The following is a 230,686-nucleotide window of genomic DNA, read 5'->3' on the forward strand; positions in this document are numbered from 1 at the left end:
CTTAACAATTTTTAATTTAAAACTATCACTATATTTTGCCATATGAAAACACCCCAAAAGTTAGATTTTTACTCTAACTTTTGGGGTGCAGTACCGTGCTCGGGGAGTTTTTTAATGCATAAAGTTATACTTTTAACGCTTGCCTAAGTGGTTCATATCCTGTTGCAGAGGTTGCCTCTGCAATAAATTCGTATCCGTATTTGTTCGGGTGGAGTCCACTGAAATTAAACAAATGCTCTCCACCATAAATAAAATAAGGATAAATATCAACAAAAGCTGTCCGTTCATCCTCAAATGATAGGAGAATATCATTAAAACGTTGAACCCAAAAGTCACTATAAGATAGATGAGGAAAGGGATTATAAAGGCCGATGAGTCTGACGATATATGGGGTTGGGTGGTGTGATTTTAAATAGTGAATTTCAGCGAGGATCGCCATCATGTTTTGAAAAAATTGAAATGTCGCTTCATCAAATACATGAGGGCTGTAAGTTTCAGCGAAATGTCGGTTCGCTTGAAGTAAATCATTTCCGCCAATCGTAATCGTTATGATATTCGCAGTCATGAGTCGTGATTGAACTTTTTCTGATTGAATCTGGTACAATAGGTCACTACTGTTAATGCGATTCTTTGCAAATACTTCAGTCCGAACGGGTTGGTTTAAAGCTTCAACGGTTCGCTGAGCATACCGATGCACAAAACCCTTCGAGAAATAGTTTCCCACCCCAACAGTCAGCGAGTCCCCAATCGCCTTATAAACGATAAAGTCATTCATGTTTTCCCTCCTCCACTCTCATAAAAAAGCTGCCTCTTAACATTAGATGTAAGAAGCAGCGAGGAGGAATGGGTACTTACCACGCTTTAGTAAAAGAATGGGAAGAAAATTCGACTTAAGTTAAAGAATGGGTAACGAAAGCGCCTAAATCTTCGGAATCGTCTTGGGTAGCCATACCCATATGGAGCACCAAATCCTTGCCCGAACCCATAGCCGTATGGACCTGCTCCATAACCATAATCATCACCACGATCATCGTCCATGTCTCCACAAGGAATGAGCAGTGTCACGCCGTCTTCATCATATTCATCTACAATACCTTCGAATAACTGCCCATCAACTGTTTCTGCTTGAACGAGATACAAGTGGTGTCTCTGGCACATATCAAACATATTCTGCTTATGCATGTCAGGCTTCATCTGCATTGGCTGTTGCATCTGCCCTTGCTGCATGCCCATATTACCATATGGTTGATTCGGTCCAGAATCTTGCGTGCCCATCCCATATGGACTAACCGCTTGTTGGTTAGGACCTTTATTAAACATGCCTTTAGCGTCACTCTTTAGATTTTGCATCTTTCCATACTGGTGGTGCAGTTTGCCTTTTTGTTGATTCATTTTTCCTTTAAATTGATCCATAATCTAACCTCCTTAGCCTTCATCAATAGCCTATTCAAAGAGTTGGGCAATTGTGCTACTGCGACAAGTTATGCAAAGGCCTATTTTTTTCTAAAAGTGGGGTATGTTTATTGAAAAATAAATCAGGGTAAAGCATAACCAACACCACAAAGGAGGGTGAAATATGGAAGACGAAAGAAAAGAAGAAAGAATTAGACGTGAAGAACCGAGTCGAACAGGATCAACGGCTATCAAGTGGATTTCTATCATAGTTATTACGCTAATCATCTTATTTTTCCTAATCAACTATGTATTCCCTCTATTCAACGGCAATGGAGGCGGCGGACAAGGACAAGGTGATGATAATACAACTGTAGAATTAGAGATGGACAGTGGCGGTTCTAGTGACCAAAACTCTAGTGAATAGGTTGAGGATGCCCCAGTTATTGGACAAAGTATAAAAGTCCCTTGGCTGGGGTTTAATTGTTTTAACTCAGGTAGATAGGTGCGAGAATTTAAAACACTAATCTATGAATATGTGTAATTATAATGTTTCATAGACATAAAAAAGATGATCACGAATTAGTATCGCGATCATCTTATAGTTTATTCTATTCTCTTGTTGAAGTTTGAATAGCGTTAAGGTTGGTAATAAATATTATGCTGTTTGATGCTTGTGTTCGGATTGATTATTGAATTCACCCTGCATACGTAAGTCTGCTTTCTTTGAAGTAAAAAGTCGATATACAGCTGGAATAAGTAAGAGTGTGATCATTGTTGCGAATAGCAATCCAGAAATAATGACAGTTGCCATTGGCGCTTGATAGTTCCCGGCTGAGCCAGTAGCTAATGCTAATGGAAGCATACCAGCAGCTGTTGTAAAACTTGTCATAAAGATAGGTCTTAAACGGTTTTTTCCAGCTTCAATTAATGCTTCATTAGTACTTAGACCATTTCTACGTAATTGATTGGTTCGGTCGATAAATAATATAGCATTATTTAGGACAATTCCAATCAGCATAATAATCCCCATCGCTGACAAAGCACTTAATTCATGTTGGGTCAAAAATAATCCTAAGATGACCCCAATAACCGTAATCGGTAAAACCGACATGACAATCATAGGATGTATTAAGTGATTAAACTGAACAGCCATGACGAGGTAAACTAAGAATATAGCTATTCCTAATACTAAAAGCATCTCCATCAGGAGTTCTTGTTGTTGTTCTAAGTCTCCGGCTAGTTCAATAGAATAACCGTTTGGTGTTTCAAAGTTTTCAATTATTTGTTGAATTTCACGGTTAACAGTACCTAGATCAGTGCCTTCAATTTCAGCGTTGATCGTTACGACACGTTCTCCATCGATGTGTGTGATTTCATTTGGTACTTCTTCAGAGCTCAAAGAAATGAAGTCGGATAAAGGTTTTTCGCCTTGCGTCGTCATGATAGCTACATTTAATAAGTCTTCTTGAGTGTTTATTTCATCTGAATATTTTGTTTGAATGGCTAGAGATTCACCATCTATTTGAATATTACCTACTGGTATTTCTAAAAAAGCTTCTTCAATCGTTTGTCTAATTTGAGTTTCAGTAAGACCTGCATCTGAAATTGCTTCTTCATGTAATTCGATGCCATCTTCTGTAGAAGTACGGTCTATTGTTGTCGTAACCCCAACAATTCCATCTAATGTTGTGATCTCTTGACTTAATGATTGAGCAAGGGTGTTTAATTCATTAAAATTCTCGCCTTGAATATTAATTTGCACAGGTGATGATCCACCTGAAGCCGACATCATACTTTGAATATTTTTGACCGGGAAATCATCCTGAATCGTGCGCAAACTATTAGAGATTTCTTCGTTAATTTCATCTTGAGACCTTGTGATTTCATCCCCTTTAGTCATATTAATCAATAACATCATCATTGAACCATTATCAATAATGTAATTTGCTTCAACATCTTCAACCTTCATTAATCGGTCGTTAATTTCTGCAACAATTTGATCTTTTTCAGAAGGGGTTACCCCTTGTTCTGGCTGAACCATCATTTCGTTATAGCGATTATACATATCTGGCATAATCGTCATTGGAATTTTAGTAACTAAAAACATTGAGCCAGCCAACAGCATGACAAAAAGGCTAATGACAGCAACACTATGTCGTTTTCTTTTGACAACCCAATTTACTAGACGACCGTAGTTTTGTAAAATTCGTCCCTCGCGATGGGTCTTAAGTTGATTAGATACTTTCAAAAATTTCTCGGAAAGCGATGGTATTAATGTAAAAGCAACTATAACTGAACTAATCAGAGTTGCGGCTACAACTAATGATAAGATGATCATGAATTGACCAACTTCCCCACCAACTAGGCCAATAGGTAAAAAGACAACAATCGTTGTTAGCATGGAAGCAATAACAGCTGTTGCAACTTCTTTAGTACCGTTTATAACAGCCTCTAAGTTATTAAGACCTTTCTCTTTTTTACGATAAATAGACTCCAGAATAACAATAGAGGAATCCACCATCATGCCAATTCCAAGCCCTAAGCCAATTAAGGATAAAATATTAAAGCTATAATCTAATAACCACATCATAGTAAACGTCAGTAAAAGAGATGCAGGTATTGATAGTCCAACAATCATGGTTGCTCGAATATTTCTTAAGAATAATAGTAAGACCACTAGGGCTAAAATGCCACCTATTAAGATGTTGTTTGTTACACCGTCTAATGAATCTTCAACATATTCAGCTTGTGAAACAATGTGAGAAAGCTCTATTTCGTCGAATAACCCTTCTGTACGCATTTGTTCCAGTTCTTTTTTGACTGCGTCGAACATTTCGATTTGAGTGAAATCTTTATTACGTCCGATTTGAACAAGTAAAAAGTCTTGTGAGCCATTCTTCCAAGCTATCGAATGCGCATCGCTAGGCACAATCGCTAGATTTGCAACATCGTTTAAGGTAATAAAATCAGTAGCTGTTGGAATCGAGATATTCTCAAGGTCTTCGACAGATTGAATGTTCGTTTCCCACCGCAATGTTGATGTATCTTCGGATTTAGATAATTCCCCCAAAGAAGCATTTGATGTCGACTGTTGGATCATGGCTATGACTTGCTCGCTTGATAAATTTTGATCAGCTATTGCCTCTCGGTCAAGCTCAATTAATAATTCTTCATCATATCCACCTTCAAAAGCTACATCTCGGACTTCAGGGAGTTTTTCGATTCTAGGTTCAAAAGTTTCTTTAGCAAAATTGGTCACAGTTTCTAAATCTTCACCAGATAAATCCATAAAAAAACTGTATCCTTGATCTGTGCTATACTGACCAGATTCGATATTTTCAATTTGATTATTTTGTGAAGCAGCAGAATAAATGATTGATTCCACTTCACTATAAACTTCTTCGCCCATACCTTCTTCAATGGTAATTTGAAACTCACTCATACCGTGAAAAGAGGTAGAAGTGATGTTATCAATTCCATCAATACCGCTTAACTGCTGCTCTATCGGAGTTGTCACGGACCGTTCTACTTCAGTTGCGGGTAAATCTTCGGTAATTGCATATACGTAAGCGCCGTCCATATCAATAGGTGGGAACAACTCTTGATCTAATTTAAATACAGCATAACCACCAATCATAAATATGAATACTGTTATTAAACCAACAAGTATTTTGCGATTTAATAAGAACTTAATCCAATTCATAAACTTTCCTCCAAAAAATTTAATATTTAGTTGTTAATACGTAACAATTGTATGTTGCTAAGGAAGATTCAGCATATGTCTGGGGGAGTAACTTTTCTAATGCTTAAGACTGAATATAATTTCTTATTTAGTCGTTTTGACACGTTAAGATTAAGCAAAGCTGAAGATTGGGGAATGCATTACGAAGGGAGTGTTAAAGAAGACCAACTTTACAATCTATTATACCATAATTTTCAAGAAAATAAGAGACTTGGATAATTCGTTTTAACCCCGTAGTATAAAGAGATACGACTTTTAGGAGGGGTTCCATGTTAGGTTTAAATCCAAAAGAAGTTAAACTAGTATCACACAACCCAGAATGGACACAACTTTATCAACAAGAAGAACTATTACTAAAACAATTAGTCGGTAACGATGCCGTTGGGATTGAACATATTGGCAGTACAGCGATTCAAGACATCCATGCCAAACCGATCATCGATATCATGGTCGGAGTGCGGTCACTTAATCCAGAGGACCGGCTAGATTTAAAGCAAATGAGGAAGGGTTATTATTATCCACTTCAAAAACAGACGATGGAGGGTAAGATCATCTTTGCCAAATTCCCAGAAATAGATGAAGGAAATCACACCAAAACCCACTATATCCACGTCGTTAAGCATGGAGGCGATTGGTGGAAAGCGCATATTAATTTCAGGGATCGGTTAAAGGAATCACCGGGATTAGCTAGAGAATACGAAGATTTGAAGTTAAAACTAGCAAAGAGTCATCCAAATGATGCCATGGCATACGGCCAAGCCAAAGAAGAATTTATTAATAGAGTGATAGGTTCTGAACAAGATAAATAACCAGTAAAATACCGCCCTCGGGCGGTATTTTTTAATGACTAAACACTGGTCCAATGTATTCTGCTTTTGGCCGGAAGATGGTATTGTCTTGGCTTTGTTCAATGACGTGCGCAGACCAGCCAACGATTCGACTTGCGGTAAAAGTAGCTGTAAAAAGTTCTGGGTTAATGTTTAGAGCTTTAAGTACAGCGGCTGCATAATATTCAACGTTAGTATATAAACTTCTACCAGGTTTTAATTCGTCTAGTTTTTGAATGGCTAACTCCTCAAACTTCAAAGCAAAATTGAACCAGTCATCTAATGCTTGGTTTTGTTGCAAGATTTCTTTTAATGCAACTGCTCTTGGATCTAGTGTTCTATAAACGCGATGACCGAACCCCATAAGTTTTTCGCCATTTATAATCTTGTTGCGTAACATTTGATTGATGTCATCAGATTGGCTGGCTTCATTTAAAAGCTCAATAACGCCTGTAGGCGCACCACCATGAAGCGGGCCTTTCATCGTGCCAATCGCTGATGTGATGGCTGAAGCTAAGTCCGATTCTGTCGATGTGGTCACTCGTGCAGAGAAGGTAGAGGCATTTAGGCCGTGCTCCATTGTTAAAATCATATAACATTCTAAAGCTTTTACATGTTCTGGTTTTGGCTCGTGCCCTTTAATCATGTAGTAGTAATAAGCAGCGTGTGGAAGGTCTTCTCTTATCTCAGGCATTTTCTGCGTGCCAAGTACGTGCAAGCGGTATGCAATAATGCCAGGGATCATAGATGTTAGTTTAATAGCGTCTTGGATACTAGGTTTTTCGGGTGAAGTTAATCCTACAGCCGATATAGAAGTGCGCATAACGTCTAACATGTCTAGTTTTTTAGGTAAGTTTTCAATGATTTTCTTTAAATAATCCGGAAGTTGACGTGATGTTTTAAACCTTTTAGAGATGTCCTTAAGTTCATTCTCAATCGGTAAAGTGCCATACCATAGTAGATAGGCCACCTCTTCAAAAGATCGCTTCGCCAGATTTTTGATGGGCCATCCAGTGTATATAAGTTCCCCTCGCTCACCGTCAATCTTACTTAGTTTTGTCTCAGTGCAAGCAATACCTTTAAGTCCTTTGTGAATCATAGGCTCCCTCCTTTAGTTCTACATTTATTATATGATGGGCTATTGATTAATAAAATTAAACATTTATAATTGGATTAATTAATTTTATTAATCAGGAGTGGTTATGGTGGAATTAACCTGGATGAAAACGTTTGTGACAGTTGCAGATTTAGGTAATTTTCGCAAAGCTTCAGAGGCTTTATATGTCTCACAACCGACCGTTACCGTCCATATTAAATCGTTAGAAAAAGAACTAGGTGTGACACTGTTTGAGCGAGGAACGCGTTTTGTTCGGTTGACGGAAGAAGGTAGGGTTTACTTACCGTATGTAAAAGACGTGCTAGGTTTACATCAAGAGGGACTACAACAAATTCACTCTTTTACACAAGGTTATCGGAAGTCTTTGAAACTGGCGATTTCACCGTTAATTGCGGACACTGTCATGCCGTTTGTGCTGAAGAAGTATATAGAAGCAAAACCAGAAGTCGAAATTTCAGTAGAGATTATGGAATCTGCTTATATTGAAAAAGCTGTTATGGACGAGCAAGTTGATATAGGTTTTACACTGTTGGAAACACGTCATAAGGTGTTGCATCAAACAAAACTTTATGATGATCAAGTTGTCTTTTGTGTTCCTCACGATGGATTAGATACTGAAACGGCTCCTGCTTTAGAGGTTGACCAATTACTGGAGGACTATTATCTCTTAACACATAGCCACCCTGTATATTGGGATGAACTAATGAATCAAATTAAGACAAACTACCCTCACACAAAAACGATGAAAGTCTCACAAAATCATATTACAAAGCGTTTCATTGTCAGTGGCTTAGGGGTATCATTTTTACCAAAATCAACAATTACGCGGGAGATTATTGAAGGTCGGATGTTAGTGGTGGAAATTCCTTTTGTTGATTTGCCAGAAGTCAGCACGTATTCCCTAACGAAATATAACCACTCACTCGAGCAGGACTTTATTGAATTTGTTTCTCAATTTCATTATCAATAAACGGGGCAGCCTTTTGAACACTAACCAAAAAAACTGGGCGCCTTGCCCAGCTTTTTAATTTAATCCATCTCAACAACGTAGGAAGTTAATTCTTTGATTTTACCTGACTTAAAACTATCAAGACGATATACGTCGCAGAAGCCGTATTTTTTAGGTTCGCCTTCTTTTGTTGTAAACGTAATAACGCCGTTTACAGAAGCGGCAATGCCGTGCGTAATCGTGTTGTGGATCGTTAATTTAAAACTATCATTCGTCTGCATGCCACCTAATGCCTCGCGTAAGGCATCTTTTCCGACAATCAAATCATCGCCGACCATTTCCCAGCGAACGTCCTCCGTCACGCTATCTAAGATAAAATCTATGTCTCCAATCATAAAAGCTTCATTAAAACTTTCGAAAAACTTTTGTCTTTCTGTTTCCATTGTAAAACCTCCTTGCACTGAGATTCTTAATCGCCTAAAAGCTTATAATTTAGTTTAAAGAAAATAATGTCATTAAGTCAATTAATAAGAGGCTGTGTGGTGTAAGCAGGTATTTTAAAATGAAAATAGAAAAGAGTTATTAGCAGAAAAATACACTCAGGAGGTTCATATGACTAAACCAATTGATTTAGGTAACGATTTAACTTTAATAGACTTATATGATTTAGGAATGCCCGAACGGACGGGGGCATATATTTTGCATGCAGATGAATTGGCGGTTATTGAAACGAGTGCGAGCCCATCTGTCCCGCACTTATTAGAGGGGTTGGAAAAATTAAGTTTAAGTCCTGAAGACGTCAAACATATCATTGTGACGCATATTCATTTAGATCACGCGGGTGGCGTCGGAAAGTTTCTTCAGCATTGCCCGAATGCGACTGTTTATGTTCATCCAAAAGGGAAACGCCATTTAGCTGATCCATCGAAATTAGTTACAGGAGCGCGTGTTGTGTATGGTGATCAATTTGATGAATTATTTGACCCGGTTTTGCCTGTGCCAGAGGATCGTTTGATCGAAGAGGGAGAAGGAGACACACTTGATTTAGGAAGTCGTGTGCTTACGTTTTATGACACACCAGGTCATGCGAAGCATCACGTCAGCATTCATGACTCATTCAGTAATGGCATTTTTACTGGCGATACGATTGGCGTTTATTACCCACAGGCTGAAGGTCTTAATTTTGTCCTACCTTCAACATCGCCGAATCAGTTTGATCCAGAGGCGATGTTAAATTCACTTGAAAAAATTGAGCGCCTTGAAGTCAAACAAATCTATTTTGGTCATTACGGTCGATCTCGTGACCCAGAACATGTCTATGAACAAATTCGTTTTTGGCTTCCTCGATTTGTTGAAGTGGGAGAGGAAGTTTTGGCAAATAACCCTGATACAAGCATGGATGGTCAGGTTGCTGCAGTAATAGAAGGACTATCAAATCTTGTAACGACTCATTTAGTCGAGCAAGGGATTCCGGCAAATCATGTGGTGTATCAATATTTGAATATGGACTTAAAGGTTTGTGCCATGGGGATTGTGGATTACTTACATAAACGATAAGGGGATTATGCATGACTCAAACGTTATACTACAATGGGAAAATTTTTACGTCTAATGACGATCAATTATATGCAGATGCCTTAATTGAAGAGGATGAAAAAATTAAGTGGATTGGTTCTGAAAAAGATTTAACCGTTAAACCAGAACGCCAAGTCGACTTGCACGAGAAAAGGGTATTGCCAGGACTAATTGACTCGCATATGCATCCGATGTTTTTAGCAGAGGCTATTCAATCAGTGCTGTGCTTACCGCCTTTAGTGTACTCAATCGAAGACATGAAGTACAAATTAGCAGAACGTGTGGAATCGAGCGAACTTGGTGAATGGGTGGAAGCTTGGGGATATGACGAGTCGAAGTTAAAAGAACGTCGTATACCAACAAAAGCGGACTTGGATGAGGTGTCGCGTGACGTTCCAATTGTGGCGACGCGTACGTGCACTCATATTTTATCGGTTAATTCTAAGGCACTTGAGTTAGCGGGCATCACACGACATACAGAAGATCCTGAGGGCGGATTAATCGAACGAGATGAAAACGGTGATCCAACGGGCGTCTTAAGAGAAACGGCCCGCGATTTAATCTTAAACGTTAAACCTCAACCAACATTAGAAGATAAAGTTGAGCAACTTTTGGGTTTGAATGACTATTTGTTATCACGAGGGTTACTCAATGTTACGGATTTGTATGCAAACATCAAGCCTGATGATTATGAACTTTATCAGGTAGCGGTAGAAAGAGGGTTTACCCCGCGTGTCGGGTTGTATTACCGTTTTGACCAGATGAAGGAAAATGACAAATTCGAAATTTCTGATGAGTTTCTTGACCGTTCGAAGCAGGTTCATGTTGGAGGCGTTAAAATCATGGCGGATGGCAGTATCTCAGGTCAAACAGCGTGGGTTTACGAGCATTACCTAGGCACTGAAGGAGAATGTGGTCTGTCGACAGTATCGAGTTCTATGATCAAAAAAGCTGCGCGAACAGCTCGCCAAAACCAAATTCAACTCGTCGTACATGCTATGGGTGATCGAGCGACGGATGCTGTTTTAGATGCTGTAGACGAGGAATCAAATTGGCTTGATGAAGGTCCGTCTATTAGATTAGAACACGTCACATTCCCTAGCACTAGAGTTTTGGAACGCTCAAGGAAGTGGAGCATCGGATTTGTACCACAAACAATTTTTTTATTTGCCGAAATTGAAAGTTACTTAAACAACGTAGGGCGCAGTCGGACAGAACGGTCCTATCCTATCAAAACCTTTTTAGACCAAAACATACTGACCGCACTCTCATCAGACGCACCCGCAACAACTTGGGCTGACCCAGCTAATCCATTTATCGGCATACAATCAGCCGTGAGACGCATAGCCTATAATGGAGAGGCTTACGGAAGTGCTGAAGAAATTGATGTAGAGACAGCTATCAAATTGTACACAAGGGAAGCGCAAAAAGTCACGCGCATCCCGGATATTGGTCAGTTAAAAGAAGGCTATGAAGCGGATTTTATTGTGCTAGATCAAGATATACTGAACATTGACCAAGATCAAATCGGGGAAACAAAAGTCGAACAAGCCTTTAAAAAAGGAGAACTCGTTTACCAGAAGGGAGGATTATAAATGCGAAAATGGGTATCTATGATTTTATTAATCGTCATTGCTTTATTTGCATTAAGTTTCCTAGACGTTTGGACGATTCCCAACCAGTATGAACCATTTTTAGTCGCGGTTTTAGTTGTTATGTTGGGAATGATGTTGCTTTTGCAAAGTTTGAAAATTGCTGGATACATTTTTGTGTTTTTGGCAATTGGCATTGCGATTGTCGGAGCCATACAGGTATTATAAGAAGTATTCATCATATATTTAACATTAGGTGATAAAGATGAAAAAAGCATTAGAGGTTTTTGCGGTTATTTGTATCGTACTAGCAGTTTTATTTTTTGTTGGCCCCTTTCTAATTAGCGGTTTAGCTAATCCAGATTTATACTTCTTCTTGTTCCCGTTTTGGTCAGGTGGATTTGAGTGGGTCGGCAAGGCAGTTTTTATCGCTTTTGGTATTATAAACGTCTTGTTAGCGTTACTAGTTTTATATGTCGTTAAAAGAATTAAGTGGTAATCAGAAAGGCGACTATGATAGTACGTTATTGCTCAAATAATATGCTCAGAGAAGTGTGTGTGCTCTAGAATAGACTAAAGCCCTACTTCGGTAACCTTAGATAAAAGGAGTCTAGGTATCAGAATGAAAAAAGCATTAGAAGTTTTTGCGGTTGTATGTGTTGTATTGGCCGTCATATTATTTTTCGCGCCCATTTTAATAGGTGGAGCTATTGATGAGCCTTGGCAGTTTATGTTGTTTCCGTTTTTAAGTGGACACGGAATTGAAAAAGTTATATTTGTCATTTTTGGTATTGTGAATCTACTCTTGGCACTATTAGTTTTGTTTATAGTCAAAAAGATCAATTGGTAACTCCGCTAATGCGGAGTTTTTGTTTTGATAAACATTACTAGCTAGAAAATGAACCCGTGAAAAACATTTCGAAAATTCCGCAGTTAATAGAAACTATTGACGAAGTGCCTAAAACTTCATATGATATTATATATAATCCCGAGTAAATTTATAAGAAATGGGTGATTTAAATGGCAACAACGAATGTTCAGCCTGTTAATGAAGTTAAAGACCCTGTGAAAGCGAAAAGCACAGGTTTAAATAAACCACAAATGAAATTAATCGTCGGTGCATTAATTGTGACGGCGATCTTAATGGTTCATTTATTACTAAATCAAGCGGCGATGCAGCCTATTTTATTATTGCTAGGCTTGCTACTAGGTTATACGCTGTTTCACGCGCGATTTGGGTTCACGTCTGCCTTCAGGCGGTTTGCCTCTGTTGGTAACGGAAAAGCTTTAAGAGCGCATATGGTCATGCTCGGTGCTGCTGTAACACTGTTTGCGCCAATATTAGCATTTGGCGTTTCATTTTTTGACACAGGAGTTGCTGGATATGTAGCGCCTGTAGGTATTAGTGTCTTAGTCGGTGCATTCCTATTCGGAGTTGGCATGCAGTTAGGGGGCGGTTGTGCATCAGGTACGCTATACGCGATAGGTGGCGGCCGTACCGTGATGTTTGTAACACTGTTATTTTTTATTGTTGGATCAACAGTTGGTGCCGCTCATCTTCCATTTTGGACAGAAGAGCTTCCTGCTATGGAAGCCTTCTCCTTAGCGACATCAACAGGTCTCGGTTACGGCGGTGCGTGGGCCGTATCGATTGCATTATTTGGTCTAATCGCCTGGTTAACGCTAGTCGTTGAGCGTAAGAAAAAAGCTCCTCAAATGGCGCCAGTTCCAACAACGAACGGTTGGAAACGAATTTTCCGTGGTTCATGGCCATTGTTTGCAGCTGCCATTGCTCTAGCTGTACTAAACGCGCTAACGCTTATGACGCGGGGTGCTCCTTGGGGGATCACGTCAGCGTTCGCGCTATGGGGGTCAAAAGCTGCGGATTTCATTGGAATTGATGTGGCGAGTTGGAGTTATTGGCAAGGTGCTAATGCTCAGGCACTTGAAGCCTCAATATTTGCAGATTCCACAACGGTATTAAACCTAGGTGTAATCCTAGGAGCCTTTATCGCGTCAGCAGCCGGCGGTTTATTCAAGTTTTCTAAATTAACAAAAGGCAACGTCTCAGCAGCTGTGATCGGCGGGCTATTCATGGGCTATGGTGCGCGCCTAGCCTTCGGTTGTAATATCGGAGCTTACTTTGGCGGAATCGCTTCATTCAGCCTGCACGGTTATGTGTGGGGTATCCTGGCACTGGCCGGAACGTTTGTGGCACTGTACCTCCGCCCGCTATTTGGACTGTCCGTACCAAAATCTAAAGATACATTCTGTTAAATCAAACCCACTTGTTCAATTGAGCAAGTGGGTTTTTGAAATAGAGCGCATAAACAGCTCGAAAAGGGCGCATAAATTTGAGGAAAGGTACTGTTCGACAAAATTCGTAGCGCATAAATGAGCAAAACCAGCGCATAAATTGAAAATCACGGCGCATATAAACAAACATTAATGAAAAATTCTTGGCACAAACAGGTTTTTTTCACTTTTCAAGGAATAGTGAAGTTCTAGGTCATAGTTAATGGATGCAAAAAAGACTTCGCTCACATTTTGAACACCGTGTTTCGCCAGTTCTTCCTTTAGCCAAGTTTCATTAACGCTGAAAAATTCTAAAATGCTTGAGTAAATTTCACCTTCCATAATGACGGGGAGTGCTAGTTGTGGTTTTCCGCCTTCCAAATTCAAATCACTTACGGTCACCGTTTGTTTCTCCGGTTTCTTCATAACACTTAAACTACCATCGGATTCAATGATTGCCGTTTGAACTTCGCTAATATCAAAAATCTCTTTTTCGCGTAATAACTGTAAAATGTTATCAATTGAGTAGCGGATTTGTTTTAATCGATCATTTAAAAGTTTCCCATCTTGAATCACAACTGTCGGTTCAAACGTCATTATTCTGCCAATCCACCGATTCATAATCTTAAGTCGCGCAACCCCGCGTTGTAATAAAGCAATCGCAACAAGAGCAATAGCCGTATATAGATGCTCAATCGACGGGTCTGCAATATCAGCACCGACAAGGGACCCGAGCGTAATGATAATTAGAAAATCAAAAATCGGTAGCTCACCAATCGCTCGTTTCCCCATGAAAATCGTGACAATTAAAAGCAGTGGGAAAATCGTAATTATTCTTCCCAACACCACTAAAATTTCCTTAACAGTTTCATCCATAGGTTTTTCTCCTTGTTTCAGCTACTGCTTTATATTTTGACCTAAACCCATTAGGTCATACACTTCTAAAAAGAACTATGATATCCTAAAATTGTAAAAGTTATGAATATTGGAGAGATTGTATGAAAAAGTGGTTGTTGATTTTAGTTATGATTGTCCTAGTTAGTTGCGGAACAGAATCTGGTGAAAGAGAAAATGAAGTTGAAAAAGTTGAAGCTTATACGGTAGAAGCCTTTGATGACGAACCAGGGCATTATACGAAAGTGAATTCTCAAATCGTCATTTACGGACCAGAGGATGACAGGAAGGTTGAAGCCAAGTTGATTGAAGATTTTTACGATGAAAACTGGAACTTTATTAAATCTCATGTTACACATTCCAAAGTAGAATTTGAGGAAGATCAAGTCAAAACACTGGACGAACCTCAAACGATTTTACTACCTGAAGAAGCAGACTTTTCATTGGGGGAAGATTCCAGCGAGCTTGAAGGAGAAGACCGAGAAAAAGTAAATGAACATATTCTTAAAACCATTAATGACCATATGAATTAGGAGGAATTTTGAATGATTAAACACGCGATTCAAGATGTATATCCGGAAGATTTAGCGCATTGTTATGGCTGTGGTCGATTAAATGAAAGCGGACACCAGTTCCGAACGGGTTGGGAAGGCAATCAGACGGCTACATATTACAAACCAGAAGCTGAACACACCGCGATTCCAGGCTTTGTGTACGGCGGATTATTAGCATCCCTCATTGACTGCCACGGCACCGGTTCAGCCTCGTTATTTTTACATCGAAAAAATGGACACGAACCGGAAGATGGTGTGGAACCACCAAGGTTTGTAACCGCATCATTAGAAATTAAGTTCACCAAGCCAACACCCCAAAACGAAACGCTTAAAGCCGTTGGAACAGTTGAAGAAATTCATCCTAAAAAGTTCAAAATTCATACAGAAGTTTATGCTCATGATGAAGTCGTGGCCGCAGGCGTTGTTGTAGCTGCAGTTATGCCAGATACATTTAAAGCCAAGTAAAGAATATTTTCTCCAGCTTAGTTAAAATAGTGTTAAAACTAAGCAGAAGGGTATGTACGATGCCCGGTAACTATATGAAGTGGATTGAGTCCTCACTAAAAGCACTTAAACCACTCAATGATAACAATAAAGATTATGTTCATGTAGGAGAAGTAATGGCTTTGTGGACCTATTTAGGTTTTGTTGAAAGCATTATTGTCTATGAAGAAATCGGTCTTAACATGTCATCAGACCAAGAGGTTTTAAAGTTTGTTAAAGAAGCATTAGAAGTTGCAACGTCACATAAAAAAGAGCTTCGTGATTTTATGATAGCAGAGGGAATTACGTTACCCCCTGCCCCAGAGCACAAGCCTAAATCAGATCCAAAGGCAGTTCCTGAAGGTGCTAGGTTAACGGAGGATGAAATAATGAACACCCTAAGCATAAATTTTGTCTATGCAGGTGATATGTGCGCAGCCTCAGCCAGTCAAAGTGTCAGAACTGATGTCGGGTTAATGTTTCTTTAATTCCAAGTTGATAAATTCGCGTTAGGTTTTAAGGCTAAAGACTTCATGAGAAAACGAGGTTGGCTTAAAATACCGCCTTATTACAGCCCACCGGGAGTGCGGGACCCTAACGAAAACAAGTAGTTCGGCGAAGTGCCGAACTACTTCTTAATGGTGTTCTTCAGCTGCCATAGCGTCAGCCTTCGTTTGATGAACGGTGCCAAACGGGTGCTCAGGTGGGGCGTAAATGGAATATAATTTTAACGGACGGTTGCCCGTATTAATTAAGTTATGCCACTTTCCAGCTGGAATCATAATGGCATCATCATCATAAACAGGCTGCCTAAAGGTTAAGTTATCTTCCTGATCACCCATTAATGTAAGCCCTTGCCCTTCTTCAATGCGGAGAAATTGGTCGACATCAGGGTGGATTTCTAACCCAATATCTTCTCCAACACCGATGCTCATGAGTGTCACCTGTAAGTGCTCACCAGTCCAGAGGGCTCTTCTAAAGCTTTCATTTTGTGTTGTTGCCTTTTCAATATCAACAACAAACGGATTTGAGCCAAAATCCCCCTCTACTTGCTGGCCATATTGGTTCGGCATATTCCCTTGATTTGCCATCCCACCATAATAATTGTTCCACTGATTACCCATCATCGGGTTCATATTGACGTGATATGGTCTATACATAGTTATACTCCTTTCAAGATGTATCTTTTTTATCGTATGCATTAGCCTTAAAATTTGGGAGATATTGGACCATAAAAAAACACGTGACTTCACCTGAAATCACGTGTCGTGCTTATAACTTTTTTCTATACTCCATATATTTCTTATGAACATCGGGGTGATCATCAAAAAACTGGACGAGGGATGATATGCAGAAGGTCGTTTCTTTCCCGATGTGGTGTTCGATTCCTTCGACTTCTTCATAAATGTTATCTGAATCAATCTCAAAAACTCTAAAAAAGTCCTCGAGCGTCTGATGTTTATTAGCAATATCTTTCGCGATTTTTTTACCCTTATTGGTTAAAACAAATCCACGATACTTTTCATAAAGGCCAAGCCCTTGATCATCAAGTCGTTTCATCATTTTTGTCACAGAGGAAGGTAGGACATCTAGGTGTTCAGCAATGTCTGTTGCACGAGCATAACCTTTTTCTTCAAACATGTTATAGATGACTTCTAAATAGTCCTCCATATTAGGTGTAGTTGACAAAAAACTTCCTCCTTTAAACGGCTTTATATTTTTATTTTAATTCAAATGGACAAAGATTTAAATAAATAATAGTAAACTTAATGCCATGACGGCCATACCAGCCATCACACCATAAATCGGCAAGTGGGTCTCATCGTATTTTTTGGCAGCCGGGAGCAATTCATCTAATGAGATAAAAATCATAATCCCCGCAACGCCAGCAAAAATAATTCCAAATAACATGTCAGTTAAGTAAGGCATGAGGACTAAAAAAGCTACAAGTGCGCCAATTGGTTCTGATAAACCAGATAAAAATGAAAGCTTAAATGCTTTTTTGCGATTGCCAGTGGCATAATAAACCGGTACAGATACGGCAATCCCTTCTGGAATATTGTGAATTGCAATTGCCACCGCAATCGCTAAACCTAAGCCTGGGTCTTGTAATGCAGATGTGAAAGTAGCAATCCCCTCAGGGAAGTTATGAATAGCAATCGCGACCGCTGTAAATGTTCCCATTTTAAGCAGGTCAGGATTTTTTGGTGATTTCTCCATATCCTCGACTTTTTTAAGTTCATGCGGGTTGCTTTGTTTTGGAATGAGTTTGTCAATTAAGGCAATGAGAATCATCCCGCCAAAAAAACCAGCAACCGTTAACCAATTTCCTGTAACTTCATCTGTTGCTCCAATAAGTGCTTCTTGAGCTTTAAAGAAAATTTCAACCATCGACACGTAGATCATAACACCAGCCGAAAAGCCAAGTGTAAACGATAAAAACTTTGTGTTGGTCGTCGTTGTGACAAAGGCTAGTAAGCTACCAATTCCAGTTGCTAAACCAGCCATGAGCGTTAACCCGAAGGCTAATAATAAGTTTTCCGTCATTTTGTTGTTCCTCCTCAGTTTCATGGTAGACGAATTCTTTCCCTAAGGAAACTTTTCTGTCAAAAAAATATCTAGTTCAAAAATATGCTGTTTTCCGTAGTGTGTGCCTGTATATATAGAAAAAGTTGTATAAGTAAATGAATTTTGCCTTAAGGAAACTTTATCGTAAATATTAAGAAAATTCAAGGATTTGGTTTTGGGGGAAGAGGGTTACTCTCAAATTGATTAGGATTACTCTCGAACGCAGGACGTTTACCTTCAAACAGAATAAGTTTACTCACGAGAATTTATGTTATATTGATACTAATAATCTATTAGGAGGGGTTTCATGATTTACCGCTATAAAGATCAGTCCCCACGAATTCACGATTCCGTATTTATTGCAGATGGTGCTAAAGTAATCGGCGATGTTGAGATTGGTGCCGAATCTAGTATTTGGTTTAATGTGGTCTTAAGAGGTGATGAGGGACCAATTCGAATCGGTGAACGTTGTAATGTACAGGAAAATACAATGTGCCACTTATATGAACAATTTCCATTGACGTTGGAAGATGAAGTTTCAGTTGGCCACAACGCAATTGTTCATGGCTGTACATTACGTAAAGGCGTGCTCGTCGGCATGGGCGCAACCGTACTAGATGGTGCTGAGATTGGTGAGTATTCAATTATCGGTGCGAATAGCCTCGTGCCTTCCGGTAAGAAAATTCCACCGCGCTCGCTTGTTCTTGGTTCCCCTGGAAAAGTTGTGCGCGAGTTGACCGAGCAAGATTACGAGATGATCGAAGAAACGATCCGGACGTATGCTAATAAAGGGCAAGAATTTCAGCGTAAGGATGTATTTGAGAGGATTAAGTAAGGAGAGTTTCGGATGCCAAAATGTCAAAACTGTGATCAACAATGGAGTTATAAACAAACGGTAAAAAAATCGTTCACTCTAGATACAGGCATGCCTTGCCCTTATTGTGAGCGAAAACAATACCCAACTGCTAAAACAAGGAAAAAGGCGAGCTTATTAAACTTTGTGCCGCTTTTGAGTTTACTACTACCGGTCTTTTGGAATGACATATCAGGTTGGGTCGTTTTAGGGCTCTTATTAGGAAGTTCCATTTTTTTGATGAGCGTCTATCCAGTTATGTTAAAACTCTCGAATGAAGAAGAAGGGTTATGGTGAGGCGAAAGGGAGGAACCCTTTCGCCGAAACGTACCCGCTGGAGAGGGAAACGTACCCGCTGGAAGAGCAAACAGGCCCGAAAGCGAGTAACTCCCACTAAATATGTAGTTTAATAAACCCCCGCCATGGCGACCATGCCAATACTCCATATCAATAGTGTGAAAGAAGAAATCACCCAAAACGTATTAATAGCTGTAGCTTCTTCTCTATGAGTCTTTTTAATAATATCAATCAGGTTTATACAAAAGATAATTGATAAAATAGGTGCAAAAAACATAACAACATACATGAAAAATACCATTCTAATCTTCCTTCCTACTCAAATACACCTTCAAAGAACCGTGTAGCACGGGGTTGAAGTAAGTCGTGGTAATCGTTAAATAATGTTTGGGCTGAGTTGCCTAGCCATTTTTCTGGGAGTAATTCCTCTGGTAAATGGGGGTCGATAAATAAAAACTTCCGGTACTGGTGAACGAGAGATGCACATTTTACGAAACATTCGCCGTCGCTCATGCTGCCTTTTTCGATCAAGTGTTGGTCGATATAATACTTTTCGCTATATTCCTTAATAAATTCAGAGTACTTATCATTCACTTCATCCAGATCCCAGCATTGGTAAATCAAATCCTCAGCCTTGCCCATTCCTTCATACGTTCCTTTAAAAAAAGTCACATAATCACTAATATCATATTTTTCAATCATGCGATGGACTTGTTCTTCTAATGGGTTCGGGGTAATCCAACAACTATTCGATAGACTACCAAATCCACTCCAAACAAGCTCTTTTCGCAATTCGTCGCGGAGGTTGCGTTTGTGTTCAGGAATATTATAGATAAGCATCCGCCATTGGCCATCCCAATGAGGAGCTGCTGTTTGATAGATTCGCCTAGAGGCTTCTTCCATTCGGGCTTTGCCTTGTTCGGTTAAAGAATAATAGCTTCTATTGCCTCGTTTTTCAGATTGGACCCAGCCTTGTTTACTCATGCGCGAAATAGCCGCGCGAACGGATTGCTCGTTATGACCAAACTCTTTGAGTAAACCGATTAAGCTGCCAATCCAGATCACGTTTCCGTAATGTCTGACGTAATCGCCGTATAACGTAAAAATCATGGAACGTGTGTTAAATTGATTGTCCATATCCCTAGATCCTTTCCTTTTTCGATAAATGGATTCCTGTGAAACTAGTTTACTATAAAATGACACAACATTCATACACTTTTTAAAGAATATCAACGATTTCGACCATCATAGAATAGTATATAGGACGTTATATTTTTTGAAAATTTAAAAATTTAATTGCTAATCGTATGACGTTTTGTTATGATAACGTTAAATAAACGTAATGAGGAGAGGTTGCTGTATGTATAACTATTTGGAGTATGGCAGTTCAGACGCTCCCCGCAATCACGAAGACCCGGAACAATACGATAGATTTATGGCACGCATTGAAGCAGGAGAAAAAATTGAAGCCGACGACTGGATGCCGGATGACTATCGCCAAGGATTAATAAAATTAATTTCGATGCATGGAATTAGTGAGATCATGGGCGCGCTACCGGAAAAAGAGTGGGTGCCGAAAGCCCCAACGTTAAAACGTAAACTCGGGATTATGGCAAAAGTCCAAGATGAGATGGGGCACGGGCAATTACTGCTTCGTGTCGCAGAAGATTTAATGAAACCTTACGGAAAAACGCGTAAAGATCTCATAGAAAATCTACTATCGGGAGATTTGAAGTTTCATAATGTTTTCCACATGCCGACGAAAACGTGGGCAGATGCCGGTATGGTCGGTTGGTTAGTTGACGGAGCGGCCATTATTTCGCAAACAAATATGCTCGATGCCTCTTACGGACCGTATCAACGCGCGCTTCAGCGAATTTGTCAGGAAGAAGTTTTTCATGCTCAGCATGGTGAAGCGATTATCATGGCACTAGCTGAAGGGTCCGACCATCAACGTGAAATTTTACAAGAATCGCTCAACCGCTGGTGGCCATCACTCTTGATGTTCTTTGGTCCAGCATCAGCGGATACGACCGGATCTTCGAAGCAAGACATTATGATTAAGTATAAAATTCGTAAAAGCAATAACGAAGAATTGCGCCAGGCCTTTTTAGACAAATACTTGCCTCGCGTGTTTTCGCTTGGCCTAACCGTTCCAGATGAGACCGTTCATTACGATGAGGAACAAGGCCAATGGGTGTATCAACAACCTGATTGGGATGAGTTTAAACAGATTATTAAAAACAAAGGTCCAAGGTCTAAAGAACGCTTGCGTTTGCGCCAGATTGCTTATGAAAACAATAGCTGGGTCCGCCAAGCGTTATCTAAAGAAGTGGTGGGATCTTAGAAAGGAGAGGTTGCATTGGAGGAGACGAATTTTTACCAAGAATATGAAGTGTTCAGTAAAAAAAGTGTGAAAGCCCCGATCCAACATCAGTTCAGCCTGCTTGCTCCGAATGAAGAGATGGCACTGTCCATGGCCTTGGAAAACTTTATGCGCCGGGAAGATGTCTTAGATGTTTGGGTGGTCAAACGAGAAAACATTCGCCGAATGACGAGTGAAGAGCGGACGAACTGGACGAAACGCCTTGATAACAAGGATTATCGGAAAACGAAAGGCTATGGCTATTTAAGGCAAAAGTGGAAGGAAAAAGAGCAAGGCATGCTAGATGAAAAAGAGATCATGTCGTGGAAAGAGGTGAAGAAAAAGTGATCACATCAGCTGAACAAGCCAAACAAGATCCAACGTATTTACAAGCGTTAAAGGAATTGCTTTATCAACTGGCAGACGATGATTTTTTGGTGTCGTTTCGTGGCTCCGAATGGCTGGGACTCGCGCCACACATTGAAGAGGATGTTGCTTTTTCTTCGATTACGCAAAACACGATGGGGCATGCGCTCCTATTCTATCAGCTGCTAGAAGAGCTCGGAGAAGGTAAAGTTGATGTATTAGCGCATGATCGGAAACCAAGTGAGCGTAAAAATGCTATTTATTTAGAGAAGAAAAACGGAGAAGGCCATTATACAGAGGAACCTTACTATGACTGGGCTTTGACGGTGGTCCGGAATTATTTCTATGAAACGTTTAAAAAAATAAAATTGGAAGCGATTACAAAGAGTTCGTATCAGCCACTCGCGAATGTTGCAGGGAAAGTGTTAATGGAGCAGCCTTATCATCTTGCGCATTGGAAGCTTTGGTTTGAACAGTTATATAACTCCACTGATGATGCGAGAGCGCGTTTGCAAACGAGGATTGCTGAAGCGTGGGAAGAGTTTGGCGATGTGCTGGAATTAGGTCCTTATGCAACGGAAATGGCTCACTTTGAACTTATGATCAGTGAGGTAGAGTTAAGAGATCGATGGCTTGAAGAAATAGAGCTGATGCTAGGAACTTTACCTAGTCGAACCTTAGGTAAAAAATACGGCAGCGGAAGGGAAGGTGAGCACACGTCTGATTTAGATCAAGCGATTGAAATTTTTCAGGATGTGTACGTCAGCGATGAAGGTGCTGTTTGGTAAGGAGGTGGTTGCATGCAAGAACAACTTGATGAGATTCAAGCGGTGTTAAAAACCGTTGATGACCCTGAACTACCATCTGTGAGTGTTTTTGACTTAGGGATGGTGCATGATGTGAAAGTCATCGGTGGGTCCGTATTTATCACAATGACACCAACGTTTGCAGGGTGCCCTGCTTTGGATTTTATCCAACGCGACGTAAAAAAAGCCGTTGAAGAGTTGGAGTGGGTGACAGACTGTGAAGTTCAATTCTCGTTCCAACAAAAATGGTCCACGGATGCCATTACAGATGAAGGAAAACATCAGCTTAAAAAGCACGGGGTTGCGCCACCACCAGAAGATTTCCAGCCTGGTCAAAAGTGGACGGTTAACTGTCCGTACTGCGAATCTAACTACACCTCAATGGACAATGTGTTTGGGCCGACCGCTTGTAGAAGCATTTTGTACTGCCAGGCATGCAAAAATCCATTCGAAGCCATGAAGCCAGTAGTGGATTACATGTCTTAATTTCTCGAAAAACGGGCCGAATCTCCCGAACAACGTTCACTATTTCTCGAAAACGGATGTTAATCTCTCGAAAACAAAGGGTGATCTCCCGAACAGATCTCCCCAAAAATATTAAAAAAAGGAGTTTTTCAAAATGGTTAAGTTAATTGCAATTTACAAACAACCGGAGGATCAAGAAAAGTTCGATGAGCATTACTTCAACACGCACACACCACTGACACAAAAGATCCCAGGACTGCGCGACATGAAGGTAACAAAAATTGTTGGCTCGCCAATGGGGGATACGGACTATTATCTTCTTTGTGAGATGTATTATGACGATCACGAATCACTACAAAAAGCGATGAAGACAGACGAAGGAAAAGCGTCAGGAAAAGACGTTATGCAGTTTGCCGGTGATATTGTCACGCTTGTAATTGGTGAGGAAGTTCATGTCGAAAAAGTTCATTAAAACGTATGAAGACGGACCTGTTGGGGTGATTGAGCTCAATCGCCCGGAAGTGTTAAACGCCTTAAACCGGCAAATGATTGATGAAATCGTAGCGCAGTTGGAGGACTACCAACGAAACTCAGCCATTCGCGTCATAATGATGAAAGGAAATGGCAAAGCATTTGCAGCAGGTGCTGACATTGAAGAAATGAAAAATGATACGCCGACGTCGATGGAGCTCGCGGACCCATTTGCAGTTTGGGACCGGATTGCATCGATTAAAAAGCCGATTATCACAGCCGTTAATGGGTTTGCTTTAGGTGGTGGGTTTGAACTGGCGCTTCACTGTGACTTAATCGTCGCCAGTGAAGATGCGAAGTTTGGGTTTCCTGAAGTGAAACTAGGTGTCATGCCAGGAGCAGGCGGGACACAGCTATTATCGAAGGCGATTGGCCAACGAAAAGCGTTGGAGTGGATATGGCTAGGTGAACAAATGAGTGCTAATGAGGCGCTGGAGCTGGGGGCAATTAACCGAGTCACGTCTAAAGAACTCGTCGAAGAAGAAACGATGCGATTGGCGCATCAGTTAGCAGAACAAGCGCCGCTCTCACTCAGATTAATTAAAGAGGCCGTTGATGTATCAAGCGATGTGCCGTTAAGAGAAGGCATGAAGCTTGAAAGGAAAAACTTTTACTTATTATTCGATTCACAAGATCAATCAGAAGGTATGCAGGCGTTCGTTGAAAAGCGGCCACCTCATTTTAAAGGGGAGTAAGTGATGGGACAGGACTTTCAAACGATTGTGTACGATGTGAATCAAGGTGTTGCGACGATCAAGCTCAATCGCCCGTGGGCGTATAATGCGTTTACGAAAGAGATGAACCGTGAAATAACGAAGGCATTGAAGCTATCGAGCAAAAATGAAGACGTTCGTTGCATTGTCATTACGGGTGAAGGAAAAGCCTTTTGCTCCGGGCAGGATTTGCAAGACGTTGATGAAAAGACGAATCACGCGGACTTTTTGCGTTCGCGTTATCATCCCATGTTAAAAACGTTAAAAGAAATTGACCTACCAGTGGTTGCGGCTGTAAATGGTACAGCAGCCGGAGCAGGATTGAGTTTAGCATTAGCTTGTGATTTTAGGTTAGTCAAATCAGGCACTAAGTTTATGAGCGCCTTTATGGGAGTTGGGCTCGTGCCCGACTCGGGGATGATGTATGTGCTACCTCGAATTGTTGGCTATGCCAAGTCAATGGAAATCGTCACACTAAACAAACCTATAACAAGTGATGAGGCCCATAAGTTAGGACTTGTAACGGAACTCATTGAGCCAGATGAATGGGGTGAGAAAACGTCAGCATTTGCCAAGCAACTAGCGAATTTACCAACGAAAGCATTCTCGCTTGTTAAGCGCTACATGATGGATAGTATGCACGAGTCTTACGAAGAGTTTTTGGATAAAGAGGCCCAAGCTCAGCGTATTGCTGGTCAGTCTGAGGACCATCAAGAAGGGCTTCAGTCGTTTAAAGACAAACGGAAACCGCATTTTATAGGGAAATAGTTAATAGATTAATAGAAGGAGTGATTCGAAATGGAACTGACAAAAGAAGCCATTCAAGAAGTCGGAGAGATGAAGCGAAAGCATTATGCGATGGTCATTAATGGAGAGCGTGTAGAGAGTGCATCAGGTGATACGCTCGAAACCTTTGACCCTGCAAAAGGCGAGACGATTGCCACGGTTGCAAAAGCTAATGAGGAGGATACAGAAAAAGCGGTTCAAGCCGCACGACAAGCATTTGATCATGGAAAATGGCGCAAGTACCCAGTTGGAAAGCGTGCGCGAGTCATGAACCAGATTGCCTCGATTATGCGCTCGCGTTTTAAAGAATTAGTCGAAATGGAAGTCTTAAATAGCGGAAAGTCTGTTGGTGCCGCAACGGTGCAAATTAATCAGGCGATCGAAGACTTTGAGTTTTACGCAGGTGCAATTGTTGGACATCGTGGTGTAGTAAACAATATGCCGTACGGCTTTTTTAACTATACACATAAGGAGCCAGTAGGTGTTTGTGCACAAATTATTCCGTGGAACTACCCGATGATGATGGCGGCATGGAAGATTGCACCAGCGATTGCAGCAGGTTGTTCGGTGGTCATTAAACCGGCAAGTCTAACGCCAATTACGGCAATTTTAATCAATGAAATTTGTCATGAAGCGGGTGTTCCAGAAGGTGTCGTTAACACAGTTCCAGGCTCGGGTGCAGTCGTCGGCGATTACTTAGTTCAGCATGAAGACATTAATAAAGTCGCGTTCACAGGATCAACGCCTACAGGGAAAGACATAATGGAGAAAGCTTCACAGACACTAAAGCGAATCACACTTGAGCTTGGCGGAAAGTCGCCGAATATCGTTTTTGAAGATGCGGATATGGAAGCGGCTGTCCCAGGGTCGCTATTCGGTATTTTCTTCAACACTGGTCAGTCGTGTGAGGCGCGCTCGCGAATGTTTGTCCACGAATCGATTTACGATGAATTTATGGAACAATTCGTTGAGAAAACGAAACAGTTAAAATCAGGCGATCCATTTGATAAAGGTACGCACTTAGGCTCTATTATTAGTCAAGAACAGCTTAATGTCATTGATAGTTATGTTCAGTCAGCCATTGCGGATGGCGCGACTGTATTAACAGGCGGTAAACAAATGTATCCGGAAGGTTTTGAAAACGGCTACTGGTATGAGCCGACGGTTATTACGGATGTTACACCGGATATGAAGGCAGTTCGTGAGGAAATATTCGGACCGGTTGTGGTTGTAGAGAAGTTTAGTGACGAAAAAGACGTCATTAAGCGTGCTAATGATACGAAATACGGCTTAGGGTCATCGATTTGGACGACAAATCAAGGGCGCGCCACACGTGTTGCGCATCAGATCCAAGCAGGGATCGTGATGGTCAACAGTCCATTCTCAGCATTCCCAGGTACGCCATTTGGAGGCTATAAGGAGTCAGGCTTTGGCCGTGAATTATCAGTTGAAACGTTAGACCTTTACATGGAAGATAAAAGCGTTTTATCTTACTACGGACCAAAACCATTAAATCCATTCGGAGTATAGAAAGGTTGATACCCATGACGATTCAACATGTAACCGTCGTGGGAGCCGGTGTTATGGGGCGAGGCATCGCATATGTCTCGGCCCTTTCCGGCTTTAACACGACACTGGTTGATGTATCGGAAAAACAATTAAATGACGCGTTAGGTTCAGCTAAAAAAACGGCGCAAAAAGGGATTGAACTTGGAAAAGTAACTGAATCCGACTACGAGAACCTTTTACAAAACCTACAGTTATCACAAGACTTGGCAATAACGGTACAGAGGACAGACTTAGTAATCGAAGCCGTGCCTGAAAAACGTGAGATCAAACAAAACGTTTTGGAAACAGCGTGCAAACACGCGCCCAAACACACCGTTTTAGCATCTAACACCTCAACGATTAGCCCAACAGAATTAGGGTCGTTTACCGAACGACCAAGCCAAGTGGCTGTTATGCATTTTTTTAACCCCGTACATAAAATGCGCTTAGTCGAAATCGTTCGAGGATTAGAAACGAGTGACCACACAGTAGAGACGATCCGCAAGACGGCAGAAGCGATGAACAAGGAAACCGTTGAGGTTAATGAATTCCCTGGATTTGTCACAAGTCGGATCAGTGCATTAGTTGGAAACGAGGCCTTTCACATGCTACAAGAAGGCGTGGCCTCAGCTGAAGATATCGATAAGGCGATCAAGCTTGGACTCAACTACCCTATGGGGCCGCTTGAATTAGGCGATTTGGTCGGACTTGATGCAAGGCTGAATAATTTAAAATACTTGCATGAAACCTTAGGCGAAAAATACCGCCCAGCACCTCTGTTAGAGCAATATGTAAAAGCTGGACGTTTAGGTCGAAAAACGGGCAAAGGGGTTTACGACTATACCGCAAAAGGTGAGTTGGTGAAAAAATGAAAGAAGTTGTCATTGTTGATGCCGTAAGAACACCGATTGGAAGGTATAAAGGGGCGTTAAAACACGTGCGCCCAGATGATTTAGGGGCTATTGTGATCAAAGCCTTGCTTGAGCGAAATCCGGATTTACCATCCGGAGCAATTGAGGAAGTAATTTTAGGAAACGCCAATCAGGCTGGGGAAGATAACCGAAATGTGGCCCGGATGTCGGCGCTACTAGCAGGTTTGCCGGTTGAAGTAGCAGGTACGACCGTCAATCGATTGTGTGGGTCTGGTATGGATGCCGTCATGCAAGCATCTCGTGCGATTGCAATAGGTGACGGTGATGTTTATATCGCTGGCGGAACCGAAAGTATGACACGCGCGCCTTTTGTTATGGCAAAGCCTAATAAGGAGTTTCCGCGTGGGAATATGGAAATGTACGATACGACCATCGGGTGGCGTTTTACGAATCCAAAGCTAGATGCCATGTATGGCTCAGATTCCATGCCTGAGACAGCTGAGAATGTCGCTAAACGCTATAACATCTCCCGTGAAGAACAAGACGAATTTGCGTTTGAAAGTCAAATGCGCGCCAAAACAGCGCTAGAGACGAATCGCTTTTCAAACGAGATCGTCCCTGTTACTTATCAAGACCGTAAAGGAAACGAAATCACAGTCACGGACGATGAGCACCCACGCCCAAGTACAACACTAGAAAAACTTTCTCAATTACGACCGATTTTTGACGGAGGCACCGTGACAGCTGGGAATGCCTCTGGCGTGAACGATGGTGCTTCAGCCTTGTTAATCATGAGTGCAGAAAAAGCGAAAGAACTGCAGTTAAAGCCAATAGCCCGATATGTAGCAGGAGCGACAGCAGGTGTTGAACCAGCCGTTATGGGGCTTGGCCCGATTGATGCGACGCGAAAAGTTTTAAAACGCTCTGGCCAGAATGTTTCAGATATAGGTTTAGTCGAGTTGAATGAAGCATTTGCATCTCAGTCAATCGAATGCATGCGCCAACTCGAATTAGACCCATCAAACGTTAACGTAAACGGTGGTGCTATCGCATTTGGTCACCCACTCGGGGCAAGCGGCGCCCGAATTTTAACGACGCTCGTGCATGAAATGAAAAAGCGCAACACAAAGTATGGCCTTGCGACGATGTGTGTAGGCGTCGGTCAAGGTATTGCGACGGTCGTTGAAAATATTAGTGAATAGAATTTACTGACGGTTTCAAAGGTTTTTCTGTTGGATTTTTAAAGTTTACTGTCGGATTATATAGGAGGTCGCGACCATGAATCCAGTGTGTGACATACTCAAAATCAAAAAACCAATCATTCAAGGTGGGATGGGAAACATCAGCAATGCCGAGCTTACTTCTGCCGTCTCCAATGCAGGTGGCCTTGGCACAATAGGATGCGGGACAATGACACCGAGCGAAGTTGAAGAAAAAATCATTCAAACGAAAAACATGACCGACCAACCTTTTGCCGTCAACATTGCGCTTGCGGTTTCACCACATCCCGACCAGCTAATTGACCTTGTCATCGAGCATCAAGTGCCTGTTATCTCGCTATCGGCAGGCAATCCAGCTCCCTATATCCCGCGATTACATGAACATGGCATCAAAGTGATGACGTTAGTAGCGTCCGTCAAACATGCGAAAAAGGCAGAAGAAGCGGGGGCGGACCTCTTAGTTGCAGAAGGTTACGAAGCGGCAGGGATTAACTCGAATTTAGAACTCACGACGTTTACGTTAATCCCGCAAATTGTAGAAAACGTACGTGTGCCAGTTATTGCCGCAGGTGGGATCGGTGACGGAAAAGGCTTAGCTGCCGCACTGATGCTTGGAGCAAGCGGCGTCCAGATGGGAACACGTTTTATCGCAACAAAAGAAGCCCCATTTCACCAAAACTATAAAGAAAAAATTCTAGCCGTAAACGGAACAGGAACGACGATTGTTGGGAGATCAGTTGGTCAAATTAGACGCATCTTACAAACGCCTTACGCTGAAAAACTAACCGATTTAGAAAAGTCTGGTTTAACCGAAGAACAATACCGACAAATGACATCAGAAGAACATCATTGCAAAGGTGCCTTAGAAGGTGACCTAGAGAACGGATTTCTAAATAGTGGTCAAATATCAGGCTTAATCGAGGACATTCCAACGGTAAACGAACTAATCGATCACATGATTCAACAGGCAACAGACCAAATCGAACAGTCGAGACATTTACTACCCAATAAAATTATTTGAAAATGGTGAGTTTTCTAATAATAAATTGACCGTTTTATTACGCAATGATAAAATAGCGTTATAATATCGTTATATAAAAACAAATTCATGAAAGCGCTTTTATAGGAAGTGATGACGTGAAGCCAGGTATGAATATTGGACGTCAGGAGACGATCCAAATAAATGTGACAGAAGATATGTTTGCTAGTTTCGAAGGCCATGTGGTCCATCCTGTGTACTCAACTGTCGCAATGGTGTACCACATGGAGTGGGTATCACGTAAAATCATTCTTCCTTTTTTAGAAGACCATGAAGAAGGCATGGGAGCCGCCGTTCAAATTAAACATATTAACGCCGCCCCTTTACACACTCAAGTTACCCTCACAGCCACCCTTACAGAACACCACAACGAACAAGTAATCACGACAGTAGAGGCTCGAACAGAACGCGGTTTAATAGGAAAAGGGGAAGTTAAGCAAGTGATTTTGCCTAAAAAAATCATTCAGTCAAAAATCTCATCAATAGAATCTACTTAAGTTAGTTGGTTAAATTCCTACAGTAGGAGGATGAGTATGAGCTTCTTAACTGCATCATCTCAAAATAATCAAGACCGTTTTGCTTTACTAGAAAAAATGCAAGAACACGAACAAGTCGTCTTCTGCAATGACCCTTCCACGAATCTTCAAGCCATTATAGCAATACATAGTACCAAACTCGGCCCAGCCATTGGAGGATGTCGGATGCAGCCTTACGAGTCAGTCGATGACGCGTTGGATGACGTCCTGCGTTTGTCAAAAGGCATGAGTTATAAGTGTGCCGCCGCAGATGTCGACTTCGGTGGCGGGAAGGCCGTCATTATCGGTGACCCTAAAACGGATAAAACTCCAGAATTATTCCGGGCGTTTGGCCAGTTTGTCGATTCTTTAGGTGGACGCTTTTACACCGGGACCGATATGGGGACGAACATGGAAGACTTCGTTCACGCGACGAAAGAAACGAATTGCATTGTTGGAATCCCTGAGGCGTATGGCGGAGGAGGAGATTCCTCGATTCCGACGGCCCAAAGTGTGATCTACGGTTTAAAAGCGACGAGCCAAATGCTTTATGGCCATGAGCATTTAGCCGATGTGACGTATGCAATTCAAGGGTTAGGAAAAGTTGGGTTCAAGGTAGCGCAACGACTTTTAGAAGAAGGGGCACACATTTACGTATCGGATATTAGTGATGAGCGCATTCAGGACATTCAGGAAATAGCCAATACCACAAACGGCTCCGTCATGGTCGTTGATAAAAACGCCATTTACTCCCAGCCAGCTGATATATTCGTCCCATGTGCACTTGGCGGTATTATTAATGACGCAACGATTGAGCAGTTCCAATTTAAAGCCATTGCAGGGTCTGCTAATAACCAGCTTTTAGATGAGGAACACGGCATTAAACTTGCGGATAAAGGCATATTGTACGCCCCTGATTACATTATTAATGCAGGCGGATTAATTCAAGTATCCGATGAACTTTACGGCGCAAATAGAGAGCGCGTGCTCCTTAAAACGAAAGAGATTTATAATACAATGCTAGAAGTTTATAAGCAAGCTGAGTTAAAACAAATCTCAACGGTTGAAGCGGCAAATCAATTCTGTGAAAAAGTGATGGCCGACCGTGAAAAACGAAATAGTTTTTATACGCGTTCGGTTCGACCGAAGTGGAATATCCGTTAGGAGGTGCCGATTTTGGAAGAACAATTTCCAATAATTAAAGTCATGGATGACGAAGGAAAACTCGTTGATCCAGATGTTCAAATCGATTCTGAGTTAGTTAAAAAATTGTACTACCATATGACGCGCATCAGACTGTTTGACCGGAAAGCAATTAGCTTACAACGGCAAGGACGAATTGGGACTTACCCACCTTATGAAGGCCAAGAAGCAGCTCAAGTAGGAAGCGTCATGGCACTAAATGGTGGCGATTGGGTTTTTCCGACATATAGAGATCACGGAGCGACTTTAACGTTTGGCGCTGATATGGTAAGGACGTTTTTATATTGGAACGGCCGCGCAGAAGGCTGCGTACCACCGGAAGGTAAAAATATTTTCCCAGCAGCGGTCCCAATTGCAACCCAAATTCCGCACGCCGTTGGAACAGCCTGGGCAGAGAAGCGTAAAGGCACTGACCATGTGGCGCTTGTTTATTTTGGAGATGGCGCAACATCCGAAGGCGATTTTCATGAAGGGTTAAACTTCGCAAGTGTGTTCCAAACGCCGACTGTCTTTTTTAACCAAAATAATCGTTACGCCATTTCAGTTCCAGTTGAAAAACAAATGCATTCAAAGACAATCGCACAAAAAGGTTTGGCGTATGACATTCCAAGCGTACGCGTGGACGGCAATGATGTTTTAGCCGTTTATGAAGAGACACAAAAAGCTGTTAAGCGTGCGCGACAAGGAGAAGGCCCAACACTAATTGAAGCGGTCACGTGGCGCACAGGCGCTCATACAACAGCTGATGATCCGACGAAATATCGTCCTGAAGCTCAAGGGGAGTCCGTCGTTCACCCACTCGATCGATTAGAACGATTGATGAAAAATGAAAACCTTTGGGATGAAGCTTGGATCAATCAAGTGCAGCTTGAGCTTGAAAATGAAGTCGAAGTGGCAGTCGAAGCGATGGAAAATTATCCGAAAGCCAACCCGGAAGACTTATTTGATCACGTCTTTGAAACGTTGCCAGAGCAACTTGATGAACAGAAACAATCCTATCTCGACCTTATAGGGAGGGGTTAAATGATGGATATCAAAATGGAGGATCAAAAAACTCAGACGAAAACGACACAGTCACTGACGATGGTTCAGGCAATTAACGATGCCTTAAAAACGATGCTAGAACAAGATGAGACGACGATTTTGCTCGGTGAAGATATCGGTAAAAACGGCGGCGTCTTCCGTGCGACAGAAGGGTTGCAGGAACAGTTTGGCGAAGACCGCGTTATCGATACGCCTTTATCGGAATCAGGCATTGTCGGAACATCGATTGGGCTTGCGGTGAACGGCTTTAAGCCCGTGTGTGAAATGCAGTTTATGGGCTTTATTTATCCTGCCTACGATCAAATCATGACGCACGCATCACGTTTGCGTATGAAAACGATGGGCCATTATTCAGTACCAATGGTCATCCGTGCTCCATACGGCGCTGGCATTCGTGCACCAGAGATTCACTCAGACAGTATGGAGTCAATTTTTACACATATGCCAGGTGTTAAAGTCGTATGCCCAGCAACGCCTAAAGATGCGAAGGGGTTGCTCATTGCAGCGATCGAAGACCCTGACCCAGTCATCTTTATGGAACCGATGCGGAGTTATCGTGCCCAGCGTGAAGAGGTTCCAACTGAGAAGTACCAACTGCCAATCGGCAAGGGAGAAAAAATCAAAGAAGGAGACGATGTGACGATCATCACTTGGGGTGCAATGCTTTCAGTTGCTAAGCAAGCAGCTGAGCAAGCCGAATCACAAGGAATAGGCTGCGACGTACTCGATCTAAAAACACTTTATCCGTTAGACCGCAATTTAATAGCCGAATCCGTACAGAAAACAGGCCGTGCCGTTATTGTACATGAAGCTCATCAAACGGGTGGTCTAAGTCAGGATATCCTGTCGGTCATTAATGATACATCCTTTTTATACCTAAGAGCGCCAATTGAGCGTGTCACAGGGTTTGACGTACCGGTACCTTTTTTCGCCTTAGAAGACCATTACTTACCAACGGCCAAACGAGTACTTTCAAGCATTGAAAAAGCAGTGCATTTCTAAAGGGGGGAGTCGATGTTAGAAGTTAAACTGCACGATATAGGTGAAGGTATGACAGAGGGTGAAATTGTCCATTACCTTGTCTCAGAAGGCGATACGGTTACGGTCGACCAGCCGTTAGTCGAAGTTCAAACAGACAAAATGGTAGCCGAACTTCCATCGCCCGGTCAAGGAACGGTAAAGGAAATCCTTATACCAGTTGGCGAGACGGTCAAAGTCGGCACAACGCTTTTATATATAGAAGGTGAGGGTGCTAATCCAACGCCAAAAACATCGCCTGAAGCACCTACTCAAACCGTGACAAAAGAAAGCCAAACGTTTCAAACGAAAATAAACCGCGTCTTAGCGACACCTCATACAAGAAAAGTAGCACGCGACAACGGCATAGATATAGAACAAGTTCCCGCAAAAGACCCATCTGGACGCGTCATGGAAGAAGATGTCTATGAATATATGAACGGCCAAAATGAACCAAAAAACGAACCAACCTTAACACCAAGCCAGCCAGATGAGATCCCATTCCGAGGCATTCGTAAACAAATCGCGCAAAAAATGACGCAATCTTTATACACCATCCCTCACGTGACACATTTTGATGAAGTGAATATGACTGCGCTATATAACTTGCGGAAGACGTTAAAACATGACGGAATTTCAATCTCGATTCCAGCCTTTTTCATTAAAGCTTTAACCTACGCATTAAAAGACTACCCGGTATTTAACGCAGAATTAGATGAAGAAAACGAAAAAATTTTACTGAAGAAAGACTACCACATAGGCCTTGCTACCGATACGGAAAATGGCTTAATCGTGCCTGTCTTAAAACACGCTGATCAAAAGACGCTACAAACGCTACATCACGAGGTTAAACAATTGAACGAAAAGACAAAGGCCGGTGAACTCGATCTAAAAGATGCCCAAGGAAGTACGTTTACGGTTAGTAACGTCGGACCACTTGGCAGCACAGGGGCGACGCCGATTATTAATTATCCAGAAACAGGGCTTTTAGCTTTTCATAAAACGAAAAAAGTCCCTGTCATAAACGATGCGGACGAGATCACGATCGGCTATATGATGAATCTATCGATGTCCTTTGACCATCGTGTCGCAGACGGAGCGACGGCTGTGGCCTTTACGAACCGATTCATTGAACTCATCGAAAACCCTAATAAACTCATGCTGGAGATGATATAGATGGTGGTAGGTGAAATAACAGAAGAACGAGATCTAATTGTAATCGGAGGCGGACCAGGTGGCTATACAGCCGCCATCCGAGCGGCTCAGTTCGGGCAGAAAGTGACGCTAATCGAGGAACAAAACCTCGGGGGCGTTTGCCTTAATCAAGGGTGTATTCCATCAAAAATTTGGACTTATACCGCTAAGAAAAAATCTGAGATTCTACAGATGAATAAGCTCGGCTTGGCCGTTGAGGAACCGCCTCTTAATCTGGATCAACTACTAACCTATAAAAATACGATTACGAAACAGCTTAGAAAGGGTGTTGAGTCCCTCTGTCAACAAAACCAAATTGAAGTCATTGAGGGCAAAGCGACCTTTACGCAAGATGACCGTATTGGCGTTGAGAATGGACATCAATTTGATACTTACATATTTCAAAAGGCCATCATCGCAACGGGAAGCGCCGCATCTTATCCGAGTGATTTACCAACTGAAAGTAATCGCATCATTTTATCTCATGACTTATATGAGCTTGAAGAAGTGCCGGAACATCTAATCGTTTACGGTGATGACGATCTCGCCCTAGAAGTGGCGTTTACGTATCAATCCTTTGGGTCTAAGGTGACACTCATCACAGAGGGTGATCTCAACTTTGACTCAACGATCCAAAAAGAACTCAAACGAATTCTTAAGAAGAAAAAAATTAAACACTTAAAAGGAACAAGCAGAGTCACGGCTACCGAATCTAGTGTTCAAGTTGAAATAAACGGTGACATCATTGAAGCTACACACCTCTACACAAGTGGAGAGCGTTATCCTAACACCCAATCACTTGGCTTAAACCGAATTGGCGTTGAGCAAAATGATCAGAATCTCATAAAAACGAACGCGCAATTACAAACGACGAAACCGAACATTTATGCCGTAGGAGACGTGACGGAAGGGCCACCACTTGCTGTAAAAGCTATTAAACAAGCAAAAGTAGCGGCTGAAGCAATCGCTGACCAAAACCCAGAACTAGACTTAATGTTCTTACCTAGAGTCATTCACACCAACCCGCCTATTGCTTCTGTAGGGCTGACAGAAAGTGAAGCGAAGGAACAATATGCATCCATACAAATAGGGGAATTTTCTCTAAGTGGTAATGGTTACGCTACTCTGACTGGTCAAAAAGAAGGTGTCATTAAAGTCATTAGTGATGCTAAAACCGAATTAATTCTAGGTATTCATATGATTGGTGAAGGCGCCATAGAATTATCTAGTAACCTCGTTCAACTTCTTGAGATGGCAGCGAAAGTTGAAGACGCTAGATTTCCATTATACGCCCACCCAAGTGGCAACGAAGGACTCTTAGAATCAATTGAAGCTCTTACCGGGCAAGCCATTCATCAATCTATTAAAAATCAAAAAGTAAAAGAAAGGAGTTTTCAGTAATCGTATCGAATCATCTTATATTAAACAGCTTGAGTGACACGTAAATTTATAATTGAAGGGGGAATTGTGTTTAGATGAAAAAAGTAAAACTGTTGTTAGTCGCAATTTTGGGAGTGGGATTATTTGCAGCGTGTGGAGAAAGTGGTAGTGGGTCTGATGAAGATAGCTTCTTAGTTGGGGCATCTCAATTTGTCGAGCACCCATCACTCGACCGAGCGTACGAAGGGTTTCAAGAAGCTTTAGATGAAGCGGGCTTAGACGTTGAGTACGATCTTAATAGTGCGCAAGGGGATCAAAACAACGTCAAAACAATTTCAGATGGCTTTGTAGCTGATAACGTCGATTTGATTTTTGCGAACTCAACGCCAAGTGCGTTAGGTGCGCTGAATGCGACGGAAGAAATTCCGATAGTATTCACCTCAGTTACAGACCCCGTTGATGCTGGGCTAGTATCATCGATGGATGAAGCAGGCGCCAACATAACAGGTGTATCCGACTTACACCCAGAAGCGATTAGCACGACGGTCGATTTTATAGATCAGCACTTTGAAGGCACTACAGTAGGCTTAATTTATAATGCGGGTGAGCCTAACTCTGTCACACAAATTGAGGCAGTTAATGCGGCGGTTGAAGGCACAAGCCTGACAACTGAGGAACGTACGGTTTCAAACGCTTCTGAAGTACAACAAGCAGCTCAAACGTTAGTTAGCGACATTGATGTATTCTTTATCGTGACTGATAACACGGTTGTTGAAGCACTAGATAGTGTTGTTGGTGTGGCGAACGAACAAGATATTCCACTAATTACGGGTGAACCAGATTCACTAGCTAAAGGTGGTTTCGCAACATTCGGGATCGATTACCATACGATTGGATACCGTGCAGGTGAAATGGCAGCTGACATCCTAACAGGTGAAGCATCACCTAGTGACATCACACCAGAATACCCACCTGAGATCCAACTTTTCATCAATAAAGGCGCGGCTGAAGAACAAGGCGTCGAGTGGAATGATGAATGGGATGACAAAGCACAATTTGTAGAGACTGAAGAGTAAATGTATGTGGTAAAGCAGGCTTTGGCCTGCTTTACTGATACATAGAGAAAGAGGAGGGCGTCCATGCTAATCGCATTATTTGGCGCAATTGAGTCAGGTGTCATTTACGCTATCATGGCTTTAGGAGTCTATTTATCTTTCCGTGTGCTGGACTTCCCAGATTTAACGGTCGACGGCAGTTTTGTCACAGGCGCAGGAATCACCGCAATGCTTATTGTAGATGGTACACCACCCGTGATGGCCACCATAATTGGAGCATTCGCTGGATTTATCGCAGGTTGCATTACTGGTTTATTGCATACAAAGGGGAAAATTAACGCACTACTATCGGGAATTTTAATGATGATTGCTTTATATTCTATTAATCTTCGTTTTATGGGACGACCTACTATTTCGTTATTAAACGAGACAACCTTATTATCACAGTTGGAATCAGCTTGGGCGATGACAGGAATTGATACAGGGATAACTGGGTTATTAACAGCTCTTGGCGCAGATCGTGTTCCTTCAACTTGGGGGATTTTAATCTTAATGGCCATATTAACAATAGCTATTAAGTATTTACTAGATTTTTTTCTCAAGACCGAAGTCGGATTAGCCATCCGCGCTACAGGTGATAACCAAAAGATGATCAGGAGTCTATCGGCGAATACCAATTTCCTAATCATAGTAGGAATTGGGTTATCCAATGGACTGGTCGCCTTATCCGGCGCACTTGTCGCTCAGCATGGTGGTTTTGCGAATTCCAATATGGGCATCGGGATGATTGTCATTGGTCTTGCCTCTGTTATTATCGGCGAGGCGCTATTTGGTAAAAAGACGATTGCGCGCGTCACACTCGCCGTAATCGGCGGTGCGATCATCTATAGAATCGTTGTAACTCTAGCCTTGAGAGCCGACTACTTAAACCTAGAATCATCGGATTTAAAACTCATCACAGCCGTATTGGTCATTATCGCACTGATTACACCAAAAATTCTCCAAGCTAGACGCGAGAAAAAACGCCGTCAGGCTAAACGAAATGCCCTCATGAAGCGGAAGGAAGGTGAGGCCAGTGCTTAAGTTAGAAGACATCTCCATGACATTTAACGAAGATACACCTGATGAAAAGATTGCCCTGCAAGACGTTAATGTAGAGCTTGAAAAAGGCGAGTTCGTCACCGTAATCGGCAGTAACGGTGCCGGGAAATCCACATTAATGAACGTCATCTCAGGGAGCCTTATCCCTGATGTCGGCAATGTACTAATTAATGATCAAAACGTCGTCAACTTTCCTGAATATAAGAGATCTAAAATGATCGGGCGCGTCTTTCAGGACCCCATGGCGGGGACGGCTCCATCTATGACCATCGAAGAAAACCTAGCCATGGCCTATGCTCGTGACAAGAAACGCCGCTTAGTCCCAGGTGTTAATAAAAAACGCCAAGACTTTTTTCAATCGTATTTAGAAACGTTAAGCCTAGGGTTAGAGGACCGTTTGAACGCCAAAGTCGGCTTGTTATCAGGAGGCGAACGCCAAGCCTTATCCCTCTTGATGGCAACCTTTACAGAACCTTATATCTTACTCTTAGATGAACACACAGCAGCCCTAGACCCATCACGTGCCGAGCTCATCACCGAAATCACACAAAACGTCGTGGATCAGTTCGGCTTAACAACCCTCATGGTCACACACAACATGCAGCAAGCCTTAGACCTAGGTGACCGACTCTTTATGATGGATAAAGGCCAAATCATTTTAGACATTAAAGGTGAAGAAAAACAAAACCTCACCGTTAAAGATCTGCTCGATGAATTCCAACGCATCCGTGGAAAACAAATTGACAGCGATCGAGCGGTGCTGGGATAAACAAAAGCGTTAATCCGGTTCGGATTAACGCTTTTTTAGTAAAAAAGACCGCATAAAAGCCACAAAAAGACCGCATAAATTTGAAAAAAGGTACCGTTCGACAAATTTCATGGCGCATAAATCTCAAAAAGTAGCGCATAAACTGAAAAACCTAGCGCATAAAACAACTTGAACACACAAAAAAGGGACTTAGAATTTCAAGTCCCTTTTCAATAGATAGTTTTAGAGAGTCACTCAGCAAAAGGTATTTAAAGTTCCTTCTATATTATGTAATGTTATAAAACTTTATATGTACCTCAGAATATCAATTAATAGAATTATAATGGTAGAATTTAAGAATCCTAAAATTAAAAAAGTTACTTGTCTATATATTTATAAGAAGGTGTAGTTATGATTGGTTATTTAGAATTTGGAAAAAGTGGATAATTTACAGAATGAAAATTACTCTAATTTAACGCCTTGGCAAAGAGAACAAATTGCACTGCATCCAAAAGACCAACTACATTAAACTATATTCCATTGTTGTTTGATCATTTTTATCCTCTTTAAAAAAGCACCACAGCTTTGTCTGCAGTGCAAGAACTCTAAATTTACATTTTTTCTTTCTCTCTTGCATTTTGAGTATCTCTAATATTTTTCTGAACTGTTATTGAAGCGAATAAACTAAGAACAAAAGCCATACCATAAAATCCTTTTTCACTTAAAGTAATACTGCCTGCATTGTATAAACCAATTGCCATTAATGAGATAGCAATTACTAAAGCTAGCCAACTAACCCCATAATAAATGTTGGTAACAGGCACACCTTCTTCCTTATCTCTTACTGCTTTTTGCAAAGAAACGGCAGCATATAAACCAAACATTAAAATAGCAAAATAGTACCCTTTTTCGTTCAACTGCATCGTTGCATTAAACAAACCAATTAAGTAAGCCGACACACCAATGAGTAACGCTGACCATGCAGCCCCCTTAAAAGCAGCGGTTGGCTCACCTTCCACTCTCTCTACCACCGGCTTCAATTTCTCTTGTTCCTCTTGATCTAATATAGCCTCTTTATTTTCTGACACAACAGTTCCCCCTTAATACAGCAGTAAACAATCATTTTGATAAATTAATCTTAACATAATATTCTATAAAATGTACTAATTTTCTGAAATATTCATTTATGAAAATGATTGGTGTTGAAATGAAGAACACGGTGAGTGCAAAATTCAGAAGGACGAATTTTCCCATCTGAATTAATTCAAAGACAGTCAACTAAGTTTAAAAGGGGATTGTGATATGAAAGCAAAAATCACTGTAACCGTTGTTTCTCCATCAAATTAATCGTCTTCAAAACAAGCATAATTCCTTTTCGATTGTAGCGAAATTGATTTAAGGATCCGATAAAATAACTATCTAGCTCTGGATGGTAAAACATAAATGACCCTGTCATCCCAGCATTTCCCCACATATTAAATTTCTTTGGCATGAATACTGGAACGGTCTTAAAGTTCATAATCCCATAACCATAATCAATACCTAAAGTAAACTTCTTATAATCTTTCATAGCTTCTAATGTATCTGGGCGAAGTATTTTGCCTTCGACTAAGGATTTCATAAATAATAAAAGATCTTCCTTAGTCGCAACGACACCACCAGCTGAATAGTCAAAACTAATACTTTTGAAATCTTTAACATTCTTATCAACGATATAAAAATCGGCTAATGGATGTTCACTCTCGATTGCAGGAGATGAATAGTGAAGTAAATAAGAATTCTTCATGTTAAGAGGCTCAAATATAAATTTATGTAATACATCCTGAAAAGATTTATTTGTGGCCTTTTCTACAATCAAACCTAGCAGCACATAACCTGTATCAGAGTAATTAAATCCTTCACCTGGTAAGAATTTTGCTTCCTTTGTGTGCTTTTTAGACCATTCAATTATTTCTTCTGGACTCCACATATGATGAGGCTCATCGATGAGTAAATCTATCAAAGGCTTTCCATCCTTTGGTGGGTCAAGCAAGCTATCTCGAATCCCTGAAGAGTGGTTTAATAGATGCTTAATTTGAATTTCTGCGCCATAATCTTTACCTTTATGAACTTGAAGACCTTTTATTAAATTAAAATCTAAGTATTGAGTGATTGGATCTTCAAAGGCTAAATCCCCTCTCTCAACTAATTGGCCTATGATAACAGCTGTAAAAAGCTTTCCGACACTCGCCACAAATATGGGTTGTTCTGGGTGAACATACTCAGCTGAACCGGATGCTAGGTTAAGGTGAAGGTTGTTTTTGGCAGAGTGAATCAAAAGATGTGCATTTCTTAACTTCGAATCTCGATTAACTCTTTTATGAAATGAACTCTCAATCAAATCTTTCAAATTTGTACTCATTTGAGTTGACTCCTTCCCAAGTCCTTAAAATAAATTTATTCACTTTTATATAAAAAAAGAGCACAATCTTTTTCTGATTGTCGCTCTCGTGAGTGTTTATCATATTATACCTTACGCCTAACCTATACGAACTCCAACCCCTTGTATTGACTGTTCATACGCCACCTGATTCATACTAGTCACATTTTCCGAACAATCGGAAGCACGCATGCTCTTACCATCAATCAACATAGCAGGGTCTATTAAACGCAATTTGCCTTGATGATAAAAATCGTAATCGTCATAGCAGACTTCAACCTCAACATCAGGGTGAATACTCTCAAGTAATGACAACACCTCTTGAACACCCGATGCCCTTAACAATTCAATCAATTCCTCATCCTGTCCTAAGAAATCTTCAACCTGAATAATCCCTTTTTCCAATGCAAGCTTCAGGGTTTGAGCTAATCGTTGATTACAAAAAATATTCCGCGGATCTAAGAAGAAATCAATCACCTCATGGTAATACGTCTGGCAAAACCACTCAGCGACCTCAACTCTAGTAAGATGCATTTTCCCATTCACAATAGTTAAATCATCTAAAAACGCTTGCACCTCATCATACGAAATAACCCCATGATGATACATATCCAAAAGCGTATAATCCACACGATCTGCACATAAATCAGGCTGCGGTTGCTCTAGGATTGTCCACTTGGAATCATCTAACAAAAGCTTCTCATAGCGATAACCGTACTTGTCTAATATAGAGGGAATCTCGGAATTTTTAACAACATCATTAAAAATCTCTTCATGATAATCCTCGCCTTTATAATCCAAAACAACGTCGATTACGTGCGAAAAAGCCGTATGAGATACATCATGCAAAAGCCCCGCAATTTGTTCTTCAATAGACCCGCCAAGCTTTCGAATTAACAACATAACCCCAATCGAATGATCATATCTTGAAACATTCCATTTTGGGTTCACCAAATAACCAGCCCCATTCTGATGAACCTCTTTAAGGCGCTGAACAGGCTTACTTAAAATAATCTCTTCTAACACATTTTCAACTTGAAACTCTCCGTAAAGCTCATGATTGATATACATGAATCTATCACCTATTTCTTAAAACTCAATATCATTCTCCCCGACATACTTTACCTGTTCAGTATCCTCCTGTGACACGCCAACGTTGTACCAAACACGTACATCCTGTCCAGGAATATGAGTAATATTACTACCTTCCTCACCAACGTTAACTTTTTCAACAACTGAATCAACCAAGCCATGCACCATTCCAATAGCTTTATCAAATAAATACCCTTCGTTGGCCAAACTTTGGTCAAAAGGCAAGCCATCAACGACATCTACCACACGCCAACCAAGCGCAAACTCTTCAGTTTTCGCAAACCCGTAAGAATCTTCATTGTAAAAAAGTGTATAAGCATAATCGTCCTCTAAGTGTGTCACAACAATATCTTGTGCATCAATTTTACCTTTTTGAATAGAACGTTCAACGGCATCATTTGGATTCACACTTGCCACAAACTGAAGGTAGATCATATAAAATGTGCCAGCACTGATCAATAGAAAAGATAAAATCTTCTTCATACCCGTTCACCGCCCACGGAATCTGTTATAATTGTACTAATTATTCCAAATATTAGTATAAATCTAATTGGACTTTTTGACCATAGTCCCTAGGGTATTTTAGGAGGAAAAAATGAGTAAAAAACTAATTATTATTACACTAGCACTTATAACTATTTTATACGGCTGCCAACAAGACGACGTGTCAAAGGCAGAAGCGGATGTAGAGAATGAACCAGTAGAAGAAAATTCTGATGAACAAATCGAAAGTAATGACGAGGACACACAAGCCAAAGAAGCTAAGCCCATTCACCTCGACAGGAATGGTGGTATCAATCGTCTATTTAATAGAATGGATCAATTCGAAATCACACAGGAGTATTACTTAGAACACATAACATTTGAACTATCAAAATATGAAATAGCGGTTTTATCAGCTGGACAAGCGGAGCCAGAAATCATTACATCATTTGGTGATACAGATGTCGTTCTCATGGGCGTTCGAAAAGAAATAGGATATAGTACTGGCGAAGAAGAGCTCGTGATTGATGTTGGATTAGCTCACACATTTAAAGAAGAAGGTGGAACGCTATTAACAGACCACGCCATCGCTGAGAATATCAACCCACGTAGCCCTGCCGAAATGCGAATTAGAAACGGAGAGGGAAACAGACCCCAGTATATAGGACGTTCATCAGGCGGGGAACACGAAGAAATCCCAGAAGAACGATTTAGTTGGCATTTGAAATACGAAGAAGTCCAAGAAAACGACACGTGGCAATTTAAGCTTGTAGGATTGAAAGAATTAAATTATCAAGAGAAATAGTCATTTCATGAATACGCGGAGGTAAACAAATGAATAAAAATTTAATAATCATTGTAATAGCTTTAATAACGATTTTATACGGATGCCAACAAGATGATGTAACAACAGCTGAAGCAGATACAGAAAACACTGAGACGGTAGATGAAAATTCATCTGAAGAAACAGGAGAAGAATCATCTGACAAAGCCGATGAGGAGAAAATAAACCCAAACAACATTGACCGAAACGGCGGAATCCAGCGCCTCTTTGAAAAAGTAGACCAGTACGATTTGGAACAGGATTATTACCAAGAGACAATCACATTTGAGCTATCAAAATATGAAATGGCTGTCCTAACAGCAGGACAAACTGAACCCAAAATCCTGACAACAGTTGGTGATACAGACGTAGTCCTCATGGGCGTTGAGAAAGACAGCGGTTATTTAACTGGCGAAGGTGAGCTCGTTGTCGAAGTCGCCTTATTCCACACCTTCAAAGAAGAAGGCGGAACCCTATTGACCAACTACACGATAGCTGAAGAGGAAGGCTCACTCTACCCAGCAGTGATCAACGTCATGAACGACGACGGCAACGAACCCACTTATATTTTTAAAGCAAAGGCGGAGGATTACGTCAACATTCCAGAAGAATTCCTCAGATGGCACCTAAGCTACGACGAAGTCCGGCAAAGTGAGAGATGGAGGTTTGAGATTAGTAAGTTGAAGGTTTTGGGGTATGAGGGAAAATAATTAATTAATAGATTTGCCGATGTTACCATTATATTAGAGATTATTAAATTTAGTAGATAATTATTGAATAGGTGATTCCATGAGCCACAAATCAAAAGTCGGAGAATTGAATGTAAATTATCTTACGGATGAAGAAATCTGGAGGATATTTACGACAGTCTTATCAACTAAATCTGTTAAATCATCGACTTATAAGTATGCTTTAATTAAATCTATCATTGAAAACTTATATCAAATTAATGACCATTATGAATTAAGCTATGATCAGTTGGCTTATGGGTGTACCAAAGTTTACTGGAATTTAGTGGTTCATCATGATCTTGTAAAACAGAATAGAGGGAAAAACGCTAAAGCTGTTACTGATATCTTAGAATTCCAGAAGAGGTATTCAATACCTAAAGAATTTAGTTTTGATAAAATCAATTCTGAATTGCAACTTAAGTTGGTATCAAAAATAAAATCGGTTATGAAGACAAATGTTTTCGGAGCTTTGTATGGAGATACCAATGGTCACTTTTATGCTTTTGATCATAAACGTGAATATTTTAAAATAAAGTCCAATGTTCATCAGTTTATGTTAAAGTATCAGCTTTTACTAGTTCATTTAACCAACTATCATATGGCAAAGATGATTGAGGAATTAAATGATATTCCTAATATTAATTATCTATTGGAAAAAGTACAAACCGTAGCTAAAAGAAGTTCTCTAAAACCTTTTGAGGAGATACTTCTCCATTATTTTGAAGCAAGTTGTTTTTATTGTGGAAAGGATTTATCACGGGAAAATAGTAGAACTGAGGTGGATCATTTTATACCCTGGTCATTTGTGCAGTCTGATCAAATATGGAATCTTGTTTTATCTTGCCGAGACTGTAACAACTCGAAAAGAGATAAATTACCGGATAGAGGCTATTTAAACTTTATTATTGACCGAAATGAACAGCTAATAGATAGAGTTCAAGATCAAAAAGTACTTCATAACTATAAAGACAAAAAGATAGTCATGCTATACGATTATTCCATTCAGAATGGGTTTGATGAGATATGGGTGCCGAAAAGAGGTTAGTCTTCAACTGATTTCAAGAAGACCTTCCTCTCAAACCCGCCTTTCTTTTCTGCTTTGTTTACCCTGATTTCTTCAACTTCATTAATAGTTCCGCCATGAATACTTGCTAGTGACTGCAACAGTTCTAAGATATCAGCTAACTCTTCAAGCGCCTCATTATCCTCAGTACTCTCTAAGTATTCGCTTACCTCTTCAGATAGTTTTTTCTTTAATTCTTTTTCATAATTAGCTTCATCTAAGGTAACTGTATCTAACTCTTGACCTTGTTCTGTTATTATTTCTGGTATTTTGTCTCGGACTAACTTATTGTAAACAGCCATAAATAATCCCCCCTAAACGCTATCCCTTTTCTCAATTCTTAATTCATCCTTAATCTCATCCAAATACTCCGTAAACTTCGACTCTCCAGAATAACTCAAGGACAAATATTTATGAGCACGGGTCATCGCAATATACAGCAAGGCGGCTTCGCGGTTTTCATCTTCTTGTAAGAAAAATGGCATGTTGTCGACGTTGACGATGAAGACGGCTTGGAAGTCCAGGCCTTTGCTGGATTCGATGGTGCTGATTTTGACTTGGTTGTCGTTTTTGACGTAGTTTCGTTTGGATTCTGGGTCTTGGCTAATCCAGTAATGTGGGATGTCTTGTTGTTTTAACGTGTGCTGGATAGTCCCGATATAGTCTTTGGACGACAAGCGTTTGACTCGATATAGAATGACCATCTCGTCATATGGTACGTTTTCTTTTTCGTGTAATTTCTTGATGATCTGTGAGACCTTTTGCATTTCTTCTTTAAAGTTGTTGACTTTATAAATAAATGGTTCTGGCCCTTTTCTAGGTGTGGTTTTTGGAGCGATAATATCGCCCTCAAACCCTTGCTCAACCACTTTATCTTCTAACATAGAATTTCGTTGATAAAATTCCCAGGCAAACCGAACGATTTGTTGGGTGTTGCGGTAGTTGATTGATAGAATTTTAGACCGTCCTTGAAAGTTTAACCCGATATCTTGTATATAAGATCGCTTGCGTTTGTAAATGTCCTGAGCACGATCTTCAACTAATAGTAATGATTGCGTACTTGGATTGAGTAAGTTGCTGATTAATTTTAGCCATTCAGGCTCAAAGTCTTGCCCTTCATCAATAAGTACAGCATCGTATTTTTCAATTAGTTGGTTATTTGATTCTAAAGATAAAGTTAGACTTTCAAGTTGATCCTCACTGATTTTGAGTTTTTGTTTTAGTAAAGCATGGAAGTTAAAGACTTCAATTTTACCAGTTGGCTCATCTGGTTCTTCTTCATCAAACAACGAATCTTGGTGGCCTTCTTGGTTAATCTCTTCAACTTTTATATCAATTAATTGTTGTAAGTATCTCGCTAGTGAAATGTTATAGCACAAAATCAAGATGTTCCAGTCAGGATTTTCGCGTGCTAGTAAAGCTGCCCGAGTGGCTAAGATTAACGTTTTCCCACTGCCAGCAACACCACGAATTAATCGGTTTTTATCACCGATGTTTTTGGCGTAATTTTCTTGGTGAATATCCATTGTTTTTAAGTTATGCATGGATAGTAGAATCTGATCCTGATGAGGTACTGGCTCTCGATAATCAGCGCTAATTCGTACCTCAGGAAGTAGATTTCCGCGAATCGCATTTATGTCATTCTGGCTTAATGGCTCACGTAAGCGGAAGTTGACTTTAAACATATTTACTATTTTTTCGATTAGAATTTCCTCAGAGAAATCCTCATGGTCTGGGGCAATTTCGTTTCTAGCAAAACAAAATTGAGGACTAATGACGTTATACAATGAATGTTTCGTCATATCCTCTGTATGTAAACGTGAAAAGACAGCTCCATAACCACAAGGGAACTTTAAGTGATGCTTCTTTTTCCCTTCGGCATTAATGAGGTTACTGTCTTGTTTTAAGTGATTCATGATATGGAACGTAAACTCTTCAGCTTTTTTATATGGATTTTTCTCAAATGCTTGTTGCTGATTCTTTCCGAAAATAACCCACTCATCTTTTGTCGCTTGAACGATCGTCCCAATCGTCCAATCCTTCACTTCAAGCACAACCAACCCGAGATCTGGGCCGATAATGACAAAATCAGGTCGTCTGCCGTGAATCTCAGGTTCATAATACACAATATAGTCATCTGGTAGATAATCTTTCAGCGTATGGAACATCACACGCTCACCAGCTGTCGCGGTTCGCTTTATCGTTGCTGGTACAGTCTGTGCCATATGACGTCACCTACTAACATAAGTTGACACCATTTTAACATAATTTGGCTATTTTGCGTTGACTTTGGAGCATAAAGAGCCTATTTATCATAAAATTCTAATTTTGGTATAATATATTTAGTTATTTATTGGAAACGGGTGGGTCGCATATGCTCAATGAAGGTCTTTATGAAGAAATTATTAATGAGAAGATAAAGAAATATTTAACCGAGATCGATCGGGAGCGTTTTTTAATTGGTAAAGAGCCGATCGATAAGGAAGAGGCTAGTAAAAAGCTTTCAGCGTATATTTCATACATAACTCGTCAGGCTTTGAGGGTAGTTAGGGATCAGGAAAAGGCAAGTCAATCTTTGCTTAAACAGATTGAAGTCTGTAATGAAATTATTCATTTATTAAGTCGTGAGTTAGATGAAGAGGAATTTGAGTCACTGCAAATTGCAGACGAAGGTGAAGTGCTGACTTCACTTTATTCGAAGATTAATTCCGTTAAAAGTTTAGAAGACGATGATCAACTAATACGTCCTGTTACACCAATGTCTGAGAGTTCTTTGTTCACTGGCGCGAAAAGTGAGCCGAATATGATGAATGAGTTGAAGCAGGAGATTCTAACATCTGATCGCATTCAAATGCTAGTGTCTTTTATTAAGTGGAGTGGATTAAGAGTAATTATTGATGAGTTGAGAGACTTCACAGATAATGGCGGTCATTTACAAGTGATTACGACTTCGTATATGGAAGCGACTGACTATAAAGCGATTTATGAATTAAGCCAGCTCCCAAATACCGAAATAAAAGTTTCTTATGACACGAAGCGTACACGCCTGCACGCTAAGGCTTATGTCTTTAAGCGTGATACGAAGTTTAGCACAGCCTATATTGGTTCTTCTAATCTATCGAATCCAGCACTAACTTCAGGGTTGGAGTGGAATGTGAAAATTACAGAAAAAGACTCATTTGACGTGATGAAAAAGGTAGATGCAACCTTTGAATCCTATTGGAACGATGATGAGTTTGTCCCTTTTGATTATGATAGTGACGAAGATCATCAATACTTAAGAACAATGTTGAAAAAATCTAAACTAGATGAAGAAGAACAGGCTACTGCTTTGTTTGATATCCGTCCTTACCATTACCAGAAGGAAGTATTAGAGAAGTTAGATGCAGAACGTTCAGTACATGGGCGTTTTCGTAATTTATTGGTTGCTGCAACAGGAGTAGGAAAGACGGTGATTTCTGCCTTTGATTACAAACGGTTCTTAAAGGAGCATGGCCGTCCAGCTCGATTATTATTTGTAGCCCACCGTGAAGAAATTCTAAAACAAAGTCGCGATACGTTTAGGCATATTTTAAAAGATTATAATTTCGGTGATTTGTATGTAGGTCATTATAAGCCAGAGAGTTTAGACCATCTTTTTATAAGTATTCAAAGCCTTAACAGCACTAAGTTGATCGAAAAAACGAGTCGAGATTTTTATGATTTTATAATCGTAGATGAGTTTCACCATGCTGCAGCAAAGTCTTATCAAGATTTACTAAACTACTATGAACCTAAAGTTTTACTGGGACTAACGGCAACTCCAGAACGTATGGATGGACGTGATGTAACAGATTATTTTGATGGCAGAATTGCTGCGGAAATACGTTTAACAGAAGCAATTGATCACAAATTACTTAGTCCGTTTCATTATTTTTGTGTCACAGATACAGTAGATTTATCCGGGTTGGCGTTTAAAAGAGGTCGTTACGACTTAAATGAATTAGAAAATGTTTATACGCATAATAAGGTTCGGAGTTTATGGATTATTAAGAGCTTATACAGGTATATAACAGATATAGATGAAGTGAAGGGGTTAGGCTTCTGTGTTGGTGTAGAGCATGCTAAGTATATGGCTAAGGTGTTTCAAGAGCATGGAATTGAATCGATTGCCTTGCATGGAAACTCTAAAAAGGACACGAGAGAATCTGCTAAACGCAAGTTGTTGAATGGGGATATTAAATTTATCTTTGTAGCTGATTTATATAATGAAGGTGTCGATTTGCCTGATGTAAATACGGTACTGTTTTTACGCCCGACAGAAAGCTTAACTGTCTTTTTACAGCAACTTGGACGTGGGTTACGACTTGCTGACGGTAAGGAATGTTTAACTGTATTAGACTTTGTAGGTCAGGCACATGAAGATTATAATTTTGAACAAAAATTCCGTTCTTTAATTGGGAAAACCAGACACTCTGTTAGACATTATGTCGAGAATGGCTTTTCAAGTTTACCAAAAGGAAGTTTTATTGAGCTTGAGAAGGAAGCTAAAGATTATGTGTTAAGAAACATTAAACAACTAACCAACAATAAACAAAATATCATTCGCAAGATGAAGCAATTTACGCAGGATACCAACCAGCCTTTAACTCTACGTAACTTTTTAGAATTTTATAATATGTCGGCCTATGATTTTTATGGTCGAAATGGCGATCGGTCATTTGTAAGGTTATTGGTACAAGCAGGTTTACGTGAAGACTTTCATTATGATCTGGAGAAGAAGATTACTAAGCGCTTGCCTTACTTACTACATTTAGATTCGGAGAAATTATTGAAGTTTTATCTAAGGTTTATTGATGACTTAGATGTGAGGAATAAAGAAGAAGAAATAATGCTTAATATGTTCTATTACACATTCTTCTTGAATGAACCTGAAACAGAAGGATATCGTTCTACTCGGGAAGGTGTCCAAGAAGTCCTAAAATCACCTGAAATGAAAGGTGAAATTCAAGGTATATTGGAATACAACTTTGAGAAAGTTGAATCTATTGAAAAACAACATGACCTCACATTTGAGACGCCTTTGAGGGTGCATGCTAATTATACTAGAGATCAAATTATGGCAGCTTTAGATTATTTTAATGAAGGTCAACGTCCCGAATTCAGAGAAGGTGCTAAACATCTAAAGAGTAAAAATTTAGATGCTTTTTTCATCACTCTTAATAAGTCCGAAAAAGACTTCTCACCATCCACTTTATATGAGGACTATGCGATTAACGAAAAGCTGTTTCACTGGCAATCACAATCACAGACGTCCTCTCATTCTAATACAGCTCAGAGGTATATTTATCACAGACAGAATGACCATCAAATTGCCTTGTTTGTTCGTGAATACAAACAGGAGAACGGTTACACAGCACCTTATGTCTTTTTAGGAACTGCGGATTATGTGAGCCACCAAGGTAGTAAGCCGATTGATTTTGTGTGGAAATTACGTGAAGAAATGCCACCTTATTTAGTTCCTAAGGCTAATAAGAATATCTTATAACTGTTACAGACGGGAGATGAAAACGTGGAATACTTTTTAGCGATCAACGTTGCTCTCGCCATCGTAATGACTCAATTTTATTTATCAAGAAGAAAGCATGTTTATTTGGGCGGGATCATTCCGTTACTTTTTGTGTTGGTAACTTTAAGTTTGTGGCTTTTAGAGGTTGGTCTAACAAATCTAACAGCTCAAGAGTTAATCAAAGTACTTTTACTAGCATCACTTGTATTACTATCTATTTGGGCCAATGGTAGAAAGTCTTTGAAAGCTAAAGCTTCTGTATAAGTTGGACTCCTCCTAATTCAGAACATCAACAATCATTTTCTATAAATATAGGTAATATTTATATATAAATGGGTTGGTGCGTTGAACAGGAGGGGATTTTTTGCCTACATATAAGTGGCCTGAGGATGTGGAGGTTCGGGCTGAGTTTGATCGGGAAAGACGGAACCGATATATGTTGGAGTGTGAGTGGGATGCGGGGAAGCCTTTGGTGACGTTTGTTTTGTTTAATCCGTCGATTGGTGGGGTTGATGAGTCTGATCTGACGTTGAAGCGGTGTCTGGCTTATAGTCGGCGGTGGGGATATGGGTCTATGAGGGTGGTTAATTTGTATTCTCAAGTTTCGACTAAGCCGGAGGAGTTGGTGCCGCCTAAGATAGAAGAGGTTGAGTTAAATAACTTCTATATTAAGCAATCGGTGGATTTGGCGGATCGTGTGATCTTTGGCTGGGGTGTAAGGCCTGGGAATTTGTATCGGATTCATGAAGTGATTCAGATGGTGCCGAAGGAGAAGCGGTATTGTATTTATAAAAATAAAACATTAGAGTACCCAAAGCATCCTTCTCGTTTGAAGAAGGAGTTGGAACCTTTGAAGTGGTGATTTACGGAGGCCTTTAGTGGCTTCTTTTTTGTGTTTTTTCGGCAGTAGAGAGACGTTACCCGGCAGTAAACTTCATTAGCAATTGACTCAAATCATATAAATCATTGCATTTTGCATCAAGTTATGATTTCCTTTATTTAGAAGGAGATAGAGATAGGGGTCGTTGATATGAAGGTAAAAGTGATGTTCATTGCGCCTTATGCGGCGATGGTGCCGCTGGTGGAAGAGTGTAAGGCGGATTTGGCGGAGTTAGATATTAGCCTGGAAGTTGGGAACTTGCAGGATGGTGTTGAGATAGCCAAGAGGGCTGAAGCTGAGGGTTATCATGTGATCATTAGTCGTGGTGGTACGGCGAAGATGATTCGGCATGCGGTGTCGCTTCCGGTCGTGGATGTACATATTACGGGGTATGATATTTTACGTATTTTGACATTGGCGAAGGATTTTAGTGAGAAGAAAGCGTTGGTTGGGTTTACGAATATTACGCTTGGGGCGCAGTCGATTGCGGATGTGTTGGATTATCCGGTTGACGTGTATTCGATTCAACAGGCGGACGATGTGAAAGAGTTATTGCCTAAGTTAAAGGAAGACGGTTATGGGTTAATTTTAGGTGACGTTATTACGGTGGAGGAAGCGAATCGCCACGGGATGGAAGGTGTTCTTCTTCAGTCTGGACGCGAGGCGATTTATAGTTCGTTTAGTAAGGCGGAGCAGCAGTATGTTTATCATCGTAGTAATTTGGACCGGATTGAGCTTTTAACTCAGCGTTTGAAAGGGTATCAAGAGAATCTTCTTATCTTAAACCAAAAGGGCCATGTGGTTCATGAGGTGTGGAGCTCATTTGAAGGAGTGCCGATCTCAGTAGAGGCATTAGAGGATTTAAAGGAAAAGCTTCAATTGCATGGAAGCGTCAGTGAATTTATCCCAACGCTTCGTGGAAAAGAAGTTGAAGTATTTGGGTATATGGCTAACGTAGATCGCTCTTCTTATATGGTGTTTACATTTTCACTTAATATTAATTCGTTTAACCATTTAAGTGGTGTAGAGGTGAAGATGGTTAATCAAAAGCCTAAGGTGATTCATAAAAGTGATGCGATGAATCGTGCACTTAAAGTGATTGATCAGAGTTTTTACCAGCATCAGTTATATGTGTTGAACGGGGATCCTGGTTCTGGAAAAAGTCTATTTGCGGAGTATATTCATTATAAATCGCAAGTTTCTGATCTGTTGGTTGTTGTTGACTTTAATCAGTGTAAAGTCGAGGACTTAAAGCGGATTTTAAGTTCGAATGTCAAAACGATTTATTGTCAAAATGTTGATGACCATCCTTCTGAAAACAAACTGGAGCTCATGAAGTCCTTTTTATATCGAATTATGGATCAGCAGGTTCGAGTGATTTTTTCTTCAAAACCGGCATGGTTGTATGAACTAGTGTTTGACCATGAACGATTAGTGGAGGTTCATGTTCCGTCATTACGTGAACGTGAGGAGGATCTTAAAGAGCTGGTTACGATGTTTATGACAGAGTTTAATCAATCGTTTGGTTCTTTGCCTATTCGGATTAAGGATGAGGCGGTGAAAGTTCTCGCTAATCAAGATTGGCCTTATAACGTCCGTGAGCTTAAGTCGTTTATTAAGACGTTAGTTTTATCAGAGAAGGGTTACGTCATTGAGGCGCATAAAGTTAAATCGATGTTGAGCGAGAAGAAATCACAAGAGGCACGGATGCCGATGTTAGAAGGTACGTTAGATGAAATTGAATCGCGTGTGATTGAAGCGGTGTTAGAGGAAGAGAATTTTAATCAATCAAAAACGGCCAAAAGATTAGGGATTAATCGGTCCACGTTATGGCGTAAGCTAAATAAATAATAGCTTGCGCTTTATTTTTGTTCTAATTTGCTTAATGATATGTTTAAAAATGCAACGATTTTAACGATATTTATAATTTTTTGACGATAATGTGTTGCTAAATTGTACATCATCTTCTATTATAATTTGTGAAAGCGTTTTATTATTTATTTGTTATTGGGAGGTAATCATTTATGCGTATTAAAGCAACTTTAGAACGTATTCCAGGTGGAATGATGGTTGTACCTTTACTATTGGCAGCAACGATTAACACATTATTCCCGGATCTATTACGAATCGGAAACTTTACAGAGGCACTGTTTGTTGATGGTGCACTCGCGTTAATTGCATTATTCCTACTTTGTACAGGGGCCCAAATTAATTTGAAATCTTTTGGTGTGTCACTGGCTAAAGGTGGTGTGCTATTAGGTACGAAATGGGCAGTAGGTGCTGTATTCGGTCTATTAGCATATATGTTTGCTGGAAGTGATGGCTTATGGCTAGGTCTTGCTCCAGTGGCTGTTATTGCGGCTATGACGAACAGTAACGGTGGTCTATATGTTGCGTTAGTTGGTCAGTATGGTAACAAAGATGACCGTGCAGCTTACTCGTTACTAGCATTAAACGATGGTCCATTCTTAACAATGGTTGCACTATCAATCTTTGGTGCAATGGGCTTCGTAGACGGCATGTTCTCAATCGTCTCCTTTGTCGCCGTATTATTACCAATTGTCATTGGTATGATCTTAGGTAACTTAGATGAAGAGATGCGTGAGTTTTTAGATAAAGGTAGCTCTATGTTAATTCCATTCTTTGCTTTCGCATTAGGTATGGGAATTGACTATGCTGCGATTATTGAAGGTGGCCTATCTGGTATCATTCTAGGTCTACTAACGGTATTTGTGACTGGTACAGCTGGTTACTTTATTTTCAAAGCCTTGAAATGGAACCCAGTTGTTGGGGCTTCTGAAGGTTCAACAGCAGGAAATGCGGTTGCGACACCTGCAGCGATTGCAGCAGCGAGTGCGGCGTTTGAGCCGTTAGCTGATCTTGCAACAGTACAGGTGGCAGCATCAACCGTGACAACAGCGATTCTCCTACCAATTTATATTGGTTTCTTAGTTAAACGCTTAGAGAAAAAAGGGTTTAAGTTTGAAAACGGGGAGATAAAAGAAGGAACGGCATAAAGGTGAGTGGCTTCTATGAAGAATTATTTAGGGATTATTGCGGATGATTTTACTGGAGCAAATGATACGGGTATACAACTAAGTAAAAAAGGATACTCAACACAAGTATTAGTCGATCTTCCGCAAGGTCAAATCGACCAACAAGCTCAAGTAACGATTGTAGATACAGATACTCGAGCAGCATCAGAACATGATGCACAACAGATGATTAAAAAGATAGCGTCCTTTTTAGAGAGAAATCAAATAAATGAATTTTATAAAAAGGTAGACTCCACCTTAAGAGGGCAAGTAGGAGCTGAGATTGCGGCACTTGAGAAAGAATTAAATCCTGATGTTGTCGTGATTGCTCCAGCTTACCCTAGCTTAGGGCGTATCACTTCCGGGGGTGTCCATTACGTCGATGGACAGCCGGTTGCTGACACGGAGTTTGGTCGAGACCCGAAAACCCCTGTAACGGAAAGCCATATCGTTGAGTTGTTGAAGCCATACGCTCAAGGTCGTATGGCCCAATTCACGAGTGGCGATGACTTAGATGTTGTAAAAAGTGAAATGGATGCAGGTCACACATGGTTTGTCTGTGATGTAGAAAAAGACGATGACTTACAATCTATTTCTAATGTGTTTTCAAGTCTAGACTTGAACGTGTTATGGGTTGGGTCTGCAGGTTTAATTGAGTATATTGACTTTGATTTGGAAATTGAAGGTAGTGTGACAGAGTACTTGCCAAGTGACGCCTCTAGTCAGGTGCTAACAGTCTCTGGTAGCCTATCTCAAAAGACTAGATCACAATTGGAGTCATTATCTCATGCGGATCATGTCCAAACGCTCGAAATTAACCCAATCGATTTATTGAACGGCAATTTAGATCAGCTCGATATGAATGAGTTATCGAAGAATCAAGATATTTTGTTATATGTTGATTCGAATCAGACCAATATAGAAGAGACGAATCGTTATCGAGAAGAACATGGTTTAACGAAGGAAGAAGTCGGTAATACGATTTCTAAAGGATTAGCTGTTTTGGCGAATGAATTGATTGATCATTTTTCAATCCATCATATGATTTTAACGGGTGGCGATACGGCCAAAGCGGTGTGCAGTGAACTAGGTATTTCTGTGTTAGAGTTAGTCAAAGAACTTGAGACGGGAATACCGCTAGGTCGAGCTCAGTTAAATGGTTCGGATCAGTGGATTGTAACGAAAGCTGGTGGGTTTGGAAATGAACAATCACTTGTTCATGCCACGAATTTCTTGAAAGGAATGAAACAGCACGATGAGTAATAAACCAATTGTTGGCATTACGATGGGTGATGCAGCGGGTGTTGGCCCGGAAATAATTTTAAAAAGTTTAAAAAGCGAAGACGTCTTTGACTGGTGTCGTCCGCTTGTCATTGGTGATGCAAAGTTTTTAGAAAAGGCTAAACCTGTAGTCGGTGCAGATAATTTGTCGGTTCAGTCAATTGAAGATGTTTCAGAAGCGGACTTTCGTTTAGGGAATGTTCCTTGTATCGATTTAGACCTACTACCGGCTGACTTACCTTTAGGAGAGGTTTCAGCAGAGAGTGGCGATGCGGCGTTTCAATATTTATCAAAAGCGATTGAACTGGCTAAGCAAGGTAACATTCATGCGATTTGTACGGCACCATTGAATAAAGAAGCGCTACATCTTGGTGGTCATAAGTATCCTGGTCATACTGAGATTTTAGCTCAGTTAACGGATACGAAAGATTATGCCATGATGTTATCAGCACCAGATTTAAAAGTCATTCATGTTACAACACACGTTGGTATCATTGATGCGGTCAATCAAATTGAGCCAGAACGTGTATACAACGTTGTGAAAATGGCAGATGAAACCTTGAAGAAAGCGGGTAATGATCAGCCAAAAATCGCGGTTTGTGGTATTAACCCTCACGCAGGCGAGAATGGCTTGTTTGGTTATGGTGAAGAAGAGGAGAAGGTCGTGCCAGGCATTGAGCGCGCTGTAAATGAAGGCATTGACGTCCAAGGCCCTCTCCCGGCTGATACACTATTCTTCCGTGCGGTTAGAGGGGACTTTGATATCGTGGTTGCAATGTATCATGACCAAGGCCACGGCCCGATTAAAGTATTAGGCTTAGATGCCGGCGTGAACATTACAGTAGGCCTGCCAATTATCCGCACGAGTGTGGATCATGGAACGGCGTTTGATATTGCAGGAAAAGGGATTGCTGATGAGAAAAGTTTAATCGAAGCAATCAGACAAGGTGTGGAATTAGCACCTAAAGACTTGGAGTCCTAATAAGGGCTTCAAGTTTTTTTATATAAAAAAGAACAATTAAATGTTAATAAGAAGGCTCTAAATGAAAATAGAGAGCCTCCAAATGTAAAATAGGAGGCGTGTAGTGTTAATAAGGAGCTCTTAATTGAAAGTAGAAACATTCTAAACATTAATTAGAGCTATTCATGATTAGAAAAATATCGCTTATTCTGGTACTCAATCTCTGGATAGTTCGCCTTCACGTGTTCTTCAGTTTTGGCTGATATGTCGGTCATAAAATCAATCCAGTGATCGTCTGTAATACTGTATTCGTCATAAAATTCCCGCATGGAATGGTTCATGATCATCTCAACGGACTTCTCTTCAGACTCATTAGGGTTCAAAACAATTAAATGGTCTTTAACTTCTTGATCCCAAACTTTATAAACCTCATCCATAGCTCGAAGTTGTTCGAGTTGGTGATCGTTCAATTGTAATGCCTCTTCACTTTGAAACTCGTCATTTAAAAGGTCTTCGAAGTATAATGACATGTCGATTCCTAAATCAACTGGGGTTTCTGGAACGTCTTCATGAGATAGCCGTTCTAAATCATAAATGGCGATCTGCGAGTAATTGCTCAGGTTCTGAAAAATCCTGCCTGATGCTGATTGTAAGTACGTTGCATCTTCATATGTTAATTTTTCTGTATCTAATGTTCTATTTAAAACATAGTTAGACTTCAAAACGGAGTAATGTAAGTTTCCGAAATCCGTGGCTAATTCCTTGGACATATACTCAGTATATTTTTGTTTATCTAGGTACTGGTAGACATTAAGACTTGCTAAAAGAACAATAATTGCAACTATGATGGTATATTTAACGTTGATCTTTTTTAGTTTTCCCACGTGAAACAACTCCTTCGAATTTACGAGAAAATTGTAACACATTACTGAAAATTTCCAAAATAAATGGTATTGTATTCTTAGTAAGATTATAGATAGAAGGTGTTCTAATGAAAGACGTTCAATCTACTTATTCGGCGACGAATATGATGAGTATTCCGATTCATCTGGCGTTTTTGATAGTGCTTACGATGGCTATTTATAATATCGATCAAACGTGGACAGATTTTCTGAACATTGTTTGGATTGTTCTTTTCTTAAACGGTATGAACTTTATGTTATTAATCTATTTTTTCTTCAAACAAAAAGATTCTAAATCAAGGCTAAAAAACTTGAAAATGTTCGGGAAGTTTACCGGCATTATAATGGGTGTGCATCTCAGTATGGCTGGTGTGTTATATCTAGTGTTTTAAGCTAAGTGGAGAAGGTGGCGGTTAACATAGAAGTCTATCGAATTTATATGATGACGAATTTGATCAGTATTCCATTTCACTTTATATCCGTCCTCTTTATGTGGGGTAACTTAATCATCACATCTTCCTACGGTAGTCTGTTTGAGGATGTTGTTTTGTATGGACTCATAATGAATTTACCAAATTATATTTTGCTAGGGTTTATTCATGTGGCTAAAGATGGTGTGGCCCCTAAGGAGAATCTGAAGCATTTTGGATTGTGGTCATGCGCTGTCATTGGTGGATATATTTTAATTGGGTTACCTATGATTTAAAATTTTAAATTCAAAATACTTTTGATTTGTAATTCTATGTAATTCGTTGTATTCTACTAATGCTTAGGTACTTTAGACTAGGATGAACGGAGCAAAAATATGGAAAAAATAGCGGTCTCATATGATTACCCCATTGTGATCATTTCAATTATTATTGCCGTCTTTGCGTCTTTTACGACGATCGAATTAATGAGGCGGACGATGCAAACTATTAAACAAAAACACCTATGGTTGCTAGTCAGTGCACTCACCATGGGCGTTGGAATTTGGTCGATGCACTTTGCGGGCATGTTGGCGTTAGAAAGCGATGTCCGATTCGAATACGATATAATCTCAACTACAACCTCACTCATTATAGCCATAATCGCATCCTACGCTGCATTTTATTTCATCACATTTCGAAAAACGACTAATCTTGTACTCTCTCTCTCAGCCATTTTACTAGGAACAGGTATATCGTCGATGCATTATTTAGGTATGCATGGCATGACGGTTATGAATATCGATTTAAGTTATGACTTATTATGGGTTGTCATATCTGTCTTAACAGGTATATTGGGCTCGGGCATTGCGCTTTATGTGTTTGCTAATGTTAATAAGGAATATTTATATGTGTATCAATTATTAATCGCAACTCTATTAGGGTTCGCAATTAGCGGATTGCATTATTCCGCGATGAAAGCTGTATCGATTTATAACACGGTACAAGGGCACGACCATTTTTATCAAGTGTGGACGGTTCCCGCGCACTCTGATTATTTATTAGTGGCGATCGTGACGGTAATGTTTACGATTTTTATTGCGATGAACACACTAACGCTTCGTGAGCGTATTATCCAAAGTGAAATTAACTATTTAGCCTTTCATGATCCCTTAACGGGGCTTCCAAATCGAAATATGCTAGATCAGTATATTCAAGAGTCACTGCTGCGTGGTCAAAAGTATAACCAGCCTTTTTCTTTATTCTTTTTGGATTTAAATGATTTTAAAGAAATTAATGATACACATGGACATGACGTCGGTGATTCTATTTTAGTGAAAGTATCAGAGCGTTTGTCCAGTAGTTTGCGTCAGGGAGATGTGGTCACGAGGCTTGGTGGCGATGAGTTTATTATTGTGCTAGATCGTATTGGGGCAGATGGGGCGAAGGAAGTAGCCGAGCGAATTTTAGAGAGTTTTATTGAACCGATTCGGGTTGATGGTCAGGAATTTAAGGTGAAACCGAGTATAGGTATTAGTATTTATCCAAAAGATGGTCAGGATATGGAGACACTGATGAAGCAAGCTGATCAGGCAATGTATTCAGCGAAAAATGATGATGATCGGTATATGAAGCGGGCGGATTAGAACCAGCAACCTTAATGGTGCTGGTTTATCCCAGGAGGTTTATAGATGAAATGTCAGATTAATGCTATGTTATTAGCTGTCTTTGTTATTGTGTATTTACAGATATTTTCGTACCTCAGCGGACTGACCGCTTTTGAGTCATACGTTGGGGGTTTTTGGAATGGTACTATCGGCCTTAGCGTCGCTATTGGATTAGCCGTTTGGACGAGGAACCGAATAGTCAAAGGGAGAGCGTGTCGGATTCCTAGTTCAAAACTTGTACAATAAATGAAACTAAAAAGAACCCTGATAATAGAAAATAAATGTAGCCAAAATTACGTTTACCTTCATTGTAAGCTGAAACCCCAGAAACGCCTGTTACGACAGCGACGAGTAAGAATAAGTACGTCGTGTTGAGGTAAAACCCGTCATACAGGTAATGTAGGATAAAAATTAAGACCGCGATGGCAATCACGCCGAGTTCTAGTTTTCGTAGCATATTAAAAATCCTTTCTTATAATCTAGCTTTAGTATATATGAAATCGAATTATCGTGCAGTGACCTTTACAACTTTTTCGACGATAGGAAAGATGAAGTATCCCAATATGAATCCCGTAAGATTAAGGAGCAAGTCATCAATATCCATATTACCTCGATCTGTCAGTAGTTGTGAAGCTTCAATGATGCTGATGGTTAGGACGGTGTAAAATACTAAGGTTAATAATTTGGGACTTTTACTAATAAAACGGTAGTAGATTCCAAACGGCATAAACAACACCACGTTAGCCCCTAAATTGTAAAAAGCCACAAGCGGATCAGCGTATTCTGAGAGATACAATTGAATCGTTTCAAACGGAATGAGGTTAATACTTTCCCGTGGTTGGTAGTTCGGGCGGAAAAATAGTAGGATCAGTAAGATGGCTGAATATAAGCCTGTTGCCAAATGAATAACTTTCCGCGAAACGATGATTGTCGCTTTTAACCAAAGGGCACCTAGAAATAACGCCGTGATCGTTATACCAATCCAAATGAGCCCAACGACAACGGGGTTCAGATATGCAATCAGCTGTGACCAAATAGGGAATAGAGATATGAATAAAATCTGAGCTAAGATGAAGCTAATCCATAATGGTAACATATGGCCTCCAGATGGCAATCTTTTAACAATAGTATATTAGGAGTTTATGACAGGAGCAAGTCGTCATGATGGTTGTGAGGAAACTACTAGACTAGGTTTAGTAGTTTTTTATTCTCTAAAAATGCTATTTATTATCTACTCTGGGTGGTTTATTCTCCATTATCTACGGTTTATTATCTAATTCTAGAAGTTTATTATATAAATTTAAACTTTTATTCTCTATTTCGGCACTTTTATTATCTAAAAGGGGTTCTTTATTCTCTAAATCGTCGTGGCTTGCAAAAAAGGTCAAGACGACTTACGCGAACAACTGGGGAGACGTGAAGGTAAAGCGGACTATATTCAGCATAAATTAATGGAACACGATGAAGATATCTTTCATTTGAAAAAAAGAGCTTACTAGACTAAACCCACTACAAATGATGTAGTGGGTTTTATTTACTTACAGGCTTCATGATCACTGTATCCGTTTTTTACTTTTATGACGTGTCCAGTCTCTTTTTCCACATAAACAACTTTCTGGTCGCAAAAATCACCTCTATGTCTGAATTCAACCACGAAGTAATCACCTTGATCGGTTACGTTATCAATTTCCTCGTCAGGATAATCAGACCATTTAATACCAGAGACTGTATTCCATGCTGAATCCTGGTTAGGTAAATAAGTATTGATTCGCCCTTCGACATGACGATTGGCGATTGCCTGAGCGTGCTCCTCTGATAATGGTAGATCATCTTGATTTATTTTAAGAGATTCGAATGCCCAAGATTTATTTGAACTTTGGAACCAAACGATTGAGGCAACAACCACAACGAGAATGATCGAAGCTAGAATCAAAGTTTTCTTCATGATTTCCTCCGAGACTTGATTTGGTATAAATTTTACAGTTTGTATAGGTGTATTTCAAGGTGCTCCATGTACGACTTTGTCCGTACACGGCTGGCCAGTCAACTATCCATTTTTAATAATTCTTGAAACATAGTTGAGGACTTTTTCGTATTTGTTTGTAAGTACATATGTAAGGAGTAGAAATCATGAAAATTAGATTTAGTATTCCAAAAGCGGATCATGAATATGAACAGGAGTTAAAACAAAACAATTGGACCCCGTTAAAAGAGCCCCAAAGTATAGGGAAGGCAACGCTTATCTCAATTCCGTTTATGATAGTTAACCTAGTCATATGCTTGGCGGTCATCATAATGGTAGATGGCCTTTCCTGGCACGAGTTTGGTTTTACTGAAGAGGGATTTAGGTTTACGCTCTCGTTATCGCATATAGTGTGGTTCTTTGCCATGATTATTATTCATGAACTGATTCATTTAGTGTTTGTCCCCAACTTCTTGAAATCTAACAAAACTTATCTTGGGATTACATTACAGGCAGGTTTTATCTTGACGGAGGATATGATCTCTAAATCTCGATTTCTAATAGTCTCGTTTGCCCCGTTTATCTTGATCTCGATAATATTACCAATCATTTTAAGTTGGTTCGGTTTGTTAACGCCTTTATTGAAAGTGCTAATCATCATTAATGGAGTGTCTTCGTCTGTGGATTTTCTAAATTCCTTTATGATCATGAGGCAGGTGCCTAAAGGAGGCAGTATTATTAATAACGGCTTTAGAACATATTGGAAAGCAGCATAGATCTTATAATCATTTTGAGGTATGGAATGGCTCCATCATTAGGTTTTAGGAATTTGTCACATATAAGGAAAACGGAACACCCATTTTGCGCAGGCGTTCCGTTTTCCTTATAAATTAGAATCTTCCCTCATAACCTCTCCGTCACAGTGCATCGCTGATGACTTTTCGGTAGTAGATGACCGAAAGTATACCGAAGATTGAGTATAAGAGTGTATATAATCCCATCACGATGAACATCGGTGTCCAAACTTCTGATCCGAAGAAGAACCAGCCTGATTGTACGGCAAAATAACTGTGTAGTAATCCAATGGCCAGAGGAATTCCAAAGTTAAAAAGTTGCTTATACTGGATTCCTTTTAACAAATCAAACTGAGTGAAGCCAAGTTTCCTAAGAACAGTGTAACTGGACTTCTCACTTTCACTCTCATCCATTTGTTTAAAGTAAAGGACGCAGCCTGATGTAATCAGAAATGTGAGACCAAGAAATCCGACAATAAACATGATGAGTCCCATGTTCATTTTCTGCCTTTCGCTTTGATTTAACTTTGACTCATTCCCCGCCAAATCGTCTATATTATGACTTAAGAATAAATTGTTTGCTTCCTCTAAATCGTTGACATCAATCCCCGTAAACATTAAAGAACTTCTTTGGAATTCAGGGTCTAAATCATCTTTTAGTTTTTCGTAAGTCGATGTATCAACGACAGCTAATGGCATGCCACCGCCATTCGTGAAATAAGATGAAACGAGATACTCACGGTTCAAGCCAGTTTGCTGAAGCTCATAAGTGTCGTTTTGACCATTTAAAATTATTTCTCCAGATTCCTTAATCGTCATAAAACGCATCATAAGGTCAGAGTAACCAGTAAGTAAAGTTTTGCCTTTATCCACATCGATGTGATCGAAATTGTCATCACTCACAATAGGTAATGGTACCTCGCTAGGGTCCATGGTGATCGTATTGTCTCCATCCATATCTAATTCAAGGATGTCAGATGCATCTGCTTGGTATTGGATGACCTCAACCTGATTCATCGAGTAATCGATGTCATTGTTCTCCAATATGGTCGTAAATTCCTTAACCGATTCTTCATCAACCAAAGAAAAGTCATGGACGACATAATCTTCGGCCAATTGTTCTGCTGAGTAATAAGAAATATAACTTAAACTTAATAAACCAATGGCCAGAGCTGAAATCGTTGTGATGATAGTCAGTAATAACGCATTCGACTTCATTCTGAACATGATAGAAGATAGAGACATGACTTTATTAATGTTCAAATAGCCATTATGTTGTTTGCGGATCAATTGGAAAATGAACGCAACAGAACCTTTGTAAAATAAATACGTTCCAATAATGACAGAAGCTAGGATGAAAAGCATTGCCATGAACAGTTCATTAATCGAAAGAAATGCTCCGTCAAATAGTTTTTGTGAGATATAGTATCCAGTTCCTATTAATCCAATGCCTAATACACCAATGATCATTTGCCAAATAGACATGCGCTTTATTTTAATTTCTGTAGAAGAACGAACTTGAAATAATGCTAAAATACTTTGTTTTTTAATAAATACGAAGTTAGTAACCATAATCAGTATATAGATGCCAAGAAAGACCAGTAACGTTTGAATCAAAGCTTCTTGTGAAAAAGTAAGTGTAGCGACCGCTTCGACTCCAGTGATTTTAAAGACAATCATGACCATTAATTTAGAAATGGCAAAGCCAATCGCGATTCCTATTAACATAGAACTAAAGTAAAGGATGAAGTTTTCAATACTTAAGATTCGAAAAATACGTCCTTTTGTCATCCCAACCAATTGAAATAACCCGATTTCACTACTACGTCGTTTTATGAAAAGGTTATTGGCATATACCAAGAAAATTCCAACAATGACAATAAGAACGATAGATCCTGCTTTAACAGCAGCTTGACCTTTAATTGTACCTGTTGCTGGGTCCATGGATGGATCGTATTGTAACGTAACAAAGGCAAAATAAATCGTTACACTAAAAATTAACGCAAAGACATAAAGGTAGTAGTTGCTTAGGTTTTTCTTAAGGTTTCGGATGATAAGTTGATTAATGTTCATCTTGAACGCCACCTAATACGCCTTGAGTTTTCATAATATCTTGAAAGAAACTTTGTCTATCTTCATTGCCTTTGTTGAGTTGTGTGTAAATTTGCCCATCTTTAATAAAAATGACGCGTTTACTATAACTGGCTGCAACCGGATCGTGTGTCACCATCATAATGGTAGCTTGACGTTTGTCGTTTAAATCACTTAATTTATTCAATAAATTGGAAGCCGATTTTGAATCAAGTGCACCGGTTGGTTCATCGGCGAAAATAATACTTGGTTCATGGATGAAAGCACGGGCTGCCGATGTTCGTTGTTTTTGACCACCTGAAATTTCATTCGGGTATTTGTCACGAGTGTCATAGATCCCAAGTTCATTGGCAAGTTCCTGAAATCGTTCATTCGCTTCTTTTTTCGATACGTTTTGAATCGATAATGGTAATAGAATGTTTTCTTTAACGGTTAATGTATCGAGTAAATTGTATTCTTGAAAAATAAAGCCGAGGTGATGTTTACGAAATTCGGCTAACTTTTTCGATTTCATACTTGTAATCAAGTTCCCTTCTACGTCAATCGTCCCATGGCTGACTTGATCAATTGAAGATAGCACGTTGAGTAGTGTTGTTTTTCCGGAACCAGATGCCCCCATAATACTGACGAATTCACCTTGCTCAAGTGTAAGGTCAATCCCTTTTAAGACTTCTTGCCTGTTAAATTTGTTTCCATAGCTTTTATGAATTTTGTGGGCTTTTAAAAGACTCATGTGTAAAACTCCTTTCGGTTTAACTGAATTCATTGTATATGGAGAAGTAGTTCTTTTCCTTCATTTTACCTAACAATTCAAAAACGCATGTGACATTTTTGTCACATGCGTGTAAGTTAAAGATGATTGTCTAGTCTGAGATATGAACAAAATCGTTTTTCTTAGGAAAGGTGAGGGTAAAAGTCGTTCCTTCACCTAAAGTTGATTCAACCTTCATGTTAATGTGTAATGAATTTGTGACTTGTTGAGACAAGTATAAGCCCATACCAGTGGATGATTGTTCCTGGTGTTTGGCAGTCGATGTAAATCCTTTTTCAAAAATTCGTGGTAAGTCTTTAGCATCTATGCCTCGGCCGTAATCTTGAATTTTCAATTTAGTATGGTTAAGTTCTTTGTAACTGACTAGGATAATCTCTGAGTTTTCACTATACTTTACAGCGTTTGATAGTAGTTGTCGAATGATAAATGCTAACCACTTGCCGTCGGTTAAGACTTCACCCTCATTTAATTGAATGTCGAATCCAATTCCTTTGTGAATACACCAAGATTTTAGGTTTTTAATTTCTTGATAAATGATCGGTTCAAGATTTATTTTTTCAATATAGAGATCATTTTCAATAATGGCCATGCGTTTTTTATGTAACTGTTGGTCAAGTAGTAAATGGATTCGAAGCCATTCATAGTTCAAGTCTGCTTTTAATTTTTGATTGTCAATTCGATCGATAATGAGTTGCATAGCCGTTAAAGGCGTTTTAACCTCATGAATCCAAGAAAGTAGCTCATCTTTTTCTTGTTCAAGATTGGTGCGATAATCAGATTCGATTTGTTTCAATTGCTCTATTTGTTCAGTAAGGTTCTGAGAAATAATTCGTTCAAAAGGAGATAAAGGTTGTGGCATATCAGATTCATCAAGGTAACTAGCACGCTTGTCCAATTGTTGATAAAAATTTGTCTCACGTTTGTAACGAATGATTAGAAACAATAAAAAGATTACACTTGATAAAAATGTATAATACACGAGCGAACCAAAGGAAATCTGAGAATCTATGTATGCAATGAACAAAAGCAATGCTTGTAAAAAGACAAATAACACAATCCAGCTGATTCGTTCTATTAAAAAATTTATAATCATGAAGAGTAGCCTTCCTTCGCAATATAACCTTGTCCAACTTTTGTTTCAATATATTGTCCTAAACGGAGTTCATCTAATCGTTTTCTGAGACGATTGACATTCACTGTTAAGGTATTATCGCTAATGAACCGTTCGTCCTCCCATAAGCTTTGGATTAGCTCTTCGCGGCTTACGATCTTATTTTTATGTTCAATTAATTCTTTTAAAATGTAAGTTTCGTTTTTAGTTAGTTCTATTGTGCCATGCTCATTGGTGACAGAGTTTTTCTCATAGTCAATAGTAGCATCGCACCAGGTTTTAAGTTGGATATTGTCCACATTGTAATTATAAACCCGTCTAAGCGTTGCTTGTATCTTAGCGATGAGAACATCGAAATGGAATGGTTTTTGGATATAATCATCTGCCCCAAGTTGCATTGACATCACCATATCTGTAGGATGATCACGAGAAGATAAGAAAATAATGGGCACATTAGAATGCGTACGTATAATTCGACACCAATGGAAGCCATCATATTTTGGAAGTTGTATATCAATAACAACAAGATCAGGTTTGATCTCGCTGAATTCCTCAATGACTTGATTAAAATTTTGAATGCCATATACATCGTATGACCATTGCGTAAGGCGTTCTTTTATTTCATGAAAGAGTGATACATCATCTTCAATAATGAGGATTTTAAACATCGATTTCACCTTTTCCTCTAGTAATACAAGCATTATTTATTAAACAATTCCTAAGTATCGGCAAATACCCCAAACAATAACCCCTAAAACATATTAACGCCAATAATCCTTCCATCACGAACTCGGTCAACGACGTTGTTTCGTTAAATTTCATAGATTTCATAAGTCTATAGATACTCACAGTAAAACTAATCGCAAATGCACAAAGAACTGCTATTGAGTCATTAGTATAATTTTCATCTGAAACAAAATATATGCCACTTAAAAGCAGAATTATAACAACAGTTGCTGTTACATATCTAAGATTGTCTAGGCTTTTGTTCGTTTCCTCAGACATGGAATTCTCCTCAAAATTTTTCTTTATTTTACCATAAGTTTTCCAAACAAAAAAACACGTAAATCCATATGAACTTACGTGTTAGTCATAGTAAAAAATTTATTATTTATCCATAATCGGAATCCATACTTCACAGCGGTAATCGTCGCTATAAGCATCTTCATTAGGATAAACTTCAATTTCAGGTCCTCCAGCGTGTTCGTAGCCCGTTGAGGGAAACCATTCAGAAAAAATTCGTTGCCATACATTTTTAATGGCGTCTGGCATTGCACCAACGGATTCAAAAACTGCCCAAGTAGCAGATGGTACGTGTTTTTCGACTAAACCATCCATTGGTTCATATTCAGGCTTCTCAATAGCAATGATATATGACAATTCCTCTAATTCTGGTGTAAAGTCCATACAGATTCCTAATACGCCGAGATCCCCCGCGTGTTTTTCTAGTTTTTGAACAGTGCCATTTTCATGAGATTCTTCCCAAAAAACAGGAATCTTTTTTAGGTTCTCACCGCCTTTTGTTGAGGTGCGGAGTTCTTTTCCTACTACTTTGAACCCTTCCTTTTTTACAATTTTGTAATTCAATTCTTCATCCCCTTTTAATTGTATTTGAAAGGAAAGTTTAGGGAAGGCTTTTAAACTTTTGCCTTCTTTTCGTGCTTGGGATGGACTTATACCGTGAATATTACGGAATGCTCTCGAAAAAGATTCTGGCGTGTCATAACCGTACTTGATAGCTAGGTCGATGATTTTACCTTCACCTGCAACCAGTTCTTGTGCAGCTCTTGTTAATCTTCTTTTCCGAATATATTCGGAAACCGTAATTCCGGTTAACATATGAAACAGCCGCTGATAATGGAACTTTGATAGAAAAGCTACTGCGGCCACATAATCAATGTCCAATTGTTCATTTAAATGCTCTTCTATATATTCAATACTATCTGTCATACGTTTTAGTCCTTCCAAGCTGTAACCTCCCTTTCAACTACAATGTTACTGGATCAATAAATTCAATTCCTGATTTTCTGTGCGGTCTTTTGTATGGTTCTAGCTTATCATTAAATACCAAATTAAAGAATATAGGAAAAGCGAACGTAAAATTAATCATTTTTGGTAAATAAAAAATCCACTCGAACGAATCGAGTGGATTGAAACTTACTGAACTTGTATAACAATTTTCCCTTTCGCATGATGAGTCTCACTTAATTCATGCGCATCCTGGAGGCCTTGTTCACTTAGTGGGAAGCGGTGGCCAACGATGACTTTTAGTTTGCTGTCTTCCATTTGTTTGGCGATTTGTTGTAGTTGTTCGCCTTTTGGCTCTAACCAGACGAAAAAGGCGTTAACGCCAAAGGTTTCGGCCTTGTCTTCTTCTGGTGGTTCAGCGACGGATGCTAGATCGCCACCTGATTTAAGCACTAGATAACTTTTCTTCTGAACATCGCCGCCTAGAGTGTCGAGGACGAAATCGTAATTGGATAGAACTTCTTCAAAGTTTTGTTTCTTATAATCAATGACTTCGTCTGCACCTAAGTCCTTAACTAAATCGACGTTCTTCGTGCTGCAGGTCGTTGCGACATACGCGCCAGCGTTTTTCGCAAGTTGAATGGCGAATGATCCAACGCCTCCTGAACCAGCGTGAATGAGGACTTTGTCGCCTTCCTTGACGTTTCCATGTTCGAATAAACATTGCCAAGCTGTAAGGGCTGTGAGTGGGGTAGCAGCAGCTTCGTCATAGCTGATGTTTTCTGGTATTTTAGCTAACAGATGAGCGTCTATAGCCGCATACTCTGCGTAAGTGCCTCTATTGGTTAGTTCAGGGCGTGCAAAGACTTTATCACCTACTTCGTAATCTGTGACGCCTTCACCAACTTCGTCAATGACGCCTGCTGCATCCCAACCTAATATAATAGGTAACTCAAACGGTACCATCTCTTGAAGGTAGCCTTCGCGTAGTTTCCAGTCAATTGGGTTGATGGATGTCGCATGAAGTTTAACGACGACTTGTCCTTTTTCAGCTTTCGGTTTGTCCATTTCACGTTCTTTCAGTTGTTCTTTTCCACCGTATTGATCGATTACAATGGCTTTCATGTTGTCACCTCTTTCAACATTATTATGAGATTTGAATTTAAGATTATTCATGTGCCATTGTAATAGCCGTTCTAGATCATTGTTAAAACATCTCCTTTTAGTACGCTTTAATGAGGTCCCGAATCGTCCGACCTTTTGGAAGCGGGGAGAGGGTAAGGAAGCCGTCATCGCTTGGTTCAGCTTTTTTCTGGCAGCTCAGATCAGGTTTACCGTTAATCATCATCATGCATGTGGTGCAAAGTCCGGTACGACAAGAAAACCGGAAGGCGATGCTGGGGTCATGGTAGCGGTAGATGTTTTCTAACACATTTAAAACAGTCATGTCGTCTTGCCAGTCTATTTCGTATTGTGATGTTGTTACACCGCGATCAATTTTCACTTGTAGTGTCATTAGGGTGAACCTCCTTTTGCCGTAACTCGTTCTGCCCTTGGCGTCGGTAGAATAAGTTGTGCATGATGGCGTTTTGCAGTTTTGGATACTCTTCTATATAATGTGCTCCTCTGCTTTCACGACGTTGAAAGGCAGAGTGGACGACGGCATCAGCTGTTTTGTACATATGTGTGGCTTCAATGAAATCTAACACCTCGCGAGAGTAAGTTGATGTGTCACTGAGATGGATGTTTTGAAGTTTTTGTCCAATTGCGTTCATTCGATTCAAGGCTTCCTGTAATCCACTTTCAGTTCGAATAATACCAACGAATTGGTTCATGACTTCTTGGATCAACATTTTAATCTCAAAAGGACGATGTTGGCCTGATTTGGTTTGTAAAAACTTATCGAGTTTCGCTAAGTCGTATTTAGGCGTTTTAGTGAAAGTTTCGTAAGACGCATGGATGCCGGCACGCGCCCCGAATACTAGGCACTCTGAAAGGGCGTTGTTACCTAAGCGATTGCCACCGTGCAAACCACCTGAAGTCTCACCAGCTACGTACAAGCCTTTGACGTCGGATTGGGCGTATTCGTTAATCAGTACGCCGCCCATCATAAAGTGGGATGCAGGAGCAATCGTGATTGGCTCTTTAGCCAAATCAACACCTTGGTCAGCACATAACTGGTATTCATGTGGGAATTCTTGCTTCACTTGGTCGATAACGTCTGTAGCATCCAGAGTGAGCGGGCCGCGGCCTTCTTTTAGCTCTGTTGCGATTGCAATGGAAAGCACATCGCGTGTGGCATCTTCAAGTGTGTCAGGGGCATATTTTGTCATAAAGCGATCGCCGTTTGCGTTGTACAGTTTTGAATAGTGATAAAAACTGATGCAAAGCCCTGCGATGGAAGCGGGTTTTGCGACACTTACGGGGTAAAATTGAATTTGTTCCATGTCGATGAGTGTGGCACCTGCTTGAAGTCCTAGGGCAAAGCCGTCACCGGTGGACTGAACAGGATTGCTCGTAACAGGAAAGAGCTGAGCTGCCCCGCCGGTTGCCAGTATGGTGGACTTACTCTGAATGACGTACGGGGTATTCGTTGTAAGGTCGATGACAGCTGCACCAATGACACGATTGCCATCTTTCACAAGCTCCACCGTGATCACATCACTCCACGTCGTGATTCGGTTATTTTTGGTTGCCTTTTTTCGTAATGTGTGTAAAATGCCAAGTCCTGTTTTGCCTTTTTTGGCACTAAGAGAACGCGGAAGACGGTGGCCAGAGGTATGGGAAAGGAGGACGTTTTGATCTTTTGATTGATCGAGCTTAAGTCCCCAATCCATAATTTCTCCGAGTCGCTTATCAATTTCATTCGATAAAATTTTTGCAAGTGACGGGTCACTTAAACCTCTACCACTGTCTAAAATATCGTTTAAATAAATATTTGGTTCATCTTCTGGGTGGGAAAAATCCCCGAGGCCTGCGATTTGAACAGCTCCGACCGACGACCCACTTCTCCCTAAAGCGCCTTTATCTAAGATAAGCACTTGCCGTCCTACATTTGCCGCATAAACAGCTGCAGAAAGACCTGCAGCACCTGAACCTATCACTAGCACATCCGTTGAAATGACGTTCATCACGACCACACTTTCATAAACTAACATTCTATTACTAATAAATGAGTTACCCGTATTATACAATGACCATTTTTTTCGTAAAAGTTAGAAAGAGTTAGAGGCTTGCATCATAGTTTTAAAAAAAGGTATTTATAAATGAGGTGATCCGGTGACACATGTCGGGTTTTTGTACCCTGGCTTTGCGGCAGAGGATGATTATCCGTTATTGGGGAAAATGGTAGATCCACCTGTTGATGTGACGTTAATCCATACGACTTTTAAAAAAGACGCACACACGGTTCGGGCGTTAACTGAAATGGGAAGTATTCCAAGGTTGATAGAAGGGGCGCAGTGGTTAAAAGGAAAGGATATAGACTCGGTATTATGGACGTCAACGAGCGCGAGCTTCACGCTTGGGATTGAAGGTGTTCAGGAGCAAATTACGGCGTTAGAAAACTTTTTAAGAGTCCCAGCATCTACGACAGCGATGGCGTTTATTCATGTAGCGGATGAGCTAAACTTGGACCGGGTGGCTGTTGTTGCGACGTATCCTGATGATATTGCGCTGTTGTTTAAAGCATTTTTGGAAGAGCATGGGATCAAGGTAGTAAAATTTTCGAGTGAAGGGATTATGACAGCAGCTGAAGTTGGAACTCTAGAGCGTGAAAAAGTTATTCAGTGGGTTGTTAAGCACGATGTTGACGGGGCTGATGCCTTGTTAGTTCCAGATACAGCTTTGCATTCAGTAGCCTGGGTCGAGGAAATGGAAGAGAGGGTTCAAAAGCCGGTGTTAACAGCAAATCAAGTGAGTTTTTGGGAGGCTTTGCGATTAGCTGGAAAACTTACACCACAAGAAGGGTTAGGGATGTTGTTTAAAGGAGGGCACTCAGGTGTTGATTAAGGCCAATCCAGGACAGGTGAGTTATGGCGAGTCGATTGGTATATTATTGCTTGAAACATTTTCACCGTTTATTCCTGGAGATGTTGGCAATGCCTCAACCTATTCGTTTCCCGTTCGTTACAAGCGCGTGGAGGGCCTGACGTTTGATCGTTTATTAGCAAAAGACCCTGAATTAAAAGAGTTAATTTTAGAAGCAGGACACGACCTTGTTCGTGAAGGGGTCAAGGCGATTACAGGCGATTGTGGTTACATGGCGATGTTTCAAAAGGAAATCGCGCACGAATTAAATGTCCCGGTCTTTTTATCAAGTCTCCTTCAGTTGCCATTTATGTCATCGATGCTAGGACCTCATGAGAAAATAGGAATTATTTGTAGTCATGCCGGTCATTTTGATTATGACTTAATAAATGGAATGGGAATCGAGGTTGATCGAGACAAAATTTGTGTTGCGGGTATGGAGCATCAGGAGCACTTCAGACTAGCTGCTCATGTAGAAAATGGTGAACTTGACCCGGATATTGCGGAGCAAGAAGCCTTGAGTGTCGCAACATCGTTAGTTGATAAATACCCTGATATTAAAATGTTACTTCTCGAATGCAGCAGCCTTCCACCATATGGGGCTGCGATTCAACAGGCGACTGGACTTCCTGTTTTTGACTATATTTCAATGATTAACTATGTTCATACAGCCGTGGTTAAAACACGGTATCAAGGATTTATGTAGTTTTTATCACGTGAATGACCTCATTCACGTGTTTTTTTGTTAAGGTAAGTATATCACCATTAAAAGGAGTCAGATCATGCCAACGGAAAAAGAAAAAATGTTACAAGGTGACCTCTATCATCCTGAGGACCCAGTGTTAGTACAAGAACGGTTAAATGCCCGCCGACTTACTAGATTATTTAATGCATTAGAAGAGACCGAGCGTAAAAAACGAATGGAAATTTTGAAAGAATTGTTTGGCTCAACAGGCAAGTATTTCAACGTTGAGCCTTCTTTTCGTTGTGACTATGGCTATAACATCCATGTTGGGGAGGATTTTTTCGCGAATTTTAACTGTGTATTTTTAGATGTGTGCGAGATACGCATTGGGGATAACTGTGCGATTGCCCCAGGGGTACATATTTACACGGCAACTCATCCATTAAATGCGGAGGAACGAATTTCAGGGATTGAGTACGGAAAGCCCGTGACGATTGAAGATAATGTCTGGGTCGGCGGAGGTGCCATTATTAATCCGGGTGTCACGATTGGTGACAATGTCGTCATTGCTTCAGGTGCTGTGATTACGAAGGATGTGCCGAGTGATGTTTTAGTAGGTGGAAATCCTGCTAAAGTGATTAAGGTGATTGAGTAAAGAATTCGGTGAAAGATAAGCAGAATCCGGTAGTAAAGAATGGTAATCCGGCAGTAAAGTGAAAAAATTCGTCAGTAAATTATTATTTTTAAGTGAATTGAAACCTAAATCAAAACTATACGTTATACCTTTAGATAAAAAAGAGGGAGGGGTATGATTTGAACGAAATAGCCTTAGAACTAAAAGATGTTAAAAAGACGATTTCAAATAAAGAAATCATTAAAGGGCTGAATTTTCAAATTAAGCCTGGCGAAGTTTATGGTTTTATTGGACCAAACGGCGCTGGTAAAACAACGACGATCCGAATGATGGTTGGACTGATGAATCTGACTGAAGGTGACGTCAAAATTCTAGGAAAAAGTATTCAGTCGGAGTACAAAGAAGCGGCGAGAAATATTGGAGCCATTGTAGAAAACCCTGAGTTATACTCCTTTATGACTGGGTGGCAAAACCTCATGCATTTTGCTCGTATGTATGAAGGGATTACAAAAGAGCGTATTCGTGAAGTTGTATCACTCGTAGGATTAGACAATGTCATCAACGATAAGGTGAAAAAATATTCATTAGGGATGCGCCAACGTTTAGGTGTTGCGCAGGCGATTTTACATAAACCGGCTGTCTTAATTTTAGATGAGCCTACTAATGGCCTTGATCCAGCTGGTATTCGTGAAATTCGTGATTACATCAGAAGGTTGGCGGAAGAAGACCAAGTAGCTGTTGTCATCTCAAGCCATTTATTATCTGAAATTGAATTAATGTGTGACAGAATTGGGATTATTAAGCATGGTGAAATTATCTCTGAACGTTATGTTAATGAAGAATCAGATCAAGACGATGCGCAATCTGATGTGAAAGTCATTTTTGATGTAGGACAAGCTGATGAAGCAATCAAGGTTTTAGAGGATAGGGATATCGAGGTAAAACGAGAGTCAGACAAACTCGTGACCGAAATTAACCGTCAAGAAATTCCGAATATCGTTCAAACAATGGTTAACCAGAACATTTCCGTCTTCGGTGTGACGCCAATTAAGGCAACACTTGAGGATCAATTCTTAGAACTGACGGGAGGTAATGTCATTGAGTAAGTTTTTAAAGCTTTTATATAATGAACTACACAAACTATATATTCGAAAATCCACATGGGTGATGTACATTATCCTTGCTGCTATTGTTATCGGTGGCGCAGTTTTAATGACCATTTTTGATGATAATACTGTTGAAAGTGAGTACTCTGAGAACTGGCGCGCAGAACTTCAGGCGGAAAATGATGAAATAGAGCAATCGCTTCAAGAGAATAATAATGAATTTATGATTGATATGAACATGAGTAATGTTGAAAAAAATAACTACCATTTAGACAATGACATTAAACCTTTAAATTATGGTGGCTGGCAGTATACGTATGAAAACGCAGGGCTATCTATGTTGATTGGTTTATTCGTTATTATTGTTGGTGCAGGTATTGTGGCGAGTGAATTTAACTGGGGGACGATTAAATTACTTCTTATCCGTCCAATCTCTCGTTCCATGATTTTATTTACGAAATTTGCAGCGGTATTAACCTTTGCGCTAATTACATTAGTGTTCTTATTCTTACTGAACCTCGCCGTAGGGGGGATCTTCTTCGGACTTGAAGGGGCCAATCCGCATATTGTCATACAAAAAGCAGATGGATTCGTTCATGCTTCACTATTTGGTGAAATCATGACTTCGTATGGTTATGATATGGTTAACTTAGTCATGCTGACGGCATTAGCCTTTATGATATCAACGATCTTTAGAAACAGTTCTTTAGCTATCGGAATTGGAATCTTCCTACTAATGGGTGGTAATATTGTTGTTCAAGCGCTAAGCCAATATGATTTTTCTAAGTATATTTTATTCGCAAACACGAATTTAAAACAATATGAAACAGGAAATGTCTTCATGGAAGGCATGACACTTGGTTTTTCTGTAACGGTGTTAATCGTTTACTTTGTACTCTTTATGGTACTATCCTGGGCGTTCTTTACGAAGAGGGACGTTGCTGGACAGTAAAATTAAATTGAACCTGCAAGTTCTTTTTGAGCTTGCAGGTTTTTATATTAAAAAAGAATACCCGCCGAATGTCGACGGGTACTCCTTAGTGTGATTTCATTTACATAGGGTTTGGTAGGAAAATTTATTTAAAATCCGCTTGGTTTAACTTCGCGGATTTTATTCTGCTTCTGCATTTTCAATCCACTCATCAACCGTGTCACGGTTTTCTTCAATCCATTCTTGAGCAGATTCTTCAAATGACTTATCTTCTTCTTCATAAGCTTTCATCATTGACTCTAAATCATCAACCTTGATGCCCCATTGAGAAAGGATGTTGTAAGCTGTTGGATGCTCATCCTCTACTCCCTGCTAAGATAGAACTTTCACCATGGATTGCGCAATGGCACTAACCATCACGTCTTGAGATTCCTGCAGGGTTTCTAAGTGATCACTCATTTGATTTAACCTTCCCTGATTTATTTAATTTATATTATACATTTTATACGTTTTATACGTTTTATATAAAATGTCAAATCGTAGGGGGGTTTATTTTACTTTGTATATTTTTTACAAGTTGATCCAAATTATATAAAGTTAAGAAGTTTTGGGCTTCTTGGAGGTTATAAGATTGAGTTATCAAGAATATTGGGAAAAGCTTTATGACATATATAGCGATCTAACACAGGTAAGAAATCATTACTGGGCGGAATATTCTTCTTTTGGGGATTGGCAGTTTTGGGTGGTAATGGCGTTACTGGTGTTGCCTTTAATTGTCTTAGTCTTCACCGTTGATCGGAGAAGAATATTTGAGGTTTTCTTTTTTGGGTATACTGTCCATGTACTTTGGACGTATATAAGTGATATCTTGGAATACGATTTATTATTTGTGCATACGTACTTTGTGTCGCCATTCTTTCCATCAGCTATTAACATGACAGCCTCCCTATTGGCAGTTGGTTTTTTACTGTTGTATCAATACTGCACAAATAACGGTAAAAATTTTTATATCTGGACTCTAGGATTGAGTGCCTTATTCGCTTTTGGGGCTGCTTCGATTGAAGAAATGGTAGGATTTGCGAACATTGGACGAGGGTTTAATCAATTTTATATCTTCCTAATTGATGTTTCGGTCGCTTATGTGGCGTATTGGGGGACGAGGTTTTTGGTGTATGTGAAGAATAAAGCAAAATAAAAAGGAGACTGGGTGTAGTTCAGTCTCCTTTTCTAAGCATTTTCTAATTCTTGATTTATTAAATCCAGGTTCTCGTTAATTTTTTGAACGGATATTTTCTTATCTAATAGTTCCATAATTGTTTTCGATTGTTCAAAGTTATCTTTAGCCATAGAGTAATTTTTTAATTTCATATGGCTAACCCCAATCAAGAAATAAAACTGCCCGAAACCGTATAAGGATTGATTTTTCTTACAATGATCAATCCCCTCTTGTGCATTATAGATAGCATTATTGTATTGTCCATCCAAATAATAAGTTCTTGAAAGATTATAATAAATCATTGTCAGCAAATTAGTATCATGAATATACGGTAAGTTATTTAATGCTTCATTAGATTTTTGGTATAGCTTAATTGCATTATTGGGGTCGTCTATATCAATATACAGATTAGCCTTATTGATTAGTATTTGAATTTCTCTTTCTGAATAAGATTTGATACTAGTGTTACATAGTGATAATGCATCATCTAATAACTCTAAAGCTGAATCATAGTCTTTATCAATAAACCTTTTACACAATGATTTATGCCACATAATAAATTGTTTAAATTTATTATTATTCATTAAGGGTGTTTGTTCTTCGCGTTTAATCAACTCAGATAAGCTAAAGTAATCATCTTGCTTTACTAATTCCCTTGCTTCTAATTCTACTTCTAGTGAGTAATCAACCCTCGAATTATAAGTTGAATCATAAAAGTAATTAATATCCACACCTAATCGTTCAGCGATAAGGAATAATATATCAGCTGCAATTGCAAGTGATCCATTTTCAATTTTGCTGATATATGCTTGGGTACAGATTCCGTCACATAACTCTTTTTGTGTAATTTTGAAATATCTTCTTAATTCGTAAATTCTTTTTCCTATTTCTTCACGAGGATCCATTTTTTAAACCCCTCCAAAAGTATGAAATATTCCAATGTTTATATTTTTTGAGAAAATCAAAGCAAATTAAAGATATTCAGGTGTGAACTAGAAAAAATCGCTTAATATCGCAAATCCAAGGATTTTTTATATCTGTTACTATTTCATTATAGAAATCACTTACTTAAGAGGGAGGTGAAAATAATGAAAAAAGTATTAGGTATTGCAGTTATCACTGCATTAATCGTTGGTTTCTCAATGAACGTAAGTGCTGCTGGTGACCTTAATGATGTAGCACTAGGCGGCGTTGACACTCTAGGTATTGGTAAAGGTAATGATGATCTAGGTTCACTAGACTAATTACCAGATTTCTTAACTCAAAGCATTTCCTTATAAGTCGTCCATATTTTTATTCGTCCATAATTTTATAGCTACCAGAAATTGCAGAAATTTTTGGTAGCTCTTTTTTTACATAATACTTCATAAAACTTTAAAGATAAAGTTTTATTTTAATAGATTAACAAAATATTAAGGCTTTTTGCGGGTATTTATAAATTTTTTTAACCTATAATGTCGATTTTTGTTGATAAAAAAGTCTTAATAATCGGGAGGCTCTTAAATGGGGGAGAAGAGTTTAACGGAAGAGAGAGTTCTGAGCCCAGAAGAGTTTGTTTCGGGTTATCAATATATAACCGGATACTTAAAAGAAGGGTTGCCGTTACACGACGTACTAAAACGGGCATTAAAATATTTTGAGGATCAGTTTGATGATTCGTACTGTACCATCATGTTATTGAACCAAGATGGTGATGAGTTTATTGATGGGGTTACTTACACCTTACCAGATGACATTATTGAGCAATTTAAATACATCAACTTATATGATGGGCTGGGTACATGTGGGACAGCTGCGATAAGAGGTGATTTTATTGTCACTGAAGATGTGTACCATGATTCGAAATGGGATTCTTACCATCATATCATTGAGCCTCATCAGTTGCGCTCGTGTTGGTCTGTTCCAGTATTTCGTCCGGGTACAGACGAGTTAGTAGCGATTTTTGCTATGTATTCAAAAGTGCCGAAATACCCATCTCAACAGGAGATTGATACGATTACGGCATATAACGATTTGATTGGGTTAATTGTTTCTAATTATCGAATTTATGATTCTGGTGAGACAGAAGTGATTGATGAGAGTAATGGTCATCACTATGAACTTGCTGAAAATTATGTACAGTCGATCAAAGATGCAATTAAAAATGGCGATATCTTTCCATACTACCAGCCGATTTTGAAATCGAATGGGTCTGAGTTGTATGGTGTTGAAGCTCTTGCAAGATGGGAGCATCCGAAATACGGTTTAATCCCGCCAGTTGATTTTATTAGCGAGGCAGAAGAAAATGATTTTATTGATCAGCTAGATGAAGAGATATGTCGAAAGTCCTGTTTGGAAATGAAACAATTAATGGATGAGACAGGTGATAGGTTCAATTTATCTGTCAATATTTCAGCTATACACATTCGTAAAGAAAATTTCGCAGAACGAATGGAATCGATTCTGGATGAGACTGGTTTTTCAGCGGAGAATCTATCGATTGAGATTACTGAAACTTCTTTAATTGAAAATTTAAAAGATGTCGCAGTGACATTTCAGCATTTAAAGAATTTAGGGATTAAGATTTCAATTGATGACTTTGGTACAACTTACTCTTCTTTAAACTATTTAAAATATCTCCCGGTGGATACGATTAAGTTAGATAAAGCGTTTATTCATGATGTAGATAAAAGTCCGATCGACCGACGCATTTGTAAAACAATCATCCAACTAGGAACAGATTTGAACTTAGATGTTATTGCCGAGGGTGTTGAATGTAGTCAGCATCTTTCAATCATTAGAGACTTCGGCTGTGATATTTACCAAGGTTTTTATTTTAGCAAACCCCTAACCTTAGAAGGTTGGAAGACATACTATTCGAGTTTTTAATCTCTCCCCATGGCTGCCTGAATTCGGGCAGCCTTTTTTCATTTTAGAAATAAAAGGAATTTATAGAGGAATCGTCGAATATCTATATTAATTGGAAGTTCGGAAGGGGGAATGTCGTTGGAATTATTCAAGGCAACCCAGAATAACGAGAGGTCTATGGAAGGTTGACATAGACGTTGCAATCCATTAGGGTATTGTATATCTAGCGAGATGTGCAACACCTGATTGTGATTGGGGTTACAGAGATTAATAGAGACATACACAATTATGGGGGATCGATTTTTGTACGGTTAGAAATTAAGACATAACGGGTAAACTAACAAAGGGAGTCTTCTTAAAGGAGGAATGGATTTGGAACGTTTATCTGAAGAACAACTTAATCAGGAGCTTGAGCAGCTATCTAATTGGAAGCGGGTTGACGAGAAATGGCTTCGCAGGCGTTACAAGTTTAAGGACTACTTAAACGGTGTTGAGTTTGTGCGAAAAGTAGCTGAGTATGCTGAGAGCCAAAATCACCACCCGAATATCGCGATTGATTATAAAGTCGTAACCTTGAAAATCTCATCCTGGGAGATGCAAGGCATTACGGATTTAGATATTGAGATGGTAAAGCGTTTTGATGAGTTGTATGAAGAGCAGGAGAAGTAAAAAAGAGGTGCCAACGTTGGCACCTCTTTTATTATGCTAAAACCCACGCAATCAACACCCCAACACCACCAAATGTAAGGGCATATCCGATGTTCCATAAGGTAAGTTGGTATGGGTTTCGTTTAAAGTATTGGTTGAGCATCGTTATTGGAATGTTAAATGTTCCTGTCATGTCGTTTGCGATGACGGAAATGATCATGACAATTGATATACTAACAGGGCTAATGGTATCTAAAAATGGTGTTACGAAAAGTCCTTGAAGGCTCAATGTAACGAGTGGGTGAAAACCGACAAACGCTAAAAACATAGAGCTTAACTGAATAAAAATAAATAACAATAACGGAGTATTTTCAAGCCAAGCGAATGACTCCATCGCTTGAATAAATATGGGTGTATCACTAACAACTTCGTTAAATACGCCAACTGGGAGTAATAACATCATAAAGTTTTGCATGGTAAAGATGTGTTCGCCCCAGACTTTTTGGTTATAACGGATGAAGGTTCTGAACTTCTTCGTAATTAGAGCCCACAACATCGTGTATGGGATGATAATTAGAATAATAGAATCAAAGAATTCTAGGCCTGTGATTAAGTGAATAGAAGCTGCAACGGCAATAAATAAAGCTAAAAAGGCCGCGAGCGATAGGAAGTGTCGAGTGCTTCTATCATTAGTTGAATCTGGATTAGCTTCCTCAAGTTTATATGACTTGAATTTGAAATAACCCAAAGTTGTATCAATCAGTAACATGGTTAGTGAAAAACCTAAAAGAATTGGCATTAATACTAAATAAGAAGATCCTGTGTACGCGACTACAAGGGCAATATAAACTTCAATCGGACTCCACGTATTGGCTGCAGCAAAGGGTCTTAAAATACCTCTTGTTGCAAATTGAAGTGTAATATGGTCACTAAAGTTGGCTGTTTTACTTTTAATTAATTGATAGACTAGCGGGATCGTCGAGATAAAAATAAAAATCGTTAAAACGTAACTCGTTAAATAAGACTTTATGTAAAACTTCCCGAGATTGGGCGTGTTTGTCTGTAATAGTTTAAATAATGACTGATCATACCCACCTACAATCATGTAGTGATTAATGAAAGGTATGATGTACAAAAGCGCAATGAGTAGCCCCATCGATGTAAAATAGATAGGAATTTCTGAGAACGGTATGTCGTATAAGAAAATCATGATGGTTGATATGCCTAAGAAAGCTAGTCCAATCACTTGGTATATACGGTTAGAACCGAAAATTGAAACCAGTAGGGCTGCAACGCCAATCCACCCTTGTATCAACATGATTGTATGATTTTCGAAAAATAAATTGACGACGTATAATGCGACAAAACTTGTATATAGGTAGAATTGTAATGATTTCATAGACTTCACACTTTCTCCGAAGATTCTTCTACTATCTTAACAAATCCATATCGAAACACCTAACTAGACTCATACGTTGTTCTAGGCCTAAAAATATATTGATTGGCAAAACTTACATTCAAAAACAGAACTAAAGGACTGAATTGTATAAAAACCGACATAAAATATAATTTTTTTCGAGAAAGATACAAGTGGGTATTTATTCTTAATATATAACAATTTTCTTCCTGATTTCGACATAGAACTACAATCTTTGTCCGTGATATAGATTACAATTTACCTAATTATGAATTACCATTCAGAAAAATTCGAAGAAAACACCCTCGAAAATAGTCGTTTTGACGGATTTCTAGGAAACTACTAATGGCTTATGATGACGTTAAGAGATTAGTCAGAAAATTCATATGACCTAATCTCGACAAAGGCAAAACTGGTGAAAGCCAGTGACGCAAAGCTATAGGGGCTTCTGTGCACGTGCACAATGCCAGCCAGCTACCGAAGGATCAGGGAAGTAAGATAGCGACTAGTAGACCCCCTTAATTAAACGACCGGTTTTAAGGATATTACTAGTATCTATCTTGCTAGGCAAACCCCGTCATTCGGTAATGGCGGGGTAATTTTTTTCGAACGGAGGTGACAATGTGATCTTACGTAACCTGAGCACAGATGTCGAAATTGCACACAGCATAAAATCAGCTTATACATTTAGTAAACGATTGCGAGGACTTATGTTCACAAAAGAACTTGCTTCAGGTTACGGATTGCATATTTTGCCCTGTCAATCGGTACACACACATTTTATGCGTTACCCCATTGATGTTGTGTATGTCAACCAAGATTTAGTCGTTGTCGATATCGACGAAAATCTTCCTCCAGGTAAGTTCGGGAAACGGAGAAGGAGTGCGCGATCGGTGCTTGAACTCCCCACAGGCACCGTCGCCCACTCCCAATTACAAATCGGTCATCAACTAGAGTTGATAGATAAAAAATAATCTTGAAGGAGATGTATATGATGAAAAAGTTTATGACAAATTTCATTCGTGAAGAAGAAGGACAAGGTATGGCAGAGTACGCGTTAGTGTTAGGTGTTATTGCGGTTGGAGTAGTTGCTATATTGGGAACATTTGGAGGGGAAATTAAAGAGGTTTTTGATAATATCGTTACGACTTTCCAAGAAGATGTTAATTCATAAAGACTTTAAATTAAATTTAGGAGGGAGGCAGAGCATTGGAATACTTAATCAATTCAATTCTGTTTATCGTTCTCATCATTAGTTTTATAACAGATTTAAAGCATCGAAAAATCTATAATAAAGTGCTGTTTCCAGCATTAATCCTTGCTCTCCTCTTACAACCTATTTTTATGGGCTTTGATGGAATTATAAGTTCCATATTAGGGTTACTTCTTGGATTTGGAATCTTATTGATTCCATATCTGATGGGTGGAATGGGCGCTGGTGATGTTAAGTTACTGGCTGTCATCGGAGCGATTAAAGGTCCAGCATTTGTGTTAACCACTGTCGTTTATATGGCAGTAATTGGTGGTGTGATTGGGCTCGCATTTTTAGTGTTCCGTAAAGATTTCTTTAAAGGCCTTTATTATGCTCTTTCTAACATGAGATATGGAATGCAATTAGTGTTTTCGAAAAGTGCTATGAAGCGAACGTTCCCTTACGGTGTCGCAATTGTCGGTGGAGCTTGTTTATCTTTTTTTCTCGATGGAGTGGTGATTTAAATGTTTCGTAATGAAAAAGCTCAATCCATTGTCGAATTTTCATTAGTCATCCCACTATTAATGATCATGTTAGTGGGGGTTTTTGATGTCGGGAGAATGATGTATTCGTACTCGGGCTTACACTTTACGGCGCAGGAAACTGTTCGTTTAGGCGGGTTTGGCTATACGGATGAGGAGATTACCGAGTTTGCGAAGGATCATTTTGAAACCGGCGATGTGGAAGATCTAACGATTTCCATTTCGCCTAATGAAGCTGAACGCGAATCAGGCGAGTATGTAACCGTATCATTATCTTATCCGATTCAGCCATTTACGCCTTTTGCGAAGCAGGTATTTGGTGATGATATTACGATTACAGCTGATTCGACGATTCGAGTTGAGTGACGAAAGGAGCTCGTGGAATGAAGCGTTTTTTTAAAAATGAAAGTGCGAGTGCAACGTTTCTGGTTACCATTTCGTTTACAGGGTTATTGGCATTGACAGGACTTGTTGTGGATGGCGGGTTACTTTACTCCACGCATTCTCACTTACAAAAATCGGCTAATGCAGCGGCCTTATCAGGTGGTCAGGAATTAACTCGCGATGATGAAGTTATAATTGAAAACATAGTTGAAGAAACGTTAGATCACCATGAAGAATTAGATTCTTTAATGGATACGATTGTTGTGCTAGATGAACGTGTGACCGTGAATTTAAAAAAGCCAACAGATACAACGTTTATGAGGCTGTTTGGGATTGACTCTATAGATGTCAATGTAAAGGCTACAGCGAGAATAGGTCAAATGGGTCGAGCCATGGGAGCAGCTCCACTAGGGATTGATGAATCAGTTGAGTTAAATTACGGAGAAGAATATACCTTGAAAGTTGATGAAGATGGTGTGGAAGCTGGTAACTTCGGCGTTTTAGCATTAGATGGTCCGGGGTCAAAAACGTATAAAGAAACGTTAATTAGCGGTTTTGATGAAATGTTGGAAGTTGGTAATGTTATCGATACTCAAACAGGTAACATTGCAGGGCCAACGGAAGAAGCCACTGATATCTTGGTAAACAGTTGTGATGATATGTATGAACGTGATTGTCCAAGAGTATTATTAGTGCCAGTTTATAAGCCGCATGATTACGACCAGAATCAAATGAAACAAGTTGAAATTACTGGTTTTGCATACTTTTATTTAACAGAGCCAATGGATGGAGACACAAAGGAAATTAAAGGACAGTTCTTAGAACGAACTGGATCAGGCCATGAACTAGATGAAGCAGTAGAACGAGGCGCTTTTATAGTTAGATTGACAGATTAGTAGGTGAGGATAGTGCAATCAAAATTACTTTTTTTATTAGCGATCTTAATGGGAATCATTACGACCGCTATATTTTTTTATTCCAATCAAACTGGTGAGGAAGCTCCTAAGGAAGAAGAGATTCCGATGACAGAGGTGGTCGTGTTAGTAGAAGACGTTACCGTAAATCAGCGATTATCAGATGAAGATGTGGAACTGAAAACCGTTCCTGAAGAACAGGTGCATGAGTCGGCTGTGACATCGGTTGAAGCTGTTCAAGGGCGTTTTGTGACAGCAGACATGGTAGCCGGTGAGTCGGTGTTATCGCATCGCTTGAAATCAGGAGTCGAAGAGCAAAATTTAATATCTCGCAAAATTGACGAAGATCATCGAGCAGTGTCCATTAGCACAGATATGGTTCGTTCTGTGACGAACCTCATTTACCCAGAAGATTATGTGGATCTCATTTTTACATATGGAAATGAAGGCGGCGATCAGCCGGAACATAGAAAGTTAAGAGGAACATCAGAGAATTTGCTGGATCAACAAGAATCTGTCATGCTGCTTGAACGAGTGAGAGTGTTATCTGTAGGAAAGAAAATGTCAACGCAAAATGGGGAGGCAGTTGGTGAGTATTCAGAGGTGACATTAGAATTAACACCTGATGAAACGGTTACAGTCGTCAATGCAACACAACAAGGGTCACTTCACTTAGCTCTACACTCCAGAATCGTTGATGATGAAGAACAAGAAGAAGAGTAAGTTTTGTTGGGGGAGGATTCAATGGCTGAGGAAATTAAACAAACCGGTCAAGTCATTACAGTTTGCAGTGGTAAGGGTGGCGTAGGTAAAACGCTATTAGCTGTTAATTTGGCTGTATCCTTAAGTAAGAAAAATGCGGATGTGGCTTTAATTGATGGTGAATTTCAATTTGGTGATGTTGGTTTAGCGATGGACTTACAGCCGTCCTTTACAATGAAAGATATTGTTGAAGAGTAGGACAGGATTGATGAATTTAGTATTAATAATTATCTAACCGAACATAGCAGTGGGGTCAAAGTATTATCAGCTCCTAGCCGGCCTGAGTATGGCGAGCTTGTGTCGACTGATGTCATTAAGAAGTCCGTTCAATTGCTTAAGCAAAACTTCGATTATGTCGTTGTTGATGGTGGTCATGGGATGGATGATTCAACTATAGATTTCTTGGAATTAGCCGATAAAATTTTAGCTGTGACAACGCTTGAAGTAGCGTCCATGAAAAACACAAAGATGCTTGTGGAGACCATTCATCAGCTGCAATTAGAAGAGAGATTAGAGATTGTGTTGAATCGTCATAATATGGAAAGTTTAATTAAACCAGATGAAGCCCCGAGTATGCTTCGAGCAGAAGAAGTTAGATTTGTTCCCAATAATTTTAAGCTGGCATCTCAATCTATGAATTTGGGCGTCCCGGTTGTGACAGATCACTCAAAATCAGATATTGCCAAAGCAATTTTAAGGTTGGCTCAAGATCTTGCAGGGGGCCGATCAAGTAATGGAAATTCTAAAAAGAAAGGTTCGTTATTAGGGAAAATGTTTTCGTTTTCGCTGTTTCGGTAATTAAAGATGGAGGTGCTGACCGTGAGTTTATTAGAACGATTAAAAAGTCAAAATGAACAATTAATTCAAAATGAGAATAAAAAGCCGTCTAATGATGGTGATTCTGAACAAACGGCGGCACCAAAATCAGAACAAGTAACGGAAGTTAAACAGGAAGAAACACCGACACAACCCCAAACGGTTAAAGTCAAAGCGAATCCAGTGTTAGATGAAAAACATTTAAATTTTAAAAACACGTTACATAAAGAGATTTTAAAGGAAGTTAAGGGTGATCAACCTAAGGAACAGGTTGTACCGATTGTTGAAGAACTTGCGATTGAGCTAATCAAGGAAAATGAAGAGTATCGAACAATCGATCGTAAGCGGGTTGTCGATGAGTTAGTGAATGATTTAACGGGGTACGGTCCAATTAATCCATTATTGGAAGATGAAGATGTATCAGAGGTCATGGTCAACGGACCTGATCAAGTTTACTGTGAGCGAGATGGTCGATTAGAGTTAACGGATTTATCGTTTCGGGATGATGAACATGTGTTACATGTTATTGAAAAGATCGTGGCGCCATTAGGACGTCGTATCGATGAGAGTAGTCCGATGGTGGATGCGAGACTTCCCGATGGTTCTCGTGTAAACGCGATTATTCCGCCCCTTGCGTTAAATGGGCCTACGCTAACGATCCGTAAGTTTGCTGCTGACCCATTTATGATTGATGATTTAGTTAACTTTGGGACGCTAACACAAGAGATGGCAACGTTTATTGATGCTTGTGTTAAAGCGCGATTAAATGTGTTTGTCAGTGGTGGTACGGGGTCAGGTAAGACGACGACGTTAAATGTGTTGTCGAACTTTATCCCAAATGATGAACGGATTGTAACCATTGAGGATGCGGCAGAACTTCAATTAGGACAAGATCATGTTGTGTCACTTGAGTCACGCCCACCCAACCTTGAAGGGAAAGGCGCGATTACGATTCGAGACTTAGTTCGAAACTCTCTACGTATGCGACCAGACCGAATTGTAATTGGTGAGGTCCGTGGTGCAGAAGCGCTTGATATGTTACAGGCGATGAACACAGGTCACGATGGATCGCTTGCAACAGGACACTCGAATAGTCCGCGAGATATGTTATCAAGATTGGAGACGATGGTGTTACTTGCGGGTGTCGAGCTTCCAATTAAGGCGATTCGGGATCAAATCTCAGGTGCGATTGATTTAATTATTCAACAGTCACGTTTAAAAGATGGCTCTCGTAAAATCGTTAAAATTACTGAAGTGCAAGGCATGGAAGGTGATGTCATTGTTTTGCAGGACATATTTGAATATGAACAAACAGGTGTCGATGAAAACGGAAAGATACAAGGTCACTTAGTGCCAACTGGAGTGCGCCCTAAATTCTTTGAATATCTACAAAATACCAACGTCCATATTCCAACGAATGTGTTCTTAAAAGAAGAGGAGTGGACGGTATGAATGTAGAACTACTGCTTGCCTTGGGTGTTTTATTAACGTCAACTTTCTTCTTTTTAGCTATTTTCAATAAGTTGTTTTACAAAGACCAACAAATGAAAAAGCGTGTACAACAGTATATTTTTGAAGATGAACCGAATATGCCTGAGCCTGAAAAAGAAAAGAAAGTCAAAATGGCGGTAGAATTTCGATTAACCAAAGATAAAATTCGAAAAAGTCTTCAGAAGCAAGATAAAGGCCAAAAAATAGAGATGGAACTTCACCAAGCTGGCATACCGATCAAACCTGAAGAGTATGTGATGTTCCGTTGGATTTCGGTCGCTTTTTTTGCGGGGCTTTTTCATCTAATTTTTGGTCATTTTTTATTCATTTTCCTTGGAGCTGTTTTTGGCCTAATGTTGCCGAAGTTTGTATTAGCCCATAAGAAAAAGAAACGTATTAATGAGTTTAATGACCATTTAGCTGAAATGATTTCGTCAGTGGTGAGTGCTTTAAAGGCGGGGTTTAGTTTTCCGCAGGCCTTACAAAATGTAAGAAATGAATCGCCTTCACCGGTTAAAGAAGAACTCGAACAAGCGCTAAAAGAAATGCAGTATGGTGCCTCGGTGGAAGAAGCATTAAACCGGATGAAAGAACGAGTTCCAAGTGAAGATTTGGATTTAATGATTCAAGCGATCGTCATTCAGCGTCAGGTTGGTGGTAACTTGGCTGTTGTGCTAGAGAAAATCGTTCACACGATTCGTGAACGTATTAAAATTCAGGGGCAGATTAAAACGTTGACTGCGCAAGGTAAAATGTCTGGCGTTGTGGTTGGCCTATTACCGTTAGCGCTTATGGGAATGCTTTATTTTATGAACCAGGAATATATGATGGTTTTATTTGAGGATCCAATCGGTGTCGCTTTACTAATTGTCGCCTCCATTTCCATGGTCATTGGGTTTATTTTTATTCGAAAAGTTACGTCAATCGAGGTGTAAAGCCATGGTCGTTTTTCTATATTTAATGACAATGATATTACTAATAGGCGGCTTTGCCCTTTATCGTCGTGAAAAAATGGTGAAGCAAAGCGCACGTAAATCTTATGTGTTAGGAATGGAAGAGTCAGTTGAGTCGGAAACGGATGATGAAGAGGAGAAAAGGTCTCTTTATGAACGATTAATCCAGCCTAAATTAAGAGATTTTAAGCGTAAGTTCAGACGGACGATGCCGAATGAAAAGCAGGAGAAGTTAGAACTAAAACTTTTACGTGCGGGTAGTCCGATGGGGCTATCTCCGTTTGAATATCGAATCGTCCAGTTAATTTTGTATGTGTCATTACCGTTAGTGTTTAGTTTGCTTGCCGTACTAGGTAATGCTTCTTTTTCCAGATTACTATTAATGATCTTTTTAGGAGTGGGCATGGCTGCATACGTTCCGTTTGTGTATTTAAAGCTTAAAACGTCTCAGCGATATAACGAAGCCGTTAAAGAACTTCCGGATTTTATTGATTTACTAGCTGTTAGTATGGAAGCAGGTTTAGGTTTTGATTCAGCGTTAGGAAAGGTCGTATCTAAACAAAAAGGCATTTTGTCAATTGAGTTTAGGCGTTGTTTAGAAGAATTGAAACTTGGAAAAACGCGAAAAGAAGCCCTATCAGGTGTGCGCCAGAGGCTTGATGTGGACGACATCAAGTTATTGATCGGAAGTATTATTCAGGCGGAGCAATTAGGTGTTGGGATGGTTCAGACACTGAGAGTACAGTCTGAAGAAATTCGAGAACGACGAAAACAACGAGCTGAGGAGAAAGCAATGAAAGCACCGATTAAGATGCTATTCCCACTTGTCATTTTCATTTTCCCAACGATTTTTATTGTTTTATTAGGTCCTGCAATCATTCAAATTATTGATATGTTCGCTAATCGCTAAACACGTCATTGTGGCGTGTTTTTTTACTGGTCGTATGGTAAAATATCACCAAAAGAGGTGAACGTTATGGGGTTTAAACGAGAAGTAAAAATAGACAAGCCAATGGACTTAGTGTATCGAGTTTTAACAACGTATGAATATGCACCTAAAGTGTTAGACCATATTGAGAAGGTTGACATTCAAGGTGATAGCATTCAAGTTGGCACTAAGATTGTTGAGACAAGAAAAATTGGTCAGCAAACGATTGATAATACGCTAGAAGTGGTTGAGTATGAACCTAATCATCGGTTTGCGACGTATAGTGTCCAAAACGGATTAGACCTTCATTATATTTACGCATTAAGTGAACAAAACGGCACGACAACCATACAATTTGAAGGGAAAATTAAAACGAAAGGAATTCGAAATTTCCTTTCGAAGCCGATTATTTCCTGGTTGATTAAACGTGAGGATGGTCAACATCTAGAAAAATTGAACCAATATATTTTTAACAATTATAAAGACGAGTAGGGCTGTTCAGGTTGGACAGCCTATTCTTATATTTTTGAATTGGTTTGGAGTGATTTGATGCGTGAATTTCGGGAGTTAAACAGTTTAGAAGATATCGATGAATTACTAACCCATCGTTTATCATTTCTATATATATCAAGGGTTGGTTGCAGTGTTTGTCATAGTTTATTGCCTCAAGTTCAAACTTTGATGGAAAACTACCCCGAAATTGAACTGGGGCATATAGAGGTGAATGAAGTGCCTGAAGTTGCTGGTCGATTTAATATTTTTACAGTGCCGGTTCTCATTCTTTTTGTAGAAGGTAAGGAGTATCTGCGTGAGGCAAGAATTGTGCAAATGGATGAATTTAATCATAAGCTTTCAAAGATCTATCAAGGGGTACTAGGGGATTAATTGTTCAAGGAATTGTCTATGTTGTGTTTGAACTTCTATGACATAATGGAAGTTAAATAGGGAAAAGAGGAGATTTGTATGGAAAAGTATAGTACGACATTATTACGGTTTTCGGCATTGTTTGCTGTCGTTGGTGCGTTTATTGGGTCCCATATGGCAGGGTCGATGGACTATCAATTTAAGTCCGTACACGCTCATATTTTAGTTGTCGGTTGGTTATCTTTATTTGCCTGGGCTGTTTTTTATAAAGTGTTTTATAAAAGACAAACCCTATTAGCAACGCTTCATGTTTGGAGTGCGATCATAGGTTCTATAGGACTTACAACAGGCATGTGGGTGTATTTCACGCGACCATTAGGCCTGCCTGAAACCTTTGTTACCGTCTATTTTATTGTCGGTGGAACAATTTTGTTAATTAGTTTTGTGTTATTTTTCTTACTAACACTACGACAGTTTGAGGAAAACTAGGGAGGGCATATTCATTGAATTTATACGATGAACTAACGAAGGAATATGATAAAAAGCACACGCATTCAGGCGTGAATGGCGACCGATTGGCGAAGCGTTTGTCAGTTTTAGCGGAGACTGGTATGACAGACGAAGGCGGCTGCCTTAGAATTTCCTTTTCAAAAGAAGAGCTAGAAGCGAAAAAACTTGTAATGGAGTGGATGGAAGAAGAAGGGTTAACGGTTACGATGGATGGTGCCGGAAATGTTTTCGGTCGCTTAGAAGGACAAGAGGAACTTCCAGCTGTTTTATCGGGCTCACATGTGGATAGTGTTCCACATGGTGGCCATTTTGACGGGCCATTAGGGGTGCTTTCAGCTTTAGAAGTGGTATCGGCTTGGAACGAAAATGGTTACCGTCCGAAGCGACCATTTGAAGTCGTCATTTTCTCTGATGAAGAAGGTGCGCGATTTAATGGTGGTCTAACCGGTAGTCAGGCGTTTGTTGGCCAAATAGATTCGGAAGAAGAACGTAAGCGTGTGGATTTCAACGGTCGTTCGTATGAGGATGTTTTAGCAGAAGTCGGTTTAACACCAGAGGGAGTTGCAAGTGCGAAACGCAATCTGGATTCCGTCCATGCGTTTATAGAGGTTCATATCGAACAGGGTAAACGCTTGGAAAAAGCTAACCTCCCGACAGGTGTGGTAACCGGTATTGCGGGGCCAACGTGGATGAAAGTAACGTATACTGGTGCTGCTGGCCATGCAGGTAACACACCGATGGATGATCGCCAAGATGCACTAGTTGCGGCGAGTGATTTTATTTATCGTGTAAAAGACTTACCAGGTGAAGTGAGCGATTCGGGTGTCGCAACGGTTGGGAAACTAGAAGTCAAGCCTAACGGCGTAAATGTCATCCCTGGAGAAGTTGAACTCACTGTTGATATTCGTGACATTAAAAAAGGGTGGAAAGAAACCATCGTTGATTCCGTAAAACAGCAAGCTGAAGAAGCGGCATCAAAAAACGAGGTTACCGTAGAACTAGATGAAATGATGAGCGTTGATCCGGTTGAAATCCCTGAACAGATGCAACAAAAGGCGTCTGAAGCTACGCAGGAAGTATTAGAAATAGAATCATATTTATTACCGAGTGGCGCTGGACACGATGCGATGATTGTCGGTAGACACGTACCTGTTGCTATGCTCTTTACCCAAAGTAAAGACGGCGTCAGCCACAACCCGAAAGAATGGTCCTCATTAAATGACTGCATTCAGACGGTCCATGTATTAAAACGGTTTGTTGAAAAAGTGTGTGATGAGTAATGGCACTGATGTTTAGTGCCATTTTTTTATGCTGAAAACGGGGGGTATTAAACAGATTATTTTTAATCATTCGGCAATATAATTCGTCCAAAAGTTCTGAATATACTCTTAAACATTAAAATATAAGATTTCCTGTAAACCAATCTTAAAACTAAGTGGGAAAATTGCACCAAGTTTACGATGTGGGGCGATTTTAAGTTTACTCAGAGTCATTCATAATGAGATAATAAAAGAGGTTGTTATTCAAAGAAAAATTTAGGGTAAACTAAACCAAGGTATATAGATGTTTGGGGGAACACCAATTGAAACTTTTGAATCTGCTAGACAACGTTGATTATAAATCCCAGAGCAACCTTGATGATATAACTGTGGTAGGCATTACGGATGATTCTCGTGAAGTTAAAACAGGTTACTTATTTGTTGCTATTGAAGGCTATCAATCCGATGGTCATCATTATATAGAAGAAGCTTTTGACAATGGGGCTTGTGCCGTGATAGGCGAACAAGACCTTGAATTTGAACAGTATATAAAGGTCAGTAACTCTAAACAAGTTTTAGGGCAGTTAGTTAGTCGTTATTATGGACAACCCTCTTTAAATAAAAAAGTGATCGGCGTTACCGGGACGAATGGTAAAACAACAACTAGTTACATGATTAAGTCTGTGTTTGAAGAGAACGGGTATTCTTGTGGCTTGATTGGCACGATTGAGTATTATATAAATGGTGAGTCAAAACCTAGTAAAAATACGACACCGGGTGCTGTGACGTTACAGAAGTTACTGTACGAAAGTCAAGATGATGTCGTGGTTATTGAAATTTCATCCCATGCACTGAAGCAATATCGAGTGGAAGGTGTCCAATTAGATGGTGCGATTTTTACGAATTTAGATTCTGAACACTTAGATTATCACAATAGTATGCAGGAGTACTTTGAGTCTAAGTTACTTATTTTTGAATACCTAAAGCCGAATGGTTTTGCGTTAATCAATACAGACGACCAATGGGGTGCCAAGGCACGCGATACCTTGTTGGATAAAGGTATAAATGTTTTCTCAGTTGGTGTTGAACCTAGTCATGATGTACAGATTCGTCTTGATAAACCGAGTCTTCATGTTAAAGGTGCTACTTCGGATGAACAACTTAGCTTGAAATTACCTGGATTGCATAATCGGTTTAATGCAGCATTTGGTATGTTAATTAGTGAAATTTATAAACTTAATCGTCAACAGTCAATCGCGGCCTTAAACCATGTCGAAAAAGTGAATGGTCGTTTTGAAATTGTCTATTTCCCTGGAAATATAAAAGTTGTTGTCGATTATGCGCATACACCTAAAGGTTTTTTCCATTGTTTAAATACAGTAAAAGAATGCGGTGCTAGGCGTATAATTCATGTATTTGGATTTAGAGGCACACGTGATCCATCTAAACGCATTCCAATGATGAAAAAGTCCTTACAGGTGAGTGATTATTATATTTTAACGCTTGATGATTTAAACGAAACGTCTGAAGATGAAATGGAAAAAGAGCTTGTAGATTACCAAAATCGCTTTGATTCAGCTAGTGGTGAAGTGATTACCGATCGAACATTAGCTATTGAACGAGCGATTCAATTAGCTGAAGAAGGTGATTGGGTAGTCATTACGGGCAAAGGTCATGAACATTATCAACAAGACTTTGCTTTAGGCACCAAAACAGACCTAGAAACGGTCGAAAAAGTTTATAATCATATTCAAGAATATACAAGCTTAAGTTAACGAGGCAGGGACAAAAGATTTATATTGATAGTAACTCCGTACTTTGGTTGAGTGGTTTGAAGCAAAGTACGGAGTTTCTTATACGCTTCGTCAAAATGCTTCGCTTTCCGCGGGCACGGCCTCAACTTCCCAAAGCTCACTGTCGTTTCGCTTTGCGTGATTTTCGGCTCGTGCTGTTCCCGCAGGAGACTACGCATTTTGACTACGCTTATTAAAGCTTCAATCAAATGTTTCACACTCGTTAATTCCCTTTTATCTCACCCTCGTTTTTTTAACTAAGAAAACTCCTGTCATAGCAGGAGTTTTCAAGGGGGTATTTTCAACCATATAGGAGAGTTAGCTATTTAAATCTACGTGCTTACCTTTGACCAAATATAAGATACCTTCTGCAATATTTGTTACATGATCAGCTGCTCGTTCCAAATAACGACTGATAAAAGCAAGTTGAGTAATCTGACTAATCTCATCAGGGTGTTTCGTCATATGATTCAACATGTTTTCAATTGAAGCCCCGTATTGTTGGTCAACTTGATCATCAATTCGAGCAATTTCAAAGGCTGTTTCAATATCTTCTTTAAAATAAGCATCAATGACTAAGTCCATCATTTGGTCAACCACCGAAGCGGTAGTTAAAATCTGTTGCTTTTCTTCAGGTAATGAGCTGTTTCCAATTCGTTGTACCGACTTAGCGATATTGACACCCAAATCAGCAATTCGCTCGATATCATTGGTTGCTTTTAATGTGATGACTAACCGTCTTAAGTCTTTGGCAACAGGTTGTTCCTTTGCAATCATCCAAATGGCTTCATCATTAATCTCATCTTCAAAAGCGTTAATCTGTTCGTCTTGATCAATAACGCTTTGCGCTAATTCTGCATCTTGTTGATCTAGAGCTTTAAGGGAGTTGGATATAGCCTTTTTGGCCATCTCACTCATGTCTAATACTTTTTCTTTCAGTCCATACAGTTGGTCTTCAAAATTTTCTCTAACCATAACAAGCTCCTCTCTGATTTAGCCGAATCGGCCCGTAATATAATCCTCGGTGCGTTGGTCAGACGGATTTGAGAAAAGCGTTTCTGTATCGTTAAATTCCACAACCTCACCGTTTAGGAAAAATGCAGTTCTGTCCGAAATACGAGCGGCTTGTTGCATATTGTGCGTGACAATCACAATGCTGTAATCTTCTTTAAGTTTCTGGATCAGTTCCTCGACTTTAAGCGTCGAAATAGGGTCAAGCGCAGATGTCGGTTCATCCATTAAAATAACGTCTGGCTCAATGGCCAGTGTTCTGGCGATACATAAACGTTGTTGCTGACCGCCGGATAATCCATAAGCATTTTCTTTTAATCGATCTTTTACTTCATCCCAAATATATGCATCACGTAAGCTTTTCTCAACAATTTCATCTAACGTCTTTTTGTTTTTGATTCCGTGAATTTTCGGGCCGTAAGCGACGTTTTCATAAACGGATTTTGGGAATGGGTTTGGTTTTTGAAAGACCATTCCGACACGTGTGCGAAGGTTTTCTACATGGAATGATTTATTTAAAATGTTCTGGCTTCTGTAATAAATGTCGCCGGATGTTTTAACACTTGGAACCATCTCAACCATTCTATTTAGCGTTTTTAGGAAAGTGGATTTGCCACATCCTGATGGGCCGATAATGGCTGTGATTTCTTTTTCATTAATGGATAAATCAACTTCCTTCAATGCGTGCGTTTCACCGTACCAAAGGTTAAAATTGTCGACTTGAAATATCGTGTTTTGGTTTGTGGCTGCTTGCTTCTGTACGTTTTGCACAGTTGCTAAACTCATGGTTAACACTCCTTTTCCTTAATAACGCTGTTGAAACTTGTTGCGGATGATGATAGCAACAGAATTTAGAATGAAAAGTAATAACAATAAAACAATGATTGTGGCAGATGCGAGTTTGGCATATTCCTCAACTAATACGGCATCCAATGTCCAATAATAAATCTGCATTGGAAGCGCGGTGAATTTATCGGTAATCCCTTCTGGAAAAGGGATGAGTAATGCTGGAATACCGATTACGGTTAGTGGTGCTGTTTCGCCAATGGCTCTTGAAATAGCTAAAATAGACCCTGTTAACATGCCAGGTAAAGCTGCTGGTAAAATAATGCGCCTGATTGTTTGCCATTTTGTAGCCCCCATCCCGTATGAAGCTTCAGTAAGATGTTGTGGGACGGATCTAATAGATTCTTGAGCAGCCACGATGACGATCGGTAAAATGAGTAAAGCCAACGTTAACCCGCCAGCCAATACAATATTTCCAAGGTCCATCGCACGGACAAAAACGGTTAAGCCTAAAATGCCGTAAACAATTGACGGAACACCAGCCAAGTTTGAAATGTTGGTCTGAATTAACGCCCTGGTTCGTCCTTCTTTAAGGTAAAGTTCCAAGTAAAGGGCCGTGCCAATGCCTATGATGATGGTAACAGGAATGACGACGGCCATAAGCCACAGGGTTCCAAGAATAGCGCCCATGATTCCTGCTCGTTCTGGTGCAGTGGATAAATGCCCTGTTAAGAAATCAACATTTATAGCTCCGATCCCTTGTGTGAAAACGCGAATAATTAACGTTGCTAGGACTACTAAGCCGATGACGGTTGCCAATAAAAATATATATTTAAGGATGTTATTTTTAACGATCCTCGTTTTCATTTTCTTTTGAACGTGTTGGATATCCATATAATTCATGCTAGTATTCCTCCCTGAACTTACGAGAGACATAACGTGCTAATAAATTCATGAGTAGAGTGAAAACAAATAACGTCATAGCAACAGCATATAAACTGAAGTAAATCGTTGATCCCGCTGGTGCTTCTCCGCCTGCAACTTCAACAATGTAAGCTGTCATCGTTTGCATCGATTCAGTCACATCAAATGTGAAGTTTTTTGAACTTCCACTTGCAATGGTGACAATCATCGTCTCGCCAATTGCTCGAGAAATGCCTAGGATAAATGATGCGATAATACCGGATAATGCACCTGGAATAACGACTTTGAATGTCGATTCTAGTTTTGTAGCTCCTAAGGCGAAAGCTCCTTCACGAATGGAGTTAGGAACCGAGCTCATAGCATCTTCTGATAATGACGCTATCATTGGAATGATCATGACGCCCATCACTATTCCTGGGCTCAAAATGTTCGTCGCATCAACCGCTGGCCAAATGGATCGTAATATAGGTGTGACAAACGTAAAGGCAAAAAAGCCGTAAACAATCGTTGGAATTCCTGCTAATACTTCTAATAGTGGTTTTAGCGTGCGCCTTGCTTTATCTGAAGCGTACTCACTTAAATAAATAGCTGCCATAATTCCAATTGGACCTGCTACAAGCATTGCAATAAGCGATGACATAATGGTTCCATTAATTAAGGGGAAGATGCCGAATTCAGGATTTTGACTTAATGGCTTCAAGGTTGTTCCAGTAAAAAAGTCACTGATTGGAACTGTCTTGAAAAACTCTATTGTCTCGCTAAATAACGTATAGATAATGCCAATAGTAGTAAGAATAGAAATCATTGCAAATAAGAATAAAATTGATGGGATTAATTTTTCGAACTTGGCACTGAGGCTCTTTTTAGATTTTTTCTGTTGAATTAACTCTTGAACGTTCAAAGTATTCTGTTTTGACTGGCTGTCAGATGTCATGGTGACTCCTCCTTCCATTGGAAAAGGAATGAAATGAGAGCTAAGAAGCTCTCATTTCGGGTTTATTTTAGTTCTTTAAGTTCGTCTGCAAGTTGTTGTGCTTCTTCATCAGGAATTGGAGCGAATCCAACTTCACCTGCGTAGTCATTCACGTTTTCCATTAACCAAATGGAATAGTCAAGTACTTGTGGTTTTTCCTTCGCGTGATTGACGTTTAGATAAGTGAAGACTGGGCGTGTAAAGTTTGCATAAGGCCCTTCTTCACCAATTGTTTCAAGTGAAGGCGCAACTGGCCCATCTCCAAAATCAACTTGAACGGCTTGAACTTTATCTTGGTTGTTATCGTAATAACCAAAACCAAAGAATCCGATTGCATTCTCATCTTCTGAAACAAGAGTAACTAGAGTAGAGTAATCCTGTTGAAGGTTAATATCTTCAACTAAGTCTTGTTCATCTAAGATCTCTTCATAGAAAAACTCGTAAGTTCCATGGTTTTCATTCGGGCCATACGTTTGAATTTTTTCCTCTGGCCAATCCGAGTTAATGTCTGACCATTGTGTGTATTCACCTAGGAAAATATCAATAACTTGTTGCTCGGATAATTCAGTTGCAAATTCGTTGTTAGGATTAATTACGATCGATAAACCATCTAAGGCAACTTTTAATTCTTTAACATCTATTCCTAATTCATCTGCTTTAGCTTGCTCTTCATCTTTAATTTCACGTGAAGCATCATTAAAATCAGTTCCATCCTCAACTAAAAACTTCTCAAAACCTGCGCTCGTTCCTGAACGGCTCACTTCAACAGATACGCCTTGTTGTGCGTTAATCATATATTCCTCTGCCATTCTGGACATTAACGGATAAACCGTTCCAGAACCATCGATGACAACACTACCTTCAAGTTCCTCGCTGGACTCATTCTCTTCGTTTTCACTGTTCGTATCTTCTGGCTGATCGTCTTGACTTGCATTGGACTCGGACTCATCATCAGATCCACAAGCTACTAATGTTGCCATTAATAGAGTAAAGATTGATAGAATAAAAAGCTTTGAGATTTTAGACATTGGAATGTCCCCCTTTAGGAAATTTCTAATTATTTGTTACAAATCCATCATAATAAGGAAAGGGGTAAATGTCTGTAAAGTAAGTGTAAAGATAAGGTTAAGAAAATGTAAATCGTTGTTGTGGCGAGATTGGAGGAGGATGTGAAGAGGGGGTACAACGTAAATGATGCTTGCAAAAATTGTAAGAGGTCACTGGATTTTTGTGCTAAAATAGGTTAGGGGGGAGGTTAATATTATTATGGAAGTCCCTTTTTGGATTATATTCGTATCTATTATTTTCTTTATTATTTGTTTTAGTTACACCCTTACATTTATGGAATACTTACAAAATGGAGAAAAAAGAGGCGCCAGACAATCAAAGGTGGTAGCCATCATTTGTTTAAGTTTAGCTTTTTTAATTCCATTTATTTATAGTTTGGTTTAGATAAGAAAAGTGAGCATCTTCCAAAGGAAATTGCTCACTTTTAGTTCGCACTTAATTTATAAGTTTGAGCCCAATAGTCGCTGAAATGATAATAGATATAAATAAAATTCGTAATAACGAGGCTTTTTCTTTAAATAAAATGATTCCCATGATGGCACCACCAGCAGCTCCAATTCCTGTCCAAACTGCATAAGCTGTACTCATCGGCAAGGCCTCCATTGAGAAGGACAATAGGAAAAAGCTTAATGAAAACGCCAAAATGAGTCCTGCTAAAGCTGTCCACGTTTTGCGCTGATGATAAGTATTGATCATCAACACCCCACTCATCTCAAATATACCTGCTAAAACTAATGCACTCCAATACATTAAGCTTCACCTCGCTCATCTGTTACGAGTTTGAGGCCAATCACGCCAAATAGTAGAAGAGCTATTAAGCCTAGTTGTGAAAAACTAACAGGAACATTAAATAATAAAATATCAGCCAAAACGGTTCCGGCTGTACCTAGCCCAACGAAAACAGCATAAGACGTACCAACTGGCAAAACTTCACCGGACTTTATTAATAGGTAGAAACTAATGAAAATCGCCACCACCGTCAAGCTCCACTCTAATATAGAATCGGCATGCTTTAGGCCGATTACCCACAACACTTCGAAAAACGCACCGACAAACACTTGAATCCAAGCTGCCTGCATATTGATCATCCTTTACTGACAAAAGAAAAACCACCTATTGAATTAGGTGATGTGACACTATTTTATCACTAGTAATAGTGGAATTCTATTGAAATGAAATTCGAACAAAACGTATAATCAATGTTAGGTGTTTAAAGAGAAGGAGAGATCACAATGCAAGCTTGGAGTAAGCGAGTGGTTGAAAATAAAGCCTTTCAAAACTTCATCATCGCTTTGATATTATTAAATGCGGTCTTGATTGGTATGGAAACTTATCCGAGTTTATATCAATCTTATGGCACAATACTACAGGTGCTAGATATAATCATTTTAGCCATTTTTACAATTGAAATAGCGTTAAAGTTAATTGCGTCTGAGCCGACTGGAAAGTTCTTTAAAGACGGCTGGAATGTGTTTGACTTTTTAATTGTTGCTTTCAGTTATATTTTCGTTGGTTCGACTTATGTGACGGTGTTACGTATTTTACGTGTTCTCAGGTTATTTAGAACGATTTCGGTGATCCCGTCATTAAGAAAATTAGTAAACGCTCTTCTAATGACGCTGCCGTCTCTCGGTACAATCATGCTACTTTTAACGATTGTCTTTTATATATTCAGTGTCATTGGAACGGTTCTATACAGTGACGTGAGTACAGAGTACTTTGGAACAATCCAGCATACAGCCCTAACTTTATTTCAAATGATTACGCTTGAATCATGGGCCAGTGGTGTTATGAGGCCGGTTATGGAAGAGGCCCCTTACTCGTGGATTTACTTTGTGTCCTTTATATTAGCTGGTTCATTTGTCGTCCTGAATCTATTTGTTGGTGTCATCGTCAATAATTTTGAAAAAGTCGAAGCCATGGAGTCAGATGAAGAAGAGGATGATTTGAAAGAAGAAATTTCGCAATTAAGACGTGAAATTAAAGAGTTAAAAGATTACATGAAAAACTCTTAGACAACAATTCAGAAAAGTGTCGAAATTTATTGCGAAAATTGTAGTTTAATGGTACTTTAAAGGTAGTATACTTTTCGGTCGTGTTACAAATATTAAAAGTCTATTAAGCCGATTGTTCACATGGAGTGAGTTTATGAGGATACGTCAATTTTTTAGAAACCTAATGGATAACTTCCAGATCAAACAAGAAGAGCCAGCTTTAGCAACATCACATGGTTCAATTAAGGACGAGAAGGAAGAAGCCTATCAACAGATTCAAGCTGCGAAACTGTTTGATCGTGATAAAAGTAGTTCGGGTCAAGAGGAAGAAGTGACGGCATCCGAGCCTTCAACATCTCAGCGCATGCAAGAACCTTCTCCAGATTCGAAAGACTATCGTAAAAAGGATAAAATTGCGCTTGATTTATTAGTTGCGGTCGATCAAATGATGAGTGACCGTGATTTAGTTAAGCAAAATTTAGACGAGGTCAAAGATCGTTTAAAGCATAGCGATGATTACGTGAATAAGTTGACGCAAGAAAAAACGCAATTGCAGAAAACAGTCGAAGAAAAAGACGATGAAATCGGTCAACTAGAAGACCAAATTACGAACCGCAGTCTGAAGTATGATCAGTTGATGGAAGATTATCAAGAAATGCAAATGCGTTTAACACATGAAATTGAAGAATTGAAGAATAATATTAATATCGAAGAAGAGCGCTATATTAAATTAAATGAAGCTTATGAGCGCGAGCAGATGGAAAACATCAGCAAAGTCCAAAAACTTGAAGATAAAATTCGTGAGCTTGATACGAAGAACGAGAATCTCCAAAAGAAATACTACAAGATCCGCGAAGAGAATTCATATTTACTTGGAATGTTCAAGGACTTTAACAATCGCATGAGTTCGTCTTTTAAAGCCTATGACTTAGAAGATGAAATGGAATCAAAAGCGAATGATTCTAGTGAAGAAGAGACAGAGACAATTAAAACTTTCGAACCAGAAAATAAGTAACCATTCTAATGAAGTCGCTTTGCCGACTTCATTATTTGTATATTACCTCTTTTGTTGGGAAATGAGGCAGAAAATATGTCATATACATTTAAACTGTTAGAACTAGTCGAACTAAACCAGGGATATGCTAAGATTCGTCTAACAATTGACCAAAATGAAAAACTCATATGGTTTGAATTGGATGACCAAACGTATCAGTCTCTTAAAGACCATACGACCTCATTAGAGGGTTCCTTATGGCGTTTGTCGTTCACTTCAAAACGTGACCCCTTTACGGATACATATACGAGTACGTTAACCGCAGTTGACGGCTCTTTCCAACGTAAAGTCGATTTTGTATGTTCAAAATCTTACCAGACACAGTTGGAGGAGATCAAAGGGACTGAGAATTTTAAACAAGTTGAACAACTGTCATTTATCCATTTACCTGAAGATTTTGCTCAGTCGATAAATGACCAACCTGATACTGTTCCTGAGCCTGAGGAAGAACCTCAGCAAAAGAAAACTTCGGATGAGTCACAGACATCTAATTGGGCTTCATTTAAAGTGGATGATGTTGTTGAGGAAAAACCAGAGTCCGATTGGCTTAATCAGGTTAAGTTTCCGAAAATTTTTCGAAACGGCTTGCTAGCTGGTGTCGCGTTAGCTGTATTGTTGGCTTTTTCAAGCGAGCACTTCGCAGCTTTTGAAAACGAAAATTCTGAGCCAGTTGCTAATCAAGACGACGAAACCTTGGTATTAGATGCTCATTCAGAAGACGAGGAATCTGATGAGGTTGAGGAGCGTTCGGTTTCAGAGAATTCAACTGAAGAAAAAGATGACCCGTTCCCAATGTACGAAGTTGAAAGCAACCATTTTTATAGCTTGCCAGAAGGGTATGTCGCTCTAACGTTTGATGACGGACCTTCTGTATTTACAAAAGATATTGCAGGTGTTTTAGCTGATTATGGTGTCGCGGGTACGTTTTTCTTTGTAGGACAACATGTTGAAAAGTACCCGGAGGCAGCGGCGTTCGCGGAAGATTTAGGTCATGTCATTGGCAGTCATTCCCACAGTCATGATAACTTAAATCAACTGACACCAAAATTGTTACAAAATGATATGTTGGAAGCCTTGACGGGACTTGAAGGGCTCGTTGGAAGGCAAGTAGAGCTATTCAGACCACCATTTGGTGCTATCAACCAAGATGTTCAGGAAGTTATCCAACAACATGATTTAAAAACGGTCATGTGGAATCGTGATCCACGAGATTGGAAAGCCAATAATGAAACGGATATTATCAATTATTTTAAATCAGTCGACCCTTCAGGAGGAATTTATATTCTTCATGAAAATAAACATACATTAAATGCACTGCCTGAAATTCTTGATTATCTAGAATCTCAAGGCCTACAAGTGGTTGGGATTAAATAAAAAGGATGCCGAAATTGGCATCCTTTTTATTTTAGTGTGGCTGTTGAGATGCATGTGTGAAACCATTTAGTAACTGGTTTTGGGTTTGCTCATCAAACTGTGCCACTTGGTAATAACCTTTGTCATTTTGGTACAGGAATACTTCATAAGCCATCTCAGAAATGTTTGGAACGCTATCTTGAAGCACGCGACGAACAACTGGGTTGGTAGCCTCAAGAGCTGCCATTGTCGACCCAGAAGCACAAGCCTTTAAATGACCTAACATATAGCTGGAATAACACTCATCGGAAAGTTGCTGAGGATTATTTTTTGGTTGCTTTGGCTGACCTGGGGATAATCCGTACGCGACGTCGTTGTTAAGCTCCATGTTGTAAGTTGTTGTCGGTTGAGGTGGGCGCTGACCTGTTTGATAAGCATCCACTAATGTATTGTACATTTGAGTCATGTACTGATGCTGTCTCGTTAAAATATTCTTCAAGTTCTGGTCCTGAATGCCCTGTTCGTAAATTTTGTAATGCTCCATTGTTCCCAATAAAGCACCAAGCACCTCTTTTACATCGTAGATTTCATGAGCAGAGTGGCTTTGTTGAGCTGGCATTTGATTTGAATTCTTCATTTGGCTGTTTGGGTTTTGCTGTTGATCCATATTATATGGCCTCCTTTTTAACAAATTACAACTATTAAGGTGTATCAAATGGATTATTTTATGCATGTGGCATTTTAATAAAATTTATGAATATAAATAACTACCTTGTATTATTCAGTAGTGCATGTTAAGTTATAGTAAGCTATTGAATAATATTCAGTACTGGGAAAAGAGGTATAGTATGAATACTCAATTTAAAAAAGGCATCTTAGAACTTTGCGTTTTAGTATTGATCTATAAAAAGGATCAGTATGGATATGAGTTAGCTCAGAACATATCGGATAATATTGATTTGGCAGAAGGTTCACTTTATCCGTTGTTAAGACGTCTAACAAAAGAAGGTTATTGCACAACGTATTTAGCTGAATCAAAGGAAGGCCCGCCGCGCAAATATTATCGGTTAACTGATAAAGGAAAACAATACATGGACTTTTTAGTAAGTGAATGGGAGTTATTTTCCATCAATGTGAATTTGTTAATTAAGGAGGCATTAAAAGATGAATAAAGACCAATATTTAAAGGAGTTAAAGCAATTATTAGCTCCATTATCTAAAGTAGAGCGGGATGAAATTTTGTATGATTATCGAGAACATTTCGATAACGGATTAAGGGATGGCAAAACAGACTTAGAGGTAATTAACGAATTAGGTTCGCCAGAAGAAGTTGCTGAAAATGTTCTCGAAGAGTTACCTAATTCAAAGAAGAGTATCCATAATACAAACACTGATTTAGTACGTATGGTTGTTTTAAGCATCGTATTAATTTTTATAAATATTATATTTGTATTAGCTCCTTTGATTGGAATTATAACAGCATATTTTGGACTTTATAGTGTCGTAGTCACCCTGATTTTTAGTCCTATGGTATTATTCTTTAATGCGATTGTGAATGGTGTCGGGAGTATTCTCATAAGTTTTTTCCTGGTAGGTGTTGGACTATCGTTAGGTGTTTTAGTATTGCTTGGATTATTGTGGTTAGGAAAATGGTTATTCCGCTTAATAAAAATGTACATTAATTTCAATGTGAGATTGGTGAGGGGGTATTAACATGAAAAGAGTTGCCATTATATCCGTTATTATATTATTTGTTAGTCTGATTGGATTGACCGTTACTGTTGCTATTAATGGTGGTTCAATAAAAGGAATGTTTTTAGGAAAATCAGAAAAGATTGAAGAACAAAAAACATTTGAGAGTCAAGAAATTGATCGAGTTAATATTGAAGCAAATAGTTCAAAACTAAATATATTACCAACAGATGGTAATGAGATTACTGTAGATTATTATGGAGAAAAGTATGTATTCTCTGATAGTCAATTTAAAGTGAATCAAGAAGGGAATCAATTAAATGTTGATTTAAGAGAAAATCAGTCGTTTTTTTGGTTTAATATAGGAAATAGAATGAATTTGGATGTATATTTACCAGAGAAGATTTATGATGCTATCCAAATTGATTTATCAGCAGCAACTGTAAGCATTGATAACATTCAAGTTAGGGAACTAGGAATAGATACAAGTGCTGGGAAGGTGGATTTAACATCCATTGATAGTGAAAAATCAGCTATCGACACTTCAGCAGGGGCAGTGACTATTAATCGTATTACGGGTGACTTAGATATTGATACAAGTGCTGGTAAAGTAGTTGTTGATCTAGAGAGCCTTGAACAAAATATTAATGTAGATACATCAGCTGGTCAAGTAATCATTAATACAGTTGAGCAACCAACAGATATGGTATTAGATTATCGTGCGAGTGCTGGTAGTGCATCGATTGACTTCCCATTAAATTATGAGGAAAATTCCGGTAATCGCATTAAAGGTTCAATAGGAGAGGGTATTTATCGTGTTGACGTGAATACTAGTGCAGGTTCATTTGAATTTAACACAAGGTAGGCGGTCGCCTACCTTTTTTACAAAATGAGTGCTAAGCTTCATTTTAATTTAAGATCATAAAAAACCAACTAGCAGTTTTGACTAGTTGGCATCAATAATTTAGACTTCTTCACCAAAAACATCATGCCATTCATCGCGATTTTCAAGCATTTCTTTCGCAATGTCTTTTGCGCCTTCTAAACTATGGTTGGCAGCCCAACCGCACTGCACTTCATTGCATGCTGGAACTTCATCAGCGTTTAGCACATCGTGTAATGTTTTTTCAATCGCATCTAAAATTTCATCGTAATCATTATGGTTTAGCACAGATAGATAGAACCCAGTCTGGCAACCCATTGGTCCGATATCGATGACATTGTCTAAATGGTTCCGAATGTTTTCAGCCATTAAATGTTCGATTGAGTGTAGACCGTCCATTTCCATATGCGCTTTGTTAGGTTGTTTAAAGCGGATATCGTATTTATGAATCTGATCTTGTTGACCTTTTGTAATTCCGACGAGTCGTACATAAGGAGCTTTGACTTTCGTGTGATCTAAGTTAAAACTTTCAACGTTCATCTTTTCAGTCATTTTAATTCCTCCTTTAACTTTATGATAACACTAGTATTTACGGTAAACAAAAACTGAGAAGGCAATGGCCTCTCAGTTTTATACGTTAACGTGATTGTGGCGGTTCGCAAATTGATTAACTGAACCGACATATTGATTAAGCTTAGATGCGCCATCAATCGCATTTGTGATGAATGTTTTAGCTGATCGAATGGCTTCTAATGGCTCTTGGCCTTTTGCGATATAAGCTGTAATAGCAGATGCGAACGTGCAGCCCGCACCGTGCGTGTAAGTTGTGTCGATGGCATCTGTTTCAATTAAAATAAAATCGCCACCAGCGTAATAAACGTCAACAGCTACATCGCCTTCTACATCTGCGCCACCTTTTACAATGACGTGCTGTGCACCTAACTCGTAAATGCGTTTTGCAGCTTCTTTCATTTCATCCACTGTTGTAATGTTAGACATCTCAGCAAGTTGGCCAGCTTCAAACAAGTTTGGTGTAGTCACATATGCATTCGGAACTAACACATCGCGTAATGCTTGTGAGTTTTCAGGATGCAATGCTTCGTCTTGCCCTTTGCAAACTAATACAGGGTCGATAACCGCTTTTAGGTCGTGTTTATTAATCACTTCAGCAGCTAATTCGATTACCTCTGCTGTTGGAAGCATACCTGTTTTCATAATGTCGACACCAACGCCATCTAAAATCGTATGAAGCTGTGCTTTTACTGTATCAAAGTCAATCGGATAAACATCGTGTGCCCAATCGTTTGATGGGTTTTGTGCGACGATTGTTGTTAAAGCTGTCATCGGATAGATGCCGATTTCTTGTGACGTTTTGATATCAGCCTGAATACCAGCTCCACCACTTGTATCTGAACCTGCTAATACTAATGCTCTTTTCATGTCTTTCCCTCGCTTTCAAATCTTCTGTTGTTATTGTAAGGTAAAAGCTACTACGTGACAACTTTATGATGTTGAGTGTTTTGTTTTTGAAGGAACATGGCTATCAGAATGGGATTCACGCCATTTAATAAATAGCAAGATCATTCCACAGCTGAACAACATAACACTTGTCATGATGAAGACTGATGAAATGTTATACCAACCTGCAACAATTCCACCTAAAACTGGTCCTAGCACATTACCTAAGAAGCGTAGGCTTGTGTTGTAGCCCATGACTTCACCTTGCATATTAATCGGAGCCACTTGTCTTATATAAGCCATTCGAACTGGGATAATCCCACCTAATGTCACACCGAGTAAGAACCTGACGATGACAAGTTGCCATACTTCGTTAACGAACGCACCTGGAAGATAAACCAAGCCAGCTGCAATTAGTAATCCAATGAGAATTTTTTCATAACCTACCCGGTCTGCAATTCGTCCCCAACGCCTAGTCATAAGTAAATTACCTAAACCTGTGATGGAAAAGGCAATTCCTGAGATGAAGGCTAAGTTAGCCGGACCGTTCAGTTCACTAACGTATAAAGCAAGAATCGGCTGGACCGCAAAGTGCGCGACTTGAACGAACATAGATAAAATAATGACCGAGATTAACATTGGATGTCCAATAATAAACGTTAATACTTCTTTTCTCGTATAGCTTTCTTGTTCATTCTCATCGTCTTTCACACGGAATTCTTTTAAACCAAATGCCACTAAAAGGCCTGCTATAAAGATCGTAACTGATGTCATTTGGAAAGCCTGTGCATAACCAAACGAATCGGCTAAAACACCACCAAGCAACGGACCCATTAATGTTCCGGTAACCGTACCCGTTTGCAGGGTGCCTAGGACTCTGCCTGAAATTCCCTTTTGTGTTTGAGTTGAAATTAAGGCTTGTGATAATGGAATGAAGCCAGTAAAAACACCCATTATAAAGCGTAATAAAAATAGTTGAAAGACCGTTTGTACTTCGCCCATTAAAAAGACACTCGTAGCAAGACCGAATGCTGCGATCATAAGAATGGGTTTTCGGCCATAACGGTCTCCAATTCGACCCCAAATAGGTGAGACGGCAAAAGCTGTTAGGAATGTGATTCCAAATGTATAGCCTGCCCAAGTTTGAACATAATCATCGGAGAAATTTCCAAACGTTTCTATATATAGTGATAAAAATGGCATCACCATTGTCATACTTCCGGCAACAAAAAAATTGGCGAACCACATGATCGCCAAGTTGCGTTTTGCTAAGGATTGCTGATCCAACGTTGACCCTTCTTTCTAATATTTCGGTTACCGATTATTTCGTCTTGCTAAATAATATCATAATCTAGGCTAATTGTCGAGATGGTTGCTTAATCATTGTTGTGGTCAATAAAACCAATATTATAACAAGGGTACGAAAGAGTATTGATGAAATGATTGGTAAATGAACCAAAAAATAGGCTGGGAGTGAAAAATGTAAAAGAAGAATACTATTTTGGAACACTGATTTTCAGCGTAGGCAAAAAGCGTAGACTCCGACAGGAACAGCACGAGCTGAAAATCACGCAAAACTCACGGAAGTGAGTTTTGGGAAGTTGAAGCCGTGCCTGTGGAAAGCGGAGCTTTTTGACGGAGCGGTATTAGAAAGACCGTACAATGATTAAAATGATTTACTCATTGTACGGTCTGTATTTTACTTATAAACTTTTGTCCCAGTCTCTATAATTACAATTTAGATAAAACTCTTGGTTTAACAGCTAAACGTTCTGAAATATCACAATCTGTACCGAAAATCTCATCTGGTGTACCAGTGTCAGTAATTTTACCATCTCGCAGAATGACAATGTTATCAGCTAGTGCTTGAGCATCTTCTTGGTCATGCGTAACAAAAATGGATGTCACACCAGTTGTTTTTAAAATTTTACGAAGCTCTTCTCTAATTTTGATCTGTAAATCAGCATCTAGGTTACTGAAAGGCTCATCGAATAGTAATAATTTAGGCTTTGGCGCTAAAGCTCGTGCCAATGCGACACGCTGCTGCTGACCACCACTTAATTCATAAGGATAACGTTTGTCATAGCCTTCTAGATTAACGAGTTCTAGAACTTCTTGTAGGCGAGTTTTCTTCTCTTTGCGTGACCATTTAAGTAGACCAAATTGGATGTTTTCCTTAACGGTCATATGAGGGAATAATGCATAATCCTGAAAAACCATACCAATCCCACGGTTTTCGGGTTGAACAAATTTTGAATGACTGCACATACAGTCATCGCCCACCATGATATTTCCTTTAGTCGGCATTTCTAACCCAGCAATTAATCGTAGCAACGTACTTTTACCACTACCGGACTCACCTAAAATCGTTGTAATACCACCTTTATTAATGGTCAAATTAAATTGGTCGATGGTGAGTTCTTCTGCATTTGGATATTTATAATGTAAGTCTCGAATGTGAACAAACATAGGATTACTCCCTTTCTAAAACATAATGGAAAAAGTAAATCGCAACCGCACTAATAATAATAATCAAAATCGATGGAATGGCGGCTTCATGAATCATTTCATTCGTTGCATAGTTAAATGCGTTGGTCGCAAGGGTTTCAAAGTTAAATGGTCTCAAAATCAATGTTAACGGTAGTTCTTTAAGTATATCTATAAATGCGAGAATAAATCCTCCAAAAATGGCACCTCGAATAAGTTTAAGATCTATTTTGAAAAATGATTGTGTCACACTGTTTCCAAGCATACGTGAAGCTTCAGTGAAATTCGTGCCAATTCGCTCAAATCCAGATTCGACAGAGTTATAAGCCACTGCAAGATAACGAACGATATAGGCAAAAATCAACATCACAACACTTGTGCTTAGAATGTAAGAAGAAGTCCAGCCCCAACTGTAAATAAGTTCGTCAATGCTAATAAATAAAGTCACAATACCTACCGCAATAACTGCACCAGGTATAGAATAACCCAAAATGGTGATTTTAGGGAAAAGTTTTGCAGTTAAACCACGGTGTAATCTCGAGAAATTACTAATAACAATGGCCATAACGGTAATAATTGTGGCAGCAAAGAAGGCTACAAACACGGTATTACCAATAACGGAAAACAACTCATTTGATAAAAACTTTTCGTAAGTTAATAAGGCCCAATAAATTAATTGCAAAAGTGGTAAGATAAACGCGAGCGAAAAGATACCCATGCAATAACTGAATGCCAACCATTTGTTTCGTCCCTTTAACGGAACAGGTTTCAGAAGCTTAACTTTTGTAGTGGTAAAACTAAAACGCTTCCGACCTCGCAGTACACGCTCTAAAATAAGCAGTCCTAATATGATTACCATAAGAGTTCCGGATAACTTGATCGCTGAGTTTAAATCCCCAAGCCCAAACCATGTTTGGAAGATGGCAGTCGTAAATGTCTGAATGCCGTAATATTTTACAACCCCGTAGTCGTTCAACACTTCTAAAATCACTAAGCTGACACCCGCTACGATCGATGCTCTTGTAATAGGGAGGACAACCTTAAAATAAATACGCCACGAGCTACTACCTAAAATTCTTGCATTTTCAATAAGTGATGTTGATTGACGAGCAAGAAAAGCTTTCGTAATTGTAAAAACGTATGGAAATAAAAACATAACAAAAATAAAAATCGCACCAGGCATATTCATGATATTGAAATATTGTTGATTGACGGTGATCTCAAATTGATTTCTTAACGTGGTTTGGATGACACCCGTATAGTTCAACATACCATGATACGTGTAGGCTCCAATATAAGGTGGGATTGCTAACGGCAATATGAGTCCCCACTTGAAAAATCCTCTTAACGGGAAGTCATAAGCTGATATTAACCATGCAAGACTTGTTCCTATAAGAGCTGTAAACACACCTACAAAAAGTATAAGAATGATAGAATTTGTAATATACGTACTGAGCATATGCTCTTTGATATGAGTCCAGTTGTCATTAGATTCACTAAAGAATTGGACAATAATGGATAAGTTTGGCAGTAATATAAGGCTGACAAATATTATACTCAAAATGGTCCAACTATTCATGTTGCTCTTTATATTTCTAAACCAACTCAATTTGTTCACGCCCTTTATTCCTGTACACCACTCCATCTTACAAAAAATCAATACTAGAAGTAAGAGCTTTTAAACACTTGTTGTTAAATAGACAAAATCAGGTTGTTGGAGCAACAACCTGATTAATTTTACTTCCAATTGACTTCGTTAAAGATTTTCACAGCATCTGCGTTGTTTTCTCCTAAGATTGAGAGATTGATATCTTGCTCTTTGAAATCGCCCCATTGCTTGAGTGTTTCAGCAGGTTCGACGTTTGGATTAACCGGATACTCGTAATTTGCACTTGCGAATTGCTTTTGTACATCATCTGACGATAAGAACTCAATTAGTTCAATTGCGTTTTCTTTGTTTTTCGCGTGTTTTGTAACAGCTATGCCACTGACGTTAACGTGAGTTCCTGTTGTATCTTGGTTAGGGAAGAAGACATCTAGTTGTTCAGCCACTTTAACTTCTTCATCATCAGCTGAATTTAACATGCCACCTAAGTAGTAAGTGTTCATGACAGCGATGTCGCCTTCACCAGCCACAACACCTTTTGCTTGGTCACGGTCGCCACCTTGTGGGTCACGTGCCATATTATCAACAATTCCCTCAGCCCATTCATTTGCCTCATCACGTCCGTTTAGCTCAATAAATGAAGCTAGGAGTGACTGGTTATATATATTTTCTGATGAACGAATTAAAACTCGATCTTGCCATTTGGAAGTGGCTAAATCTTCGTAAGTTGAAAGCTCACTCGGATCGACACGATCTTTATGATATACAATGACGCGAGCTCGTTTCGTTAGACCAAACCATTCTTGATCTTCATCACTCAATTTTTTAGGAATATTTTCATTTAATTTGTCGCTTTCTACACTTTGTAATAAATCTTGTTCCTTAGCGCGGTGTAGGCGACCTGCATCTGAGGTGTAGAATAAGTCAGCAGTTTGTTCACCTTCACGCTTCATACGTTCAATTAACTCATCAGCACTACCTTCGATAACGTTAACTTTAATGCCAGTTTCATCTTCAAACTGTTGATAAAGTTCATCGTCAATATCGTAATGACGGCTTGTGTAAAGGTTTAGTTCATCCTCGTTAGAAGAACTCTCGTTGCCACCACAAGCAGTTAAGAAAAGCAATATTAATACAATTGAACTGAAAAACAATATTTTTTTAGACATATTATGTAACTCCCTTTCTAGGTTAATAAATGAGAATAATTATCAATCTCAATATATATTGTTAATGATAATCATTCTCAAGTCAAGGGTTTTTTAAAAAAATAATTCCACTCCCGAAAGAGAGTGGATGAGATTAAAAATCAAATAAGTCACCAGATAAGTAACGTTCGCCAGTATCAGGTACGATGGCAACAATGACGTCGCCTGGATTTTGCCGCTTAGCGACCTCGAGTGCAGCATAAGTTGTTGCACCGCCAGAGGGTCCGACTAAGATGCCTTCTTCACGTGCTAGTCGACGGGTAATATCATATGCTTGATCGTCTTCAATTTTTAGAATTTCATCGCAAATTTCTAGATTTAACGTATCTGGAATAAAGCCAGGGCTCGTACCGACTAATTTATGTTTACCCGGTTTGCCACCTGAAAGAACAGGGGAGCCAGCTGGTTCAACGACGTGAACGGTAAGATCTTGATAAACTTTTTTCAATTCTTCACCCGTTCCAGTTACGGTTCCACCTGTTCCAGAGCTTGCAACGAAGGCAGAGAGTGGTTTACCGATATAATCCATCGCTTCTTGAATTTCCTTTGCTGTGGTGTGGCGATGGGCATCTGGATTGGCTAAGTTTTCAAATTGCATAGGCATAAAGCTGTTTGGAGTTTCTTCTAACAACTCTTTAGCTCGTTCAATCGCACCAGGCATTTTTTGATCGCCAGGTGTTAAAACAACTTCAGCCCCGTAAGCTTTTAATAAATTAATTCTTTCCTTTGTCATCGTATCAGGCATGACTAAAATGGCTTTATAACCACGGGCAGCTGCATTCATCGCAAGACCAATGCCCGTATTACCACTTGTTGGTTCAATGATCGTGGAACCTTGTTTTAATAAGCCTTGTTTTTCAGCCTCTACAATCATATTGAAAGCGGCACGGTCTTTCACACTACCGCTTGGGTTGAACATTTCGAGCTTTAAGTAAACATCAGCACCATTTGCCGGGCTAAGTCGGTTTAATTTCACTAAAGGTGTATCGCCGATTAATTCCGCAATATTATTTACGACACGCATGCTTTCACTTCCTTTAAGTATTTCATATTAATATTCATAGTTTATCAATAGGAATTTGGTGAATTCAACTATCCTGTTTCATACTATCTTACCATAGCATCGTGTAATCCCACGTATAATATGTGTTAAGATAAAAGAAAAAAGGTGAGGAATTTATTCTATGACATTTAAGGATGAACAGGGCATTCATACGGATTTCAAAGAAAAAATGACGTATGGGGATTATCTGGATTTAGATTCGATTTTAAATGCACAACATCGGTTATCTGGGCATCATGATGAGATGCTCTTTATTATTATTCACCAAGTTAGTGAATTGTGGCTAAAATTAACGATTCATGAAATTCAAGCAGCAACTGATGCGATTGGCAACGAAAATTTTGATAGCGCATTCAAGATGCTTTCGCGTGTATCAAGCATTCAAAACCAGATCATAAAAGCTTGGGACGTGTTAGCGACGATGACACCCGCTGAGTACTTGGAATTCCGGGATCACTTAGGCCAAGCTTCAGGCTTTCAGTCGTACCAGTATCGAATGGTCGAGTTTGCGTTGGGCTACAAGACACCTCATGTATTAAAAATTTATGAAAAAGACGCAGAGCTTCATCAACAGTTAAAAGAAGCTTACGAAGCCCCAGGACTATATGACGTTTCGATTGAAGCTTTAGCTAAAGCAGGATTTGATATTGATTCGGATGTGTTAAACCGGGATTTAACGAAAACGTATGAAGCAAATGAAAGCGTTGAGAACGCTTGGACCCAAGTTTATCAAAATGTCGATGACTATTGGGACTTATATGAACTGGCCGAGAAGTTAGTGGATTTAGAAGATTGGATGCAGCAATGGCGCTTCCGTCATATGAAAACAGTTGAAAGGATTATTGGACATAAAAAGGGAACAGGTGGATCATCTGGGGTTGGTTATTTGAAAAAAGTCTTAGATCACTACTTTTTTCCAGAATTATGGAATGTACGGACGAGATTGTGATTGAGGTCGGGAGTAGACGAGAGCTATTCGGGAATAGAGATTGTCCTTTCGGGAATAGAAGTTAGATTTCGGGAATAGACGTTGTCTGTTCGAGAATAAAAAGTAGGTTTTCGGGAATAAACGTTGCCTGTTCGAGAATAAACTGTAGCATTTCGAGAGTAAACGTCTTCCGTTCGAGAATAAACTGAAAAGGCTGGCCTCTATTAGAGGTCAGCCTATTTTTCTAATATGGCACGCACGGGGCTGCCGTCAGCGCCTTCAATGTTTAATGGAAGAGCGGTTAGTTTGTAAATGCCTGGCTCGACATCTATTAAATTCAACCCTTCTAAGATGTGGACGCCGTTTTGCAGTAGGGAGTGGTGTGTGTCTAAGGTTTTACTATCTAATGGATCAACAGATGGTAAATCAACGCCCATGAGCTCGATGCCATTTTCTAAGAAAAATGAACCGAGATCAGGGCTGATAAGCGGCATCGTGGTTGGAAATTCGTCGTCTGTCCACGCATTTGTTTTGAAAATTACTCGTCTGACGTCAGACAAATCAACGTTTTCAACATCATCTAATGTAATCTTTGCTTTTGTTGAGACATCAATAACCATGGCATTTCCAACAAAAATATCTAACGGCAACTGTTCGATCGTTAGGCTGTTGTCTCTAAAATGATAAGGTGCATCGACGTGTGTTGCAGTATGACAGCTTGTCGTAAATTGCCCGACATTTACTGATCCTGTTTCGCTCATAGGCCAAGTTAATTGATAAGAAAACGGCTCATCCCCAGGCCAGGTTGGGGTATGTGCATTCAATAGTCTTGAAATATCAATAATCATAAGGGACCTCCTTAGGCGATGACGTCACGTTCGTTTTTGTATTGTTTGTAGCATTCTTGCTCCATAATGTCTTTGATCGCCATCACGGTTTGATAGATGTCGTGATAGGAAACGTAAAAGGCTACTGGTGCTAAGCGGATGACGTTCGGCGACCTGAAATCAGGTGTGATTTGTCGGTCTTTTAGTGCTTTACAAATACTTGCTGCTTCTGGATGCTCTAAGCAAACGTGCCCGCCACGTCGTTCGTCCTCTTTAGGGTTTCCAATTTCAAATCCAAAATCATCTAAATACTCATTAACTAAATACATTAAATAAGCCGTTCGATGTAGCGATGTTTGACGGATTGCTTTTATACCAGCTTCCTCAAATAACTCTAAAGAGCCGATCAGTGGAGCTACACTGAAGACGTGAGGTGTGCCGATTTGAAAAGCCCCAGCTTGTTCAGCCGGTGTAAATACATGTTCCATGTCAAACTGCTTTTGCTTATCAGACCCAAACCAACCTGCTAAACCCGGTTCGATGCCAAAATGGCGTTTGTGGACGAAGAGTCCTGCAACGCCTCCAGGACCACTATTGACATACTTGTAGTGACACCAATAGGCGAAATCAGCGCCTACATCATGAAAATGATGGGGGATCACGCCTACAGAATGGCAACCATCCCAGCCAATTGGAATGCCTTTTTCACGAGCGGCTTTCGTAATGCGTTCAATATCTAATAGCTGTCCGCTACGATATAAAACAGTTGGAAGAATGATGAGTGCGATGTCGTCTGTCATGGCTTCAATGATGTCATCTTCCTGAAGGGTTCTTCCGTCGCGGCTTTTAACTCTTACTAAATGCTCGTTCGGGTCTAACCCATGTAACTGAAGCTGGCTTTTGATCGCATAAATGTCTGATGGAAAGTTTAACTCGTCTGCTAAAATTTTCGTCCGCATTCCTTCAGGTTTAAAAAACGTGGAGACTAATTGATGCAAGTTCGTCGTAGTTGAGCCTGTGACAACCACTTCTTCAGCTTTAGCCCCGACTAAGTTAGCCATTTTAGCCCCTAAGCTTTCCGATAAATAAAACCAAGGGTGCTCTCCCTTTGTCCAGCCATCGATTCCGAGGGTTTTCCAGGCTTCCATTACATCTAATAGAGTTTTCTCAGCTCGCTTAGACATGAGCCCTAATGAGTTTCCGTCCATATAAATTTGATCGTCATTTATATAAAATTCTTGCTTATATGATGCAAATTCGTCTTGTTCATCCAAACGCTTGGCATAAGATTCTGTTGGTTCGAACATGTTCATCCCTCCTAGACACTAATATATCATAAAAAAAGAGGTAAGACTTGGTGAGTCTTTACCTCAATAAGTTTTTAAATTCATCTAAATTACTCGGTTTAGCAAAGTAATAACCTTGAAAGTATTTGCAATTTAATCCTCTAAGAAAATTTAGTTCTTCGTTAATTTCAATTCCCTCAGCAATCATGGGAATCTCAAGTTCTTTAGTAAAATTCATGATGCCACGTAAAATCGCTTGGTTCTTCTGGTGTTTATGTATGTCTTGAATAAATTGACGGTCGATCTTCAGAAAATCAATATTGAACATACTAACGTGTGCAATTGATGAATAGCCAGTCCCAAAATCGTCTAAAGCGAAGCGGATTCCAATATTGCGGAACTCATTAATCGTTTTGTTGACGATTTCATAGTCGTGAATAAGCGTCGTCTCCGTAATTTCAAAAATGATTTGGTTTGGATCTACTTGATAATGTTTAAGCGTATCCATCACATTATCTTTAAACGACTGACGCAAGAATCGTTTAGGGGATACGTTGTTCGTAATCGTTAAGCTTTTGTTATTCCAATAATGAAGGGTTTCGCAAGTTCGGTTTAACACGAACTGATCAATTTGATGAATGATACCTGAGCGTTCGGCAATCGGAATAAACACATTTGGCGGTATGTAGCCGTGCTCGGGATGTTTCCAACGAACTAACGCTTCTGCTAATTGTATGTCTTTTTCATCCTGTCCCATAATCGGTTGTAAATGCAACTCAAGTTGATTCTTGTCTACTGCAAAATGAAGGTCTTGTTCAAGTTCAAAATCGTCATACGTTCGTTTTTTTACATTATCTTCAAAAATTTGCCAAGAATTCTTGCCGATATTTTTTACATAATGAACCGCACGATCAGCGTTGTTGATCAATTGATTGAGCGTCGATCCATGATCGGGGTAACGGCTAATACCAATACTTGATGTTACTTGTAAGTGGAATTCATCGATGATAATTTTTCGTTCAAGAGAAGCCTTGAGTTGATTCGCGATATCATGAATGGACTCCTGTTCATGAAGCTTGTTAATCATAATGATAAACTCATCACCATTTAACCTGGCAGCAACCCCACGGTCCTCAATGATGTTTTCAATTTTTGTCGCACTTAACACTAACACTTTATCTCCAATTTCGTGACCTAACGAATCATTAATGGATTTGAAATTATCTAAATCTAGATATAACAACCAAAAAGGCTCAGTATCTCGTTGGTTGATAAGGTGCTGAAGATGATACTCAAAGTTACGACGGTTCTTTAACCCCGTTAAATGGTCGTGATTCGCAATAAACTCCATTTGTTGTTCATGATGTTTCCGTTCGGTAAAGTCGACTAAAACACCATCTATTTGCTTGATCTTTCCTTTTTCATCAAAAATAGGAATTGCTTGTTCTTCAACCCATTTAATTTGAGAGTCACGAGAAATAATGCGGTAGTCGTGCTTCACTTTTTCGCCTCTTAAAATGCGCCGCCTATTACTAGAGAACTTTTTCAAATCAGCAGGGTGTATAAACTTCGTCCAATTAAAGTCATCATGATAAACGTGTTCGAGTTTAACGTTGATCATTCGCTCGATTCCTTTTGAGACATAGTCCAATCGTTTGTGATCGAGGTTAAATGAACAAACAATCATATCAAGTGAATCATAGATTTTTTGCAGGCGCTCGTTATTCGAAACTAAATTATTTTCCATCTCTCTAATTTTAGTGACGTCTTGGACAATTCCAATCAAGCGGTGGAGGTGACCATCAGAATCATAAACGCTATCCCCTCTAATATGGATAATTCTAGTTTGGTGGTCTTTTGTTTTAATGCGATAATCCATTTGATAGCTCGTCCCATTTTGTAACGCTTCATTAACCGTTTGTTTAAAGCGTTTCAGGTCGTCAGGATGGGTGACAATGAATATTTTATCCAATGTTAAGGTTTCCGTTTTCCACTCTGGACGATCATAGATTTGATATACAGGATCAGACCAATGCACCTCAAGGGATTGGGCGTCAATTTCCCAAGTTCCAATATTAACGACCGATTGAGCTGTAATGAGTTTTTCTTTTGTATCATATAATGCATTTAAGTTTCGTTCAGTTTCGATTAAGTCATGGACAATCGTATAAAGACCAACGACTTGTTTGTTAACATATATTGGCGTACTCGTAATTTTTACGGGTATTGAATACCCTGATTTATGTATAACTTTAGAATAATGTTTAACGGATTGACCGGATAAAACTCTATGAAAATGCTTTGAGGTCTCATTGCGATGTTCATCATCAATAAATTGATCGAACCGCTGAAGGTAAAGATCATCCACATGATATCCCAGCATAGTTAGTAATTGTGGGTTAAAATCAATGAGGCGTCCTTCTGTATCAATCGTTACAATTCCATCAGGAAAACGCTGATAAAATTGAACCAAAGCTTGATGATGTTGTTCTAAATTGAGTGCCGGGTGATAGGATGTATTTGTTCCGGTCATGTGTATTTACCTCTCTTTGGCCTTTAGTTCTAGTCAAAAATACTTATATTTAGTATAGCATATTTTGACGGTTCTTTCTATATAACGCGATAAAATGTTTGAATTTATCGAATGTTTAAACTATTTTGTGTGAGGTAGTATAATAAGAGAATAGAATAGGAATTCTATAATATAATAGAGTTGAATAACTAGTAAAGGAGACGTTTGTTATGAAGTGGATGGCCATTATACTGACAATAGTGATGTTATCAGGTTGCGGGATTATAGATGAATTTAATAAAACAGTAGATTACGGTAATGAAACGAAGGATTATATAACTACTATGGTAGGTTACCAAGACGATTTGTCGACATATTTAAATAAAGAGTCACTAACTGAAGAGGATTTTGAAAATTTAAAGTCAATGATGGATGAGATCGAAGGGGAGGTTCAATCGTATAGTGAGGTTGAGCCACCAGGTTTTGCTGAAGGTATTCATGGAGAGATTGAACAACAAAATGATCAAATATTAGAAGCTATTGATGAGGCAAACCGTCAAATTGACAGTGGTGAGTTTGATCAGTCTGCATTTGAAAACTTAGAAATTGTTCAGTCGCTACAAGAGTTAAAATCTTATCGTGATCAAGTCGAAGATATTATGAATAATAATGAATAAAGCCCCTAGACTAGGGGCTTTATTTGTTTAATTAGTTTGAGTCATATGCATATGGTTCAAGCTCTGTTCAAGGTCTTGCCAAATGTCTTCCCAAGCTTCAAGGCCACATGACATTCGAATTAACGTATTAGAAATCCCCATCTTTTCACGGTCTACTTCAGGTACAACCGAATGTGTCATCGTCGCCGGATGCTGAATAATCGTCTCAGCATCTCCTAAGCTAACAGCGATCTTTAAGAAAGATAGCTGATTTAAAAATGCTTGAGCATCTTTTAAGCCGCCTTTAACGTCAAAAGCAATGACGCCTGCACCGAGCTTCATTTGTTTTTGGGCTATGTGGTAATCCGGGTTATCTCGATCAAACGGGTAGTAAACCTGTTCTACATTTGGATGTGCTTTTAAGTGTTCGACGATTTTTTCAGCTGTGTCCGAGTGACGCTCCATTCGAATAGGTAGTGTTTTTAAACCGCGAAGAAGCAACCATGCGTCAAATGGTGACATAGCCCCGCCGATATCTTTTTGTGTCGTCATAGCGACTTCTGAGATAAACTCTTCTTTTCCAACGAGTAGACCAGCTACAACATCCCCGTGACCGCCGATATATTTAGTTGCACTATGAATAACAATGTCACACCCTAAATCTAAAGGTCGTTGAATATAAGGGCTTGAGAAAGTGTTGTCAACGACGACTGGAATCTCATATTCTTTCGCAACACGTGCGACCATTTCTAAATCAATAACCTTCATCGTTGGATTGATTGGCGTTTCAATATATATGACGCTTGTTTCAGGTCGGATGTATTGTCGAATTTGTTCTTCAGTATCCATTGAGATGAAATCGGCTTGGATGTTATATTTATCACGCATAAGTGATAATAGGCCGAATGTACAGCCGTATAAACCTTGTGAGCATAAAATATGATCGTTCGCTTTCGTTAAAGCGATTAAAGTCGCAGAAACTGCTGCCATTCCAGTTGCAAAGCCTAAACCAGCCTCACCGTTTTCCAAAGCGGCAATTCGATCTTCTAGTGCCGATACAGTTGGATTTCCTAAACGGCCGTAAATGTAGCCATCCTCTTCGCCAGCAAACCTTCGTTGACCTTGCTCAGCTGAGTCGAACGTAAATGTTGACGTTTGATAGATTGGTGTTGATAGACTCCCAAGATGGTCCTTAGAATCATACCCAGCATGGACTACTTCAGTTTCAAAACGTTTCTCCTTCATATTTGTTATCCCCCTTATCATTATTCCTATGACAGTTTATTTTCATTGTAACATAAAATTTGAAAGCGCTTTCTTGATTTTGAGTATTTTATTAGTCATAAAAAAAGAGCGAAATCCTACTCGGAATTTCGCTCCCCTTAACCTTCTAAATTAAGTCGTTTCATTTTTCTCAACTGTTGAAAGCGCTCATAAGAGTATAAAACTAACCCAAGCCAAATGAGCGTAAACGTAATGGCATGAACTTCTGTAAAGGCCTCGTCAAATAAGAAAACGCCGAGTATGAGCATGATCGTTGGCGCAAAATATTGGAGAAAGCCAACGAGTGATAATGGGATCCGTTTTGCTCCTTGACCGAATAATAATAGTGGGATCGCTGTTGCGAGTCCTGTGCCCATTAAAATGAGGCCTTCTAATGAGAAGCCCATCGCACCGGCTCCTTCGAACTCCAAATAAAAAATATAGATCAGCGCAATCGGCATAACGATTAGCGTTTCAATGGCTAAGCCAAAAATGGCATTAAGGTCAACGGTTTTCTTAAGAAGACCGTATAGTCCGAACGTGATGGCCATTCCTAATGCAGCCCATGGAACAGAGCCGAAGTTATAGGTCATATAAAACACGCCTGCAAATGCTAGCGCGATCGCAACCCATTGAATTTTGGAGAAGCGTTCTTGTAAAAAAATAAAGCCGAATAAAATGCTAATCAGTGGATTTATGTAATAGCCAAGACTTGCATCTAACACACGGTCTGAGTTGACCGCCCATATAAAAATAACCCAATTAAGGCTAATGACGATTCCGGCAGCTGTGATGCCAAATAGCTTTTTCCGGTAAACAAAGATATCTCGCCATTCCTCAACAAAAAGGGACCAACGACGAAGAAACCAAATGATGATCATCATGATAATAAATGACCAGACGATTCGGTGGGCTAAAATTTCCCATGCTGAGACGTGTTCAACCAGTTTCCAATAAAGCGGTAAAATCCCCCAAAGGATGTAGGCACTTGCTGTATAAATCGTACCGAGGCGTTCTTCCGACATCTGCAATCTCTTCTTTCTGTAACAATTGATTTTAAGAATTTTATAATAGTATAGAATTTTTTGCAATATTAATGCTTAAATTTGTGGTCAAGAATGGTTTTCGTTAAACTGGAGACATAGAAGGAGGCAATGTACGTTGAAATTACATGTAAGTGATCAAGCAGTTGAATGGTTTATAGATGAGATGGACTTAGACGAAGGCGATGAGGTTCGCTTTTTCCCTAAATACGGTGGAACGAGTGATTTCCAAGATGGATTTTCGGTCGGGCTTGAGCCTGGAAAAGCGGATTCTGTTGGAGTAGAGACCGAGAAGAAAAATATTACGTTTCAAATAGATGAAAAAGACGAATGGTTCTTTAAGGAACAAGACTTATACGTCGGAATTAAAGACGAAGAGCTAACCTTTTCAAACGAACCGATTGAATAGGTTAAGGGGGATGTATCATGGCTTGGACAAGAGAGGGAGCGTTTGACTTTTTAAAAACAGTCTATACGGATGAAGTGATGCAGGGAGAAAAAAGACGTGTTTTTAAAATGTTGAATCGCCAGTTGTATGAGCGTTTAGATGACTTGGCCATTAACCAAGCGCTATCGGAGCGCGCAGAAAAACAACTTAAATTTTTTAAAGAGTTTACGTTTATGCCAGGGGATAATATTTTTCAGTCGATGCGGTATTTGTTTTTAATGGCACGAGGTGAAAAAGAACGTGACCGCCAAACGACGGAACAACATTTGAATCGTGTGTACAATTCTTTGTTTAAAGCAGCTGGAATGAAAAATCCGGTCATTCCAGATTCGTTCTGGGAAACGCCACTTGGGATTGCTTGCCGGATTGCAGAGCACGGCGTTGAGGACGTTTATCCAATTTTAGATGACATGATATAACCCTTCTCCAAATTTGGGAGAGGGTTTTTTCGTTAAGATATTAGGTATTATTAATAATTTTTGTTACAATATAAAGGTTGAGTAAGTTTAGAGATAAGGATTTTTCCTTAAGTCATAGATAGGAGAGTATATATGCAAGAGAACAGAGACATTCGCAACATTGCGATTATCGCCCATGTTGACCATGGGAAAACGACGTTAGTTGACCAAATGCTTCATTATTCAGGGACGTTTCGTGAAAATGAACATGTCGACGATCGTGCGATGGATTCAAATGATTTAGAACGTGAGCGCGGAATTACGATTTTAGCGAAAAATACCGCAATTAATTATGAGGATACCCGAATTAATATTTTGGATACGCCTGGTCACGCCGATTTCGGTGGCGAGGTTGAGCGAATCATGAAAATGGTTGACGGTGTGTTGTTAGTGGTTGACGCCTATGAAGGCTGCATGCCGCAGACACGTTTTGTATTGAAAAAAGCACTTGAAGATGGCCTGAAACCTGTTGTCGTGTTAAATAAAATTGACCGACCGAATGCTCGTCCGAATGAGGTTGTTGATGAAGTATTAGATCTCTTTATCGAATTGGGTGCTGACGATGATCAGCTTGAATTCCCAGTTGTTTATGCTTCAGCGATTAACGGTACATCAGGTGAGGAGCCAGAAGAACAGGAAGAGACCATGGAGCCAGTCTTCAAGGTTATTTTAGACTATGTACCAAAGCCAAAGCGTGAGGTAGAAGCACCACTTCAGTTCCAGATTACGATGCTTGATTACAATGATTATGTTGGTCGTATCGGTGTTGGACGTGTTTACCGAGGCCGTATGAAAGTCGGCGATCATGTTGCCTTAATGAAAAAAGACGGTGGTATGAAAAAATATCGCGTGAGTAAGCTTTTCGGTTTTATCGGTTTGAAACGAGTTGAAATTGAAGAAGCAGAAGCGGGTGACATTGTTGCAGTTGCTGGTATGGAAGACATCAACGTCGGTGAGACGGTTTGTGATTTAGAGAACCCAGAAGCACTGCCAATTCCTCGTATTGATGAGCCGACACTTCAGATGAAGTTTGTCACTAATAACAGTCCTTTTGCTGGACGTGAAGGTGATTACGTGACAGCACGTAATATTCATGAGCGTCTTATGACACAGCTTGAAACAGATGTCAGTCTGCGAGTTGCAGAAACAGAGTCACCGGATGAGTGGATTGTATCCGGTCGTGGTGAGCTTCACTTATCGATTTTAATCGAAAACATGCGTCGTGAGGGATTTGAATTACAGATTTCCAAGCCACAGGTTATTATTAAAGAAGTAGATGGTGTAAAATGCGAACCGATGGAACGTGTTCAAGTTGATGTTCCAGAAGAATATCAAGGTGCAGTCATGGAATCACTTGGTCAGCGAAAAGGCGAAATGCTTGATATGGTTAACCAAGGAAATGGCCAAGTACGCTTGGAGTTTAAAGTGCCATCAAGAGGCTTGATTGGTTACGCAACAGAATTCATGAGCCAAACACGTGGTTACGGCATTCTAAACCATACGTTTGATGATTATGCACCAGTTGTAGACGGTACCGTTGGTGGTAGACGCCAAGGCGTACTTGTCGCGCAAGAAAAAGGTAAAGCGACGAACTATAGTATTTTAGCGCTTGAAGATCGTGGTGTTATTTTTGTTGAACCAGGAACAGAGGTTTACGAAGGCATGATCGTAGGAGAGCATAACCGCGAAAATGATCTGACGGTTAATATCTCAAAAGAAAAGGCACTTACAAACGTTCGTTCGGCGCATAAAGATAACACGCAAACGATTAAATCAACGCGTAAATTAACGCTTGAAGAAGCGATTGAGTATTTAGATGATGACGAATATTGTGAGGTAACACCTGATTCAATTCGTCTTCGTAAGAAAATCTTAAATAAAAGCGAACGCGAACGCGCTCAGAAAAAAACTAAATTAAATAGCTAAAATGATAATCCACTGGTTTACAACCAGTGGATTTTTTTTAGTTTTCAAATACATTTTTAATTGGTTCCATTTTTCACGCTTTCAGACCAAGTTTTTTGAGGAATGGTTATAAATTTGAGTTTTTCAGCACATTAATTTTGCATTTCAGACTTTTTGGCACAAAAAAACCACCTGCGCAATTGGCAAGTGGTCACAATACTTATTGAAAGTGCGGGTCCATTAGCAGGCGGTCAATTTCTTCCATATGCCCAGTTTCATCGGCAATCATATCGTCTAATTTAACCGAGAGCTCCGTTAATTTAAGTTCTTCGGCTTGTTGTTTGCGTTCCTCATAACGATCAATCGTTGCTTTTTCTGAGTCGCGAGCAGCTTCGAGCATTTTCTTTACGTCAGTCTCTTGTGGAACAGGAGCGGGTTTGACTGTTGGAGTTCCACCAAGCGATTTAATTTTTTCAGCTAAGTATAAAGCATGACCTTGCTCGTCTGCGATTTCACCTTCGAAAAAAGGTTTTAACGTTGAGCGATATAAACCTGAGACAACCGCTGCGTTGTTCGTATACATGATCGCAGCCGTATATTCATGACTTAAGTCTTCGTTTAATCCTTCAATTAACGCTTTCATTTTTTGATCCATATAACATCCACCTTTCTTAATGGAATTGTACTTTATGTTTTCCCTGTGTAATTTGGATTAAACATAAAAGTCGCATAAACGGTTGTAAAAGACCGCATAAATCATAAAAAGGGCGCATAAATTGATATCATGGGTAACGTTCGACAAGATTCGTGGCGCATAAATCTGAAAAACTAGCGCATAAATGAACAAAAAGAGCCCCCGTAAAGGAGGCTCCTCATTAAGATGCGTCACGTTTAAAAAGTTTATTTAATTCATGATCGATCTTATTAAGATGTGCATCTTTTCCTTGGTTTTGGTATTTCATTAAGGCTTTTTGGATGTGATGCATGGCAGAGTCAATATGTTGTTCTGTGTTTCCTTTTGTTTCAATGTTCTCAGTAAGCTCTACTTCAAGTTTTTCTAATAAAAATTCATTTCCGAACTGATCTGCAAGCTCGACTAGTTCTGATGCAGAGTAATCTAGTAGTTCTGCACTTACCACATCGTCCGCATCTCTCGGCATGATTTTATACTCGTCGTAGTTATACGTTAAAACGCCTGTGATGGACTCATAATACTCACCTTCGTTAACTAAATGCGTATCAGAGTCAATGACGAAGTGTCCATTTTCATCGTAGGCCTGGTAATTGTTAAAGCCGTCTTCACCTTCAACATAAAATCCTTTAAGTGTTACAAGTTGACCTTCTAATTCCTCGCCAACTTGGTCTGATGTAATAACCGCAGCATCTGGTACGCCGACACCTTTTTCTACAACGTTAATATTTTCATCGCTCGGAATAATTTGTAGTAATCCAAAATATTCCTCTGTGCGTGCTTTAGCACTAATTTTGTCGCCCACTTCAGCGCCGATGTCATTTGCTCTTACTACCATACCAGCTGTGTCATCTTGCACGTAATAGTTGTACATACCGCCCTCATAAAACGCTGCTGTTACAACGCCTTCAATATGAACGCGTGTATCAAGCTCAGCGTCACGAGCAGACTGAATGGATTGAAGTGGAATATCTTCGGTAACATCATCTTCACTTCGAGGCATTAATTTAAATTCGTCAAAATTATAATCAACAACCCCGACAAGTTCATCGTATGTTTTACCAACTTCTAAAAATCCGGCATCGTTATCAATAACAAACTCACCATCAGAATCGCGCGCCGTATAATCGTTGTACTGATTGACGGATAAAATTTCAACATCTTCCATTTTAACTAGTTGAGCTTCAATAGATTCACCAAGTTCAGAAGACGTAACCAAAGCCGGGTCAATGGGTGAGCTGTCTTCTTCGATGATTTCAGCATTAGCATCAATGATCTGCAACATGTCGTAGTATTCATCTGTTACACCAGCTGCGCGGATTTTATCGCCAACGTCAGCTTCTAAACTATTGGTGCGTACAACAATCCCAGCTGTGTGATCTTGCACGTAATAGTTCGTTGCGTTGCCACTTTCAACTTTATGAGTTACAGTTCCTTCGATTGTAACGTTCGTACCGAGTGGTGCTGTTCTCGCATCTGCGATAATAGGCTCGCGTTCGAATGCTGGTTCATAACCTTCTTCTAATGCGGTTAGTTCATCTTCAAAAAAGATGCGTTTATCAACTGGCACTTCTGACCAATTCGCAGGCAAGTAGTAAAGTCCAGTGTCCGAGTTGGCAACATACCGATGAAGTGCATCGCCGTCATAACGTGCTCGGAAGACAAATGGTAATTCCATTAAAGGAATATCTTCAGACCAAATGCCTCTTTGGTTATCTTTAGCCTCACGAACGGCATCCTGATACTCTAGGTAAGTATCCTCAGGTCCAGTTGGCCAAATAAAATACGTAGATGCGTAACCTTGTCTGACTAATTCGAGGTTTGTATTTAATTGATCATCTTTACGAACGACTTCACCTAAAACACGCCCGTAAGTATCTAAAGGTTCTTCGCCTACTTTAATAATGACTTCATCACCTGACTGGAGTAATTCATTTAAGTAATTCGTCGCTTGTTCGCCGTGGTATTTTTGCGAGTGGTTCGGGTCTTCTAAGATTAAATCTTCATCATAGTCGTTTTGATGATAGGTTTCAGGTGTATCCATGTTTAGAAAACGAATTGTCGTTTCGCCTAAAATCGGTTCATTAACATGAATCGTATCGCCGTCTACGATACGGTCAACCGTACGGTGGTATTCTTCTTTAATATCATCATCAGGAGGTGTCACTTCTTCGTGGCTGCCGATGTGGTCAAAAGTATCTCGTGGGAATGCCAGCCATTCATCTGCTGGGTCAAAATCGTCTAATGCATTTGTATCGCCACTTGTAATAGAAATGTCTCTTACAAGCGTCATATCTTGAGTTTTGTTTAGATTATCTCCCCAGTAATCACCAGGGTCTTCACCGACTTTTCCGATGGAATCAACAACGGTACCTTCGCGGGTTTCATCGTTATAGTCTTTGAAAAGTACAATGGCGTCGTCTCCATTGAAATTATAAACAAATGAATTTCCTGAAACGTCTGCTTGGTCTAAAATAGCCTGATCAGCATCACTATGGGCCATCACGAATGTTTCACCAGAATCTAATGTCCCGGATAAATTTAACTCGTTTGCGTAGCCATCACCTGGCTCAAACGAGGCACCATTCGTGAAACCGACAATGGAATAAGAGCTTAAATCAACGGTGTCACCCGTTCCATTGTAAATTTCAATTGCTTTGTTGTAACTAGAACCCTCAATGTATTCTGAGATGATTAAGTCGTCATGTGAATCTGCGCTAGCTTGTGTGAAAAAGATTAATGTAAGAATTAACGGAATGATAGAAACTAATGTTAATATCTTTCTCATCATTTCCCTCCTCAAATTTTGTACAAGTTCATTATATAGGAAGGACGCTTTTATTTATGTAAATTTTCCGTAAATTATTAAAAATAAGTCATTAGTCATATGAAATTAACTTTTGTTAGTAAAAAAACGAGCAGCTCGTGGCTGCTCGTTTTTTTATTATTCTTCAATATAAGTGTCTCTGAATTGGTAAATACCATTACCTGCAACACTGAAGTCCTTAACGCGGTCGTTTACACCTAGTAAGTAAGTTTGGTGGTGAACGTAGTGCATAGGAGCTAGTTCAACTAATTTTTGTTGAAGTTCACTGTAAAGTTCTTTACGCGCTTCAGGATCTGATTCTTGTCTAGCTTGATCTAGTAGCTTGTCTACTTCTTCATTTTCTAGGAATGTCATGTTACCTGCTTCTCCGTGTTGCTCTGAGTGGAACAGGTTGTAAGTTGCATAGTCAGCGTCCATTGTTGGCGTTGACCAACCTAAGATGAATAAGTCATGGTCACCGTTACTAGCTTTATCGATAAATGAACCAAACTCAAGACCTTCAATGTTCACTTCAATGTTTAAGTCTTCTAGTTCGCTTGCTACATATTCAGCCATGTACATACGTTGTTGGTTATCATTATTCGTCATTAGGTTTAGAGTCAAACCGTCACCATAGCCAGCTTCCTCAAGTAAAGCTTTAGCTTCTTCTTTATTATATTCGATTCCTTCGACTGACTCGTCGTGGCCGAATACAGTTGGTGGAACAGGGCTGTTTGCAGCTACTCCATAGCCATTATAGATACCTTCAATAATTTCTTCTTTATCAACTGCCATTGAGATTGCACGACGTACGCGCTCATCATCTAATGGGCTGCTTTGTGTGTTGAAACCAAGGTAAGATAATGAAGTACTTTCTTGTTCTAATAGTGAGGAATTTTCACCATTCTCAACACGACTTACACTATCAGGACTTACGTTCGCCATGATGTCTACTGAACCAGTATCTAATTCGGCAAGGCGTGTTGAATTTTCTGAAATAACTTGGAACGTAATGCTATCTAATTTAGCTTGGTCGCCCCAGTAATCTTCGTTTTTAGTTAATACAACACTTTCGCCTGGTGTCCATTCATCAAATTCGAAAGGTCCAGTACCAACTGGGTTCTCGTTAATATAAGAACCAGGGCTTTCGCCGTTTTCTACAGCTTTAGCGTCTTCTTCAATAACCTTAGGACTCATAATAGATGTACCAGTATGAGCTAGATTATTGATTAAAGGTCCATATGGATATTCAAGATTGAATCGTACTTTAAACTCGTCTACCACTTCTACTGACTCAACTGCTGCAACTAATGAAGCTTGTGGAGATGCAGTATCAGGGTCCATTAAACGATCGAAGTTCGCTTTAACAACTTCTGCGTTTAAATCTGATCCATCGTGGAATTTAACACCTTCACGAATTTTGAATTCATATGTTGTGTCATCAATTACTTCCCAATCCTCAGCTAAGCGAGGTTGAGCTTCCGTATTCTCATCTAAGTAAACAAGTGTTTCAAATACGTTTTCTTGTACGTTACTAGATGGAACATCGTTAGAACCTTGTGGTGAAATTTCAGAAATATCAGCAGGTACAGCGATTGTTAAATCTCCGCCTTCACCTTCACTAGTTTCTGTCTCACCTTCATTTTCTCCTTCTTCAGGAGTTTCATCTACTTCGCCGTCGCCAGCACAAGCAGATAGTACAAGTACTAGAGCTAGTAATAAACTAGTTAACCCTAAAATACGCTTTAGTTGCATTTTTGATATACCCCCATAAGATGTTTTTTCTTACAACGTTTATTATACGCGTAATTATTTTATAATATATCTGATATTGTCGAATTTTACAATATGTTGTCGAAAAAGGTTATAAATATTAGAATAATTTACATATTAGAAATTTTTTAATTTGCATTGTATCTAATCAAAATCCCTTGTAAGATAATTTTTACGTCGCTCTAACACACAATAAAAATTTTTTAAAAATTAAGGTAACGGGAGGTAATAGAATGGCAAGCGGTCATAGTTCTACAGAAGAAATGGCACCTAAGAAGATCAAAAAAGAAAGACCAGCCGTTAGAGCTTTTAAAGATTTTTATCATCGATTAAAGAAAAATAAAGCCGCGTTAGTTGGCGGTTATTTAATCATATTTTTAATCTTGGTTGCCACAATCGGACCTTTTCTTACAACTGATGGAGTTAATGAAGTTAACTATACTCAAAAATTAGAATCACCATCTACTGAAAATTGGTTTGGGACAGACCACCAAGGTCGTGATATTTTTACACGTATTATACACGGTACAGGTTATACCTTATTAGTTGGATTTTTATCCGTGTTAATGGGTGGAATTGTCGGTACCTTACTTGGAATTGTTTCAGGTTATTATGGCGGAAAAATAGATACAGTCATTATGCGATTTATGGATATCCTATTAGCATTTCCAGGAATCTTATTAGCTTTAGCGATTATCAGTATTTTAGGTGGTAACTTCATTAATGTTATTATCGCAGTCGCTATATTCTCAATTCCGACATTTGCGAGGATTGTGCGTGGTTCTACACTTGCGACAAGAGAGTTAGAATACGTTGATGCGGTCAAAGCATTAGGTGCAAAAGATAGTCGAATTATATTTAAGCATATTTTGCCGAATGTGTTATCACCATTAATTGTACAATCTACACTTCAAATTGCGACAGCCATATTAACAGCAAGTGGTCTATCATTCTTAGGGTTAGGTGCACAGCCGCCTTCACCTGAATGGGGAGCTATGCTAAACGACGGTCGTAACTATATGCTCGATTATGGTTATATTGCACTTTTCCCTGGTTTAGCGATTGTACTTGCCGTGCTAGCGTTTAATATATTCGGTGATGGATTAAGAGATGCTCTAGATCCGAAATCTAAGAAGTAAGGAGGAGGGTGTGTAATGTTTAAATTTGTCGTCAGACGTCTTTTTCAATTAATTCCGGTATTACTTGGTGTTTCTATTTTAGTTTTTGCCATGATGCACCTGACTCCAGGTAATCCAGCGAAAATTTTAGCTGGACAAGGCGCATCGGCAGAAGCAGTAGCCAATATGGAAGAAGAAATGGGATTAAATGATCCAATTATCGTACAATACGGTAACTTCTTATATGATGCAGTAACGCTTAATTTTGGAACGTCGTGGAAGTCTGGCCTAGAAGTGTCAAAAGAGATCGGTCCTAAATTTGTGGTTACAGTTGAATTAGCTTTATATAGTACGATGTTAAGCTTATTTATCGGTTTAATCGCAGGTATTGTTTCAGCTGTTCGTAAATATACGCTATTAGACGTTTCCATTATGATTATTGCTTTATTCGGTTTATCAATGCCGAACTTCTGGTTAGGAATCATGTTAATGCAATGGTTCTCTATTCAATTAGGTTGGCTACCAGCAACCGGATGGGGAACACCTGAACAAATAATATTGCCCGTTATTACTTTAGGAACAGCTGGAGCGGCTGTAGTTGCCAGAATGACGCGTTCTAGTATGTTAGATGTCATTTCACAGGATTATATCCGTACCGCTCGTGCTAAAGGATTAAAAGAAGGCATAGTGATTTATCGTCACGCGCTTAAGAATGCCTTGATACCAGTTGTGACAGTCGTCGGTTTACAATTTGGCTTATTACTTAGTGGAGCCGTTTTAACAGAAACTGTTTTCGCTATTAATGGTATTGGTGGTCTAATCGTCGATCGAATTAACGCGAGAGACTTCCCTGTTGTACAGGCTTCTGTCCTTGTAATGGCAGTTGTGTTCGTGTTTGTTAACTTATTAGTCGATTTAACGTATAAATTCCTAAACAAGCGTATTGACCTTGATTAATTATAGAAGAAATGAGGTGAGTTTCCGTGAGTGAGGAAATCATTTTAGATATAAAAAATCTACAAACAGTTTTCAGAGATGAAGATTCTGAAGTCCGAGCTGTAGATGGTGTATCTTTTTCTTTGCCTAAGGGTAAAACATTAGGCGTCGTCGGTGAGTCGGGCTCTGGTAAAAGTGTGACAGCTCTGTCGATTCTCCGCTTAATTGACCACCCAGGTAAAGTTGAAGGTGGCGAAATAAACTTTAAAGGCAAGGATTTAACTAAAATCTCCGATAAAGAAATGAGATCCATTCGTGGGAATCAGATCTCAATGATCTTCCAAGAGCCTATGACATCATTGAATCCTGTTTATACGATTGGGCAACAAATTCGTGAAACCTTAAAGGTTCACCAAGGCTTAGGTAAACAAAGCGGAAATGAGAAGTCGGTTGAACTGCTTAAATTAGTAGGAATTCCGTCTCCTGAAGACCGTATTAAACAGTATCCGCATGAGCTATCAGGTGGTATGAGGCAACGTGTTATGATCGCGATTGCACTCGCTTGTAATCCGGAATTGCTCATTGCCGATGAACCGACAACGGCACTAGACGTGACGATTCAGGCGCAAATCCTTGAGTTGATTAATAGACTGCAGGATGAAATGGGTATGTCCGTTATTATGATTACTCATGACATGGGGGTTGTCGCGGAAACTTGTGATTATGTTGCCGTGATGTACGGTGGTAAAGTCGTCGAATATGCGGATGTCAAAACATTATTTAAAGACCCAAAACATCCTTATACAGTCGGTCTATTAAACTCTATCCCTCGACACGATATTGATGTTGATGAATTAGAGCCTATTCGAGGCAGTGTGCCAAGCCCGAAAGATATGCCAAAGGGTTGTCGCTTTGCTTCAAGGTGTCCTTTTGCAACTGACTTGTGTGTAGAAGAATTACCGTCATTAGACGAAATTGAGGATGGTAACGAAGTTCGTTGCTGGATTTACAGTGACCGTTGGGATGGCGATCCGGAGGTGAAAGAGCATGGCCCAAAAAGAACTTCTTAAAGTCAAAAATTTAAAACAATACTTCCCGATTAAAGGCGGTTTCTTTGGCAGAACGGTCAACCATGTTAAAGCGGTTGATGACGTGTCATTTGAAATTAAAGAAGGGGAGACGTTAAGTCTAGTTGGTGAATCTGGTTGCGGAAAGTCAACAACCGGCCGTGCGATTTTACGCTTGGATGATCCAACTGAAGGAACGATAGAGTTTAATGGAGAAGATTTACTTGCCTTAAACAAAAAAGAAATGCGTAATCGTCGTAAAGACATTCAAGTTATTTTCCAGGATCCTTATGCGTCCTTAAACCCTCGTCAATCGGTATATCAAATCTTGGCTGAGGCCATGGAAATTCAGAATGTCGTACCAAAGCAAAAACGTCGTGAACGCGCAATTGAACTACTTGAGACAGTTGGGTTAAACGGTGATCAAGTTGACCGTTATCCTCACGAATTCTCAGGTGGTCAGCGTCAACGTATTGGAATTGCCCGTGCGTTAGCAGTAGAACCGAAATTAATAATTTGCGATGAAGCGGTCTCGGCATTAGACGTTTCCGTACAAGCCCAAGTGTTAAACTTGTTGAAAAAGCTTCAACGCGAATTTAACTTAACGTTCTTGTTCATCGCCCACGACTTAGGCGTTGTGCGTCACATTTCTGATCGTATTATTGTTATGTATTTAGGTAAAGTTGTTGAAATTGCAGATAAGAAAACGTTATTTGAAAATCCACAACATCCTTATACAAAAGCGTTATTATCAGCTATTCCGACACCAGACCCAGAGGTTAAGAAAGAGCGAATCGTATTAGAAGGTGACGTACCTTCGCCGATCAACCCGCCGTCTGGTTGCAGGTTCCACACGCGTTGCCCGTTCGCAACGGAAGTGTGTGCTGAAAAAGTACCTGAACTAAAAAATCATGGTTTCATGGAAGAAGGCCACCGAGCGGCCTGCCACCATGTTGATGAGATTGCATCAGGTGAATTAGGTCCAAAATATTAATGAATGAAGCCTCCTGAATTTTCAGGGGGTTATTTTTTGTGAAAAGAGCGCATAAACGATCCCAAAAGGGCGCATAAATTTGAAAAAATGTAACGTTCGACAAGATTCGTGGCGCATATATTGAAAAACCTAGCGCATAAATCGAAATACCCGGCGCATAAATACAGCTTTATCTAAAAATTTTAAAATAACTGTATTTGTAAGCGTTTTATCATACGTTTACCAATCGCCAATAAAAAATGTTATGATAGAGTGGGTTTCAATATTTAACGTTTTAATAGGAGGTAAAAGGAATGCCAAGTGACACGTTAAATCAGTTTTTAAATGACAATTTAAACGAGTTGAAAGAACAAGGACTTTACAATGAAATTGATGTCGTCGAAGGGGCTAATGGACCGAGAATTCAGATTGATGGTAGAGACTTAGTAAATCTATCTTCTAATAACTACCTTGGATTAGCAACTGACGAGCGACTTAAAGAGGTAGCTAAAGATGCTGTCGATTCACACGGTGTTGGCGCAGGAGCTGTTCGTACAATCAACGGCACACTCGACCTTCACGTTCAATTAGAAAATAAAATTGCTGAGTTTAAAGGGACGGAAGCAGCAATCGCTTACCAGTCCGGTTTTAACTGTAATATGGCGGCAATATCCGCTGTGATGGATAAAAACGACGCTATTTTGTCAGATGCATTAAACCATGCGTCAATTATAGATGGGTGCCGTTTATCAAAGGCAAAAATTATTCCTTTTGAGCATTCAGATATGGATGATCTTCGTCAAAAGGCGAAAGAAGCGAAAGAATCCGGTCAGTATAATAAAATTATGATTATTACAGATGGCGTTTTCTCAATGGATGGGGATGTTGCGAAATTGCCTGAGATTGTCGAGATCGCTAAAGAGTTTGACTTAATTACGTATGTCGATGATGCGCATGGCTCAGGTGTATTAGGAAAAGGCGCAGGTACCGTGAAACATTTTGGACTACAAAATGAGATTGACTTCCAAATGGGAACGTTATCGAAAGCCATTGGGGTTGTCGGTGGTTATGTTGCTGGTAAACAAAACTTAATCGACTGGCTCAAAGTGCGTTCTCGTCCGTTCCTATTCTCAACATCATTAACTCCTGCTGATGTTTCCGCAACAACAAAAGCGATTGATTTATTAATGGAATCAACAGAGCTTCAAGATCGCATGTGGGAAAATGGCGACTATCTCAAGAAAGGCCTAAAAGAACTAGGCTTCGATATTGGCAATAGCGAAACACCGATTACGCCTTGTATCATTGGGGATGAAAAGACGACTCAACAATTCAGTAAGCGTCTAAATGAAGAAGGCGTGTATGCGAAATCCATTGTTTTCCCAACGGTTCCAAAAGGGACAGGTCGTGTTCGTAATATGCCAACAGCCGCTCATACGAAAGAGATGCTAGATGAGGCACTAACGATTTATGAAAAAGTCGGAAAAGAAATGAACATTATATAAAGTATCTAGGGGAATAGGAGGAAAACGGAGATGAAGAAGATTTTGATCACGGGGGCGCTTGGTCAAATCGGATCCGAGCTAACGATGGCGCTACGAGAGAAGTATGGCCAAAACCAAGTCATCGCAACGGATATCCGTGAAGCTGACAGCCCTGTAGTGACAGAAGGTCCGTTTGAAGTATTAGATGTAACAGATTATAACGCTATGTATGAACTTACCGAAAAGCATGAAGTGGATACTATCATGCATTTAGCAGCCCTTCTTTCTGCTAAGGCTGAAAATAATCCGAAATTTGCTTGGGATTTAAATATGGGTGGTTTAGTGAATGCTTTAGAAGTAGCTCGTGAGTTGAATCTGAAGTTTTTCACACCAAGTTCCATCGGCGCTTTTGGTCCAACCACGCCAAAAATAAAAACACCTCAAGATACCGTGCAACGTCCAACGACGATGTATGGTGTGAATAAAGTATCCGGAGAATTGCTTTGTGATTATTACTATTACCGCTTTGGCGTTGATACACGCGGCGTTCGTTTTCCTGGTTTAATTTCATATGTGACTGAACCGGGTGGCGGTACAACAGACTATGCGGTTGAAATTTATTACGAAGCGTTAAAAAATAAGAAGTACTCTTCCTTTATTGCAGAAGGAACGTATATGGATATGATGTACATGCCTGATGCAATCCAAGCGATTATTCAGTTGATGGAAGCTGATGGGGACAAATTAGAACATCGCAACGCCTTTAACGTGACGGCTATTAGTGCCGCACCAGAGGATTTTGCGAAAGCTATACAGAAACATATTCCAGATTTCGAACTCACATATGAGGTCGATCCTGTACGCCAAAGCATCGCTGAAAGCTGGCCAGATTCGATTGATTCGGATTGTGCGAAGCGTGAGTGGGGCTTTGAGCCGGAGTATGATATAGATAAAATGACAGCGAATATGTTAGAAAAGTTAAGAGAAAAGTTGGGCTTGTAAGGAGCCCAACTTTTTCTTATTAATGATAACCTGCAGGTAAATCAAGAAAACCTGCGTGTAATTTTAAAAATCTTGCAGGTTAGTTCGAAAAACCTGCTGATATTTTTTAGTTAAAAACTTCATCCAATCGACTCGCATAAAACTCAAGTGCACGAGAATATTGTTTGATGGATTCGTCGTCCGTCGTTTCTAACAGTTTCGTCATCACGATTTCCATGGCGAGATCCGTATCACCTAAATTATAAAGCGTCATTGCGAAAAAAACATAAAACGCATTATAATCTGGAAATTCGCTCATGCCTATTTCAAGTGTCTCACGTGCGTTTTCATAAAGACCGACCGCACGATAAGTACTACCCAAAGCTAATAACGCATCACGTCGATCAAGGTCCTCAAGCTCAGTTTCAAGCGCACTTTGATAATATTGAACCGCTTGTGGATCCATGTCATGTCGGTCATGAAGGTAAGCAGTTTCTAACAAAACTTTTCCATCATTAGGATGTTCTTCTAAATACGTAGTCGCTTTTTGAATGGCTTCTTGTATTTTTCCTTCCTTTTGAAGTTGTTTTAACTCATCAACAATCATAATCAAACTCCTTTCACCTGACCGCATTGTATAGTAGAAAGAGGAACGTGACAAACTAAAACATGTATATAGAAGCATTTTTCGTTAAATTATTTTAAATTTATTTGAAATATAAATCTAAACTAGCTCAAGCTAAAACATAATTGATAAAACCTCTATCATAGTTCCAAATGCTATTTTGACTATTTTTCGACAATTAAATACAATTTTCTTTGTATAAAAATTCGGGTAGCGTTTGCTCGAGTTAAAAATCTAGGAGGAACATAATGAAAACTAAAGAGAAATATCATTCCGATGATTATCTGGGCAAAGGGGTCCAGAAAACCGCGTTAGTGATCAGCGGTGGATTTTTAATTTTATTCTGTCTAATGGCATTTTTAAAGCCAGATTTGACTGAAGATTGGGTCGGGGCGTCATTTGACTGGTCCGCCAAGTGGTTCGGTTTATTCTGGCAAATATTAATGCTTGCAACTTTGATCGTAGGTCTTATTTTAATGTTTACTCGTTATGGTCGAGTTAAATTAGGAAAACAGGAAACACCTGAATTTACGAATTTCCGTTGGATCGCAATGGTCCTAACGACTTTACTTGCAAGTGGTGGTGTATTCTGGGCTGCAAGTGAGCCAATGTCACACTATATAACGACACCTCCATTGTTTAGTGCAGAAAATTTAAGTGAATGGGATCGTGCTGTACCTGGGTTAGCGCAAGCTTTCTTCCACTGGGGATTCTCAGCATGGGCAGTATTAGGTACGGTCGCGACAATTGTGTTAATGTACGCGCATTACCATAAAGGAATGCCTTTAAAGCCAAGGACGATTCTATATCCAATTTTTGGTGATAAAATTTTCAAACGTTATAACTTCTTTGGTGTTACAGCAGACGTAACGTCAATTATTGCAGTTGCAGCTGGTACAATTGGTGCAATTGGTTTCCTAGGAGTACAAGCAGCTTATGCTTTTGAACAAATCTTTGGGGTAGAAAGCAACTTATTTATGCAGATTATGTTTATCGTTATTTTAATTACAATTGCAACGATTTCAGCTGTGACAGGTGTTGATAAAGGGATTCAAATTCTAAGTCGTTTTAATGTTGCTTTTGCTGTAATTTTAATGATTATTATTTTAATCGTTGGACCGACAGTGTTTATTTTAGATGCTTTCGTTACCGCTGAGGCTTTTCAGCTTCAAAATTATCTCATGATGAGTCTGACACGTGGAGACGGTGAATGGTTAGCTTGGTGGACTGTCTTCTTCTGGGGCTGGTTCATCGGTTTCGGACCAATGATGTCGATCTTTATCGCACGTATTTCACGTGGACGTACAATCCGTGAGTTAATCGTAGCGGTTGCGCTTATTTCGCCATTAGTGAGTAACTTATGGTTCGCGACATTAGGTGGCTCAGGTGTGTTCTTCGAAATGGAAACACCGGGCATTATTTCCGAACCTCTTAATAAGGTCGGACAAGAAGCCGCCGTGATGGCAATCTTAGAACAGCTTCCAATGAGTGGCTTGTTCGCATTCGGATTCCTAATTATTACAGTTGTCTTCGTAGCAACTACGGCCGACTCCATGTCGTATGCGTCAGCAGTTGCCGTAACAGGTAGTGATGATCCAAATAAATACATTCGTGTCTTCTGGGCCATTGTCTTTGGTGCAGTTGCGGTAGCCTTACTAACACTTGGTGAGGGTAGTATCAGTATGTTACAAAACTTTATCGTTGTATCAGCTGTACCGGTGTCACTATTATTACTCCCACCTGTTTGGGATTCTGTTAAAATCGCGAACAAAATGGCGATTGAACAAGGTATTAAAAGTAAAGACGATCGTTCTAAATTATAAAGATAATGAGAAGCATCACATATTTTCGGATATGTGATGCTTTTTTTAACAAAAAGAGCGCATAAACACCTCGAAAAGGGCGCATAAAATTGAAAAATTGTACCGTTCGACAAAATTCGAAGCGCATAAGTAGTCAAAAGTAGCGCATAAATAGAAAAACCTAGCGCATAAATCTTATGAGTTTGTTCTTTATTGTATTTTATTGGGTAAGCCATATAACGCGTGGTATAATATGAAGGAGAAAAAATAAAGAAGGTGAAGCATGATGGAAGCAAAACCTTGTATTAATTCATTAACAGTAAAAAATTCACATGTACTGCCGCCGGATACGAATAGCCATGGCACGTTGTTTGGTGGTAAGTTGATGGCTTATATCGATGATGTTGCAGCGATTGCGGCTACGCGTCATGCAAGAATGCCGGTTGTAACAGCTTCTACAGATTCGGTGGACTTTTTAAATCCAGTTAAAGAAGGCAATACGATTTGCCTTGAGGCTTACGTCACCTATACGCATCGCACATCGATGGAGATTTTTGTTAAGGCCATTACCGAAAATCTTTTAACAGGTGAGCGCGAAGTCTGTACGACGGCCTTTTTGACAATGGTCGCCTTAGATGACGATGGAAAACCTCAAGAAGTACCACCAGTTTATCCAGAGTCTGAAGAAGAAAAATGGCTGCATAATGGTGCGGCGGAACGAGCTGAATACCGTCGTAAAAGACGTGAAGATTCTAAGGAATTAGCCGAGCGTTTCGGCGCGGACTTCCCTTGGGATCCAACAACCAACCAAAAGGCCTAATTGACTTTCATATAAGCACCATATAAAATGAAACTAACAAACAAGTTTGATGGAGTTCATATGAAAAAAATTGATAAGGGAATTGGAAAGTCGGCTCTTCAGTTAGTATTAGCCAATAGTGATGAGATCGAAGAAGCCGAAACACACATGAAAGACTCTGATTTTATTTACTGTTTAGGTAAAACAGGCTCAATGGAACTTCAAAAGGTTGTGTCTGCCATTGAGACAGCAGCCAAACGAAACGCTGTGATTGATGAAGAACTGTACCGTGAAATGCACGCGTTATACCATGCTATTTTAGAGGCATTAGAAGGCGTTACTCGCGGTCAAGTATCCTTAGGAGACGTCATGCGAACCGTTGGCCTTCGTTTCAGTGTCGTTCGCGGTCGTCCGTATGAAAACGAAGCAGAAGGCGAATGGATTGCTGTTGCACTGTATGGAACGATTGGAGCACCAATACGTGGCCTCGAGCATGAAACGACTGGCCTTGGAATTAATCATATTTAAATAATATTGCCCATTAGCAACGAGTTATGAGGGGGCTAACTCTCCAAGTTTTGGAGGGTTAGCTCCCTTTTTGTTAAAGGAATCTTTAGGAAGGGAATATCCCGAACGCGAGCGATAATCTCCTGAACAGAGGAGTGAATCTCTCGAACAGAGAATCAAATTTCCTGAACGGCGGACCAAATTTCCCAAACATCATAAAAGGAGTTGTGAAAAATGGAACTAACAGGTAATCATTTAGATTTAGAACAAGTAAAACGGGTGGTATATGATGATGACCCCGTATACATATCAGAAGAAAGTTTAGGGAAAGTCAAACAGAGCCGGCAAACGGTTCAAGACTATTTAGATCAACATCATATTATCTATGGGATCAACACGGGTTTTGGAAAATTTAGCGATGTCGAAATAGAAGAACATGATTTAGATGAGTTGCAATTGAATTTAATTCATTCGCACGCATGTGGTGTTGGGGAACCTTTTTCTGAATCTGTCAGTCGGGCTATGATTTTGCTTCGTGCGAATGCTCTTATGAAAGGTTACTCCGGTGTACGTCCTGTAATTATAGAACGCTTAATTGATCTGATCAATCACCATATTCATCCTGTCATTCCTCAGCAAGGGTCATTGGGTGCGAGTGGTGACCTCGCCCCGCTCGCGCACTTAGCATTAGTCCTGCTCGGAGAGGGTGAAGTTTTTTACAAAGGCGAACGTATGGCAACCATGCTTGCGTTTAATCAGGAAAAATTGGAGCCTGTTCAACTAAAAGCAAAAGAGGGGCTGGCGCTCATTAATGGGACTCAAGCGATGACGGCAGTCGGCGTCCTTGCGTATCTAGAAGCGGAAAATGTTTTGTCTTATTCAGAGAAAATTGCCGCGATGACGATGGAAGGGTTAGAAAGTATTACGTGTGCTTTTGATGACTTAATCCATCAAGTGCGTGGTCACCAAGAACAGCGCGATGTTGCCAAACGTATACGTCATTACTTAGAAGACAGCCAATTGACAACAAAACAAGGAGAAAAGCGCATTCAAGATGCTTATTCGATTCGCTGTATTCCGCAAGTATTAGGCGCATCATGGCAGACGTTACAATACGTTAAAGAAAAACTTGAAACGGAGATTAATGCTGCAACCGATAATCCACTTATATTTTCTGACGAAGGAAAAGTGCTGTCAGGCGGGAATTTTCACGGACAGCCGATTGCAATCGCGATGGATTTACTGAAAATTGGTGTGGCAGAAGTTGCGAATATATCCGAGCGCCGCATCGAGCGGTTAGTCAATCCGCAACTAAATGACTTACCACCGTTCTTAAGTCCTGAGCCGGGGCTACAGTCTGGAGCGATGATTCTGCAATACACAGCAGCGTCGCTTGTTTCAGAAAATAAAACGTTAACGCATCCTGCGAGTGTTGACTCCATCCCGTCTTCTGCGAACCAAGAAGACCATGTTAGTATGGGAACAATAGGGGCACGGCATGCCGCGCAAATAATCGAAAACACAAGGCGAGTGATCACCATTGAGTTAATTTGTGCTATGCAAGCTGTGGAAATGCGTGGAACGAATCTATTGGCTAAAACTACACACGAACTCTATCAATCTGCTAGAGAGATCGTTCCGAGCATTAAAAAAGATCGCGTGTTTTCAACAGATATTGAAAGCCTTCAAGGTTGGATCAGAAAGAAGTGATCGTATGAAATTTTTACTAGCCGAGTCTGATGAATTAGAAATCAAGGGATTACATTGGTTAATCACCGCCAATCAAATTCCGCATAACGAGATTGTTGAAGTACGTACGTCTGCTGAATTTGAAAGGGCAGTAAGAGCTAATGATTTTGATATGATCATATTAAATATTGATTTATTTAACCAAGACGAATGGGCGAAAGCTAAGCACTCACTTCGTTATTCTAAGGGGCAAATCATCGTCCATTCAGCCCATCAAACGTTTCAGGTGGCCCATGAAGCGCTTGAAGTTGGCGCCAAGCATTTATTTATCCAACCGATTACACCAAACGAGTGGTCTGCAAAAGTACGAAAAGTCGTGAGAGAAGCGGGGGCGAACGCAAAGCCGTCACAAAATCAAGACACGCTTCAAGAATCCGCAATTTTCTATGGACTATTTGGCTATGATTTTGACCTAACTCGTATTCAAGAAGAGCTATTGGAAAACAAAGATGAGCCGAGTTCGTTTGTGGTTAGTGTGTTAGAAATAGATGCGGTCAGCAATCAAAATCATGGAAGCGACCGATTGCTTCACATGATTAAAGAAGAACTTCAGGAGTACAGTCCGTATATTATTCCGAACGAAAATATGATCGTGCTTATTTTTAACCTCTCTAATTTCACGCAACACGCGACATTAACCGATGTCGAACAAGTGTTTATCCGCTTGTTAAGATTGTTTAAAGAAAGGCAGGACATATCAATCACCGTTGGATTAGGGAATGACTATCATCATATCCATAGATTAAGAGATTCATATCTAGAAGCAAAGACCTCGATTCAACGGAAGTTTTATTTCGGAGTGAATCAAGTTTATCGCTTTGACCAACCATTTGATTTACATGGAATCGATCCGATATTAACGCCTGATGAAAGGTCACAACTCATTCATTTCTTAGAAGACCATGATCGGCAAGGAATAAAGGAATTTTTATTCAACTTATTCTTAGTCGAATACAATCAAATCGATCAATTTCCGCACCCGGATTACATCAGGATTAAATTGACGAGTGTTATGGCGAATATTAGACGGCATATGTTAAACAACACTGAGATGAAAACGTTAGAAAAACAGTACCAACTGATGTTTAATGAAATCTTAAACGGTGAAGAGTTGTCTGTGATTGTGCAAAAGTTAGTCTACTTTTGCTACGCTCTGTTTAACTCTGCAGGGTCATTGAATAACGACATGTATTCAAAAGTGACGCAAATGGTGGTTAACTATATAGAAGAAAACTACCATGAGAGACGATCTTTAAGTGATATCGCTCTAGCAGTAAATAAGAGCAAGTTCTATATAAGTCACTTATTTAAACAAGAAACAGGCCAAACGATTAGCGAATACCTTCAAAAGGTTCGGACTGACCAAGCCAAACAGTTGTTAAAAGATACGGATAAGTCGATTCAAGAAGTCGGCTATCAAGTTGGGTTTGACGATCAATCGTATTTCAGTCGTATTTTTAAAAAATGGGAAGGTCAAACACCTAATCAATTTAAAAACAATATAATTAAAAAAGAGCAATAAAATGATAAAAATAATGAAACAAACAAAATATTACCAAAAATTAACCACAAAATAATTCATTAATTCTGAAAATTTTAAAAGTAATCTCCGCCTAACCCCATATAAAATGGAATTATAAAAGGAGGAGATAGCATGTCTAATGAACCCTTAAGAAACGAAGAAAGTTATGAAAGCGGTTCAAATCTTGGTGGAGGTACCATCGCGAAGTTATTATTTTTCAGTTTTATTGGTTTATTTGTGTTCTTCGTACCGGTCTCGATTAATGGGGAGTCGACGATCGTACTTGATCACATTGTTAGTTGGTTTCAAGAAACACTTCCAAACGTCGTACCTTATTATGCATTAATTGTAATCTTAGCAGGTGCGATTTACCCATTTGCGAAACGTGAGTGGAATAAGGATGCTGTCACAACAGTCTTTTCACTACTAAAAGTACTAGGTTTTGTGGTTGCACTAATGTTGGTCTTTGAATTCGGACCAGCCTTTATTTTCAACCCAGATATTGGACCATTCTTATACAACAAGTTAGTCATTCCGGTTGGGTTACTTGTTCCAGTAGGTGCGGTGTTCTTGGCATTTATCATCGGTTACGGATTACTAGAATTTGTCGGAACACTCATGCGTCCGATTATGCGTCCGATTTTTAAAACGCCAGGACGCGCTTCCATTGATGCGGTGGCATCATTTGCAGGTAGTTATTCAATTGCGATGTTAATAACAAACAGAGTTTACAAAGAAGGTAAGTATTCCTTAAAAGAATCGATGATTATCGCAACTGGTTTCTCGACGGTTTCGGCGACATTTATGATTGTTGTCGCATCGACATTAGGTTTTATGGATATGTGGAATACGTTCTTCTGGACCACGTTACTCATCACGTTTATTGTCACTGCCATTACCGTTAGAATCTGGCCACTAAATCGCATTGAAGAAAAATACTATACTGGTGAGCCAGTTGAAGAGCCTAAACCAGAAGGGAATATTTTCAAAGAAGCTTGGCAGAACGGATTGACAGCAGCTTCACAAGCTCCTTCGTTAGGTAAAAACATTTGGATCAACTTAAGAGACGGATTTGTCATGGTCATGAGTATTTTACCGTCGATCTTATCTGTTGGTTTAATAGGTTTACTATTAGCAACGTATACACCATTCTTTGATGTGATTGGATACATTTTCTATCCATTTACTGCATTACTACAAATCCCTGAAGCAATGATGGCTGCAAAAGGGGCAGCAATGGGGATTGCAGAGATGTTCCTGCCAGCTTTATTAGTGGCTGAAGCATCCTTTGTGACGAAGTTTGTGGTTGGTGTCACATCCATATCTACTATTCTATTTTTCTCGGCTTCAATTCCAGTCATTCTATCAACGGAGATTGAAGCAAAAATATCAGACTTAGTGATTATTTATGTAGAACGCGTCATTTTAACGATTTTCATCGCAACACCAATTGCATTTCTACTAGCTTAGAGGAGGAGATTCATAATGAGTAAGCAAGTTCAAAAAGAAATTCGTGCCCCAAGAGGGACAGAGCTGAATACGAAAGGTTGGGTTCAAGAAGCGGCTTTACGCATGCTTATGAACAACTTGGACCCTGAAGTTGCTGAAAACCCTGATGAATTAGTCGTTTACGGCGGAATCGGAAAAGCAGCTCGAAATTGGGAAAGTTATGAGGCAATTGTTAAGACATTAAAAGTTCTAGAAGAAGATGAAACGATGTTGGTGCAGTCAGGTAAGCCCGTTGCGGTATTTAAATCACACAAAGATGCACCGCGTGTGTTACTGGCTAACTCTAACTTAGTTCCCGCTTGGGCGAATTGGGACCACTTCCGCGAACTTGAGAAAAAAGGCCTTATGATGTATGGCCAAATGACGGCTGGAAGTTGGATTTATATCGGGACACAAGGAATTTTACAAGGAACGTATGAGACGTTCGCTGAAGCGGCTCGTCAGCACTTTGATGGGTCGCTACAAGGAACCATTACCATCACAGCTGGCCTTGGAGGTATGGGTGGTGCTCAACCACTAGCTGTGACGATGAATGATGGCGTTTGTATCGCGATTGAAGTCGATGAAACACGCATTAAACGTCGTATTGAACATCGTTATTTAGATAAAATGGCCACGACTTTAGATGAAGCACTAGAGATGGCAAAACAAGCGAAGGCGTCTGGTCAGCCACTCTCAATAGGACTGCTTGGGAATGCCTCAGAAATTTTACCAGAATTAGTCGAACGTGGTGAAATCCCAGATTTAGTAACAGACCAAACATCTGCGCATGACCCACTAAACGGGTATTTACCCGAGGGCTATACGATGGAAAAAGGGGCTAACACTCGCAAGTCAAACCCTGATGAGTACTTAAAAGACTCCCGTGCAAGCATTAAAAAGCACGTCCAAGCGATGCTAGATTTACAGAAAGCAGGCGCCGTGACGTTTGATTACGGAAACAATATCCGTCAAGAAGCTTACAACGAAGGGTTGGAAAATGCCTTTGATTTTCCAGGATTCGTCCCGGCGTTTATTCGCCCGCAATTCTGTGAAGGTAAAGGACCTTTCCGTTGGGCGGCGTTATCCGGTGACCCTGAGGATATTTATAAAATTGACGAAGTTTTATTAAAAGAGTTCTCGTATAACGAGCATTTATGTAAATGGATCCGCATGGCGCGTGAGCAAGTGGCGTTTCAAGGGCTTCCTTCCCGTATTTGCTGGTTAGGATACGGTGAACGAGCTCGCTTTGGAAAAATCATTAACGAAATGGTCGCAAGTGGCGAGATATCAGCACCAATTGTCATTGGTCGTGACCATTTAGATGCAGGATCGGTTGCTTCACCAAACCGCGAGACCGAAAGCATGAAAGACGGCAGTGACGCGGTGTCTGACTGGCCGATTTTGAATGCGTTAATTAACGGTGTCAATGGCGCAAGCTGGGTGTCTGTACACCACGGTGGTGGCGTTGGCATGGGGTATTCACTTCATGCTGGTATGGTCATCGTTGCTGATGGAACAGACGATGCAGCAAAGCGACTTGAACGTGTGTTAACATCAGACCCAGGAATGGGAGTCGCGCGCCACGTCGATGCAGGTTATGACCTAGCTGAGAAAACGGCTCGAGATAAAGGCGTCCGAATTCCAATGCTTGATCAAAATGAATAGGCAACCTCAGTTCGCGCATACCGTGCGCGAACTTGCGTGTTTTTATAAGACAATGACAACATAGGAGGATTTTACATGGCACAAACAACACTACTTTATAATATTGGACAGTTACTGACGATGGATCAGCACGATGGCCCCGTTCGCGGTGAGAAAATGGGATCGATAGATGTTAAGGAAAATTATGCCGTTTTCATGAAAGATGGTAAAGTCGAGAAAATTGCGCCGAGCGATGAATTAAAACATACTGACGCTGATGAAAAGATTGATTGCAAAGGCAAACTAGTCACTCCAGGGTTAGTGGAACCCCATACCCATTTAGTCTTTGGCGGTTCCCGTGAACACGAAATGGCACTTAAACAACAAGGCGTACCTTACCTAGAAATATTAAAACAAGGTGGAGGAATTTTATCAACGGTAAGATCAACTCGAAAAGCTTCAGAAAAAGAGCTATACGAACGAGCGATGTTCCATCTAAACCGCATGGCGACTTATGGAATTACAACGATGGAAGCGAAGAGCGGTTACGGGATGGACCGCGAGACTGAGCTAAAACAACTGCGTGTCGCGAAAAAAGCAGGGGAAGACCACCCACTTGATCTCGTGTCAACCTTCTTAGGGGCTCATGCGATAACAGAAGAATATAAAGATAACCCAAAAGCATTACTTGATGAGATGGCGTCTATGTTTGATCAAATAAAAGAAGAAGACCTAGCTGAGTTCGTTGATATTTTTACCGAAACAGGCGTTTTTACGATTGAACAATCACGCCGTTATTTGCAAAAAGCAAAAGACCACGGGTTTGACGTCAAAATGCACGCAGATGAAATTGATCCATTAGGCGGAACACAACTCGCTGTTGAAATGGGAGCAACAACGGGCGATCACTTAGCGGTCGCAACTGACGAAGGCATTAAAGAACTCGCAAACTCAAATACCATCGGCGTATTACTACCAGGCACGATTTTTTACTTAGGCAAAGGTGAGTTCGCTCGCGCAAGAGATATGATTGAAGCGGGCGCGGCAATTGCAATTTCAACTGACTTTAACCCTGGTAGTAGTGTTACGGAAAACATTCAACTCATCATGTCATTAGCCGCTTTAAAAATGAAAATGACGCCTGAAGAAATCTGGCATGCCGTCACCGTTAACGCAGCGCATGCGATTAACCGCGGAGATGAAGCGGGGCAAATTAAAGAAGGACGTAAAGCTGACGTTGTCATTTGGGATGCACCGAACTATTTATATATTCCTTACCACTACGGTGTGAACCATGTGAATACCGTGTTCAAAGCAGGTCAGAAGCTTTACGAACGAGGTGATCTTCTTGTCTAATTTTTTAAAACCCGCTGGCGAAGCAAAATTCGTTGATCGATATACTAAGAAAATGAATGAGTTACTAGTCCCGCATGAGCAACATCAAGGTCCGATTCAATTTGGCTTAGTCGGCGCCCCTTTATCCAAGCCGTCCATCAGTCATTCAGGCGCGTCCTTTGCCCCTGGTGCTATTCGTCAGGCGATGGGAAGCTATTCGACGTATGCGAACCATACCGATCAAGACTTTCGTGATGTAAGTATCGTTGATTTTGGCGACGTGCTCATGCAACCAACGGACGTGAAGGAATCCCAAGACCAAATTTATCAATCCGTTCGGGATGTTTTAAAGAAGCATGATTTAGAAAACTTTATTATGTTTGGCGGCGATCATTCCGTTAGCTTTCCAGCGATTAAAGCTCTAAATGAAGAAAAAGGAACGATTGGTGTCATTCAGTTTGACGCTCACCATGATTTAAGAAATTTAGAAGATGGCGGCCCGACCAATGGCACACCTTTCCGTAGGTCAATCGAAAATGATGTGTTAAACGGCGAACATATTGTTCAAATTGGCATTCGTGATTTTACGAACGCCAAGGCTTATGCGGAATACGCCAAAGAACAGGGTGTTAAAGTTTATACGATGCAAGATGTCCAGCAAGGAAGCATAGAATCTATTATAGAGGAGTCGCTGCAATATCTAAGCGAAAAAGTAGATTTTATTTATCTATCTGTTGATATGGATGTGCTAGACCAAGCGTATGCGCCGGGTTGTCCTGCTATTGGACCAGGTGGAATGGATAGCTGGACCCTATTAACAGCTGTTGAAAAAGCGGCGACACACTCACTCGTTAAAGGCATGGACATCGTAGAAATTGACCCGACCATCGACTTTCGTAACATGACGAGCCGTGTAGCCAGTCATGTTTTATTTTCGTATATGAGAAATAAGTACTAAAAAAATTAAAGGAATAAACACCTACCGTGTCGAAAAACAATAAAAGGCATAGAAAAAGATAACCCTTTATGTGGAGGGAACATGGTGAGAAAACTAAAAAGATGGTGTTTAGGGATTTTTGCAGTAGTGTTAGGTGTGGCCGCTTACTTTACCATTGAAATGGTCGGTGTCAATTCCGAATTCACAAGCGTCAGTCATGCGAACGTGAAGCATGACTTATTTGAAGAAAGCGATCGGGTTTATATAGGTAAGGATTTAGAGTGGACTGGTTCAGATCTTCCTTTGATAAAAGAGATTAACGTAATGACCAATGGAGGGAAAGAGTTAAATCCTATTAACTCCCAAATCAGAGTAAACATGTTTATTGATGAAACACAACAGATAAACACTCTGTTTGGGGAGTTGAACACAGACGAACAAAAGTTAGTGAATCAACTCAAGCCCGTTAAGGACTACCAACTCCAAGAAAATGACTTCAAACTCGTACTGGAAGTCCAACTACTTGATCCAGCCTATCAGTATCATTTAGACTCGTTAGTCATTCATTATGAAATCGACGGTAAGCAGTATAAACAAGACTTACCGTTAAAAAACTTTATATTCCGTTAAGGTCAGGTCTTCGTGAGCTGGCCTCTTTTTATTTGGAAAACGCTTTAGTTTTTCTTACAATAGAATTAAATAAATAGAATGAGGTGATGAAATGAAAAAAGCAGAAATTCAGGAACGAATTGATGAACTTAAAATGGATTACATCCGAATTCAAGGAGATTTAGATAAATTAGAATCAACAGGCGGCAACGTCACCATGCTAGAGAAGACATTAAACCGCATGGAAGATGAGTTGAACGAATTAAGACAACAATTTGAGAATGCGAAGGAATAATGGAGAAAATAAATGTATTATTAGGGGCCTTGCTTCATACAATTTGGAGCAAGGTTTTTTGGTTTGTGTCGTTCTTTATATAGAACGAAGTATTATTAAGTATATCTAAGGAATTGTAAGCAATCAAGCTTTTGTTCTTTATAAATAACGAAATTCGTTCGTTTAAACGAATATTTCGGAATATTTGGCGTTTTGCAAAAAATACCTCTAAAACTATACTAGTAATATATTCTTAATAACGAACAAAAATTCTTTACATAGAACAAAATTCCCAGCGGGAGGGATTATTATCAAAATGAGAAAAAGTCGGTTGACTGAGAGAAGAAAAAGAGAACTGAAGAAGAGCTTAATACTTAAGCCGTTAGTAGGAGTTTACTTAATGTTTTTATTTTTATCATCCATTACAGGATCCACAGAAGCGGCTTTTAATGATGTCGAAGGCTTATCAGCTTCACTGAAAGTAGGCTGGGAAATAGATGAAGACGAAAAGTGGGATAAAAGTTCTCTGAGCTTTGATGGTATGGAAGTAGGGGGAAATTGTGATCGCATTTATGCCTACGTGAAGAATGGTGGCGATGGGGATATGGAAGTACCTTGGAGCTATCAAGTCATCAAAATATCTCAAGGTAATGATGAAGATGTAATACATGAAGGTGAAACTCCATTGATAGATTCTAGTGAAACGGCAGAGCTAGCTTATGAAGGTGAGCTTGAAAATGGAAAATATAAATTTAAGTTTGTAAGACCAGAAGGACACCCTAGTGGAGATTCTGGTGGATTTAGTAGTGAAATTACTTTAACTAATTGTGAAGAACAAGGAAATGAAGAAGATGATGACCAAGGAGGCCCGCCGGATAAATGTAGTGATGATTTTCCTGGAAATCCACCTAGAGAGTGTGAAGACCAAGAGCAACCAAATGATAATGAAAAATCAATAGGCGAAAAATCAGTAGATGAGGAGTCTAAAGAAGTAGAGGAAAAAGAAACAAATGAAACACAAGAAAATGAACAAAAGTCCGAGACGGAGTCTGAAGAAGAAACATTAGAAAGTAATGAGCAAGAAACTAAAAATACCGAAGAAGAAAACTCTGAAAACGACACAGAGAGTAAAACAGAAGAAAACAATGATTCCGAGGATGGTAATAATGAAAGTGAAGGTAATTAAGTGGATTAGTAGAGTCGTAAATATACTATTAGTGGCAATTTTCTTATTCACATTTGCACTAGTCATTTCAAACCTAATGAGTGAAGGCAATCCAAAAGTGTTCGGGCAAGAATTGAAAGTAGTATATTCCGGATCTATGGAGCCAGAAATCAAAACAGGTGCCGTTATAGGGATTAAACCTGAATTCGACGTACGAAATCTAAAAGAAGGCGACGTCATTATGTTTCAACAAAGAGAAAATCATTTTGTTACGCACCGCATTATTGAGGTTTTAAATAACGATGGTCAACTCATGTTTCGAACAAAAGGTGATAACAACGAATTTGCTGATACCAATGCTGTGATCCCGGCTAATATTTACGGGGTCCACGATGGAATAAATATTCCTTATATAGGGTATGCCATGGACTTTGCAAATTCTAAGTTTGGATTAGTTGCTTTGATGTTTATACCTGGTTTTTGGTTGTTATTTAGCTCAGGTAAAACGATATATACCGCTCTTAAAGAAGAAAAAGAAAAGAAGAAAAGAGCCAACACTGAAACGGTAGAGAACGTTTCCTAAGTGGTTTACCGTAAATGGCTATGCTGTTTTACGGTGAATATAAATAAATACGCCTCAGGGAGAGGTAAGAAGGAGGAATTATTTTGGATATCAAAAAGAAACTTGGTATCGGCGTACTAACAGGCGCGCTAGGATTATCGCTAGTAGGAGGTGGAACTTGGGCTGCATTTAACGATGTGGAAGAAACAACGAATGTATTTGCAGCAGGAGTCCTTGATTTGGAAATCGGTGAAGAATCAACGATGGATTTTAGCCTTGATAACTTAAAGCCGGGTGACCACTGGACTGAAACACTAGTTTTAAGAAACAATGGTACGTTAGACATCAATCAAATCTTGACTAGTATTGAAGTGACTGGTTGGGAAGATGTTGATGCTTTAGATCTAAACTCTAAAGTTTATGATGGAGCAGGAAATAACAAGTTAAGTGATTTCCTAAAACAGTTTGAAGTAACTGTTACAGATGGTGATGGAAATGTGTTCTTTGATGGAACGCTTAACCAGCTTCACGGTCAATCTAATATTGATATAACAGGTACTGACACTAATACAGTAGGTTTGTCCGTAAACGATAACATGACTTATCAAGTCGATTTCAAATTTAAGAACGTAGATGAAACATTTGATGGCTCACGCTTCCAAGTTCAAAACAAATACCAGGATGAGCAAGCAGAAATTAATGTGAAGTTTGAAGCGACACAAATGCCTGGTGAAGAACAATCAAACGGCTGGGCAAATTAATAAATTGATATCAATGTTAAATATGAAAAATTTGAAAACCAATAAGTTTGGGGGAGAATTTAATGAATCTTAAGAAAAAAATAGCGGTAGGTTCAATAACAGCTGCTTTAGGGCTATCTCTAGTAGCTGGTGGAACTTATGCAGCTTTTAATGATGTGGAAAATACAAGTGCTGATTTTGCAGCTGGTACTTTAGAACTTGATTTACAGTCAGTAGATGAAAATGGATATGAGTTTCAGGTATTAAACTTAAAACCTGGTGACACGATGACTCGTGATATAAAGTTTGTGAACGAAGGTTCTTTAGCGATTAAAGAAGTATTAATGGCTATTGAAGACGTTCAGTTTGCGAACCTAATTGGTCCAGAAGCAGGGGCTGAAGCAACGGGAGACCTTGATATAGCTTCAAGTGAAATGGATGCTCAATTCTTTAGCGCACCAGATGATGCTTGGGTAGACCAAGTCAATACAGATCCATTAGAATATTTAGATCAATTTAGAGTTTCTTTAATCACTTTAGGTGCTGAAAGTGGTGGGGACTATCAGAAGGAATTACTAGGTGATGATGATAACGTCACATTAAAAGATTTTTATTTAGCTTCTGATTCAGTACACGGTGATAGCAGTAAGCCTGCTAATGCATCTGAAATTGCAGATGCTAGAAACAAAGTCTATGGTGCTATTGATGAAAAGAACTATATTAAAGGTCACCGTTTAAATGTAACAACAGAAACTAACGATGATTGGGAAGGTTTACCTCTTAACCCATATGATGAAGATGTTCTTCGTTTGAAAATTGAGTTCATTGATAACACTGAAGATATGTTAGTGGTAGATGACGTAGAAACAGATGAGTATTGGCAAAATATCTTCCAAGGTAATGCTGCTGCTCTAACGTTCTCATTCGAAGCTACTCAGTGGGATGGTCAGGAAATCACTGACGAAGACACTGATGAGAATGGCTATATTGAAACAAACGAAGAAGCAAATAATGGTGAGTAATATTTAAGGGTAGGGTTCGTCCCTACCTTATACATAATTTATTGAGGAAGGAGGCAGTGCATTGGCTAAAAAGATTTTTATAACAGTTTCTATGTTGTTTGCTATGTTAATAGCCCCTTTACAAGTTTTTGCCGATCACGTCTCAGTTCATATTGAAGAGGATTTTATATTCAATGTTGAAAATCTTAAACCAGGCGATTATATGACTCGTACGCTTGAGATTGAGAATGATGGCGACTATGACTATTACTTTCATGCGAGTGCGGAGTATACGGGTGGATCTGAAAAGCTATTTAAGCAGTTTCAACTATCGGTAACAGATTCTTCTGGGGAAATGGTCTATGAAGGTAGCCTTGCTGGTTTTAATGGAATGGAACAACGCTTTTTAGAGATGGGTGATTCAGAGTCATTTGAGTTGAAGGCTACTTTTCCGTATGAGTCTGACAATTCGTTCCAAGGACTAAGTACAGAGTTTAAGATTTCAGTCTGGGCTGAAGCTGAACCGCCAGAAGATAATGAAGAAGGCGTGGTAGATTCGGATACTGATGTAAAGGGTGGCGGACTCCTTCCTCAAACTGGTGAAGAAATACCGGTACTATTTTATGTCATAGGTGGCTCATTCTTAATTAGTGGGCTGTTGTTATACCTGTGGACGCGTAGGTTAGCAAGGGATCACGAATGAAGAAAGTTATTCCAATCTTATTCGCCTTAATAGGGATTGGTTTTATACTATTCCCGCATATTCAGAAGGAAATCTATGCCACACAAGAACAAGAGCTTATACAAGAATTTCGTGAGTTGGATGAAGTGTTCACATCACACCAACAACGTTCTGAGATAGAAGTTTCTGGCGATGACCCTAATCAAGGTGAGCCGCAAGATTCTTCTGTTGAACCGGGTGTTGTTGGTCTGATGGAAATTAGTAAAATCGATTTAACTCTACCAATGCTTAAAGGTGCCACTGAAGAGAATTTAAATGTGGGGTTAGGTGTCATGGAAGAGGCTGATCCTTTAGGCGAAAACGGTAATACCGGCATAGCTGGCCACCGTGGATATAAGCACGGACGTTTATTTAATCGTCTTGATGAAATAGTGCCTGGTGATGAAATTAAAATTGAAACTTTAGAAAATGAATTAACTTATATCGTGTTTGACACGAAAATCGTCACGCCTGATGACGTGTCGGTTTTAGAGTCAAATGATGAAGAATCAATTATAACCTTAATTACATGTGAACCTATACATGACCCTACTCACAGGATTATTGTTCAGGCGAAGAAAGTAAATAATAACGAAGCTTCTTAGAACACATTAGGTGAACTTGGTGTTAGCCAAGTTTTTTTAAAAATTAATCGTTCTTAATAAAGAACAGAAGGAGGTTAAGTTAGATGCGTATTGGGTATAAAATCAGTATTACCTTAGTTATACTAGCAACTTTATTCATTTTCTCGATGCAGGTGATGGCTACAGGTGGAGGGTCAGACTGGGATAAAAGTTCATTGGTTTTTGACCCAGGTGATATTTGGTATGAATGTGAACCAAACACACTCAAAGCAACGATTGCAAATTCAGGCGAAGATATAACTGAAGAAATATGGAAAGTTCATATTTACTCACAAGACGGAAAAGTTGATGGATATGAGTATATTATTGATTCAGATTCGAAGTTTAATTATGATGGTACGGATCTTCACCTAATTGAAATCCCTCTAGAAAAAGACTTTAAACAAGGGGATTATTGGTTGAAATTTGAAAGACCAGAGGGACATCCTGGAGGGGATTCTGGTGGAAAAAGTGGAACTACGTATGTAAACCCAGATTGTGATGAACAAAATCCTCCAGAGCTAGATTTTGTAGGTGACATCAATTATTACTGTGATCAGGAAGAAGCTACAGCAACAGTGAAAAACACAGGTGAAACAGTAATAACTGGTGGTGGATATATGCTGGAAAGATATGAAGGTAATGATGAGTGGGCACCTTATGATGTCGGGGGGGCAATTAACAATCTATCTCCTGGTGATTCAAAGGAATTGACAGTTAATACATCTAACCTAGATGAAGGGCAGTATCGTTTTGTAGCCTATGATGATTATAATGAAGGTAGCACTTTTTATAGTCAGGTATTTAGTGTTGATCGATCAGTCTGTGAAGATTTATCCCTAAATGGTGATGGAGCCTTTAGTTGTAGTGATGAGGAACTAAGCATTACCGTGACCAACACGGGCAAAACAACAGCAACTGATTGGGAATACATTGTTAAAGAAAAATTAGACGATGAAAGCTGGGAACCAATATCAGATGTTCTTTCTGTGGAAGAGTTAGAGGTTGGTGAATCGACTACACTTACTTATGACACGAAAGGTCTAGAGGGTGTTTATAAGCTCGAAGTTTATAAACACAGCATTGAGACTTACCTAGAGAGTGATGAGATTGTGTTGGATCGTTCACCTTGTGAGAAAGAACCGGACCCCGAAGAGCCAGAAGAACCTGAGGAACCAAAAGGAGAATTGACATATGAAGGTGATGGCACCTACTACTGCGAGTCCGATGAAATAAAAATTACGGTTAAGAACACGGGTGAAGGAACAGCAGAAGAATGGAGTTATGGTTTGCTAAAAATTGAAGATGGCGAAAGAACAGAAGCACTACCAGGCCCATATTCAATAGAGAGTTTAGAATCAGGTGAAACTTATACAATTACTATGGAAGTTAGTGACCTAGAAGATGGAGTGTACCAATTTACACTATTCAATTATGAAACAGGGGAATTTAGTAGTGAAGTTGAACTAGATCGCTCAGAATGTGAAGAAGAACCTGAAGAGCCAGAGGAACCTAAGGAAGAAGAGCCTAAAGAAGATGAAGAAAAGCCAGAGGAACCTGAGGAAGAACAAGAAGAACCTAAAGAAGAGGTAGAATCAGATCAAGACGAAGAAGAGGAAGAAGACGAAGAAGACGTTTTACCACAAACAGGTTTTAATCTTCCGTTATGGAACTATCTCCTTGGAGGATTGGTAGCGGCTTCTGGTGTAGGGGTATTAGTCTTTAGAAGACCTAAATTTTTAACAAGTGATGTATAATGAAGCGTCTGCTTATCGGTTTATCTTTGTTAGTGATAGGTCTGGGAATCGTGTTCTATCCGCATGTTCAGCGTTTAATCTACGCACAAGAAGAAGATCAGCTCGTTACGGCATTTTATGATCAAATGGAAGTGAGCCAAGAACAACAGCGTGAAGAGATGAGTTTGCTTGAGACGGTACGTGAAGAGGAAGTTGTAGAATTCAATGAGGGAGAAACTTCCTCTGAAACAACTGAACCAGAAGAAAAACCTGCTGTTTCTAGTAATCTAGTAGGCGTCATGCGGATTGGTCAGATTGACTTGGAATTGCCTGTATTAGATGGAGCGACTGAGCATAATTTAAATCGTGGCTTGGGGCTAATGAAAAGTACCGCGCCACTCGGGGAAAAGGGTAACACAGGTATTGCCGGTCATCGGGGGTACAGTCATGGCGTTTTGTTTAATCGTCTCGATGAAGTTGTTGAAGGTGATCGAATTGAGATTGAGACTCCTGATGAAGTCATAGAATACGAAGTTTACAATGTGTTGTTGGTTGAGCCTGAGGATGTTTGGGTACTTGAACCTGAGGACGGTAAAACAAACATAACATTGATTACTTGCGAGCCAATCTATGACCCTACTCATAGAATTATAGTTCAAGCAGAACGAGTTAATTAAGATGCCTCGATTTGGGGCATCTTTTTTATTTGTTAATGGAAGAATGTATTCTCGAAAATGTTCAGTCTATTCCCGATTTTAATCAATCAATTCTCGAAAAAGTCCATTCTATTCCCGAACACTATATCAATAAAATAAAAAATCGCCTCACTGGGCGATTTTAGTCGTCGTTATTCAATTTCCACTTATTAAACTCCAAGAAGTTTTTAAATTCTTCTTTAGAAACGCCGGACTGCATAGCTTCCTTCACAAGGTCTTCCCAATCTGAGTCTAGGCTGGACTGGATTTCTGCGACGTCATCTTTAATGAGATGATCAACTGTGATGTTTAGCTCAACTGCGACTTTTTCTAAAAATTGAATAGAAGGGTTTTGTTGAATATTGCGTTCGAGGGCGCTTAAGTAAGACTTGGCTACTCCGGCTCTTTCAGCAAGTTCTGTTAGAGACATCCCTTTTGACTGACGATATTTTCTGACGCGTTCACCGATCATCTGTGAAAAACTCCTTAAAAAATACAGAAAAATTTAACTTCAAAGTTATCTTAACAATAATATAGCATATTTTTAAGAAAAAAGTTAGGATTAATTCGATTTTCGGTGTATTTTTAGACTTTGACTTGTTATGATGTTATTGTTAAGGAAAATATTGAATGCAAAAAGCGAGTGTTCAGCATTGACAAAAGAGGAATGGTACTTTATCAACTCAGGCACACATGATGCTTCTTACAACATGGCGTTGGATGAGTGTTTGTTGCGCTGGCATAGTGAGGGTGAAATCCCGCCTGTACTTCGTTTTTACACATGGGAGCCAGCGACGATGTCGGTTGGATATTTTCAGAAGGTTGATGGAAAGATACATATTGAGAATGTAAAAAAACACGGGTTTGATTTTGTTCGTCGCTTGACAGGTGGTCGAGCGGTGTTACATGATCATGAGTTGACTTACAGTGTGGTCGTTTCTGAAGATCATCCGAAAATGCCGAAGACGGTGACAGAGGCTTATCGTGTTATTACGAAGGGTCTTTTAGAAGGATATCGAAATTTAGGTATTGAAGCTGAACTGGCAGTACCTGAAGGGAAGCTTCAACAAACGGGCTCAGCCGTTTGTTTTGATGAACCATCGTGGTATGAATTAGTCATTGATGACAAAAAAGCCGCAGGAAGCGCTCAAACTAGAAAGCAAGGCGTTATTTTACAGCATGGGTCCGTCCCAATCAGTATGGATGACGATTTATTATTTGATCTATTTGAGTACCCGTCAGAAGAGGTTCGAACGCGTGCTAAGGAAAAGTTTAAAGGAAAAGCGATTAGCATGGAGTCGTATTTAGGGCGAGAGTTTTCTTTTGATGAAGTTGAAAAAGCCTTCTATAAAGGTTTTGAGGAAGGCTTAGATGTGAAATTGGTTCCTTATCAATTAACAGAGGACCAAGAGCAGGAAGTATTGAATTTAGCAAAAGAAAAATATCAGTCTGATGAGTGGAACTTTTCTTTTAAATAAAAAGGGAGTTTAATAATACTTGAAGGGATGTGGGACGAATGGCGAAAAATGAAGAGTACGTCAGAAAACCTGAATGGTTGAAAATTAAACTAAACACAAACAAGAACTACACTGGCCTTAAGAAAATGATGCGTGAGAAAAACTTACATACGGTGTGCGAGGAAGCACGTTGTCCGAACATTCACGAATGCTGGGCAGTTAGAAAAACAGCGACGTTTATGATATTAGGTCGCGTTTGTACGCGTGGGTGCCGTTTCTGTGCGGTTCAAACAGGGTTGCCGACTGAGATTGACTGGCAAGAACCTGAGCGCGTAGCAGAATCCGTTGAAATTATGGGTCTTCGTCATGCGGTTGTGACAGCGGTTGCGCGTGACGACTTAAAAGACGGCGGTGCAGGAGTTTTTGCTGAAACCGTTAAGGCGATTCACGAACGTAATCCAGGGACAACAGTTGAGGTTCTACCATCTGATATGAAAGGCGACTATGAAAGTCTTCATACATTAATGGATGCGAAGCCGGATATTTTTAACCACAATATCGAAACAGTTCGCCGCTTGACACCGACTGTTCGTTCGAAGGCAACTTACGATCGTTCTTTAATGTTATTAAAACGTGTGAAGGAAATTGCACCTGATGTTCCAACGAAATCAAGCATTATGGTTGGTTTAGGTGAGACAAAAGAAGAGATCATTGAAGCAATGGATGATTTGTTAGAACATAATGTGGATATTTTAACGATTGGCCAGTATCTACAGCCAACGCGTAACCACTTAAAAGTAGAACGTTACTACGAGCCGCGTGAATTTGCGGAGCTTCGTAAAATCGCTTTCCAAAAAGGATTCCAACATTGCCAGGCAGGCCCACTCGTTCGTTCGTCTTACCATGCAGATGAGCAGGTAAGTGAAGCGGCTAAAGCGCGCCGTGAGCAATACGAAGAGCATTACATGAAAAATCCATCTTAATACAGTGAACCCGCATTCAGAATTAAGGAATGCGGGTTCGTTTTTGAAAAAATATTTATCTATGAGGTTGGTTTAGTTTTTCTATGATCGATCCCATCTAATCGGTGGAGTAATCCAACACCAAATTCACTGTGAGCCTCTAAGTTCTCATTATAGATACTATTGGTAGCTTCATAAGCTGATGAGCCATGTTCTGAAAAGTCTAATCCGGCAACTTCTTCATCTTTTGGAACTCTAATTGTTCCGAAGCGTGTGACGATGAATAAGGCTATTCCTGTTGCAAGTGCGGTCCATAAAATGACGCTAGCGACACCAACTGCTTGAATACCTAATAACTCAGCGTTGCCGGTGTATAATAGCCCTTGTTCAACTGAGAACAAACCGACAGCGATTGTTCCCCAAATTCCACATATACCATGTACGGTGATTGCGCCTACTGGGTCATCAATTTTTAGAACACGATCTAATAGCTGAACGACTTCGACTAATATGATGCCTGCGATTAATCCGATTATAATAGCGCCAATAGGTGATACATCTGCTGTTCCTGCTGTAATTCCCACTAAACCAGCTAATGCAGCATTAAGTGTTAGTGTAGCGTCGATACGGTTGAATTTTATATAGGAGTAGAGTGCAGAAGCTACAACTCCAGATGATGCAGATAACAATGTCGTAGCAATGACGGATGGTACTAAGCTTGTGTCCGCTGCTAACGTACTACCTCCGTTAAATCCAAACCAACCGAACCATAAAATAAAAACACCTAAAGCGCCAATTGGAATGCTATGTCCAGGTATTACATTTACTTTACCTTTCGAATATTTTCCAATACGAGGACCTAAGACAAGAACGGTAATTAGACCACCGACGGCACCAGTTAAATGAACAACTGAAGAACCGGCAAAGTCAACAAATCCTAATTCTGCTAACCATCCACCTCCCCAAATCCAGTGACCTACAACAGGGTAAATGATTCCTGTCATAAACAACGTTAATAATAGGTAAGAACTTAATTTCATCCGCTCAGCTACAGAACCTGAGATGATGGTTGCACAAGTTGCGGCGAACATGGCTTGGAACACAAAGAATCCAATTTGATCAGTTTGCCCTTGTAATACAAATCCCGATGTTCCAATTAAGCCAAATAGTGTATCACCAAACATTAAACCAAATCCGATTAAGAAATATAAAACAGCTGCAATAGAAATGGTCATCATATTTTTCATTAATATATTCAAGGCATTTTTAGATCGCGTAAACCCTGTTTCAACCATGGCAAATCCAGCGTGCATGAAGAATACCAAGAAAGCACCAAGCATCATCCAAGCCATGTCAATTGAATTAATTACGGGTGTTAAGTCTTGGTTTGTGGCTGCAAATGAGTAAGTTCCAGGGATAATTGTAAAAAACAACAATAAAGAACTAATCTTTTTAAACACATCAATTCCTCCTTATAATAATGCTTCATTACCCTTCTCACCTGTACGAATACGATAGACATCTTCGATAGGTGATATAAAAATCTTTCCATCTCCCACCTGTCCGGTTGAACAGATTTTAGTGATAGTTTTGGCTGTTTCTTCTACTAATTCTTGGTCGACAACTAATTCAACCTTTACCTTTGGGTACAGTTTTACTTCAAACTTGTTACCACGAAAAATTCCTTCTTGCCCTTTTTGTTGGCCACAACCGGCCACTTCAGAAATAGTCATTCCTTTTACGCCTAGTTGGTCTAATTCTTCTCGAAGTTCTTGGAATTTTTCAGGACGAATGATGGCTTCAAGTTTTTTCATAGTAGTAAGCCTCCTTTTAAATATAATATGTTAAGTTTCCTAACACTAAATGTTATTAATACTTATAATATAACTGAAAGTCAGAAAAATCAAGCAAAAAAATAAAAACATGTAAGAAAAGTTAACATATAAAAAGCTCGCCTTGTTTTGGCGAGCTTAAAAATATTATTTTTCATTCGTCATAAGATGATTTTCGTAGATGACATCATAAAGATCTTTATATGATACGTGTTCATCCTTTAATAAAGTAGGAGATTCTAACCCTGCGGCAGCTGCGATATTATAGAGCCCTTCACGTATGGACACGACGTAATTGGTCACACGGTAAGATTTTTCTTCGATGTCTAATGCCTGTTGCATCTTCGGGTCAGTCGTTGCCACGCCAACAGGGCAATGGTTCGTGTGGCAAACCTGTGCCATAATACAGCCGACTGTCACCATGAAGGCGCGTGCGACTTGGACTAAATCGGCACCCAATGCTAGAGCAACAGCAATGCGGTCTGGTGTAAAAAGTTTACCAGATGCAATGATTTTAACCTGGTCACGAACGCCGTAGTCTGTTAACGTGTTGTGCAAGATTGGAATGGCTGATTTAATTGGTAAACCAACGCTATCAGCTAGTTCCTGATATGTGGCACCTGTTCCACCTTCGCCACCATCGACCGAAATGAAGTCAGGCACTTTACCTGTTTCCTTGATCGCTCGTGCTAGCTCTTCGACATCGCTCTGCTGTCCGACAACAATCTTAATACCAACTGGCTTTTCAGCGATGTCTCTAAATTGCTCGATAAAATCCAGCATCGCATACGGGTCGTTAAATTCTTTAAAACGATTAGGACTATCAACCGTTTGATAAGGCTGAATGTTGCGGATTTCCGCAATTTCTTCAGTTACTTTCTCAGCTTCTACGTGACCGCCGCGTGTTTTAGCACCTTGGGCTAATTTCAACTCAAATGCTTTCACTTGCTCGACAGACGCTTTTCGTTTCACTTCTTCCCATGAAATTTCGCCATCATGGGTACGGACCCCAAACAATCCGGGTCCGACTTGCATAATTAAATCCACATTCCCTTTTAAATGATAGTCGGAGACACCGCCTTCACCCGTGTTCATCCAAGTACCACCTGCGCGGCCGAGGCCTGTAGAAAGTGCAGTTATTGCTCGATCACCAAGCGCACCATAGCTCATGCCGGACATGCCGATGAGGCCTTTTACGTAAAATGGATTTTTAGAGTTTTCTCCTATGGTTACGGTGTATTCTTCATCTAATAAAAATGGTTCAATGTCTTTGCGATGTCGATATTCTTTTCTAGAAAATAGGTACTCTTTTTCTATTTTATAAGCATAAGATCTAATTTTTTCATGCTGGTCCACTTTAAGTTCTTCTGCTAATTTTGGAAACATCGCATTTTTTATGTAATAACCCGGTTGGTCAAAATCTCGCTGTGACCCAAAACTCACCATGCGGTGTTTATATTTAGCTGGTAGGACAATATTTTGATAGTCTTTTCTTGAAAAAGGTTTTCCATCATTGTCTTCGGTAAATAAATATTGTCTTAATTCAGGTCCAATGCTTTCGAAAAAATAACGAACCCTACCTATTAATGGATAGTTTTTAAGTACAGAATGGCGTTTCTGATTACGGTCTACAAAATATCCGTAAATCATAAAAACACCCGGAATAATTAGTAAAACAAAAATAATGACTAACAATAATAGTGATGCGATTTCTGTCATTGACTCTCCCCCTAAATATATATATAATTTCAAGCATGAAAAATTATAAAAAATTACTCTATGGCCAATATACCACATTTTGATGGTCATGAATCAGCGGGTGTAAGTGAGGTATTATATATGAATGATTTATTATTTATCTTAATGTTAATAGGTGCATTAGGTGTCAGCTCGCAGTGGATTGCATGGCGTTTCCGCTTACCGGCAATCGTCGTGATGTCTGTGATGGGTCTTTTAGTTGGACCTATTTTGGGTATTATGGACCCTAATGAAGATTTAGGTGCTCTTTACGGGCCATTAATTTCAATTGCAGTTGGGATTATTCTATTCGAAGGTAGTCTGAACTTAGATTTTCGTGAAATTAAAGGTTTGGGGAAACCTATTTTTCGAATTACAACCGTGGGCGCATTTTTAGCTTGGATTCTTGGGTCATTAGCAGCTCATTATATCGCTGACTTATCATGGGCTGTGGCTTTTGTGATTGGTGGTATCTTTATTGTAACAGGACCAACTGTTATTCTACCACTTCTCAGGCAAGCAAAATTAAAGCCTCGTCCTGCTGCCATACTCAAGTGGGAAGGAATAATCGTCGATCCATTCGGTGCATTGGTTGCCGTCTTCGCTTATGAATTTGTTAAGTTCATTACAATGGCTGATGTGACGTTTATTACGGTTCTAGGCTTCTTAGCTGGTTCGTTATTAGCAGCTGTAATTGGGGCCATATTTGGTTACGGCATTGGCTGGATGTTTGAAAATGGCTATGTGCCAGAGTTCTTAAAATCTCCTGTTGTCTTAGCAAGTGTTGTGATGGCATTCGCGTTAAGTGATGCTGTCGTCCATGAAACAGGATTGCTTGCTGTTACGGTGATGGGTATGACAATTGCCAACATGCATATTTCATCTATAGGTGATATGCGGCACTTTAAAGAGAACATTTCGATATTGCTAATCTCGGTTATCTTTATCATGTTAACGGCATCGTTAGATCGCGACATTTTACTATCTATTTTCGATTGGCACATTGTTATCTTTATATTAATAATGTTATTCGTCACGCGTCCATTAAGTATCTTTTTATCTACAATCAATACGGATTTAACATTTAAGGAAAAATTACTCGTAGGTTGGATTGCGCCAAGAGGTATTGTGGCACTAACTGTTGCCGGATATTTCGCAGGTGTATTAACAGACGCTGGATTCGAAGATGCGAATATCTTAACTTCCCTTACGTTCGGTTTAGTATTCGCAACTGTTGTGGCACATGGATTCTCATTAGGTTTTGTCTCTAAAAAGTTAGGCCTGTCTACTGAAAGTAAGCCAGGAGTGCTCATAGTAGGATCTAGTAAATTCTCGGTTAATTTAGCCAAAGTGCTGGAAGATCTAAACATTCCAGTATTAGTAACGGATTCATCTTGGAGCCGCCTGTCTCACGCTAGACGTTTAGGTGTACCTTATGAACATGGTGAAATTTTATCAGAACAGACCGACTATCAAATCGACCTAACTCCTTATGAATATATGATTGCTCTCACGGAGTATGATTCTTACAATACACTGGTCAGCTCAACGTTCATGCCAGCTTTCGGTCGTGAGCATTTATTTCAATTACCTCTTCAAGTGAATCAGGGTGACCATTTAGAAGATGTGAGCAAACACATTAGTGGTCACTTATTATTTGAAGAGTCAGCTAACTGGAGTACTCTAAACGAAAAGATTAACAAAGGGTATTTATTTAAGAAAACAACCATTACGAACCAATATCCTTATAATCAATTCTTAAAAGAATTAGATTCTGAAAGTATTTTAATGTTAGTGCTTAGAAAATCAGGAAGTATTGAATTCTACAAACCAGGAAGCACCTTAAGGCCAGAAGCAGGCGATACAGTGATCAGCTTGCAAAAACCACCACAAAATTAATATTTTTTGAAAACTGTCCCATTAGACCGCATGGGGCAGTTTTTTGGTTTGTGAAAAGTGAAGTAACTCACGCAACATTTTTTAGAAATTTCAAAATATAAGTTTAGCAGGACTTGAATTCGGGTACATAGAAATAGGAAGTATGTATCCAAAATTTTGATAATATAATAATTATCATTATATTTTAGTTGGATAATTCTACCGTTAATAGCAAATTGTGAGTATATCTAACTATTACGAAGTATTTTTAAAGGATAAAGAGAATAATAATTTTTTGAGTAAAAACATAAAGTTATAAAAAAGATTATTCATTTATATACCCTTAAATGAAGTTTGTATCCTATTAAACTTTTAATATACGATTAAATAGAGAACTCTTGAGGAAAAATTCAATAAATTTGATACATATAATGAATGGTCGCTATGGAGGGAGGAAAACAGTGAAGAATAATGGGGAGAAACCGTTTGGAAAAATGTTAAATAAAGTTGATCAAGCTTTTTTAAAAATTGAGGAATTTATCTTAAGTAGTGCTGTTATTTTGATAGCTTTAATGGTTTGCGGAAATGTTATTAGTCGTGAATTAACCGGTACTAGTCTATTATTCCACCAAGAGGTTGCCTTTTTTGCGATAATCGTTTCAACATTTATGGGAATAAGCTATGCAGCAAGAAAAGGAAGACATATTAGTATGTCTGCCATCTATGATACAGTCCCGTGGAAAATGAGAAAGACAATGGCCATATTCATTCCACTTATAACATCTGTTTCGTTATTTGTGTTGGCATATTATTCATATTTTTATGTATACGATATTTTTGAGATAGGTACAACATCTACAAATCTACAGATACCAATGTATGTTATGTATGCATTTGTACCACTAGGCTTCATTATGGGTGGTATTCAGTATTTGCGAAATCTAATTGTGAATATCACGAATAAAGAAGTTTATATTGGAACAGATGCATTAGATTATAATGATGTGAAACCAGAGGATCGTGAAGTTGATGATCAAATGCAATTGTAGAATTAAAAAATTGATGAAATGAGGAAATCGTTATGTTGACTGTCATGTTGGGGATAATGATCCTTCTTCTTCTTTTAAATTTCCCGATGATGATTCCTTTAATCGTAGCGCCATTTGCGGTAGCTATACTAGGTCTAACGACCATGCCACTTGATATGTCAAGTATGGTTGGTCAATTAATAACCGGAATTGAGTCCTATCAACTCTTATGTGTTCCGTTATTTATATTTGCTGCGGATATCATGACATCTGGTAGAACGTCAAATCGGTTACTAGATTTAGTCGGCTCCTTTATTGGACATATTCGTGGAGGGTATGCAGTTACAACAGCAGCCTCCTGCTCAATGTTTGGCGCGATATCCGGCTCGACCCAGGCAACCGTTGTTGCTATTGGTAAGCCGATGCGCGAACGCTTATTAAAAGTTGGTTATAAAGATTCAAGTGCTATGGCACTAATTATTAATTCAAGTGATGTTGCCCTATTAATACCACCAAGTATTGGTTTAATCATGTATGGTTTAGCCTCAGGGGCATCCATTGGTAAATTATTTATCGCTGGTATTATACCAGGCTTAATTGTCTTTTTAACCTTTGCTACATATAGTATTATTTATGCTAAAGTGAAAAATATTCCATTAGCCCAAAAGGCAACTTGGATAGAGCGTTGGCAAGCATTTAAAAAGGCGTTATTACCACTAGGGTTTCCTGTATTAGTCATCGGTGGTATTTATGCTGGGTGGTTCTCAGCTACTGAAGCAGCTGGTGTTTCAGTGTTATATGCGTTTCTATTAGAAGTTGTGATTTATCGATCTATTCATATAAAACAATTACCGAATATCGCATTATCAACGGGGTTAGTAACGTCAGCCGTATTTATTTTAGTAGCAGGTGGCCAAGTCTTCTCATTTATCGTTAACTTAGAGAGGATTCCACAGATGTTGTCAGATGCTGTTCTAGGTTCTGACCCAAGTCAATTTTATATTTTGCTTATCGTAACCATATTTTTCTTTGTGGGTTGTATGTTTGTAGACCCAATTGTTGTCATTTTAGTTCTAACACCTATATTTCATCCAATTGCGGTGGATGCAGGTATTAGTGAAATTCACTTAGGAATTATCATCACATTCCAGGCGGCTTTAGGTTCAGCGACGCCACCATTTGGAGTCGATATTTTTACCGCCAGTGCGGTGTTTAATAAGCCTTATTTAGAAGTTATTAAAGGAACACCGCCATACATCTTAATGATGATCTTAATTTCAGTATTATTAATTGTGTTTGAGGACCTTTCAACGATTCTTTTATAAAGAAAGGTCTTTGACTATAAATTTATATTAAAAATATAGGGGGTTTTTACAATTTTTAAAAAGAGGTTTTTATTGTTAACGACTTTGTTAACTCTAGGACTAATTCTAGCAGCTTGTGGTGGCTCTGATGACGACGGAGACTCAAGCAATGGGGATAGTGAATTCGAAGAACAAACATGGGCATTCATCACTGAGGAGCAAGAAGGTCAAGTTCAGTATGTATATGCTGAAGAATTTGCAAAGCGTATTGATGAGAAAACAGACGGTGCGATTACAGTTGAACCATATGAATTCGGTGGTTTAGGTACAGAAACAGACCAAGTTGAGCAGCTTCAAAATGGTACAGCTCAACTAGCTGTAACATCACCAGGTTTCATTGGTAATACAGTGAAGGAAAGTCAGATTTTCGGACTACACTTCTTATTCCCAGATAGTGTAGAGAAGACTCACGAGATTTTAACAAATAGTGAAGCGATCAACGAAGATCTAGTTAAAAAATATGAAGAAATTGGTATTGAGCCACTAGCTTTCTGGACAGAAGGTGGTATGCAGTGGACGAGTGACCGCCCAATCGAGAAGCCAAGCGACTTTGAAGGATTCAAAATGCGTATTCAAGGTTCAAAACTACAAGAAGAATCTTATAAAAGATACGATGCAGATCCAACAAGTATGTCATGGGGTGAGTTGTACACTGGTTTAGAAAATGGAACAGTACAAGGCCAAGAAAACCCAATTTTCTTCATTGCAGATGCATCTTTCCATGAAGTACAAGATTATATGACGATCTCTAACCATAACAACTATGTTGCTACAACAACAGTTAACTCTGAATGGTACAATGGATTAAATGATGCTGAAAAAGAATTAGTAGATGAAACTGTTGAAGAACTACAAGGCTGGGTGTTTGAAGAACAGAAACGCCAGAATGATGAGTTCTTATCAGTCATTGAAGATAGTGAAGAATATCCAACAGAAGTTATTCGTTTAACAGAAGAACAGCGTGCAGAGTTCCAAAAGTTAGCAGAACCAGCACGTGACTTCTACCGTGATGAAGTGTCGACTGAAGGTGGCGCTATTCTTGATAAGTTAGAAAAAGAAATTGAAGAAGCAACAAGCGAATAATAAAGTTAAGCCTAGTACTTTCTTAAGTACTAGGCTATTTATATTGACTTTTAAATCGTTTTCTTTTATTCTATAGATACAATAAAATGACTTCCAAAGGGGAGTAGCTTGACACGTTTTAGTCGTCATTACGAGATCTAATCTCCGGCTTTAACGGCAACCGATGTTGTAAGCGAGACCTTTACGCGAATAGTTGCGTAAAGGTTTTATATATTTAGGCCTTTACCGCATGTTCGCGGTAAAGGCTTTTTTATGTTTAACGTATAAAAAGCCATCATTTGTCTTTAAACTAGAAAAGTAAGGGAGCGATTCAGAAAATGGATGCAGGATTATTACTAGAATATGGTTGGGTACTACTTGTTTTAATTGGTTTAGAAGGAATTTTAGCAGCTGATAATGCTCTAGTGTTGGCTATAATGGTAAAACATTTACCGGAAAAGCAACGTAAAAAAGCACTATTCTACGGGCTATTTGGGGCTTTTGTACTTCGAATTGGATCTTTATTTATTATTTCATTCCTAGTTGATGTATGGCAGGTACAAGCGCTTGGTGCTGCATATTTACTTTATATCTCTATTAACCACTTAGTTAAACAACAAGTGAAAAAAAGGGAAGAAAAAACGCCTGAAGAGGCAGATGCGAAGCGGGATGCTAAAGGTTCAGGGTTCTGGATGACTGTTGTGAAGGTAGAGTTTGCTGATATTGCCTTTGCGGTCGATTCAATTTTAGCAGCTGTGGCATTGGCAATGGCGCTTCCGGCAACAACACTTCCTCAAATTGGCGGAATGGATGGTGGTAAGTTCATCGTCGTGTTACTTGGTGGACTGATCGGGGTTGTTATTATGCGTTTTGCTGCAACCTACTTTGTAAAATTATTAAAGAGGCGCCCAGGTCTCGAAACGGCGGCTTTCTTGATTGTTGGTTGGGTGGGGGTCAAACTATTAGTTATTACGTTATCACATGAAGATATCGGTCTAATCCCTTATGATTTTGCACACTCAACGATATGGAAACTTAGTTTCTATGCGGTCTTAGTGATTATTGCATTGGTTGGATGGTTCTCATCTAAGCCTCAAGACATTGATGAAGACGAACTTGAGAATTTAAAACATTAATATTAAAAGCTAGCGGAGATGTAGTCCGCTAGCTTTTTTCATGGGTCTAAATAAGGGTGGTGATTCATATATTATGACGACGACTTTATTTAAGGGAGGCCTCTTATGAAAAGACATTACTTCTTAGGCGGCACGACGGCCAAAGGGTATTACCGTTTTTATGACGATTTAAAATCAATTTTAGATCGAGTGATGTTTATTGATAGTGGAATGACGTCAACGACTCACCCTATACTCAATCAGCTAGTAGAAGATTATGAGAGGGACTATGAAATAGGTTGTGTTCATAACCATGTTGAGCCAGACAAACTCGAAGCCATGGTGATCCCCGAACGGAAGCTTGCTGTTATTGACCGCTCGAAAACCGCACATCAACCACTCCTATTCCCGAAGTTAGTAGAAAACGTTGTCTACATGGGAGAAGGTTATAACTATGAGTATTTATATCAAAATAGGAATTGCTTAACCCAGTTGTATGAGGAAAAAAGTGTTTTACAAGAACAAGCCATAAAACATTTTGAGAAAGCACATCAACATCATGAAGATATTGAGAAAATTTATATCGAGTATTTAAATTTTGATAAAGCCAATCGCGTGACTAATGACTTCATGCAAAAGCTATTCAGGTCCACTTCACTTCATAAAACCTCTCAAATCGTGCATCGATATTTAGGTGCAGCCACACCGGATGGTCCAATAGATTTCGTATTAGATTTAACGAGTGATATAGATGAACGAATTTTTATAAAAGGAAGGTCAGGTACTGGTAAGTCGACGATGCTCAGGAAAATTGTATCAGAAGCCCAAAACAGAGGAATTGATGTGGAAATATACCATTGTGGCTTCGATCCGGAGAGTTTAGATATGGTTATTTTAAGAGAATTAAGCGTTGCCATCTTTGATGCGACAGCTCCGCATGAGCATGAACCTGAGCGTTCTAATGATCATATTTTCGATGCCTATGAGCTATTCGTAGATGGAAACCCTGATGCATCACATGAACAAGAAGTTGCTGATTTAAAAGGACTTTATAAAAGTGAGACGAAAAAAGCAACGAGTTGTCTTGATTCAATCCGAGATAAAACACGTTCTTTTGAAAAAATTTATCAAGATTCGTTAGATGATGGATATGTTCAAGGAATTATCGCTAGAATTCAAAACTGGATCAACTAGTATACAGCCAACCTAGTATGGGTTGGCTTAATTATTTGACTTCTATTGTATTTCGTTATAAAGTTTATAAATGTTTAGTAACCTTATCGGAATTATCAAGTATAATATAAAAAAGGGGAAGGGGAGAATTTTATGTTTTTAGCTTTAAATATTGCCATCATGCTTGTTTTGTTAGCTATTTTATTTCAAATGCAAAAGAAGCATGTGTCATTTAGTAAACGCGTATTTTCTGGTTTAGGTTTAGGTATTTTATTAGGTATATTTCTACAAGTCGCGTATGGCTCAGATAGTGGGGTTGTATCAAGTACGACTGATTGGTTCTCACTAGTTGGTTCAGGTTATATAAGGTTACTGATGATGATTGTTATTCCACTTGTTATGGTTTCAATTATTAAAGCCATTACGAATTTGGAGAAAACATCACAACTTGGGAAAATGTCAGGTTGGATTATCGGGATTCTAGTTGGAACAGCGATGATTGCTGCAGTTGTTGGTGTTGGTACATCCGTGGCGTTTGATTTAAATGCTGATCAAATCGAAGCAGGTCAGTCTGAACAAGATCGTGGTATGTACCTAGAAGAACGTTTAGGTGATGTCGAGGACATGTCGACACCTCAAAGAATCTTAGAATTTATTCCAACTAATCCATTTCAAGATATGACGGGGGATCGAGCGACTTCTACAATTGCAGTAGTTATTTTCTCAGCATTTATAGGAATTGCTGTATTAGGCTTACGACGAAAACGACCTGAGCAAGCTGAAATGTTTACAAAAATCGTGGATTCCGTCTATGCGGTCGTGATGAGGATTGTAACGCTCATCTTAAGATTAACACCTTATGGTATTTTAGGGTTAATGGCTAACACGGTTGCCCGCACAGATGTAGGCGGTATTATAGAACTGTCTAAATTCGTAGCAGCATCTTATGTGGCACTCCTAGTTATGTTTGTGATTCATTTAGTGATGTTAAGCTTCTCTGGTTTAAACCCATTGACGTATGTGAAAAAAGTTTTACCAGTTCTAGGGTTTGCTTTCACTTCACGCTCAAGTGCCGGAACTATTCCACTTAACATTCAAACACAAAAGAATAACCTCGGTGTTCCAGATGGGGTTGCGGATATGTCGGCATCATTTGGGGCAACTATTGGGCAAAATGGCTGTGCCGGTATTTATCCGGCAATGTTAGCAGTGATGATTGCGCCGACCGTAGGCATTAATCCGTTAGAACCAAGCTTCTTGCTAATGTTAATATTAGTGATAGGTATCAGTTCATTTGGTGTTGCAGGTGTCGGCGGTGGTGCGACATTCGCAGCGTTAATCGTCCTATCAGCCATGGATCTTCCAGTTTACTTGGCAGGTCTGCTCATCTCGATCGAACCATTAATCGATATGGGACGCACAGCTCTTAACGTAAACGGAGCGATGACATCCGGTGCCATCACATCACGAATTTTAGGAACACATAACAAAGAACGTTACCAAGATCCAAGTGCAAACCAAATTGACACGTCAGAGTTTTAAATTGTTTTGTTATATAAAAGTCGATGGCTTCAGGCCGTCGACTTTTTTTGTAGAATCACTATTACCGCGTTAAATCTTTTATTAAAGGAAAAAGTATGAAATAATATGATAGAGAAAACATGATCGAGGGAGTGTCATAATGATTCCGACGAAAGAACAATTGCAGAAGTATGCAAACTTAGCTATCAAACAAGGCGTGAATATTCAAAAAGGGCAAGCACTGTCCATTAACGCGCCTATTGAAGCAAGAGAGTTTGTTCACTATGTCGTTGAAGCGGCATATGATGCAGGTGCAGAAGGCGTGAGAGTTAACTGGTCTGATGAATACCTCACACGTCAGGCTTACGACCGTGAGCCGATTAATGTCTTAGAAGATGTACCTCAATGGCAAGTGGATAAAAACTTAAGCCACGTCCAAAAAGGCGGTGCACTATTAAACATTTATGCACCAAATCCAGATTTACTCGAAGGCGTCGATCCTGAACGGGTTGCCAAGGCTACAAAAGCTAGAAGCCAGGCGCTAAACGAATATAAAACATACATCATGAATGACCGTGTTCAATGGTCGATCGTTTCAGTTCCTACTGAAAAATGGGCAAAGAAAATTTTCCCTAATAAAAATACGGACGAAGCCGTAACAGCTCTTTGGGAACAAATTTTCTCGATTGTCCGAGTGGACCGTGAAGATCCTATTCAAGCTTGGAAAGAACATAATGAAACATTATTTAGTATTAGAGATTATTTAAACGGTAAACAATATGATGCATTAGAATATCAATCAGAAGGAACGAATTTAACAGTTAAACTTCCAGAGAATCATATCTGGTCTGGTGGAGGAGCTAAAGCTGAAAATGGCGCTCAGTTTAATCCGAATATGCCAACTGAAGAAGTATTTACAGCGCCACACCGTGAAGGGATTAACGGAACAGTCACGAACACAAAACCGTTAAACTATAATGGCAATTTAATCGATGGGTTCACGTTAACGTTTGAAGACGGAAAAGTCGTTGATTATCAAGCCGAACAAGGTGAAGAAACGCTGAAACATTTATTAGATACGGACGAAGGGGCAGTCCGCATCGGAGAGATTGCGTTAGTACCGCATTCATCACCAATCTCTCAGTCCGATTTAATTTTCTATAACACGTTATACGATGAGAATGCCTCTTGCCATATGGCTTTAGGTGAGGCTTACCCAACTAATCTTAAAGACGGTGAAAAAATGTCCAAAGATGAGTTGAAGGAAAAAGGCATTAACACGAGCCTAGTTCACGAAGACTTTATGATTGGTTCAGCTGACCTAACTGTTTACGGTGTTACAAAAGATGGCAAAAAAGAAGTCATTATTGAAAATGGTGACTGGGCAATAGAATAAGCTATCATAAAAAAGATGGGATGTTTTCTCATCTTTTTTGTTATATACTGGAATTAAACATAAAAGAGAATTGGAGTATTAGCTATGAAACTTGATGGAAAGCTAATCAAATGGCACCGGACGAATCAAAAATTAACTCAGGAGCAATTAGCAGAGGGGATTTGTTCTGTAACACAGTTAAGTAAAATTGAGAACAGTCAAATCCATGCCAATGTGGACGTGTTAACCCAAATTGCGGACCGGTTGCAATTCCCGAGCCATAAATTCACGAAGCCAGTTGATGAACAATTGAAAGCACTTATCGAAGAGTGGTTATCAGCCATTCACGAATTCGACTTGCCGAATGTTAATCGAATCTATGCCGAGTTAAAACATCTTGAAAAAGAGGCGCTTCACTACGACTTAGAGTTTTTATATGATTTAGCTTACTTCGGTTATACGCTAATTACGAAACAATTGAAAGAAGCGAATCAACTAAACGAAAAAATCATGAAGTATGAAGCTATTTTTAATGAAATTCATCCTTATAGTTATCATAAATTCATTGCAAAGTATTTAAAAGACAAGTCATTATACTTCGATTCGTTAAGGCATTTAGAAATTGCTGAAGGTATTTTACAAGACGAGGATGACCCAGAACTTTTTATATTACTAGCTGGAGTTCATAGTCAATTAGACCATATTCTATCTTCGAATGACTATGCGAGGTCAGCCTTAAGAATTTTTCAGGATAAGTTGTATTATACGAGAATAATAGAATGTGAGATTATCTTAAGCTCGAACTTTATATTAGTAGGAGAATACCAAGTCGCAGAGGAAAAATTACAACGTATAATAGCACTTATTGATGAAAAGTTTGACCAAAGCATGGTCTCTAAAATCTATTTTCAAATGAGCGCAGTTTATATTATGCGTGGAGAATTAGATGCTGCCATCCAACTGGCGCAGGAAACATTAGCGTTTGATATTAATCAAATTGAGCTGATGCATTTGCGGTATGTTTTGGCTCATAGTTATTATTTAAAAGGTGATTATCATTCGTGTGACAAGGTCATTCAACAAAGTACAGAAATAGCCGAAGAATTTGGACTTGATTATTACTTAATCAAATTCAAGACATTAAAACTCCTAATTGATGAAGAATACGATCGGTTAATTGACTATTTACGAAACCGTGCATTGCCATTTTTAAATGCCACTGGGCAAGCGTTTGACTTAAAATTCTACTATAAATTGTTGGGAAAATTGTTGTATCAGCTCAAACGATACAAGCTTGCGGCAGAGGTTTTGTTAGAAGCAAACCAGCAAGGAATCGTGACGAAGTGATGAAAAAATTAAATTTTCGATGCAAAAATTTATAATTTTCTAAAAAATATTTCACTTTTTTCATTTTTTTGTATAATGGACATAGGTTATGATTCTTCAGCGATGACGTATGCGTGTCATATTTTGTTGACGATATAATTATATATAGTGGTGGGGATCTATTTATATAGGTGTGGGGAGGAATTATTAATGCTGAAGTATGATAGGTTTGTCAACAAATTCGAGACAAGGTTAGGGAGAGACCTTTGTCCGAAAGAAAAAGATTTTATCACCTGGGTGTGGCAGAAACATAAAGGTGAATCACGCATAAAAAAATAACAGACAAGCAATTAGCACTGCTGTAATAGGCAGTGTTTTTTATTCTCTATTGAGAGAGACTATTTTGTGTAGAGTGTTTTTTTACATAACCGCTGTAATACGTTAAATTTTTACTTTGTTGGATGCGCTAACATGTGCTATATTAGTAAAATCAAATTAAAGTGAGGTGGATGATGTGGATCATTGGAAAACGAGATTCGGATTTATGCTTGCTGCAATTGGGTCAGCAGTCGGGTTAGGTAATATTTGGCGTTTCCCTTACATTACGGGTGAATATGGGGGCGCGACGTTTTTATTAGTTTATTTAGTATTTGTTTTCTTACTCGGTATTCCGTTATTATTAGCGGAGTTTAGTATTGGGAAGGCAGGACAAAAAGACGCAGTCGGTTCATTTAAGAATTTAGCGCCTAATACGAAGTGGCATTGGACAGGCTTTATGGGCGTTATTGGCGGTATTTTAATATTGAGTTTTTACAGCGTTGTTGCTGGTTGGTCTTTATATTATTTATATAGTTATGTTACAGGTCAGTTTACTGATGTAACGCCAGATGGTTTCGGACCGATTTTTGAAGACTGGATTTCTAATAGTCTTTCACCATTATTTTGGCAAGTATTGTTCTTAGGTGTAACGTTATTGATTGTCGTTCGAGGCATTAAAGGTGGAATTGAAAAAGCGAATGTCCTATTAATGCCAGTTTTAGCGTTATTAATGGTTTTTATGGCAATGTATGTGTTAACGCTAGATGGCGCATGGGAAGGCATGAAGTTTTTATTCCAACCGGAGTGGTCACAGCTTGGAAATCCTGACCTCTATTTAACGGCACTTGGGCAAGCCTTTTTCTCACTAAGCCTGGGTGTTGCAGGAATGTTAACTTACGCTAGTTATTTGAAGGAAAAAGATCGCTTGCCAGCAGCTACTGTTGGCATAGGTGTACTTGATACTGTTTTTGCAGTAATTGCCGGAATTATGATCTTCCCAGCTGTCTTTAGTTTTGGCTTGGATATTGGTCAAGGCCCGCCGTTAGTTTTTATTACACTACCGAGCATTTTTGCTAGCATGCCGATGGGAACGATTGTAGCGATCATCTTCTTTGGACTTTTAACAATGGCGGCACTATCATCAGCCATTTCGCTATTAGAGCTTCCGGTTTCGTTTTTCTCAAGAACGGTCGGTATGACAAGAAAAGCAGCCACATATATGTGTACGTCGATTATTTTTGTATTAGGTATCGCATCTTCCCTAGGCTTTGGTATTTGGAGCGGCGTTGGTATTGGGGATAAGAACATCCTTGATGTCATTGATTTTGTGACAGCTAATATTACGCTTCCTTTAGGTGCGATTTTGATGGCTGTCTTTGTTGGCTGGTATTTAGATAAAGAACAAGCGATTAAAAATAGTGAAATCGAAACGCCAGTTGTTGCGAATGTTTGGTATGTCATCGTGAAGTACTTGGCACCTGTCATCGTGTTATTAATCGCGATTGCATCTATCTTTGTATTATAATTCAGTTTTTATAGTCCCCGTGTTAAACTATTTGTGTATTGAATCATAGTAGGAGGAACCATTATGTCCGTTTCGTATCATGCGATCATACGTCAGATGAAAAAAGAACTCAACTCGTTAGATGATTCATCTTCACAGCAAGATGTGTTATCAAAAATTCACGTGATTAAGTCGTTGGCCGATGTCGTCATTAATTCTTATGATGATTATGGAGAAACTACTGTTTCCGCTGAGACGGTCGCGAAAGCTGATATCAGTGAAGCGGAGGCCCGAGCGATGGGCGTTCGACCTAAAAAACAAGAAGATCGCATGGAAGAAGATGATGCAAACGGCGATTCGATTTTTGATTTTTAAGCAAAAAGGGGACTAAGCATGAAAGCATTACTTTTAATCGGTGTTATTAACGGATTCCTTGCCGTTGCGTTAGGAGCTTTCGGCGCGCACGGTTTAGAGGGGAAATTAAGCGACAAAATGCTCGAAACTTGGGAAAAAGCGGTCCAATATCAGATGTTCCATACGATGGCAATTTTCATTGCAGCTATTTTACTCATCCGCTTTGATATTTCATCGTTCGCAACTGCCGGATGGACATTCTTGATAGGCATCATCTTATTCTCAGGGAGCTTATATATTTATTCACTCACACAGGTCAAAACCTTTGCCATGATCACGCCAATCGGTGGCGTTGCCTTTTTAATCGGCTGGGTGTTAATAGGCCTTGGTGCAATGAAAGTTGTAGGGTAAAAGAGACTGGATTTCCAGTCTCTTTTTTTTGGCTTGTCAAATGGTCAGAATTTTTTATAATATAATTATCTAATAGGAGAGGAAGGTCCAAGATTCATGATCGTCAAAAATGTATATTGCCCACCTTACTTGTTGCAGTTGGATTGTTTAATAATAAGGCTTCTCCTGCAACACCCCCAGTATCCAACCGTACTAGATTGGCTCACTCGCGAACGCGCCGGATTCTACGGCGAAAGTCAGCTCAAATTTCCATTAAGTAAACTCGACTTTACCCACGACCGTTTTCATTACCTACGACTTCAAAATGAACAAGGTCAGTTTTTTCAAATGGACTGGCTAGTATTGACTCAAAGCTTCATCCTAATAATTGAAGCAAAAAATTATAGCGACGAAGTTATTTTTAATGAAGACTTTAACCAGGTCATACATAAGGAAAAAGTCTATCAAGACCCGGTCTTGCAAGTAGAAGAGCAAAAATATCAACTCGAAATGTGGCTTCAACACCACAATCTCCCTCAACTACCAATCGTCACCCTCGTCGTGATGACCAACTCAAATGCCAAATTAAAAGCCACTAACCCGAACACTACTTACAAGAACAAAATTATCACTCTTCCAAAAGTCTCAAGTAAAATTCGACAGATTGTATCACATTATACGCAGCCTCAGATTAATTTAAGCGACATGAAGTGGATTAGCTCACAGCTGTTAAACCACCACCAAGATTATGTTCCGGATATTTTAGAGAAGGCAGGAGTGCGTTTCATAGATTTGCAACAAGGCGTCGTCTGCCCGTCGTGTAGTAGACTCGGAATGAGACTTGTGAACTTGCGCTGGCAATGTGACAATTGCGGTTTGAGATCAGCTGATGCGTATATGACAGCTTTGAAGGATTTGTTTTTGTTAGGTAAACGTCATATAACTAAGAAAGAGTTTATGAGTTTTGCAAACGTTAAATCTCCTGATTCTGCTAAGAAAATGTTGAAAAGATCAGGGCAGAAAATGATTAAGAATGGACGTTATACTAAATATTTGTTGGATTTTGATTATGAAAAAGACTTTGATTACCTTAAGAATTCAAGAAGAAGACGATAGTAAAACAGGCCCGCTGGGATAGTGAACGTACCCAATAGAAGGAGAAAAAGGCCCGCTAGAGAAGCAAACGTACCCGTTGGAGAGAGGAACAGGCCCGCTGGAGGAGCGAACGTACCCGTTGGAGAGAGGAACAGGCCCGCTAGAGGAGCAAACGTACCCGTTGGAGAGAACAAACACACCCGCTAGGAGAACAAAACCACCTTCAAAATAGCCACACCACCCCTCAACAATCAAAAACGCCCCCGGAAGCCCGGGGGCGTAACCTATTAATCTTTCATTTTAAAGTGAGCTAACTGTCTATTGAGGTCGTTGACCATGTTTTCAAGTTCGCTTGCTTCTTGTCTTAGTTGATCAAAGGCGTGTTGTTGTTCTTCGGCTGAGGCTGAGATTTCTTCGGTGCCAGCGGCTGTTTCTTCGGTGATGGCGCTGACGTTCTGTATGGATGATGTGACTTGTGCGCTTTGTTCTTTGGACTGACTCATTTCCTCAACTAATGCATCGAGGCGTTGGTAGATGGTTTCAACGTTCTCGCGAATGTGTTTAAACGATTCTTCAGATGCGTTGAGGGATGTGTGTTGTTTTTCGGTTAGTTGAATCGTTTCGTCCATTTCTTGCTCAATAGTAGTCACGCCAGTCTTAATTTGCCCGACCATGCTTGAGATCTCACTTGTAGCATCGGTTGATTGCTCAGCAAGTTTTCTTACTTCGTCAGCCACAACGGCAAAGCCTTTACCGTGTTCACCAGCACGAGCTGCCTCGATCGCTGCATTTAAGGCTAATAGATTCGTCTGTTCTGAAATGTCGTTCACTAGCTTAATCGTTTTTTCAATCTCATCTGTATATTGAATAAATTGCTTCACTGACTTCTCAACGTTATGAATGGAGTCGTTGTGTTGCTCCATGACATTTCGTTGGTCATAAATGGCCGTTTGTCCATCTTTAACTGAATCTAATGCTAGAGTCGATTTCTCGGAAGCTTGTTGGCTCTCGTCCATGTTCTTCTCAAAATTCGTGTTCATTTTTTCCATTAAATCAGCTACATCTTGAATGTCATTCGAAATGGACTGACTACCTTCAGCGAGCTCATCGGTTGAACTAGACACCTGCTGTGATGTCTCAGATAAGCCTTCCATCTCACGGTTCAATTTCGAACTAAAGTCGTTGACGTTGTTTCCGATTTTCTGAACGGACTGTAATGTGCTCGTTAAATTATCGATCATTGCTTTAAACGCGTGTTTTAACTGATCAATTTCGTCCTTGGCAACTTCTGGTGCTTCAATGTCTGTCGTTAAATCGCCTTCTGCCACTTGAGATGCCTGATCAGATAGGTCCCGCATTGGTTTCGCGATTCGAGACGTTAGTCGAGATGTCGATAAAATGGATAACAAAATTAAAATGACCGCCGCTATAATCGCAAACGTAATCAAATTCTGAATCGCATTCTCTTGTGAAGACACCTTGCTGTCATACCAAGCTTGTGCTTCACGCTGTAACATATAAATATCATTTAACATACCTGCTGTTCTTGCTGCTTGTCGTTGAACTTCATTGACATCTTCCATCTCTAACGCACTGATTGTGGTTTGTTCCCAGTTTATAAATTTATTCATTGCCTGGTCGAACCATTTGCGGTGTGCGTCAGTTTGAATCATCTGCTCTAAACGATTCATCGTTTCCTTAGTAGATTCAACTTGTGTTAAAGCTTTTTGACGCGATGACTCCGACGGGTTAAACCCATATGTATCAAGCGTTTGCTCAACGGTGATTAACTGACTGTTTAACTCTTTAACCTCAAGTAAATAATCCACATCTTCATTGGATGAACTTTCAAAACTGATCATCTGAAAAACGATAAACGAAATTAAGGCCAAACTCAATAAAAGTGGAATTAATGTCATCGTGTATAAACGTTTGCCAATACTCATTGATTCACCACCTCATCGATGCGACTTTGCTCGGAGTCAGACAAATCAATTAAACGAATTGGCGCAAGTCCGACGCCTTCCTCTTCAATACCAAGCTCGATATGGCTTCCGTCTAATGTCTCACCATTTTTAAGCTGTTCCATAATATCGTACAGGGCGTTATCAACATGTTTCATCATGGATGATACGACAGCATCTTCCGCGACAAAATACTGGTCACTATCGACGCCAAATGCATAGATTCCTTGTTTTTCAGCTTCCTTCAGCGTTCCGACACCTGTAAAACCAGCCGCATGAAACACGTAATCGGCATCTTCTTCAACCATATCCTGCGTTAAGTCGGCGCCTAATTGATCGTCATCGAAAGATCCAGCATACTCCACTAAGATTTCGGCATCGTCATTAACCGCCTGGACGCCCTCGACAAAACCTTCTTCAAATTTTTCAACAACGCCTATATGCTCGCCACCAATAAAGCCAACGACATCTGTCTCCGTTTTCATTCCGGCAATAAGCCCGACTAAATAGCTACCTTCATCTTCTTTAAACGTAATAGAAGTTACGTTGTCTTGATCAGAGACGGCATCGACTAAAACAAATTGCTGATCAGGGTAAGCTTCAGCCAATTCATCCATTGCTGCCTGCGCATTGTAGCTTAACCCCATGATGACATCATGGTCCTCTTGAACGAGGTCTTCCATTTGAGCTTTGAAATCTCCATCAAATGGCTCACGGTAATCAAACGTTATTCCCAACTCATCTCGTGCTAGCTCCAAACCTTGGAAAGCTGAGTCACTAAATGAGTCATCTCCTAGACCGCTTTCTGTAACTAAAAGACCGGCACTTATAGCATCGTCAGCCGTTTGACTGCTATTGTCTTGGCAGCCAACCAGCAGCATGACCATTATCAAAAGTCCAGCCCATAATACTCGTTTCATTTCATCACTCCTAACTCTGTACTAAGATGCTAACGATTGTTAATATCGGAGAAAAATTCTACTTTTTTACACAAAATTAAAAAGACTAAATAGGGCTTTTTTTCTGAAAACGCCTTTACTTTATAAACCAACTGCTTTATGGCAAAATAGATTTAGGAAAAGTTTGAGGGAGGTTTCGTGATGAACTCGTTTGACGATAAAGACCAAAAGAAAAGTAATCAGTTTACGATTATGAAAGACGACCCGATTGATGGTCACCCAGGTTACAGTGGGGGTGGCACAATTAGCCTTGAAAATATGTCACCGTTAGTCGTAGATCCAAATGAAGATAAAGTTTGGGTTGATATGGGCGCGATGCACGCTCGAAGCGAAGTTGAGAAACGAATTAAGTTTGTAACAGATAAAGAGGAAGTACCAAATGGTAAACCGTATTGGCTTGTTTGGGTAACGGTTGAACGCGGAGAAGAAGGGCCGTATTATCACGGCGTTGCAGCAAGCTACTTAGAAGTGGACCGCGAAGCACGTCGAGGCTTTAAAATTTTAGCCGAACACGTCAACCGTATGGATAAATCGTTGAAAGGACGGATCGTCGTTAATCAAATGGATGATCATTCGAAAAAATTACTCGGAGATTTTCTAAAAGAATTTAACGCAGATTATTGGAAAAATTCAATTGATGAATTGAAACAAGCGTTCGCTTGATTTTGAATAGATTGTGAACATTATGGTTTATGATTGTACTCAAGACAAATACTTTGTAAAATATAACTAAACATGGGTTTTTAGCACATGTTTATTAGGACAAATAAATGGGGTTGACCGTTCGTCGGTCAGCCCCATTTATTTTTATTGACTACATTTTTCTTTAGGTTCTGTACCATTAATATAGTAAGTTAAGCGCGTTTCATCTTCACAAGATGGCCCTTCTAATTGTCCTGTTAATGGATCCATTTGAACGCCAACCACACCACTTGGCACACTAAATGTTTCGTAAGCCAAACCGTCATGAATCCGTTCCATATAGTTAGCCCAAATCTTTTTCGGAGCTTGTCGGTCTTGGATTCTCTCAATTTTCCGATTATCATCATAACCGCTCCAAACTGCGGTTGTATAATGAGGGGAGAAACCGATCATCCAACTATCAGGGTCCGTTGTGCCTGATTTTCCAGCATATTGTTGTGTTAATTGATTCGCGATGCCAGCTCCTGTAACACTCATATAATCGCTTAATCGATCATCAAACATTCCAGTTAACATATGGGTTAAAACAAACGCATGGTTCTCTTCTAGCAGTCTTTTCGGTGCTTTTGGTTCGTGCTGATAAACAATATTCCCGTCCCGATCTACGACTTTTTCAACGATATATGGTGAAACTGACCAGCCTCGATTAGCTAAAATACTGTAGGCCCTAGCCATTTCTAGCGGTGAGGCACTTGTTGTCCCTAATGCAGCTGACAGTACAGGTTTTAAATCACCTTCGATACCAAACGTCTGCGCCACTTCAACTAAGTTTTCAGGACCTATATACTTGTTGGTCTTTAACGCATAAATATTGTCTGATACAGCTAGTGCTTGTGCGAGTGTGACTGGACGATTGGCAAAATGATCATTATAGTTCGTTGCGTCATATGGTGTACCGTCTTCTAATGTAAATGTCGTTGGTCTACTCTCAAGGGTTGTAGACGGTGTGAAGCCGTACACAAGGGCTGCGTAATACAAAAATGGCTTGAACGTTGATCCTGTCATGCGCTCAGCTCGAGTCGCACGATTAAAAGGTGTTTGGTCAAAATTTGTACCACCTTGCATGGCGACAATTTTGCCAGTGGAAGGGGCAACCGTCACAGCCCCGATTTGTAACTCTTCATCTTGAGGCAGTTGTTCTTCAATGGTCTGCTCGAGCTTCTTTTGAGCATCTAAGTCCATCGTTGTATAAACTTGATAGCCTCTAGCTTCAAGTGTTTGTCGGTCAATATCAGTTAGTTTCGCTGCTTGTCGTAAGGCATAGTCCGTGAAATATTGTCCAACTTCTTCTTCTTGATTAGAAGCTGAAACGGCAATCCTTAAGTCGATTCGTTTTGCTCGATGCATAGCTGTTTCAGTTATTTTTCCTGTTTCATTCATCCGCTCTAAAATCCATTTTTGTCGGTTCATAGCATTTTCATATGAGATTAGAGGGGAGTAGACAGACGGCCCTCTTGGAATCCCTGCTAATAGCGCTGCTTCTTCTAGTTTTAAGTCATCCGCATTCTTATCAAAATAATACTGACTAGCGGCTTGAATTCCGTACTGCCCATGCCCGAAATAAATTGAATTCAAGTAACCCTCTAAAATTTCATCTTTATCTTGAAAAACTTCCAACCGAACAGTAATCAGTGCTTCTTGAATTTTTCGTGTCCACGTTTTTTGATGCGTCAAAAAAAGATTCCTGGCGTATTGTTGAGTGATACTGCTTGCGCCTTGAACTTTGTCCATCGAAATGACGTTATGGTAAACAGCACTTGCAATACGAGGAACGTCAAAACCAAAATGGTTATAAAAATGTTGGTCTTCCGCAGCGATAAACGCCTCTTTAATATAAGGAGAGATTTGATCTAGCTCAACCCAGTCACGATTTTGAACGCCTTGTTCAACCGTGATGACGTTTTCATTCTGATCGTAAATGACCGTGTTTTCATCTATATTAATCTCAGGCGGGCCTTGGTAGATCGAATAGATTAAGATAACACCAAAGGAAGCAAAACCGAAAGCGATCGCCATAAAAGTAAGTATGAATAGTTTTCGAATCATGTTAACCTCTCCTGTTTGCTTAAATGATATTCTTTTAGTTAGTATGTAAAAATTGGCAAGAATTTAAACGTTCAACACTTCTAATTAACTGCATTCTTCGATATAATCAATTTGATGAATTTAAACTTGTCTATTTTTGTGGCAAAATAAGTTACATGATTGGATAACATAGAAAGGGAGATTGTTTTGTCAAATAAGGAGACGATTCCTGTTTATATAAAAATTGATACTGAAATTGTTGATGATAACGGCAATGAAAACATTACAAAATCAGAAAATGGTTCTTATATTTATAAAGGCCACATTCACATGGTTAAGTACGAAGAAGAGTTTGAAGACCTAGGGACGGTTTATACGACGATTGTCATTCAAGACGATCGTATTTCGATTAAACGCGAAGGCCCTCTTCAAATGCATCAAGTCTTTCGTATTGGTGCGAGTACGGAGTGTGTTTACTACCACCCATATGGAAAATTCCGTATGGAGACGACAACCCATCGGATGCAATTTATAAAAGGTTACGGCAATCGTTCGGGTAAAGTTTTCTTAAATTATGATGTGGTGTTAAATGACCAAGAGCCGCGTAGGCATATTTTCGAGCTACAGTTTCAAGAGGAGGATGCTAAATGAGTATCGTAGGTCAGATCGAGGAAACGCTTAAACAAGAAATCGAATCAGCAGTTATAGAAGCAGGGCTGGCAACCAAAGATGCTATGCCAGAAGTGGTGTTAGAAACACCTAAAGATAAAGCACATGGTGATTATGCCACGAATATGGCTATGCAATTAGCTCGCATTGCGAAAAAAGCACCGCGTCAGATCGCAGAGGACATCGTGGCACAGTTAGATACGAAGAAAGCTTCTGTTAAAGAAGTAGAAATTGCAGGACCTGGGTTTATTAACTTTTTTATCGATCAGTCGTCCCTAACTGAGGTCGTTGACACGATTTTAGATCAAGGTCGAGATTATGGTACATCGAATGCTGGGGAAGGTAAGCGTGTTCAAATTGAGTTTGTGTCCGCGAACCCAACTGGAACGCTACACTTAGGCCACGCACGTGGAGCAGCTTTTGGTGATGCCATGGTGAATGTGATGGAAAAAGCGGGTTTTGATATTGAACGTGAATATTATATTAACGACGCTGGTAATCAAATTGATCAATTAGCTAAGTCAATTAATGCACGTTATTTACAAAAGCTTGGCCAGGATGTGGACATGCCAGAAGGTGGCTATCACGGCCAAGATATTATTGATCTAGCCCAAGGTCTAGTAGATGAAAAGGGAGATCAATTAGCTCAGTTAGAAGAAGCGGAGCGTCTTAAGCAATTCCGTGACCACGGATTGCAGCATTTACTTGCCCGCATCGAACAAGATTTAAAAGAATATCGTGTGGAATTTGACTCCTGGTTTTCTGAAACGTCGCTTTATGACCAAGATCATGTATCTGTCGCTGTGGATACACTTCGCGAGGAAGGTTATGTTTATGAAGCGGATGGTGCAACATGGTTTAAATCAACTGAGTTCGGTGATGATAAAGATCGTGTATTAGTGAAGCAAGATGGCACTTTTACTTACTTAACGCCTGATATTGCCTATCACTTAAATAAAATCGAACGCGGGTTTGATGAGCTTATTAATATATGGGGTGCAGACCACCACGGGTACGTTCCCCGTATGCATGCAGCGATTCAGGCACTTGGCTATCCGAAAGACATTTTAGATATTAAAATTACACAAATGGTGAACCTGTTCGAAAACGGCGAAAAAGTTAAGATGAGTAAACGAACAGGTAAAGCTGTGACCATGAAAGAATTGATTGAAGAAGTCGGATTGGATGCGACGCGCTATTTCTTTATCATGCGTTCGAACGACGCGCATTTAGATTTCGACATGGATCTAGCGAAGTCTCAATCCAATGAAAACCCGGTTTACTATGTGCAATACGCCCATGCTCGTATTTGCAGCATGATTCGCCAAGCGGAAGAAAAAGGCGTCGATTTAAATGCGGCCATTGATTCATCATTACTCCAGGCAGAAAAAGAAGTCGCATTATTAAAGCGCCTTGGCGACTACCCGCAGGTCGTTGCGGATGCAGCGGTTAAGCGTACACCGCACCGCATTCCGCAGTATGTCTTTGATTTAGCATCAGACTTGCATAGTTTTTATAACGCAGAGAAAGTCATTGATCTAGACAACATGGAACTTACAAAAGCCCGCATCGCTTTAATGAAAGCCGTACGCGTGATCATTCAAGATGCCTTAGCATTAGTTGGGGTTGAAGCACCTGAAAAAATGTAAAAAATGAGCGTCCCAATTTGATTTGGGGCGTTTTTTTATGTCAAAAGGTCTGAAAAGGTGCTGAATGAGGAAAAGTAGAAAACTCTCACCGAGGTGAGAGTTTTCTTTTATCCAAATGGATATTGGTATTCAAGTTGTTCATCGAAAACGACATAATCAAGGTAAATCATAAGAAGTAAATACCATTCACCTGTCTCAGCATCGGCGACCACGATGTGATCTTTTCCTGCTTCTTCTATGGTTCCTGTGAAGATTTGTTGCTCATCGCTAAACTCAAATGACATATAGACGTTCGCTTGCTTTCCACGGTTTAACCTTAAAATGTTTTCAATGTAAGAACGTTCACGAGGAAGCTGCTGCCCTGGTGGAAATTGTCCTTGCATTTGTCCGGGTGCGCCTTGCTGAGCACCTTGAACCATACCCGGCGTCATTCCTTGTTGGCCACCAGGCATACCGCCTTGCATCATACCTGGCATGCCTTGCATACCGCCCTGCATCATCCCTTGTTGGCCGCCTTGCATCATCCCCGGCATTCCGCCTTGCATCATGCCTTGTTGACCGCCTTGGCCCATGCCAGAGCCTCCTTGCCACATACCAGGACCTCCTGGCATGCTATTAGGCATCATGCCTTGTTGTGCGCCTTGGACCATACCTGGCATTTGCCCTTGGTTATTGCCCATCTGAGCTCCTCCATACACACCAGGCATCTTACCACCTTTTGAACCTTTACCCGGAAGAGACATTTTCTTACCATCTCCTCCTGACCATTTACTTTGGCCGCCAGACCACTTTCCAGGCCCTTTTGAACCAGGATTGTTAAACGGTTTTTTGTCCGGCAACTTTCCGCCTTGATTTTTACCTTTTGATTGATCCAACAATCATCAACCTCCCTGAAAATTTATATTGAATTAAAATAAGTTAGGACATTCACCTTGTTGAGGCGTATAGAAGCAATGCGATTTAAAACGCCCGACATTCCATTGACCAAACCATTGTGGTGGACAATCTCCTCCAGGCATAAAGAACCATAGCGAATCATCGCCCGGGTCGAATTCTTCGCCTTTAACGACGCGTCTGGCTAATCGAATGTCTTTAGGACGGGCCCTTTGATAAAAGTAAGACTCTTGAACAGCCTCAAACCCACCTGGTGATTGATAAATCATATCTGGAAGGGATTCGATATTTTCAAAATCCAAACAACTGGCTATCACCCGGTTAACCCCAACGTTACCGACTAATAGCATCCCTAGCTTTCCATCACCCTCAGCTTCAGCACGCATTAATCGGGCTAGTTCTTCTATTTGGGCTTCGTTATAAGCAATAACTGCCAATAGACACCACCTCTTTCTAGGCAGGACTCATCACTAGTTCATGTATATGTATAAATGGGTAAAAGTTGATATGAGGGCTTGTACCTTTTTAGTTATTTATGCCAAATAGGGTAGAGGTGAGGATTCGAGGATTAAAAAAACACCAACCGAGATTTCTCTCGATTGGTGTTTGTACTTAAACACTCATAATGTCATTTAGATCTTCTTTTTCTTTGCGGTGACCGATGTAAAATTCACCGAATTCCGCAAATCGAGCGCTTACTTCATCGAAGCGCATTTCATAAATTAATTTTTTAAATTGAAGCATCTCATGTGCATATAAGGTTACGCCCCATTCCCAATCATCAAAACCAATACTGCCGGTGATGATTTGGCGAACCTTACCAGCATATTTACGACCTGTCATTCCATGCTCGTACATTAAGCGACCGCGCTCGTCCTTTTCTTCCATGAACCAGTTGTTTCCTTCACCTTTTTTGCGGTCCATTGGATAAAAACAAATGTGATCCCACTTAGGTAAAACGGGTCTTAAACGCGCCTGAAGTTCAGGATCCGTTTCTGGGTCTTTTCCTTTTGCCATATAAGTCGATAATTCTACGACTGATACGTAAGAATAAGCCGGAATTAAAAATTCGGCAAGTTTAGTTTTATTAAACGACGTTTCAAGATCCGTTAGTTCTTCCATTGTTGGGCGGAGATTTAAGAACAATAGATCCGCTTTTTGCCCGACAATTTGATAAAGTCCTACGCTACCTTGTCTATTTTGTTCAACATCTTCCCAGTTGGCGTAAAGCTCTTGGAATTCATTTAACGCTTGCTTCTGTTCATCTTCGGACGCTAGTTTCCAAGCGGTCCAATCAATTTTTCTGAAATCGTGTAAAGCATACCAACCATCGAGAGTTTCAACTGCTTCTGGCATGGTTTTCACTCCTTTTTTCATTGTCCAATTTTACTATATCATAAGGGGTCCTTAATCGTTAAAGGAAAAGCCCGTGAACGTTTTGTGACCGTCAGAGGAGGCGGCGATTACGCTCTTCCATTTGCTCGAATCTTTGGTTAAACCACTCTTGCTCTTGTTGTGAGAATGGCCGTTCGTCAATGGACACCCCGCGTGCATTCATTTTATGCTCAATTCGTTCGATGACGTGTTGAACCGTCATTTTCTTTTGAAACAACTGTTCGAGTGACGCCATGACATTAGGATTAATTTGAGGATACTTAAATTTGGTTTCCTCACCATTAATAGATAACTCATAAAACCGTTTAATCAAATTGGCGCGTGCTTGACCGTCTCCTTCAATATCTAAATAAATTTGCACGGCGGATCCGTTTTTGACGCGGCGTTGTGATATGCCAGCAAATTTTTTTCCGTGAATACTGAGGTCATATGTACCCGGGCAGTAAGATTCTTCAATCTCATAGGCTCTTATTGGCAAGCCTTCTTCTTCAAAAATCCATTGAATCCACTCGACCATCGCATTATAACCGTCATGAATATCGTAAGTTTTCGCATCTGGAAACACGAGTGAAATGTTTAAGATATCTTCGGTTAAAACGACGGCCAAACCGCCAGAATTACGGACGATTGCGTTATAGCCATTTTCTTTGAGAAACTGAATCCCCTTATCTAAATAAGGTAAACGGCTGTCCGGAATTCCTAAGACGACTGTCGGCTGATGGACCCAGTAGTGTATCGCCGTTTCAGAACGCTCGTTTGCGGTTAAACATAAAGTATCATCAACCGCAAAAGATTCCATGATTTTAGCTTCTGTTGCGTTACTATCATCAATTTTTCGTATATGGTTAAACTTTAATAAAGAGTGCATGATTCATCTTCCTTCAGTTAGTGTGCCATTAATATCATATTATAGAATGAATAAGAGTAAAAGGACGGGATATTTATGTTAACAGCGATTTTGAAATTAGTCGCATCAGCAATCGAATTTTTCCTTGGATTGCCACTGATTGGCGGTATTTTTATTGTATCAAATGCGTGGGGCCCATTATTACTTATGGTTTTATTTTACATTGTAATTCTTGTTATTTCGATTAATTATGGTTACGCCAAATGGGGAGCGATCACCGGAATTGTGGTCTCACTTCTCGCGTTCATTCCAGTGTTAGGGATGGTGCTGCATTGGGTAGCGTTTTTTGTGTTATTAATCGACGGGTTAACCAATGCCAAACAAGCGAATCGAACTTAATAGGGTTAAGCTCCGGGATTTTGCATACCGGAGTTTTTAATTTTGAGAAATTACAATTTATGCGCTGCGTTTTACGATTTATGCGCTAGTATTCTGAATTTATGCGCCCTTTTGAAGCCGTTTATGCGCTGTTTTAAAATGAAACTCGTTAAAAAATAATCCGAGATAAGGATGTATTTCTATTAAAAAATCGTTATAATGAAGGATATATATCGAAGAAAGGTCGGGGAAAATGTCATATCGCGACGAGCAATTAAGCGAAGAAAAAGTGTTCAAAGATCCAGTTCATCGGTACATACACGTTCGCGATCGGGTTATTTGGGATTTGATTGGAACGCCTGAATTCCAACGGTTGCGACGAATTAAACAATTAGGGACGACTTATTTAACTTTCCATGGTGCTGAACACAGCCGTTTCAGCCACTCTTTAGGAGTCTACGAAATTGTGAGGCGCATTGTCGAGAATTTTCGTGAACAGCCGAATTGGAATGAGAATGATCGGTTGTTATGTTTGTGTGCGGCGTTATTGCATGACTTGGGACACGGCCCGTTCTCGCATTCATTTGAAAAGGTATTTGACCTCGATCATGAGGATTACACGCGCGAGATTATTTTGGGAGATACGAAGGTAAATGAAGTACTATCCAACGTAGATCCGCACTTCCCGCAAGAAGTCGCCGATATTATTCATAAAACGCATCCGAATAAACTCGTCGTTAGCTTAATTTCGAGTCAAATTGACGCTGACCGTATGGACTATTTGCAGCGAGATGCTTATTTCACCGGTGTTAGTTATGGACATTTTGATATGGAGCGCATTCTTCGTGTTATGCGCCCGATGGACGACCAAGCCGTCATTAAAGAAAGCGGTATGCACGCAGTAGAGGATTACATCATGAGCCGTTATCAAATGTATTGGCAAGTTTATTTTCACCCGGTCACACGCAGTGCCGAAGTGATTTTATCGAAAATTCTACATCGAGCTAAAGAACTCTATCATTCAGATTATAAGTTTAAACTGGCACCAACACATTTTGTTAGCTTTTTTGAAAAAAGGGTCTCATTAGACGATTATTTAAAATTAGATGAGAACGTCGTTTTTTATTATTTTCATATATGGCAAGAGGAAGAGGACGACATTTTATCCGACTTATGCCGTCGATTTGTTGATCGTGACCTCTATAAATATATTGAATTCAATCCAGGAAGTGAGTACCGTGAGTTAATGGACTTGAAAGATTGTTTCATTGAAGCGGGAATTGATCCTTCCTATTATTTAGAAGTGGATTCATCGTCTGATTTACCTTACGACTTTTATCGTCAGGGAGAAGATGAAGAACGTCTTCCAATTCTACTTCAAGTGCCAAACGGTGAATTAAAAGAATTGTCTCGTCAGTCAGAGATTGTGGAAGCCATTTCGGGTAAAAAACGAACGGATCACAAGTTGTATTATGCTGAGGATTTAATCGAAAAACTGCCTGAAGACAGTCAGATTAAACGTCGAATAAATGAAATTATTAAGGGATAGGGGCTGAACGTATGTTAGAAGATCATGCTAAACTCATGTCGTTTTTTGAACAAGCAGATGAAGTCGTCGGCCGCAAACGACTTCAAAAGATGGTTTACATTTTGAAAAAGTCAGGTTTCAATTTTTCGGAGCGCTATTCATTCCATTTTTATGGCCCGTACTCTGAGGAATTATCGACGCGTATTGAAGAATTGTGTAATTTAGGGTTTTTAGTTGAAGAGCGCGAGAAAGAAAAAGGCTATTATCAGTATCGTTATACGTTAACGGACCATGGGACAAGCTTTTTAACAGATTCCAACGTAGAAACACCTGATATGTCAGGGCTTATTGATCGAATGAATGATCAAAGTTCGAAGTTTTTAGAACTAGTTTCAACGATGCTATTCTTTGATAACTTTTCCAAAGAAGAAGTTGAAGAAAAAGTTTTTACCGTCAAAAGCAAGCAGAACTACAGTCAACAAGACTTAGATGATGCTTGGGCGTTTATAGATGAATTAAAACAACATTAATTAATGACGTAAAAAATCCGAACTGATTTATAAAATCGTTCGGATTTTTTATAACAATCGGTGAAGAATTCGCGCCATGAATTTTTTGAAAGGCAAAAATGATGAAGGAGGGTAGTCAAACCATTCGTCATACAGTGGAATGGACGCTTCAAAATCGTCTTCATATTGCTGTAGAAACTTCTGGGTAACTTCCTGATCAAAAATCACCATATTCACTTCTTCGTTAAAATATAAGCTCCGCCGATCAAGGTTCGCTGTACCAATATCACAAATCTTATCATCAATAAACAATGCCTTGGCATGGAAAAACCCTTTATGAAATAATCGAACCTCAGCGCCAGTGTCAGCTATTCGTTTTAGAAATGGAGATGACGCTTCTTTGACTAAGACATGATCCGAATCATGAGGGTAAAGAACAGTGACACGAACGCCTTCTTGATAAATTTTTTCCTTTAACAAGGTCATAATTTCTTCATTTGGGATAAAATAAGGGCTTCCGATAGCGATTCGTTTCTCTGCGTGTTTTAATAAGTCGTAAAACGTCTCCCGAAGCTGTCCGTGAGAAGTCGGAATTAGCCTGCATGTATGCTCACCTGATGAATCATTTTGGTCAGGCAACGACAGCATTTCTTTATTGTTCGACCACCAGTCGTGACTAAAAAGATCAATAAAATCTTGTACCACCTCGCCAGTGACCCTCAAGTGATAATCACGCCACATACCAAACTTAGAATTTTGGTTAATATATTCATCACCTATATTAAAACCGCCAATATAAGAAACCTTACCATCTATAATCGTAATCTTACGGTGATTACGACGGTTCAGCGAGTGGAAAGGAGATAACAGATCAACTTGATTACTATACCGAATGTTTACCCCTGCTGATTTTAAGTCCTGAATATCTCCTCTCTTAATCGAAAATGAACCAAAACGATCCACTAGTAAATATACAGAAACGCCCCTTTGACTTGCCTCTGTTAGTACATTAAAAAAATGCTCGCTAAAGTCATCACTTTTAACGATAAAAAAAGAAACACAGACATAATCCGTTGCGTTTTGTATATCTTCAAAATACGTATGGTAGAGTTGGTTACCGTTCGAGAAAAGTTTTAAGTCAGCTTGCCGCTTAGGATATGTTTTGATGGGGTGTTCGTCGATAGTGCGATGCTTTATTAAATATATAATTAATATAATAATCATGACGATGAAAACCCACACTAGAAACTCCCCTTTCTAACGTAGTATGGATTATTCAGTTTGACGTTATACGACAAAGCAAAAATGTATAAATCTTACATTGACTGAATGCTCATTCATTGTATAATAAAACTAACAAAAAGAATTTTCATGAAATTAAAACTTTTTATGTTATGCTATTTTTAAACATCATCGTTGCGGGGGGAAAACAATGAACACACTTCAATTAATTAACTGGATTGCTTTCGTAGGTATCACGATTTATGGCATTTTCCTATTTGCACAAGTTGTACGTACGCGTATTGCTTACATAAAAATGGGAAAAAAAGCTGATTTCGACCAAGACGTAAAGCAACGGATTAGAGACATTTTGACGTTTGTGTTTGGTCAGAAAAAGTTATTAAAAGATAAAAAGTCTGGCACTATTCACGTCATGATGTTTTATGGTTTTTTACTTGTACAATTTGGTGCAATCGATTTCATTTGGAAAGGTTTAGCGCCTGATTCGCACTTACCGCTCGGAATCTTTTATCCTGGATTCACGTTTTTCCAGGAGCTTGTAACGTTAACAATTTTAGTTGCGGTTGTATGGGCGTTTTACCGTCGTTATATTGAAAAACTCGTTCGCCTTAAGCGAGGGTTTAAAGCAGGTTTAGTCTTAATTTTTATTGCGACTTTAATGTTAACGGTACTAATGGGTAATGGTGCAGCTATTGTTTGGCATGGACATGAAATGACATGGACAGAACCTGTTGCGTCATTATTTGCAGCCGCTTTTGGCTGGATGGGGGCAACCACATCGGCCGTCGTGTTTTATGTCATGTGGTGGATTCACTTAATTGCATTATTGAGTTTCTTAGTATACGTGCCGCAATCTAAGCACGCTCACTTAATTGCTGGTCCTGCTAATGTGTTTTTAACAAAGGATAAAGAACACGGAAAGCTTAAGAAAATCGACTTTGACATGGATGAAATGGAAGAGTCGGAAGAAGAACCGACGTTTGGTGTAGGAAAAGTTGAAGATCTCGATCAGTTACAATTACTAGATTTGTATGCCTGTGTTGAGTGTGGGCGTTGTACAGATGTTTGCCCAGCTTCAGGAACAGGTAAGATGCTATCGCCAATGGATATTATTGTGAAACTGCGTGACCATTTAACGGAAAAAGGCGCAGCTGTAACAGGGAAATCCGCGTGGGTGCCATCTTATGCATTTGCAGGTACGCAAGGTAACCAAATCTCTGCTGACCCGAATGGATCTTTAGCACAACAAGTTGTGGAAAAAGATTTAATTGGTGATGTTGTAACAGAAGAAGAGCTGTGGGCTTGTACCACTTGCCGTAACTGTGAAGATCAGTGCCCGGTTATGAACCAACACGTTGATACAATTATCGACCTTCGCCGTTATTTAGTGATGACAGAAGGTAAAATGGACCCTGAAGCTCAGCGCGCGATGATGAATATCGAGCGTCAAGGCAATCCATGGGGACTTTCTAAGAAAGATCGTGAAAACTGGAGAGAGAAAGACGAAACGCTTAAGATTCCAACCGTTAAAGAACTTAATAAAGAAGGAGAAGAATTCGAATATTTATTCTGGGTTTCTTCTATGGGATCTTATGATAATCGCAGTCAAAAGATTGCATTAGCATTTGCACGTTTAATGAATAAAGCAGGTGTTAAGTTCGCGATTTTAGGTAATAAAGAACGTAACTCTGGTGATACACCTCGTCGTTTAGGAAACGAGTTCTTATTCCAAGAGTTAGCTGAGAAAAATATTAAGGAATTTGAAAAGAATGACGTGAAGAAGATCGTAACGATTGATCCTCACGCGTATAACATTTTCAAAAATGAATATCCGGATTTCGGATTAGAAGCTGAAGTGTATCATCATACAGAATTGTTAGCACAATTATTAGAAGAGGGACGCTTAAAGCCTGAACAAGCAATTAACGAGAAGATTACGTACCATGATTCTTGTTACTTAGGTCGTTATAATGATGTATATAATCCACCACGAACCATCTTAGAGTCCATTCCAGGCGTTCAATATGTTGAAATTGAACGTAATAAAGAAAATGGCATGTGCTGTGGTGCAGGTGGCGGTATGATGTGGTCTGAAGAGACGACAGGAAATCGCATTAACGTCGCACGTACAGAACAAGCGTTAGAGGTATCTCCAAATACGATTTCTAGCGCATGCCCATTCTGTTTAACGATGTTAACTGACGGGACAAAAGCAAAAGAAGTCGAAGAAGATGTCACAACTCAAGATGTAGCAGAAGTGCTTGAACGTTCAATTTTTGGTGAACCAGCTAAAATTGATCAACCTGCTTAAATCAAAAGTCCCCCTTTGGCAATAAGTTGTTAAAGGGGGTTAATATTTAAAAGTAAGGTTTCATAAGTATGCACTAATTAGAAATTTCCATTATTTTATATTGTTATTATTACAAAAATTTTAAAAAATATGTTGCAATATGTCGATTATTTTCTTAAAATTAAAGAAGTTAAACTTATCTGACAAACATTTATGGGGATTCTCGAATAGACTTTAATTGGGTTTGAAAAGGACGGTTTTGTAACTTTTTTTAAATATTAATTTTCAAAAAATTTCTTAAATTAACCCTTGAGAATTGGTCATCGAGAAAATATAACAGTAGGGTGATCGAGTTGAGTAATCCATTATTAGAGATTAAAAATCTGAAAACGTCTTTCAGAATTGGGGAAGAGTATTACGCAGCTGTTGACGACGTTTCGCTAAACGTCAATGAGAATGAAGTACTAGCCATTGTTGGGGAGTCTGGCTCAGGTAAAAGTGCTTTAGCATTCTCTGTTATGGGCTTGCACAACCGCGCGAAAATTGAAGGTGAAATTAACTTCAAAGGCAGGAATATTGCCAATATTCCAACTAAAGAGATGAATAAGTTTCGCGGCAACGAATTGTCTATGATCTTCCAAGATCCATTAACCGCCCTAAACCCGTTAATGGAAGTAGGAAGACAAATTGATGAAGTATTAATTTTACACAATAAAAATATGCCGAAATCGAAGCGTAAGAAATATATTATTGAATTATTAGAACGAGTCGAAATACCTAGACCGCAGCACGTTTATAACCAATTCCCACATGAGTTGTCAGGTGGAATGAGACAACGTGTCATCATTGCTATTGCGATAGCGAATCAACCTGAGTTACTCATAGCGGACGAGCCTACAACGGCTTTAGACGTAACGATTCAAGCACAAATTTTGGATTTAATTCGCGAACTTAAAGATGATTTAGGTTCTGGCGTTATATTAATTACACACGACTTAGGTGTAGTTGCAGAAATGGCCGATCGCGTGGCTGTTATGTACGCTGGTGAGATTGTAGAAGTAGCAGACGTTGATACATTATTTAGTGATCCGCAGCACCCTTATACAAGATCATTATTAAGCTCTATTCCTTTACTTGATGATGTGCAGGACAAATTGCATGTTATTCACGGAATTGTACCATCGCTTAAGAACTTACCACGTACGGGATGCCGATTTAGTTCACGTATACCTTGGATGGATGAAGACGTTCATGAGGAAAATCCTGAGCTTTCAGAAGTAAGTCCAGGTCACTTTGTTCGTTGTACGTGCTACAAACATTTCTACTTCCCAGATGAGAACAAGGAGGAACAAGATCATGACACTACTAAAAGTTGAGGATTTAAAAGTACACTTTCCAATCCGAGGTGGAATTCTAAATCGTAAGATCGATGCAATTAGAGCTGTTGACGGTGTTAATTTTGAAATTGAACCAGGTGAAACGTACGGACTAGTTGGGGAGTCTGGTTCAGGTAAAACCACAACAGGTAAGGCTGTCATGGGTCTTAATAATATTACGAACGGTGAAATCTATTTTGGTGACGAACTGTTAAATAAGGGGAATAAAGTTAACATTCGCAAAGATATTCAAATGATTTTCCAAGACCCTTATTCTAGTTTGAATCCAAGAAAACGTGTTATTGATATCATCGCAGAACCACTACGAAACTATGAAAATTTATCAAAAGATGAAGAGAAAAAACGTGTTAAAGACTTACTAGAAAAAGTAGGTTTAACTGCTGAAAGTATGTTGAAATATCCACACGAATTCTCTGGCGGACAACGTCAACGTATTGGTGTGGCTCGTGCCATCGCACTAGAGCCTAAATTGATTATTATGGATGAGCCCGTATCGGCGTTAGACGTATCCGTTCAAGCACAAGTGTTAAACTTCATGCAAGATTTGCAGAAGGAATTAAATCTGACTTATTTATTTATATCCCACGATTTGAGTGTTGTTAAACATATGTGCGACCGAATTGGAATTATGTACAATGGTCGATACGTCGAAGAAGGGACTACAAAAGAAATCTTTAATGATCCGCAACACATTTATACAAAGCGTCTTGTTGCGGCAATTCCGGACATTGATCCTAAGAATCGTAAAGAGAATACTAACTTTAGAGAACAAGTTAAAGAAGAATATACAAACTCATACTACGATTATTTCGATGAAGACGGACTTGCTTATCAGTTAAAACCAATAACAGATACACATCGAGTAGCGTTACCGGAGAGAGGTTGATTATAAATGTGGAAATTCATAGTGAGACGACTTTTAATAACATCGCCACAAATTATATTTTTAAGTTTATTAGTATTTGTTTTAGCAAGTTTTATGCCTGGTGATGCTTTAACAGGTGCCATTGGGCCAGATGTTAAGGCAGAAAGGTTAGCAGAGTTAAGAGAAGAACTAGGGTTTAATGACCCTTGGTATATTCAATATAAAGACTGGGTAGCTGGCATTTTACAAGGAAGTCTTGGAGAATCCTTCCAATATAAAATGGACGTTGAAGATCTGATTTGGCAACGTGTTATTAACACGTTCTGGTTATCATTAGTTTCAGTGATTTTCATTTATGCAATTGGTTTACCATTAGGTATTCTTAGTGGGCGTTATAATGATACCCTATTAGATCAATTAATCACTGGATACACTTATATCGGATTTGCAACACCAATTTTCATTTTTGGTTTAGTCGCGTTATGGATATTTGGTTATATACTAGGTTGGTTCCCAACAGGTGGTTCTGTAGACCCCGGAGTAGAATCGGGCTCAATTGAATATATCCTGAGTAAGTTACAGCATTTATTACTACCAGGACTGTCTATTGCACTCATTGGTACAGTTAGTACAGTTCAGTACCTACGAAGTGAAATCATAGACACAAAACAAAAAGATTTTATACTAACTGCTCGTGCAAAAGGTGCATCTGAGCGACGCGTATACAACCGTCATATCTTCAGAAATTCAATTTTACCGATTGCTGCTTTCTTTGGATATGAAATTATAAACTTAATTAACGGTACGATCTTTATAGAACAGATTTTTAGTTACCCTGGAATGGGACAACTATTCCTTGATTCAATTGTTATAAGAGACTATACGGTAGTAACAGCTTTAGTACTCTTAACAGGAATAGGTGCGATTGTGGGTGCCTTATTATCAGATATCATCTTAAGTCTTGTTGATCCAAGAATTCGCATTAAGTAAAAAAAGGCATCATTGGAGGTGAACAAAATGTCCGAAAATCATTCACATAAAGATATTGAACAACAAGTATCAGAACAACAAAAAGAACAAGAAGTACAGAAAAGTCCTTCTGGATTAAGGATTTTCTGGAGGGAAATTTTAAAAGATAAGTTAGCCTTAATATCTTTAATCTTTTTCGTATTAGTTAGCATGATTGTATTTGGTATTTCACTCATATTAGATTTAGACGAAGTCGTCAAAATCGACCCATTTGCGATCCACCAACCACCATCTGATGAGTTCCTTTTAGGAACTGATAAAGGTGGACGAGATGTATTTGGACAGTTAATTATTGGAACACGTAATTCATTAGCAATTGGGTTTTTAGTAACACTTATTTCAGGTGCTTTCGGCATCATATTCGGTGTCGTATCTGGTTATTTTGGTGGTCATATTGATAACTTCCTAATGCGTATTGTTGATTTCTTTATGGTATTACCATTTATTATGATTATCATTGTTTTCGTAACCATTGTTCCTAGATACAGTGTTTGGACTTTCTCATTAATTATGTCAGCGTTTATATGGATGGGGATTGCAAGGCTGATCCGTTCGAAAGCATTACAAGAAAGAGAACTGGATTATGCTCAAGCTTCAAGAACATTAGGTTCATCCCATACTAGTATAATTTTTAAACAAGTTTTACCGAACATTACGTCATTAGTTGTCGTAACAATGACTTTAAACTTAGCAGCAAACATTGGAATTGAGTCTGGTTTATCCTTCTTAGGATTTGGTTTACCTGAGGATACACCAAGTTTAGGTACTTTAATGAGTTATGCTACGAATCCAACGACCTTAGAAGAGCGTTGGTGGATTTGGGCTCCGGCAGCAGCTTTAATTTTAGTCTTAATGCTAGCTGTCCGTAACGTAGGTGAGGCACTTAAACGTGCAGCAGATGCTCGTCAACGTCGAGCGTAATGAATAGTGGTACTTTCACTGGGGAGACTCAGTGATGAGTATAAATTTATTTAATCAGTCATTGGGCTGAAAATACAACCATAGGGGGAGGATTATTCAATGAGCAAATCATTATTTGGCAAATTTTTATTTGTCCTAATGCTTGCTTTCGTACTTCTGATCGCAGCTTGTAATAGCGATGAAGGAGGCGAGGATTCATCAGATAATGATGGAGACGATACAGAGCAAAATGAATCTGATGATGATGATTCAGATTCAGACTCAGATTCAGATCAAGAACTTTACAGTATTGACGATTTTGAATCGTATACTGGTGAAGGTGACGCGATTGATGGCGGTTCACTGACATTCGGTTTAGTTTCTCAATCTCCATTTGAGGGAACATTAAACTGGCAGTTCTATTCAGGAAACCCTGATTCACAAGTACTTTCGTGGTTCGACGAGTCATTACTTCAATATGACGAGAATTACAACGTAACAAATGAAGGCGCTGCTTCTTATGAAGTAAACGAAGAAGATAGCTCCATCACATTTACGATCGAAGACGATGTTAAATGGCACGATGGTGAAGAAGTAACAGCTGAAGACTGGGCTTATTCTTATGAAGTGATTATGCACCCTGACTATGATGGTGTACGTGGTTCATCAGCAGGTTTTGCATACTTAGAAGGTGCGCAAGAATACAAAGCTGGTGAAGCTGATTCAATTTCAGGTATTGAAATTGAAGGTGAAAAGACAATTACGTTCAATTACACAGAATTAACACCATCACTATTAACTGGTGGTGTCTGGGGTTACCCAATGGCGAAACACGTTTTTGAAGATATCCCAGTAGAGGATATGGCTTCTTCACCAGAAGTACGTGAAGAACCAATTGGTTTTGGTCCTTACAAAGTTGAGAACGTTGTACCTGGTGAATCTGTAACTTACTCTAAGTTCGAAGATTACTGGAGAGGCGAGCCTAATTTAGATGAAGTAACGCTAAAAGTCGTGAGCCCTTCAAACGTTGCGAACGCATTAGAAACTGGGGATGTTGATCTAGTGGACAGCTTCCCTGCTGACCAAGTAGTAGACAACATTGATATGCCAAACGTTCAGTGGTTAGGTATGACTGACTTAGCATACACTTACATTGGTTTCAAACTAGGTGACTGGAATGCTGATGAAGGTGAAGTTAACTACAAAGGCGACGAAATGAAGATGGGTGATAAGAAACTACGTAAAGCTATGTGGTATGCTGTAGATAACGAAACAGTAGGTGAGCGTTTCTATAATGGCTTACGTTGGAATGGTACAACACTAATTCCACCATCTCACCCAGCTTGGCATGACGATTCAATCGAAACACCAACTTATGATGAAGATAAAGCTAATGAGCTACTAGATGATGCTGGTTATAAAGACACTAACGATGATGGTTACCGTGAGACTCCAGACGGCGAAGAGTTAGTTATTAACTTTGCTTCTATGGATTCAAGCGACCTATCTGAACCATTAGCGAACTACTATATTCAAGCTTGGGATAAAGTTGGCTTAAACGTTCAGAAGCTAGACGGACGTTTACACGAGTTCAACTCATTCTATGATAAAGTTGGTCAAACTGGTGAAGATGATCCAAACGTAGACGTATTCATGGGTGCATGGAGCGTTGGTTACGATGTAGACCCTAGTGGTTTATACGGTAGAGATGCATTATTCAACTTCACTCGTTGGGCAAACGAAGAAAATGATGAACTTCTAGCTGAAGGTTTATCTGAAGAAGCTTTCGATACAGAGTATCGTCAGGATGTATACAGCCAGTGGCAAGAGCTAATGGTTGAAGAAGTTCCTGTATTCCCTACTCTATATCGTGCTATGATGGTTCCAGCTAACGAGCGTGTTGTAAACTACGACATCTCTGTTGGATCTGGAGTATACCTATACGAACTAGGTGTAACTCAAGAAGAACCAGTAGTAGAGTAATACTTGCTAAATAGGCCTGAGAGTTTAACTCTCGGGTCTATTTTTTCTTTTATAATACTTACATAAAGTAACTTAATTACAATTAGTAAATTTTTATGTTATAATCTAATATACATACTAAGAAAGCGAGTGAATTGAATGACTTATCATAAGTTACCAACTAAATATATTGATCAAATTTCCTTGAATGTCACCGATATTGAACGGTCAGTAATGTTTTACAGAGACGTTTTAGGCATGAACTTACTATCCCATACAATTCAAAGAGCAGTCTTTTCATTTGAAGGTGAAACACCAGTATTAACCATTGTACAACCAGATGATGTAAAGACGTTAGACCGAGGCAAAACAGGTTTATTCCATATTGCCTATCTTGTTCCATCAAGATCTGACTTAGCAGATGTCGTCTATTATTTTTGGAAAAACCAACTACCCGTACAAGGAGCTTCTGACCACTACGTATCTGAGGCATTTTATTTATCAGACCCAGATGGTTATGGAATAGAAATTTATCGTGACCGTGAACCGAATGAGTGGAAATGGAACGGAGAACATGTCGAAATGGCAACTGTCCCACTTGATATTGAAGACCTTTTAAAAGAACGTTCTGAGGAAGGTTGGACTGGTTTTCCTAAAGATTCTACTATCGGGCATATTCACTTACAAGTTCATGATCTACAAGCCGTAAAGCCGTTTTATGAAACATTAGGGTTTGATGTTGTCGCAAACTATGGCGCTCAAGCCTTATTTATGGCAGATCAGTATTATCACCACCACATAGGCCTTAATACATGGGGCAGTCGAAATGGAGAACCGAAGCACGATGATGAAGTCGGTTTAAACTGGTATTCTGTTAAAATGACAGAACAAGATCGCGAACAAGTCAAAGAGAATCTAGAAAGACAAGTTCAGGAACAAAATGGACAATATATTGCTAAAGATCCAGCAGGAATTGAAGTAAGGTTTTAATAACAAGGATTGCGCACCCGCGCAATCCTATCTTTTATTGATTATAATCCCATAAAATGAGCCACTTACCTTGAACGTTTGATACATAAATATCCTTCACAATAGTAAAGAACCCGTACTTACTGTCGTATGATTTTGAAACGGTAAACCGGTAACCGTCAATCGGGTTACTACCACTTTCCATTGTCCAGTTACTAACTTCTGTTGGTTCACTTAACTGATAAGAAAAAGTCGTCACCCCAAAATGGTTCATAAACACATGAGGCCGATCCTGTATGTAATGCGACTTTTCGAATTTCTCTTTCATGAGAGGGTGGAACAATTCCCACGATTGACCAAACGAAGCACTTTGTTCAAATTGGTAAAATTGATGAACCGCCTCGGTAGCTTCGTCTTCAGGAGATTTAGAAAAGTTCATGAAGCTAACGATGAATAAAATGATCAACACAAAAGCAAAACCAATGACGATGATGCCTTTCCCATTCCCACGTTTCATTCCAACCCCTCCTATCTCATTGTATTGAAAAGCGTACAAGTTTATGAAAAGGTCTAAAAAGGTTGAATAAAGGTCTAAAAAATTAAAATTTAATAGGCTTTCGACAACATTCGATGATATAAAGTTATAAAAAAGGGTCTGAAATATGGATTTTGGGTGCTGAAATGATTAATTAAGGTCGGAAAAAACAACCATCAATTGAACCGTCAAATTTTTATGAAAAATCACGCATTGAGCGAGCGTTCAGTCGAAAATATGTTATAATGATGTTAGCGGTTACAAAGAGGGATGAAAAAGGAGGAATAACTGTGTCTAAAACAGTGATTGTATCAGGGGCTAGAACCCCGTTTGGAAAATTTGGTGGAGGATTAGCACCACTAACGGCTGTTCAACTAGGTGGTATTGCCATTAAAGAGGCGTTGAAGCGTTCATCCATTGAAGGTAAAGATGTTCAGGAAGTGATTATGGGAACGGTTCTTCAAGGAGGTCAAGGGCAATTGCCTTCTCGTCAGGCGATGCGTTATGCCGATATTCCTTGGGAGACGAAAACGGAGACGATTAACAAAGTGTGTGCATCCGGTATGCGCAGTGTCGCACTTGGTGACATGATGATTCGTTTAGGTGAGGAAGATACGATTGTCGCTGGTGGTATGGAAAGCATGAGTAATGCACCATATTTCATGCCAAATGCTCGTTGGGGCATGCGTATGGGCGATCAAAAAGTTGTTGATATGATGGTGCACGACGGACTGACGTGCTCGTTTGAACAAGTACATATGGGAAGCTACGGTAACCGTACGGCGAATAAGTTTGAGCTTACACGTGAAGAGCAAGATGAATGGGCAGCTCAAAGCCATGGGCGTGCGTTAAAAGCAACGGAAGAAGGAAAGCTTGCTGAAGAAATCGTGCCTGTCGAAGTTCCGCAGCGAAAAGGAGATCCACTCGTAGTAGACACTGACGAGGCACCTCGTGCAGGGACAACGGCTGAAAAACTAGCTAAGCTTCGTCCAGCTTTTGATAAAGATGGAACGATTACAGCAGGAAACGCACCAGGCGTAAACGATGGCGCAGCAGCAATGGTATTAATGTCTGAAGACAAAGCTAAAGCAGAAGGAAAAGAGCCTTTAGCTTATGTAATTGGCCATGAGGAAGTTGCGGTTGAAGCGGATCGTTTCCCGGAAACACCAGGGATTGTCATTAATAAATTGCTAGAAAAAACAGGCTATAGCCTAGATGATATTGATTTATTTGAAGTAAATGAAGCCTTCGCAGCAGTATCACTTGCGAGTGGAAAAATTGCTGGGTTAGATCCTGAGAAAGTAAACGTAAATGGTGGCGCAGTTGCACTTGGCCATCCAATCGGAGCAAGTGGGGCTAGAATTACGTTAACCCTTGCGTATGAACTAAAACGTCGTGGCGGTGGTATAGGAATCGCCTCAATTTGCTCAGGTGGCGGCCAAGGTGATGCGTTACTGATCGAAGTTCCAAAACAATAGATAAAGAAAAGGGAAGGGGATTTTATGACAATTAAAAACGTAATGGTCATAGGTGCCGGTCAAATGGGGGCAGGTATTGCGCAAGTTTTCGCTCAAGCTGGTTTTGATGTGAAACTTAATGACCTTTCAGAAGAAGCATTACAAAAAGGCCTTGCAACGATGGAGAAGTTTTTATCACGTAACGTTGAAAAAGGCCGTATGACAGAAGAAGAAAAAACAGAAACCTTAAATCGAGTTGAGACAACGTCAACATTGAATGATGCCAATGATCGAGATTTGGTCATAGAAGCGGTTGTTGAAAACATGGATGTCAAAACGAAAGTGTTTCAGCAACTCGACCAAATCACACCGAAGCATGCAATTTTAGCAACGAATACGTCTTCGCTACCGATTACAGATATTGCGGCTGTTACAGAGCGGCCTGAACAAGTAATAGGGATGCATTTTATGAATCCAGTGCCGGTTATGAAGCTAGTTGAAGTGATTCGTGCGATTCAAACGTCTGATGAAACGTATCAAACGGTTGAAGAAACAGCTAAAGCACTTGGAAAGTCACCGGTTGAAGTCAATGACTACCCAGGATTCGTCTCTAACCGTGTGTTAATGCCGATGATTAACGAAGCGATTTATACGGTTTATGAAGGTGTAGCGGAACCAGAAGCCGTCGATGAAGTCTTGAAACTCGGCATGAATCACCCGATGGGACCACTGACGTTAGCTGATTTTATCGGGCTCGATACGTGTCTATATATTATGGAAGTTCTATACGAAGGATTTGGCGACACAAAATATCGCCCATGTCCGCTACTTAAGAAATACGTGAGCGCAGGCTGGTTAGGGAAAAAATCCGGCCGCGGGTTTTACGTTTATGAATAAGGAGGAGGCTGCTTGATGAACTTGAATTTTACCGAAGAACAGAACATGATGCGTAAAATGGTTCAAGATTTTGCAGAAAATGAAGTAGCCCCTGCAGTGGCGCAAATGGAAGCGGAAGACCGTTTTCCGAAAGAAATTATCGAAAAAATGGGTGAGCTTGGCCTAATGGGAATTCCAGTTTCAGAAGAATACGGTGGCGCGGGAATGGACTATGTGTCTTACATCATCGCGATTCACGAGCTGTCTAAGGTCAGTGCGACATTAGGTGTGATTTTATCCGTTCATACATCCGTTGGGACATTTCCAATCTTAAGGTTCGGAACAGATGATCAAAAACAGCATTATATTCCAAAGCTCGCTTCAGGCGAATACTTAGGTGCTTTTGCTTTAACTGAACCGGGAGCGGGTAGTGATGCTGCATCACTTAAAACACGTGCAGTTAAAGACGGCGAACACTACTTATTAAACGGTTCGAAAGTTTTTATTACAAATGGTGGGTATGCCGATACGTATATCGTGTTTGCCAATACAAACCGTGAAGCAGGAAGTAAGGGTGTTTCGGCTTTTATCGTTGAAAAAGACACACCAGGATTTGAAGTAGGAAAACCGGAAGAAAAAATGGGGCTTCACGGATCTGCGACAGTTCCACTTACGTTTGACAATTGTCGTGTACCAGCAAGTCAGCTATTAGGTGAAGAGGGCGAAGGGTATAAAATTGCCCTAGCGAATTTAAACATCGGTCGAATTGGAATTGGCGCTCAGGCATTAGGGATTGCAGAGGCTTCACTAGAAGCAGCAACTGATTATGCTAAAGAGCGTGAACAATTCGGAAAGCCAATTGCTCAACATCAAGGCGTATCATTTAAATTAGCTGATATGGCAACAGAAGTTGAAGCTTCAAAACTATTAATCTATCACGCGTCATCGATGCATGAAGCAGGTGTTGATTGTGTAAAAGAAGCTTCGATGGCGAAAAAATTAGCTTCTCAAACAGCAGTAAACGCTTCTATTGAAGCCGTTCAAGTGTTTGGTGGCTATGGTTATACGAAAGATTACCCAGTTGAGCGCTATATGCGCGACGCTAAAATTACACAAATCTATGAGGGAACAACAGAAATACAAAACTTAGTGATTAGTAGACAACTGTTGAAATAGGAGGATGTTTCGATGAATTTTCAATTAACAGAAGAACAGCAAATGATCCGCAAAATGGTTCGCGATTTTGCCGAGAATGAAGTGGCACCCACAGCAGCAGAACGCGACGAGGAGGAGCGCTTTGATCGTGAAATTTTTGACCAAATGGCAGAGCTTGGCCTAACTGGGATTCCGTGGCCTGAAGAATATGGTGGGATTGGCTCAGATTTTGTCAGCTATGCGATTGCGGTAGAAGAATTATCACGCGTTTGTGCCTCAACAGGTGTAACGCTATCCGCTCACATCTCGCTAGCTAGCTGGCCGATTTACACATATGGAAACGAAGAGCAGAAAAAGAACTTTTTACAACGTTTAGCAACAGGTGAAGCGTTAGGCGCTTACGCATTATCTGAGCCGGGAGCTGGAAGTGACGTTGCCTCTATGCGCACGACGGCTAAAGAAGACGGCGATCATTATGTGTTAAACGGAAATAAAGTATGGATCACAAACGGCGGCGTTGCTGATATTTACGTCGTATTTGCTAAAACGGATGTTGATGCGAAGCACAAAGGTATTTCGGCATTTATCGTTGAGAAGGGTACGGACGGCTTTTCGTTCGGTAAAAAAGAGCAAAAGCTAGGTATTCGCTCGTCCCCAACGACTGAATTGATTTTTGAAAACTGCCGAGTTCCGAAAGAAAATATGCTTGGTAAAGAAGGGGACGGCTTTAAAATTGCCATGACGACGCTAGACGGCGGTCGTAACGGCATTGCAGCACAAGCAGTCGGAATCGCACAAGGCGCCCTAGATGCTTCAACGGACTATGCGAAAGAGCGCGAGCAGTTTGGTAAGTCAATTGCGAAAAACCAAGGCATTTCCTTTAAATTAGCCGACATGGCAACACAAGTCGAAGCATCACGCCTATTAACCTATCAAGCGGCGTACAACGAGTCAGAAGGTTTACCTTATCAGAAGGAATCCGCAATGGCGAAACTTTACGCAGGTGACACCGCGATGAAAGTAACGGTTGAAGCCGTTCAAGTATTCGGCGGATACGGATATACAAAAGATTATCCAGTCGAGCGTTACATGCGTGATGCTAAAATCACACAAATTTATGAAGGAACACAAGAAATTCAACGCTTAGTCATCGGCCGAATGGTGACGAAATAAGCTAGAAAGGGTGTCAAAGCAATGGATCAACTAGCAGAAAAAATCGCAAACCAGAACCAGCGCGCTTTAGCGAGAGCAATCACCTTAATCGAAAATGACCATCCTGATAAATTGAGCCTTATGAGTGAACTCAATGCCAAGAAAAAACACGCGCATTATATTGGGATTACAGGTTCGCCGGGTGCTGGGAAAAGCTCGCTTGTCGACCAGCTGATTACGCTATTGCGCGAGCAGGATAAAACGGTTGCGGTCATTGCGGTTGATCCAACAAGCCCGTTCAGTGGTGGCGCGTTGTTAGGAGACCGGGTTCGAATGCATAAGCATTTTACGGACGATCAGGTTTTCATAAGAAGCATGGCGACACGTGGAAGCCTCGGCGGTTTGGCCCGTGCGACTAAAGACGCGATTCGGGCGTGTGACGCCTATGGATTCGACTATATTTTTATCGAAACAGTAGGCGTCGGTCAGTCCGAACTAGATATTATGAAAGTCGCTGACACAACGGCAGTCATGTTGACACCAAATAGTGGCGACATTTTACAAATTTTCAAAGCAGGCATTATGGAAATTGCGGACCTTTTTATTCTTAATAAGGCCGATCTTCCAGGTGTGAAAAAGCTGAAAAACACGTTGAAAGACCTGATTCACATTGCAGGTCATCGTGGTTTTGAACCGCAAATCATTGAAACGAGTGTGAATGAGGGTTTTGGCTTTGAAGAGTTGCTTCAATCATTTGAAAAACACAAGAAGTATTTAACCGAGACTGACGCAGGTCAACAAAAGCTTCAAGAGCAGTTCAAATACGAAGTGTACGAACTCATTCAAGAAGAGCTTTGGAAAGAAGTTTATCAGTTCATTGAAAAAGATCCGAAAAGATTACAGGAATTAGAGAAATCAGATGACCCATATCAATTAGCCCAAAAGTGGTTACAGGAATGGCTTAAAGTAGGTGATGCGAGTGGTGAAACCCATTGATTCATCGATTAAGGATGAAAAATTAATAGAAAAGCGTCGCGAAGAATTGCAAAAAGGCGCCGTATCCCTTTTTAAACAAAAGGGATTCCATCGAGCAACAACGCGCGAAATAGCGAAGGCAGCTGGATTTTCGATCGGGACGCTCTATGAATATATTAGAAAGAAAGAGGACGTCTTATTTCTGGTCTGTGATGCGATTTACGATGAAGTAAAGGCACGAATGGAAGCGGTCATTGATACAAAGGAAACGTCTGAAGTCGCACTACATCAGGTTGTGAAGTCCTATTTTGAGCTTATGGATGATATGCAAGATGAAGTGCTCGTGCTATATCAGGAGTTAAAAGCGCTGCCTAAAGATGCTCAAGAGTATGTTTTAGGTAAGGAAAAAGAGATGCTCCAATTACTTGAGCGCGTGATTCAAAATAGTTATAACGGGTTAACGAATCAACAACTATCGTTGATCTCAAATAATATCTTTATCCAAGGCCAAATGTGGGGATTCAGACGTTGGATTTTACAAAAAGAATTTTCCTTAAAACAATATACCGACTTACAGTTCACATTACTAAAAAGTCAGCTTAGCCAGCTGAGTAGAGGAGGTTGATCTCATGCAACAGGAGAATTATACAGTGAAGCATCCTGTAAGGTTTGTGACAGCATCAAGTCTATTTGATGGTCATGATGCGTCGATTAATATTATGCGCCGAATCTTACAGGCAAGCGGAGCGGAAGTTATTCACTTAGGTCATAACCGTTCAGTCGAAGAGGTTGTGAGTGCTGCCATTCAAGAAGATGTGCAAGGCATTGCCATTTCGTCTTATCAGGGTGGCCACGTTGAGTATTTTAAGTATATGGTTGATTTATTAAATGAAAAAGACGCCGGTCATATTCGCGTTTATGGCGGTGGTGGCGGTGTTATTTTGCCACGTGAAATTAAAGAGCTCCACGACCATGGGGTTGCTCGTATTTTCTCACCAGACGATGGACGCGAGTATGGTTTACAAGGCATGATCAACACGATGCTTGAAGAGTGCGATCATCCGACGCCATTTCAATTAGAAGAAGATGCTAAAAAAGCAAAAAACGGCGATTACCAAGCAGTGGCGAGACTCATTTCACATGTTGAAAATGAAGATGTTTCTAGTGAAAAGTTAGAAGATCTACTTAAAATTACGCGCGATGATGTTCCAGTACTAGGGATTACCGGTACAGGTGGTGCTGGTAAAAGTTCATTAACCGATGAACTCGTCCGCCGTTTTATTAACGAAGTGTCCGATAAAAAAATCGCTATTTTATCGATTGACCCGACGAAAAAGAAAACAGGCGGGGCGCTACTGGGCGACCGTATCCGCATGAATGCGATTTTTAATGAACGCGTTTATATGCGCTCACTTGCGACGCGTCAGTCGAAAAGTGAGTTGTCGCAAGCGATTTTAGATGCAATCCGTGTGGTAAAAGCAGCGGATTTTGACTTTATCGTTGTCGAGACGAGTGGGATCGGTCAAGGTGATGCTGAAATTACCGAAATCACAGACTTATCCATGTATGTCATGACAGCGGAGTTCGGTGCACCGACGCAGCTTGAGAAGATTGACATGATTGATTTTGCAGACTTTATCGTGATCAACAAGTTTGAACAAAAAGGTTCTGAAGACGCATTTAATCAAGTGCGCAAACAATATAGCCGAAGCCGAATGGCCTTCCATGATGACCCTGAGACATTCCCAGTGTTTGGCACGATTGCATCCCAGTTTAATGACCCAGGGACAAACACGCTGTTCGCGTCCATTTTAGAGACAGTTAATGAGCGTTACGACTGGAATGTTGACATTCCTTTTGATACTAAAATTAAACTCGTTGAGAAACAAAATTTAATTATTCCGCCGGACCGCCGTCATTACTTACGCGATATCGTTCAGACGCTACAAGGTTATAAAGATGATGCGAAAAAGCAAAGAGATGTCGCTAGTAAACTTTACAAGTTAAAAGGCACTCAGGAAGAACTTGGTGAAGTTGGAGAGCTTAAGCAGTTAATCGACGAGTATGAGAAAAAGCTCGATCCTCAAAACCTAGAGAAGCTTGAGAAGTTTGATGAACTTAAAGAGACGTATACGCAGGATCAATTGACGTATCAAGTGCGTGATAAAGAATTTACAGTAGACCTCAATACAGAAAGTTTATCGGGGATTAAGGTTCCAAAAGTGGCACTGCCTAAATACACAGATTGGGGCGACCGCTTGTATTGGATTTTGATGGAAAACGTTCCAGGTTCATTCCCGTTTACAGCAGGTGTCTTTCCGTTTAAACGAAAAGGTGAGGACCCGACGCGTCAGTTTGCCGGTGAAGGGACGCCTGAGAGAACGAATCGTCGTTTCCACTATTTATCGAAAAATGAACCAGCAAAGCGCTTAAGTACGGCGTTTGACTCGGTGACATTATATGGTGAAGACCCAGATGAGCGTCCAGATATTTACGGGAAAGTCGGAGAATCGGGAGTTAGCATTTGTACGTTAGACGATATGAAAAAGCTTTATGATGGGTTCGATTTAATCGACCCGAAAACGTCAGTTTCAATGACGATCAACGGTCCAGCGCCGATTATTTTAGCGATGTATTTTAACACGGCGATTGACCAGCAAGTTGAGAAGTTTAAAGAAGAGCAGGGCCGCGAGCCGAACGCCGGTGAGTACGAAGAAATTAAGGAAGAAACGATCTCAGTCGTTCGCGGAACGGTTCAGGCTGACATTTTAAAAGAAGATCAAGGTCAAAATACATGCATTTTCTCAACAGAATTTGCCTTAAGAATGATGGGTGACATTCAAGAATACTTTATCGACAAAGAAGTGCGCAACTATTATTCCGTGTCGATTTCGGGTTATCATATCGCTGAGGCGGGCGCAAACCCGATTAGTCAGCTAGCGTTTACGCTTGCGAACGGCTTTACGTACGTTGAGTACTACTTAAGCCGTGGCATGGACATTAATAAATTCGCGCCAAACTTATCGTTCTTCTTCTCAAACGGCTTAGATCCAGAGTATACAGTCATTGGCCGTGTAGCACGCCGTATTTGGTCAGTCGCGATGCGCGATAAGTACGGCGCAAATGAACGCAGTCAGAAGTTGAAGTATCATATCCAGACATCAGGCCGTTCACTACACGCGCAAGAAGTTGATTTTAATGATATTCGTACAACGCTTCAAGCGTTAATCGCGATTCAAGATAATACGAACTCGCTTCATACGAATGCTTATGACGAAGCGATCACAACGCCGACAGAAGAATCGGTTCGCCGCGCGATGGCGATCCAGATGATTATTAATAAAGAATTCGGCTTAACGAAAAACGAAAACTCCTTGCAAGGTTCGTTCATTTTAGAAGAACTAACGGACCTAGTTGAGGAAGCTGTTTTACAAGAGTTCGAACGGATTAATGACCGCGGCGGCGTACTCGGTGCCATGGAGCGCCAGTATCAACGAGGCAAAATCCAAGAAGAGTCCCTTTATTACGAAGGGCAAAAACATTCTGGTGAACTTCCGATTGTGGGTGTCAACACGTACGTGAACCCGAAGCCACCATCAGAAGACGAGATCAATTCCATGGAAGTCGCACGTGCATCTCAAAAAGAAAAACAACAACAAATTAAAAACTTACATGACTTCCAGACTCGCAACAAAGGCGAAACAGAAAAAGCTTTAGACAGACTTAAAGAAGTCGCGGCATCCAACGGCAACATCTTTGCTGAACTAATGGAAACAGTTAAAGTTGCCAGCCTTGGTCAGATCACAAACGCTTTATACGAAGTCGGCGGTCAGTACCGTCGTAATATGTAACTCCGGAATTCTTTCCGGAGTTTTTCTTTTAAAAAGAGCGCATAAACGACCTCGAAAGGGCGCATAAATTTGAAAAAAGGTAACGTTCGACAAAATTCGTAGCGCATAAATCTGAAAACCTAGCGCATAAATGGCCAAAACCAGCGCATAAACCCCAAACCAAGCACCGATTTCAGAATAAAATTTTTTCAGAATGTCTAAAATTAATTTTGTACTTGAATTGACTAATGGTTGTGGTATTCTGTAAACTAGAAAAATAGCATGATTATGGCTAAAGGAGTGCTCTAAGTGACGTTGGAAAAATACGGTAAAGAAGTAGTTAAAGAAATTTCCATGGTTGAAATAGCTTACGAAATTCTCTCTGAAGAGAAAAAAGCTATGAATTTTAATGAGATTTTCGACTTGATTGCAGAAGCCAAAGAGTATACACAAGAGGAAAAAGAAGAATATATCGTTCAATTTTATACAGACTTAAACATCGATGGCCGCTTCATGTCAGTAGGTACAAATATTTGGGGTCTCAAAAAATGGTACCCGTTTGACCAGCAAGAAGATGATACGATTTCATTTACTGAAGACGAAGCACCTAAGAAGAAGAAGAAAAAAAAGAAGAAAGAAGAAAAACTTCTTGAAGAAGAAGTCGAGCCAGAACTTGGCGAAGATGACTTCAGTGATCTACAAGAAGGCGATAACGAAGAGCTTTTAGATGATGACGCCGATGAGGTCATAGAAGATGACGATGATGAGGAGAAACTATAAAGTTTAGCTTGACTTATTTCTAATTAATCTATATGATTTTATGTGGGCTCTCAAAAAATATAAAGCTCCCGACATAGTTCGGGAGCTTTTTTTATTTTTATATAGAATTTGACTTATAAGGAAACCTAAAAAATAATCTTCCCCTCAATTGGAGTAAGAAAGGCAGGATGAGCAATGACAAAGTACATTTTCGTAACAGGAGGCGTGGTTTCATCACTTGGTAAAGGAATCACAGCGGCATCATTAGGACGTTTACTCAAAAATCGTGGTTTGAACGTCACGATTCAAAAATTCGATCCATATTTAAACGTAGATCCAGGGACGATGAGCCCGTATCAGCACGGTGAAGTGTTTGTCACAGAAGACGGTGCGGAGACAGACTTAGACCTTGGTCACTATGAGCGTTTTATTGATATTAATTTAAATAAGTACAGCAATATTACAACAGGTAAAATCTATTCGTCTGTTATTCAAAAAGAACGTCGTGGCGATTATCTCGGCGGAACGGTTCAGGTCATCCCACATATTACAAATGAAATTAAAGACAAAGTGTTTCGAGCGGGCAAGGAGACGAACGCAGATGTCGTCATTACAGAAATCGGCGGTACAGTTGGGGACATCGAAAGCTTGCCATTTTTAGAAGCCATTCGTCAGCTAAAAAGCGACTTAGGTCGCGAGAATGTCATGTACATTCACTGCACGCTAGTGCCATACATTAAAGCAGCAGGCGAGCTTAAAACAAAGCCGACACAACACTCGGTCAAAGAGCTCCGTTCATTAGGGATTCAGCCTGATGTGATCGTACTCAGAACCGAGATGAATATTAGCGAAGATATGAAAAAGAAAATTGCATTGTTCTGTGATATTAACGAAAATGCCGTTATTGAAGCGGTTGATTGCGATGTATTATATGAAATTACATTAGAATTACAACGCCAAAAGTTAGACCAGCTGGCAATCGATCACTTCCATCTTACTTATCCAGAGGCGGATATGTCTGATTGGGAATCACTCATTCATAATGTGAAAAATTTAACTAATACAGTTACGATCGGTTTAGTCGGTAAGTATGTCGCGCTTCAAGACGCTTATATTTCAGTTGTAGAATCACTAAAACATGCTGGCTACGCACACGATGCAGACGTAGAAGTAAAATGGATTAGCTCTGAAGAACTAAATGATAACAACGCTGCTGAAGTTTTATCAGAAGTTGACGGCATTTTAGTTCCAGGCGGTTTCGGCGATCGCGCTATTGAAGGAAAAATTTCTGCGATTAAATACGCACGTGAAAATAGAATTCCATTCTTAGGTATTTGTTTAGGCATGCAACTGGCGACTGTTGAGTTTGCACGCAATGTGCTAGGTTTAAAAGGCGCCCATTCGGCAGAAATTGACCCGTCAACGCCGCATCCAATCATTGACCTTTTACCGGAACAAAAAGATGTGGAAAATATGGGTGGCACGTTAAGGTTAGGTGTTTATGCTTGTAAGCTTCAAGAGGGCACTGACGCGCATGCCGCTTATAACGATGAAGTCGTTTACGAACGTCATCGCCACCGTTATGAATTTAATAACGAGTACCGTCAGAAAATGGAAGATAGCGGGTTTGTGTTCTCTGGAAAAAGTCCAGACGACCGTCTAGTCGAGATTATTGAAATTAAGGACCATCCATGGTTTGTGGCTTCACAGTTCCATCCGGAATTCAAATCTCGTCCAAACCGCCCACAGCCATTATTTAGAGATTTTATTGGACAAAGTTTACAATAATTTAGGTCTAAAGATGTATTTTTTCGACAAAATATGTGCTTGATAAACCCTTTTGTTTTGATAAAGTTAAATTAGACGGCTTATAAGTACGTCATAACGAACAAGGGGGATAACATGATAAAGGGTGAGGTCTTTGTCGTTGATGATGAGGCTGGCATTCGGTTATTATTGTCCGAAATCATAAGACAAGAAGACTTTAATGTTTCAAATTTCGAACAGTCAGATGTTGCATTTAAACAAGCCTTGGCATCACCACCAAAATTGATTTTTTTAGACTATTTAATCGAACCAACCAGGGGAGACCGATTCGTAAAAAAATTGAGTGAACATTCAGTTGGTATTCCGGTTGTTTTAATGAGTGGAATGGCAAAGCAAGAATTAGAAGACAACCTTGGTGATCTTCGTGTAATGGACATCCTTGAAAAACCTTTTTCGGTAGAGGAAGTTAAGAAAATCTTACAACAATTATCCGTTGATGTTTAGTTGCGATTTTAGGGCACAATTGGTATTCTAATAATAGTTATGTTTTTATTAGGAGGAACCAATTGTGCTTTTTATATTTACATGGAATAACTTTTACAAAAGTAATGATGTTCTTCCGAAAGTCGTATAAGATTGATAGCTAGTGGCTAATCCTCCAACTGGGTTGGCCTTTTCGTGTTTCATATCACTCTATTTCCGTGCCCGCGGAAAGCGTCCACCGGGTGCGAATTAGTGGAAATCATAAAAATTGGAGGTTGTTTGTTGTGAAATTTTTTATAGATACAGCAAATATTGATGAAATTAAAGAAGCGAATAGTTTAGGAATTTTAGCGGGTGTAACGACGAACCCATCCCTAGTGGCAAAGGAAAACGTCTCCTTCCACGACCGTCTAAAAGAAATCACAGAAGTCGTCACAGAAGGATCAGTAAGTGCTGAGGTTATCTCAGAGGACTCTGAAGGAATGCTAAAAGAGGCAGAGGAGCTTGCAGCGATTGCGCCAAACATTACGATTAAGCTCCCAATGACTTTAGAAGGCTTAAAAGCATGTAAAGTTTTATCGGATAAAGGTGTTAAAACGAACGTGACACTTGTTTTCTCTGCAAACCAAGCTCTACTAGCAGCTCGAGCTGGAGCGACGTACGTTTCTCCTTTCTTAGGGCGTTTAGATGATATCGGTCAAAATGGAATGCATTTAATTTCTGAGATTGCTCAAATTTTTGACCTTCACGGCATTGAATCAGAAATTATTGCAGCAAGCATTCGTCATCCAATGCACGTAACTGAAGCGGCGCTAAACGGTGCGCACATTGCGACAATTCCATATAAAGTGATCGGTCAACTTGTCCAGCACCCATTAACAGATAAAGGAATCGAAAAATTCCTTGCAGACTGGGAACAAGCTAACAAGTAAACGAGCATGATTTCGGCGTTTTTTCGCATAATAAACTTAACAAAAACTTTTTAAGGAGTATGACGATGGAAAAACTACTCATCGAAGGTGGACATTCACTGCAGGGCGAGGTTCGTGTGAGTGGCGCTAAAAACAGTGCAGTTGCCTTGCTACCTGCGACCATATTGGCTGAAGGCGAAGTAACGTTAGAAGGTCTACCTGATATATCTGACATTGACATATTGAAAGGTCTGCTTGAGGACATTGGCGGTGAAGTTGAGCAAAACGGTGAAGATGTCACGATTGATTCATCGAAAATGGTCTCCATGCCGCTTCCGAATGGTCGGGTAAAAAAGCTTCGCGCGTCATATTACTTCATGGGCGCCATGCTCGGTCGTTTTAAAAAGGCTGTCATCGGTATGCCAGGCGGGTGTAACCTAGGTCCGCGCCCGATTGACCAACACATTAAGGGTTTTGAAGCACTCGGAGCAGAAGTGACGAATGAACAAGGTGCGATTTATTTACGTGCTGAAGAACTCCGTGGTGCTAAAATTTATCTTGATGTCGTAAGTGTTGGCGCGACGATCAATATTATGCTTGCGGCTGTTCGCGCAAAAGGAAAGACGGTTATTGAAAACGCCGCGAAGGAACCAGAGATTATTGACGTTGCCACGCTGTTAAACAGTATGGGTGCCAATATCAAAGGGGCTGGAACAGACGTCATTCGTATTGAAGGCGCTGAGACTTTAACAGGCTGTCGTCATACGATTATTCCGGACCGTATTGAAGCCGGCACATATACGATTATGGCAGCTTCTATGGGACGCGAAGTTGTGATTGATAATGTGATCCCGATTCACTTAGACTCCCTAACCGCAAAACTTCGAGAAATGGGCGTTCAAATCGTAGAAGAAGATGACCGGTTAATTGTCACAACTGATAAGACATTATCTAGTGTGGATATTAAAACACTCGTTTATCCAGGTTTTCCAACCGACTTGCAGCAGCCGTTCACGTCACTTTTAACCCAATCGACTGGAACGAGCATTGTGACGGACACGATTTATTCTGCCCGGTTTAAACATGTTGATGAACTTCGTCGCATGAATGCCAATATTAAGGTAGAAGGTAGCTCAGCTGTTATTACCGGTCCAACAACCCTACAAGGAGCTAAGGTGAAAGCGAGTGACCTCCGTGCGGGTGCATCGCTAGTCGTCTCTGGTTTAATGGCAGAAGGCGTCACTGAGATCGTAGGCGTTGAGCATATCGATCGTGGGTATGCTAATTTAACCGAAAAACTTGAGTCTTTAGGTGCCAACATTTGGCGCGAAGATCTAACCGATGAAGACATTAGGCAGTACCAGAATTCATAGTAATCACTAGGGGAGGAGCTTTTACAGATGGAAAGAAGTTTATCGATGGAGATCGTACGTGTAACAGAAGCAGCAGCATTAGCCTCAGCTCGTTGGATGGGACGTGGCGAGAAAGAAGAAGCAGACCATGCAGCCACTGAGGCCATGCGTACCGTGTTTGACACCATTCCTATGGATGGACGAGTCGTCATAGGAGAAGGTGAACGCGACGAAGCCCCGATGTTATACATAGGTGAAGAGTTAGGAAGTACGGACCACCCAAGCGTGGATATCGCCGTTGACCCAGTAGAAGGGACGAACATTGTTGCGGAAGGTTCATGGAACGCACTTGCGGTTGTAGCGATTGCTGATCGAGGCAAGATGCTTCACGCACCGGATATGTACATGCAAAAAATCGCCGTCGGACCAGAAGCCGTTGGTCAAATTGACATCAATGCTTCTGTAACGGAAAATTTGAAAGCTGTTGCTAACGCAAAAGGTAAGGACGTTGAAGACGTTGTCGCAGTCGTTCTAAACCGCCCTCGCCACCAAGACATTATCGATGAAATTCGCCAAGCAGGCGCACGCATCAAGCTGATCCCAGAAGGCGACGTTGCTGGTGCAATCAACACCGCCTTTGATCACACTGGCGTAGACATTTTATTCGGTGAAGGCGGCGCACCAGAAGGAGTCCTAGCTGCAGTTGGCTTGAAATGCTTAGGCGGCGAGCTCCAAGGACGTCTAGCTCCGAAAAATGACGAGCAAATCGAACGCTGCCATCGAATGGGCATCACCGACGTTAACAAAGTTCTTCAAATGGAAGACCTCGTCGGTGGTGATGACGCCATCTTCGCCGCAACAGGTATTACAGACGGCGAACTACTTAAAGGCGTTCAGTTTAAAGGCAACGCAGCCACAACTGAAACCCTCGTTATGCGCGCCAAATCTGGCACCGTACGCTTCATCGACGGTAAACACAGCCTGAAGAAAAAGCCCAACCTCGTTTTCACTGATGAATAAAGAAGGTAAGCTCCGGAGTTGCTCCGGAGCTTTTTTTGATGGAGTGATCGGAAAACAAAAACCAGCGCATATGACTTGAGACAAACAGCGCATAAATGACCTCGAAAGGGCGCATAAAACCGAAAAAAGGTAACGTTCGACAAAATTCGAAGCGCATAAAATGAAAAACCTAGCGCATAAACCGAAAAAACCAGCGCATAAATTATTGTCTTTTTGAATTTTCTAATCGATTTCAAACATATCTTCTCAAAAACAATGTAGAAAACTTAATTTCCTTATAGCGAAAATTCAATTTTCCATAGTTTTACACAAACAATTTTTAACGGTAAAAGTATTATGAAAGGAGTGTAAAACTTATGGAGTTTCCAAAATCTTTGTTACGTTCAATTGCCTATTATTTAAACCTTCATCCAAGTCATAACAGTCGTCCATTAATTAAACAAGACATCCTCAAGTATCAGTCTGGCTTTCTAGGAGAGCGGTCGATTCAGTACTTTCTTTACCCAATCATTTATAAAAATTTTCTTCCGTTTCACAACGCACGGCTAACAACGCATGGCCAGAACTTTGAAATCGATCTAACGCTCATAACAAGTCAATTTTTGTTAATTATTGAAGTGAAAAATCACCGGGGAGACATTTTGCTCGACCACGAATCAGGAGGTATGCTACAAACCATTTCGAATTCGACTAAACTGTACCAAGACCCGATTATTCAAGTGGAACGGCAAAGAGACCTTCTAGATGCATGGCTACGAGAAAGAGGATTTCAGATTCCAATTGAGACAGTAGTGGTTTTTACTAACCGGAACGTCACCATCAACCGTCAGGCAGACACCGATTCTAGAATCATTTACGGGTACAAACTCGCACCAATATTTAAACAACTACAACAACAATATCAGAGCCACCCACATGTTATTCAAAAGGAACGGTTTAACCGTCTGCTAGTTGAAGAAAGTAATCCGCTAGATATTAAGTTTATGAACAAATATGACATTGTAGAGGAAGATTTTGTGTTGGGTGCAACGTGTAGTCGTTGCTTGAAGAAAACGATGATGCGTAACCGTCATATCTGGAAATGTGCCGAATGTGGTTATGAGGATTCTGATGCTATGGTGAAAGCTCTTAAAGAACGGTATATGATTTACGGACCTAAAATTACGAACGAACAAGCTCGCCAGTGGCTGAAAGAAACAGATCGACATTACATCAGAAAATTACTTATGCGTTTAGCAGAAGATCAAATCGGTACGGGAAAAGGTGCCAAATACATTATGAATTTTGATGAAAGAAAGGACTATGAATTTTTGATTGACTGGTTTCAAAGATTAAAATAGCGCATAAACACCTTCAAAAGGGCGCATAAAATTAAAGAAGTGACCCGTTCGACACGATTTACTACGCATAAATCGGAAAAGGTAGCGCAAAAATAAGAAAACCCAGCGCAAAAAATAAGATCCAAATGGATTAAGGCAAACAGCGCATAAGTGACCACAAAAGGGCGCATAAATCTGAAAAAAGTACCGTTCGACAAAATTCGTGGCGCATAAAATGAAAAACCTAGCGCATAAATCGAAAAAACCAGCGCATAAACACTGCAAAACCAAACATTTTCAAATCTCCACTTGTAACTCATCATGAAAAAGGATAAAATGTAGAGGAAAGCCAACCTCAATTTCTCACTTCTGGAGACATTCCCATTTAATGATCCAAACAACAATAAAAATAAATATTTAAAGAGTGGTGTTTTTGTGGCTGAACAAACGTTAACGATTGCAGAATTAGAAACGAAAACGTTGAAGGAGCTATATGCTTTAGCGCGTGATTTTGGTGTTTCTTATTATGCAAAATTAAATAAAAAAGAATTAATATTTGCGATTTTAAAGGCGCAGGCTGAAAAGGACGGCAAGATGTTTGTCGATGGTGTGTTAGAAATCATACCTAATGAGGGTTTTGGTTTTCTGCGTCCGATTAATTATGCGCCAAGCCCTGAAGATATTTACATATCGGCTTCGCAAATTCGTCGTTTCGATTTAAGAAATGGTGACCTGGTATCGGGTAAGGCTCGTCCACCTAAGGAGAACGAGCGTTATTTCGGACTATTGCACGTCGATGCGGTAAACGGTGATGATCCTGAAAGTGCGAAAGAACGTATTCACTTCCCTGGCTTAACGGCACTTTACCCTGACCGTAAAATGAAGCTTGAGACGAAGAGTAATATGTTGTCGACACGTATCATTGACATGATGTCACCGGTCGGTTTTGGTCAGCGTGGACTCATTGTTGCGCCGCCTAAAGCGGGTAAAACAACGATTCTTAAAGAAGTGGCGAACAGTATTACGGAAAATCATCCTGATTCTAAGCTTATTATTTTGCTTATTGATGAGCGCCCGGAAGAGGTTACGGATATTGAGCGCTCGGTTGCCGATGATGTTGATGTCGTAAGCTCAACATTTGATGAAGTTCCGGAAAATCACATTAAAGTTTCTGAACTTGTTTTAGAAAGAGCGCAAAGATTAGTAGAACATAAACAAGATGTCGTGATTTTATTAGATTCCATCACGCGCCTTGCACGAGCGTACAACTTAGTGATTCCGCCAAGCGGACGTACGTTATCAGGTGGTATTGACCCAGCGTCCTTCCACCGTCCGAAGCGATTCTTCGGTGCGGCGCGTAACATCGAAGAAGGCGGTAGTTTAACGGTGCTTGCAACAGCGCTAGTTGATACTGGCTCCCGAATGGACGATGTCATTTACGAAGAATTTAAAGGAACCGGAAATATGGAGCTGCACTTGGATCGCAACTTGGCAAACCGTCGTATTTTCCCAGCGATCGATGTGTTACGTTCTGGTACGCGAAAAGAAGAGCTACTACTTCCGAAAGAACAGTTGGATAAAATGTGGGCGATTCGAAAAACGATGCAGGATCAGCAAGATTTCTTAGAGCGCTTCTTACGCCGTCTCCGTCAGTCTAAGACGAATGATGAGTTTTTCAAAATCATGGATGATGAGATGAAAGGCGGAAGGAAATAATGTCTTGCAAAAAGTTCATGCAGTTGTTATAATCTTTCTGTATGAATTGAAAGTGTACTCCGTTAACGAACGGTGAAACTAACTCTGTTTCCACAGGATTCAGGGCAAGAAGGAGTGTATAAGCATGAAAAACGATATCCATCCAGAATACCGTAAAGTTGTATTCTTAGATACGAGCTCCGATTTCAAATTCTTAACAGGATCGACTCTAGATTCTGAGGAAACGATTGAATGGGAAGACGGTAACGAGTACCCATTAATCCGTGTTGAAATCAGCTCAGCTTCTCACCCGTTCTACACTGGTAAGCAAAAAGCTGACAAAGTTGGTGGCCGTGTAGACCGATTCAAGAAGAAATACAACCTTAACTAATTTAGGATGTTTTAAAAAAATGAAGCTGGCCTCACATTGCTTTTAGCCATCGTAAACGTTATAACTAGATATAACCTTACAATGGGTGGTTTAGCATGTGCGGCCAGCTTTTTTAATTTTAATAAGACATTAAAGCCAATTTTTACTATACGAAAAAAATAGTACATAAGCCCTTTTAAACTCATAATAATTTTACCGATAATCGAGGTAGTTCAGAAAAAAAGAGGTGCCAATATGATGTATATAATGGAACACAAAGGCTGGTTAGAAGTCATTTGTGGCAGTATGTTTTCAGGAAAATCAGAAGAACTCATTCGACGCGTTCGTCGTGCGACTTACGGCAATCAAAAAGTCCTTGTATTTAAACCAGCGTTGGACAACCGTTATGATCACGAATCCGTAGTGTCCCACAGTGGCGATTCGGTCTTAGCGCGTCCGATTGACGACTCAAGTCAGATTGAACAATATATTTCAGAAGAAATTGATATCGTCGGGATTGATGAGGCGCAGTTCTTTGACGAAGGAATCATTGAAGTTGCGCAAAACTTGGCAGATCGCGGCATTCGTGTAATTGCAGCTGGTTTAGACCAAGATTTTCGTGGTGAACCATTTGGCCCGATGCCAGATTTGATGGCTTTTTGCGAAAATGTAACGAAGCTAAACGCCATCTGCCCCGTATGCGGATCACCCGCAAGCCGTACGCAGCGTTTAATTAACGGCGAACCGGCATCTTATGATGACCCTGTCATTTTAGTAGGGGCTTCAGAATCGTACGAGCCACGTTGCCGACATCATCATGAAGTTCCAAATCATCCACGCCAAAAACGTCGTCTTTACTCCGAACAAACGCAATATTAAAGCTTAAATGCGCGCGCATTTAAGCTTTTTTCGCCATATCAAGAAATATTCTCTACAATTGTGATATGATATAATGTGGAGTATAGATAAAGCAGAGGTGTACGGAAATGTTCGATAAACTACAAAATATAGAAGACCGTTATAACAAGTTAACCGAATTATTGATGGACCCAGAAGTCATCAATGATTCTAAAAAATTACGTGAGTATTCCAAAGAACAAGCGGACCTTCAAGAGGTCGTTGAAAAATATCGTCGTTACAAAGAAGTGACGCAATCCATTGACGACGCAAAGGCCATTTTGGACGACGAATCAGACGATGACTTACGTGAAATGGCACGCGAGGAACTTGAAGAACTTGATCCTGAAGTCGAAACGTTACAGCAAGAAATGAAGCTTTTACTCATTCCGAAAGATCCAAACGATGAGAAAAACGTTATTTTCGAAATTCGCGGTGCAGCTGGTGGCGAGGAAGCGGCCTTGTTTGCGGGAAACCTATACCGCATGTATTCTCGCTACGCTGAAAGCCAAGGCTGGAAGACAGAAGTCATCGAGTACCACGAAGCTGATATGGGTGGTTACAAAGAGATCATTTTCATGATTAATGGCCGTGGCGCGTATTCTCGTTTGAAATACGAAAACGGTGCTCACCGCGTGCAGCGTGTACCGGAGACAGAATCTGGCGGCCGAATTCACACGTCTACGGCGACAGTGGCTGTTTTACCAGAGGCCGAAGAAGTTGAAGTTGATATTCATGAAAAAGACATTCGCGTTGATACGTTCGCTGCATCCGGCCCAGGAGGCCAAAGTGTTAATACGACGATGTCTGCGGTACGCTTAACACACGTGCCAACAGGCATTGTCGTGTCCTGTCAGGATGAAAAATCACAGCTTAAGAACAAAGAAAAAGCGATGAAAGTACTTCGTGCGCGCATTTATGAAAAATTTCAACAAGAAGCGCAAGCCGAATACGATGAAAACCGTAAATCAGCGGTAGGAACAGGCGACCGCTCTGAGCGTATCCGCACCTACAACTACCCTCAAAGCCGTGTAACAGACCATCGCATCGGTTTAACGATAAATAAACTTGATCAAGTGATGGAAGGAAAACTTGATGAAGTGATTGATGCACTTATTATCGATGAACAGACGAAAAAGTTAGAAGAAGTCGGTGAATAATGTGAGTATGACAGTCAAAGAGGCCCGGAAATGGGCTTCTTCTTTTTTAGAAAAATATGGGCGTGAACCACGCGTGGCGGATTTGCTGATGCAGCATTTATTGCGTGTGGATTTGGCGGACTTTTTGTTAGTGCAACAAGAAAAATTCGAGGAATGGAAGACGTTTGAAAAATGGGTTCGCGAACACGCTGAGACCGGGAAGCCGCTTGAACATTTTACTGGACAGGCGGAATTTTACAGTCGCACCTTTCGTGTGACTGAACATGTGTTAATCCCGCGCCCTGAGACAGAAGAGCTCATTGAAGCTGTCAAACCGTTGTTGCTTGGGTCCGATGTTGTAGTGGACGTCGGCACAGGAAGCGGAATCATTCCAATTACTTTTAAAAAAGAACTGCCTGAGTTGCGAATGTACGCTACAGATATTAGCGAGAATGCCCTTACTATTGCGCGTGTTAATGCTAAAAATTTGGAAGCAGATGTGCAATTTGAACAAGGACATTTTTTAGAACCCGTCATGGATGTAGAAATCGATGTCGTGATCTCAAACCCACCATATGTTCCCGAGTTCGAACGCGAAAATTTATCCGAAGTCGTCATGCACGATCCAGAGCTCGCGTTGTTTGCTGATGACGAGGGGCTCGCCGCTTATCGCGAAATCATCGAACAGATTAATAATATGAAAAAACTCCCACGGCTCGTGGCATTTGAAATTGGGCATGATCAGGGTGAACTCGTGCCTGGTTTAATTATGACTAATTTTCCTCAAGCCAATGTTCAGGTTTTGCAAGATATTAACGGCAAAGACCGCATCATCATCTGGCAAAACAGCGCATAAGTGGCGTAAAAAGGGCGCATAAATTTGGAAAAACGTCACGTTCGACAAGATTCGCTACGCATAAATCAGAAAAAGTAGTGCATAAATGAGCGAACCCAGCGCATAAATGCACAAACTCAGCGCGAAAAATTGGGCCCCGAGAGAATACTAGCGCATAAAATTCAGTTCGCAAAATTTTTAGCCAAACAGCGCATAAGTGGTCCAAAAAGGGCGCATAAATTTGGAAAAACGTCACGTTCGACAAGATTCGCTACGCATAAATCGGAAAAAGTAGCGCATAAACGCGGAAACCCAGCGCATATATCCTACATCATAGCTCGTAACCTTTCCATTCATCCTTTAACATCCCGTAGACAATATGATCAACGTAATGATCATAAAGAAATTCGCTGCTTCTGATCCGGCCTTCCTGCTTAAATCCGAGTCGCTCTGGTATGGCGCGGCTCCCTATATTAAATTCGGCTGCCCGAATATCGACTTTGTTCATGCCGAGTCCGTTGAAGGCATAGTCTGTTAAGGCACCGGCTACACGTGTCATAATACCTTTTCCCGTGTACTGTTCCCCGAGCCAATATCCAATATAGGCAATTCTGTTATCCCAATCAATCTCGTTAAACCCGGCAACTCCAGCCATGTCACCTTTGTATAAAACAATGGTGTTCATGCCTTTATTCTCAGCATAAAGTTTTTTACTAAACTTAATGTATTCTTCCGTATCTTTTTGCGTCTTCGTACGGTCTAGCCAAGGCAGCCAAGCGCGTAGATGCTCTCTGGATTCATCTGTTAGCTTAAATAATTCCCCAACATCTCCTAGATCAACTAACCTCAATGAAATCTCGTCATTAACCTGGTGGACAAACATAGCTGTTCCCCCTTGAATTTTTTAAAAACAATTATAACATTCAAATTGTATAAACTCTATCAACCTTGACCATACTGTTTGTAAAATTACTAGATTACGAGAAAGGTGATAGAGATGAAGTACGTGGTATTTGGGATTGCAATGGTGTTCTTGATTCAATTTGTTTATATGGAAGCAGTGGCGGATACGAGTTCAGAAGAAAACTTTCAGGTCATACCGGATGAGGCGATTAGACTTCGTATTTTGGCTAATTCGAATAGTGAAGCAGACCAAGAGTTGAAACGAGAAGTGCGTGACCAGGTAAATGCTGAAGTGACAGAGTGGGTGGAGGAGCTGACATCGATTGATGAAGCTCGTAAGATTATCCAAAATCGATTACCAGAAATCGAGGCGATCGTTGCTGAAACAGTAGGGGATCAGCCTTATACAGTAGACTTTGGAGAAGTCGAGTTCCCGGATAAAGTCTATGATAACTATGTTTATCCTGGCGGCACGTATGAGGCGATTTTGATTACGATTGGTGAAGGCCAGGGTGATAACTGGTGGTGCGTGTTATTCCCGCCGTTATGTTTTGTGGACTTTGCAAATGGCACAACCGTTTTAGAACACGACACAGAAGGTGAATCCGTTGAGGAAGAGGAAGAAGTTGAAGTGAAATTTTTCTTATGGGAATGGTTGAAAAAGATCTTTAAAGTATAAATTTTTCTATTAAACTTATCATATTCTCACACATCCTCACATAAATTCATAGAGAAACTAGATTTGAGGAGAGTGAGACGATGATCACGATTACGCCTGTCAAAGAACAAACTAAAGAAGATTACGATTCATTTTTTAAACAAGAACAAGACAAGGAAAAATTGTTCAACGAAACCTGGGTCCAAGAACACGGTTATTTCTTAGAGTTAGACGGACAGCAGCTAGGATTTTTCGTTCTGTATCCGATTAACGACAAAAAAGTTTGGCTACGCCGCTTAGTGATGAGTGAGCAAACGAACCCAGCCTTACTCATCATGGTATTTGATTGGATTTCAGAAAAAGCGAAAGCACAAAAATTCAAAGAGCTATACGTACACGTTCAAGATTCATCGACATCACCATTACTTGAGATGAACCGTTTTAATGAAACTTACGAACCACCTGTCCACGACCCGAAAGACGTGGATTGGTTTATGAAGGAATTATAAAAAATTATTTAAATATCTTTACCAGTCATGCGTGGTATAATAACATTTAGTCACGAAAGGAGATCACGTATGACACAGCTTTGGACGTTAGAGCAAATTGATCAAGCAGCCGAACAATTAACAAAAGGTCAAACGGTCGCTTTTCCAACCGAGACGGTTTACGGATTGGGAGCCGATGCGACAAACGAGCAGGCGGTGGAGGCGATTTTTCAAGCAAAAGGTCGTCCGTCCGACAACCCGCTCATTGTCCATATCGGCTCTCGTAATGTGTTAAGCGATTACGTCCGTGACATCCCGGATCATGCTCAGAAGCTGATGGATGCCTTTTGGCCAGGACCGTTGACGATTATTTTGCCGTCGAATGGAAAACTTGCGCAAAATGTGACAGCGGGTCTTGATACAGTAGGGATGCGTATGCCGAACCATCCGCACGCATTAGAATTGTTAAAAGCTTGCTCACTTCCAGTTGCAGCACCGAGTGCGAATCGTTCAGGGAAGCCAAGCCCAACAACCGCCGAACACGTTTATTATGATTTAAACGGTCGAATTGCAGGCATTGTCGACGGTGGCAAAACAGGTGTCGGCGTTGAATCAACCGTCCTTGATTGTTCGAGCGAAAATCCGATGATCTTAAGGCCAGGTGGTATCACGCGATCAGACATAGAATCGGTGATTGGCCCTGTTGATGTTGCTCCCGCTATGATAGAAAAAAATGAAGCCCCGCGCTCGCCGGGCATGAAATATAAACACTATGCGCCAGATGCGCCGATTTGGATCGTTAGAGGCAGTGCCGAAAACATGAAGCGAGTGGCGGATGAAGCCAAACGCGAAGGCAAAACTGTTCAATTTTTAGTTAGTGAAGAGCGTGCGCAAGAGCTCGGAGTTGACGATGCGTTAGTCCTCGGGTCACGACATCAGCCAGAAGTTTTAACAAGTCATTTATATGACCGTTTGCGTCAAGTCGACCAGATAGAGGCTGATCTCATTTTGGCAGAAAGTTTTTCTGAAAAAGGAATAGGCGAAGCGCTCATGAACCGACTCGAGCGCGCCGCATCAAAGGTCGTAGGGTGAATCGTCACAACGTACTTCTAATTTTGAGTGGACATGCATAAAGTTAACTAGCATGTCCATCACTAGGAGGTACGCTTGTGACGTTTTTATTTGAAAGCTTAATCTCAGTTATATTGTTATCGATCGCGGTTGGTATGGATGCCTTTTCTGTCAGTTTATCTGTTGGTTTAATGCAGGTCAGGCTACGCTTTGTCGCATTCTTTATACTGATGGTCGGTTTATTTCATATACTAATGCCTTTAGCAGGTGTCACGCTCGGACATTTGTTATCACATAAACTCGGTGTCATCGCTCAAGTGGTTGGCGGCTGGATTTTAATTATTATCGGTGCCCAAATGATTTTTTCGATGCTTTTAGAAAAAGAAATGGTGCGAAACATGCGCGTCGCAGGCTTTCTTATATTAGCTTTCACCGTTAGCTTGGATAGTTTTTCGGTTGGGTTGAGCCTTGGGATGTTTGGCCTTCATCAGGTAGCGATTATTTTATTGTTCGGTATGACAAGCATGCTGATGGCGTCTCTCGGGATTATTTTTGCCAAAAGTGGCCAAACAATCTTCGGACGTTATTCTGAAGCATTGGGTGGTTTGGTTTTAATCGTTTTAGGATTGCAAATGGTTTTATGACTCCACACTCGTTGTGGAGTTTTTAATTTCGCCCAGATTCCAAGCACCAATCAATTTTTGTGTAAAAATGGTGTTGCTTATGATATATTCAACATGAAGAGTTTTGAAGGAGGTTTCGTGCTTGAAGCGGGTATTGTTCGTTTGTACAGGAAATACGTGCCGAAGCCCGATGGCAGAAGCAGTATTAAGACATAAAGGCCAGGGTTGGGAAGTTCAGTCGGCGGGGATTTTTGCCGGATTTGGACAAGAAGCCAATCCAAAAGCGGTAGAAGCACTTAAAGATAAAGGAATCGAGTGCGAGCACCAATCACAACCGCTAACCGATGACCTACTTGATTGGGCGGATGTTGTGTTAACGATGACGTCCCATCATAAACTCAATCTTGAGATGGATTATCCGAAATATCGGAAAAAAGTTTTTACGTTAAAAGAATATACGCGTAATGAACAAGATGAAG

Annotated in this window: 233 protein-coding genes, 1 pseudogene and 1 riboswitch (1 of these 235 cut by a window edge); of the genes and pseudogenes, 164 read left to right on the forward strand and 70 right to left on the reverse strand. The window is 39.8% G+C overall.

Annotated features, from left to right (window positions below; genetic code table 11):
- Positions 1-124 precede the first annotated feature (124 nt).
- Positions 125-775 carry a GDSL-type esterase/lipase family protein gene (locus tag EDC24_RS05185; RefSeq protein ID WP_124220403.1) on the reverse strand — a complete coding sequence of 217 codons (651 nt, stop codon included), beginning with the start codon at positions 773-775 and terminating at the stop codon, positions 125-127.
- Between the two features lie 86 nt (positions 776-861).
- Positions 862-1,413: a hypothetical protein gene (locus EDC24_RS15365; protein ID WP_124220405.1), complete on the reverse strand. Its 552-nt coding sequence runs from the start codon at positions 1,411-1,413 to the stop codon at positions 862-864.
- 163 nt (positions 1,414-1,576) lie between these two features.
- Here EDC24_RS15365 and EDC24_RS05195 point away from each other — a divergent pair, with 163 nt between their 5' ends.
- Entirely contained in the window at positions 1,577-1,819 is a 243-nt protein-coding gene (locus tag EDC24_RS05195; RefSeq protein WP_124220407.1) for a hypothetical protein, read from the forward strand.
- A 231-nt stretch (positions 1,820-2,050) separates the two neighbouring features.
- Here the strand turns inward: EDC24_RS05195 and EDC24_RS05200 are convergent, their stop codons facing one another.
- The gene (locus EDC24_RS05200; RefSeq protein WP_124220409.1) at positions 2,051-5,098 is read right to left on the reverse strand and encodes an efflux RND transporter permease subunit; all 3,048 of its coding nucleotides are present in this window, start codon (positions 5,096-5,098) and stop codon (positions 2,051-2,053) included.
- Positions 5,099-5,197: 99 nt separating this feature from the next.
- On the opposite strand from EDC24_RS05200, the gene EDC24_RS15130 reads away from it, so the two are divergent.
- Positions 5,198-5,356: a hypothetical protein gene (locus EDC24_RS15130; RefSeq protein WP_170158468.1), complete on the forward strand. Its 159-nt coding sequence runs from the start codon at positions 5,198-5,200 to the stop codon at positions 5,354-5,356.
- Positions 5,357-5,406: 50 nt separating this feature from the next.
- Positions 5,407-5,946: a GrpB family protein gene (locus EDC24_RS05205; RefSeq protein ID WP_124220411.1), complete on the forward strand. Its 540-nt coding sequence runs from the start codon at positions 5,407-5,409 to the stop codon at positions 5,944-5,946.
- 31 nt (positions 5,947-5,977) lie between these two features.
- Here the strand turns inward: EDC24_RS05205 and EDC24_RS05210 are convergent, their stop codons facing one another.
- A complete protein-coding gene (locus EDC24_RS05210) occupies positions 5,978-7,063 on the reverse strand; it encodes a citrate/2-methylcitrate synthase (RefSeq protein WP_124220413.1) in 1,086 nt (361 codons plus the stop codon).
- Positions 7,064-7,169: 106 nt separating this feature from the next.
- Here EDC24_RS05210 and EDC24_RS05215 point away from each other — a divergent pair, with 106 nt between their 5' ends.
- Entirely contained in the window at positions 7,170-8,051 is an 882-nt protein-coding gene (locus EDC24_RS05215; protein ID WP_124221473.1) for a LysR family transcriptional regulator, read from the forward strand.
- A gap of 59 nt (positions 8,052-8,110) precedes the next feature.
- On the opposite strand, the gene EDC24_RS05220 is transcribed toward EDC24_RS05215, so the two are convergent.
- Positions 8,111-8,473 carry a nuclear transport factor 2 family protein gene (locus tag EDC24_RS05220; RefSeq protein ID WP_124220415.1) on the reverse strand — a complete coding sequence of 121 codons (363 nt, stop codon included), beginning with the start codon at positions 8,471-8,473 and terminating at the stop codon, positions 8,111-8,113.
- A gap of 169 nt (positions 8,474-8,642) precedes the next feature.
- Between EDC24_RS05220 and EDC24_RS05225 the strand changes: the two genes are divergently transcribed.
- From EDC24_RS05225 to EDC24_RS05250, 6 genes are all read left to right on the forward strand, one after another.
- A complete protein-coding gene (locus EDC24_RS05225) occupies positions 8,643-9,587 on the forward strand; it encodes an MBL fold metallo-hydrolase (RefSeq protein ID WP_124220416.1) in 945 nt (314 codons plus the stop codon).
- Between the two features lie 11 nt (positions 9,588-9,598).
- Positions 9,599-11,200, forward strand: a complete 1,602-nt coding sequence (locus EDC24_RS05230) for an amidohydrolase (RefSeq protein ID WP_124220418.1) — start codon at positions 9,599-9,601, stop codon at positions 11,198-11,200.
- Complete coding sequence (locus tag EDC24_RS05235; RefSeq protein WP_124220420.1) at positions 11,201-11,425, forward strand: hypothetical protein; 225 nt, start codon at positions 11,201-11,203, stop codon at positions 11,423-11,425.
- A 37-nt stretch (positions 11,426-11,462) separates the two neighbouring features.
- Complete coding sequence (locus EDC24_RS05240; RefSeq protein WP_124220422.1) at positions 11,463-11,696, forward strand: hypothetical protein; 234 nt, start codon at positions 11,463-11,465, stop codon at positions 11,694-11,696.
- Positions 11,697-11,819: 123 nt separating this feature from the next.
- Positions 11,820-12,047: a hypothetical protein gene (locus EDC24_RS05245; RefSeq protein ID WP_124220424.1), complete on the forward strand. Its 228-nt coding sequence runs from the start codon at positions 11,820-11,822 to the stop codon at positions 12,045-12,047.
- Between the two features lie 170 nt (positions 12,048-12,217).
- A complete protein-coding gene (locus EDC24_RS05250) occupies positions 12,218-13,474 on the forward strand; it encodes a YeeE/YedE family protein (RefSeq protein ID WP_124220426.1) in 1,257 nt (418 codons plus the stop codon).
- 168 nt (positions 13,475-13,642) lie between these two features.
- Here EDC24_RS05250 and EDC24_RS05255 read toward each other — a convergent pair whose 3' ends face one another.
- Complete coding sequence (locus tag EDC24_RS05255) at positions 13,643-14,368, reverse strand: DUF421 domain-containing protein (RefSeq protein WP_124220428.1); 726 nt, start codon at positions 14,366-14,368, stop codon at positions 13,643-13,645.
- Between the two features lie 122 nt (positions 14,369-14,490).
- Between EDC24_RS05255 and EDC24_RS05260 the strand changes: the two genes are divergently transcribed.
- From EDC24_RS05260 to EDC24_RS05270, 3 genes are read left to right on the forward strand one after another with little or no spacing between them, the layout of a single operon-like run.
- Complete coding sequence (locus tag EDC24_RS05260; protein ID WP_124220430.1) at positions 14,491-14,919, forward strand: hypothetical protein; 429 nt, start codon at positions 14,491-14,493, stop codon at positions 14,917-14,919.
- Positions 14,920-14,931: 12 nt separating this feature from the next.
- A complete protein-coding gene (locus tag EDC24_RS05265; protein WP_124220432.1) occupies positions 14,932-15,405 on the forward strand; it encodes a PaaI family thioesterase in 474 nt (157 codons plus the stop codon).
- Between the two features lie 59 nt (positions 15,406-15,464).
- The gene (locus EDC24_RS05270) at positions 15,465-15,911 is read left to right on the forward strand and encodes a DUF3231 family protein (RefSeq protein WP_124220433.1); all 447 of its coding nucleotides are present in this window, start codon (positions 15,465-15,467) and stop codon (positions 15,909-15,911) included.
- 147 nt (positions 15,912-16,058) lie between these two features.
- On the opposite strand, the gene EDC24_RS05275 is transcribed toward EDC24_RS05270, so the two are convergent.
- The 3 genes from EDC24_RS05275 to zupT form a co-directional block, all read right to left on the reverse strand.
- On the reverse strand, positions 16,059-16,583 hold the full coding sequence (locus EDC24_RS05275) for a cupin domain-containing protein (protein ID WP_124220435.1): 525 nt from the start codon (positions 16,581-16,583) through the stop codon (positions 16,059-16,061).
- 112 nt (positions 16,584-16,695) lie between these two features.
- On the reverse strand, positions 16,696-17,112 hold the full coding sequence (gene mntR / locus EDC24_RS05280) for a transcriptional regulator MntR (protein WP_245997986.1): 417 nt from the start codon (positions 17,110-17,112) through the stop codon (positions 16,696-16,698).
- A gap of 57 nt (positions 17,113-17,169) precedes the next feature.
- Positions 17,170-17,970 carry a zinc transporter ZupT gene (zupT, locus tag EDC24_RS05285; RefSeq protein WP_124220438.1) on the reverse strand — a complete coding sequence of 267 codons (801 nt, stop codon included), beginning with the start codon at positions 17,968-17,970 and terminating at the stop codon, positions 17,170-17,172.
- Between the two features lie 328 nt (positions 17,971-18,298).
- Here zupT and EDC24_RS05290 point away from each other — a divergent pair, with 328 nt between their 5' ends.
- Both EDC24_RS05290 and EDC24_RS05295 read left to right on the forward strand, forming a co-directional pair.
- Complete coding sequence (locus EDC24_RS05290; protein ID WP_124220440.1) at positions 18,299-18,826, forward strand: gamma carbonic anhydrase family protein; 528 nt, start codon at positions 18,299-18,301, stop codon at positions 18,824-18,826.
- A 12-nt stretch (positions 18,827-18,838) separates the two neighbouring features.
- On the forward strand, positions 18,839-19,141 hold the full coding sequence (locus EDC24_RS05295) for a TIGR04104 family putative zinc finger protein (RefSeq protein ID WP_124220442.1): 303 nt from the start codon (positions 18,839-18,841) through the stop codon (positions 19,139-19,141).
- A 315-nt stretch (positions 19,142-19,456) separates the two neighbouring features.
- On the opposite strand, the gene paaX is transcribed toward EDC24_RS05295, so the two are convergent.
- The gene (paaX, locus tag EDC24_RS05300) at positions 19,457-20,278 is read right to left on the reverse strand and encodes a phenylacetic acid degradation operon negative regulatory protein PaaX (protein WP_124220444.1); all 822 of its coding nucleotides are present in this window, start codon (positions 20,276-20,278) and stop codon (positions 19,457-19,459) included.
- 223 nt (positions 20,279-20,501) lie between these two features.
- On the opposite strand from paaX, the gene paaA reads away from it, so the two are divergent.
- The 20 genes from paaA (at position 20,502) to EDC24_RS05400 (ending at position 39,130) form a co-directional block, all read left to right on the forward strand.
- Positions 20,502-21,488: a 1,2-phenylacetyl-CoA epoxidase subunit PaaA gene (gene paaA, locus EDC24_RS05305; RefSeq protein WP_124220446.1), complete on the forward strand. Its 987-nt coding sequence runs from the start codon at positions 20,502-20,504 to the stop codon at positions 21,486-21,488.
- Between the two features lie 15 nt (positions 21,489-21,503).
- Complete coding sequence (gene paaB, locus EDC24_RS05310; protein ID WP_124220448.1) at positions 21,504-21,854, forward strand: 1,2-phenylacetyl-CoA epoxidase subunit PaaB; 351 nt, start codon at positions 21,504-21,506, stop codon at positions 21,852-21,854.
- Complete coding sequence (gene paaC, locus EDC24_RS05315; protein ID WP_124220450.1) at positions 21,830-22,660, forward strand: 1,2-phenylacetyl-CoA epoxidase subunit PaaC; 831 nt, start codon at positions 21,830-21,832, stop codon at positions 22,658-22,660. The genes paaB and paaC overlap by 25 nt, the downstream gene beginning before the upstream one ends.
- Before the next feature lie 12 nt (positions 22,661-22,672).
- Entirely contained in the window at positions 22,673-23,164 is a 492-nt protein-coding gene (gene paaD, locus EDC24_RS05320; protein ID WP_124220452.1) for a 1,2-phenylacetyl-CoA epoxidase subunit PaaD, read from the forward strand.
- Between the two features lie 133 nt (positions 23,165-23,297).
- A complete protein-coding gene (locus tag EDC24_RS05325) occupies positions 23,298-23,615 on the forward strand; it encodes an EthD family reductase (RefSeq protein ID WP_124220454.1) in 318 nt (105 codons plus the stop codon).
- Positions 23,596-24,369 carry an enoyl-CoA hydratase/isomerase family protein gene (locus EDC24_RS05330; RefSeq protein ID WP_124220456.1) on the forward strand — a complete coding sequence of 258 codons (774 nt, stop codon included), beginning with the start codon at positions 23,596-23,598 and terminating at the stop codon, positions 24,367-24,369. The genes EDC24_RS05325 and EDC24_RS05330 overlap by 20 nt, the downstream gene beginning before the upstream one ends.
- A gap of 3 nt (positions 24,370-24,372) precedes the next feature.
- Positions 24,373-25,155: an enoyl-CoA hydratase/isomerase family protein gene (locus tag EDC24_RS05335; RefSeq protein ID WP_124220458.1), complete on the forward strand. Its 783-nt coding sequence runs from the start codon at positions 24,373-24,375 to the stop codon at positions 25,153-25,155.
- 30 nt (positions 25,156-25,185) lie between these two features.
- Positions 25,186-26,703, forward strand: a complete 1,518-nt coding sequence (locus EDC24_RS05340; RefSeq protein ID WP_124220460.1) for an aldehyde dehydrogenase family protein — start codon at positions 25,186-25,188, stop codon at positions 26,701-26,703.
- A gap of 14 nt (positions 26,704-26,717) precedes the next feature.
- On the forward strand, positions 26,718-27,593 hold the full coding sequence (locus EDC24_RS05345; RefSeq protein WP_124220462.1) for a 3-hydroxyacyl-CoA dehydrogenase: 876 nt from the start codon (positions 26,718-26,720) through the stop codon (positions 27,591-27,593).
- The gene (locus EDC24_RS05350; RefSeq protein ID WP_124220464.1) at positions 27,590-28,795 is read left to right on the forward strand and encodes an acetyl-CoA C-acyltransferase; all 1,206 of its coding nucleotides are present in this window, start codon (positions 27,590-27,592) and stop codon (positions 28,793-28,795) included. The genes EDC24_RS05345 and EDC24_RS05350 overlap by 4 nt, the downstream gene beginning before the upstream one ends.
- Before the next feature lie 76 nt (positions 28,796-28,871).
- Complete coding sequence (locus tag EDC24_RS05355) at positions 28,872-29,834, forward strand: NAD(P)H-dependent flavin oxidoreductase (RefSeq protein WP_124220466.1); 963 nt, start codon at positions 28,872-28,874, stop codon at positions 29,832-29,834.
- A 116-nt stretch (positions 29,835-29,950) separates the two neighbouring features.
- Positions 29,951-30,349 carry a thioesterase family protein gene (locus EDC24_RS05360; RefSeq protein ID WP_124220468.1) on the forward strand — a complete coding sequence of 133 codons (399 nt, stop codon included), beginning with the start codon at positions 29,951-29,953 and terminating at the stop codon, positions 30,347-30,349.
- Between the two features lie 36 nt (positions 30,350-30,385).
- Positions 30,386-31,531, forward strand: a complete 1,146-nt coding sequence (locus tag EDC24_RS05365; protein ID WP_124220470.1) for a Leu/Phe/Val dehydrogenase — start codon at positions 30,386-30,388, stop codon at positions 31,529-31,531.
- Positions 31,532-31,543: 12 nt separating this feature from the next.
- Complete coding sequence (gene pdhA / locus EDC24_RS05370) at positions 31,544-32,593, forward strand: pyruvate dehydrogenase (acetyl-transferring) E1 component subunit alpha (protein ID WP_124220472.1); 1,050 nt, start codon at positions 31,544-31,546, stop codon at positions 32,591-32,593.
- Between the two features lie 3 nt (positions 32,594-32,596).
- The gene (locus tag EDC24_RS05375) at positions 32,597-33,616 is read left to right on the forward strand and encodes an alpha-ketoacid dehydrogenase subunit beta (protein WP_124221477.1); all 1,020 of its coding nucleotides are present in this window, start codon (positions 32,597-32,599) and stop codon (positions 33,614-33,616) included.
- Between the two features lie 12 nt (positions 33,617-33,628).
- Entirely contained in the window at positions 33,629-34,807 is a 1,179-nt protein-coding gene (locus tag EDC24_RS05380) for a dihydrolipoamide acetyltransferase family protein (protein WP_124220474.1), read from the forward strand.
- Complete coding sequence (locus tag EDC24_RS05385) at positions 34,808-36,226, forward strand: dihydrolipoyl dehydrogenase family protein (protein WP_124220476.1); 1,419 nt, start codon at positions 34,808-34,810, stop codon at positions 36,224-36,226.
- 74 nt (positions 36,227-36,300) lie between these two features.
- Positions 36,301-37,281, forward strand: a complete 981-nt coding sequence (locus tag EDC24_RS05390; RefSeq protein WP_124220478.1) for an ABC transporter substrate-binding protein — start codon at positions 36,301-36,303, stop codon at positions 37,279-37,281.
- A gap of 63 nt (positions 37,282-37,344) precedes the next feature.
- Positions 37,345-38,343 (forward strand): ABC transporter permease, encoded by a 999-nt coding sequence (locus EDC24_RS05395; protein ID WP_124220480.1) that lies wholly within the window; start codon positions 37,345-37,347, stop codon positions 38,341-38,343.
- A complete protein-coding gene (locus EDC24_RS05400) occupies positions 38,336-39,130 on the forward strand; it encodes an ABC transporter ATP-binding protein (RefSeq protein WP_124220482.1) in 795 nt (264 codons plus the stop codon). Before EDC24_RS05395 ends, EDC24_RS05400 begins: the two co-directional genes overlap by 8 nt.
- 590 nt (positions 39,131-39,720) lie before the next feature.
- On the opposite strand, the gene yiaA is transcribed toward EDC24_RS05400, so the two are convergent.
- The 4 genes from yiaA to EDC24_RS05425 all read right to left on the reverse strand — a co-directional run bounded on the left by yiaA (position 39,721) and on the right by EDC24_RS05425 (position 43,103).
- On the reverse strand, positions 39,721-40,197 hold the full coding sequence (gene yiaA, locus EDC24_RS05410; protein ID WP_124220484.1) for an inner membrane protein YiaA: 477 nt from the start codon (positions 40,195-40,197) through the stop codon (positions 39,721-39,723).
- Positions 40,198-40,424: 227 nt separating this feature from the next.
- Complete coding sequence (locus EDC24_RS05415) at positions 40,425-41,510, reverse strand: serine hydrolase domain-containing protein (RefSeq protein ID WP_124220486.1); 1,086 nt, start codon at positions 41,508-41,510, stop codon at positions 40,425-40,427.
- A gap of 117 nt (positions 41,511-41,627) precedes the next feature.
- Positions 41,628-42,599: an HD domain-containing protein gene (locus EDC24_RS05420; RefSeq protein ID WP_124220489.1), complete on the reverse strand. Its 972-nt coding sequence runs from the start codon at positions 42,597-42,599 to the stop codon at positions 41,628-41,630.
- An 18-nt stretch (positions 42,600-42,617) separates the two neighbouring features.
- Positions 42,618-43,103: a hypothetical protein gene (locus EDC24_RS05425; protein WP_124220491.1), complete on the reverse strand. Its 486-nt coding sequence runs from the start codon at positions 43,101-43,103 to the stop codon at positions 42,618-42,620.
- A 112-nt stretch (positions 43,104-43,215) separates the two neighbouring features.
- Here EDC24_RS05425 and EDC24_RS05430 point away from each other — a divergent pair, with 112 nt between their 5' ends.
- The 3 genes from EDC24_RS05430 to EDC24_RS05440 all read left to right on the forward strand — a co-directional run bounded on the left by EDC24_RS05430 (position 43,216) and on the right by EDC24_RS05440 (position 45,702).
- On the forward strand, positions 43,216-43,908 hold the full coding sequence (locus tag EDC24_RS05430) for a hypothetical protein (RefSeq protein ID WP_124220493.1): 693 nt from the start codon (positions 43,216-43,218) through the stop codon (positions 43,906-43,908).
- A 29-nt stretch (positions 43,909-43,937) separates the two neighbouring features.
- Complete coding sequence (locus EDC24_RS05435; RefSeq protein ID WP_124220495.1) at positions 43,938-44,636, forward strand: hypothetical protein; 699 nt, start codon at positions 43,938-43,940, stop codon at positions 44,634-44,636.
- A 79-nt stretch (positions 44,637-44,715) separates the two neighbouring features.
- Positions 44,716-45,702, forward strand: coding sequence for an HNH endonuclease signature motif containing protein (locus EDC24_RS05440; RefSeq protein ID WP_124220497.1), 987 nt, complete (start codon positions 44,716-44,718; stop codon positions 45,700-45,702).
- Here EDC24_RS05440 and EDC24_RS05445 read toward each other — a convergent pair.
- Both EDC24_RS05445 and EDC24_RS05450 read right to left on the reverse strand, forming a co-directional pair.
- Positions 45,699-46,022, reverse strand: coding sequence for a nucleoside triphosphate pyrophosphohydrolase (locus tag EDC24_RS05445; RefSeq protein ID WP_124220499.1), 324 nt, complete (start codon positions 46,020-46,022; stop codon positions 45,699-45,701). The two genes, EDC24_RS05440 and EDC24_RS05445, sit on opposite strands and share 4 nt — an antisense overlap.
- Before the next feature lie 12 nt (positions 46,023-46,034).
- Positions 46,035-47,945: a 3'-5' exonuclease gene (locus EDC24_RS05450; protein ID WP_124220501.1), complete on the reverse strand. Its 1,911-nt coding sequence runs from the start codon at positions 47,943-47,945 to the stop codon at positions 46,035-46,037.
- Between the two features lie 149 nt (positions 47,946-48,094).
- Here EDC24_RS05450 and EDC24_RS05455 point away from each other — a divergent pair, with 149 nt between their 5' ends.
- From EDC24_RS05455 to pdxA, 7 genes are all read left to right on the forward strand, one after another.
- Positions 48,095-51,247, forward strand: coding sequence for a DEAD/DEAH box helicase (locus tag EDC24_RS05455; RefSeq protein ID WP_124220502.1), 3,153 nt, complete (start codon positions 48,095-48,097; stop codon positions 51,245-51,247).
- Positions 51,248-51,271: 24 nt separating this feature from the next.
- Positions 51,272-51,532 (forward strand): hypothetical protein, encoded by a 261-nt coding sequence (locus EDC24_RS05460; protein WP_124220504.1) that lies wholly within the window; start codon positions 51,272-51,274, stop codon positions 51,530-51,532.
- Between the two features lie 100 nt (positions 51,533-51,632).
- Complete coding sequence (locus EDC24_RS05465; RefSeq protein WP_124220506.1) at positions 51,633-52,130, forward strand: DUF1643 domain-containing protein; 498 nt, start codon at positions 51,633-51,635, stop codon at positions 52,128-52,130.
- Positions 52,131-52,298: 168 nt separating this feature from the next.
- Positions 52,299-53,999 carry a sigma-54-dependent transcriptional regulator gene (locus EDC24_RS05470; RefSeq protein ID WP_124220508.1) on the forward strand — a complete coding sequence of 567 codons (1,701 nt, stop codon included), beginning with the start codon at positions 52,299-52,301 and terminating at the stop codon, positions 53,997-53,999.
- A 173-nt stretch (positions 54,000-54,172) separates the two neighbouring features.
- Positions 54,173-55,165: a 2-keto-3-deoxygluconate permease gene (locus EDC24_RS05475; protein WP_124220510.1), complete on the forward strand. Its 993-nt coding sequence runs from the start codon at positions 54,173-54,175 to the stop codon at positions 55,163-55,165.
- A gap of 15 nt (positions 55,166-55,180) precedes the next feature.
- Positions 55,181-56,446: a four-carbon acid sugar kinase family protein gene (locus tag EDC24_RS05480; RefSeq protein ID WP_124220512.1), complete on the forward strand. Its 1,266-nt coding sequence runs from the start codon at positions 55,181-55,183 to the stop codon at positions 56,444-56,446.
- Positions 56,439-57,446, forward strand: coding sequence for a 4-hydroxythreonine-4-phosphate dehydrogenase PdxA (pdxA, locus tag EDC24_RS05485; protein WP_124220514.1), 1,008 nt, complete (start codon positions 56,439-56,441; stop codon positions 57,444-57,446). Before EDC24_RS05480 ends, pdxA begins: the two co-directional genes overlap by 8 nt.
- A gap of 158 nt (positions 57,447-57,604) precedes the next feature.
- Here the strand turns inward: pdxA and EDC24_RS05490 are convergent, their stop codons facing one another.
- Positions 57,605-58,309, reverse strand: coding sequence for a hypothetical protein (locus tag EDC24_RS05490; RefSeq protein ID WP_124220516.1), 705 nt, complete (start codon positions 58,307-58,309; stop codon positions 57,605-57,607).
- Positions 58,310-58,416: 107 nt separating this feature from the next.
- Here EDC24_RS05490 and EDC24_RS05495 point away from each other — a divergent pair, with 107 nt between their 5' ends.
- From EDC24_RS05495 to EDC24_RS05510, 4 genes are all read left to right on the forward strand, one after another.
- On the forward strand, positions 58,417-58,719 hold the full coding sequence (locus EDC24_RS05495) for a hypothetical protein (RefSeq protein ID WP_124220518.1): 303 nt from the start codon (positions 58,417-58,419) through the stop codon (positions 58,717-58,719).
- A gap of 5 nt (positions 58,720-58,724) precedes the next feature.
- Complete coding sequence (locus tag EDC24_RS05500; protein WP_170158469.1) at positions 58,725-59,033, forward strand: hypothetical protein; 309 nt, start codon at positions 58,725-58,727, stop codon at positions 59,031-59,033.
- A 99-nt stretch (positions 59,034-59,132) separates the two neighbouring features.
- Positions 59,133-60,380 carry a diguanylate cyclase domain-containing protein gene (locus EDC24_RS05505; RefSeq protein WP_124220522.1) on the forward strand — a complete coding sequence of 416 codons (1,248 nt, stop codon included), beginning with the start codon at positions 59,133-59,135 and terminating at the stop codon, positions 60,378-60,380.
- Between the two features lie 45 nt (positions 60,381-60,425).
- On the forward strand, positions 60,426-60,647 hold the full coding sequence (locus EDC24_RS05510) for a hypothetical protein (RefSeq protein WP_124220524.1): 222 nt from the start codon (positions 60,426-60,428) through the stop codon (positions 60,645-60,647).
- Here the strand turns inward: EDC24_RS05510 and EDC24_RS05515 are convergent.
- Positions 60,625-60,858, reverse strand: coding sequence for a hypothetical protein (locus tag EDC24_RS05515; RefSeq protein WP_124220526.1), 234 nt, complete (start codon positions 60,856-60,858; stop codon positions 60,625-60,627). The two genes, EDC24_RS05510 and EDC24_RS05515, sit on opposite strands and share 23 nt — an antisense overlap.
- Positions 60,859-60,906: 48 nt before the next feature.
- A complete protein-coding gene (locus EDC24_RS05520; protein ID WP_124220528.1) occupies positions 60,907-61,497 on the reverse strand; it encodes a VanZ family protein in 591 nt (196 codons plus the stop codon).
- Between the two features lie 271 nt (positions 61,498-61,768).
- Between EDC24_RS05520 and EDC24_RS15370 the strand changes: the two genes are divergently transcribed.
- Positions 61,769-61,900 carry a hypothetical protein gene (locus tag EDC24_RS15370; RefSeq protein WP_281274496.1) on the forward strand — a complete coding sequence of 44 codons (132 nt, stop codon included), beginning with the start codon at positions 61,769-61,771 and terminating at the stop codon, positions 61,898-61,900.
- 35 nt (positions 61,901-61,935) lie between these two features.
- Here EDC24_RS15370 and EDC24_RS05525 read toward each other — a convergent pair whose 3' ends face one another.
- Entirely contained in the window at positions 61,936-62,346 is a 411-nt protein-coding gene (locus EDC24_RS05525) for a hypothetical protein (protein ID WP_124220530.1), read from the reverse strand.
- 185 nt (positions 62,347-62,531) lie between these two features.
- Here EDC24_RS05525 and EDC24_RS05530 point away from each other — a divergent pair, with 185 nt between their 5' ends.
- A complete protein-coding gene (locus EDC24_RS05530; RefSeq protein ID WP_124220532.1) occupies positions 62,532-63,140 on the forward strand; it encodes a DUF3267 domain-containing protein in 609 nt (202 codons plus the stop codon).
- Positions 63,141-63,281: 141 nt separating this feature from the next.
- On the opposite strand, the gene EDC24_RS05535 is transcribed toward EDC24_RS05530, so the two are convergent.
- From EDC24_RS05535 to EDC24_RS05575, 9 genes are all read right to left on the reverse strand, one after another.
- Complete coding sequence (locus EDC24_RS05535) at positions 63,282-65,231, reverse strand: FtsX-like permease family protein (RefSeq protein WP_124220534.1); 1,950 nt, start codon at positions 65,229-65,231, stop codon at positions 63,282-63,284.
- Positions 65,221-65,982: an ABC transporter ATP-binding protein gene (locus tag EDC24_RS05540; protein ID WP_124220536.1), complete on the reverse strand. Its 762-nt coding sequence runs from the start codon at positions 65,980-65,982 to the stop codon at positions 65,221-65,223. The genes EDC24_RS05535 and EDC24_RS05540 overlap by 11 nt, the downstream gene beginning before the upstream one ends.
- Positions 65,983-66,112: 130 nt before the next feature.
- Positions 66,113-67,114, reverse strand: coding sequence for a sensor histidine kinase (locus EDC24_RS05545; protein ID WP_124220537.1), 1,002 nt, complete (start codon positions 67,112-67,114; stop codon positions 66,113-66,115).
- Positions 67,111-67,800 carry a response regulator transcription factor gene (locus EDC24_RS05550; RefSeq protein ID WP_124220539.1) on the reverse strand — a complete coding sequence of 230 codons (690 nt, stop codon included), beginning with the start codon at positions 67,798-67,800 and terminating at the stop codon, positions 67,111-67,113. Before EDC24_RS05550 ends, EDC24_RS05545 begins: the two co-directional genes overlap by 4 nt.
- Positions 67,793-68,137 carry a hypothetical protein gene (locus tag EDC24_RS05555; protein ID WP_124220541.1) on the reverse strand — a complete coding sequence of 115 codons (345 nt, stop codon included), beginning with the start codon at positions 68,135-68,137 and terminating at the stop codon, positions 67,793-67,795. Before EDC24_RS05555 ends, EDC24_RS05550 begins: the two co-directional genes overlap by 8 nt.
- A 102-nt stretch (positions 68,138-68,239) precedes the next feature.
- Positions 68,240-69,100: an AraC family transcriptional regulator gene (locus EDC24_RS05560; RefSeq protein WP_124220543.1), complete on the reverse strand. Its 861-nt coding sequence runs from the start codon at positions 69,098-69,100 to the stop codon at positions 68,240-68,242.
- 189 nt (positions 69,101-69,289) lie between these two features.
- Positions 69,290-70,225, reverse strand: coding sequence for an NADP-dependent oxidoreductase (locus tag EDC24_RS05565; RefSeq protein ID WP_124220545.1), 936 nt, complete (start codon positions 70,223-70,225; stop codon positions 69,290-69,292).
- Positions 70,226-70,322: 97 nt separating this feature from the next.
- Positions 70,323-70,616 carry a 2Fe-2S iron-sulfur cluster-binding protein gene (locus EDC24_RS05570; RefSeq protein ID WP_124220546.1) on the reverse strand — a complete coding sequence of 98 codons (294 nt, stop codon included), beginning with the start codon at positions 70,614-70,616 and terminating at the stop codon, positions 70,323-70,325.
- On the reverse strand, positions 70,594-72,258 hold the full coding sequence (locus tag EDC24_RS05575) for an L-aspartate oxidase (protein ID WP_124220548.1): 1,665 nt from the start codon (positions 72,256-72,258) through the stop codon (positions 70,594-70,596). Before EDC24_RS05575 ends, EDC24_RS05570 begins: the two co-directional genes overlap by 23 nt.
- Positions 72,259-72,379: 121 nt before the next feature.
- On the opposite strand from EDC24_RS05575, the gene EDC24_RS05580 reads away from it, so the two are divergent.
- The 5 genes from EDC24_RS05580 to EDC24_RS05600 all read left to right on the forward strand — a co-directional run bounded on the left by EDC24_RS05580 (position 72,380) and on the right by EDC24_RS05600 (position 76,506).
- Positions 72,380-73,111, forward strand: a complete 732-nt coding sequence (locus EDC24_RS05580) for a maleate cis-trans isomerase family protein (protein WP_124220550.1) — start codon at positions 72,380-72,382, stop codon at positions 73,109-73,111.
- Positions 73,101-73,835 carry an aspartate/glutamate racemase family protein gene (locus tag EDC24_RS05585; RefSeq protein ID WP_124220552.1) on the forward strand — a complete coding sequence of 245 codons (735 nt, stop codon included), beginning with the start codon at positions 73,101-73,103 and terminating at the stop codon, positions 73,833-73,835. Before EDC24_RS05580 ends, EDC24_RS05585 begins: the two co-directional genes overlap by 11 nt.
- 76 nt (positions 73,836-73,911) lie before the next feature.
- The gene (locus tag EDC24_RS05590; protein WP_124220554.1) at positions 73,912-74,469 is read left to right on the forward strand and encodes a sugar O-acetyltransferase; all 558 of its coding nucleotides are present in this window, start codon (positions 73,912-73,914) and stop codon (positions 74,467-74,469) included.
- 158 nt (positions 74,470-74,627) lie between these two features.
- Positions 74,628-75,554, forward strand: a complete 927-nt coding sequence (locus tag EDC24_RS05595) for an ABC transporter ATP-binding protein (protein ID WP_124220557.1) — start codon at positions 74,628-74,630, stop codon at positions 75,552-75,554.
- Positions 75,541-76,506, forward strand: coding sequence for an ABC transporter permease (locus EDC24_RS05600; RefSeq protein WP_342769344.1), 966 nt, complete (start codon positions 75,541-75,543; stop codon positions 76,504-76,506). The genes EDC24_RS05595 and EDC24_RS05600 overlap by 14 nt, the downstream gene beginning before the upstream one ends.
- 159 nt (positions 76,507-76,665) lie before the next feature.
- On the opposite strand, the pseudogene EDC24_RS05605 reads toward EDC24_RS05600, so the two are convergent.
- Positions 76,666-76,842 (reverse strand): annotated as a pseudogene (locus EDC24_RS05605) (glycine betaine ABC transporter substrate-binding protein); the annotation flags it as partial.
- A gap of 274 nt (positions 76,843-77,116) precedes the next feature.
- On the opposite strand from EDC24_RS05605, the gene EDC24_RS05610 reads away from it, so the two are divergent.
- Positions 77,117-77,680 carry a hypothetical protein gene (locus EDC24_RS05610; protein WP_124220563.1) on the forward strand — a complete coding sequence of 188 codons (564 nt, stop codon included), beginning with the start codon at positions 77,117-77,119 and terminating at the stop codon, positions 77,678-77,680.
- A 32-nt stretch (positions 77,681-77,712) separates the two neighbouring features.
- On the opposite strand, the gene EDC24_RS05615 is transcribed toward EDC24_RS05610, so the two are convergent.
- The gene (locus EDC24_RS05615) at positions 77,713-78,606 is read right to left on the reverse strand and encodes a helix-turn-helix domain-containing protein (RefSeq protein ID WP_124220565.1); all 894 of its coding nucleotides are present in this window, start codon (positions 78,604-78,606) and stop codon (positions 77,713-77,715) included.
- 183 nt (positions 78,607-78,789) lie between these two features.
- Here EDC24_RS05615 and EDC24_RS15135 point away from each other — a divergent pair, with 183 nt between their 5' ends.
- The 3 genes from EDC24_RS15135 (at position 78,790) to EDC24_RS05625 (ending at position 81,217) form a co-directional block, all read left to right on the forward strand.
- A complete protein-coding gene (locus tag EDC24_RS15135) occupies positions 78,790-78,945 on the forward strand; it encodes a hypothetical protein (protein ID WP_170158470.1) in 156 nt (51 codons plus the stop codon).
- A 259-nt stretch (positions 78,946-79,204) separates the two neighbouring features.
- A complete protein-coding gene (locus EDC24_RS05620; protein WP_124220567.1) occupies positions 79,205-80,569 on the forward strand; it encodes a sensor domain-containing phosphodiesterase in 1,365 nt (454 codons plus the stop codon).
- 345 nt (positions 80,570-80,914) lie between these two features.
- On the forward strand, positions 80,915-81,217 hold the full coding sequence (locus tag EDC24_RS05625) for a 4a-hydroxytetrahydrobiopterin dehydratase (protein WP_124220569.1): 303 nt from the start codon (positions 80,915-80,917) through the stop codon (positions 81,215-81,217).
- Positions 81,218-81,248: 31 nt separating this feature from the next.
- Here EDC24_RS05625 and EDC24_RS05630 read toward each other — a convergent pair whose 3' ends face one another.
- Positions 81,249-82,595 (reverse strand): hypothetical protein, encoded by a 1,347-nt coding sequence (locus EDC24_RS05630; RefSeq protein ID WP_124220571.1) that lies wholly within the window; start codon positions 82,593-82,595, stop codon positions 81,249-81,251.
- 413 nt (positions 82,596-83,008) lie between these two features.
- A riboswitch (cyclic di-GMP riboswitch) is annotated at positions 83,009-83,095 on the forward strand.
- A 141-nt stretch (positions 83,096-83,236) separates the two neighbouring features.
- Here EDC24_RS05630 and EDC24_RS05635 point away from each other — a divergent pair.
- The 16 genes from EDC24_RS05635 (at position 83,237) to EDC24_RS05710 (ending at position 95,003) form a co-directional block, all read left to right on the forward strand.
- Positions 83,237-83,587, forward strand: a complete 351-nt coding sequence (locus EDC24_RS05635; protein WP_124220573.1) for a DUF192 domain-containing protein — start codon at positions 83,237-83,239, stop codon at positions 83,585-83,587.
- Between the two features lie 20 nt (positions 83,588-83,607).
- Positions 83,608-83,787 carry a Flp family type IVb pilin gene (locus EDC24_RS05640; RefSeq protein ID WP_245997988.1) on the forward strand — a complete coding sequence of 60 codons (180 nt, stop codon included), beginning with the start codon at positions 83,608-83,610 and terminating at the stop codon, positions 83,785-83,787.
- Between the two features lie 35 nt (positions 83,788-83,822).
- On the forward strand, positions 83,823-84,329 hold the full coding sequence (locus tag EDC24_RS05645) for an A24 family peptidase (protein WP_124220586.1): 507 nt from the start codon (positions 83,823-83,825) through the stop codon (positions 84,327-84,329).
- The gene (locus EDC24_RS05650; RefSeq protein WP_124220588.1) at positions 84,330-84,713 is read left to right on the forward strand and encodes a TadE family protein; all 384 of its coding nucleotides are present in this window, start codon (positions 84,330-84,332) and stop codon (positions 84,711-84,713) included.
- Between the two features lie 17 nt (positions 84,714-84,730).
- Positions 84,731-85,627 carry a Tad domain-containing protein gene (locus EDC24_RS05655; RefSeq protein WP_124220590.1) on the forward strand — a complete coding sequence of 299 codons (897 nt, stop codon included), beginning with the start codon at positions 84,731-84,733 and terminating at the stop codon, positions 85,625-85,627.
- A 12-nt stretch (positions 85,628-85,639) separates the two neighbouring features.
- Complete coding sequence (gene cpaB / locus EDC24_RS05660) at positions 85,640-86,368, forward strand: Flp pilus assembly protein CpaB (RefSeq protein WP_124220592.1); 729 nt, start codon at positions 85,640-85,642, stop codon at positions 86,366-86,368.
- Positions 86,369-86,389: 21 nt separating this feature from the next.
- A complete protein-coding gene (locus EDC24_RS05665; protein WP_124220594.1) occupies positions 86,390-86,605 on the forward strand; it encodes a P-loop NTPase in 216 nt (71 codons plus the stop codon).
- A 99-nt stretch (positions 86,606-86,704) separates the two neighbouring features.
- A complete protein-coding gene (locus tag EDC24_RS05670) occupies positions 86,705-87,205 on the forward strand; it encodes a CpaE/TadZ family protein (protein WP_124220596.1) in 501 nt (166 codons plus the stop codon).
- A 21-nt stretch (positions 87,206-87,226) separates the two neighbouring features.
- A complete protein-coding gene (locus tag EDC24_RS05675; protein ID WP_245997989.1) occupies positions 87,227-88,675 on the forward strand; it encodes a TadA family conjugal transfer-associated ATPase in 1,449 nt (482 codons plus the stop codon).
- On the forward strand, positions 88,672-89,649 hold the full coding sequence (locus EDC24_RS05680) for a type II secretion system F family protein (RefSeq protein ID WP_245997990.1): 978 nt from the start codon (positions 88,672-88,674) through the stop codon (positions 89,647-89,649). Before EDC24_RS05675 ends, EDC24_RS05680 begins: the two co-directional genes overlap by 4 nt.
- 31 nt (positions 89,650-89,680) lie before the next feature.
- The gene (locus EDC24_RS05685; RefSeq protein WP_170158471.1) at positions 89,681-90,577 is read left to right on the forward strand and encodes a type II secretion system F family protein; all 897 of its coding nucleotides are present in this window, start codon (positions 89,681-89,683) and stop codon (positions 90,575-90,577) included.
- A gap of 66 nt (positions 90,578-90,643) precedes the next feature.
- Positions 90,644-91,087, forward strand: coding sequence for an SRPBCC family protein (locus tag EDC24_RS05690; RefSeq protein ID WP_124220601.1), 444 nt, complete (start codon positions 90,644-90,646; stop codon positions 91,085-91,087).
- A gap of 57 nt (positions 91,088-91,144) precedes the next feature.
- A complete protein-coding gene (locus tag EDC24_RS05695; protein ID WP_124220603.1) occupies positions 91,145-91,480 on the forward strand; it encodes a thioredoxin family protein in 336 nt (111 codons plus the stop codon).
- Between the two features lie 78 nt (positions 91,481-91,558).
- Positions 91,559-91,948: a hypothetical protein gene (locus EDC24_RS05700; RefSeq protein ID WP_124220605.1), complete on the forward strand. Its 390-nt coding sequence runs from the start codon at positions 91,559-91,561 to the stop codon at positions 91,946-91,948.
- Positions 91,949-91,962: 14 nt separating this feature from the next.
- Positions 91,963-93,249, forward strand: a complete 1,287-nt coding sequence (locus EDC24_RS05705; RefSeq protein WP_124220607.1) for a Zn-dependent hydrolase — start codon at positions 91,963-91,965, stop codon at positions 93,247-93,249.
- 302 nt (positions 93,250-93,551) lie between these two features.
- Complete coding sequence (locus tag EDC24_RS05710) at positions 93,552-95,003, forward strand: UDP-N-acetylmuramoyl-L-alanyl-D-glutamate--2,6-diaminopimelate ligase (protein ID WP_170158472.1); 1,452 nt, start codon at positions 93,552-93,554, stop codon at positions 95,001-95,003.
- A gap of 336 nt (positions 95,004-95,339) precedes the next feature.
- On the opposite strand, the gene phoU is transcribed toward EDC24_RS05710, so the two are convergent.
- The 7 genes from phoU to EDC24_RS05745 form a co-directional block, all read right to left on the reverse strand.
- Positions 95,340-95,996, reverse strand: coding sequence for a phosphate signaling complex protein PhoU (gene phoU / locus EDC24_RS05715; protein WP_124220611.1), 657 nt, complete (start codon positions 95,994-95,996; stop codon positions 95,340-95,342).
- An 18-nt stretch (positions 95,997-96,014) separates the two neighbouring features.
- Positions 96,015-96,818 carry a phosphate ABC transporter ATP-binding protein PstB gene (pstB, locus tag EDC24_RS05720; protein ID WP_124220612.1) on the reverse strand — a complete coding sequence of 268 codons (804 nt, stop codon included), beginning with the start codon at positions 96,816-96,818 and terminating at the stop codon, positions 96,015-96,017.
- A gap of 18 nt (positions 96,819-96,836) precedes the next feature.
- A complete protein-coding gene (gene pstA / locus EDC24_RS05725; RefSeq protein ID WP_124220614.1) occupies positions 96,837-97,721 on the reverse strand; it encodes a phosphate ABC transporter permease PstA in 885 nt (294 codons plus the stop codon).
- Position 97,722: 1 nt separating this feature from the next.
- Positions 97,723-98,676: a phosphate ABC transporter permease subunit PstC gene (gene pstC, locus EDC24_RS05730; protein ID WP_124220616.1), complete on the reverse strand. Its 954-nt coding sequence runs from the start codon at positions 98,674-98,676 to the stop codon at positions 97,723-97,725.
- Between the two features lie 62 nt (positions 98,677-98,738).
- Positions 98,739-99,743 (reverse strand): PstS family phosphate ABC transporter substrate-binding protein, encoded by a 1,005-nt coding sequence (locus EDC24_RS05735; protein ID WP_124220618.1) that lies wholly within the window; start codon positions 99,741-99,743, stop codon positions 98,739-98,741.
- A 475-nt stretch (positions 99,744-100,218) separates the two neighbouring features.
- Complete coding sequence (locus tag EDC24_RS05740) at positions 100,219-100,533, reverse strand: DMT family transporter (RefSeq protein ID WP_124220620.1); 315 nt, start codon at positions 100,531-100,533, stop codon at positions 100,219-100,221.
- Positions 100,533-100,862: a DMT family transporter gene (locus EDC24_RS05745; protein WP_124220622.1), complete on the reverse strand. Its 330-nt coding sequence runs from the start codon at positions 100,860-100,862 to the stop codon at positions 100,533-100,535. The genes EDC24_RS05740 and EDC24_RS05745 overlap by 1 nt, the downstream gene beginning before the upstream one ends.
- 153 nt (positions 100,863-101,015) lie before the next feature.
- Here EDC24_RS05745 and EDC24_RS05750 point away from each other — a divergent pair, with 153 nt between their 5' ends.
- From EDC24_RS05750 to EDC24_RS05760, 3 genes are all read left to right on the forward strand, one after another.
- On the forward strand, positions 101,016-101,798 hold the full coding sequence (locus EDC24_RS05750; protein WP_124220624.1) for an ion transporter: 783 nt from the start codon (positions 101,016-101,018) through the stop codon (positions 101,796-101,798).
- A 163-nt stretch (positions 101,799-101,961) separates the two neighbouring features.
- Positions 101,962-102,792 carry a coiled-coil domain-containing protein gene (locus EDC24_RS05755; RefSeq protein WP_170158473.1) on the forward strand — a complete coding sequence of 277 codons (831 nt, stop codon included), beginning with the start codon at positions 101,962-101,964 and terminating at the stop codon, positions 102,790-102,792.
- 75 nt (positions 102,793-102,867) lie between these two features.
- Positions 102,868-104,205: a polysaccharide deacetylase family protein gene (locus tag EDC24_RS05760; protein WP_124220628.1), complete on the forward strand. Its 1,338-nt coding sequence runs from the start codon at positions 102,868-102,870 to the stop codon at positions 104,203-104,205.
- A gap of 31 nt (positions 104,206-104,236) precedes the next feature.
- On the opposite strand, the gene EDC24_RS05765 is transcribed toward EDC24_RS05760, so the two are convergent.
- Positions 104,237-104,851 (reverse strand): spore coat protein, encoded by a 615-nt coding sequence (locus EDC24_RS05765; RefSeq protein ID WP_124220630.1) that lies wholly within the window; start codon positions 104,849-104,851, stop codon positions 104,237-104,239.
- A gap of 181 nt (positions 104,852-105,032) precedes the next feature.
- Between EDC24_RS05765 and EDC24_RS05770 the strand changes: the two genes are divergently transcribed.
- From EDC24_RS05770 to EDC24_RS05780, 3 genes are read left to right on the forward strand one after another with little or no spacing between them, the layout of a single operon-like run.
- The gene (locus tag EDC24_RS05770; RefSeq protein WP_124220632.1) at positions 105,033-105,356 is read left to right on the forward strand and encodes a PadR family transcriptional regulator; all 324 of its coding nucleotides are present in this window, start codon (positions 105,033-105,035) and stop codon (positions 105,354-105,356) included.
- On the forward strand, positions 105,349-105,897 hold the full coding sequence (locus EDC24_RS05775) for a DUF1700 domain-containing protein (RefSeq protein ID WP_124220634.1): 549 nt from the start codon (positions 105,349-105,351) through the stop codon (positions 105,895-105,897). Before EDC24_RS05770 ends, EDC24_RS05775 begins: the two co-directional genes overlap by 8 nt.
- A 1-nt stretch (position 105,898) precedes the next feature.
- The gene (locus tag EDC24_RS05780) at positions 105,899-106,741 is read left to right on the forward strand and encodes a DUF4097 family beta strand repeat-containing protein (RefSeq protein WP_124220636.1); all 843 of its coding nucleotides are present in this window, start codon (positions 105,899-105,901) and stop codon (positions 106,739-106,741) included.
- Between the two features lie 99 nt (positions 106,742-106,840).
- Here EDC24_RS05780 and EDC24_RS05785 read toward each other — a convergent pair whose 3' ends face one another.
- From EDC24_RS05785 to cysK, 7 genes are all read right to left on the reverse strand, one after another.
- The gene (locus EDC24_RS05785) at positions 106,841-107,311 is read right to left on the reverse strand and encodes an S-ribosylhomocysteine lyase (protein WP_124220637.1); all 471 of its coding nucleotides are present in this window, start codon (positions 107,309-107,311) and stop codon (positions 106,841-106,843) included.
- A gap of 78 nt (positions 107,312-107,389) precedes the next feature.
- Positions 107,390-108,199: a bifunctional hydroxymethylpyrimidine kinase/phosphomethylpyrimidine kinase gene (gene thiD / locus EDC24_RS05790; protein ID WP_124220639.1), complete on the reverse strand. Its 810-nt coding sequence runs from the start codon at positions 108,197-108,199 to the stop codon at positions 107,390-107,392.
- 63 nt (positions 108,200-108,262) lie between these two features.
- Positions 108,263-109,504 carry an MFS transporter gene (locus EDC24_RS05795; protein ID WP_245997991.1) on the reverse strand — a complete coding sequence of 414 codons (1,242 nt, stop codon included), beginning with the start codon at positions 109,502-109,504 and terminating at the stop codon, positions 108,263-108,265.
- A gap of 444 nt (positions 109,505-109,948) precedes the next feature.
- On the reverse strand, positions 109,949-110,686 hold the full coding sequence (locus tag EDC24_RS05800) for an ABC transporter ATP-binding protein (protein WP_124220641.1): 738 nt from the start codon (positions 110,684-110,686) through the stop codon (positions 109,949-109,951).
- A 4-nt stretch (positions 110,687-110,690) separates the two neighbouring features.
- Complete coding sequence (locus tag EDC24_RS05805; protein WP_211342352.1) at positions 110,691-112,283, reverse strand: ABC transporter permease; 1,593 nt, start codon at positions 112,281-112,283, stop codon at positions 110,691-110,693.
- Positions 112,284-112,441: 158 nt separating this feature from the next.
- Entirely contained in the window at positions 112,442-113,479 is a 1,038-nt protein-coding gene (locus tag EDC24_RS05810; protein ID WP_124220645.1) for a Fe(3+) ABC transporter substrate-binding protein, read from the reverse strand.
- A gap of 133 nt (positions 113,480-113,612) precedes the next feature.
- Positions 113,613-114,542 carry a cysteine synthase A gene (gene cysK / locus EDC24_RS05815; protein ID WP_124220647.1) on the reverse strand — a complete coding sequence of 310 codons (930 nt, stop codon included), beginning with the start codon at positions 114,540-114,542 and terminating at the stop codon, positions 113,613-113,615.
- A gap of 160 nt (positions 114,543-114,702) precedes the next feature.
- Here cysK and kynA point away from each other — a divergent pair, with 160 nt between their 5' ends.
- On the forward strand, positions 114,703-115,530 hold the full coding sequence (gene kynA / locus EDC24_RS05820) for a tryptophan 2,3-dioxygenase (RefSeq protein ID WP_124220649.1): 828 nt from the start codon (positions 114,703-114,705) through the stop codon (positions 115,528-115,530).
- 215 nt (positions 115,531-115,745) lie between these two features.
- Here the strand turns inward: kynA and kynB are convergent, their stop codons facing one another.
- From kynB to EDC24_RS05835, 3 genes are read right to left on the reverse strand one after another with little or no spacing between them, the layout of a single operon-like run.
- Complete coding sequence (gene kynB, locus EDC24_RS05825) at positions 115,746-116,357, reverse strand: arylformamidase (protein WP_124220651.1); 612 nt, start codon at positions 116,355-116,357, stop codon at positions 115,746-115,748.
- A gap of 11 nt (positions 116,358-116,368) precedes the next feature.
- Entirely contained in the window at positions 116,369-117,649 is a 1,281-nt protein-coding gene (gene kynU / locus EDC24_RS05830) for a kynureninase (protein ID WP_170158474.1), read from the reverse strand.
- Positions 117,650-117,701: 52 nt separating this feature from the next.
- Positions 117,702-120,155, reverse strand: a complete 2,454-nt coding sequence (locus tag EDC24_RS05835) for an EAL domain-containing protein (RefSeq protein ID WP_124220654.1) — start codon at positions 120,153-120,155, stop codon at positions 117,702-117,704.
- A 209-nt stretch (positions 120,156-120,364) separates the two neighbouring features.
- Here EDC24_RS05835 and EDC24_RS05840 point away from each other — a divergent pair, with 209 nt between their 5' ends.
- Entirely contained in the window at positions 120,365-120,811 is a 447-nt protein-coding gene (locus EDC24_RS05840; RefSeq protein WP_124220656.1) for a DUF6376 family protein, read from the forward strand.
- Positions 120,812-120,838: 27 nt separating this feature from the next.
- Here the strand turns inward: EDC24_RS05840 and megL are convergent, their stop codons facing one another.
- A complete protein-coding gene (gene megL / locus EDC24_RS05845; RefSeq protein WP_124220658.1) occupies positions 120,839-122,035 on the reverse strand; it encodes a methionine gamma-lyase in 1,197 nt (398 codons plus the stop codon).
- A gap of 137 nt (positions 122,036-122,172) precedes the next feature.
- Positions 122,173-123,078, reverse strand: coding sequence for an EamA family transporter RarD (gene rarD / locus EDC24_RS05850; protein WP_124220660.1), 906 nt, complete (start codon positions 123,076-123,078; stop codon positions 122,173-122,175).
- Between the two features lie 136 nt (positions 123,079-123,214).
- On the opposite strand from rarD, the gene EDC24_RS05855 reads away from it, so the two are divergent.
- The 3 genes from EDC24_RS05855 (at position 123,215) to typA (ending at position 125,928) form a co-directional block, all read left to right on the forward strand.
- On the forward strand, positions 123,215-123,505 hold the full coding sequence (locus EDC24_RS05855; protein ID WP_124220662.1) for a HesB/YadR/YfhF family protein: 291 nt from the start codon (positions 123,215-123,217) through the stop codon (positions 123,503-123,505).
- Between the two features lie 17 nt (positions 123,506-123,522).
- Positions 123,523-123,963, forward strand: a complete 441-nt coding sequence (locus EDC24_RS05860) for a hypothetical protein (RefSeq protein ID WP_124220664.1) — start codon at positions 123,523-123,525, stop codon at positions 123,961-123,963.
- A gap of 132 nt (positions 123,964-124,095) precedes the next feature.
- Positions 124,096-125,928: a translational GTPase TypA gene (gene typA, locus EDC24_RS05865; RefSeq protein ID WP_124220666.1), complete on the forward strand. Its 1,833-nt coding sequence runs from the start codon at positions 124,096-124,098 to the stop codon at positions 125,926-125,928.
- Positions 125,929-126,127: 199 nt separating this feature from the next.
- Here the strand turns inward: typA and EDC24_RS05870 are convergent, their stop codons facing one another.
- The 3 genes from EDC24_RS05870 to EDC24_RS05880 form a co-directional block, all read right to left on the reverse strand.
- Positions 126,128-126,562: a ferritin-like domain-containing protein gene (locus EDC24_RS05870; protein ID WP_124220681.1), complete on the reverse strand. Its 435-nt coding sequence runs from the start codon at positions 126,560-126,562 to the stop codon at positions 126,128-126,130.
- Between the two features lie 220 nt (positions 126,563-126,782).
- Positions 126,783-129,386: a thermonuclease family protein gene (locus EDC24_RS05875; RefSeq protein ID WP_170158475.1), complete on the reverse strand. Its 2,604-nt coding sequence runs from the start codon at positions 129,384-129,386 to the stop codon at positions 126,783-126,785.
- A gap of 156 nt (positions 129,387-129,542) precedes the next feature.
- Positions 129,543-131,159 (reverse strand): glutathione ABC transporter substrate-binding protein, encoded by a 1,617-nt coding sequence (locus EDC24_RS05880; RefSeq protein WP_124220685.1) that lies wholly within the window; start codon positions 131,157-131,159, stop codon positions 129,543-129,545.
- A 281-nt stretch (positions 131,160-131,440) separates the two neighbouring features.
- Between EDC24_RS05880 and EDC24_RS05885 the strand changes: the two genes are divergently transcribed.
- From EDC24_RS05885 to EDC24_RS05910, 6 genes are all read left to right on the forward strand, one after another.
- Complete coding sequence (locus EDC24_RS05885; protein WP_124221484.1) at positions 131,441-132,316, forward strand: ABC transporter permease; 876 nt, start codon at positions 131,441-131,443, stop codon at positions 132,314-132,316.
- A gap of 15 nt (positions 132,317-132,331) precedes the next feature.
- Complete coding sequence (locus tag EDC24_RS05890; protein WP_124220686.1) at positions 132,332-133,252, forward strand: ABC transporter permease; 921 nt, start codon at positions 132,332-132,334, stop codon at positions 133,250-133,252.
- A 26-nt stretch (positions 133,253-133,278) separates the two neighbouring features.
- Positions 133,279-134,301 carry an ABC transporter ATP-binding protein gene (locus EDC24_RS05895; RefSeq protein WP_124220688.1) on the forward strand — a complete coding sequence of 341 codons (1,023 nt, stop codon included), beginning with the start codon at positions 133,279-133,281 and terminating at the stop codon, positions 134,299-134,301.
- Complete coding sequence (locus EDC24_RS05900) at positions 134,279-135,292, forward strand: ABC transporter ATP-binding protein (RefSeq protein WP_124220690.1); 1,014 nt, start codon at positions 134,279-134,281, stop codon at positions 135,290-135,292. Before EDC24_RS05895 ends, EDC24_RS05900 begins: the two co-directional genes overlap by 23 nt.
- Positions 135,293-135,585: 293 nt before the next feature.
- The gene (locus tag EDC24_RS05905) at positions 135,586-136,776 is read left to right on the forward strand and encodes a glycine C-acetyltransferase (RefSeq protein ID WP_124220691.1); all 1,191 of its coding nucleotides are present in this window, start codon (positions 135,586-135,588) and stop codon (positions 136,774-136,776) included.
- Between the two features lie 30 nt (positions 136,777-136,806).
- Positions 136,807-137,757 (forward strand): L-threonine 3-dehydrogenase, encoded by a 951-nt coding sequence (locus tag EDC24_RS05910; RefSeq protein WP_124220693.1) that lies wholly within the window; start codon positions 136,807-136,809, stop codon positions 137,755-137,757.
- 106 nt (positions 137,758-137,863) lie between these two features.
- On the opposite strand, the gene EDC24_RS05915 is transcribed toward EDC24_RS05910, so the two are convergent.
- Positions 137,864-138,343 carry a tetratricopeptide repeat protein gene (locus EDC24_RS05915; RefSeq protein WP_170158476.1) on the reverse strand — a complete coding sequence of 160 codons (480 nt, stop codon included), beginning with the start codon at positions 138,341-138,343 and terminating at the stop codon, positions 137,864-137,866.
- Between the two features lie 266 nt (positions 138,344-138,609).
- On the opposite strand from EDC24_RS05915, the gene EDC24_RS05920 reads away from it, so the two are divergent.
- From EDC24_RS05920 to EDC24_RS06010, 19 genes are all read left to right on the forward strand, one after another.
- A complete protein-coding gene (locus EDC24_RS05920; RefSeq protein WP_124220696.1) occupies positions 138,610-140,184 on the forward strand; it encodes a BCCT family transporter in 1,575 nt (524 codons plus the stop codon).
- A 265-nt stretch (positions 140,185-140,449) separates the two neighbouring features.
- Entirely contained in the window at positions 140,450-140,983 is a 534-nt protein-coding gene (locus tag EDC24_RS05925; protein WP_211342353.1) for an acyl-CoA thioesterase, read from the forward strand.
- Positions 140,984-141,043: 60 nt separating this feature from the next.
- Positions 141,044-141,490 (forward strand): histidine utilization transcription antiterminator HutP, encoded by a 447-nt coding sequence (hutP, locus tag EDC24_RS05930; RefSeq protein ID WP_124220699.1) that lies wholly within the window; start codon positions 141,044-141,046, stop codon positions 141,488-141,490.
- A gap of 213 nt (positions 141,491-141,703) precedes the next feature.
- On the forward strand, positions 141,704-143,179 hold the full coding sequence (gene hutH / locus EDC24_RS05935; RefSeq protein WP_124220701.1) for a histidine ammonia-lyase: 1,476 nt from the start codon (positions 141,704-141,706) through the stop codon (positions 143,177-143,179).
- 4 nt (positions 143,180-143,183) lie between these two features.
- Positions 143,184-144,740 carry a response regulator transcription factor gene (locus tag EDC24_RS05940; RefSeq protein ID WP_124220702.1) on the forward strand — a complete coding sequence of 519 codons (1,557 nt, stop codon included), beginning with the start codon at positions 143,184-143,186 and terminating at the stop codon, positions 144,738-144,740.
- A 132-nt stretch (positions 144,741-144,872) separates the two neighbouring features.
- Positions 144,873-146,210 carry a YjiH family protein gene (locus tag EDC24_RS05945; protein WP_124220704.1) on the forward strand — a complete coding sequence of 446 codons (1,338 nt, stop codon included), beginning with the start codon at positions 144,873-144,875 and terminating at the stop codon, positions 146,208-146,210.
- A gap of 15 nt (positions 146,211-146,225) precedes the next feature.
- Positions 146,226-147,896: a urocanate hydratase gene (hutU, locus tag EDC24_RS05950; protein WP_124220705.1), complete on the forward strand. Its 1,671-nt coding sequence runs from the start codon at positions 146,226-146,228 to the stop codon at positions 147,894-147,896.
- Between the two features lie 75 nt (positions 147,897-147,971).
- Positions 147,972-149,231 carry an imidazolonepropionase gene (hutI, locus tag EDC24_RS05955; RefSeq protein ID WP_124220707.1) on the forward strand — a complete coding sequence of 420 codons (1,260 nt, stop codon included), beginning with the start codon at positions 147,972-147,974 and terminating at the stop codon, positions 149,229-149,231.
- Positions 149,224-150,168, forward strand: coding sequence for a formimidoylglutamase (hutG, locus tag EDC24_RS05960; protein ID WP_425455174.1), 945 nt, complete (start codon positions 149,224-149,226; stop codon positions 150,166-150,168). The genes hutI and hutG overlap by 8 nt, the downstream gene beginning before the upstream one ends.
- Positions 150,169-150,252: 84 nt before the next feature.
- A complete protein-coding gene (locus tag EDC24_RS05965) occupies positions 150,253-150,777 on the forward strand; it encodes a hypothetical protein (RefSeq protein ID WP_124220708.1) in 525 nt (174 codons plus the stop codon).
- Between the two features lie 91 nt (positions 150,778-150,868).
- A complete protein-coding gene (locus tag EDC24_RS05970) occupies positions 150,869-151,051 on the forward strand; it encodes an SE1832 family protein (protein WP_124220710.1) in 183 nt (60 codons plus the stop codon).
- A gap of 295 nt (positions 151,052-151,346) precedes the next feature.
- A complete protein-coding gene (gene tapA, locus EDC24_RS05975; protein ID WP_124220712.1) occupies positions 151,347-152,216 on the forward strand; it encodes an amyloid fiber anchoring/assembly protein TapA in 870 nt (289 codons plus the stop codon).
- Positions 152,197-152,778: a signal peptidase I SipW gene (sipW, locus tag EDC24_RS05980; protein ID WP_170158477.1), complete on the forward strand. Its 582-nt coding sequence runs from the start codon at positions 152,197-152,199 to the stop codon at positions 152,776-152,778. The genes tapA and sipW overlap by 20 nt, the downstream gene beginning before the upstream one ends.
- An 83-nt stretch (positions 152,779-152,861) precedes the next feature.
- Entirely contained in the window at positions 152,862-153,518 is a 657-nt protein-coding gene (locus EDC24_RS05985; protein ID WP_170158478.1) for a TasA family protein, read from the forward strand.
- A gap of 62 nt (positions 153,519-153,580) precedes the next feature.
- A complete protein-coding gene (locus EDC24_RS05990) occupies positions 153,581-154,519 on the forward strand; it encodes a TasA family protein (protein ID WP_124220717.1) in 939 nt (312 codons plus the stop codon).
- A 61-nt stretch (positions 154,520-154,580) separates the two neighbouring features.
- A complete protein-coding gene (locus EDC24_RS05995) occupies positions 154,581-155,201 on the forward strand; it encodes a TasA family protein (RefSeq protein ID WP_124220718.1) in 621 nt (206 codons plus the stop codon).
- A complete protein-coding gene (locus EDC24_RS06000; RefSeq protein WP_124220720.1) occupies positions 155,198-155,824 on the forward strand; it encodes a class D sortase in 627 nt (208 codons plus the stop codon). The genes EDC24_RS05995 and EDC24_RS06000 overlap by 4 nt, the downstream gene beginning before the upstream one ends.
- An 83-nt stretch (positions 155,825-155,907) precedes the next feature.
- On the forward strand, positions 155,908-157,599 hold the full coding sequence (locus EDC24_RS06005) for a COG1361 family protein (RefSeq protein WP_124220722.1): 1,692 nt from the start codon (positions 155,908-155,910) through the stop codon (positions 157,597-157,599).
- Positions 157,599-158,255 (forward strand): class D sortase, encoded by a 657-nt coding sequence (locus EDC24_RS06010; RefSeq protein WP_124220723.1) that lies wholly within the window; start codon positions 157,599-157,601, stop codon positions 158,253-158,255. Before EDC24_RS06005 ends, EDC24_RS06010 begins: the two co-directional genes overlap by 1 nt.
- 160 nt (positions 158,256-158,415) lie before the next feature.
- On the opposite strand, the gene EDC24_RS06015 is transcribed toward EDC24_RS06010, so the two are convergent.
- Positions 158,416-158,745: a helix-turn-helix domain-containing protein gene (locus EDC24_RS06015; RefSeq protein ID WP_124220725.1), complete on the reverse strand. Its 330-nt coding sequence runs from the start codon at positions 158,743-158,745 to the stop codon at positions 158,416-158,418.
- Between the two features lie 181 nt (positions 158,746-158,926).
- Between EDC24_RS06015 and EDC24_RS06020 the strand changes: the two genes are divergently transcribed.
- On the forward strand, positions 158,927-159,751 hold the full coding sequence (locus EDC24_RS06020) for a lipoate--protein ligase family protein (protein ID WP_124220727.1): 825 nt from the start codon (positions 158,927-158,929) through the stop codon (positions 159,749-159,751).
- Positions 159,752-159,789: 38 nt separating this feature from the next.
- A complete protein-coding gene (lipA, locus tag EDC24_RS06025) occupies positions 159,790-160,713 on the forward strand; it encodes a lipoyl synthase (RefSeq protein WP_124220729.1) in 924 nt (307 codons plus the stop codon).
- A 59-nt stretch (positions 160,714-160,772) separates the two neighbouring features.
- Here lipA and EDC24_RS06030 read toward each other — a convergent pair whose 3' ends face one another.
- The 3 genes from EDC24_RS06030 to EDC24_RS06040 form a co-directional block, all read right to left on the reverse strand.
- Positions 160,773-162,152 (reverse strand): ammonium transporter, encoded by a 1,380-nt coding sequence (locus tag EDC24_RS06030; protein ID WP_425455175.1) that lies wholly within the window; start codon positions 162,150-162,152, stop codon positions 160,773-160,775.
- Positions 162,153-162,164: 12 nt separating this feature from the next.
- The gene (locus tag EDC24_RS06035) at positions 162,165-162,506 is read right to left on the reverse strand and encodes a P-II family nitrogen regulator (RefSeq protein WP_124220731.1); all 342 of its coding nucleotides are present in this window, start codon (positions 162,504-162,506) and stop codon (positions 162,165-162,167) included.
- A 165-nt stretch (positions 162,507-162,671) separates the two neighbouring features.
- The gene (locus EDC24_RS06040) at positions 162,672-164,243 is read right to left on the reverse strand and encodes an FMN-binding glutamate synthase family protein (protein WP_124220733.1); all 1,572 of its coding nucleotides are present in this window, start codon (positions 164,241-164,243) and stop codon (positions 162,672-162,674) included.
- Positions 164,244-164,363: 120 nt separating this feature from the next.
- Between EDC24_RS06040 and EDC24_RS06045 the strand changes: the two genes are divergently transcribed.
- The 13 genes from EDC24_RS06045 to EDC24_RS06105 all read left to right on the forward strand — a co-directional run bounded on the left by EDC24_RS06045 (position 164,364) and on the right by EDC24_RS06105 (position 179,785).
- Positions 164,364-166,160, forward strand: coding sequence for a cation:proton antiporter (locus tag EDC24_RS06045; protein ID WP_124220735.1), 1,797 nt, complete (start codon positions 164,364-164,366; stop codon positions 166,158-166,160).
- 440 nt (positions 166,161-166,600) lie between these two features.
- Positions 166,601-167,188 carry a TRAP transporter small permease gene (locus tag EDC24_RS06050; protein WP_245997994.1) on the forward strand — a complete coding sequence of 196 codons (588 nt, stop codon included), beginning with the start codon at positions 166,601-166,603 and terminating at the stop codon, positions 167,186-167,188.
- Positions 167,189-167,220: 32 nt separating this feature from the next.
- Positions 167,221-168,492, forward strand: a complete 1,272-nt coding sequence (locus EDC24_RS06055; RefSeq protein ID WP_124220736.1) for a TRAP transporter large permease — start codon at positions 167,221-167,223, stop codon at positions 168,490-168,492.
- A 72-nt stretch (positions 168,493-168,564) separates the two neighbouring features.
- Positions 168,565-169,614, forward strand: a complete 1,050-nt coding sequence (gene dctP / locus EDC24_RS06060) for a TRAP transporter substrate-binding protein DctP (RefSeq protein WP_245997995.1) — start codon at positions 168,565-168,567, stop codon at positions 169,612-169,614.
- A 317-nt stretch (positions 169,615-169,931) separates the two neighbouring features.
- Positions 169,932-170,729, forward strand: coding sequence for a TerC family protein (locus EDC24_RS06065; protein ID WP_124220740.1), 798 nt, complete (start codon positions 169,932-169,934; stop codon positions 170,727-170,729).
- A 105-nt stretch (positions 170,730-170,834) separates the two neighbouring features.
- Positions 170,835-171,902, forward strand: a complete 1,068-nt coding sequence (locus tag EDC24_RS06070; RefSeq protein ID WP_124220741.1) for a hypothetical protein — start codon at positions 170,835-170,837, stop codon at positions 171,900-171,902.
- A gap of 132 nt (positions 171,903-172,034) precedes the next feature.
- Positions 172,035-173,423, forward strand: coding sequence for an L-cystine transporter (locus EDC24_RS06075; RefSeq protein WP_124220743.1), 1,389 nt, complete (start codon positions 172,035-172,037; stop codon positions 173,421-173,423).
- Between the two features lie 139 nt (positions 173,424-173,562).
- Positions 173,563-174,798 carry an aminopeptidase gene (locus EDC24_RS06080; protein ID WP_124220745.1) on the forward strand — a complete coding sequence of 412 codons (1,236 nt, stop codon included), beginning with the start codon at positions 173,563-173,565 and terminating at the stop codon, positions 174,796-174,798.
- An 84-nt stretch (positions 174,799-174,882) separates the two neighbouring features.
- Positions 174,883-176,124, forward strand: a complete 1,242-nt coding sequence (locus tag EDC24_RS06085; RefSeq protein ID WP_124220746.1) for a helix-turn-helix domain-containing protein — start codon at positions 174,883-174,885, stop codon at positions 176,122-176,124.
- 493 nt (positions 176,125-176,617) lie between these two features.
- Complete coding sequence (locus EDC24_RS06090) at positions 176,618-177,946, forward strand: sodium-dependent transporter (protein ID WP_245997996.1); 1,329 nt, start codon at positions 176,618-176,620, stop codon at positions 177,944-177,946.
- A 63-nt stretch (positions 177,947-178,009) separates the two neighbouring features.
- Entirely contained in the window at positions 178,010-178,300 is a 291-nt protein-coding gene (locus EDC24_RS06095; RefSeq protein ID WP_124220748.1) for a DUF5327 family protein, read from the forward strand.
- Between the two features lie 18 nt (positions 178,301-178,318).
- Positions 178,319-178,690, forward strand: coding sequence for a DUF423 domain-containing protein (locus EDC24_RS06100; protein ID WP_124220749.1), 372 nt, complete (start codon positions 178,319-178,321; stop codon positions 178,688-178,690).
- A 96-nt stretch (positions 178,691-178,786) separates the two neighbouring features.
- Entirely contained in the window at positions 178,787-179,785 is a 999-nt protein-coding gene (locus tag EDC24_RS06105) for a nuclease-related domain-containing protein (RefSeq protein ID WP_124220751.1), read from the forward strand.
- A 266-nt stretch (positions 179,786-180,051) separates the two neighbouring features.
- On the opposite strand, the gene EDC24_RS06110 is transcribed toward EDC24_RS06105, so the two are convergent.
- Complete coding sequence (locus EDC24_RS06110) at positions 180,052-181,710, reverse strand: methyl-accepting chemotaxis protein (protein WP_124220753.1); 1,659 nt, start codon at positions 181,708-181,710, stop codon at positions 180,052-180,054.
- Positions 181,707-182,648, reverse strand: coding sequence for a BMP family lipoprotein (locus EDC24_RS06115; RefSeq protein WP_124220754.1), 942 nt, complete (start codon positions 182,646-182,648; stop codon positions 181,707-181,709). The genes EDC24_RS06110 and EDC24_RS06115 overlap by 4 nt, the downstream gene beginning before the upstream one ends.
- A gap of 180 nt (positions 182,649-182,828) precedes the next feature.
- Here EDC24_RS06115 and EDC24_RS06120 point away from each other — a divergent pair, with 180 nt between their 5' ends.
- Positions 182,829-183,350 carry a YwhD family protein gene (locus EDC24_RS06120; RefSeq protein ID WP_124220756.1) on the forward strand — a complete coding sequence of 174 codons (522 nt, stop codon included), beginning with the start codon at positions 182,829-182,831 and terminating at the stop codon, positions 183,348-183,350.
- A 144-nt stretch (positions 183,351-183,494) separates the two neighbouring features.
- Here EDC24_RS06120 and mtgA read toward each other — a convergent pair whose 3' ends face one another.
- A complete protein-coding gene (mtgA, locus tag EDC24_RS06125) occupies positions 183,495-185,435 on the reverse strand; it encodes a monofunctional biosynthetic peptidoglycan transglycosylase (RefSeq protein ID WP_124220757.1) in 1,941 nt (646 codons plus the stop codon).
- A gap of 186 nt (positions 185,436-185,621) precedes the next feature.
- Here mtgA and EDC24_RS06130 point away from each other — a divergent pair, with 186 nt between their 5' ends.
- Together EDC24_RS06130 and argS are read left to right on the forward strand one after the other, a co-directional pair.
- Complete coding sequence (locus tag EDC24_RS06130; RefSeq protein ID WP_170158479.1) at positions 185,622-186,065, forward strand: YwiB family protein; 444 nt, start codon at positions 185,622-185,624, stop codon at positions 186,063-186,065.
- Positions 186,062-187,732, forward strand: coding sequence for an arginine--tRNA ligase (gene argS / locus EDC24_RS06135; protein WP_124220760.1), 1,671 nt, complete (start codon positions 186,062-186,064; stop codon positions 187,730-187,732). The genes EDC24_RS06130 and argS overlap by 4 nt, the downstream gene beginning before the upstream one ends.
- Positions 187,733-187,839: 107 nt before the next feature.
- On the opposite strand, the gene gerQ is transcribed toward argS, so the two are convergent.
- From gerQ to EDC24_RS06155, 4 genes are all read right to left on the reverse strand, one after another.
- Complete coding sequence (gerQ, locus tag EDC24_RS15475; RefSeq protein ID WP_425455176.1) at positions 187,840-188,607, reverse strand: spore coat protein GerQ; 768 nt, start codon at positions 188,605-188,607, stop codon at positions 187,840-187,842.
- A gap of 33 nt (positions 188,608-188,640) precedes the next feature.
- Positions 188,641-189,063, reverse strand: coding sequence for a cell wall hydrolase (locus tag EDC24_RS06145; protein ID WP_124220762.1), 423 nt, complete (start codon positions 189,061-189,063; stop codon positions 188,641-188,643).
- Positions 189,064-189,238: 175 nt separating this feature from the next.
- Complete coding sequence (gene hemQ, locus EDC24_RS06150; RefSeq protein ID WP_124220764.1) at positions 189,239-189,982, reverse strand: hydrogen peroxide-dependent heme synthase; 744 nt, start codon at positions 189,980-189,982, stop codon at positions 189,239-189,241.
- A 91-nt stretch (positions 189,983-190,073) separates the two neighbouring features.
- Positions 190,074-190,889, reverse strand: coding sequence for a lipoate--protein ligase family protein (locus tag EDC24_RS06155; protein WP_245997997.1), 816 nt, complete (start codon positions 190,887-190,889; stop codon positions 190,074-190,076).
- A 75-nt stretch (positions 190,890-190,964) separates the two neighbouring features.
- Between EDC24_RS06155 and EDC24_RS06160 the strand changes: the two genes are divergently transcribed.
- From EDC24_RS06160 to EDC24_RS06170, 3 genes are all read left to right on the forward strand, one after another.
- The gene (locus tag EDC24_RS06160; RefSeq protein WP_124220768.1) at positions 190,965-191,267 is read left to right on the forward strand and encodes a hypothetical protein; all 303 of its coding nucleotides are present in this window, start codon (positions 190,965-190,967) and stop codon (positions 191,265-191,267) included.
- A 232-nt stretch (positions 191,268-191,499) separates the two neighbouring features.
- Positions 191,500-192,795, forward strand: a complete 1,296-nt coding sequence (locus EDC24_RS06165; protein ID WP_124220770.1) for an HD domain-containing protein — start codon at positions 191,500-191,502, stop codon at positions 192,793-192,795.
- An 11-nt stretch (positions 192,796-192,806) separates the two neighbouring features.
- A complete protein-coding gene (locus tag EDC24_RS06170; RefSeq protein ID WP_124220772.1) occupies positions 192,807-193,304 on the forward strand; it encodes a YwgA family protein in 498 nt (165 codons plus the stop codon).
- A gap of 48 nt (positions 193,305-193,352) precedes the next feature.
- On the opposite strand, the gene EDC24_RS06175 is transcribed toward EDC24_RS06170, so the two are convergent.
- Entirely contained in the window at positions 193,353-194,525 is a 1,173-nt protein-coding gene (locus EDC24_RS06175) for a phospholipase D-like domain-containing protein (RefSeq protein WP_124220774.1), read from the reverse strand.
- A 190-nt stretch (positions 194,526-194,715) separates the two neighbouring features.
- On the opposite strand from EDC24_RS06175, the gene EDC24_RS06180 reads away from it, so the two are divergent.
- The 7 genes from EDC24_RS06180 (at position 194,716) to EDC24_RS06210 (ending at position 203,958) form a co-directional block, all read left to right on the forward strand.
- Entirely contained in the window at positions 194,716-196,836 is a 2,121-nt protein-coding gene (locus tag EDC24_RS06180; protein ID WP_124220775.1) for a (Fe-S)-binding protein, read from the forward strand.
- 332 nt (positions 196,837-197,168) lie between these two features.
- On the forward strand, positions 197,169-198,191 hold the full coding sequence (locus EDC24_RS06185; RefSeq protein ID WP_124220777.1) for an ABC transporter ATP-binding protein: 1,023 nt from the start codon (positions 197,169-197,171) through the stop codon (positions 198,189-198,191).
- Positions 198,172-199,098 carry an ABC transporter ATP-binding protein gene (locus EDC24_RS06190; RefSeq protein ID WP_124220779.1) on the forward strand — a complete coding sequence of 309 codons (927 nt, stop codon included), beginning with the start codon at positions 198,172-198,174 and terminating at the stop codon, positions 199,096-199,098. The genes EDC24_RS06185 and EDC24_RS06190 overlap by 20 nt, the downstream gene beginning before the upstream one ends.
- A 6-nt stretch (positions 199,099-199,104) precedes the next feature.
- Positions 199,105-200,067 (forward strand): oligopeptide ABC transporter permease, encoded by a 963-nt coding sequence (opp4B, locus tag EDC24_RS06195; RefSeq protein WP_124220780.1) that lies wholly within the window; start codon positions 199,105-199,107, stop codon positions 200,065-200,067.
- Positions 200,068-200,094: 27 nt separating this feature from the next.
- A complete protein-coding gene (locus EDC24_RS06200) occupies positions 200,095-201,027 on the forward strand; it encodes an ABC transporter permease (protein WP_124220782.1) in 933 nt (310 codons plus the stop codon).
- A gap of 99 nt (positions 201,028-201,126) precedes the next feature.
- A complete protein-coding gene (gene opp4A / locus EDC24_RS06205; protein ID WP_124220783.1) occupies positions 201,127-202,989 on the forward strand; it encodes an oligopeptide ABC transporter substrate-binding protein in 1,863 nt (620 codons plus the stop codon).
- Between the two features lie 138 nt (positions 202,990-203,127).
- Positions 203,128-203,958 (forward strand): VOC family protein, encoded by an 831-nt coding sequence (locus EDC24_RS06210; protein ID WP_124220785.1) that lies wholly within the window; start codon positions 203,128-203,130, stop codon positions 203,956-203,958.
- Between the two features lie 34 nt (positions 203,959-203,992).
- Here EDC24_RS06210 and EDC24_RS06215 read toward each other — a convergent pair whose 3' ends face one another.
- Positions 203,993-204,454 (reverse strand): hypothetical protein, encoded by a 462-nt coding sequence (locus tag EDC24_RS06215; RefSeq protein WP_124220787.1) that lies wholly within the window; start codon positions 204,452-204,454, stop codon positions 203,993-203,995.
- 308 nt (positions 204,455-204,762) lie between these two features.
- Here EDC24_RS06215 and EDC24_RS06220 point away from each other — a divergent pair, with 308 nt between their 5' ends.
- From EDC24_RS06220 to prmC, 19 genes are all read left to right on the forward strand, one after another.
- A complete protein-coding gene (locus tag EDC24_RS06220) occupies positions 204,763-205,950 on the forward strand; it encodes an acetyl-CoA C-acetyltransferase (protein ID WP_124220788.1) in 1,188 nt (395 codons plus the stop codon).
- A 24-nt stretch (positions 205,951-205,974) separates the two neighbouring features.
- Complete coding sequence (locus tag EDC24_RS06225; RefSeq protein ID WP_124220790.1) at positions 205,975-206,826, forward strand: 3-hydroxybutyryl-CoA dehydrogenase; 852 nt, start codon at positions 205,975-205,977, stop codon at positions 206,824-206,826.
- Between the two features lie 15 nt (positions 206,827-206,841).
- Positions 206,842-207,981, forward strand: coding sequence for an acyl-CoA dehydrogenase (locus tag EDC24_RS06230; protein ID WP_124220792.1), 1,140 nt, complete (start codon positions 206,842-206,844; stop codon positions 207,979-207,981).
- A 12-nt stretch (positions 207,982-207,993) separates the two neighbouring features.
- Complete coding sequence (locus EDC24_RS06235; protein ID WP_124220794.1) at positions 207,994-209,133, forward strand: acyl-CoA dehydrogenase; 1,140 nt, start codon at positions 207,994-207,996, stop codon at positions 209,131-209,133.
- Between the two features lie 21 nt (positions 209,134-209,154).
- Positions 209,155-210,108 carry a methylmalonyl Co-A mutase-associated GTPase MeaB gene (gene meaB / locus EDC24_RS06240; protein WP_124220796.1) on the forward strand — a complete coding sequence of 318 codons (954 nt, stop codon included), beginning with the start codon at positions 209,155-209,157 and terminating at the stop codon, positions 210,106-210,108.
- Entirely contained in the window at positions 210,086-210,712 is a 627-nt protein-coding gene (locus EDC24_RS06245) for a TetR/AcrR family transcriptional regulator (protein ID WP_124221495.1), read from the forward strand. The genes meaB and EDC24_RS06245 overlap by 23 nt, the downstream gene beginning before the upstream one ends.
- 4 nt (positions 210,713-210,716) lie before the next feature.
- Positions 210,717-213,938, forward strand: a complete 3,222-nt coding sequence (icmF, locus tag EDC24_RS06250) for a fused isobutyryl-CoA mutase/GTPase IcmF (RefSeq protein WP_124220798.1) — start codon at positions 210,717-210,719, stop codon at positions 213,936-213,938.
- Between the two features lie 288 nt (positions 213,939-214,226).
- Positions 214,227-214,697 (forward strand): DNA-directed RNA polymerase subunit delta, encoded by a 471-nt coding sequence (gene rpoE, locus EDC24_RS06255; RefSeq protein ID WP_124220800.1) that lies wholly within the window; start codon positions 214,227-214,229, stop codon positions 214,695-214,697.
- Positions 214,698-214,871: 174 nt separating this feature from the next.
- Complete coding sequence (locus EDC24_RS06260; protein WP_124220802.1) at positions 214,872-216,464, forward strand: CTP synthase; 1,593 nt, start codon at positions 214,872-214,874, stop codon at positions 216,462-216,464.
- A gap of 114 nt (positions 216,465-216,578) precedes the next feature.
- Positions 216,579-216,947 (forward strand): response regulator, encoded by a 369-nt coding sequence (locus EDC24_RS06265; protein WP_124220803.1) that lies wholly within the window; start codon positions 216,579-216,581, stop codon positions 216,945-216,947.
- Between the two features lie 263 nt (positions 216,948-217,210).
- Positions 217,211-217,858 (forward strand): fructose-6-phosphate aldolase, encoded by a 648-nt coding sequence (gene fsa, locus EDC24_RS06270; RefSeq protein WP_124220805.1) that lies wholly within the window; start codon positions 217,211-217,213, stop codon positions 217,856-217,858.
- Positions 217,859-217,923: 65 nt separating this feature from the next.
- Positions 217,924-219,210 carry a UDP-N-acetylglucosamine 1-carboxyvinyltransferase gene (locus EDC24_RS06275; RefSeq protein ID WP_124220807.1) on the forward strand — a complete coding sequence of 429 codons (1,287 nt, stop codon included), beginning with the start codon at positions 217,924-217,926 and terminating at the stop codon, positions 219,208-219,210.
- Between the two features lie 27 nt (positions 219,211-219,237).
- Positions 219,238-220,209, forward strand: a complete 972-nt coding sequence (gene glpX, locus EDC24_RS06280; RefSeq protein WP_124220808.1) for a class II fructose-bisphosphatase — start codon at positions 219,238-219,240, stop codon at positions 220,207-220,209.
- Positions 220,210-220,565: 356 nt separating this feature from the next.
- The gene (locus tag EDC24_RS06285; protein ID WP_124220810.1) at positions 220,566-221,549 is read left to right on the forward strand and encodes a nuclease-related domain-containing protein; all 984 of its coding nucleotides are present in this window, start codon (positions 220,566-220,568) and stop codon (positions 221,547-221,549) included.
- Between the two features lie 414 nt (positions 221,550-221,963).
- Positions 221,964-223,244: a transcription termination factor Rho gene (gene rho / locus EDC24_RS06290; RefSeq protein ID WP_124220812.1), complete on the forward strand. Its 1,281-nt coding sequence runs from the start codon at positions 221,964-221,966 to the stop codon at positions 223,242-223,244.
- Positions 223,245-223,368: 124 nt separating this feature from the next.
- Complete coding sequence (locus EDC24_RS06295; protein ID WP_124220813.1) at positions 223,369-223,614, forward strand: type B 50S ribosomal protein L31; 246 nt, start codon at positions 223,369-223,371, stop codon at positions 223,612-223,614.
- A gap of 237 nt (positions 223,615-223,851) precedes the next feature.
- On the forward strand, positions 223,852-224,472 hold the full coding sequence (locus EDC24_RS06300) for a thymidine kinase (protein ID WP_124221497.1): 621 nt from the start codon (positions 223,852-223,854) through the stop codon (positions 224,470-224,472).
- Positions 224,473-224,579: 107 nt separating this feature from the next.
- Entirely contained in the window at positions 224,580-225,650 is a 1,071-nt protein-coding gene (gene prfA / locus EDC24_RS06305) for a peptide chain release factor 1 (protein WP_124220815.1), read from the forward strand.
- A 7-nt stretch (positions 225,651-225,657) separates the two neighbouring features.
- Entirely contained in the window at positions 225,658-226,485 is an 828-nt protein-coding gene (prmC, locus tag EDC24_RS06310) for a peptide chain release factor N(5)-glutamine methyltransferase (protein WP_124220816.1), read from the forward strand.
- Positions 226,486-226,795: 310 nt separating this feature from the next.
- Here prmC and EDC24_RS06315 read toward each other — a convergent pair whose 3' ends face one another.
- Positions 226,796-227,347 (reverse strand): GNAT family N-acetyltransferase, encoded by a 552-nt coding sequence (locus tag EDC24_RS06315; protein ID WP_124220818.1) that lies wholly within the window; start codon positions 227,345-227,347, stop codon positions 226,796-226,798.
- A gap of 114 nt (positions 227,348-227,461) precedes the next feature.
- On the opposite strand from EDC24_RS06315, the gene spoIIR reads away from it, so the two are divergent.
- The 5 genes from spoIIR to EDC24_RS06340 all read left to right on the forward strand — a co-directional run.
- A complete protein-coding gene (gene spoIIR / locus EDC24_RS06320) occupies positions 227,462-228,046 on the forward strand; it encodes a stage II sporulation protein R (protein ID WP_124220820.1) in 585 nt (194 codons plus the stop codon).
- 80 nt (positions 228,047-228,126) lie between these two features.
- On the forward strand, positions 228,127-228,534 hold the full coding sequence (locus tag EDC24_RS06325; RefSeq protein ID WP_124220821.1) for a hypothetical protein: 408 nt from the start codon (positions 228,127-228,129) through the stop codon (positions 228,532-228,534).
- 69 nt (positions 228,535-228,603) lie between these two features.
- Positions 228,604-229,605, forward strand: a complete 1,002-nt coding sequence (locus EDC24_RS06330) for an L-threonylcarbamoyladenylate synthase (RefSeq protein ID WP_124220823.1) — start codon at positions 228,604-228,606, stop codon at positions 229,603-229,605.
- Positions 229,606-229,682: 77 nt separating this feature from the next.
- Positions 229,683-230,228, forward strand: a complete 546-nt coding sequence (locus tag EDC24_RS06335; protein ID WP_245997998.1) for a manganese efflux pump MntP — start codon at positions 229,683-229,685, stop codon at positions 230,226-230,228.
- Between the two features lie 121 nt (positions 230,229-230,349).
- Positions 230,350-230,686, forward strand: partial view of a low molecular weight protein arginine phosphatase gene (locus EDC24_RS06340; protein WP_124220825.1) — the 5' portion only. It continues 107 nt past the right edge of the window; only the first 337 of its 444 coding nucleotides appear in the window; its start codon is at positions 230,350-230,352; its stop codon lies off the right edge, out of view.

Source organism: Aquisalibacillus elongatus (genome assembly GCF_003843875.1).
GTDB lineage: Bacteria > Bacillota > Bacilli > Bacillales > Alkalibacillaceae > Aquisalibacillus > Aquisalibacillus elongatus.

What these genes read in the sequence shown, in the direction of transcription:
- opp4B (WP_124220780.1), top strand. Translation starts at nt 199,105, where the DNA reads ATGTGGAAATTCATAGTGAGACGACTTTTAATAACATCGCCACAAATT.
- EDC24_RS06200 (WP_124220782.1), top strand. Translation starts at nt 200,095, where the DNA reads ATGTCCGAAAATCATTCACATAAAGATATTGAACAACAAGTATCAGAA.
- EDC24_RS05435 (WP_124220495.1), top strand. Translation starts at nt 43,938, where the DNA reads ATGAATAAAAATTTAATAATCATTGTAATAGCTTTAATAACGATTTTA.
- EDC24_RS15130 (WP_170158468.1), top strand. Translation starts at nt 5,198, where the DNA reads ATGCTTAAGACTGAATATAATTTCTTATTTAGTCGTTTTGACACGTTA.
- opp4A (WP_124220783.1), top strand. Translation starts at nt 201,127, where the DNA reads ATGAGCAAATCATTATTTGGCAAATTTTTATTTGTCCTAATGCTTGCT.
- EDC24_RS05640 (WP_245997988.1), top strand. Translation starts at nt 83,608, where the DNA reads ATGAAAAAGTTTATGACAAATTTCATTCGTGAAGAAGAAGGACAAGGT.
- hutP (WP_124220699.1), top strand. Translation starts at nt 141,044, where the DNA reads ATGAAAAAAATTGATAAGGGAATTGGAAAGTCGGCTCTTCAGTTAGTA.
- zupT (WP_124220438.1), bottom strand. Translation starts at nt 17,970, where the DNA reads ATGACGGAAAACTTATTATTAGCCTTCGGGTTAACGCTCATGGCTGGT.
- EDC24_RS05905 (WP_124220691.1), top strand. Translation starts at nt 135,586, where the DNA reads ATGCCAAGTGACACGTTAAATCAGTTTTTAAATGACAATTTAAACGAG.
- paaA (WP_124220446.1), top strand. Translation starts at nt 20,502, where the DNA reads ATGTATAACTATTTGGAGTATGGCAGTTCAGACGCTCCCCGCAATCAC.
- EDC24_RS05680 (WP_245997990.1), top strand. Translation starts at nt 88,672, where the DNA reads ATGAATGTAGAACTACTGCTTGCCTTGGGTGTTTTATTAACGTCAACT.
- EDC24_RS06225 (WP_124220790.1), top strand. Translation starts at nt 205,975, where the DNA reads ATGACAATTAAAAACGTAATGGTCATAGGTGCCGGTCAAATGGGGGCA.
- lipA (WP_124220729.1), top strand. Translation starts at nt 159,790, where the DNA reads ATGGCGAAAAATGAAGAGTACGTCAGAAAACCTGAATGGTTGAAAATT.
- EDC24_RS05325 (WP_124220454.1), top strand. Translation starts at nt 23,298, where the DNA reads ATGGTTAAGTTAATTGCAATTTACAAACAACCGGAGGATCAAGAAAAG.
- hutI (WP_124220707.1), top strand. Translation starts at nt 147,972, where the DNA reads ATGGCACAAACAACACTACTTTATAATATTGGACAGTTACTGACGATG.
- EDC24_RS06275 (WP_124220807.1), top strand. Translation starts at nt 217,924, where the DNA reads ATGGAAAAACTACTCATCGAAGGTGGACATTCACTGCAGGGCGAGGTT.
- kynU (WP_170158474.1), bottom strand. Translation starts at nt 117,649, where the DNA reads ATGAACATGTTCGAACCAACAGAATCTTATGCCAAGCGTTTGGATGAA.
- EDC24_RS05890 (WP_124220686.1), top strand. Translation starts at nt 132,332, where the DNA reads ATGTTTAAATTTGTCGTCAGACGTCTTTTTCAATTAATTCCGGTATTA.
- EDC24_RS05255 (WP_124220428.1), bottom strand. Translation starts at nt 14,368, where the DNA reads ATGGATGAAACTGTTAAGGAAATTTTAGTGGTGTTGGGAAGAATAATT.
- EDC24_RS06095 (WP_124220748.1), top strand. Translation starts at nt 178,010, where the DNA reads ATGTCCGTTTCGTATCATGCGATCATACGTCAGATGAAAAAAGAACTC.
- EDC24_RS05860 (WP_124220664.1), top strand. Translation starts at nt 123,523, where the DNA reads ATGGCTTGGACAAGAGAGGGAGCGTTTGACTTTTTAAAAACAGTCTAT.
- EDC24_RS05475 (WP_124220510.1), top strand. Translation starts at nt 54,173, where the DNA reads ATGCGTATTAAAGCAACTTTAGAACGTATTCCAGGTGGAATGATGGTT.
- EDC24_RS06110 (WP_124220753.1), bottom strand. Translation starts at nt 181,710, where the DNA reads ATGAGTATTGGCAAACGTTTATACACGATGACATTAATTCCACTTTTA.
- EDC24_RS05630 (WP_124220571.1), bottom strand. Translation starts at nt 82,595, where the DNA reads ATGAAATCATTACAATTCTACCTATATACAAGTTTTGTCGCATTATAC.
- EDC24_RS05385 (WP_124220476.1), top strand. Translation starts at nt 34,808, where the DNA reads ATGGTGGTAGGTGAAATAACAGAAGAACGAGATCTAATTGTAATCGGA.
- EDC24_RS05785 (WP_124220637.1), bottom strand. Translation starts at nt 107,311, where the DNA reads ATGACTGAAAAGATGAACGTTGAAAGTTTTAACTTAGATCACACGAAA.
- EDC24_RS05800 (WP_124220641.1), bottom strand. Translation starts at nt 110,686, where the DNA reads ATGTTTGTTCACATTCGAGACTTACATTATAAATATCCAAATGCAGAA.
- EDC24_RS05265 (WP_124220432.1), top strand. Translation starts at nt 14,932, where the DNA reads ATGATTAAACACGCGATTCAAGATGTATATCCGGAAGATTTAGCGCAT.
- EDC24_RS05205 (WP_124220411.1), top strand. Translation starts at nt 5,407, where the DNA reads ATGTTAGGTTTAAATCCAAAAGAAGTTAAACTAGTATCACACAACCCA.
- EDC24_RS05655 (WP_124220590.1), top strand. Translation starts at nt 84,731, where the DNA reads ATGAAGCGTTTTTTTAAAAATGAAAGTGCGAGTGCAACGTTTCTGGTT.
- pstC (WP_124220616.1), bottom strand. Translation starts at nt 98,676, where the DNA reads ATGACATCTGACAGCCAGTCAAAACAGAATACTTTGAACGTTCAAGAG.
- mtgA (WP_124220757.1), bottom strand. Translation starts at nt 185,435, where the DNA reads ATGATTCGAAAACTATTCATACTTACTTTTATGGCGATCGCTTTCGGT.
- EDC24_RS06080 (WP_124220745.1), top strand. Translation starts at nt 173,563, where the DNA reads ATGATTCCGACGAAAGAACAATTGCAGAAGTATGCAAACTTAGCTATC.
- EDC24_RS05835 (WP_124220654.1), bottom strand. Translation starts at nt 120,155, where the DNA reads ATGACCGGAACAAATACATCCTATCACCCGGCACTCAATTTAGAACAA.
- EDC24_RS05565 (WP_124220545.1), bottom strand. Translation starts at nt 70,225, where the DNA reads ATGAAAGCCATTGTAATCGATCAATACGGTGGAAAAGAACAACTGAAA.
- EDC24_RS05495 (WP_124220518.1), top strand. Translation starts at nt 58,417, where the DNA reads ATGAAAGACGTTCAATCTACTTATTCGGCGACGAATATGATGAGTATT.
- kynA (WP_124220649.1), top strand. Translation starts at nt 114,703, where the DNA reads ATGACATTTAAGGATGAACAGGGCATTCATACGGATTTCAAAGAAAAA.
- kynB (WP_124220651.1), bottom strand. Translation starts at nt 116,357, where the DNA reads ATGATTATTGATATTTCAAGACTATTGAATGCACATACCCCAACCTGG.
- typA (WP_124220666.1), top strand. Translation starts at nt 124,096, where the DNA reads ATGCAAGAGAACAGAGACATTCGCAACATTGCGATTATCGCCCATGTT.
- EDC24_RS05390 (WP_124220478.1), top strand. Translation starts at nt 36,301, where the DNA reads ATGAAAAAAGTAAAACTGTTGTTAGTCGCAATTTTGGGAGTGGGATTA.
- EDC24_RS05510 (WP_124220524.1), top strand. Translation starts at nt 60,426, where the DNA reads ATGAAATGTCAGATTAATGCTATGTTATTAGCTGTCTTTGTTATTGTG.
- EDC24_RS05535 (WP_124220534.1), bottom strand. Translation starts at nt 65,231, where the DNA reads ATGAACATTAATCAACTTATCATCCGAAACCTTAAGAAAAACCTAAGC.
- EDC24_RS06260 (WP_124220802.1), top strand. Translation starts at nt 214,872, where the DNA reads ATGACAAAGTACATTTTCGTAACAGGAGGCGTGGTTTCATCACTTGGT.
- EDC24_RS05910 (WP_124220693.1), top strand. Translation starts at nt 136,807, where the DNA reads ATGAAGAAGATTTTGATCACGGGGGCGCTTGGTCAAATCGGATCCGAG.
- EDC24_RS05620 (WP_124220567.1), top strand. Translation starts at nt 79,205, where the DNA reads ATGGGGGAGAAGAGTTTAACGGAAGAGAGAGTTCTGAGCCCAGAAGAG.
- EDC24_RS05350 (WP_124220464.1), top strand. Translation starts at nt 27,590, where the DNA reads ATGAAAGAAGTTGTCATTGTTGATGCCGTAAGAACACCGATTGGAAGG.
- EDC24_RS15135 (WP_170158470.1), top strand. Translation starts at nt 78,790, where the DNA reads ATGAAAAAAGTATTAGGTATTGCAGTTATCACTGCATTAATCGTTGGT.
- EDC24_RS05415 (WP_124220486.1), bottom strand. Translation starts at nt 41,510, where the DNA reads ATGAGTACAAATTTGAAAGATTTGATTGAGAGTTCATTTCATAAAAGA.
- EDC24_RS05505 (WP_124220522.1), top strand. Translation starts at nt 59,133, where the DNA reads ATGGAAAAAATAGCGGTCTCATATGATTACCCCATTGTGATCATTTCA.
- EDC24_RS06115 (WP_124220754.1), bottom strand. Translation starts at nt 182,648, where the DNA reads ATGAAACGAGTATTATGGGCTGGACTTTTGATAATGGTCATGCTGCTG.
- EDC24_RS05220 (WP_124220415.1), bottom strand. Translation starts at nt 8,473, where the DNA reads ATGGAAACAGAAAGACAAAAGTTTTTCGAAAGTTTTAATGAAGCTTTT.
- EDC24_RS05775 (WP_124220634.1), top strand. Translation starts at nt 105,349, where the DNA reads ATGAATAAAGACCAATATTTAAAGGAGTTAAAGCAATTATTAGCTCCA.
- EDC24_RS05840 (WP_124220656.1), top strand. Translation starts at nt 120,365, where the DNA reads ATGAAGTGGATGGCCATTATACTGACAATAGTGATGTTATCAGGTTGC.
- EDC24_RS05230 (WP_124220418.1), top strand. Translation starts at nt 9,599, where the DNA reads ATGACTCAAACGTTATACTACAATGGGAAAATTTTTACGTCTAATGAC.
- tapA (WP_124220712.1), top strand. Translation starts at nt 151,347, where the DNA reads ATGAGAAAAAGTCGGTTGACTGAGAGAAGAAAAAGAGAACTGAAGAAG.
- EDC24_RS05810 (WP_124220645.1), bottom strand. Translation starts at nt 113,479, where the DNA reads ATGTCTAAAAAAATATTGTTTTTCAGTTCAATTGTATTAATATTGCTT.
- EDC24_RS06285 (WP_124220810.1), top strand. Translation starts at nt 220,566, where the DNA reads ATGGAGTTTCCAAAATCTTTGTTACGTTCAATTGCCTATTATTTAAAC.
- EDC24_RS05690 (WP_124220601.1), top strand. Translation starts at nt 90,644, where the DNA reads ATGGGGTTTAAACGAGAAGTAAAAATAGACAAGCCAATGGACTTAGTG.
- EDC24_RS05765 (WP_124220630.1), bottom strand. Translation starts at nt 104,851, where the DNA reads ATGGATCAACAGCAAAACCCAAACAGCCAAATGAAGAATTCAAATCAA.
- EDC24_RS05575 (WP_124220548.1), bottom strand. Translation starts at nt 72,258, where the DNA reads ATGTTAGTTTATGAAAGTGTGGTCGTGATGAACGTCATTTCAACGGAT.
- rarD (WP_124220660.1), bottom strand. Translation starts at nt 123,078, where the DNA reads ATGTCGGAAGAACGCCTCGGTACGATTTATACAGCAAGTGCCTACATC.
- EDC24_RS05695 (WP_124220603.1), top strand. Translation starts at nt 91,145, where the DNA reads ATGCGTGAATTTCGGGAGTTAAACAGTTTAGAAGATATCGATGAATTA.
- EDC24_RS05545 (WP_124220537.1), bottom strand. Translation starts at nt 67,114, where the DNA reads ATGATTATAAATTTTTTAATAGAACGAATCAGCTGGATTGTGTTATTT.
- EDC24_RS05275 (WP_124220435.1), bottom strand. Translation starts at nt 16,583, where the DNA reads ATGTATAGACCATATCACGTCAATATGAACCCGATGATGGGTAATCAG.
- EDC24_RS05245 (WP_124220424.1), top strand. Translation starts at nt 11,820, where the DNA reads ATGAAAAAAGCATTAGAAGTTTTTGCGGTTGTATGTGTTGTATTGGCC.
- EDC24_RS06190 (WP_124220779.1), top strand. Translation starts at nt 198,172, where the DNA reads ATGACACTACTAAAAGTTGAGGATTTAAAAGTACACTTTCCAATCCGA.
- EDC24_RS05755 (WP_170158473.1), top strand. Translation starts at nt 101,962, where the DNA reads ATGGATAACTTCCAGATCAAACAAGAAGAGCCAGCTTTAGCAACATCA.
- meaB (WP_124220796.1), top strand. Translation starts at nt 209,155, where the DNA reads ATGGATCAACTAGCAGAAAAAATCGCAAACCAGAACCAGCGCGCTTTA.
- EDC24_RS06325 (WP_124220821.1), top strand. Translation starts at nt 228,127, where the DNA reads ATGATCACGATTACGCCTGTCAAAGAACAAACTAAAGAAGATTACGAT.
- EDC24_RS06215 (WP_124220787.1), bottom strand. Translation starts at nt 204,454, where the DNA reads ATGAAACGTGGGAATGGGAAAGGCATCATCGTCATTGGTTTTGCTTTT.
- hutH (WP_124220701.1), top strand. Translation starts at nt 141,704, where the DNA reads ATGGAACTAACAGGTAATCATTTAGATTTAGAACAAGTAAAACGGGTG.
- EDC24_RS06035 (WP_124220731.1), bottom strand. Translation starts at nt 162,506, where the DNA reads ATGAAAAAACTTGAAGCCATCATTCGTCCTGAAAAATTCCAAGAACTT.
- EDC24_RS06070 (WP_124220741.1), top strand. Translation starts at nt 170,835, where the DNA reads ATGAAAAGACATTACTTCTTAGGCGGCACGACGGCCAAAGGGTATTAC.
- EDC24_RS06245 (WP_124221495.1), top strand. Translation starts at nt 210,086, where the DNA reads ATGCGAGTGGTGAAACCCATTGATTCATCGATTAAGGATGAAAAATTA.
- EDC24_RS05195 (WP_124220407.1), top strand. Translation starts at nt 1,577, where the DNA reads ATGGAAGACGAAAGAAAAGAAGAAAGAATTAGACGTGAAGAACCGAGT.
- phoU (WP_124220611.1), bottom strand. Translation starts at nt 95,996, where the DNA reads ATGGTTAGAGAAAATTTTGAAGACCAACTGTATGGACTGAAAGAAAAA.
- EDC24_RS05345 (WP_124220462.1), top strand. Translation starts at nt 26,718, where the DNA reads ATGACGATTCAACATGTAACCGTCGTGGGAGCCGGTGTTATGGGGCGA.
- EDC24_RS05925 (WP_211342353.1), top strand. Translation starts at nt 140,450, where the DNA reads ATGGAAGCAAAACCTTGTATTAATTCATTAACAGTAAAAAATTCACAT.
- EDC24_RS05210 (WP_124220413.1), bottom strand. Translation starts at nt 7,063, where the DNA reads ATGATTCACAAAGGACTTAAAGGTATTGCTTGCACTGAGACAAAACTA.
- EDC24_RS05685 (WP_170158471.1), top strand. Translation starts at nt 89,681, where the DNA reads ATGATATTACTAATAGGCGGCTTTGCCCTTTATCGTCGTGAAAAAATG.
- EDC24_RS06295 (WP_124220813.1), top strand. Translation starts at nt 223,369, where the DNA reads ATGAAAAACGATATCCATCCAGAATACCGTAAAGTTGTATTCTTAGAT.
- EDC24_RS05870 (WP_124220681.1), bottom strand. Translation starts at nt 126,562, where the DNA reads ATGGATCAAAAAATGAAAGCGTTAATTGAAGGATTAAACGAAGACTTA.
- EDC24_RS06040 (WP_124220733.1), bottom strand. Translation starts at nt 164,243, where the DNA reads ATGACAGAAATCGCATCACTATTATTGTTAGTCATTATTTTTGTTTTA.
- EDC24_RS05270 (WP_124220433.1), top strand. Translation starts at nt 15,465, where the DNA reads ATGCCCGGTAACTATATGAAGTGGATTGAGTCCTCACTAAAAGCACTT.
- EDC24_RS06000 (WP_124220720.1), top strand. Translation starts at nt 155,198, where the DNA reads ATGAAGAAAGTTATTCCAATCTTATTCGCCTTAATAGGGATTGGTTTT.
- EDC24_RS06075 (WP_124220743.1), top strand. Translation starts at nt 172,035, where the DNA reads ATGTTTTTAGCTTTAAATATTGCCATCATGCTTGTTTTGTTAGCTATT.
- EDC24_RS05440 (WP_124220497.1), top strand. Translation starts at nt 44,716, where the DNA reads ATGAGCCACAAATCAAAAGTCGGAGAATTGAATGTAAATTATCTTACG.
- sipW (WP_170158477.1), top strand. Translation starts at nt 152,197, where the DNA reads ATGAAAGTGAAGGTAATTAAGTGGATTAGTAGAGTCGTAAATATACTA.
- EDC24_RS06085 (WP_124220746.1), top strand. Translation starts at nt 174,883, where the DNA reads ATGAAACTTGATGGAAAGCTAATCAAATGGCACCGGACGAATCAAAAA.
- EDC24_RS05445 (WP_124220499.1), bottom strand. Translation starts at nt 46,022, where the DNA reads ATGGCTGTTTACAATAAGTTAGTCCGAGACAAAATACCAGAAATAATA.
- EDC24_RS06155 (WP_245997997.1), bottom strand. Translation starts at nt 190,889, where the DNA reads ATGCACTCTTTATTAAAGTTTAACCATATACGAAAAATTGATGATAGT.
- EDC24_RS05780 (WP_124220636.1), top strand. Translation starts at nt 105,899, where the DNA reads ATGAAAAGAGTTGCCATTATATCCGTTATTATATTATTTGTTAGTCTG.
- prmC (WP_124220816.1), top strand. Translation starts at nt 225,658, where the DNA reads ATGACAGTCAAAGAGGCCCGGAAATGGGCTTCTTCTTTTTTAGAAAAA.
- EDC24_RS05450 (WP_124220501.1), bottom strand. Translation starts at nt 47,945, where the DNA reads ATGGCACAGACTGTACCAGCAACGATAAAGCGAACCGCGACAGCTGGT.
- EDC24_RS05240 (WP_124220422.1), top strand. Translation starts at nt 11,463, where the DNA reads ATGAAAAAAGCATTAGAGGTTTTTGCGGTTATTTGTATCGTACTAGCA.
- EDC24_RS05760 (WP_124220628.1), top strand. Translation starts at nt 102,868, where the DNA reads ATGTCATATACATTTAAACTGTTAGAACTAGTCGAACTAAACCAGGGA.
- EDC24_RS05420 (WP_124220489.1), bottom strand. Translation starts at nt 42,599, where the DNA reads ATGTATATCAATCATGAGCTTTACGGAGAGTTTCAAGTTGAAAATGTG.
- EDC24_RS05990 (WP_124220717.1), top strand. Translation starts at nt 153,581, where the DNA reads ATGAATCTTAAGAAAAAAATAGCGGTAGGTTCAATAACAGCTGCTTTA.
- EDC24_RS05875 (WP_170158475.1), bottom strand. Translation starts at nt 129,386, where the DNA reads ATGAGAAAGATATTAACATTAGTTTCTATCATTCCGTTAATTCTTACA.
- EDC24_RS05625 (WP_124220569.1), top strand. Translation starts at nt 80,915, where the DNA reads ATGGATTTGGAACGTTTATCTGAAGAACAACTTAATCAGGAGCTTGAG.
- EDC24_RS05665 (WP_124220594.1), top strand. Translation starts at nt 86,390, where the DNA reads ATGGCTGAGGAAATTAAACAAACCGGTCAAGTCATTACAGTTTGCAGT.
- EDC24_RS05915 (WP_170158476.1), bottom strand. Translation starts at nt 138,343, where the DNA reads ATGATTGTTGATGAGTTAAAACAACTTCAAAAGGAAGGAAAAATACAA.
- EDC24_RS05330 (WP_124220456.1), top strand. Translation starts at nt 23,596, where the DNA reads ATGTCGAAAAAGTTCATTAAAACGTATGAAGACGGACCTGTTGGGGTG.
- EDC24_RS05880 (WP_124220685.1), bottom strand. Translation starts at nt 131,159, where the DNA reads ATGCAACTAAAGCGTATTTTAGGGTTAACTAGTTTATTACTAGCTCTA.
- EDC24_RS05290 (WP_124220440.1), top strand. Translation starts at nt 18,299, where the DNA reads ATGATTTACCGCTATAAAGATCAGTCCCCACGAATTCACGATTCCGTA.
- EDC24_RS06100 (WP_124220749.1), top strand. Translation starts at nt 178,319, where the DNA reads ATGAAAGCATTACTTTTAATCGGTGTTATTAACGGATTCCTTGCCGTT.
- EDC24_RS05395 (WP_124220480.1), top strand. Translation starts at nt 37,345, where the DNA reads ATGCTAATCGCATTATTTGGCGCAATTGAGTCAGGTGTCATTTACGCT.
- paaD (WP_124220452.1), top strand. Translation starts at nt 22,673, where the DNA reads ATGCAAGAACAACTTGATGAGATTCAAGCGGTGTTAAAAACCGTTGAT.
- argS (WP_124220760.1), top strand. Translation starts at nt 186,062, where the DNA reads ATGAGTATCGTAGGTCAGATCGAGGAAACGCTTAAACAAGAAATCGAA.
- EDC24_RS05260 (WP_124220430.1), top strand. Translation starts at nt 14,491, where the DNA reads ATGAAAAAGTGGTTGTTGATTTTAGTTATGATTGTCCTAGTTAGTTGC.
- EDC24_RS06105 (WP_124220751.1), top strand. Translation starts at nt 178,787, where the DNA reads ATGATCGTCAAAAATGTATATTGCCCACCTTACTTGTTGCAGTTGGAT.
- EDC24_RS06015 (WP_124220725.1), bottom strand. Translation starts at nt 158,745, where the DNA reads ATGATCGGTGAACGCGTCAGAAAATATCGTCAGTCAAAAGGGATGTCT.
- cysK (WP_124220647.1), bottom strand. Translation starts at nt 114,542, where the DNA reads ATGCGTGTCGTAAATAATATTGCGGAATTAATCGGCGATACACCTTTA.
- EDC24_RS05940 (WP_124220702.1), top strand. Translation starts at nt 143,184, where the DNA reads ATGAAATTTTTACTAGCCGAGTCTGATGAATTAGAAATCAAGGGATTA.
- EDC24_RS06005 (WP_124220722.1), top strand. Translation starts at nt 155,908, where the DNA reads ATGCGTATTGGGTATAAAATCAGTATTACCTTAGTTATACTAGCAACT.
- EDC24_RS05550 (WP_124220539.1), bottom strand. Translation starts at nt 67,800, where the DNA reads ATGTTTAAAATCCTCATTATTGAAGATGATGTATCACTCTTTCATGAA.
- EDC24_RS05200 (WP_124220409.1), bottom strand. Translation starts at nt 5,098, where the DNA reads ATGAATTGGATTAAGTTCTTATTAAATCGCAAAATACTTGTTGGTTTA.
- EDC24_RS06120 (WP_124220756.1), top strand. Translation starts at nt 182,829, where the DNA reads ATGAACTCGTTTGACGATAAAGACCAAAAGAAAAGTAATCAGTTTACG.
- EDC24_RS06330 (WP_124220823.1), top strand. Translation starts at nt 228,604, where the DNA reads ATGACACAGCTTTGGACGTTAGAGCAAATTGATCAAGCAGCCGAACAA.
- EDC24_RS06265 (WP_124220803.1), top strand. Translation starts at nt 216,579, where the DNA reads ATGATAAAGGGTGAGGTCTTTGTCGTTGATGATGAGGCTGGCATTCGG.
- EDC24_RS06230 (WP_124220792.1), top strand. Translation starts at nt 206,842, where the DNA reads ATGAACTTGAATTTTACCGAAGAACAGAACATGATGCGTAAAATGGTT.
- EDC24_RS05365 (WP_124220470.1), top strand. Translation starts at nt 30,386, where the DNA reads ATGAGCTTCTTAACTGCATCATCTCAAAATAATCAAGACCGTTTTGCT.
- EDC24_RS06210 (WP_124220785.1), top strand. Translation starts at nt 203,128, where the DNA reads ATGACTTATCATAAGTTACCAACTAAATATATTGATCAAATTTCCTTG.
- EDC24_RS05700 (WP_124220605.1), top strand. Translation starts at nt 91,559, where the DNA reads ATGGAAAAGTATAGTACGACATTATTACGGTTTTCGGCATTGTTTGCT.
- pstA (WP_124220614.1), bottom strand. Translation starts at nt 97,721, where the DNA reads ATGAATTATATGGATATCCAACACGTTCAAAAGAAAATGAAAACGAGG.
- EDC24_RS05945 (WP_124220704.1), top strand. Translation starts at nt 144,873, where the DNA reads ATGTCTAATGAACCCTTAAGAAACGAAGAAAGTTATGAAAGCGGTTCA.
- EDC24_RS05525 (WP_124220530.1), bottom strand. Translation starts at nt 62,346, where the DNA reads ATGAAGAAAACTTTGATTCTAGCTTCGATCATTCTCGTTGTGGTTGTT.
- EDC24_RS05900 (WP_124220690.1), top strand. Translation starts at nt 134,279, where the DNA reads ATGGCCCAAAAAGAACTTCTTAAAGTCAAAAATTTAAAACAATACTTC.
- EDC24_RS06160 (WP_124220768.1), top strand. Translation starts at nt 190,965, where the DNA reads ATGTTAACAGCGATTTTGAAATTAGTCGCATCAGCAATCGAATTTTTC.
- EDC24_RS05740 (WP_124220620.1), bottom strand. Translation starts at nt 100,533, where the DNA reads ATGTATTGGAGTGCATTAGTTTTAGCAGGTATATTTGAGATGAGTGGG.
- EDC24_RS05430 (WP_124220493.1), top strand. Translation starts at nt 43,216, where the DNA reads ATGAGTAAAAAACTAATTATTATTACACTAGCACTTATAACTATTTTA.
- EDC24_RS05235 (WP_124220420.1), top strand. Translation starts at nt 11,201, where the DNA reads ATGCGAAAATGGGTATCTATGATTTTATTAATCGTCATTGCTTTATTT.
- EDC24_RS05920 (WP_124220696.1), top strand. Translation starts at nt 138,610, where the DNA reads ATGAAAACTAAAGAGAAATATCATTCCGATGATTATCTGGGCAAAGGG.
- EDC24_RS06065 (WP_124220740.1), top strand. Translation starts at nt 169,932, where the DNA reads ATGGATGCAGGATTATTACTAGAATATGGTTGGGTACTACTTGTTTTA.
- spoIIR (WP_124220820.1), top strand. Translation starts at nt 227,462, where the DNA reads ATGAAGTACGTGGTATTTGGGATTGCAATGGTGTTCTTGATTCAATTT.
- EDC24_RS05250 (WP_124220426.1), top strand. Translation starts at nt 12,218, where the DNA reads ATGGCAACAACGAATGTTCAGCCTGTTAATGAAGTTAAAGACCCTGTG.
- EDC24_RS05600 (WP_342769344.1), top strand. Translation starts at nt 75,541, where the DNA reads ATGTCATTGAGTAAGTTTTTAAAGCTTTTATATAATGAACTACACAAA.
- EDC24_RS05745 (WP_124220622.1), bottom strand. Translation starts at nt 100,862, where the DNA reads ATGCAGGCAGCTTGGATTCAAGTGTTTGTCGGTGCGTTTTTCGAAGTG.
- EDC24_RS05735 (WP_124220618.1), bottom strand. Translation starts at nt 99,743, where the DNA reads ATGTCTAAAATCTCAAAGCTTTTTATTCTATCAATCTTTACTCTATTA.
- glpX (WP_124220808.1), top strand. Translation starts at nt 219,238, where the DNA reads ATGGAAAGAAGTTTATCGATGGAGATCGTACGTGTAACAGAAGCAGCA.
- EDC24_RS05805 (WP_211342352.1), bottom strand. Translation starts at nt 112,283, where the DNA reads ATGAATAGTTGGACCATTTTGAGTATAATATTTGTCAGCCTTATATTA.
- hemQ (WP_124220764.1), bottom strand. Translation starts at nt 189,982, where the DNA reads ATGCCAGAAGCAGTTGAAACTCTCGATGGTTGGTATGCTTTACACGAT.
- EDC24_RS05355 (WP_124220466.1), top strand. Translation starts at nt 28,872, where the DNA reads ATGAATCCAGTGTGTGACATACTCAAAATCAAAAAACCAATCATTCAA.
- EDC24_RS05530 (WP_124220532.1), top strand. Translation starts at nt 62,532, where the DNA reads ATGAAAATTAGATTTAGTATTCCAAAAGCGGATCATGAATATGAACAG.
- EDC24_RS05750 (WP_124220624.1), top strand. Translation starts at nt 101,016, where the DNA reads ATGCAAGCTTGGAGTAAGCGAGTGGTTGAAAATAAAGCCTTTCAAAAC.
- EDC24_RS05380 (WP_124220474.1), top strand. Translation starts at nt 33,629, where the DNA reads ATGTTAGAAGTTAAACTGCACGATATAGGTGAAGGTATGACAGAGGGT.
- EDC24_RS06170 (WP_124220772.1), top strand. Translation starts at nt 192,807, where the DNA reads ATGTTAGAAGATCATGCTAAACTCATGTCGTTTTTTGAACAAGCAGAT.
- EDC24_RS05375 (WP_124221477.1), top strand. Translation starts at nt 32,597, where the DNA reads ATGGATATCAAAATGGAGGATCAAAAAACTCAGACGAAAACGACACAG.
- EDC24_RS06165 (WP_124220770.1), top strand. Translation starts at nt 191,500, where the DNA reads ATGTCATATCGCGACGAGCAATTAAGCGAAGAAAAAGTGTTCAAAGAT.
- EDC24_RS06315 (WP_124220818.1), bottom strand. Translation starts at nt 227,347, where the DNA reads ATGTTTGTCCACCAGGTTAATGACGAGATTTCATTGAGGTTAGTTGAT.
- EDC24_RS05425 (WP_124220491.1), bottom strand. Translation starts at nt 43,103, where the DNA reads ATGAAGAAGATTTTATCTTTTCTATTGATCAGTGCTGGCACATTTTAT.
- paaX (WP_124220444.1), bottom strand. Translation starts at nt 20,278, where the DNA reads ATGGACAATCAATTTAACACACGTTCCATGATTTTTACGTTATACGGC.
- EDC24_RS05590 (WP_124220554.1), top strand. Translation starts at nt 73,912, where the DNA reads ATGCCAACGGAAAAAGAAAAAATGTTACAAGGTGACCTCTATCATCCT.
- EDC24_RS06235 (WP_124220794.1), top strand. Translation starts at nt 207,994, where the DNA reads ATGAATTTTCAATTAACAGAAGAACAGCAAATGATCCGCAAAATGGTT.
- pdxA (WP_124220514.1), top strand. Translation starts at nt 56,439, where the DNA reads ATGAGTAATAAACCAATTGTTGGCATTACGATGGGTGATGCAGCGGGT.
- EDC24_RS05335 (WP_124220458.1), top strand. Translation starts at nt 24,373, where the DNA reads ATGGGACAGGACTTTCAAACGATTGTGTACGATGTGAATCAAGGTGTT.
- EDC24_RS05615 (WP_124220565.1), bottom strand. Translation starts at nt 78,606, where the DNA reads ATGGATCCTCGTGAAGAAATAGGAAAAAGAATTTACGAATTAAGAAGA.
- EDC24_RS05515 (WP_124220526.1), bottom strand. Translation starts at nt 60,858, where the DNA reads ATGCTACGAAAACTAGAACTCGGCGTGATTGCCATCGCGGTCTTAATT.
- EDC24_RS05470 (WP_124220508.1), top strand. Translation starts at nt 52,299, where the DNA reads ATGAAGGTAAAAGTGATGTTCATTGCGCCTTATGCGGCGATGGTGCCG.
- hutU (WP_124220705.1), top strand. Translation starts at nt 146,226, where the DNA reads ATGAGTAAGCAAGTTCAAAAAGAAATTCGTGCCCCAAGAGGGACAGAG.
- EDC24_RS05540 (WP_124220536.1), bottom strand. Translation starts at nt 65,982, where the DNA reads ATGAGTCTTTTAAAAGCCCACAAAATTCATAAAAGCTATGGAAACAAA.
- EDC24_RS06055 (WP_124220736.1), top strand. Translation starts at nt 167,221, where the DNA reads ATGTTGACTGTCATGTTGGGGATAATGATCCTTCTTCTTCTTTTAAAT.
- megL (WP_124220658.1), bottom strand. Translation starts at nt 122,035, where the DNA reads ATGAAGGAGAAACGTTTTGAAACTGAAGTAGTCCATGCTGGGTATGAT.
- EDC24_RS05455 (WP_124220502.1), top strand. Translation starts at nt 48,095, where the DNA reads ATGCTCAATGAAGGTCTTTATGAAGAAATTATTAATGAGAAGATAAAG.
- EDC24_RS05570 (WP_124220546.1), bottom strand. Translation starts at nt 70,616, where the DNA reads ATGACACTACAAGTGAAAATTGATCGCGGTGTAACAACATCACAATAC.
- EDC24_RS05650 (WP_124220588.1), top strand. Translation starts at nt 84,330, where the DNA reads ATGTTTCGTAATGAAAAAGCTCAATCCATTGTCGAATTTTCATTAGTC.
- EDC24_RS15365 (WP_124220405.1), bottom strand. Translation starts at nt 1,413, where the DNA reads ATGGATCAATTTAAAGGAAAAATGAATCAACAAAAAGGCAAACTGCAC.
- EDC24_RS05340 (WP_124220460.1), top strand. Translation starts at nt 25,186, where the DNA reads ATGGAACTGACAAAAGAAGCCATTCAAGAAGTCGGAGAGATGAAGCGA.
- EDC24_RS05185 (WP_124220403.1), bottom strand. Translation starts at nt 775, where the DNA reads ATGAATGACTTTATCGTTTATAAGGCGATTGGGGACTCGCTGACTGTT.
- EDC24_RS05225 (WP_124220416.1), top strand. Translation starts at nt 8,643, where the DNA reads ATGACTAAACCAATTGATTTAGGTAACGATTTAACTTTAATAGACTTA.
- EDC24_RS06180 (WP_124220775.1), top strand. Translation starts at nt 194,716, where the DNA reads ATGAACACACTTCAATTAATTAACTGGATTGCTTTCGTAGGTATCACG.
- prfA (WP_124220815.1), top strand. Translation starts at nt 224,580, where the DNA reads ATGTTCGATAAACTACAAAATATAGAAGACCGTTATAACAAGTTAACC.
- EDC24_RS06300 (WP_124221497.1), top strand. Translation starts at nt 223,852, where the DNA reads ATGTATATAATGGAACACAAAGGCTGGTTAGAAGTCATTTGTGGCAGT.
- EDC24_RS05555 (WP_124220541.1), bottom strand. Translation starts at nt 68,137, where the DNA reads ATGTCTGAGGAAACGAACAAAAGCCTAGACAATCTTAGATATGTAACA.
- EDC24_RS05970 (WP_124220710.1), top strand. Translation starts at nt 150,869, where the DNA reads ATGAAAAAAGCAGAAATTCAGGAACGAATTGATGAACTTAAAATGGAT.
- EDC24_RS05885 (WP_124221484.1), top strand. Translation starts at nt 131,441, where the DNA reads ATGGCACCTAAGAAGATCAAAAAAGAAAGACCAGCCGTTAGAGCTTTT.
- EDC24_RS05520 (WP_124220528.1), bottom strand. Translation starts at nt 61,497, where the DNA reads ATGTTACCATTATGGATTAGCTTCATCTTAGCTCAGATTTTATTCATA.
- thiD (WP_124220639.1), bottom strand. Translation starts at nt 108,199, where the DNA reads ATGAAAAGAGCATTAGTATTAGCAGGTTCAGATACAAGTGGTGGAGCT.
- EDC24_RS05480 (WP_124220512.1), top strand. Translation starts at nt 55,181, where the DNA reads ATGAAGAATTATTTAGGGATTATTGCGGATGATTTTACTGGAGCAAAT.
- icmF (WP_124220798.1), top strand. Translation starts at nt 210,717, where the DNA reads ATGCAACAGGAGAATTATACAGTGAAGCATCCTGTAAGGTTTGTGACA.
- EDC24_RS05295 (WP_124220442.1), top strand. Translation starts at nt 18,839, where the DNA reads ATGCCAAAATGTCAAAACTGTGATCAACAATGGAGTTATAAACAAACG.
- EDC24_RS06045 (WP_124220735.1), top strand. Translation starts at nt 164,364, where the DNA reads ATGAATGATTTATTATTTATCTTAATGTTAATAGGTGCATTAGGTGTC.
- EDC24_RS05770 (WP_124220632.1), top strand. Translation starts at nt 105,033, where the DNA reads ATGAATACTCAATTTAAAAAAGGCATCTTAGAACTTTGCGTTTTAGTA.
- EDC24_RS06010 (WP_124220723.1), top strand. Translation starts at nt 157,599, where the DNA reads ATGAAGCGTCTGCTTATCGGTTTATCTTTGTTAGTGATAGGTCTGGGA.
- pstB (WP_124220612.1), bottom strand. Translation starts at nt 96,818, where the DNA reads ATGAGTTTAGCAACTGTGCAAAACGTACAGAAGCAAGCAGCCACAAAC.